Origin of the sequence: Bifidobacterium sp. ESL0682, assembly GCF_029392815.1 — a bacterium.
Classification (GTDB): Bacteria; Actinomycetota; Actinomycetes; order Actinomycetales; family Bifidobacteriaceae; genus Bifidobacterium.
On the sequence record NZ_CP113942.1, the window covers coordinates 115,343 to 346,028 of the forward strand.

General features: G+C 56.5%; 163 protein-coding genes, 2 tRNA genes, 6 rRNA genes and 21 pseudogenes (2 of these 192 cut by a window edge). 141 read left to right on the top strand and 51 right to left on the bottom strand.

From position 1 onward, the window contains the following. Positions 1-277, bottom strand: the beginning of a protein-coding gene (locus OZX57_RS00420) for a LytTR family DNA-binding domain-containing protein (protein WP_277162273.1). 446 nt of this gene lie to the left of the window's left edge; 277 of the gene's 723 nt are visible here — the first part of the coding sequence; it begins with the start codon at positions 275-277; its stop codon lies off the left edge, out of view. 289 nt (positions 278-566) lie between these two features. Between OZX57_RS00420 and OZX57_RS00425 the strand changes: the two genes are divergently transcribed. Next, positions 567-1,778: a hypothetical protein gene (locus tag OZX57_RS00425; RefSeq protein ID WP_277162274.1), complete on the top strand. Its 1,212-nt coding sequence runs from the start codon at positions 567-569 to the stop codon at positions 1,776-1,778. A 58-nt stretch (positions 1,779-1,836) separates the two neighbouring features. Further along, positions 1,837-2,103, top strand: coding sequence for a hypothetical protein (locus OZX57_RS00430; RefSeq protein ID WP_277162275.1), 267 nt, complete (start codon positions 1,837-1,839; stop codon positions 2,101-2,103). Between the two features lie 608 nt (positions 2,104-2,711). Here the strand turns inward: OZX57_RS00430 and OZX57_RS00435 are convergent. From OZX57_RS00435 to OZX57_RS00445, 3 genes are all read right to left on the bottom strand, one after another. Then, positions 2,712-3,287 (bottom strand): cation:dicarboxylase symporter family transporter, encoded by a 576-nt coding sequence (locus tag OZX57_RS00435; protein ID WP_277162276.1) that lies wholly within the window; start codon positions 3,285-3,287, stop codon positions 2,712-2,714. After that, complete coding sequence (locus OZX57_RS00440; RefSeq protein ID WP_277162277.1) at positions 3,206-4,114, bottom strand: cation:dicarboxylase symporter family transporter; 909 nt, start codon at positions 4,112-4,114, stop codon at positions 3,206-3,208. Before OZX57_RS00440 ends, OZX57_RS00435 begins: the two co-directional genes overlap by 82 nt. Before the next feature lie 799 nt (positions 4,115-4,913). Then, a complete protein-coding gene (locus tag OZX57_RS00445; RefSeq protein WP_277162278.1) occupies positions 4,914-5,261 on the bottom strand; it encodes a hypothetical protein in 348 nt (115 codons plus the stop codon). Between the two features lie 23 nt (positions 5,262-5,284). Between OZX57_RS00445 and OZX57_RS00450 the strand changes: the two genes are divergently transcribed. From OZX57_RS00450 to OZX57_RS00460, 3 genes and pseudogenes are all read left to right on the top strand, one after another. Then, the gene (locus OZX57_RS00450) at positions 5,285-5,440 is read left to right on the top strand and encodes a hypothetical protein (RefSeq protein WP_277162279.1); all 156 of its coding nucleotides are present in this window, start codon (positions 5,285-5,287) and stop codon (positions 5,438-5,440) included. Positions 5,441-5,964: 524 nt separating this feature from the next. Continuing rightward, positions 5,965-7,108, top strand: a pseudogene (gene ugpC / locus OZX57_RS00455) (sn-glycerol-3-phosphate ABC transporter ATP-binding protein UgpC). A gap of 241 nt (positions 7,109-7,349) precedes the next feature. Continuing rightward, a pseudogene (locus OZX57_RS00460) lies at positions 7,350-8,720 on the top strand (DUF4032 domain-containing protein); the annotation flags it as partial. 569 nt (positions 8,721-9,289) lie between these two features. Here OZX57_RS00460 and rlmB read toward each other — a convergent pair. Beyond that, positions 9,290-10,296, bottom strand: a pseudogene (gene rlmB, locus OZX57_RS00465) (23S rRNA (guanosine(2251)-2'-O)-methyltransferase RlmB). Between the two features lie 50 nt (positions 10,297-10,346). Beyond that, positions 10,347-10,933 (bottom strand): annotated as a pseudogene (gene dcd / locus OZX57_RS00470) (dCTP deaminase). A gap of 807 nt (positions 10,934-11,740) precedes the next feature. Between dcd and OZX57_RS00475 the strand changes: the two are divergent. Beyond that, a complete protein-coding gene (locus OZX57_RS00475; protein WP_277162280.1) occupies positions 11,741-12,259 on the top strand; it encodes a hypothetical protein in 519 nt (172 codons plus the stop codon). Between the two features lie 158 nt (positions 12,260-12,417). Next, positions 12,418-13,217: pseudogene (locus OZX57_RS00480) on the top strand (alpha/beta hydrolase-fold protein). Positions 13,218-13,452: 235 nt separating this feature from the next. On the opposite strand, the pseudogene OZX57_RS00485 reads toward OZX57_RS00480, so the two are convergent. Beyond that, a pseudogene (locus tag OZX57_RS00485) lies at positions 13,453-15,530 on the bottom strand (cation:proton antiporter). A gap of 146 nt (positions 15,531-15,676) precedes the next feature. Between OZX57_RS00485 and OZX57_RS00490 the strand changes: the two are divergent. Further along, a complete protein-coding gene (locus OZX57_RS00490; RefSeq protein ID WP_348637174.1) occupies positions 15,677-16,294 on the top strand; it encodes a deaminase in 618 nt (205 codons plus the stop codon). Positions 16,295-16,341: 47 nt separating this feature from the next. Here the strand turns inward: OZX57_RS00490 and OZX57_RS00495 are convergent. Next, positions 16,342-17,108 (bottom strand): annotated as a pseudogene (locus tag OZX57_RS00495) (sulfite exporter TauE/SafE family protein). A 499-nt stretch (positions 17,109-17,607) separates the two neighbouring features. Between OZX57_RS00495 and OZX57_RS00500 the strand changes: the two are divergent. The 3 genes and pseudogenes from OZX57_RS00500 (at position 17,608) to ilvA (ending at position 21,529) form a co-directional block, all read left to right on the top strand. After that, positions 17,608-19,110 (top strand): trehalose-6-phosphate synthase, encoded by a 1,503-nt coding sequence (locus OZX57_RS00500; RefSeq protein ID WP_277162281.1) that lies wholly within the window; start codon positions 17,608-17,610, stop codon positions 19,108-19,110. A gap of 68 nt (positions 19,111-19,178) precedes the next feature. After that, a pseudogene (gene otsB, locus OZX57_RS00505) lies at positions 19,179-20,205 on the top strand (trehalose-phosphatase). Between the two features lie 58 nt (positions 20,206-20,263). Further along, positions 20,264-21,529, top strand: a complete 1,266-nt coding sequence (gene ilvA / locus OZX57_RS00510; protein WP_277162282.1) for a threonine ammonia-lyase — start codon at positions 20,264-20,266, stop codon at positions 21,527-21,529. Between the two features lie 192 nt (positions 21,530-21,721). On the opposite strand, the gene OZX57_RS00515 is transcribed toward ilvA, so the two are convergent. Beyond that, the gene (locus OZX57_RS00515; protein ID WP_277162283.1) at positions 21,722-22,480 is read right to left on the bottom strand and encodes a Sir2 family NAD-dependent protein deacetylase; all 759 of its coding nucleotides are present in this window, start codon (positions 22,478-22,480) and stop codon (positions 21,722-21,724) included. Positions 22,481-22,877: 397 nt separating this feature from the next. Here OZX57_RS00515 and OZX57_RS00520 point away from each other — a divergent pair, with 397 nt between their 5' ends. The 10 genes from OZX57_RS00520 to rrf (OZX57_RS00565) all read left to right on the top strand — a co-directional run bounded on the left by OZX57_RS00520 (position 22,878) and on the right by rrf (OZX57_RS00565) (position 36,841). Further along, complete coding sequence (locus tag OZX57_RS00520) at positions 22,878-23,150, top strand: hypothetical protein (RefSeq protein ID WP_277162284.1); 273 nt, start codon at positions 22,878-22,880, stop codon at positions 23,148-23,150. Positions 23,151-23,339: 189 nt separating this feature from the next. After that, positions 23,340-24,866: ribosomal RNA gene (locus OZX57_RS00525) — 16S ribosomal RNA — on the top strand. Positions 24,867-25,292: 426 nt separating this feature from the next. Next, positions 25,293-28,361: ribosomal RNA gene (locus OZX57_RS00530) — 23S ribosomal RNA — on the top strand. Positions 28,362-28,525: 164 nt separating this feature from the next. Continuing rightward, positions 28,526-28,640, top strand: a 5S ribosomal RNA gene (rrf, locus tag OZX57_RS00535). The 16S, 23S and 5S rRNA genes sit together here, the layout of an rRNA operon. Before the next feature lie 217 nt (positions 28,641-28,857). Continuing rightward, entirely contained in the window at positions 28,858-29,121 is a 264-nt protein-coding gene (locus OZX57_RS00540; protein ID WP_277162877.1) for a type II toxin-antitoxin system Phd/YefM family antitoxin, read from the top strand. Beyond that, a complete protein-coding gene (locus OZX57_RS00545) occupies positions 29,118-29,381 on the top strand; it encodes a Txe/YoeB family addiction module toxin (RefSeq protein WP_277162285.1) in 264 nt (87 codons plus the stop codon). The genes OZX57_RS00540 and OZX57_RS00545 overlap by 4 nt, the downstream gene beginning before the upstream one ends. A 740-nt stretch (positions 29,382-30,121) precedes the next feature. Beyond that, positions 30,122-30,886, top strand: coding sequence for a glucose 1-dehydrogenase (locus OZX57_RS00550; RefSeq protein WP_277162286.1), 765 nt, complete (start codon positions 30,122-30,124; stop codon positions 30,884-30,886). A 658-nt stretch (positions 30,887-31,544) separates the two neighbouring features. Then, positions 31,545-33,066: ribosomal RNA gene (locus tag OZX57_RS00555) — 16S ribosomal RNA — on the top strand. Between the two features lie 424 nt (positions 33,067-33,490). Next, positions 33,491-36,560 (top strand): 23S ribosomal RNA (locus tag OZX57_RS00560). A gap of 164 nt (positions 36,561-36,724) precedes the next feature. Further along, positions 36,725-36,841, top strand: a 5S ribosomal RNA gene (rrf, locus tag OZX57_RS00565). Positions 36,842-37,603: 762 nt separating this feature from the next. On the opposite strand, the gene OZX57_RS00570 is transcribed toward rrf (OZX57_RS00565), so the two are convergent. The 6 genes from OZX57_RS00570 to OZX57_RS00595 form a co-directional block, all read right to left on the bottom strand. Continuing rightward, positions 37,604-38,275, bottom strand: coding sequence for a YhgE/Pip family protein (locus tag OZX57_RS00570; RefSeq protein ID WP_277162878.1), 672 nt, complete (start codon positions 38,273-38,275; stop codon positions 37,604-37,606). Continuing rightward, positions 38,158-39,774, bottom strand: a complete 1,617-nt coding sequence (locus OZX57_RS00575; RefSeq protein WP_277162287.1) for a hypothetical protein — start codon at positions 39,772-39,774, stop codon at positions 38,158-38,160. Before OZX57_RS00575 ends, OZX57_RS00570 begins: the two co-directional genes overlap by 118 nt. Beyond that, positions 39,771-40,139, bottom strand: a complete 369-nt coding sequence (locus OZX57_RS00580; protein WP_277162288.1) for a hypothetical protein — start codon at positions 40,137-40,139, stop codon at positions 39,771-39,773. Before OZX57_RS00580 ends, OZX57_RS00575 begins: the two co-directional genes overlap by 4 nt. After that, positions 40,136-42,961 (bottom strand): YhgE/Pip domain-containing protein, encoded by a 2,826-nt coding sequence (locus tag OZX57_RS00585; RefSeq protein WP_277162289.1) that lies wholly within the window; start codon positions 42,959-42,961, stop codon positions 40,136-40,138. Before OZX57_RS00585 ends, OZX57_RS00580 begins: the two co-directional genes overlap by 4 nt. A gap of 457 nt (positions 42,962-43,418) precedes the next feature. Further along, on the bottom strand, positions 43,419-45,692 hold the full coding sequence (locus tag OZX57_RS00590) for a BspA family leucine-rich repeat surface protein (RefSeq protein WP_277162290.1): 2,274 nt from the start codon (positions 45,690-45,692) through the stop codon (positions 43,419-43,421). Positions 45,693-46,103: 411 nt separating this feature from the next. After that, the gene (locus OZX57_RS00595; RefSeq protein ID WP_277162291.1) at positions 46,104-47,741 is read right to left on the bottom strand and encodes a BspA family leucine-rich repeat surface protein; all 1,638 of its coding nucleotides are present in this window, start codon (positions 47,739-47,741) and stop codon (positions 46,104-46,106) included. A 330-nt stretch (positions 47,742-48,071) separates the two neighbouring features. Between OZX57_RS00595 and OZX57_RS00600 the strand changes: the two genes are divergently transcribed. From OZX57_RS00600 to OZX57_RS00610, 3 genes are all read left to right on the top strand, one after another. Further along, a complete protein-coding gene (locus OZX57_RS00600; RefSeq protein ID WP_277162292.1) occupies positions 48,072-48,371 on the top strand; it encodes a hypothetical protein in 300 nt (99 codons plus the stop codon). Between the two features lie 76 nt (positions 48,372-48,447). Then, entirely contained in the window at positions 48,448-48,891 is a 444-nt protein-coding gene (locus OZX57_RS00605) for a hypothetical protein (RefSeq protein ID WP_277162293.1), read from the top strand. After that, entirely contained in the window at positions 48,891-49,421 is a 531-nt protein-coding gene (locus OZX57_RS00610; RefSeq protein ID WP_277162879.1) for a putative ABC transporter permease, read from the top strand. Before OZX57_RS00605 ends, OZX57_RS00610 begins: the two co-directional genes overlap by 1 nt. A gap of 219 nt (positions 49,422-49,640) precedes the next feature. Here the strand turns inward: OZX57_RS00610 and nrdE are convergent. The 4 genes and pseudogenes from nrdE to OZX57_RS00630 all read right to left on the bottom strand — a co-directional run bounded on the left by nrdE (position 49,641) and on the right by OZX57_RS00630 (position 54,255). Further along, positions 49,641-51,800, bottom strand: a pseudogene (gene nrdE / locus OZX57_RS00615) (class 1b ribonucleoside-diphosphate reductase subunit alpha). A 221-nt stretch (positions 51,801-52,021) separates the two neighbouring features. After that, positions 52,022-52,476 (bottom strand): annotated as a pseudogene (gene nrdI, locus OZX57_RS00620) (class Ib ribonucleoside-diphosphate reductase assembly flavoprotein NrdI). A 258-nt stretch (positions 52,477-52,734) separates the two neighbouring features. Continuing rightward, positions 52,735-53,025, bottom strand: coding sequence for a glutaredoxin domain-containing protein (locus tag OZX57_RS00625; protein WP_277162880.1), 291 nt, complete (start codon positions 53,023-53,025; stop codon positions 52,735-52,737). A 366-nt stretch (positions 53,026-53,391) separates the two neighbouring features. Beyond that, a complete protein-coding gene (locus OZX57_RS00630) occupies positions 53,392-54,255 on the bottom strand; it encodes a TetR/AcrR family transcriptional regulator (RefSeq protein ID WP_277162294.1) in 864 nt (287 codons plus the stop codon). A gap of 246 nt (positions 54,256-54,501) precedes the next feature. On the opposite strand from OZX57_RS00630, the gene OZX57_RS00635 reads away from it, so the two are divergent. The 9 genes and pseudogenes from OZX57_RS00635 (at position 54,502) to OZX57_RS00675 (ending at position 63,341) form a co-directional block, all read left to right on the top strand. Then, entirely contained in the window at positions 54,502-56,229 is a 1,728-nt protein-coding gene (locus tag OZX57_RS00635; RefSeq protein ID WP_277162295.1) for an MFS transporter, read from the top strand. 562 nt (positions 56,230-56,791) lie between these two features. Next, positions 56,792-58,438 (top strand): MDR family MFS transporter, encoded by a 1,647-nt coding sequence (locus OZX57_RS00640; RefSeq protein WP_277162296.1) that lies wholly within the window; start codon positions 56,792-56,794, stop codon positions 58,436-58,438. Positions 58,439-58,939: 501 nt separating this feature from the next. Then, positions 58,940-59,497: a hypothetical protein gene (locus tag OZX57_RS00645; protein ID WP_277162297.1), complete on the top strand. Its 558-nt coding sequence runs from the start codon at positions 58,940-58,942 to the stop codon at positions 59,495-59,497. A 31-nt stretch (positions 59,498-59,528) separates the two neighbouring features. Beyond that, positions 59,529-60,743, top strand: coding sequence for a peptidoglycan-binding domain-containing protein (locus tag OZX57_RS00650; protein WP_277162298.1), 1,215 nt, complete (start codon positions 59,529-59,531; stop codon positions 60,741-60,743). A 170-nt stretch (positions 60,744-60,913) separates the two neighbouring features. After that, positions 60,914-61,521: pseudogene (locus tag OZX57_RS00655) on the top strand (ABC transporter ATP-binding protein). Then, positions 61,518-61,865 (top strand): hypothetical protein, encoded by a 348-nt coding sequence (locus OZX57_RS00660; RefSeq protein WP_277162299.1) that lies wholly within the window; start codon positions 61,518-61,520, stop codon positions 61,863-61,865. Before OZX57_RS00655 ends, OZX57_RS00660 begins: the two are co-directional and overlap by 4 nt. Beyond that, the gene (locus OZX57_RS00665) at positions 61,825-62,358 is read left to right on the top strand and encodes a hypothetical protein (protein WP_277162300.1); all 534 of its coding nucleotides are present in this window, start codon (positions 61,825-61,827) and stop codon (positions 62,356-62,358) included. The genes OZX57_RS00660 and OZX57_RS00665 overlap by 41 nt, the downstream gene beginning before the upstream one ends. Then, positions 62,345-62,638, top strand: coding sequence for a hypothetical protein (locus OZX57_RS00670; protein ID WP_277162301.1), 294 nt, complete (start codon positions 62,345-62,347; stop codon positions 62,636-62,638). Before OZX57_RS00665 ends, OZX57_RS00670 begins: the two co-directional genes overlap by 14 nt. Before the next feature lie 379 nt (positions 62,639-63,017). Further along, on the top strand, positions 63,018-63,341 hold the full coding sequence (locus OZX57_RS00675; RefSeq protein ID WP_277162302.1) for a helix-turn-helix transcriptional regulator: 324 nt from the start codon (positions 63,018-63,020) through the stop codon (positions 63,339-63,341). Positions 63,342-63,935: 594 nt separating this feature from the next. Here OZX57_RS00675 and OZX57_RS00680 read toward each other — a convergent pair. Next, on the bottom strand, positions 63,936-64,910 hold the full coding sequence (locus OZX57_RS00680) for an NAD(P)-dependent alcohol dehydrogenase (RefSeq protein ID WP_277162303.1): 975 nt from the start codon (positions 64,908-64,910) through the stop codon (positions 63,936-63,938). A gap of 90 nt (positions 64,911-65,000) precedes the next feature. Here OZX57_RS00680 and OZX57_RS00685 point away from each other — a divergent pair, with 90 nt between their 5' ends. The 6 genes from OZX57_RS00685 to OZX57_RS00710 all read left to right on the top strand — a co-directional run bounded on the left by OZX57_RS00685 (position 65,001) and on the right by OZX57_RS00710 (position 71,883). Beyond that, positions 65,001-65,453 carry a MarR family transcriptional regulator gene (locus OZX57_RS00685; RefSeq protein WP_277162304.1) on the top strand — a complete coding sequence of 151 codons (453 nt, stop codon included), beginning with the start codon at positions 65,001-65,003 and terminating at the stop codon, positions 65,451-65,453. A 400-nt stretch (positions 65,454-65,853) separates the two neighbouring features. Continuing rightward, positions 65,854-67,755 (top strand): molecular chaperone DnaK, encoded by a 1,902-nt coding sequence (gene dnaK, locus OZX57_RS00690; protein ID WP_277162305.1) that lies wholly within the window; start codon positions 65,854-65,856, stop codon positions 67,753-67,755. Between the two features lie 185 nt (positions 67,756-67,940). Beyond that, positions 67,941-68,618 (top strand): nucleotide exchange factor GrpE, encoded by a 678-nt coding sequence (grpE, locus tag OZX57_RS00695; RefSeq protein ID WP_277162881.1) that lies wholly within the window; start codon positions 67,941-67,943, stop codon positions 68,616-68,618. Between the two features lie 126 nt (positions 68,619-68,744). After that, positions 68,745-69,797, top strand: a complete 1,053-nt coding sequence (locus OZX57_RS00700) for a DnaJ C-terminal domain-containing protein (RefSeq protein WP_277162306.1) — start codon at positions 68,745-68,747, stop codon at positions 69,795-69,797. 271 nt (positions 69,798-70,068) lie between these two features. Further along, positions 70,069-70,761 (top strand): helix-turn-helix transcriptional regulator, encoded by a 693-nt coding sequence (locus OZX57_RS00705; protein ID WP_277162307.1) that lies wholly within the window; start codon positions 70,069-70,071, stop codon positions 70,759-70,761. Positions 70,762-70,929: 168 nt separating this feature from the next. After that, a complete protein-coding gene (locus OZX57_RS00710; RefSeq protein ID WP_277162308.1) occupies positions 70,930-71,883 on the top strand; it encodes an HAD family phosphatase in 954 nt (317 codons plus the stop codon). A gap of 180 nt (positions 71,884-72,063) precedes the next feature. On the opposite strand, the gene OZX57_RS00715 is transcribed toward OZX57_RS00710, so the two are convergent. The 5 genes from OZX57_RS00715 to OZX57_RS00735 form a co-directional block, all read right to left on the bottom strand. Next, positions 72,064-72,136, bottom strand: a tRNA-Ala gene (locus OZX57_RS00715). Between the two features lie 281 nt (positions 72,137-72,417). Beyond that, positions 72,418-73,245 (bottom strand): lactate utilization protein C, encoded by an 828-nt coding sequence (locus OZX57_RS00720; protein WP_277162309.1) that lies wholly within the window; start codon positions 73,243-73,245, stop codon positions 72,418-72,420. A 5-nt stretch (positions 73,246-73,250) separates the two neighbouring features. Then, positions 73,251-75,218, bottom strand: coding sequence for a LutB/LldF family L-lactate oxidation iron-sulfur protein (locus OZX57_RS00725; RefSeq protein WP_277162310.1), 1,968 nt, complete (start codon positions 75,216-75,218; stop codon positions 73,251-73,253). Next, the gene (locus OZX57_RS00730) at positions 75,215-76,039 is read right to left on the bottom strand and encodes a (Fe-S)-binding protein (protein WP_277162311.1); all 825 of its coding nucleotides are present in this window, start codon (positions 76,037-76,039) and stop codon (positions 75,215-75,217) included. Before OZX57_RS00730 ends, OZX57_RS00725 begins: the two co-directional genes overlap by 4 nt. Positions 76,040-76,478: 439 nt before the next feature. Then, positions 76,479-77,195, bottom strand: a complete 717-nt coding sequence (locus OZX57_RS00735; protein ID WP_277162312.1) for a VTT domain-containing protein — start codon at positions 77,193-77,195, stop codon at positions 76,479-76,481. Positions 77,196-78,018: 823 nt separating this feature from the next. Here OZX57_RS00735 and OZX57_RS00740 point away from each other — a divergent pair. The 10 genes and pseudogenes from OZX57_RS00740 to OZX57_RS00785 all read left to right on the top strand — a co-directional run bounded on the left by OZX57_RS00740 (position 78,019) and on the right by OZX57_RS00785 (position 90,381). Further along, complete coding sequence (locus OZX57_RS00740; RefSeq protein WP_277162313.1) at positions 78,019-78,729, top strand: hypothetical protein; 711 nt, start codon at positions 78,019-78,021, stop codon at positions 78,727-78,729. Further along, positions 78,702-81,026, top strand: a complete 2,325-nt coding sequence (locus OZX57_RS00745) for a hypothetical protein (protein ID WP_277162314.1) — start codon at positions 78,702-78,704, stop codon at positions 81,024-81,026. Before OZX57_RS00740 ends, OZX57_RS00745 begins: the two co-directional genes overlap by 28 nt. 138 nt (positions 81,027-81,164) lie before the next feature. Next, positions 81,165-83,120 (top strand): isopeptide-forming domain-containing fimbrial protein, encoded by a 1,956-nt coding sequence (locus tag OZX57_RS00750; RefSeq protein ID WP_277162315.1) that lies wholly within the window; start codon positions 81,165-81,167, stop codon positions 83,118-83,120. A 95-nt stretch (positions 83,121-83,215) separates the two neighbouring features. Then, on the top strand, positions 83,216-83,704 hold the full coding sequence (locus tag OZX57_RS00755) for a hypothetical protein (protein ID WP_277162316.1): 489 nt from the start codon (positions 83,216-83,218) through the stop codon (positions 83,702-83,704). Positions 83,705-83,790: 86 nt separating this feature from the next. Then, positions 83,791-84,374: pseudogene (locus OZX57_RS00760) on the top strand (class C sortase). A 131-nt stretch (positions 84,375-84,505) separates the two neighbouring features. After that, complete coding sequence (locus OZX57_RS00765) at positions 84,506-85,660, top strand: LacI family DNA-binding transcriptional regulator (protein WP_277162317.1); 1,155 nt, start codon at positions 84,506-84,508, stop codon at positions 85,658-85,660. Positions 85,661-85,876: 216 nt separating this feature from the next. Next, complete coding sequence (locus OZX57_RS00770; RefSeq protein WP_277162318.1) at positions 85,877-87,184, top strand: extracellular solute-binding protein; 1,308 nt, start codon at positions 85,877-85,879, stop codon at positions 87,182-87,184. A 117-nt stretch (positions 87,185-87,301) separates the two neighbouring features. After that, on the top strand, positions 87,302-88,240 hold the full coding sequence (locus OZX57_RS00775) for a sugar ABC transporter permease (protein WP_277162319.1): 939 nt from the start codon (positions 87,302-87,304) through the stop codon (positions 88,238-88,240). A 42-nt stretch (positions 88,241-88,282) separates the two neighbouring features. Then, entirely contained in the window at positions 88,283-89,164 is an 882-nt protein-coding gene (locus OZX57_RS00780; protein WP_277162882.1) for a carbohydrate ABC transporter permease, read from the top strand. Positions 89,165-89,292: 128 nt separating this feature from the next. Beyond that, the gene (locus OZX57_RS00785) at positions 89,293-90,381 is read left to right on the top strand and encodes a glycoside hydrolase family 172 protein (RefSeq protein WP_277162883.1); all 1,089 of its coding nucleotides are present in this window, start codon (positions 89,293-89,295) and stop codon (positions 90,379-90,381) included. 77 nt (positions 90,382-90,458) lie between these two features. Here the strand turns inward: OZX57_RS00785 and OZX57_RS00790 are convergent, their stop codons facing one another. After that, positions 90,459-91,283, bottom strand: coding sequence for an alpha/beta hydrolase (locus tag OZX57_RS00790; protein WP_277162320.1), 825 nt, complete (start codon positions 91,281-91,283; stop codon positions 90,459-90,461). A 166-nt stretch (positions 91,284-91,449) separates the two neighbouring features. Between OZX57_RS00790 and rsmI the strand changes: the two genes are divergently transcribed. Continuing rightward, positions 91,450-92,400 carry a 16S rRNA (cytidine(1402)-2'-O)-methyltransferase gene (gene rsmI / locus OZX57_RS00795; protein WP_277162321.1) on the top strand — a complete coding sequence of 317 codons (951 nt, stop codon included), beginning with the start codon at positions 91,450-91,452 and terminating at the stop codon, positions 92,398-92,400. 151 nt (positions 92,401-92,551) lie between these two features. Further along, positions 92,552-94,921, top strand: coding sequence for a beta-L-arabinofuranosidase domain-containing protein (locus OZX57_RS00800; protein ID WP_277162884.1), 2,370 nt, complete (start codon positions 92,552-92,554; stop codon positions 94,919-94,921). Between the two features lie 156 nt (positions 94,922-95,077). On the opposite strand, the gene OZX57_RS00805 is transcribed toward OZX57_RS00800, so the two are convergent. Genes OZX57_RS00805 through OZX57_RS00815 form a run of 3 tightly spaced genes read right to left on the bottom strand, consistent with a single transcriptional unit; the run spans position 95,078 to position 98,251 of the window. Continuing rightward, complete coding sequence (locus OZX57_RS00805; protein WP_277162322.1) at positions 95,078-95,875, bottom strand: glycoside hydrolase family 43 protein; 798 nt, start codon at positions 95,873-95,875, stop codon at positions 95,078-95,080. Next, complete coding sequence (locus OZX57_RS00810; RefSeq protein ID WP_277162323.1) at positions 95,844-96,662, bottom strand: hypothetical protein; 819 nt, start codon at positions 96,660-96,662, stop codon at positions 95,844-95,846. The genes OZX57_RS00805 and OZX57_RS00810 overlap by 32 nt, the downstream gene beginning before the upstream one ends. After that, on the bottom strand, positions 96,659-98,251 hold the full coding sequence (locus OZX57_RS00815) for a glycoside hydrolase family 43 protein (protein WP_277162324.1): 1,593 nt from the start codon (positions 98,249-98,251) through the stop codon (positions 96,659-96,661). The genes OZX57_RS00810 and OZX57_RS00815 overlap by 4 nt, the downstream gene beginning before the upstream one ends. A 131-nt stretch (positions 98,252-98,382) precedes the next feature. On the opposite strand from OZX57_RS00815, the gene OZX57_RS00820 reads away from it, so the two are divergent. From OZX57_RS00820 to OZX57_RS00920, 20 genes and pseudogenes are all read left to right on the top strand, one after another. Beyond that, positions 98,383-100,527 carry a family 43 glycosylhydrolase gene (locus tag OZX57_RS00820; protein WP_277162885.1) on the top strand — a complete coding sequence of 715 codons (2,145 nt, stop codon included), beginning with the start codon at positions 98,383-98,385 and terminating at the stop codon, positions 100,525-100,527. A 46-nt stretch (positions 100,528-100,573) separates the two neighbouring features. Beyond that, positions 100,574-101,647, top strand: coding sequence for a LacI family DNA-binding transcriptional regulator (locus OZX57_RS00825; protein ID WP_277162325.1), 1,074 nt, complete (start codon positions 100,574-100,576; stop codon positions 101,645-101,647). Between the two features lie 287 nt (positions 101,648-101,934). Next, the gene (locus OZX57_RS00830) at positions 101,935-105,018 is read left to right on the top strand and encodes a family 43 glycosylhydrolase (RefSeq protein WP_277162326.1); all 3,084 of its coding nucleotides are present in this window, start codon (positions 101,935-101,937) and stop codon (positions 105,016-105,018) included. Continuing rightward, positions 105,015-105,404 carry a hypothetical protein gene (locus tag OZX57_RS00835; RefSeq protein ID WP_277162327.1) on the top strand — a complete coding sequence of 130 codons (390 nt, stop codon included), beginning with the start codon at positions 105,015-105,017 and terminating at the stop codon, positions 105,402-105,404. The genes OZX57_RS00830 and OZX57_RS00835 overlap by 4 nt, the downstream gene beginning before the upstream one ends. A gap of 137 nt (positions 105,405-105,541) precedes the next feature. Next, positions 105,542-106,562, top strand: a pseudogene (locus OZX57_RS00845) (family 43 glycosylhydrolase). 331 nt (positions 106,563-106,893) lie between these two features. Beyond that, a complete protein-coding gene (locus OZX57_RS00850; RefSeq protein ID WP_277162330.1) occupies positions 106,894-108,207 on the top strand; it encodes an extracellular solute-binding protein in 1,314 nt (437 codons plus the stop codon). Between the two features lie 122 nt (positions 108,208-108,329). Continuing rightward, positions 108,330-108,488, top strand: a complete 159-nt coding sequence (locus OZX57_RS00855) for a hypothetical protein (RefSeq protein WP_277162331.1) — start codon at positions 108,330-108,332, stop codon at positions 108,486-108,488. 35 nt (positions 108,489-108,523) lie between these two features. Continuing rightward, positions 108,524-109,270, top strand: coding sequence for a sugar ABC transporter permease (locus OZX57_RS00860; protein WP_277162332.1), 747 nt, complete (start codon positions 108,524-108,526; stop codon positions 109,268-109,270). Beyond that, positions 109,267-110,190, top strand: a complete 924-nt coding sequence (locus OZX57_RS00865) for a carbohydrate ABC transporter permease (protein WP_277162333.1) — start codon at positions 109,267-109,269, stop codon at positions 110,188-110,190. The genes OZX57_RS00860 and OZX57_RS00865 overlap by 4 nt, the downstream gene beginning before the upstream one ends. A gap of 255 nt (positions 110,191-110,445) precedes the next feature. Further along, complete coding sequence (locus OZX57_RS00870; RefSeq protein WP_277162334.1) at positions 110,446-111,654, top strand: glycoside hydrolase family 43 protein; 1,209 nt, start codon at positions 110,446-110,448, stop codon at positions 111,652-111,654. Positions 111,655-111,716: 62 nt separating this feature from the next. After that, positions 111,717-113,241: pseudogene (locus OZX57_RS00875) on the top strand (glycoside hydrolase family 27 protein). A gap of 132 nt (positions 113,242-113,373) precedes the next feature. Beyond that, positions 113,374-114,975, top strand: a complete 1,602-nt coding sequence (locus OZX57_RS00880; RefSeq protein ID WP_277162335.1) for an MFS transporter — start codon at positions 113,374-113,376, stop codon at positions 114,973-114,975. A 282-nt stretch (positions 114,976-115,257) separates the two neighbouring features. Continuing rightward, positions 115,258-116,214, top strand: coding sequence for a TatD family hydrolase (locus OZX57_RS00885; RefSeq protein ID WP_277162336.1), 957 nt, complete (start codon positions 115,258-115,260; stop codon positions 116,212-116,214). Between the two features lie 410 nt (positions 116,215-116,624). Further along, positions 116,625-119,213, top strand: a complete 2,589-nt coding sequence (locus tag OZX57_RS00890; RefSeq protein WP_277162886.1) for a KUP/HAK/KT family potassium transporter — start codon at positions 116,625-116,627, stop codon at positions 119,211-119,213. 372 nt (positions 119,214-119,585) lie between these two features. Beyond that, positions 119,586-121,772: a KUP/HAK/KT family potassium transporter gene (locus OZX57_RS00895; RefSeq protein ID WP_277162337.1), complete on the top strand. Its 2,187-nt coding sequence runs from the start codon at positions 119,586-119,588 to the stop codon at positions 121,770-121,772. A gap of 138 nt (positions 121,773-121,910) precedes the next feature. Continuing rightward, positions 121,911-123,455, top strand: coding sequence for an alpha-L-arabinofuranosidase C-terminal domain-containing protein (locus OZX57_RS00900; protein WP_277162338.1), 1,545 nt, complete (start codon positions 121,911-121,913; stop codon positions 123,453-123,455). Positions 123,456-123,489: 34 nt separating this feature from the next. Then, positions 123,490-124,461 carry an HD domain-containing protein gene (locus tag OZX57_RS00905; protein ID WP_277162339.1) on the top strand — a complete coding sequence of 324 codons (972 nt, stop codon included), beginning with the start codon at positions 123,490-123,492 and terminating at the stop codon, positions 124,459-124,461. A gap of 214 nt (positions 124,462-124,675) precedes the next feature. Next, the gene (locus OZX57_RS00910; RefSeq protein ID WP_277162340.1) at positions 124,676-124,948 is read left to right on the top strand and encodes a hypothetical protein; all 273 of its coding nucleotides are present in this window, start codon (positions 124,676-124,678) and stop codon (positions 124,946-124,948) included. A gap of 164 nt (positions 124,949-125,112) precedes the next feature. Continuing rightward, positions 125,113-126,354, top strand: a complete 1,242-nt coding sequence (locus tag OZX57_RS00915; RefSeq protein ID WP_277162341.1) for a BspA family leucine-rich repeat surface protein — start codon at positions 125,113-125,115, stop codon at positions 126,352-126,354. Further along, positions 126,351-131,372: a BspA family leucine-rich repeat surface protein gene (locus OZX57_RS00920; protein WP_277162342.1), complete on the top strand. Its 5,022-nt coding sequence runs from the start codon at positions 126,351-126,353 to the stop codon at positions 131,370-131,372. The genes OZX57_RS00915 and OZX57_RS00920 overlap by 4 nt, the downstream gene beginning before the upstream one ends. Before the next feature lie 254 nt (positions 131,373-131,626). On the opposite strand, the gene OZX57_RS00925 is transcribed toward OZX57_RS00920, so the two are convergent. Both OZX57_RS00925 and OZX57_RS00930 read right to left on the bottom strand, forming a co-directional pair. Next, positions 131,627-133,030, bottom strand: a complete 1,404-nt coding sequence (locus tag OZX57_RS00925; RefSeq protein WP_277162343.1) for an ATP-binding cassette domain-containing protein — start codon at positions 133,028-133,030, stop codon at positions 131,627-131,629. Beyond that, positions 133,027-134,343 (bottom strand): ABC transporter permease, encoded by a 1,317-nt coding sequence (locus OZX57_RS00930; RefSeq protein WP_277162344.1) that lies wholly within the window; start codon positions 134,341-134,343, stop codon positions 133,027-133,029. The genes OZX57_RS00925 and OZX57_RS00930 overlap by 4 nt, the downstream gene beginning before the upstream one ends. A gap of 530 nt (positions 134,344-134,873) precedes the next feature. On the opposite strand from OZX57_RS00930, the gene OZX57_RS00935 reads away from it, so the two are divergent. Beyond that, positions 134,874-137,039: a DUF6541 family protein gene (locus OZX57_RS00935; protein ID WP_277162887.1), complete on the top strand. Its 2,166-nt coding sequence runs from the start codon at positions 134,874-134,876 to the stop codon at positions 137,037-137,039. Between the two features lie 153 nt (positions 137,040-137,192). Continuing rightward, positions 137,193-137,750: a type 1 glutamine amidotransferase domain-containing protein gene (locus tag OZX57_RS00940; RefSeq protein ID WP_277162345.1), complete on the top strand. Its 558-nt coding sequence runs from the start codon at positions 137,193-137,195 to the stop codon at positions 137,748-137,750. A gap of 376 nt (positions 137,751-138,126) precedes the next feature. Here OZX57_RS00940 and OZX57_RS00945 read toward each other — a convergent pair whose 3' ends face one another. The 3 genes from OZX57_RS00945 to OZX57_RS00955 all read right to left on the bottom strand — a co-directional run bounded on the left by OZX57_RS00945 (position 138,127) and on the right by OZX57_RS00955 (position 141,621). Beyond that, complete coding sequence (locus tag OZX57_RS00945) at positions 138,127-139,536, bottom strand: DHA2 family efflux MFS transporter permease subunit (protein ID WP_277162346.1); 1,410 nt, start codon at positions 139,534-139,536, stop codon at positions 138,127-138,129. A gap of 17 nt (positions 139,537-139,553) precedes the next feature. After that, the gene (locus OZX57_RS00950) at positions 139,554-140,102 is read right to left on the bottom strand and encodes a MarR family winged helix-turn-helix transcriptional regulator (protein WP_277162347.1); all 549 of its coding nucleotides are present in this window, start codon (positions 140,100-140,102) and stop codon (positions 139,554-139,556) included. A 208-nt stretch (positions 140,103-140,310) separates the two neighbouring features. Then, positions 140,311-141,621, bottom strand: coding sequence for an MATE family efflux transporter (locus OZX57_RS00955; RefSeq protein ID WP_277162888.1), 1,311 nt, complete (start codon positions 141,619-141,621; stop codon positions 140,311-140,313). Positions 141,622-142,103: 482 nt separating this feature from the next. On the opposite strand from OZX57_RS00955, the pseudogene topA reads away from it, so the two are divergent. The 7 genes and pseudogenes from topA to OZX57_RS00990 all read left to right on the top strand — a co-directional run bounded on the left by topA (position 142,104) and on the right by OZX57_RS00990 (position 148,561). Continuing rightward, positions 142,104-145,092, top strand: a pseudogene (gene topA / locus OZX57_RS00960) (type I DNA topoisomerase). A 192-nt stretch (positions 145,093-145,284) separates the two neighbouring features. Continuing rightward, positions 145,285-145,665, top strand: coding sequence for a hypothetical protein (locus tag OZX57_RS00965; RefSeq protein WP_277162348.1), 381 nt, complete (start codon positions 145,285-145,287; stop codon positions 145,663-145,665). Continuing rightward, complete coding sequence (locus tag OZX57_RS00970; RefSeq protein WP_277162349.1) at positions 145,658-145,927, top strand: DUF4160 domain-containing protein; 270 nt, start codon at positions 145,658-145,660, stop codon at positions 145,925-145,927. The genes OZX57_RS00965 and OZX57_RS00970 overlap by 8 nt, the downstream gene beginning before the upstream one ends. A 41-nt stretch (positions 145,928-145,968) precedes the next feature. Continuing rightward, positions 145,969-146,349, top strand: coding sequence for a hypothetical protein (locus OZX57_RS00975; protein WP_277162350.1), 381 nt, complete (start codon positions 145,969-145,971; stop codon positions 146,347-146,349). Beyond that, positions 146,342-146,614 (top strand): DUF4160 domain-containing protein, encoded by a 273-nt coding sequence (locus tag OZX57_RS00980; protein WP_277162351.1) that lies wholly within the window; start codon positions 146,342-146,344, stop codon positions 146,612-146,614. The genes OZX57_RS00975 and OZX57_RS00980 overlap by 8 nt, the downstream gene beginning before the upstream one ends. 108 nt (positions 146,615-146,722) lie before the next feature. Then, positions 146,723-147,349 (top strand): dTMP kinase, encoded by a 627-nt coding sequence (gene tmk / locus OZX57_RS00985; RefSeq protein WP_277162352.1) that lies wholly within the window; start codon positions 146,723-146,725, stop codon positions 147,347-147,349. 60 nt (positions 147,350-147,409) lie between these two features. After that, positions 147,410-148,561, top strand: coding sequence for a DNA polymerase III subunit delta' (locus OZX57_RS00990; RefSeq protein WP_277162353.1), 1,152 nt, complete (start codon positions 147,410-147,412; stop codon positions 148,559-148,561). A gap of 10 nt (positions 148,562-148,571) precedes the next feature. On the opposite strand, the gene OZX57_RS00995 is transcribed toward OZX57_RS00990, so the two are convergent. Beyond that, complete coding sequence (locus OZX57_RS00995) at positions 148,572-149,648, bottom strand: LacI family DNA-binding transcriptional regulator (protein ID WP_277162354.1); 1,077 nt, start codon at positions 149,646-149,648, stop codon at positions 148,572-148,574. A gap of 139 nt (positions 149,649-149,787) precedes the next feature. Then, positions 149,788-150,054: an HPr family phosphocarrier protein gene (locus OZX57_RS01000; protein WP_277162355.1), complete on the bottom strand. Its 267-nt coding sequence runs from the start codon at positions 150,052-150,054 to the stop codon at positions 149,788-149,790. Positions 150,055-150,291: 237 nt separating this feature from the next. Here OZX57_RS01000 and ptsP (OZX57_RS01005) point away from each other — a divergent pair, with 237 nt between their 5' ends. The 4 genes and pseudogenes from ptsP (OZX57_RS01005) (at position 150,292) to OZX57_RS01020 (ending at position 154,560) form a co-directional block, all read left to right on the top strand. Beyond that, positions 150,292-151,947 carry a phosphoenolpyruvate--protein phosphotransferase gene (gene ptsP, locus OZX57_RS01005; RefSeq protein ID WP_277162356.1) on the top strand — a complete coding sequence of 552 codons (1,656 nt, stop codon included), beginning with the start codon at positions 150,292-150,294 and terminating at the stop codon, positions 151,945-151,947. 39 nt (positions 151,948-151,986) lie between these two features. Beyond that, positions 151,987-152,483 (top strand): annotated as a pseudogene (locus OZX57_RS01010) (PTS sugar transporter subunit IIA). 117 nt (positions 152,484-152,600) lie between these two features. Then, complete coding sequence (locus OZX57_RS01015; protein WP_277149312.1) at positions 152,601-152,873, top strand: PTS sugar transporter subunit IIB; 273 nt, start codon at positions 152,601-152,603, stop codon at positions 152,871-152,873. A 151-nt stretch (positions 152,874-153,024) separates the two neighbouring features. Continuing rightward, positions 153,025-154,560 (top strand): PTS ascorbate transporter subunit IIC, encoded by a 1,536-nt coding sequence (locus tag OZX57_RS01020; RefSeq protein ID WP_277162357.1) that lies wholly within the window; start codon positions 153,025-153,027, stop codon positions 154,558-154,560. Positions 154,561-154,833: 273 nt separating this feature from the next. Here the strand turns inward: OZX57_RS01020 and OZX57_RS01025 are convergent, their stop codons facing one another. After that, entirely contained in the window at positions 154,834-155,940 is a 1,107-nt protein-coding gene (locus OZX57_RS01025) for a LacI family DNA-binding transcriptional regulator (protein ID WP_277162358.1), read from the bottom strand. Between the two features lie 236 nt (positions 155,941-156,176). On the opposite strand from OZX57_RS01025, the gene OZX57_RS01030 reads away from it, so the two are divergent. The 6 genes and pseudogenes from OZX57_RS01030 to OZX57_RS01055 all read left to right on the top strand — a co-directional run bounded on the left by OZX57_RS01030 (position 156,177) and on the right by OZX57_RS01055 (position 162,628). Next, entirely contained in the window at positions 156,177-156,617 is a 441-nt protein-coding gene (locus OZX57_RS01030) for a PTS sugar transporter subunit IIA (RefSeq protein ID WP_277162359.1), read from the top strand. A 78-nt stretch (positions 156,618-156,695) separates the two neighbouring features. Next, positions 156,696-156,992 (top strand): PTS sugar transporter subunit IIB, encoded by a 297-nt coding sequence (locus tag OZX57_RS01035; RefSeq protein WP_277162360.1) that lies wholly within the window; start codon positions 156,696-156,698, stop codon positions 156,990-156,992. Positions 156,993-157,111: 119 nt separating this feature from the next. Further along, positions 157,112-158,527, top strand: a pseudogene (locus OZX57_RS01040) (PTS ascorbate transporter subunit IIC). Between the two features lie 104 nt (positions 158,528-158,631). Then, a complete protein-coding gene (locus OZX57_RS01045) occupies positions 158,632-159,204 on the top strand; it encodes a YbhB/YbcL family Raf kinase inhibitor-like protein (RefSeq protein ID WP_277162361.1) in 573 nt (190 codons plus the stop codon). Positions 159,205-159,209: 5 nt separating this feature from the next. Further along, the gene (locus OZX57_RS01050; RefSeq protein ID WP_277162362.1) at positions 159,210-160,826 is read left to right on the top strand and encodes a C69 family dipeptidase; all 1,617 of its coding nucleotides are present in this window, start codon (positions 159,210-159,212) and stop codon (positions 160,824-160,826) included. Positions 160,827-161,056: 230 nt separating this feature from the next. Then, positions 161,057-162,628, top strand: a complete 1,572-nt coding sequence (locus tag OZX57_RS01055) for a formate--tetrahydrofolate ligase (RefSeq protein ID WP_277162363.1) — start codon at positions 161,057-161,059, stop codon at positions 162,626-162,628. A gap of 188 nt (positions 162,629-162,816) precedes the next feature. Here the strand turns inward: OZX57_RS01055 and OZX57_RS01060 are convergent, their stop codons facing one another. Beyond that, complete coding sequence (locus OZX57_RS01060) at positions 162,817-163,170, bottom strand: phenylpyruvate tautomerase MIF-related protein (RefSeq protein WP_277162364.1); 354 nt, start codon at positions 163,168-163,170, stop codon at positions 162,817-162,819. A gap of 467 nt (positions 163,171-163,637) precedes the next feature. Between OZX57_RS01060 and OZX57_RS01065 the strand changes: the two genes are divergently transcribed. From OZX57_RS01065 to dcuC, 6 genes and pseudogenes are all read left to right on the top strand, one after another. Further along, entirely contained in the window at positions 163,638-166,241 is a 2,604-nt protein-coding gene (locus OZX57_RS01065) for a phosphomevalonate kinase (RefSeq protein ID WP_277162365.1), read from the top strand. 270 nt (positions 166,242-166,511) lie between these two features. Further along, entirely contained in the window at positions 166,512-167,081 is a 570-nt protein-coding gene (locus OZX57_RS01070; RefSeq protein WP_277162366.1) for a DNA-3-methyladenine glycosylase, read from the top strand. A gap of 397 nt (positions 167,082-167,478) precedes the next feature. After that, a pseudogene (locus OZX57_RS01075) lies at positions 167,479-167,643 on the top strand (nucleoside hydrolase); the annotation flags it as partial. A gap of 153 nt (positions 167,644-167,796) precedes the next feature. Further along, positions 167,797-169,146: an MFS transporter gene (locus tag OZX57_RS01080; RefSeq protein ID WP_277162889.1), complete on the top strand. Its 1,350-nt coding sequence runs from the start codon at positions 167,797-167,799 to the stop codon at positions 169,144-169,146. A gap of 346 nt (positions 169,147-169,492) precedes the next feature. Next, positions 169,493-170,425, top strand: a complete 933-nt coding sequence (gene rihC / locus OZX57_RS01085; RefSeq protein WP_277162367.1) for a ribonucleoside hydrolase RihC — start codon at positions 169,493-169,495, stop codon at positions 170,423-170,425. 50 nt (positions 170,426-170,475) lie between these two features. Further along, a complete protein-coding gene (dcuC, locus tag OZX57_RS01090; protein WP_277162368.1) occupies positions 170,476-171,906 on the top strand; it encodes a C4-dicarboxylate transporter DcuC in 1,431 nt (476 codons plus the stop codon). Positions 171,907-172,215: 309 nt separating this feature from the next. On the opposite strand, the gene OZX57_RS01095 is transcribed toward dcuC, so the two are convergent. The 4 genes from OZX57_RS01095 to OZX57_RS01110 all read right to left on the bottom strand — a co-directional run bounded on the left by OZX57_RS01095 (position 172,216) and on the right by OZX57_RS01110 (position 175,692). Continuing rightward, entirely contained in the window at positions 172,216-172,554 is a 339-nt protein-coding gene (locus OZX57_RS01095) for a substrate-binding domain-containing protein (protein ID WP_277162890.1), read from the bottom strand. Beyond that, positions 172,443-173,255, bottom strand: coding sequence for a LacI family DNA-binding transcriptional regulator (locus OZX57_RS01100; protein ID WP_277162369.1), 813 nt, complete (start codon positions 173,253-173,255; stop codon positions 172,443-172,445). The genes OZX57_RS01095 and OZX57_RS01100 overlap by 112 nt, the downstream gene beginning before the upstream one ends. 120 nt (positions 173,256-173,375) lie before the next feature. Beyond that, positions 173,376-174,347: a ribokinase gene (locus OZX57_RS01105; protein ID WP_277162370.1), complete on the bottom strand. Its 972-nt coding sequence runs from the start codon at positions 174,345-174,347 to the stop codon at positions 173,376-173,378. Between the two features lie 331 nt (positions 174,348-174,678). Beyond that, positions 174,679-175,692: a ribose-phosphate diphosphokinase gene (locus OZX57_RS01110; RefSeq protein ID WP_277162371.1), complete on the bottom strand. Its 1,014-nt coding sequence runs from the start codon at positions 175,690-175,692 to the stop codon at positions 174,679-174,681. A 570-nt stretch (positions 175,693-176,262) separates the two neighbouring features. Here OZX57_RS01110 and rpsF point away from each other — a divergent pair. From rpsF to OZX57_RS01165, 11 genes and pseudogenes are all read left to right on the top strand, one after another. After that, positions 176,263-176,559: a 30S ribosomal protein S6 gene (gene rpsF, locus OZX57_RS01115; RefSeq protein ID WP_277162372.1), complete on the top strand. Its 297-nt coding sequence runs from the start codon at positions 176,263-176,265 to the stop codon at positions 176,557-176,559. Positions 176,560-176,646: 87 nt separating this feature from the next. Continuing rightward, the gene (locus tag OZX57_RS01120) at positions 176,647-177,270 is read left to right on the top strand and encodes a single-stranded DNA-binding protein (RefSeq protein ID WP_277162373.1); all 624 of its coding nucleotides are present in this window, start codon (positions 176,647-176,649) and stop codon (positions 177,268-177,270) included. 64 nt (positions 177,271-177,334) lie between these two features. Then, entirely contained in the window at positions 177,335-177,583 is a 249-nt protein-coding gene (gene rpsR, locus OZX57_RS01125; RefSeq protein ID WP_277143412.1) for a 30S ribosomal protein S18, read from the top strand. A 17-nt stretch (positions 177,584-177,600) separates the two neighbouring features. Then, on the top strand, positions 177,601-178,047 hold the full coding sequence (gene rplI / locus OZX57_RS01130; protein ID WP_277162374.1) for a 50S ribosomal protein L9: 447 nt from the start codon (positions 177,601-177,603) through the stop codon (positions 178,045-178,047). A 384-nt stretch (positions 178,048-178,431) separates the two neighbouring features. Continuing rightward, positions 178,432-179,853 (top strand): MFS transporter, encoded by a 1,422-nt coding sequence (locus OZX57_RS01135; protein ID WP_277162375.1) that lies wholly within the window; start codon positions 178,432-178,434, stop codon positions 179,851-179,853. A 393-nt stretch (positions 179,854-180,246) separates the two neighbouring features. Further along, positions 180,247-180,423: pseudogene (locus tag OZX57_RS01140) on the top strand (HTH domain-containing protein); the annotation flags it as partial. Between the two features lie 53 nt (positions 180,424-180,476). Further along, the gene (locus tag OZX57_RS01145; protein WP_277162376.1) at positions 180,477-181,352 is read left to right on the top strand and encodes a PRD domain-containing protein; all 876 of its coding nucleotides are present in this window, start codon (positions 180,477-180,479) and stop codon (positions 181,350-181,352) included. A 16-nt stretch (positions 181,353-181,368) separates the two neighbouring features. Next, entirely contained in the window at positions 181,369-181,752 is a 384-nt protein-coding gene (locus OZX57_RS01150) for a hypothetical protein (RefSeq protein WP_277162377.1), read from the top strand. Beyond that, positions 181,749-182,210: a PTS sugar transporter subunit IIA gene (locus OZX57_RS01155; protein WP_277162378.1), complete on the top strand. Its 462-nt coding sequence runs from the start codon at positions 181,749-181,751 to the stop codon at positions 182,208-182,210. Before OZX57_RS01150 ends, OZX57_RS01155 begins: the two co-directional genes overlap by 4 nt. A gap of 15 nt (positions 182,211-182,225) precedes the next feature. Further along, positions 182,226-182,696, top strand: a complete 471-nt coding sequence (locus OZX57_RS01160) for a fructose PTS transporter subunit IIA (protein ID WP_277162379.1) — start codon at positions 182,226-182,228, stop codon at positions 182,694-182,696. 98 nt (positions 182,697-182,794) lie between these two features. Next, positions 182,795-183,106: a fructose PTS transporter subunit IIB gene (locus OZX57_RS01165; RefSeq protein WP_277162380.1), complete on the top strand. Its 312-nt coding sequence runs from the start codon at positions 182,795-182,797 to the stop codon at positions 183,104-183,106. Positions 183,107-183,111: 5 nt separating this feature from the next. Here the strand turns inward: OZX57_RS01165 and OZX57_RS01170 are convergent, their stop codons facing one another. Beyond that, complete coding sequence (locus OZX57_RS01170; RefSeq protein WP_277163013.1) at positions 183,112-183,441, bottom strand: hypothetical protein; 330 nt, start codon at positions 183,439-183,441, stop codon at positions 183,112-183,114. Between OZX57_RS01170 and OZX57_RS01175 the strand changes: the two genes are divergently transcribed. The 4 genes from OZX57_RS01175 (at position 183,386) to ptsP (OZX57_RS01190) (ending at position 187,039) form a co-directional block, all read left to right on the top strand. Continuing rightward, the gene (locus OZX57_RS01175; RefSeq protein WP_277162891.1) at positions 183,386-184,249 is read left to right on the top strand and encodes a PTS fructose transporter subunit IIC; all 864 of its coding nucleotides are present in this window, start codon (positions 183,386-183,388) and stop codon (positions 184,247-184,249) included. The two genes, OZX57_RS01170 and OZX57_RS01175, sit on opposite strands and share 56 nt — an antisense overlap. 98 nt (positions 184,250-184,347) lie before the next feature. After that, positions 184,348-185,082, top strand: a complete 735-nt coding sequence (gene alsE / locus OZX57_RS01180; RefSeq protein ID WP_277162381.1) for a D-allulose 6-phosphate 3-epimerase — start codon at positions 184,348-184,350, stop codon at positions 185,080-185,082. Positions 185,083-185,159: 77 nt separating this feature from the next. After that, positions 185,160-185,420 carry an HPr family phosphocarrier protein gene (locus OZX57_RS01185; RefSeq protein ID WP_277162382.1) on the top strand — a complete coding sequence of 87 codons (261 nt, stop codon included), beginning with the start codon at positions 185,160-185,162 and terminating at the stop codon, positions 185,418-185,420. Further along, a complete protein-coding gene (ptsP, locus tag OZX57_RS01190; protein WP_277162383.1) occupies positions 185,420-187,039 on the top strand; it encodes a phosphoenolpyruvate--protein phosphotransferase in 1,620 nt (539 codons plus the stop codon). Before OZX57_RS01185 ends, ptsP (OZX57_RS01190) begins: the two co-directional genes overlap by 1 nt. A 230-nt stretch (positions 187,040-187,269) precedes the next feature. Here the strand turns inward: ptsP (OZX57_RS01190) and OZX57_RS01195 are convergent. Next, a tRNA-Lys gene (locus tag OZX57_RS01195) sits at positions 187,270-187,343 on the bottom strand. 179 nt (positions 187,344-187,522) lie between these two features. Between OZX57_RS01195 and OZX57_RS01200 the strand changes: the two genes are divergently transcribed. From OZX57_RS01200 to clpB, 14 genes and pseudogenes are all read left to right on the top strand, one after another. After that, the gene (locus OZX57_RS01200; protein ID WP_277162384.1) at positions 187,523-188,743 is read left to right on the top strand and encodes a DUF3152 domain-containing protein; all 1,221 of its coding nucleotides are present in this window, start codon (positions 187,523-187,525) and stop codon (positions 188,741-188,743) included. 101 nt (positions 188,744-188,844) lie between these two features. After that, positions 188,845-190,166, top strand: a pseudogene (locus tag OZX57_RS01205) (glutamate--tRNA ligase family protein). A 330-nt stretch (positions 190,167-190,496) separates the two neighbouring features. Beyond that, entirely contained in the window at positions 190,497-191,366 is an 870-nt protein-coding gene (locus OZX57_RS01210) for a hypothetical protein (RefSeq protein WP_277162385.1), read from the top strand. Next, positions 191,356-192,180, top strand: coding sequence for an anthranilate synthase component I family protein (locus tag OZX57_RS01215; RefSeq protein ID WP_277162386.1), 825 nt, complete (start codon positions 191,356-191,358; stop codon positions 192,178-192,180). Before OZX57_RS01210 ends, OZX57_RS01215 begins: the two co-directional genes overlap by 11 nt. Continuing rightward, positions 192,177-192,773, top strand: a complete 597-nt coding sequence (locus OZX57_RS01220; RefSeq protein WP_277162387.1) for an aminodeoxychorismate/anthranilate synthase component II — start codon at positions 192,177-192,179, stop codon at positions 192,771-192,773. The genes OZX57_RS01215 and OZX57_RS01220 overlap by 4 nt, the downstream gene beginning before the upstream one ends. A gap of 181 nt (positions 192,774-192,954) precedes the next feature. Further along, positions 192,955-193,998 (top strand): anthranilate phosphoribosyltransferase, encoded by a 1,044-nt coding sequence (gene trpD, locus OZX57_RS01225; RefSeq protein WP_277162388.1) that lies wholly within the window; start codon positions 192,955-192,957, stop codon positions 193,996-193,998. A gap of 50 nt (positions 193,999-194,048) precedes the next feature. Next, the gene (gene trpC / locus OZX57_RS01230; protein ID WP_277162389.1) at positions 194,049-194,900 is read left to right on the top strand and encodes an indole-3-glycerol phosphate synthase TrpC; all 852 of its coding nucleotides are present in this window, start codon (positions 194,049-194,051) and stop codon (positions 194,898-194,900) included. Positions 194,901-194,908: 8 nt separating this feature from the next. Beyond that, on the top strand, positions 194,909-195,721 hold the full coding sequence (locus OZX57_RS01235) for a phosphoribosylanthranilate isomerase (RefSeq protein WP_277162390.1): 813 nt from the start codon (positions 194,909-194,911) through the stop codon (positions 195,719-195,721). A 114-nt stretch (positions 195,722-195,835) separates the two neighbouring features. Then, on the top strand, positions 195,836-197,035 hold the full coding sequence (gene trpB, locus OZX57_RS01240; RefSeq protein WP_277162391.1) for a tryptophan synthase subunit beta: 1,200 nt from the start codon (positions 195,836-195,838) through the stop codon (positions 197,033-197,035). After that, positions 197,028-197,864 carry a tryptophan synthase subunit alpha gene (trpA, locus tag OZX57_RS01245; protein ID WP_277162392.1) on the top strand — a complete coding sequence of 279 codons (837 nt, stop codon included), beginning with the start codon at positions 197,028-197,030 and terminating at the stop codon, positions 197,862-197,864. Before trpB ends, trpA begins: the two co-directional genes overlap by 8 nt. Positions 197,865-198,155: 291 nt before the next feature. Then, the gene (locus OZX57_RS01250; protein WP_277162892.1) at positions 198,156-198,980 is read left to right on the top strand and encodes a YggS family pyridoxal phosphate-dependent enzyme; all 825 of its coding nucleotides are present in this window, start codon (positions 198,156-198,158) and stop codon (positions 198,978-198,980) included. Between the two features lie 147 nt (positions 198,981-199,127). After that, positions 199,128-199,475 carry an acylphosphatase gene (locus tag OZX57_RS01255; RefSeq protein ID WP_277162393.1) on the top strand — a complete coding sequence of 116 codons (348 nt, stop codon included), beginning with the start codon at positions 199,128-199,130 and terminating at the stop codon, positions 199,473-199,475. 226 nt (positions 199,476-199,701) lie between these two features. Then, entirely contained in the window at positions 199,702-200,517 is an 816-nt protein-coding gene (locus OZX57_RS01260) for a fumarylacetoacetate hydrolase family protein (RefSeq protein WP_277162394.1), read from the top strand. A gap of 294 nt (positions 200,518-200,811) precedes the next feature. After that, positions 200,812-203,445, top strand: coding sequence for an ATP-dependent chaperone ClpB (clpB, locus tag OZX57_RS01265; RefSeq protein WP_277162395.1), 2,634 nt, complete (start codon positions 200,812-200,814; stop codon positions 203,443-203,445). Between the two features lie 118 nt (positions 203,446-203,563). On the opposite strand, the gene OZX57_RS01270 is transcribed toward clpB, so the two are convergent. Together OZX57_RS01270 and OZX57_RS01275 are read right to left on the bottom strand one after the other, a co-directional pair. Beyond that, on the bottom strand, positions 203,564-203,710 hold the full coding sequence (locus OZX57_RS01270) for a hypothetical protein (RefSeq protein WP_277162396.1): 147 nt from the start codon (positions 203,708-203,710) through the stop codon (positions 203,564-203,566). Then, positions 203,683-204,543, bottom strand: a complete 861-nt coding sequence (locus OZX57_RS01275; RefSeq protein WP_277162397.1) for a hypothetical protein — start codon at positions 204,541-204,543, stop codon at positions 203,683-203,685. Before OZX57_RS01275 ends, OZX57_RS01270 begins: the two co-directional genes overlap by 28 nt. Before the next feature lie 309 nt (positions 204,544-204,852). Between OZX57_RS01275 and rmuC the strand changes: the two genes are divergently transcribed. From rmuC to OZX57_RS01340, 13 genes and pseudogenes are all read left to right on the top strand, one after another. Beyond that, entirely contained in the window at positions 204,853-206,202 is a 1,350-nt protein-coding gene (rmuC, locus tag OZX57_RS01280) for a DNA recombination protein RmuC (protein ID WP_277162398.1), read from the top strand. Next, entirely contained in the window at positions 206,202-206,888 is a 687-nt protein-coding gene (locus OZX57_RS01285; RefSeq protein ID WP_277162399.1) for an orotate phosphoribosyltransferase, read from the top strand. Before rmuC ends, OZX57_RS01285 begins: the two co-directional genes overlap by 1 nt. A 1-nt stretch (position 206,889) precedes the next feature. Next, complete coding sequence (locus OZX57_RS01290; RefSeq protein WP_277162400.1) at positions 206,890-207,681, top strand: TrmH family RNA methyltransferase; 792 nt, start codon at positions 206,890-206,892, stop codon at positions 207,679-207,681. Positions 207,682-207,799: 118 nt separating this feature from the next. Next, positions 207,800-208,819, top strand: coding sequence for an ATP-binding cassette domain-containing protein (locus tag OZX57_RS01295; RefSeq protein WP_277162401.1), 1,020 nt, complete (start codon positions 207,800-207,802; stop codon positions 208,817-208,819). Positions 208,820-208,860: 41 nt separating this feature from the next. Further along, complete coding sequence (locus OZX57_RS01300; RefSeq protein ID WP_277162402.1) at positions 208,861-209,850, top strand: ABC transporter permease subunit; 990 nt, start codon at positions 208,861-208,863, stop codon at positions 209,848-209,850. Between the two features lie 54 nt (positions 209,851-209,904). Next, the gene (gene gatC / locus OZX57_RS01305; protein WP_277143481.1) at positions 209,905-210,204 is read left to right on the top strand and encodes an Asp-tRNA(Asn)/Glu-tRNA(Gln) amidotransferase subunit GatC; all 300 of its coding nucleotides are present in this window, start codon (positions 209,905-209,907) and stop codon (positions 210,202-210,204) included. Continuing rightward, positions 210,204-211,743, top strand: a pseudogene (gatA, locus tag OZX57_RS01310) (Asp-tRNA(Asn)/Glu-tRNA(Gln) amidotransferase subunit GatA). The gene gatC and the pseudogene gatA overlap by 1 nt, the downstream one beginning before the upstream one ends. A gap of 24 nt (positions 211,744-211,767) precedes the next feature. Beyond that, complete coding sequence (gatB, locus tag OZX57_RS01315; protein WP_277162403.1) at positions 211,768-213,267, top strand: Asp-tRNA(Asn)/Glu-tRNA(Gln) amidotransferase subunit GatB; 1,500 nt, start codon at positions 211,768-211,770, stop codon at positions 213,265-213,267. A 229-nt stretch (positions 213,268-213,496) separates the two neighbouring features. Then, a complete protein-coding gene (locus OZX57_RS01320; protein WP_277162404.1) occupies positions 213,497-214,720 on the top strand; it encodes a GNAT family N-acetyltransferase in 1,224 nt (407 codons plus the stop codon). Beyond that, a complete protein-coding gene (locus OZX57_RS01325; RefSeq protein WP_277162405.1) occupies positions 214,717-215,031 on the top strand; it encodes a DUF2469 domain-containing protein in 315 nt (104 codons plus the stop codon). The genes OZX57_RS01320 and OZX57_RS01325 overlap by 4 nt, the downstream gene beginning before the upstream one ends. Positions 215,032-215,172: 141 nt before the next feature. Further along, positions 215,173-216,855: an NAD(P)/FAD-dependent oxidoreductase gene (locus OZX57_RS01330; RefSeq protein ID WP_277162406.1), complete on the top strand. Its 1,683-nt coding sequence runs from the start codon at positions 215,173-215,175 to the stop codon at positions 216,853-216,855. A gap of 234 nt (positions 216,856-217,089) precedes the next feature. Then, positions 217,090-219,132, top strand: a complete 2,043-nt coding sequence (rho, locus tag OZX57_RS01335; RefSeq protein ID WP_277162407.1) for a transcription termination factor Rho — start codon at positions 217,090-217,092, stop codon at positions 219,130-219,132. A 243-nt stretch (positions 219,133-219,375) separates the two neighbouring features. Next, complete coding sequence (locus OZX57_RS01340; protein ID WP_277162408.1) at positions 219,376-219,807, top strand: chorismate mutase; 432 nt, start codon at positions 219,376-219,378, stop codon at positions 219,805-219,807. A gap of 97 nt (positions 219,808-219,904) precedes the next feature. Here the strand turns inward: OZX57_RS01340 and valS are convergent, their stop codons facing one another. From valS to OZX57_RS01360, 4 genes are all read right to left on the bottom strand, one after another. Next, a complete protein-coding gene (valS, locus tag OZX57_RS01345; RefSeq protein WP_277162409.1) occupies positions 219,905-222,655 on the bottom strand; it encodes a valine--tRNA ligase in 2,751 nt (916 codons plus the stop codon). Between the two features lie 160 nt (positions 222,656-222,815). Continuing rightward, positions 222,816-224,351, bottom strand: a complete 1,536-nt coding sequence (locus tag OZX57_RS01350; RefSeq protein WP_277162410.1) for an ABC transporter substrate-binding protein — start codon at positions 224,349-224,351, stop codon at positions 222,816-222,818. A gap of 97 nt (positions 224,352-224,448) precedes the next feature. Further along, positions 224,449-225,117: an endonuclease III gene (gene nth / locus OZX57_RS01355; RefSeq protein WP_277162411.1), complete on the bottom strand. Its 669-nt coding sequence runs from the start codon at positions 225,115-225,117 to the stop codon at positions 224,449-224,451. Between the two features lie 307 nt (positions 225,118-225,424). Beyond that, positions 225,425-226,207 (bottom strand): response regulator transcription factor, encoded by a 783-nt coding sequence (locus OZX57_RS01360; RefSeq protein ID WP_277162412.1) that lies wholly within the window; start codon positions 226,205-226,207, stop codon positions 225,425-225,427. A gap of 346 nt (positions 226,208-226,553) precedes the next feature. Between OZX57_RS01360 and OZX57_RS01365 the strand changes: the two genes are divergently transcribed. Then, a complete protein-coding gene (locus tag OZX57_RS01365; protein WP_277162413.1) occupies positions 226,554-227,450 on the top strand; it encodes a hypothetical protein in 897 nt (298 codons plus the stop codon). 15 nt (positions 227,451-227,465) lie between these two features. Here OZX57_RS01365 and OZX57_RS01370 read toward each other — a convergent pair whose 3' ends face one another. Beyond that, positions 227,466-228,035, bottom strand: a complete 570-nt coding sequence (locus OZX57_RS01370) for a manganese efflux pump MntP family protein (protein WP_277162414.1) — start codon at positions 228,033-228,035, stop codon at positions 227,466-227,468. Between the two features lie 442 nt (positions 228,036-228,477). Here OZX57_RS01370 and OZX57_RS01375 point away from each other — a divergent pair, with 442 nt between their 5' ends. Both OZX57_RS01375 and OZX57_RS01380 read left to right on the top strand, forming a co-directional pair. Next, complete coding sequence (locus tag OZX57_RS01375; RefSeq protein ID WP_277162415.1) at positions 228,478-229,476, top strand: ABC transporter substrate-binding protein; 999 nt, start codon at positions 228,478-228,480, stop codon at positions 229,474-229,476. 43 nt (positions 229,477-229,519) lie between these two features. After that, positions 229,520-230,686, top strand: partial view of an iron ABC transporter permease gene (locus OZX57_RS01380; RefSeq protein ID WP_277162416.1) — the 5' portion only. 543 nt of this gene lie beyond the right edge of the window; only the first 1,167 of its 1,710 coding nucleotides appear in the window; its start codon is at positions 229,520-229,522; its stop codon lies beyond the right edge, outside the window.

Genomic DNA, 230,686 nt, shown 5'->3' on the forward strand with positions numbered 1-230,686 from the left:
CGTATTGCGAGGCGTTGGTGATGAAAACGATGACGACGCTGCTGTCGATTTTGCGGATTCGTCGCGCCGCCTCCATGCCGTCCATCTTTTTCATTTCGATGTCAAGCAAAAGAATGTCGTAAATTGGCCGATAATCCTCTACGATTTCCGAACCGTCGTTGAAGACGGAGACCGTAAAGTGTTCATTGTTTTCGGTCTGATAGCGGTTGAGGTAATCGAGTACTTTCTGGCATGCGGCGGGCTCGTCTTCCACTACTCCGATTCGTATGCCGCGCATCGTTGCCGCCTTTCGTTTGAGGAACTTTACCCCATGATATTTTTTATCATAGTGTTGTTATATCGGCACGGTTGCGCTATATTGCCGTGCCCAATTCACGAATTGCCATTACGTGTAATAGCAAGTAGGCAAAAAAATTATATCTGAACTATTATTGCACAAAATTAGCAAAGAATAAAATAATAAAAATAATTTTTCCATCTCACTCTCTTTTATTCTAAATGGACAAAAAAGTAATGCAGAGTTATGATTTAACGGTTTGTAGTTCGAAGTAGAAAAAGAGGTAAGTATGAAGAAGTTAGGTAAAGCAGTTGTCGCGTCGATTGCGGCAGCTTGCACGTTGTTCGCCGGTGCGGGCTTCGCAAATGCCGGTGAGGCGCCGAGTGGAACCCCTTCGCAGGTTTCGGTGCGCTCGATGTACAACAAAACGCGCTTGCAGTCCGCCTATAATGCTGTTCTTGCTATTGCCAATGGCAATACCGCACGTAATTACAAGCAGAGTTCTTGGATGGTCATGCATAGTGATATGGAAACCGCCAGGGCTATGCTCAATGATGCCAATGATGGTATTTCGCATGCCAATGGTGCTATGTCGCAAGCTGATGTCGACAATACCGCGAATCTCCTTAGCGGGTATCCGGGTATTATGCAGACTGCCGTACCCGGTGAACCTACCGGAGCCGATCCGCTGAAGAGCAAGGGTGATTTGCAGGCTTTCTACAACCGAGTAAAGAACGTGCAGGAAAGCAGCTACCCGGGCAACGAAAATTGGGCGTCATTCCGGATCGCCCGGAACTCGGCTAGCTATCTGTTCGAGCCGAGTCATGGGAATGAATCGCAGTATGAGATTACGTTGACATATGACAATCTGTACCATGCGACTAAGGAATTGGATCCTTCGCTGCTTCCGGCCTCGCATACTCCGTCACATAATCCGGCTCCGGCACCCGCTCCAGCTCCGGTCCCGACGCCTGCTCCGGCTCCTGCCGATCCGAAGACCCCTTTGCGCAATGCTTATGACAAGGTGAAGGGTTACAAGCAGGCTGATTTCGTCGCTTCCACTTGGTCTGCGTTCGCCGCCGAGCGTACTGCTGCCAAGGCTTTGCTCGACAATGCCAGCGCTACCCAGGCTGCGATTAATGCTGAGACGAAGAGCCTTAACGACAAGGCTGCCGCGCTGATTAATATTGCTCAGCTCAAGTCCGATATTGCCAAGGCAACTTCACTGAAGCCTTCCGACTATACCGAGTTCTCTTGGTACCGCGTCACGCTTTCCCTGCCGTATGCCAAGTATGTTGTGGCTAACAACAATGCTTCAAAGAATGACGTTGACAGCGCTGAAGGCGTGCTGAGCTCGGATCTCAACGGTCTTAAGGCCCCGATTGCCGGTCAGAAGACCGGTGCGGACGTGCCTACTTCCCCGAAGAGCAAGAAAGACCTGGCCGCTCTGGTCGCACAGGCCGAAAAGCTCAAGGAGAGCGATTACACTGCCGATTCTTGAGAAGGTCTTCTCCGAAGCTCTCAAGGATGCCAAGGACGCCCTTAACCCGGAGTCTTCATTGACTCGCGGAGAGCCCAGTGCTGATTTCACATATGAATATGTCGAGCTTGAGAGCGCACAGACCGGCTTGGTCCGCAATGCCTCTCAGCAGGTTGCCGGACAGCCTGGTCAAGCTAAGCAGGCTGGAGCCAAGGGCAAGAAAGCTGCCGCTGGTAAGAAGGGTCTGGCTAAGACCGGTGCCAGCGTCACTCTCGTTGCCAGCATTATGGCTTTGCTGGCCGCTGCCGGCGTCGCTGTGAAGCTCGCCAGCCGCAAGCGCGCATGATTCGCTGATAAGCTGCCGTTAAGCAGTTTCTGAAACCGTACAAATCAGTAAACGGGTTCGTCCCGTCTGCTGGTTTGTACGGTTTTTTTATTGCGTGGATCTCGGTGAAGGCAATGAGGCTGGCTCTGCAATTTCGAGGTTGTCTCCGCTGTCTTTCACGGGAAAGCTCAAAGGCCTCGGGCAAGGGCAGCCTCATATGAGGCTGTTAGTGAATGAAGCATCTTACCGTGTATGGGCCCGGCGGCGAGGTGATTTTCTTGGTTGACCGATAAGTGTTCGAGCAGGGGAAATATATAAAAATGCCGTATCGGCGACATGGAAGACGTCGATACGGCATTTTCATAACTGATTGGAAGAGCCGACTACATGGGATTATTCGGCTTTGTTGTCGCTCTTGCTGTCGGATGAGCGCAGACCGCACATGTCGTCACCCTGTCCGTCGAGTGCGGCGGTGGGTGAGAAGTTCAGCATGTTGCCGGCTGTAGAGAGGTTCAGCGAGGCAGCGGTTGAGCCCTGAGTCGGAGTAACATGTTCTTCGACATTCGTGCTTAGGCCCGTTGCTGTGCTGGCGTTGGCTGCGTTCGTGTCGGCATCGAAGCCGTGATTCGCTAGGGGTGTGGAGGCTCCGGCCGATTCCTTGGCGGAATCCTGCTCGGCGTCAGTATCCAGATCCGAGCGGTGAATTCCTTGCGGCCGTTGTAAAGGTCAAGATCGAGCTGATGCTCGGTGGCGGCGACGATGAATGCGGTATTGGAGGCGCCGGCCACGTTCAGGGCGGTACGGCCCATGTCCACAATCTGCGAGATCGGCTGGGAGATGGCGATGAAAGCAATCGGCAGGCCGGTGGCTGCGAACAGCGAAGTCGCGGTAATTGTGGCGGTGCCAGGCACGCCGACGGTGCCGAGGGAGACCAGCAGGGTCAGAGCGACAATCATCAGATACTGCATCGGAGTGTAGTGCATATTCAGTGAGTTGACCGCAAACACCGCGAGTAGGGTCGGCCAGACACCAGCGCATCCGGGCATACCGAGGTTCGCGCCCAGTGAGGCCACGAACGAAGCGATATCATCGGGCACGCCGCCCTTGCGCAACTGGCGTACGGTCACGGGGATGCTGCCGATGCTGGATTCAGAGGTGAACGCGACGACGCCTGCGGGCCAGAAGAACTTGAAGAAGAAGTGCATTGGAGTATGTGCAGCGGATTGGTACGCGTGGTAACGCCGAGGATAGCGGGCTGGACGACGAACATCTGCAGTGCAATGGCGATGTAGGCCACGACGAGCACGAGCAGCAGCGGCAGCAAGGCCACGAGGTTGCTCTTCGAGATGGCAGCGGCAATCAGCGCGAGCACGGCGTAAGGGGTGAAGCCGACGATGATTTGCGTGGCTTTGGAAAGCACGACGTTGCCGGCATCGACGAAGGTCTTGAACGGTTTGACGGCAGCCTCGCCCTTAGGCGTCGAAGCCGCGGCGTTGTAGGCCAGTCCGATGAGAATGGCAAAGATAACGACCGGGACGACCTGGTTGGCAGCCCAGTTGGCTACGAGATTCGAAGGGAAAAGCCCGATGATGGTGTCGAGCACTGCCGGAACATGCTTGGCCTGATAATGCTGCGGCATGGCGGCGTTAAAGCCCTTGCCCACGCCGAACACCAGGGCGAGTCCGAGCGTGATCAGCGAGGCGGTCAGGGTGTTCAGGAGCAGGAACACCACGGTTTTGATGCCGATGTTCTTCAATCTCAGCGACGAGCCGAGGTTGGTGATGCTGGCGATGACGCTGAAGAGCAGCAGCGGCACGACGATGGCCCCGATGGCGTTCGACCAGACGGTTCCGAACGCGGCGACGTAGGTGGTGTGCCCCTTGAAAATGAGTCCCATCGCAATGCCGAGCACGGTGGCGATGATGACGCGGGCACTGAACCCGGCTTTCTTTTTAACGCTCAGGAACGCCAGTCCGGCGAAGAGCAGAACGGTGACGCCAAGCGCCAGCCATTCCCATGCAGTTTCAGTCATGATCTTCCTCTCAATCAATATTTATCTAAAATTTTGTATATATGTGCCACATTGACAGTTGTGGTATTGAATTGTTACTGCGTTGAATTCTGGATAGCCCATCTCGTTATCTATTAAAAAATATGGAAAATCTGAGATTTTCAAGGCTATGCGAGAGTCTGCTGGTCCTGTTGCTGGAAATTTTGCAGCTATAGCAAGTCGGTAATGGTATGAATATTACTTGGATTATTCATAGGGTCGGAATACCGGTTAATAAGGGAATTTCAACCGCCGAACAACTTGTTATGCATACAAAATTATCAACAACAGAATATGTTGAATTTCAGCGACAACAAGAAATCGTCATACAGGACATCATCATGCGCAGACGAGAGAAACAGCTCATGCCGGTAAGGTTGAACCCGGCCTGAATGCTGCTGTCTGCAGAAACAATTTGTGATGTCATGATTGCGAGAATAACGGATACCGTCTACGAAAGCAACAAAGAATGTCGAATTAATGCGATTTTTGTGCTAGCAGGTGAATGTTGGGAAGGGTCCTGTCATCTCGTACGGCGATGTACAAATAAATAAATGTTGTTTCGATGTGCTGTTTCAATAGCAAATCGGGTTGGCGGTAGATAATGGTGCCGCCAACCCGGTGATCTTACATAAATTTCGCTCTAAAGTCAGTAGATTGATTGAGAGTGCGTGATTCCGTCAGATTCTATGGATGCTTCTCGAATCGTATATGTGTATACGACCGGTTGCGTGTGACCTGGCGAGTGTGATTCTGGCAGTGCTATTGAAAATGCGCTGACTCACGCGTTTTCTGGCTGCTTGACAGGTTGAGTTTTCTCGTTGTCGCGACGGACGATTTCGTGAGCGATCGATTCGATGCTGCACAGGCGCAGAGCGTTGTCGCCGCGCACGCCAGAAGCCTCTTCGTCGGAGATGATGTTCGTCTTCACCAGAGCCTCTACGGGATTGATGCCGTAGCTGCGGGCGATGGCGATGATCTCGTCGGTCGCCAGCTCGTTCGACTTGAAGCGCTTATATAGCGTTGCGTAGGGAATGCTTGCTTGTTGCGAGATTTTGTTGATGGAATCGTCATGGGTGATTTCACGTAGCCAGTCAATGTGATTATTAGAGTCAGAAATATTGTTCATATTGCTATTTTATGATAAATTTATTGATTCTGCAACACAATCCTCTTGGCAAATCATTTAAAAATAAAGAAAATGGTTTTGTGCGGTTAATAGGTGTTGCGCTTTTTAATCCAGCCGGAATTCGTCCAAATCGTTGGAAAATGATTGAAATCATTGATAAATCAACGGTCGTTATTTGAGGCTGGTTGCCGCGTGAATGCATGTATACATATTTGGAATACAGCTATTAAAACGTTTGATTAAAAGTCAAAAAATAATTATATAAAACATCCAATAATGCATAAATTTTGTTATGAGCGAAATTATACAACAGTGAATGATGCGATTGACTAATTAGATGATATGCAAAAATTGTCTACTTTATAATCAAAAATCACTAAATTCTAATTATCGCTATCGTAGTTGACTATATGGGTTTTGCAAAGCAAACCTGATGAAAGTAAAGGGAAAATTTACAGGCCTTATTGCATCTTGCTATGTTTTACGCAAAACGGCTGAGCGCTTTCGAAACCCGTGGTGTAATGTTGCTGCAAACCGTGTATAGTGGGGTTTGAGTCGAGGGGGATGGACCCCTCACAAGACCCCACTCATAATGGAATGAAAGTGCGGAAATTCGCTTGCCGATGTTGGCTTGCGAGTGGATGCAAAACCCCTTCACTACGGATCGTTCGGCACGTACCTGCCGATGAAAGGAACTATTATTATGGCAAAAGTCGTATTTGACCATGTCACTCGTATCTACCCGGGCAATACGGAGCCCTCGGTATCTGATCTCTCACTTGATATTAAAGATGGTGAATTCCTCGTGCTCGTCGGCCCTTCCGGCTGCGGCAAGTCAACGACCCTGCGTATGCTCGCGGGCCTCGAGGAAGTCAACAAAGGCAAGATTTTCATTGGCGATAAAGACGTCACCACGATGCAGCCGAAAGACCGCGACATCGCGATGGTCTTCCAGAACTACGCACTGTATCCTCATATGACCGTTTCGTTCCCGACAACATGGGCTTCGCTCTGAAGATCGCTGAAGATCGCCGGCGTTCCGAAGGCTGAGATTCGTCAGCGCGTCGAAGAGGCCGCCAAGGTCCTCGATCTGACCGAGTTCCTTGACCGCAAGCCGAAGGCCCTTTCCGGTGGTCAGCGTCAGCGCGTCGCCATGGGCCGCGCAATCGTTCGTAAGCCTAAGGTCTTCCTGATGGATGAGCCGCTTTCCAACTTGGATGCAAAGCTCCGTGTGCAGACCCGTACGCAGATCGCTGCTCTGCAGCGCCAGCTCGGTGTCACCACCCTCTACGTCACCCACGATCAGACCGAGGCTCTGACGATGGGCGATCGCATCGCCGTCATCAAGCTGGGCATCCTCCAGCAGGTCGGCGCTCCTACCGATCTCTATGACAAGCCGCAGAACGTCTTCGTCGCAGGCTTCATCGGCTCGCCTTCCATGAACATCAACACCCACCCGGTGGAGAATGGCAAGGCGAAGATCGGCAGCGATACCATCGATCGACGACCCCGCCGCCGTCGACAAGCTCACCCCGGACGACAAGGGCCGCATCGTGGTCGGCTTCCGTCCTGAGGACGCTTCGCTCGCCGCTCCCGACGAGGCCAACGCCTTCTCGCTCAAGGTTCAGAACGTTGAGGATCTGGGCTCCGACGGATATATCTACGGCGATATCATCACCGACGGCTCCGAGGCCGAGTCCGCCGCCACGATGTCCGATCAGAACAAGCTGACCACGATTCGCGTCAACCCGCGTCAGCTGCCGAAGGTCGGCGACACCGTCAAGATCAAGATTGATCCGTCGAAGATGCACTTGTTCTCCCCGGCCACCGAGATGCGCCTGAACTGAGTGCTCAGTACTAATAATTGAATGAATAATTAAACAGATGAGTCGGATTGTGTTCCGGCTTGAAGCGTACAGCGAAGTGTATTCTTTTCTCCTTTTGCTTCGCGTCGCTGAAGAGGTCCGTACATTCGTGTGCGGGCCTCTTTTCGTATGTGCTGTACTGCTGATTACGGTGCTTTTCTTGGGAAAATCGGGGTTTGAGATGGATTATGCACTATCCCGTTCGGGCGCTAGATTTAAAGGTATGGAATTAACCGGTGGAATGCAAGGAATGCAAATGGATCCGCGCGCGCTGAAGGCGACGTCCGTCACGGCAGCCGAGGCTGGCGATGAAGATGTCGCCGAACCGCAGGCATTGCAGATTACTGCGGCCAGTTCGAACCCGAAAATGTTTACTTTGCCATGGGAGAAGCCGCTGGCGACATGGCCCAAAGAGCTGTTGGCCAATCTGCCGCGAGGCATTTCCCGGCACGTCGTGCGTTTCGTACATGTCGGCGACGAGATTTACGCGATGAAGGAGATCACCAGCCGTGTGGCCGCCCATGAATATGAGCTCTTGCGGCGTCTGCAGAAGCTGGAACTGCCCACTGTCAGGCCGATTGCGGTCGTCACGGGGCGGCATACGCGCGAGGGCGAGCCGCTCGAATCGATTCGATTCTGTGACCAAACAACTCAAGTTCTCGCTGCCGTATCGCGCATTGTTCGCCGGCAACCTTCGCCCCGATACCGTCGATCGCCTCATCGATGCACTCGCCGTGCTGATGGTGCGTTTGCATCTTTCGGGCTTCTATTGGGGCGACGTCTCGCTTTCCAACGTTCTGTTCCTGCGTGATGCGGACGCATTTTCAGCTTTTCTGGTCGATGCGGAAACCGGTGCGCTCTATACCTCGCTGACAGTGGGCCAACGCGATTATGACATGGACCTGGCGCGCACCAACATCATCGGTGAACTCATGGATTTGAGCTCCGGCAAGCTGCTGCCCGATGACGTCGACGAGGTTGCGGTCGGCGATCGGCTGATTGAGCGTTACAACTCGCTCTGGGGCGCGTTGACCGACCAGGATGATTTCGGGCCGGACGAGATGTGGAAGATCGAGAAGCGCGTCAACAAGCTCACGACGACCTGGGCTTCGACGTCGACGAACTCGAGGTCAAAACCGCCGACGACGGCAAACGTGTGCTCGTACGGCCGCGTGTGGTCGACGCAGGGTATGCCTCTCGTAAACTCTTGCGGCTCACGGGTCTGGATGTGCAGGAGAACCAGGCAAGGCGTCTGCTTAACGACCTCGATGCCTATCGTGCCTCCACATGGCGTGACGGCGAGGAGCTGGAAATCGTTGCGACCGACTGGATGCGTGAGGTTTTCGAACCCGTTGTGCGCATGATTCCTCGGGAATACCGTTCCAAGATCGAGCCGGCTCAGTTCTTCCATGAGGTTTTGCAAAACCGTTGGTTCATGGCTGAAAAAGCCGGACATGACGTGGCCACGGCTGTTGCGGCGAGCGATTACATCAAGAACAATCTGCCTCAATACAATATTGACTCCAGGGCGCTCGCCGAGATCAATGCCGATGCGGATTCTGGCGTGGTGGATGATAGCTCGACCTACGACGAGGCGGGCGGTTCGCAGAATAACGGGAATGGTGCCGATGCTGCGGACGTTGTCGGTTCCGACAACGATGATGTCGACAACATTGGACGCGTTGATTTCGGCACTCTTGGTGATGGTATGGGCAATCTGGGAGCCACCCAAACCGCTGGTAGCAATTGCGTTCTTGATGCGGATTCGGATGTGTCCGAAGACATCTGGCCGACTCAGCCGGATCCAGCCGTTGCTGCTGTCCGTAATGTGGATTCAAAGGCTAGAGCTGATGCTGGTGCAGAAGTTAATTCGGCCAAGAACAATGCAAATGGCTTGGATGATGCCGATGGCAAAGTAACCAATGGCTATCCAGAGAACGGTGGCGACGCTGCGGCCGATGCTAATAATGACAGCGACAGTTCAGATGACGACTACTACGATCCGGCTGAATACGACCAGGACGCAGCCGTCTGGAGCCACTGAAAAAATCCATAGATTATAGAAGAAAATCTCCCAATGGAATCGTTCCGTGGGAGATTTCGGGCGCGAATTCTATCAAATTATTGTCGATTCAGCCATCAGCCCGATAGCAGATGTTTCGACTATTTGGCGCTGTTGTCGGCTTTCTCACCGGCCTTGCTGCGGGCGCGAGAAACGGCATAAAGGCTGATTCCCGCGGCAACTGAAGCGTTGAGCGATTCGACTTCGCTGGAAATCGGGATACCGGCGATGGAATCGCAAGCCTCACGCACCAGGCGGCTCAGGCCCTTGCCTTCCGAACCCAGCACGACGACCAGTGGATCGCTCTCGAAGCCGCTTTCGCCTACGATGGCGTTGCCGCCGCCGTCAAGCCCGACCACGTAGTAGCCGCGTTCCTTCATCGCCTCGATGGCCTTGGTCAGGTTGACCACGCGGGCTACGGGCAGATGCGCGGCCGCGCCGGCCGAAACCTTCCAGGCTGCGGCGTTGACGGAAGCCGAGCGACGTTCCGGCAAAATGACGCCATTGGCGCCGAATGCTGCTGCCGAACGAATCACTGCACCGAGGTTCTGCGGATCGGTGACGCCGTCGAGCGCGATGAAAAGCGGCCGCGCGTTGATGCGTGCGCTCTGCGAATCGGCCTCTTCCATGGCGTGCGATTTCTTGTCCGCGCGATCGGCCAGCTCCGCCAGCGTGTGGTACTGGTAGGGCTGCACCTTCAGAATGATACCTTGATGATTGCGCGAGTGCGCGATGCGGTCCATCTCGAGCCTGTCGGCCTCGAGCAGGTTGAGCCCCTGCATGCCGGCCAGTTTGACGATTTCACGGGTGCGGGCATCGTGCTCGATGCGATTGGCGATGTAGAGCTGCGAACTCGGCACGCCAACGCGCAGTGCCTCAAGCACTGCGTTGCGGCCGACCACCAGGTCGTCGGAATCCGAGGTGTACTTGGCCGCGCGACGGCGTGCTGCCAGCCGCGGATCGGCGAAACGGCGCTTCTCGTTCTGTTTCGCGCGCGATAAGCCTTGTGATATACGCGGTCCTCGGCCTTGGGCGTCGGCCCGTGGCCTTTCAGCGCATTGCGATGTTTTCCGCCCGAACCTTTGACCGGGCCCTTCTTGTTAGCCATACTCCCAATTGTCCCAGCACCCCGCGCCAACCTTTGAAAGTAGACGAAAATCAGTCCTTGATCTCGGCCTTATAGAAGTTGACGTAGGAACGTGACGGGGTGGGGCCGCGCTGACCTTGATAGTGCGAGCCGACGCCGTTTGAACCGTAAGGATGCTCGGCCGGCGAGCTGAGCTCGAAGAAGCACATCTGTCCGATTTTCATGCCGGGCCAAAGTTTCACCGGCAGCGTGCTCACGTTCGACAGTTCCAGCGTGATATGCCCTTCGAAGCCGGGGTCGATGAAACCGGCGGTGGAATGGGTGAGGATGCCGAGGCGGCCGAGCGAGCTTTTGCCTTCGAGGCGGGCTGCGGTGGCCGAGTTTCGAGTTTGACATATTCCCACGTCGAGGCCAGTGCGAACTCGCCGGGGTGCATGATCCACGGTTCGTCCGGCCCAACTTCGAACTGCTCGGTCAGATCGCCCTGGTTTTCCGCTGGGTCGACGTAAGTGTAGGCGTGGTTGTTAAAAAGTCGGAAATACCGGTCGAGCCGTACGTCGATGGAGGCGGGCTGCACCATTTCGGGTGTCCACGGATCCAGTGAGATGTGGCCGTCGGCTTGGGCGGCGGCGAGGATGTCACGATCGGACAGCAGCATGGTTCCTCCAGAATTCGGTTTCCTGCCTGCGCCCGTTTGAATGGGTCCGCCCATTGCGGCGAGCGTGGCAATTTCATGTTCTGCTCTCAGTGTAGACGTTGCGGCAGTCCGAGGCGTGCAAGACGAGATTGATGGCAAGGCAAATCGGGGCAAAATGGCTGTTTCTCGCCATAGAATTCTATAAAATAGACAAAACCGAATTTGGGTTTGCCCATAACGGCGACCGTGGCAATTTCATGTTCCGAACGCTCAGTGTGACTGTTGAGTTATCAGGTAATTTTCAGCAAATCCGATTCTCTTTTCAAGGATTGTGGAGTTACATAATAACTGTCAGCAAGAGTTGACCGGCTATCCCGAATTTGGATTTGCCGATAACTAAACCCTTTCTTCTTCTCTCTTCTCTTCCCCGGTGTGTTCTAGCACCGGGGTTTCTTTTTCTCGACAGTTGTTTGACTACCATTCTCGCCGCGAGACACAGGCCGAATCGGATTTCTGCCATTCCCTCGCGTCATCGGATTCCGTGGGACAGATGTTCGTGCATCCCGGTATGGGCAGCGGCTGGTTTTAGCCTGTTTGCGCGGTAGACTTGTGTAAGTGGCTGAATTACTGGCAAACCGCCTTTCGGCTCTCGTGTGTCGAAAATGGACGGTTCAGTGCATAAAGCCGTTGCGAAATGGCAAATGAGTGGAGCGGAGAAGGAATGAAAGACGATTCCGATCGTTTCGATGACAAGGCGGGTAGCGGCTCTCGTCCGCAAACGGCAATGGCTCGTCCGACGATGGTTATCGTTCCTATAACGTCAGCGATTTGCGCCGCGAGGAATTGCGTTCCGGCAATCATCAGCTCCTTCGCCGATTGCCGCGCCGTAAGTCATTTCTTTTCCGTGCACTCATCATCATTGCGGTGATTGCCGTCGTTGTAGTGGCATTGGTGCTTTCGCTCAGAACGTTTAAACACAATACAAAAGGTGCCCTTACCGACGATTCCGAAGTCACCACGGTCCAGGGCAAAACCAAGGCCCCGGAAACCGATGCGAACCAAATGAAGCAGGGCATCGAACAGCAGGCCGGAACTTGTGCCGGCGGGTGGATAGACGTTGATGTTTCCGGCCAATTGCCGGGTGCGAACGCCGCCTCGTTCTGCAAGACCACACAGGTCGCGTTCATCACGTTCCAGACCAAGGCCGCGGCGAGTATGGATGGGGACATGGTACGTTCGCAAGCGGCCAATGTCATTTCCAGTATGGCGGCAGCAAGGTTGATACCAACGATTTGCGTCTGCTCAGCAATGACTTGTGGATGGCCGTCGGCAACACCAAGGCGATGACGGCCTTGCAGCAGCAATGGGGCGGCAAGTTGGAGCCGGTTGACTCGAGTGATTCCGGTAAGTAGTTTCAGCTCAAATCTCTCGGCGAACAATGGCTGGTTGCCGTTGGGCTTCGTGCCTATCATGGTGTCTATGAGCGATGAAGCAGTGAATAGCGAATGTCTCGGCGAGCCAAGCGCAACGAACAGGGAGACGGCAATCAAGGTAACGGTGGCAACGGCTTGATTGGCCGCGAATCCGATGCCATTCCCGGTCGCTTTGGCGAGCCGATGGAGATTTCCCATGTGATTTATTCTCAGGGCGGCGGCAAGGCGCGTCCGACGCGTCCGATGTTCCTGTGCCTGCACGGCTGGGGTTCCAATAGCAGGATTTGGCTCAGATGATGCGCTACGTCGCTCCTGGCAACGACTATGTCTCCTTGCGTGCGCCGCTGGTGCTTCAGGCCGAGGGTCCGGGGAGTTCGGCAGCGGGTCTGGCGCGTATAGCTGGTTCCACGATGGCGTGCCGACCGGTGAAGACTTGGATCGTGACATTTTCGCGGCGGCCACGGCCGTCGACAACTGGGTCGGCGAGCATATCGACCCCGACCGCGAGCTGGTGCCGATTGGCTTCTCGCAGGGTGCGGCGCTCGCAATCCATCTGCTGCGCGTACATCCTGAGCGCTACCGCGCGGTTGCGGCGCTTTCCGGTTTCGTGGCGCCCGGTCAGGTTCCGGGCACAGCCCCGGCCGACGAACGGCTTGCAGGCATGGAAAAGCCTGTATTCTACGGTTATGGCGATCTCGATAACGTCCTGCCGAAGTACGAGATTTTCGGTGCCACCGCTTGGCTTGAGGAACACACGTGGCTGACGGTGACGGTGGAACTATCACCAACTCGACCACGCCGTAAGCCCCGCCGAATTCGCCGACCTCACTCAGTGGCTCCTCCTCAACAACATCTCCTCCGGCGTCGTCTGAAAATCGCTATTCGTCAAATATGGCTCGATATGTTCTTGATTGGCGGAAGACAGATGGCAAGAGATGACGGGAAGCTCGCTTGCAGTTCTGATTTTGGTTTAGCAGTTTACCCGGGCGTCGACCTGGCGAGCCGTTAAGCAAGAAGCCCTGTGGGCTTCTTGTAGGCGAGCTGAGCGCGCCCACGCGCGCGAAGGATGCAAGTTGAAATGAGTGTGGTTGCTAAGTTGGATACCTATTAAATTTCTGCCTCAGCATCGACCTGCATCACATACACATTCCGTCGCAAACTCTTGGCCTGATTACGTGTGATTTCCCCGGAATCGAGCATGCTCTGGATGACTTCAAGCTCGATCGAGTAGCTTTCATGCTTGGCCTCGTCGATCTGTGGGGCGGCCTTCGCGCGGCGGCAAGATCCTTGCGGCTGCGCAGCTGTGCCCGTGCTCGTTTGTAATCGCGCAGCAGCATCGAGCAGTATTCCGTTTGATAGGTGTCCGCGTGCATCTCCTCATAGAGCTTGGCGATGACGTAATCGATCGCATCGATCTGTGTGGAGCGCTGGTAGGAATACACCTCATCCTCATTGAGCATCGGAGCCGAATGGCGCAGCTTGTTGCTTGCACGCTTGGCCATCGAATGGAGTTGACGGCGCAATGCGTGGACGCGGCCGCTGATTTGCGAGACGGCACGATGCTTCGTCTTCTTGTCAGAAGCGTGACGCAACGCGTTCATGATCTGGTCCAGCATGCGTTCGCATGCTTCGATTTCCAGCTGCTGGTCGTGCTCGCTCATCTGTGTGTTGGCTTGGGTTTCCGCAAGCCGATCACGCACATAATCCTTTTCCCAATACAAGGCTTCGATCTGCAGACTCTCGAATTTCTCGATGTTGAAATCGCCCATGCGCTGGCGCAAACGGGTGATGCGGCTGTTGTAGGAATCGATGACAGGCATCACCGCATGGCGGTTGTCCTCGTTGACGCGGGCCGTGAGCTCCTTGACGGTGCGCGTCAGCTCCTCGATGGTGATTTCCTTGAGTTTCGCCGATTCCGCCTCGGTGTCTTGTGCCGGTGAGAGCAACGGCAGCATGAAGTTGGCTAGCAGCAGCGTCAGCACGATGACTCCGGCGGCGATGAAGATGAGTTCGTTGCGCATCGGGAACGCGTCGCCGGAAGCCACGGTGTAGGGGATGGTGAACATCAACGAAAGGGTGATGGTGCCCTTCGGGCCGCCGAAGGTCATCACCGCCGCATCGCGCAATGAGCGCGGCTTCAGTGTGACGCGTTTGCCGGTTTCGCGGTCGCGTGTGGGTGCCGCGATGAGCCAGACCCACAGGAAACGGATGGCGATGGCCGCGAAGGTGACCAGCAGAATGATGCTGATAAGAGCCACATTGCTGACGCTGTGGCTGACCCAGCTGGCGCGCATGGCGTCGGGCAGCTGCATGCCCAGCAGGATGAACACGGTGCCGTTGAGCACGAACGAGAGCACCGACCACACGCTGTTCGAAACAATGTTGGTGCGGGCCGCGTTGGGACCGATGCCCTTGTGGTCGAAGTGTACGGTCAGGCCGAAGGCGACCACTGCGAGAATGCCTGAGACGTGGGCAACGTCTTCGGCGCCCAGGAAGACGAGGAACGGCAGGAACAGCTCCATAAGGATGCGTGTGGTCATCGTCTCCCAGCCCAGTTGCCGGACCATAGTGAAGAGCCAGTTGACGATGAGGCCTGCGATGATGCCGATGACGATACCGCCGAAGAACGAGAACAGGAAGTCCTTGGTGGCGTTGGCCATCGAGAAGGAGCCGGTCACTGCGGCCAGGATCGAGAATTGGAAGCCGATGACGCCGGAAGCGTCGTTGAAGAGCGATTCACCAGTCAGGATTCCGGCCTGTTCCTTGGTAAACGAGGCTTCGCTGGAAAGCGAGGAGACCGCCACCGCGTCGGTCGGTCCGAGTGCAGCGCCTAGCGCGAACGCTGCCGCCAGCGGGATGACCGGCCACACCGCGTGCAGCATGAAGCCCACGACCGCCATGGTGCCCAACGCCAGGCCGATGGCCATGGGCAGTGAGAACTTCAGGGTTTTGAACAGCATTCGCTTGTCGATTTCGTGCGCTTCGAGATAGAGCAGCGGCGCGATGAACAGCACCATGAATAGTTCTGGGTTGAGTTTGATATGCGGAAAGATCGGCAGGAAAGTGAGAGCGACGCCGAGTGCGATTTGCACGAGCGGGGTCGATATTCGCGGGATGAACCGGCTGATGAACGAAGAGAGCACGACGGCCCCCAAGACAAAGAGGATCAGCTCAAGAATTTCCACGGATTATCGGTTCCTTTCGTAGGTCTGGTTGTCAGGCTTCGTTGCGATTTGGGCATGTGGACACAATATATACCCACTATATCGAACCGTTATTTCGTCATTATGCCGCCAGCTTCGCCGATTGCTTTTAGACTGGAATCATGGACATGGCAAGTATACGAGATGCGATGGGCGTGGCGTTGGATTTGGCGCATGAGGCGGCAGAGGCGGGCGAGGTGCCGGTTGGCGCGCTCGTGCTTGATGGTGATGGTGTGGTTATCGGCCGTGGTCGCAACCGTCGTGAGGTCGACGGCAATCCGCTCGCTCATGCAGAAGTGATGGCGATGGGCGAGGCCGCTGCTTCTCGCAAGGGTGCTGTCTCTCGTAAGGGCGCTGAATGCATATCGGAAGTCTCTGGTTCTCGGGAAAGTGCCGAACGCGTGTCGGAAGACGCTGTCTCTTGGAAAAGTACTGGGCACATGACAGAAGTTGGTGAGGTGTCGGCTGCCCACAATGGCAGCGGTCTGTCTACCGGTGCCAAGAACGCTTGGAATCTCGCCGATTGCACACTAGTTGTCACGCTTGAGCCATGCCCGATGTGCGCTGGAGCAGCACTGCAGGCCCACGTCGGCCGTATCGTGTTCGGCGCGTGGGACGCCAAGCTCGGCGCGTGCGGTTCGGTGTGGGATATTCCTCGTGACCCGCATGTTGGCGCTCGCCCTGAAGTCATCGGTGGTGTGCGAGAAAGCGAATGTGCGCAGTTGCTCACAGAGTTTTCTCTGTGAAGCGGTAGCGATGGTGCTTTCATCGCCAAAATAAATAGCTGGATATGCTATTTGCGCGGCAGTTTCGGCCCGATGCCGGGCGTAATCTTCAGCGCCGTCCAAGCGGAACGCAGCATAATGATAAAGAGGTAGGCCGCGAGCAGATACGAGCCCACCTTCGCCGAGATGAATGCGGCGATCCAGGCGCCCACGGGTGTGCCGCAAGCCGCCGCAATGCCAACGATAAGGCCGTCCTTGAGATGTACCAGCCCACGCTTCCAATTGGCGATGGTGCCGGTGATGGCGCTGGGAACATGGCCAAAAGCGAAGTGCCGCGTGCGATGAGGTCGCTCGCGCCGAAGAAGAGCGACAGCGCCGGCACGGTAACGGCCCCGCCGCCGATGCCCAAAAGCGCCGAAAGCATACCGATGAGCACGCCGAGCAGCACCAGCAGGATGCCTTTGATGACGGTGAGATGAATGCTCGAGTTACGTGAAGGCGTCAAAACCAGCTGGCTAACCACGACAAACGCCAGAAACGCGACGAAGAACCAGCGCAGGAACACTTCGGAAAGCCGCGAGAGCAACCAACTGCCGATTTGCGAGCCGATAATGGTGCCGATTACCATCAACAGCGCCGCAATCCAATCGACGTGCTCGCTCATCGCGTAGGAAACCACGCCGGAAATCGAAAGCGGGATGATAGCCGCCAGCGAGGTCGCCGCCGCGTGCCGTTGCGTCATGCCAAGCCACACGAGCGCGGGTACGATGATCGATCCGCCGCCGATGCCGAACAGCCCGGAGAAGAATCCGGCGATAAGGCCGACCGCAATCATGATGACGATTTGCTGTACCGGTCCGTGGCCCTGTGGGGTCGGAGCTTCTGCTGTCTCGTCGGCGCTTTTGGCACTTCCGGCGCTCGCCATCGTCGAGGCCATCGCGGAATCCGCCGTTGAGGCTGTTTCCGTTCGTGTTGTTGAATCAGCGTCGTGCATGTGCCCCTGTCCTGTCATATCCGTCCCTTGCCGTGTCGTCAGATCCATCGCTATCCCGTTTATTCAACAAGGGCCCAATATTCAATCGTTAATTGTCCATTCTAAGTTCGCCGTGCCGATTGGCGCAGATTGTCTTGCAATAAGACCCCGGCGGCAAACTGTGCGGCAAACGTTATTCTTTTGTCTAGTATTGGTAGCATTGTAACGCAACATTCCGCAAACCGTTCCCTTGCTTCAATTTGGTGCCTATACTGTAAATAGTGATATGCGTCCGTACGGCCGTTGATATCTGCACGGGCGCGCAGAGGGTAGTAGTCCCCGGAAGAGTGAAGGAGCATTCATGGCTCGTCTGATAATCGTTTCAAATAGGCTTCCTATGTCTTTGCACGCCAAAGCTGACGGCACATACGCGTTGAGCCAGAACGTCGGTGGGCTCGCCACCGCTATCGGCCCGTACCACAAGTCTCATCACGATTGCCTGTGGGTCGGCTGGAGCGGCATCGATCCGAAGACTCGCAGCAAAGAGGAAATCGACAAGATCAGCGACGAGTTCGTCAGCAACCGCTGCATTCCGGTGTTCCTCGACCAGGCGGAAATCGACGGTTATTATGCCGGCTATTCCAACGACACGTTGTGGCCGCTGTTCCATGATTTCGCCCACGAGGCCAAGTTCGATTCGTCGACCTGGAAGGTCTATCAGGAAGTCAACCAGAAATTCGCCGATACCATGGCCGATATGGTCAATCCCGACGACACCGTGTGGATTCAGGATTATCACCTCATGCTGCTGCCTGCCTTGTTGCGCGCGCGTTTCCCCAAGCTCAAAATCGGCTGGTTCCTTCACATTCCGTTCCCGAGCCCCGAGATTTTCCACCAGCTGCCTAATGGCAAGGATCTTCTCGAAGGTTTGATGGGCGCCGATTTGCTCGGTTTCCACACCGAGGATTTCTGCATGAACTTCCTCGCCTCGGTCCGTTCGCTGCTGCACACCGAAGTCGATAAGGACGGCCGTATTCCGGTTCAGAACGGCAATTCGCAACGGTTCGTTACGGTCGATGCTTTCCCCATCGGCATTGATTACGGCCTGTATCGCCGCAACGCGCATTCCAGCCTTGCGCAGGCCATGCGTCATGGCATCGAGGCTGTCAGCGGCAAGCGCACAAGACGAGTGAGCACCTCCCTTACTGCAGAATCCGAGGCAGCTGTCGAAGCCGGCGAGACTTGGAGCACCTACACTGAAGACGATCTTTCGGAAGTCAGGCTGGCGCAGTCCGCGGCAGCCAAGCGCGGCACCAAGGGCAACAAGGTCGTCGTCGTCTCCGTATCGCGCCTCGATTACACCAAGGGCCTTCCGGAGCGTTTGCGCGCCTTCGATCTGATGCTCAGCCGTTATCCTGAATGGGTCGGCCATGTTACCTATTACCTGCTGGCCACACCTTCGCGCGAGGACGTCGAGACGTATCGTCAGCTCAAGGATCAGGTCGATCAGTTGGTCGGCGAAATCAACGGCAAGTATTCACTGCTTTCGTGGACCCCAATCCATTACATCACCCGTTCGTTGCCCATCAAGCCGGTCTGCGGCATCTATACCGCAGGCGACGTCGCTTTGGTGACGCCATTGCGCGATGGTATGAACCTTGTGGCCAAGGAATACCTCGCCTCCCGCGACGGCAGGGATGGTGCGCTGGTGCTGTCCGACGAGTGCGGTGCGGCTCGCGAACTGACCGACGCCTTCATCGTCAACCCTTACGACACCGAGGCAGTGTGCGAGGCTTTGCATTCGGCCCTCGAGATCGGTTCCGGCGAGGCCAAACGCCGCAACGCCGAATGCAGGCCCGCCTGAAATACCGTACTGCAAGTCTGTGGAGCACCGAGTTCCTGAGCACCCTACGTCAGGTCAGCGATCCGCGCATGGCCGATCGCCGTTTGCAGAGCGCCCAGCGTGACCTTTTGGTCCATCAGTGGGGTCAGTCCGGTCGCAAGCTGGTTCTGTGCGATTACGACGGCACCCTCACTCAGCTGGTGCGTACCCCTGGCCGCGCGAAGCCTACGCGTCGTCTGCTCGCCTTGCTGCGGCAGGTCGGCTCCATTCCCGACGTTGATTTGTATATCGTTTCCGGCCGTACCCAAGAGACGATGGAGGAGTGGTTTGGCGATTTGCCAGTCGGTCTCATCGCTGAGCATGGCGCATGGCGCAGCGAGCCCGTGGCCTCCGATGCTGCCAGTTCCAAGCGCACGTGGAAGCGCGCCAAAGGCATGCCCGACCCCGAAGAATGGCGCCCGATTATCGAGACCATCATGAACAAGTCGGTCGCGCGCGCGTCCCGAATCGTTCATCGAGCACAAGTCGACGGATTTGGCATGGCATTATCGTATGAGCGATCAGAAGCTCGCCAAGGATCAGCGCGAGCGCCTGGTCGCCGAGCTAGAGAAGATCTGCCCGCAATATGATCTCATGGTCATGCGTAACGCCAAAGTCATCGAGGTTTGCCCGGCGAATGTGAGCAAGGGCCAGGCTGTAGATCCCTTGCTGCGTTCCGGTTGTTACGATTTCGTGTTGGCTTTGGGCGATGACACCACCGATGAGACGATGTTTGCTTCCGTCATGTGTGCTGCTGGCAACCATGCGGAGCCGCGCAGTGTCGTTGACACAGAGCAAGAGCCTGCTTCCTCAGATGCTGCCGATAGCAATACTCAGTCAGACGGCAAGTCCTTGACTGGTTGGGCCATCAAAGTCGGCGCCGGTGATACCAAGGCTCGTTCCCGCATCGCCACCCCGACCGACACAGCGCGTCTGCTGGGTTACCTGGTGGCCGAGTCCGAGGCGGTGGCCGCCGGCTCTACTCCTGAGCTTGATGCCAAGGCAAAGCCTGAGATTGCGAACAAGCCCAAGTCCAAGGCTTCGAAATCTAAGCGTGCGGTCAAAGCCAAAAAGTAATTTCACGTTTTTGGACATTGTGCCGTCTCGTCTTATGCTCTCGTCGTACAATTCCCGTATGAAACAAGAGGACGTTGTCAAAGCACTGCAGCACGATCACGCGGCCGAGTTGAAGAAGGCCGCCCAAAGACTCGAAGGCACCGCTCGCCATACGAGCATTATGCCTTCACCGGTCCTTTCTGAGGCTACTGGCCATGAGATTCTTCTGAAGCCGGAGAATCTTCAGGTCACCGGTTCTTTCAAGATTCGTGGCGCTTACAACAAGATTGCCTCGCTGTCCGATGAGGACCTAGCTCGAGGCATCGTCACTGCTTCTGCTGGCAACCATGCGCAAGGTGTCGCCTATGCCGCCCGTGAGCGTGGCGCAAAGGCCACCATCGTCATGCCCGAAAGCACCCCGCCGCTGAAGGTAGACGCAACAAAGTCCTATGGCGCCAACGTGGTTCTACACGGCAATCTGTTCGATGATGCCGCCGAATACGCCTCCGAACTGTCCAAGCGCGACGGTCTGATTTATGTCCATCCATTCGACGATTACGAAGTGCTTTGCGGCCAGGGCACCATCGGTCTCGAGATTCTCCAGGATGTCCCCAACGTCACCGATGTTGTCGTCCCGTTGGGCGGTGGCGGCTTGGGTGCAGGTGTGGCGCTCGCCATCAAGACTTTCAAACCTGACGTCCGCGTCATCGGCGCGATTCCCGAAGGATCGCCTGCCTTCAAGAACTCCTTCGCTGCTGGCACGGTCGTTCCCGCCGATAAGGTGGTCACTTCTGCCGAAGGTGTCGCAGTCGGCCATCCCGGTGACCTCACCTTCGCGATTTTGAATGAATATCTCGATGATCTTGTCACCGTCTCCGAACGTGACATTAACGAGATGATCCTCCTAATGATGGAGAAGCACAAGCTGGTGGTCGAAGCCGCTGGCGCTGTCTCGCTCGCTGCGCTTGAACATCTGAGTCTGCGCTCGCGGGTCTTCGCCAGCGCTCAAGGCAAGCACGTCATCGTCCCGATTATCTCCGGTGGCAACATCGACACCGTCACCATCGGCGCGGTCATCCAAAAGGGCATGATCGCCCGCGGTCGCATCATGAATTTCGAGGTCGAGCTTCCCGACACCCCGGGCCAGCTAGTCAAAGTCGCGCAAGTCCTGGCCGATGCCCGTGCCAACGTCATCGAGCTCAATCACGACCAGTTCAAGGCCTCTGGCCACTACACCGATTCAGTCTCCCTAGGCGTCACCGTAGAAACCAACGGCCCCGACCACATCGCCCAAGTCCTCAAGGCCCTAAAAGCCGCCGGTTTCGATCCGAAGCGCGTCTACTGATGCATACCTATAAAGGTATAACGGCCGAATGATTGATGAGGTTGCACCCAAGATTGCTGCATTGCTATATGTGTCGGTATTGTTGTTCGCAAATTACGCGTCTTTGAGTTAAATCAGCGCCTATATATAAATTGTCCGTGTGCTTTCACTTCAATCGGAAAGTACACGGACAATTTATATATATAGGAGTCGCTACTTCTGTGCTTCAGCAATGGTTTCGTCCACCAATTCAGGCAGTGCCTTGGCAATGTCGTCATGAATGAGTCGCGTGGCGATATTGTCATATTGCGTACGCCCCATATTCATAATGGTCATCGGTACCCCGGCCTGTACAGCTGTCGGTGCCAGCGAAGCGGCAGGAAAAACCTCAAGCGTCGAGCCGATCACCCAGAACTCGTCCGCCTTGGTCACCCGTGCCATCGATTTCTCCATGGCCCCTTCCGGCAGCATCTCGCCGAAGTAAACCACGTCGGTTTTAATCAGTCCGTTGCAGGTCATGTTCCCGCTATACGGCAGCTTGCGGTGGCAATGCGGATCAGGCTCATTGTCGAGATTGTTCATAATGTCGGCCGTCTTGTATTCGGCATGGCATTTCATGCAGTGCGAAGTGCCGATAGTTCCATGCAAATTGACGATGAGATCGCTCGAATTCCCAGCTTTTTCATGTAGCGCGTCAAAGTTCTGCGTGGCCAGCAGCATCAGCAGTCCAGCCTTTTCCAGCTTGACCAGCGCTTTGTGAGCCTCGCCCGGCTGCGCGTTCCACACCGGTGACGCCTTCTGCCAAGCCCACGAGTACTCACGTGCCTTCTTGTCACTCATAAACGCATCAATGTCATAGACGCTCATTTGGTCGGGGTGCTTGGTCCAAACCCCATCCGGCCCGCGAAAGTCCGGAATCCCCGCCGAAGTGGAAATGCCAGCTCCAGTCAATACCGCAATTTTTTTAGTCATGTATAACAGTGTAATCTCTGGTCGCAGCGCATCGAATGAAAACGCAAAACCTTCGCCCCGCTCCTCTATATTCCCGTTGCGAATTCTCGGTTATACGACACGGTTATCCTCCTGACTCCGAGGCAGGTCCCTCTATATATTCCTGTTGTGAATTCTTGGGTAGGGTAAGTCTCTATGTTCCCGTTGCAAATTTCTGGCGCAGGGCAGGTCTCTATATTTATTGCGTTGATTCCAATTACCTCATTTCTTGTGGGAACCATTAATAAGACCATTTCTGTGGCGGGCCGATGGGCTTGTAGGAGCGATTTTGCTTGAAAGAAGCATATATAGATGAACTAATTATTGGTTTATCTCAAAATGTAAGACGATACGATAAGTAATGGGCCTTTGAAACCGTTTGGTTTTCGTTATCGGTACGCAAACACGCCGTAAAAAAGAATTACATGGATTTGATTCTTGCTTTTTGTGGTCTAAAATAACGCGTAGAGGCGCAAAAGCGCCCGTGATGACACGCCGAAAGAACCGCATCATTGCAACGGTTCTTAACGTTTTTGCACCCTCTGACTTGCGCGATATCGGTTTATCGCGTATATTTATTTCTCTTGGCTGCTCAGCACGACAGCTTCTCTCCAAAGAGTTGAGGTTGTTTGTTGGTGTGGTGGTGGTTTGAGAACTCAAGAGTGTGTCTGTACTACTTTTTATTGTAAAGCTTTTTTGATTGCCAGTTCGGCGCGTGCCTCGTTTGGGGTGCCCTGGGGGCTTAATTCGTGTCGAGGTTTTTAGTGTGGACCATTCCCCCTTATGGAATGGTTCCGTCAATTATTATGTAGAGCCTTTGATTAAGGCTCTCTGCAATTTTTTTGTGGAGGGTTCGATTCTGGCTCAGGATGAACGCTGGCGGCGTGCTTAACACATGCAAGTCGAACGGGATCCATGGTGCTTGCACCGTGGTGAGAGTGGCGAACGGGAGAGTAATGCGTGACCAACCTGCCCCATGTTTCGGAATAGCTCCTGGAAACGGGTGGTAATGCCGGATGTTCCGCGTGATCGCATGTGATCGCGGGAAAGGGTTACCGACATGGGATGGGGTCGCGTCCTATCAGCTGAGTGTTGGCGGGGCAACGGCCCACCAAGGCTTCGACGGGTAGCCGGCCTGAGAGGGCGACCGGCCTCATTGGGACTGAGATACGGCCCAGACTCCTACGGGAGGCAGCAGTGGGGAATATTGCACAATGGGGGAACCCTGATGCAGCGACGCCGCGTGCGGGATGAAGGCCTTCGGGTTGTAAACCGCTTTTGTTGGGGAGCAAGCGAGAGTGAGTGTACCCTTCGAATAAGCGCCGGCTAACTACGTGCCAGCAGCCGCGGTAATACGTAGGGCGCAAGCGTTATCCGGATTTATTGGGCGTAAAGAGCTCGTAGGCGGTTCGTCGCGTCTGGTGTGAAAGCCCATCGCTTAACGATGGGTCTGCGCCGGATACGGGCGGGCTTGAGTGCAGTAGGGGAGACTGGAATTCCCGGTGTAACGGTGGAATGTGTAGATATCGGGAAGAACACCAATGGCGAAGGCAGGTCTCTGGGCTGTTACTGACGCTGAGGAGCGAAAGCGTGGGGGCGAGCGAACAGGATTAGATACCCTGGTAGTCCACGCCGTAAACGGTGGATGCTGGATGTGGGGCCCATTCCACGGGTTCCGCGTCGGAGCTAACGCGTTAAGCATCCCGCCTGGGGAGTACGGCCGCAAGGCTAAAACTCAAAGAAATTGACGGGGGCCCGCACAAGCGGCGGAGCATGCGGATTAATTCGATGCAACGCGAAGAACCTTACCTGGGCTTGACATGTTCCGGATCGCCTCAGAGATGGGGTTTCCCTTCGGGGCCGGTTCACAGGTGGTGCATGGTCGTCGTCAGCTCGTGTCGTGAGATGTTGGGTTAAGTCCCGCAACGAGCGCAACCCTCGCCTTGTGTTGCCAGCGGGTTATGCCGGGAACTCACAAGGGACCGCCGGGGTCAACTCGGAGGAAGGTGGGGATGACGTCAGATCATCATGCCCCTTACGTCCAGGGCTTCACGCATGCTACAATGGCCGGTACAACGGGATGCGACATGGCGACATGAGCGGATCCCTTAAAACCGGTCTCAGTTCGGATTGGAGTCTGCAACCCGACTCCATGAAGGCGGAGTCGCTAGTAATCGCGGATCAGCAACGCCGCGGTGAATGCGTTCCCGGGCCTTGTACACACCGCCCGTCAAGTCATGAAAGTGGGCAGCACCCGAAGCCGGTGTCCGAACCCTTGTGGGCGGAGCCGTCTAAGGTGAGGCTCGTGATTGGGACTAAGTCGTAACAAGGTAGCCGTACCGGAAGGTGCGGCTGGATCACCTCCTTTCTACGGAGAATTCAGGATGCTGTTTGGCATCCGGTGTCGGGCCTGCCGGGGATGTTCCCTGGTGTGGTCCTGCTGGTGTGGAAAAGATCAAGGATGACAACTTTGCATATCAGTGGTATGGGCATGCTTTTGGGCTCCCGGATCGCCACCCCGGCCGTTTGGCCGGTGCGATTCGATGCCCTTCGCTGAAGGTGACCCCGGATGGGGTTCCGGATGCGTCGGTCTGCGTGGTGGCTTGAGAACTGGATAGTGGACGCGAGCAAGATTTGATTCTTGCTTTGTTAGATGCAATTTTTAAGACCGGTCTCCGATTCTTTTGAATCTGGGGATTTGGTCGATCGTTTTGTGATCATTCATAGTGTGATGATGTGTTGTCCAGAGTTTTTCGCAGAGGTCCTTGCGGCATGCAGCCTGTTTGTGTGGGTGTGTGTTGCTGGTAAGGGCGTATGGTGGATGCCTTGGCAGACAGTACCGATGAAGGACGTGTGGGGCCGCGATAGGCCTCGGGGAGCCGCCGACAGGGCTTTGATCCGAGGATTTCCGAATGGGGAGACCCGCCGGCCGTATGGGCCGGCACCGCATTCGTGCGGGGGTACGCAGGGAAGTGAAACATCTCAGTACCTGCAGGAAAGGATATTCCGTGAGTAGTGGCGAGCGAAAGCGGATCAGGCCAAACCGGCCGCGTGTGATAGCCTCCAGGCGTTGCGCGGACGGTGTTGTGGGGCCTGGTGCCCGGATGCTGGAGCGTCCGGCGGAAGTCATAAAACAGCGTGCTAGGCGAACGGGATTGAATTCCCGGCCGTAGAGGGTGATGGCCCCGTAGCCGGTCGCGCGCTGCCTTCCGATCCAGGTTCCCAAGTAGCACGGGACTCGTGGAATCCCGTGTGAATCCGCCCAGACCGTTGGGTAAGCCTAGATATGACTGTCTGACCGATAGCGAACGAGTACCGTGAGGGAAAGGTGAAAAGCACCCCGGGAGGGGAATGAAATAGTTTCTGAAACCGTGCGCCTACGAACCGTCGGAGCCTCCTTGAGGGGTGACGGCGTGCCTATCGAAAAATGAGTCTGCGAGTCAGTGGCAAGTGGCGAGGCTAACCCGTCGTGGGGGAGCCGTAGCGAAGGCGAGTCTCAAAAGGCGTTTGAGTCGCTTGTCCTGGACCCGAAGCGGGATGATCTAGCCCTGAGCAGGTTGAAGCGCGGGTAAGACCGCGTGGAGGACCGGACCCACCTAGGTTGAAAACTGGGGGGGATGACTTGGGGCTAGGGGTGAAAGGCCAATCAAATTCCGTGATAGCTGGTTCTCTCCGAAATGCATTTAGGTGCAGCGTCGTGTGGTTCGCCCGGGGGTAGAGCTACTGGATGCCTGAGGGCGCGTATCGCGTACCGAAGGCAACCAAACTCCGAATACCCGTGGCGCTATAGCGCGGCAGTGAGTCGGCGGGGGATAAGCTCCGTCGTCGAAAGGGAAACAGCCCAGATCGTCGTCTAAGGTCCCGAAGCGCGTGCTAAGTGGGAAAGGATGTGGAGTCGCATAGACAGCCAGGAGGTTGGCTCAGAAGCAGCCACCCTTGAAAGAGTGCGTAACAGCTCACTGGTCTAGTGGTTCCGCGCCGACAATGTAGCGGGGCTCAAGCACGCCACCGAAGACGCGGCAGCGTCCGTTTGGACGCTGGGTAGGAGAGCGTTCCGTATGGGGTGAAGCGGCGGCGTAAGCCGGCCGTGGACCGTGCGGAAGCGAGAATGCAGACATGAGTAGCGAAAGACGGGTGAGGATCCCGTCCGCTGGATGACCAAGGGTTCCGGGGCCACGTTCATCGTCCCCGGGTGAGTCGGGTCCTAAGGCGAGGCCGACAGGCGTAGTCGAATGGACGAACGGGTTGATATTCCCGTACCGGCGCAGGACCGTCCGGACCGAAAGTCGGGTACTAACCTCCCGCCGCATTGATGGCTCCCTTCGGGGTGCCGGATGTGTGGTGGTTGGGACAGACCTTCCGGTAGGTCAGCACAGGAGTGACGCAATGGAAGAGCCGGCCGCGGCGGTGGTAGTCCGTGGTCAAGCGTGCAGCCCGTACCGTAGGCAAATCCGCGGTGCAACAGGGCGAGGCGCGATGATGGGGCCCGTTGGGGCCGAATCCGGTGGTTTCCGTTGCCGAGAAAAGCTTCGGTGTGAGGGCCTGCGGCGCCCGTACCGCAAACCGACACAGGTGGTCAGGTAGAGAATACCAAAGCGATCGAGCGAATCCTGGTCAAGGAACTCGGCAAATCACTCCCGTGCCTTCGGTATAAGGGAGACCCCCTGCGGTGAAGGGCCTTGCGCCCGGAGCTGCGGGGGTGGCACAGACCAGGGGGTAGCGACTGTTTACCAAAAACACAGGTGCATGCGAAGGCGCAAGCCGCTGTATATGCACTGACGCCTGCCCGGTGCCGGAAGGTTAAGAGGATCCGTCATCCCGACTCGTTCGGGGGCAGCGGTGAATTCAAGCCCCGGTAAACGGCGGTGGTAACTATAACCATCCTAAGGTAGCGAAATTCCTTGTCGGGTAAGTTCCGACCTGCACGAATGGCGTAACGACTTCCCCACTGTCTCGACCAGGAGCTCGGCGAAATTGCAGTACGAGTAAAGATGCTCGTTAAGCGCAGAAGGACGAAAAGACCCCGGGACCTTTACTATACCTTGGTATTGTCATTAGGTGAAAACTGTGTAGCATAGGCGGGAGGCTTCGAGCACGGGCGCCAGCCCGTGTGGAGCCGAAAGGTGAAATACCGCTCTGTTCTCATTTGATGTCTAACCTCGACACGTCATCCGTGTCAGGGACAGTGCCTGGCGGGTAGTTTAACTGGGGCGGTTGCCTCCCAAAGGATAACGGAGGCGCTCAAAGGTCCGCTCAGCCCGGTTGGCAATCGGGTGTTGAGTGCAATCGCACAAGCGGGCTTGACTGTGAGACTGACGGGTCGAGCAGGGACGAAAGTCGGAGATAGTGATCCGGTGCCGGCGCACGGGCGCGGCATCGCTCAACGGATAAAAGGTACCCCGGGGATAACAGGCTGATCATTCCCAAGAGTCCATATCGACGGGATGGTTTGGCACCTCGATGTCGGCTCGTCGCATCCTGGGGCTGTAGCAGGTCCCAAGGGTTCGGCCGTTCGCCGATTAAAGCGGCACGCGAGCTGGGTTCAGAACGTCGTGAGACAGTTTGGTCTCTATCCTCTGCGCTCGTTGGAATATTGAGGAGACCTGCCCATAGTACGAGAGGACCTGGGTGGACGAACCTCTGGTATGCCGGTTGTCACGCCAGTGGCACGGCCGGTTGGCTACGTTCGGAAGGGATAACCGCTGAAAGCATCTAAGCGGGAAGCCTGCTCCGAGATCAGTATTCCTTAGGGGCTTTGACCCCTTGTAGGCCCCAGGTCAGAACACCTGGTTGATAGGCCGGACGTGGAAGCCCCGCGAGGGGTGGAGCCGACCGGTACTAACGGCCGAAAGGCAATCACACTTCCATCCTTCCGGATGGGACGTGAGGCATCTTCTGCGAATGACATCAGACAGCACTAGCGCTGTGGTGACACGACTCGATTCAATGCATCCAACCGCGTCCGCTTTCCGGTTCCCGAGCCGCCACTTCCCGCGGTTCCTCGTGTTCCGTGTATAATATAAGATTTGCGGCGGCCATAGCCCAGGGGAGACGCCCGGTCCCATTCCGAACCCGGAAGCTAAGGCCTGGCGGCGATGGTACTGCACCCGATAGGGTGTGGGAGAGTAGCCCGCCGCCGCATCACACTTCAGCAAGGACCCCATGGTCGAGCCTCACGGCTCCCATGGGGTCCTTCGCATACCCGGGGGAAACCACACGGACAGGGACGACAGCCCGACACGGACGCGGACGGCGCCATATCCCACACATACACACATGCGTATGTTACACTGGAATCAAACGTACCTGAACAACGTACGCTAATGAAAACTCCGGAACCAGGAACACAGGTGGACATCATGGAAACATATACACCCACGGCCGCGAGGAAGAATCTGTATCAGATCCTCAAAGACGTCAACATCCAACGAGAGCCTATCGTCATTTCTCCGGCAAGGGGCAACAAGGATGAAGAAGCCGTAGTTGTAAACCGCGCTGATTGGAATTCGATTATGGAAACGTTATATCTGGAGAATACCGGTACGCTTGCCACTGCTGAAGAACGTCGCAACGACAACAGCGGAATCACGGATATTGATGATATCGATTGGGATACGCTGTGACCTATCGCGTTGTCATCAAAAATTCGGCTAAAGCGGATCTTAAAAAACTAAAGCGTTCACATCTTCAGCAGTCATTTATGGAAGTTGTTGCGGATTTAAAATCCGATCCCTATCAGCCGACTCAATCATTCGAGAAGCTTCAGCCAACCAGTCGAGGGTTGTATTCGCGCAGGATTAACAGTCAGCATCGTGTGGTCTACGATATCAATGACGATGCGCAGACGGTAACGATTTATGCAGCCTGGAGTCATTACGAATAGTGGTATTGAGATTGCAATGCACTGCAGTACTGTATCTTTCGCAAAGCCAGGACTTCGCATGTGTTGCAGCCTTCGTGCCATGGCTCTTCCAGATGTACACGATAGCTTATAGTCAAGCTTGATCTAAGTGAACCTTGAGTTGCTGGTGCCTTGCCTACTTCCGGGTGGAGTAGTACGGGGCTGATTCATGGTTATCGAGCGACAAAACATAAATCGATATTTATGCTCGCATTGCGATAATACTGGTATCGATAATACTGGTTCAAGGTTGCCTATTCGGTGGCGTACTTACTCTGCAGTTCCAGAACTTTGAGAGATTGATACAGATTCAAAGCTCTCTAGGTAACTACTAACGGGGAATTATTAAAACTTCAATTTGGATTTTAAAAATCTATCGAACATAATGTCCCTTATCGGCAAAAGCAGATAAATTTTATGATTTCATTAGGATTCCGCAAACTTCGACTCGCACTAACCCGAGGTTGAAATGAGGGTTTGAGAGACCTGAGCATACTGTCCTATGCAATTCCTCAAGCTCGATGTCGAAACTTTCCGATCTCTTCCGTCTAAGTTGACGCTCATTCTAAAATTATCGGTAACGGGTAGGAACTGGAAAATCGAGGATCCTGAAGACCAAACCCGTATAGCAAGTGAAGTGCAGTCCTTCAGAATTTGACTTCGCTATAATGGGTTTACCTGTGGCCAAGTGGTCGCGATATGTTCAAAGAAGGAGCATTCCAATGAGTGGACGTTTAGCAGGCAAAGTGGCTGTTATTACCGGTGCAGGATCAGGTATGGGCGCGCAGATGGCTCGGTTATTTGCGAAAGAAGGCGCCAGCATAGTCGGGACTGATATCAACAAGGACCGTCTTGAATCGGTAAAAGAAGAGGTCATTCAAGCTGGCGGCAAAATGATTACCGCAATTGCAGATGTCTCGAAAGAGAATGATATTCAGACCATGTTCGATACCGCACGTTCCGAATATGGCTGTTTTGACATCGTGGTCAATAATGCCGGCATTATGGATAACATGAGTCCGGTGGGAGAAGTCACCGATGAGATGTGGAAACGAGTTTTTGCCATCAATGTGGATAGCGTCATGTACTCCATGAGAGAAGCAATTCATGAATTCCTACCGCGGAAGAAGGGCGCGATACTCAACATCGCTTCAGTCGGAGGAACTAATGGAGGACGCGCGGGAGCGGCATATACCGCTTCGAAACATGCAGTAGTTGGACTGACAAAGAACACCGCATTCATGTATGAAAAAGAAGGGATTCGCGTCAATGCTATCGCGCCAGGTGGCATTAAAACCAATATTGCCGAATCCATGAAAGGCATAAGCCAGTTTGGAATGGAACGGCAGAAGACCGGTATGGGATTGATGCCTGATATCGGTTCAGTGGAATCGATCGCCCAGACGGCGCTGTTCTTGGTCTCCGACGAAGCAGATTATGTAAATGGCGCAGTCATACCGGTTGATGGCGGTTGGACCACATTCTAACGATCAGAATAAAAGAAAAGAAGACATCGCAGTTCTACGACTTGGAGGCGGTTTTCTTTTCAATGGTTGAGTTGAAACTATGTCGCCGAATCTCATGTATTAATAGCCGCTATTGATACTGGGTTCGGTGACATTGTGGAATCGCGGTCTAAATATGAGAAGGACTGTTTGCTATCGAGGATTTGAGTATCCGCAGAAAATAGAATGGCACTGACGACACGCCAATAAGGAATTGAACGATATATTTTTAGGCTATTTTTCGTAATCGTAATGAGGATAAGAGGGATTGGAATGCCTAGTATGTGTTATTTCGACACGCCGGAAGAACGTTGAAATTTCACCGAATTTTGACTATTTGTTCGAATAGGACTTGCATAAGGAGGCAACCTCGTGTAAGTTATCTACTTGCTGCCTGACAGCGACAACAAATCTTCGAGATTGATTGAAGTGTTGGTGTGGTGGTGGTTTGAGAACTCAAGAGTGTGTCTGTACTACTTTTTATTGTAAAGCTTTTTTGATTGCCAGTTCGGCGCGTGCCTCGTCTGGGGTGCCCTGGGGGCTTAATTCGTGTCGAGGTTTTTAGTGTGGACCATTCCCCTTATGGAATGGTTCCGTCAATTATTATGTAGAGCCTTTGATTAAGGCTCTCTGCAATTTTTTTGTGGAGGGTTCGATTCTGGCTCAGGATGAACGCTGGCGGCGTGCTTAACACATGCAAGTCGAACGGGATCCATGGTGCTTGCACCGTGGTGAGAGTGGCGAACGGGAGAGTAATGCGTGACCAACCTGCCCCATGTTCCGGAATAGCTCCTGGAAACGGGTGGTAATGCCGGATGTTCCGCGTGATCGCATGTGATCGCGGGAAAGGGTTACCGACATGGGATGGGGTCGCGTCCTATCAGCTTGTTGGCGGGGCAACGGCCCACCAAGGCTTCGACGGGTAGCCGGCCTGAGAGGGCGACCGGCCTCATTGGGACTGAGATACGGCCCAGACTCCTACGGGAGGCAGCAGTGGGGAATATTGCACAATGGGGGAACCCTGATGCAGCGACGCCGCGTGCGGGATGAAGGCCTTCGGGTTGTAAACCGCTTTTGTTGGGGAGCAAGCGAGAGTGAGTGTACCCTTCGAATAAGCGCCGGCTAACTACGTGCCAGCAGCCGCGGTAATACGTAGGGCGCAAGCGTTATCCGGATTTATTGGGCGTAAAGAGCTCGTAGGCGGTTCGTCGCGTCTGGTGTGAAAGCCCATCGCTTAACGATGGGTCTGCGCCGGATACGGGCGGGCTTGAGTGCAGTAGGGGAGACTGGAATTCCCGGTGTAACGGTGGAATGTGTAGATATCGGGAAGAACACCAATGGCGAAGGCAGGTCTCTGGGCTGTTACTGACGCTGAGGAGCGAAAGCGTGGGGAGCGAACAGGATTAGATACCCTGGTAGTCCACGCCGTAAACGGTGGATGCTGGATGTGGGGCCCATTCCACGGGTTCCGCGTCGGAGCTAACGCGTTAAGCATCCCGCCTGGGGAGTACGGCCGCAAGGCTAAAACTCAAAGAAATTGACGGGGGCCCGCACAAGCGGCGGAGCATGCGGATTAATTCGATGCAACGCGAAGAACCTTACCTGGGCTTGACATGTTCCGGATCGCCTCAGAGATGGGGTTTCCCTTCGGGGCCGGTTCACAGGTGGTGCATGGTCGTCGTCAGCTCGTGTCGTGAGATGTTGGGTTAAGTCCCGCAACGAGCGCAACCCTCGCCTTGTGTTGCCAGCGGGTTATGCCGGGAACTCACAAGGGACCGCCGGGGTCAACTCGGAGGAAGGTGGGGATGACGTCAGATCATCATGCCCCTTACGTCCAGGGCTTCACGCATGCTACAATGGCCGGTACAACGGGATGCGACATGGCGACATGGAGCGGATCCCTTAAAACCGGTCTCAGTTCGGATTGGAGTCTGCAACCCGACTCCATGAAGGCGGAGTCGCTAGTAATCGCGGATCAGCAACGCCGCGGTGAATGCGTTCCCGGGCCTTGTACACACCGCCCGTCAAGTCATGAAAGTGGGCAGCACCCGAAGCCGGTGTCCGAACCCTTGTGGGCGGAGCCGTCTAAGGTGAGGCTCGTGATTGGGACTAAGTCGTAACAAGGTAGCCGTACCGGAAGGTGCGGCTGGATCACCTCCTTTCTACGGAGAATTCAGGATGCTGTTTGGCATCCGGTGTCGGGCCTGCCGGGGATGTTCCCTGGTGTGGTCCTGCTGGTGTGGAAAAGATCAAGGATGACAACTTTGCATATCAGTGGTATGGGCATGCTTTTGGGCTCCCGGATCGCCACCCCGGCCGTTTGGCCGGTGCGATTCGATGCCCTTCGCTGAAGGTGACCCCGGATGGGGTTCCGGATGCGTCGGTGCGTGGTGGCTTGAGAACTGGATAGTGGACGCGAGCAAGATTTGATTCTTGCTTTGTTAGATGCAATTTTTAAGACCGGTCTCCGATTCTTTTGAATCTGGGGATTTGGTCGATCGTTTTGTGATCATTCATAGTGTGATGATGTGTTGTCCAGAGTTTTTCGCAGAGGTCCTTGCGGCATGCAGCCTGTTTGTGTGGGTGTGTGTTGCTGGTAAGGGCGTATGGTGGATGCCTTGGCAGACAGTACCGATGAAGGACGTGTGGGGCCGCGATAGGCCTCGGGGAGCCGCCGACAGGGCTTTGATCCGAGGATTTCCGAATGGGGAGACCCGCCGGCCGTATGGGCCGGCACCGCATTCGTGCGGGGGTACGCAGGGAAGTGAAACATCTCAGTACCTGCAGGAAAGGATATTCCGTGAGTAGTGGCGAGCGAAAGCGGATCAGGCCAAACCGGCCGCGTGTGATAGCCTCCAGGCGTTGCGCGGACGGTGTTGTGGGGCCTGGTGCCCGGATGCTGGAGCGTCCGGCGGAAGTCATAAAACAGCGTGCTAGGCGAACGGGATTGAATTCCCGGCCGTAGAGGGTGATGGCCCCGTAGCCGGTCGCGCGCTGCCTTCCGATCCAGGTTCCCAAGTAGCACGGGACTCGTGGAATCCCGTGTGAATCCGCCCAGACCGTTGGGTAAGCCTAGATATGACTGTCTGACCGATAGCGAACGAGTACCGTGAGGGAAAGGTGAAAAGCACCCCGGGAGGGGAATGAAATAGTTTCTGAAACCGTGCGCCTACGAACCGTCGGAGCCTCCTTGAGGGGTGACGGCGTGCCTATCGAAAAATGAGTCTGCGAGTCAGTGGCAAGTGGCGAGGCTAACCCGTCGTGGGGAGCCGTAGCGAAGGCGAGTCTCAAAAGGCGTTTGAGTCGCTTGTCCTGGACCCGAAGCGGGATGATCTAGCCCTGAGCAGGTTGAAGCGCGGGTAAGACCGCGTGGAGGACCGGACCCACCTAGGTTGAAAACTGGGGGGATGACTTGGGGCTAGGGGTGAAAGGCCAATCAAATTCCGTGATAGCTGGTTCTCTCCGAAATGCATTTAGGTGCAGCGTCGTGTGGTTCGCCCGGGGGTAGAGCTACTGGATGCCTGAGGGCGCGTATCGCGTACCGAAGGCAACCAAACTCCGAATACCCGTGGCGCTATAGCGCGGCAGTGAGTCGGCGGGGGATAAGCTCCGTCGTCGAAAGGGAAACAGCCCAGATCGTCGTCTAAGGTCCCGAAGCGCGTGCTAAGTGGGAAAGGATGTGGAGTCGCATAGACAGCCAGGAGGTTGGCTCAGAAGCAGCCACCCTTGAAAGAGTGCGTAACAGCTCACTGGTCTAGTGGTTCCGCGCCGACAATGTAGCGGGGCTCAAGCACGCCACCGAAGACGCGGCAGCGTCCGTTTGGACGCTGGGTAGGAGAGCGTTCCGTATGGGGTGAAGCGGCGGCGTAAGCCGGCCGTGGACCGTGCGGAAGCGAGAATGCAGACATGAGTAGCGAAAGACGGGTGAGGATCCCGTCCGCTGGATGACCAAGGGTTCCGGGGCCACGTTCATCGTCCCCGGGTGAGTCGGGTCCTAAGGCGAGGCCGACAGGCGTAGTCGAATGGACGAACGGGTTGATATTCCCGTACCGGCGCAGGACCGTCCGGACCGAAAGTCGGGTACTAACCTCCCGCCGCATTGATGGCTCCCTTCGGGGTGCCGGATGTGTGGTGGTTGGGACAGACCTTCCGGTAGGTCAGCACAGGAGTGACGCAATGGAAGAGCCGGCCGCGGCGGTGGTAGTCCGTGGTCAAGCGTGCAGCCCGTACCGTAGGCAAATCCGCGGTGCAACAGGGCGAGGCGCGATGATGGGGCCCGTTGGGGCCGAATCCGGTGGTTTCCGTTGCCGAGAAAAGCTTCGGTGTGAGGGCCTGCGGCGCCCGTACCGCAAACCGACACAGGTGGTCAGGTAGAGAATACCAAAGCGATCGAGCGAATCCTGGTCAAGGAACTCGGCAAATCACTCCTCCGTGCCTTCGGTATAAGGGAGACCCCCTGCGGTGAAGGGCCTTGCGCCCGGAGCTGCGGGGGTGGCACAGACCAGGGGGTAGCGACTGTTTACCAAAAACACAGGTGCATGCGAAGGCGCAAGCCGCTGTATATGCACTGACGCCTGCCCGGTGCCGGAAGGTTAAGAGGATCCGTCATCCCGACTCGTTCGGGGGCAGCGGTGAATTCAAGCCCCGGTAAACGGCGGTGGTAACTATAACCATCCTAAGGTAGCGAAATTCCTTGTCGGGTAAGTTCCGACCTGCACGAATGGCGTAACGACTTCCCCACTGTCTCGACCAGGAGCTCGGCGAAATTGCAGTACGAGTAAAGATGCTCGTTAAGCGCAGAAGGACGAAAAGACCCCGGGACCTTTACTATACCTTGGTATTGTCATTAGGTGAAAACTGTGTAGCATAGGCGGGAGGCTTCGAAGCACGGGCGCCAGCCCGTGTGGAGCCGAAAGGTGAAATACCGCTCTGTTCTCATTTGATGTCTAACCTCGACACGTCATCCGTGTCAGGGACAGTGCCTGGCGGGTAGTTTAACTGGGGCGGTTGCCTCCCAAAGGATAACGGAGGCGCTCAAAGGTCCGCTCAGCCCGGTTGGCAATCGGGTGTTGAGTGCAATCGCACAAGCGGGCTTGACTGTGAGACTGACGGGTCGAGCAGGGACGAAAGTCGGAGATAGTGATCCGGTGCCGGCGCACGGGCGCGGCATCGCTCAACGGATAAAAGGTACCCCGGGGATAACAGGCTGATCATTCCCAAGAGTCCATATCGACGGGATGGTTTGGCACCTCGATGTCGGCTCGTCGCATCCTGGGGCTGTAGCAGGTCCCAAGGGTTCGGCCGTTCGCCGATTAAAGCGGCACGCGAGCTGGGTTCAGAACGTCGTGAGACAGTTTGGTCTCTATCCTCTGCGCTCGTTGGAATATTGAGGAGACCTGCCCATAGTACGAGAGGACCTGGGTGGACGAACCTCTGGTATGCCGGTTGTCACGCCAGTGGCACGGCCGGTTGGCTACGTTCGGAAGGGATAACCGCTGAAAGCATCTAAGCGGGAAGCCTGCTCCGAGATCAGTATTCCTTAGGGGCTTTGACCCCTTGTAGGCCCCAGGTCAGAACACCTGGTTGATAGGCCGGACGTGGAAGCCCCGCGAGGGGTGGAGCCGACCGGTACTAACGGCCGAAAGGCAATCACACTTCCATCCTTCCGGATGGGACGTGAGGCATCTTCTGCGAATGACATCAGACAGCACTAGCGCTGTGATGACACGACTCGATTCAATGCATCTTCACGCGTCCGCTTTCCGGTTCCCGAGCCGCCACTTCCCGCGGTTCCTCGTGTTCCGTGTATAATATAAGATTTGCGGCGGCCATAGCCCAGGGGAGACGCCCGGTCCCATTCCGAACCCGGAAGCTAAGGCCTGGCACGGCGATGGTACTGCACCCGATAGGGTGTGGGAGAGTAGCCCGCCGCCGCATCACACTTCAGAAGGACCCCATGGTCGAGCCTCACGGCTCCCATGGGGTCCTTTCGCATACCCGGAAGACAACCGGACCCACAGACAGCCGCCGGGCAACCAGCCACGGACGCGAACGGCACAGCCACCCCGGTGGGAGGATCGGCGTTCGGCGAATCCTTACGGGCCGTTTAAACCTCTTTTGGGGCACTTCGAAAGGTACGCAACAGGTAGTCGTATAGATTGCTTCGGTGGATTCAAGATAATTGAATGCCGCAAGAATGGCATTGGATGCAAGAGGGGCATCAGCGACGTCCGCCATTTTTTGAAGATATAAAACTCAGGTCGAGGGATCCAGCGGTGCATCCCCTGCTATGAATCTTCTATGTCATTTTGTACATTTGTAAATAGCGATGTTACCAGGAGCTATTCCGGGACAAAGCCTTGATGGGCCGTTGTTCCGCCAACAATTGGTGTCAGCCGCGAACAGGCGACTCTCCCGTGTGGGCCCTGCCCCGTCGTCTGTATGGGGCGGGTCTTTGAGAACCTATCTCAGTTCGGGGCCGGCGCCCTGTCCGTGTCCAGGATCCCGTGCTGAATAGGGCAGGTTGGTCACACATTGCTCTTCGTCTTACCTTGCAGCTGGTCCTTTAGATTCCTCGTTTGAAAGGAATGTGCTAATGGGCTGGTAAATCAGTCTCAGAACAGCATGGCTTGGGCTTTCACGCCAGACGCGACGAACCGCCTACAAGCTCTTTACGCCCAATAAATGTAGTTGGGTTGATTAGATGAGTTTGGTGCGCTCCAGTTGGCCGGAGAACCAGGTGTTGAACTTTGAGGGTTTGGGCATGATCAGACCGATGACCAACATGATGGCGGCGTAGATCAAGACGATGCCCATTTGAATCCAGAAATCGTTCTGATAGATGCCAGCGATGGCGGCGCGAGCGGCCTGGATCGAGTGGGTGGCCGGTAGGAACGGGTTGATGACCTGTACGAATTTCGGTAGTACCTGCAGCGGATAGGAGCCGGATGAGCCGGAAATCTGCATCACCAGGACGATGACGGTCATGGCCTTGCCGATGGTGCCGAAGCAGGCAACCAGTGTGTAAATGACGAATGCGTACACGAGGCCGGATACCCAGCCTGCGAGCATGAACAGCATTGGATGAACCGCGTGGACCCGAAGGAACAGCAAGGTGCCGGCGCAGGAGAATGTGCTCTGCAGCAGCGAGATGAAGGCGAAGATACCGAAGCGGCCGAGATAGAGCTGGTAGGATTTGGGCTCGTCGACAATAGTTTCGGCTTGATTGGTGAGGGTAAGTGTATCAGTCGCATCTAAAGCGCCTGTATTTGCCGCTGAGACGTGATTTGATGCGCGGGTGCTACTAGTTGGTGCAGTAGGATCAACGGCGGTCGCAATGGGCCCCTGCGCTTTGCCGTTGGTGCTTGCGATTGATGAGACGGGATGTGTTCCGAGCTCACCCGGTCGGGAGGTTTCCATCGGCGTACGCCGTCGGGCACGTCTGGCTCCGGTAGCGATCTGGCTGCCAGGGCCGCTACGGGAGCGGCTGCAGGCGTATTGGCCGCTTCGCTCTGTGCCGTGGATCCGTGATTGCCTTGGCGGCGGCGTTTGCGTGATCTGCCTCGACTTGAACCGGTTTCGGCCAGTTTGCGTCGCGTTTCACGTGAAACGTTGGTTTTGAGGGTCAAGGCGATCAGTAATGAGCCGACCCAGAGCGGGATGAACGTATAGAACGGGGTCAGCGATGTGCCGAAGCTTTCGACTGGGAAAACGGCATTGCGTTTGAGCGCGACGGGTGCTGCGAGGGTGGCCGCAAGCTTGTCAGGATCGCCGGAAAGCAGCTTCTTGACCTTGGCCATGTCACCACTGTTGAGCGCTTCGGTCAGTTGCTGGCTGAACGTGGTCAGTTTGCCGCTGGCTTGGGAAAGCGTGGCGGAGGTATCGGTGAGTGTTGCCCGTGCCTGCTTGAGCTTGCTGTTGGCCTGATTGGCGGTGTCATTGAGCGCCGTCACGCTGTTGTTGAGGTCGGTAGCGCCGGAGCCGAGAGCTCCGGAAACGGACGAAAGCGATGAGGTGATGTTGGCGATTTGTGGCTTCAGCGTCTTGGAAAGATTGGTGTTGAGTCCGTCGATGGCCGTTTTCGATTGATTGACGAGGCCTACGATTTGTTCGCGTTGCCGTGTTGCATCGCCGGTTTTCGTGTCGAGGTCATTGGCCGAAGTGCTCAGGGCTGTTTGCAGCGCCTTTTGGCGTGAGATGATGTTGTCTAAGGCATTGAGTGCATCAGAAGGAGGAGTTGGCAACGCGGCCAGCGTATCCCGGATTTTCTGATATTGCGCCGCCTGATCGCCGATAAGGCCTGCCTGTTTGCGCAGCATCGCCGAAACGTCGGCGGAGGATTTGTTGGCACTGTCGAATGCGTTGCCGATATCAGTGCCGATAGCTGCGTTGCCTGAGCTGCTTGCATTCAAGGCCTGCGAAAGCGTGGAAGTTGCGGTATCGAGTGCACCGGAAACGTCTTTGACATTGCTGCCGGCCTTGTTGAGCTGTTTCAGTGATTTGCCGGTATTGTTCGAAACGTTGTTGAGCAGAGATGAGGAGCTGGAAAGCAGCGCTTGGGAAACGTCGATGAGGCTGGCGTAGGCGTCCACATTCGTCGCGGAATCGTTGAGCTGGCCAGCGAGGTCGTTGATGTTGCCGTTGAACGAGGTCAGGCGCTCGCGGGCGTCTGAGGAATCAAGCTGCTTGGAAAGCCCGGAGGCCACGCTCAGCGCCGTGCTGGTGATGGTCTTCGCGAACATCTCGTTGACTTCTTTGGATATCTGATCGGCGCCCTGTCCGGTCACTTTCGGCGCGACAGCGTTCTTCTTCTCGTTGGTGTAGTACTCAAGCGTCGCGTGCTTGGCGTCGGAGGAGAAGAAGGTCATCATATTGCGGCTGAAGTCTTTGGGAATGATGACCGCCGCATAGTAGGTACCGGCTTTTTGGTGCCTTCGATAGCCTTGTCTTTGGTGGTGAAGGTCCAGTCGAGCTGGCTGTTGGCACGCAACTGGCCGATGACCTGGTCGCCGAGTTTCATCTTCACCGGCATAAGGTCGCTGGAATAGCCCTCGTCGACGCTTGCCACGGCGAATTTGAGGTTCTTGGTGTTGCCGAACGGGTCCCAGCTTGCGGTGACGTTGAACCAGGTGAACAGCGCGGGGATGACGACCAGGCCGATCAGGACGATGATTGAAATGATATTGCTAGTAATGCGCCGCACGTCGCCGGTGAAAAGCTTCCATATCGTTCTCATTTCAGGTCTTCTCCCTTCTGCTGGTTGCCGTTTTGTCCGTTTATCTCGTGGTTTTCTGAATTGCGTAATTCATGTTTAAGCGTTTCGATGTCACCGGTATCGAATGCCGGGTTGTCTGGCTCGTTCGTTTCAACGTCATCGTTTCCAACCTCGCCCGGTGAAATCGCAGAATTCTGCGGATGCACGGAATCAGACGGGCTATCCAGATTCAAGGGGAGCGAAGTCAGACGTGCTGTCGGCGGCTCGCTGGTGAACCGACTATCCGAGTCGTGTGGCTTTCCCATTTTTGCCTTGTTGCGCGTTTGTTGGTGTTCATATAGCAACGTACGCACGGCGTCGTCATCGAGATTGCCAAGGCGCACCTGCCGGGCAAGGCTGTCGCGGATGGACTCGACGACAACGAGGAAAACAATGATGACAAGGAACCAGATGACCCATGCCGCCAACGCAATGACTTTGGTGCCGGTAGTCAGCGAGAAGGTGAGGGCTATGGCGACCGGGATGGCGATGCCGAAAGCCAGCGCTCCGCGCATGAGCTTTGGATACAGCAAGGCGAATTTCCGGGCGCGTTCTTCGATGCTCGCGCGGTATTCCTCTTTGTTCGCCAGCATGCTCAGTGCCTGCGAAATCGGGTATTCGTGGGTTTTGTGCAGTGCGGGCTCGTTGTTGATGATGTCGCTCGCCTTGAGCTGCTGGTCGGCCAAACGCTGCAGATTGCCTATATGAGGCTTGATTACAAGGCCCAAAAGGAAGAACAGGACAGCGAAAATCATCAGGCGGCCCATGTTGATGAACCAGTCCGCGCGGTAGAAGCCTGCTATGGTTTCGCGCAGGGCGTTGATTGAGTAGGTGAACGGGAAGTACGGGTACATGTCGCGGAAGAACTTCGGCATCATCTCGATGGGATACATGCCTGACGAGCCTGGGATCTGAATGATGACCAATGCCACGCACAGCGCCTTGCCGACATGCATGAACGAGGTCGACAGCGCGTAGGTGATGCTCACGTAGACCATCGAGGCCAGCATGGCGGTGATGATGAACACCGGTACGTTATGGCATTGCACACCGATGATCAGCTCGCCAAGTACGGTGACGATGGCCTGCAACGAAGCAATCAGCGCGAAAAGAATCCAACGACCCCAGTAGCGCTGGCCGGGCGTCGGTTCGCTTTCCAGCCCGTCGTCGTCCACCTCCAGCTTCATCAGAACCACCAGCATGAATGCGCCGACCCAGAGCGTCAGATTCGTGAAAAGTGGTGCCATGCCGGAGCCATAGGTGCTCACCGGATAGACCACTTTCGTGTCGAGAACGGTGGGAGAGAGCATGAAATCGGCGATTTTGGCGGCATCGAGCTTGCCGTCGCCACCCACTGATTTTGCAATGATGCCTGAGCTGCCAAGTGCCGATGAGCTGGAGAGCGCAGCGATGTCGGTGGTGAGCGTCGACAGGTGGGTTTGCAGGTTTGCGAGGCCTTTGTCGGTGCCGTTCAAGGCATTGGCGGCCGTAACGGCAGCCTGATCGAGCTGGTTCAGTACGAGGGTGGATTGCGTGACCAGCGAATCCTGCGAGGCGAGGTTGGCCGAAGAGGTCGCTGCGACCGTTGAAAGGCCATTCAAGCCGTTGTTGAGCTGCGGCAAAGCGCCTGATGCGATGGATTTTCGTGCGCTCGCGGCGTTGTTCAAGGCTGATTGAGTGGCGGTGTTGATGCCATTGGCAGCTGAAACGGTGCTGGTCGTCGTTGCGCCGACGTTGGTGTTGAGGTCGCTGATGGTTTTGATCGAATCGCCAAGACTCGCGTTCTGTGCTTTCAACTTATTGATGGCATCGGTGTTGCCAGGCAGTCCCGATGCTTCCAGCCGGTTGATGAGATTGCTGGCGTCTGTGTTGATTTGCTGGGCGGTGGAAAGTGCTGAACCGATATCTCCGTTGGCTTTGGTAAGCCCGGCGGCGACGGAATTGATAGCGACGTTGGATTGCGAACTGGCCTGCGAAAGCAGATTCGAACTTTGGTCGAGAGTGGCGGTGGCGTTGCTGTTGAAGTCGTTAAGAGTATTTTGTGTGCTGGTAATCGCAGCTGAAGCGTCCTTGAGCTGCTTGGAGGTCTGTGCTCCGGCTTTCTGCGTTTTGTCGAGCGTGCCGCGAGCTACTTTGGTTTTGTCGGGAACGCCGTTGAGCGTTGTGGTGAGATCGGCGATATTGGTGCGGATATCGGTGACGGACTGTTGCGCCTTGTTGAGATCGGCGAGTGTGTCGGCCGTAGCGGTGTCGGCTTTGTCGTTGATGTCTTCATCGGTTTTATTGATAACGCTGGAAACGACCTTGCTCACCGTGGAAACGAAGGTCTCGTTGACCTGGCTGTCGACCGTCGAGGCGCCGGTATCGGTCATGCGGCTGGCCAGTGCGTTCGCTTTTTCATTGACATAATATTCCAAGGTCGGGCGCGTGCTGTGCCCCTCGATGACCCCGGCGACGCGGTCGCTGAAATTCTTCGGAATGATGATGGAGGCGTAACTTGCACCGGATTCCACGCGTTGCATGGCATCGGACTGATTCGCGAATTTCCAGCCGAGACTGTCATTGCTTTTGAGCTGTCGCACGATTTGCTCGCCCATGTTCATCTTGCCGATGGCTTGGGAATCGGTGCCACGGTCGTTGTTGACCACGACCACTTCGATGCCTTTGGTGTTGCCGTAGGGATTCCAGAAGCCTGCGATATTGAACCATGCGTACAGGGGTGGAATGAACACGATTCCGAACAGGACGACCCATGCCGCCGGTACTCGCAGCAGCCGCACGATATCGCGTCGTACAATGGCCATCACATTACTCATTCGTCGCCTTCTTGGAGTTCATGTTCCCGGTTCCGTTCGCCGGCGTCCGGTGCATTCTAGCAATTCCGTTGGTGGACTCATAATCGGTCTGGAGCGAAATCTATCACGGTTGTCTTGGGTTGATTGTTTGCGGGATTGCGGTTTCTATTTACAACATTTAATCCAATCGCCCCGTCCGGTTGCCTAGCCTACCTCAAGGGGTCAATGGGAGCTGAGAGTGTTGTGCTTTTTGCATAAATATTGCGTTTGGAAACGCTATGTTTGCGAATTGATGAATTGGATTTTTAGGATGCGTGGTTGTGGGTTCGGTCGGCTATGTGGAAATTAATTCAAGCGGATACGCCATTGCCATGGTGATTAAAAGCGGAGATGGGCACCAGCCGTTATGGTTGGTGCCCATCTCTAGGTTGCTGGCTGATGATTGGTCAGTCAATGGTTGTAAACGTCAGCCCTCGTTTGCTTTGCGCAGGCGGAATACGCCCCAACCTGCACCGGCCAATACGATAGTGGCGACTGCGATGCCTAGAATATCGGCACCGGTCTTCGCGAGCCTCTTGCCTTTAGGATCGTTCTGGGCGGCTGCAGGTGCGTTCGTGCCGGTTTGGCTGTTCGGGCCCTTTTGTCCGGTTTGACCGTTGGCGCCATTCGAACCGTTTGCACCATTGGTACCGTTCGTGCCGATTTGGCCGTTGGTCCCGTTCGTACCGTTGGTCCCGGCTTGGCCGTTGGTCCCGTTGGTCCCATTGGTACCATTCGTGCCGTTTTGGCTGTTCGAGCCGTTCGTCCCGTTGGTTCCGTTGGTCCCATTCGTTCCGTTGGTTCCGTTGGTCCCGTTCGTTCCGTTGGTTCCGTTGGTGCGCCGCGCGCCGTTCGTACCATTCGTTCCGTTGGTGCCATTCGAGCCGTTGGTGCCGTTTGTGCCGTTTGTGCCGTTTGTGCCGTTGGTTCCGTTGGTCCCGTTCGAGCCGTTGGTACCGTTTTGTCCGTTGGACGCGTCCTTGCTCCATACCGCGTACATAGTGAAGTTGGCCCCATGAGTGTCATACGATTGTCCAGCATGACCTGAGTTCGAGCCGGACAAATTCTGTGCGGCGCGGTCTTCGGACCAGCCGAGGAAAGTATAACCATTCTTGGTCATGTTGCCGTGATTAGGCAAGGTGATCGTTGTGGAAGCATCGGGCCACAGAGCGATGGTAATCGGGGTGGGGGCGGTTCCCTCGGCGCCGTTCGCGTCAAAGGTCGCGGTTGCGGTTCCGGGGTCGCCATACCACATGACCGGGGAGTTGCCGAAGCCGTCGCTCGGATGACCGCTCCAGCTGCCGGCCTCGTTCGTCCAGTCCTTCACGGACATGCCATTGGTGTTGTCGAACACGGCGGTTCCGCCGGCGCGCACGAATTCCAGCCCATTGTCACCGGCGAACATGCCTGTCTGGTTGGGCAGCGCCCTGGTGGTGGTTGTGTCGAAACTGGAGAGGTCGAGTCTGGTGAGTTTGGGGTCGAGGGCGAACATATAGGTCATATTAGTGGCGAGAGGAGTCTTGAAATTGCTGTCGAAAGAGATATCCTCCAGGTTGCTGTCATCGGCGAATATCGCGGACATATTGGTGACCTTACTGGTGTTGAAAGCCGACGGAAGAGAGAGATGGGCGAGCGTATGGTCCGCGCAAAACATAAAGCTCATATTGGTGACGTTCTTGGTATTGAAGGTCGTCGGGAGGTTCAGGCTGGTGAGCGCTGTGTTGCCGTAGAACATGTAGTGCATGTCGGTGACGTTGCTGGTGTCGAAGTTGCTGAGGTTCAGGCTGGTAAGCGCTGCGTCGTAGGCGAACATCTGGCTCATGTCGGTGACGTTGCTGGTGTTGAAGCTGCTGAGGTCTAGGCTGGCAAGTGCGGGAGTGTCGTAGAACATCATGCTCATGTCGGTGACTTTCGAGGTGTTGAAGGTGTCGATCATGGGAAGGCTGCTCAGTGCCTTGTCGCCGTAGAACATCTTGGTCATATTCTGGACGTTTCCGGTGTCGAACGTAGGGTTGATGAGGGTGGTGAGCGCGGGGTCTTGGCCGAACATGTACTGCATATCGGTGACCGCGCTCGTGTCGAAGGCGCTGGTGAACGTGATTGTGGTGAGTGCCGTGTCGCTGTCGAACATGTGGTTCATCTTGGTGACGCCGGTGGTGCTGAGGTTGGTCAGGTCGATGTTCGTCACGTTCGGAAGGTAGATAAACAGCTGCGATGAATCGGCATTGGCCTTCACAGGTGAATCGATCCTCACGGATGTGATGGTGCTTGCGTGAGAGACCCAGGGCTGGTATGCGTGGACGTCGGGCAGCGTGCCGTTCGTGTACCCGGTCTCGGTGCCCAAGGTGAGCGTGGTGCAGTCAGGGCTCACCTTCCAATAGGCATGGTCGCCGATGACGTTTTCGTCGGTGTCGGGTGAGGTGCAAGTGGCCCTCGTCCCGATTTGTGGGGCGGTGGACTCGTCCTGTGCAGCCGGCGTTTGGCTTCTCGGAGATGCTGGTTTGGTTGTTGAATCGGCCGGCTTGATTCCAGCGGTGGCCAGTTTCGAATCTGATGCCAGGGTCTTGGAAGTAGTTTGTTGCGTAATCCGCTCAGGCTGCATGGTTGTGGTCTCGGAGGCATTGGCCATCTGCGGCACTGCTGCAAGAGCGAAAGCTGCCGCGATGGCGACAGCGCTACCCGCGAAGTTTCGTTGCTTCATTGTTGCTTCTTCCTATATTGATTTATTGCATCGCCAGAGAGTGGCAGTGTGCTGTTTCGATGCCTGCTGTGCCATCGATACGCACGATGTATAACAAATATATCACACTTAGTATATTTGTACAATATGTTATACGGTAATAAGCTTTTTGATGCAGCCGCTTGGGGTGTGTGCCGGAATCGCATGTTTGTCGCCTGTCAGTTATGCGATTGTCGGCGGTATTCGTAGGTTTTTGCCGACAGACTTCATTCTGACTTGCTGGATCTGACGTACCTGCTTGCCTACATCATGCAGATGATCGTCTCGCTGGTCAACGCACTGACCGATATCTGTTGGATGACCGGTCAGTGCGTTGGCTTTTTCATTGACGTATTTTGGATTGGCGCAAGGCTATGGCCAAGCCGGTGAGTGTCAAGGTAATGGCGACGATGGCGAGATCGAGGGCGGATGAACCGGTGCGTGCCAGTTCGTCTTGCCCCTGTACGTCTTTGGTTTGCTGTTGACCAGGAGTCTCGGCTGCACTGCCTGATGCTTGTGCGAGAGATGCGGATGGCGCGGTGTGCTCCGGATTGGGTATTGGCGAGTGTCCAGGTGTTGTTCCGGGTATCGTCGGTTCGGCGATGATTGGCGTGGTTTCCTCTCTCCCGGTTCGATCTCGCCTCCAACGGTGTCGGTCTCATCTTCTCCGGATTCTGTTCCGTCCTCGTCGATTTCGTTTTCGCTGCCGTCGACTTCTTCCCCGCTTTCGTCAACTTCCCCCTCGCTCTCGTCGGTTTCTCCTTCTCCGATTTCAGATGCTCCCTCATCTGGTTCGGTTCCGCTTTCACCAGTGTCGGTGCCTTCGCCGGGCTCTGTCCCGCCTTCGGAATTGCTGCGTTGCCAGATTGCATGCATGGTGGTGTCATTATCGGCGTCATCGTTATTGTCCAAAGTGAATACGGAACCGGCCTGGTAGTGGGGTTCCGTGGCATCTTCGTCACGTGCCCAACCAGCCAGAGTGTGGTCTTTCTTGACCATTTCGCCTTGGCCGGGCATCTCGAATTCGGCTGGCGCGTCTGGCCAGGCGTCACGGGTCATCGTTGCAGGAGCGGCGCCTTGCGCTCCGTTGGCATTGAAACTCACTGAGACTTCGGGACTGCCGTACCAAGTCGTGCTTGACGAATCCTGTCCGAAACCGAGGGCGGGATCGCCTGTCCAATTACCGTCCTGGCTTTTCCAACTGGTTGAAGGTGCGTTGGCGACGCTTGCGAATGACGCGTTGGCTCCGACGCGGACGAACCGCAGACTGGTGCATCCCTCGAACATATTGTCGATTCGGTCGTCGCCGTTGATTTTGCTGGTGTCGAAGTTCGAAAGATCGAGTCGTTTCAGCGACGAGTCGCCTTGGAACATGGAAGCCATGGTAACGACATTGCCCGTAGAGAACGAGGGGCCGAGGTTGAGCGATTCCGTGTTTTTCATTCCTCCGAACATGTGATTCATGTTGGTGACCTTGGAGGTGTCGAATTTCTTTCCTAAATCAAGGCTTTGAAGCGTGGAGTCCGAGGCAAACATATAGCTCATGTCGGTCACATTGCTGGTGTCGAATGCGTCGCCGAAAGTGATGTTGCCAAGTGACGGATTCTTGTAGAACATCTGCCTCATGCTGGTCGCGTTGCTGGTGTCTAATCCCGTCAGGTCGATGCTGGTCAGATATGGCATGTCATAAAACATCTGGGACGAATCGGCGTGGGCTTTGACTGGCGAATCGACCGTTGCCTGCTTGATCGAGTACCGCACGGAATACCACGGGCGGGTGTTGGGCAAGGTGCCTATGCGCCCCTCGTATCTGCTGCCGAGGTGTAGTTGCGAGCAGTCCGAGCTCAACTGCCAGTAAGCATCGGTGCCAAACGAGCGTTTGCTGGCATCGCAGTAGGCTTGAGCAGTTGGCTTCTGCTCGGCGTCGGATGATGGCTGAAGCTCGCCGGCCATCGCGGTTTGCGGCACTATGGCAAAGGCGAGAGCGGCCAGGGGAGTGGCTGCAGTGGCTATTACGTTTCGTGTCTTCATTTGATTTTCCTGATATTGGTTATTGGGACAGTTACTTGTTCTCGGTGGCTGAATGGTTGTCTATTTTTAGATTTTGATTTTCATGATTTTTTTATTCGCGTAGTCTGCAATCGCTCGGATCGCATTGTTTTGGGTTATGCGCGATGACGTCACGCCATCTTCGGTGTGATATATGAAATACCTCGATTCCAATGTATCGGATTTATAAGACAATCAATGATAGATTGCTTAATTTGTCTGAATGCTTTTGGATGGATTTGGACACGGTCATCATGCAGGGTAGCCTTTAAAGGGATTGAAGAGAGCGTGTCCGAGAGAAGGAACGGAATTATGGGGGCTACTCCCGATAATGAAGGTTCAAATGAACTGTTGACTGACGTGACTTTGCATGATTCTTCCGGGCCTTCGACAAGCGCTTTCGGCAAAGTCGCCAGTTCTGCAGCGGATGCGGTGGTGTCCTCGGCGACAAAAGCCGCGGAGGGCGTCAGCGACGTTTCGCGTAATCTGGTCAATCACGCATCCCGACATCTCACCCTGATTGGTCGCGTTTACGGTGTGCTGGTTCTGCTGGTCGGGCTGGTGGGCGTACCGTACGTACGTCGGTTATGCGATTTTCGATGGTGTTCATAAATTCTTTATCGGCAGGATTCATGCCGATCTCTTTGACCTGACATTTCTGCTGACTTGTGCACAAGCCGTCGTTTGGTTGATCAATGCCGCCGCACTGATTGTGTTCGGTGTGATGCTGTTGCGTGACATGCGTAAGCATGCGGCACGATGGGCGTACATGCTGATGGCAGTGACGGTGGCTCAAGGCATGCTCTCGCTGGCGTTGCAGGGGCTTGGGCTCGGCGTTGGGCTTTCCCTGGTTCAGATTGCGATTCTGGTGGCGCTCGCCATCGCACTCGACCCGGCGTTGATTGGCGAACGCGCTGTGCAGCGCAAGCTGAAACGAATGGACGCGCATGACAAGTATGTCGCGGCGAAGGACGCGGGCATGCTGGGTCGTGACCTGAGCGGCAAAGGCTACGTCAAGCTCAATGTTTTCAACGTTTTCTGGCTTTTCGTGGTCGGCTGTTTTGGTGGTTTGGCGTCGAAGAGATTTACCATCTCATCTTTTTCAATGAGTGGCAGGACCGTGCGGGGCTGATTTGGGGCCCGTTCTCGCCGATTTACGGCTTTGGTGCAGTGGTGCTGACGATGTGTCTGAACCGTTTATGGCACGCCAACGCCATCCTGGTTTTCTTTGCCAGCGCGATTATTGGCGGTTGTTTCGAGGCGTTTGTCGCGTGGTTCATGCAGCTGGCATTCGGCATCATCGCGTGGAACTATTCCAGCGACTGGCTACCGCTTTTCGGTGGGAAGACGAGCGGCAAGTACATGGTTTTCTGGGGGTTGGCAGGCCTGATTTGGTTGCGTGAGCTGCTTCCGCGACTGTTGAAGTTCATCAATCTCATCCCGTGGAAGTGGCGCTACGCCCTGACCGCCGTTGCACTGGTATTCATGCTCATCGATATCGCGTTCACGCTGATGGCGTTCGATTGCTGGTACGGGCGCATCGCCGGCCTGCCTCAGACGTCACCGGTCACTCGTTTCTTTGGAGAATATTTCAACAACACGGTGATGCAACAGCGTTTCCAGACGATGAGCATCAACCCGAAGTGGTCTGGTCGCGGGTGAACGTCATCCTACGCTCAATAGCGTCATAAACAAGCCGTTGACGGCCCATAAGTGGGTAAATGAACGTGTATTTATTTAGTCCGCCATATCTGCGGTTGCTGGTGCTTGCTAGTTGTGACAGATCTTAAAATTGTTGTCAAAAAGCGTTGGGCCCCGACTTCATGCCGGGGCCCAACGCTTTTGATTATCGGTTTGTCTCAGTGAAAAGACGAGGCTGTTTTAGAGCATGCAGCTGACGCAGCCCTCGACCTCAGTGCCCTCAAGCGCCTGCTGGCGGATGCGGATGTAGTAGAGGGTCTTGATGCCCTTGCGCCAGGCGTAGATCTGCGCCTTGTTGAGCTCACGCGTGGTGACGCCAGCGGGGAAGAAGAGGGTCAGCGAAAGACCCTGATCGACGTGCTGGGTGGCCTCGGCGTAGGTGTCCACGATCTTCTTCCAACCGATTTCGTAGGCATCCTGGAAGTAATCGAGGTTGTCGTTGGTCATGTACGGCGCCGGATAGTAGACGCGGCCGACCTTGCCCTCCTTGCGGATCTCGATCTTCGAGGCGATCGGGTGGATCGAGGAGGTGGAGTGGTTGATGTAAGAGATCGAACCGGTCGGCGGCACGGCCTGCAGGTACTCGTTGTAGATGCCGTCCTTCAGGATCTCGTCACGCAGGGTCTCCCAGTCGGAGACGGTGGGGATATGGATGCCGAAGCGCTCGAAGAGGTCCTTGACGGTCTGGGTCTTGGGCTCGAGCGAGCGGCGGCCGTCGGTGTACTTGTCAAAGTAGTTGCCCTGGCCGGCCGGCTTGGCGTAATCGGACTTGTCGAAGGTCGCGAAGGCGTGGCCGCGCTCGACGGCCAGCTTGTGCGAAGCCTTGTAGGCGTGGTAAGCCACGGTCATGAAGTACATGTCGGTGAAGTCCAGCGCCTCTTCGGAGCCGTAGTACATGTGCTCACGGGCGAGGAAGCCGTGCAGGTTCATCTGGCCGAGGCCGATGGAGTGGCCCTCTTCGTTGCCGCGCTTGATGGACGGCACGGAGTCGATGTGGGTCTGCTCGGAGACGGAGGTGAGCGCGCGAATCGCGGTCTCCACCGGGTCGGCCAGGCCGCCGTCCATCGCCTTGGCGATGTTGAGGGAGCCGAGGTTGCAGGAGATGTCCTTGCCGACGTGGTCGTAGCTCAGGTCATCGTTGAAGGTGGACGGTTCCTGCACCTGCAGAATCTCGGAGCAGAGGTTCGACATGGTGACGCGGCCATCGATCGGGTTGGCGCGGTTGACGGTGTCCTCGAAGAGGATGTAGGGGTAGCCGGACTCGAACTGCACCTCGCCGAGGGTCATGAAGAACTCACGGGCGTCGATGTAGGTCTTGTGGATGCGGTCATCGTGCAGCATTTCGTCGTACTTTTCGGTCACCGAGATGTCTCGAACGGCTTGCCGTAAACGCGCTCGACGTCGTAAGGGGAGAAGAGGGCCATCTTCTCCTTGCGCTTGGCGAGCTCGAAGGTGATGTCAGGGATGACGACGCCCAGGGAGAGCGACTTGATTCGCGTCTTCTCGTCGGCGTTTTCGCGCTTGGTGTCGAGGAAGCGCAGGATGTCGGGGTGGTGGGCGTTCAAATAGACCGCACCCGCACCCTGGCGTGCGCCGAGCTGGTTGGCATAGGAGAAGGAGTCCTCGAGGAGCTTCATCACCGGGACGACGCCGCTGGACTGGTTCTCGATGTGCTTGATCGGGGCGCCCTGTTCACGCAGATTGGTGAGCAGCAGAGCCACGCCGCCGCCGCGCTTGGAAAGCTGCAGGGCGGAATTGATGCCGCGGGAGATGGACTCCATGTTGTCTTCGATGCGCACGAGGAAGCAGGAGACGGGCTCGCCGCGCTGGGCCTTGCCCAGGTTGAGGAAGGTCGGGGTAGCGGGCTGGCTGGCGGCCGGAAAGGATCTCGTCGACGTACTTGACTGCGAGCTTTTCGTCGCCGGCGGCCAACTCGAGCGCCACGGCGCCGCTGCGCTGCGGGAAGTCCTCGAGGTACTGCTTGCCGTCGAAGGTCTTCAGCGCGTAGGAACGGTAGAACTTGAAGGCGCCGAGGAAGGTCTCGAACTCGAAGCCGTAGTCCTCGACGTGCTTGTAGAAGGAATCCAGGAACTCAGGGGTGTACTGGTCGAAGACGGACTTCTCGTAGTAGAGGTTGTCTTCCAAGTACTTGATGCGCTCGGCGGTGGAGCCGAACTTCATCGTGTTCTTGGCCACGTGCGAGGTCATATAGGCACGCTCGGCCTCTTTGTCGGCATCGAACTGGATGTCGCCGTTCTCGTCGTAGAGGTTGAGCATGGCGTTGAGCGAATGGTAGTCGTGCTCCGGGTCGAAGCCGGCGTCCTCCTCGGTGTTATCCATGCTGAGCGCTGTGTCGTTGAGAGCCATGTGTGCTGTTCTCCTAAGTGTCGCGGTCAATGCTGCGGCGTTGATGGTAAATGATTATGAAATTTTGATATGAAATCTTTAATGGGCGAATTTCAAAGGAATTCGGCCCAAAAAGCTGCGTGTTTGCCCGTATTGCTCCGCATTAACACGTTTCATGCGATGTCAAACGCCAGCGGACTCAACGAAACCGCAGATTACTGCGGATTTTGTTCGTTTTGCGAGGCTTGCTCTTTCTTCGCGTTAAGGAAGAAGTCGCGAACGCCTTCACGCACTTGACGTTGATCGTCCGGGGTGCCAAGCAACTCAAAATTGTACATGAACGGGACGTGACATTTCTTGAAATGATGTCGCCTGCCGCACAAAAAGCCGTGGCGAAGTTTCTGTTGCCCGAGGAAATGACGCCGCGGATGAAGCTGCGGTTCTTATGCCCGTTCAGGAATTTACGGATCTGGGGCAGCAGTGCTTTCTGGATATTGCCGCCACCGTAGGTCGGCACGATGAGGACGTAGGGTTCGCGCACCTCAAGAGGCGCATCCTTGGGCCGCAACGGAATGCGGTAGACATTGATGCCCTCGTCGGGGAAGCCGCAGGCGGCAATGAATCGCGCTGTGTTGTTGGAGACCGAAGAGAAATAGACCACGGCGCCGATGTGTTCGCCCTTGGCCTTGGCTTCTGGTTCGCTGGCTGCGAGCAGATCCTGCTCGTCCGCCGGTTGCGAAGCCTTATCTTGCGCAGATGCTGTGGGCTCTGACGCTGGTTCGGGTGCTCCGCCTGGATTCAATGAATCACTTGTCGTTGCTGGCTTCATGTCTCTCTCGTCCGTTGTTTTCGTAACGGTTCATGTCTCTTCGCGTGAACTGCTGGGTGTGTATTTCTGTGTATCGCCGATCTTGGAATGGGGCGAAGGCTACGCCGTCACCTGGTTGCTTGCCGGAGCCGCGACCTTCGTGGTCTCGGCCGTTTCCGCGACGTCACCGGTGCCCAGCGCCTTGATGAGGTCGGGGCGGTAGCCGCTCCATGAGGCATCCGGCGTGATGACCACGGGTGTCTGCTTGAAGCCGGCGTCAATGAGCTGCTGCACAGTGGAGGGATTGTTGGTCAGATCCACCGTTTCGAACGTAATGTTCTGGCGCTTGAGCTGGCGTTCGGTCGCCATGCATTGCGGGCAGTGTTGTTTGGTGAAAACGGTGACGGTCATCATAACCTCCGAATTGATGTCTGGTAAGCTTTCAAGAACTCAGACTACAGGGTTGTGGTTCCAAACTGAACCCCAACTTCTAGTAGCGTGTCGTCACTTCGACCACTAGATATAGTGCTTATGCTTGATAAAGGTAGTCGGCTCAAGGGGTGGCGGATATGTAACGCAATACGGGTGATATTGGGTCTGTGTTCTATATCACAAAAGAACCCGTTTTTAAAAATAGACAAGTGGATTGATGTGGATAAACGTGGATTTGTAGGTGGATAAATCGGGCTTGGAAACGCTTTTGTGGCGAGGTCTATTTTGTTGTTGTTTATTGCCACACTTTTGAGAGGTCTGATGGCCTGTTGATGGCTTATGGACTTATTGCGCGGTCTTGCCGTCGCTGCGCAATTCGTTGACGACGGCGCGGCAGGCACGTTCGATGTCGCCGATGGCTGCGGTTCGGGTTTCTTCGGTCTGCTCTTTGCTGCTCAAAAGGCGCATGCCGCTGGAGACGAGTCCTTCGGTCAGTGCGATGCCGACCTGCGGATTTTCCGGGCACAACGTGCCCCAAGCGGCGACGATGGGCGCGTTGACTCGTTCGTGCAGGCTCGGCTGCCTCGGCTCAAGCAGCTGATCGTTTGAGTTTTGGCTGTTGCTGTTGTGTTCGCAGAAAATGTCGTGGTGGTGGGTGGCCGGGCAAGCGGAGGCCGTGCGCTGCGAAGTGCTGGTGTTGCCGTTGCTGCTGGTTTGTCGGCGATTGTCGTGCACTCCGTCTTGGCCTTGTTTGGCTTTGCGCTGGCTCGCTTCGGGGTCTGATTCTTTGTTGTCGTCGCCCGCTTTGCCTTCTGGATTCGGCCAGAGGCCTTTGTCGTCGCGATAGCTTTCGGCGTCATTCAACGGAATCTGCGTCATCCAATCATGGCCTTGCAATACAGACTGTTCAAGATTGATTTTCACCCATTGCACCACAATTTCCGCCGGATCGGTGATGTCGCCAAGGCCTTCTTCAAGCGCGTCGAGCCACTTGGGCATGTGCCGCGCCATGAGCTGCCGGCGCAAGTCTTTCATGTCTTTGACGTAGCGATAAATCGAGTTGCGCGCGATGCCGGCGCCTTTGCTGACGTTGGCAGGGGTGAGCGCGTCGCCGCCCTGCTCGTGCATGATAGCTTCCGCCGAATCGAGCAATGCATTCATCGTGTGGCGGCGATGCTCCTCGAGATTGGCCTCATTGATGCGTGGCATATTGTCCTTCTTGTGTGACGGCGACGTGGCTGGCGTAGATGTTTCCATGATATACACTGTTCGCCCGCGCTCTCGTATGTTTCCCTTCTGGGCTTTGGGCTAAAGCGGGCCTGTGAATTTGCGTGGCATAAGGTTATGGCGTATAGTCGCTCGAAGTTTGCGACAGAGTGTCGCGAAAATATGCATTCACTGACGTTTTGCCTTATAAAATTCGGTGCGTATCGCCGTCATCGGGAAAGATTACTTATGACTCAACAACAGAATGGCCAGGTCGCACAAGGTCGGAAAGAATCGGCTTCCGCCGTCAAGCCGCCATGGAACGCGCTGTGGGTGCTGGCGCTCGCGCTCGCGATGATCGTGCTCGACGGCTCCATTGTCAATGTTTCGATTCCGGTGATGATTCGCGAAATCGGTCTGAATCTCACCGACGCGCAATGGGTCACTTCGCTCTACAACATCATTCTTGCGGCGCTGCTGCTGCCGTTCGGCAAACTCGGCGACCTCAAGGGCCGCAAGATGACCCTGCAGGTCGGCGTGGTCGTCTTCGTCGCCGGCTCGATTCTCGCCGCTTCGTCCAACGGTGCCACGTTGCTGCTGAGCGCCCGTGCGGTACAGGCCATCGGCGGTGCGTTGGTGATGCCTTCGACACTTTCCATTGTTTCCGCTTCGTTCCGAGGAAAGAACCGCGCCATCGCGTTCGGCGTCTGGGGCTCGGTGATGAGCGCGGCAGCGGCAGTCGGCCCGTTCCTCGGAGGCCTCTTCACTCAGACCATCGGCTGGCGCTGGATCTTCCTGGTCAACGTGCCGCTCGGTGTCATCGTATTTGTTGCGTCCATATTCTTTGTGCCGAAAACCGGCGGCAAGGCCGGAGCGTCCGCCATGGGCGCGGCCGCGCAGCAGTTGGCTTCTGCCGATTCCGCCAAATCCGCGGCCAAGCCAGAGGGCTTCGATCCGCTCGGCATTGTCTTCTCTGCACTCGGCTCGGCATTCCTTATCTTTGGCCTGATCGAAGGCCAGACCTACGGCTGGCTCAAGCCCAAGGGTGACTTCGGCATCGGCGGCTTCAAATGGAGTGCGAGCTGGCCGATTTCGGTTATCCCGATCTGCATCGTGCTTGGCATCATCTTCTTCGCACTGTTCATCCACACTGAAAACAGCCGCGCTCGCCGTATGCGCCCGGTAATGCTCGACCTGACGCTGTTCCGCATCCCGACCTTCGCTATGGGCAACATCGCCGCCGGAGCCATCCAGGCCGGCGAATTCGCCATCATGTTCGTGCTGCCGCTTTATCTGATTAACGTGCGCGGCCTCAACATGATTCCCACGGGTGCGCTGCTGGCGACCATGGGCCTTGGATCCATCGTCTCCGGTGGTCTGGCCCGTCCGGTCACCGCGAAAATCGGTGCCCCGCACACCGTCCAGCTTGGCTTGATTGTCGAGATGCTGAGTGTGGTGTTGCTGATGCTTATGATGTGCCCCAGCCTGCCGGTCGCGTGGATGCTGGTTCCGTTCGCGCTCTACGGCTTCGGCCTTGGTTTTGCGGCTGCCCAGCTCACGAGCCTTGTGCTTTCCGAAGTGCCTGTAGCCCAGTCCGGAGAAGGTTCCGCAACGCAATCCACCATCCGCCAGCTCGGCACCGGCATCGGCGCAGCTGTGGCAGGTCTGGTGCTTTCGGTCATGGTCACCAATATCGCTCCTTCCGCGCTGAGCGGTGTAAAGGGGCTGCCGTCGCAATTGGTGAGTGGTCTCACCACGTCTCTCGACGCCTCGGCTGGTTCCGCCATCGTCGGTATCCGTGCCCAGGGCACCACCGGCAAGCTCGGAGCCCTCGGCCCGCAGGTGGTCGATGCAATGTCTTCCGCCTTCACTCGCGCCAGCCAGTGGACTCTGGTTGTTGCCATCGTGATGCTCGCCGTCGGCCTCATCGCCTCCATCTGGGTCGCCCGTGCCGCCAAACGCGACAACGTGGAATAGCGAAAGGTTTCCTGATTTTTTCAATTGCGCTCTGGCAGAGATTTTGCCAGGGCGTTTTGTGTCTACGAACGTGAATGCTGCTTTATTGCACCATTGTGTTGCTGCTGATGTGCTGGCGACTAAAGAATCAATGGCTGGGGGTCGAACATGAAACAGGGCGTTTGATTCTATGCTGGCGGCGGATTCGGATGTTTCGCTTTGAGGCGAGAGTGAAGCGGGAACGCTTAACGTCAGCGCGATAAGCATATGTGGCCGCATGATGATGCTGGGTTCAACTTTGTTGATATTAGGCGATTATTGGCTATTAGTCGTTAAAACCTGATAAAAGTAATAAAAATCACTAAATATGAAGCATGACGATTATCACAGCCAATGAAGTTGCATACCGAATTCGCGACCGATAGTCTGCTACGGATAAAGAAATTCAGGCCGTCGTTAAATTTCTGGCCGGTGTTGTGTCAATGGCGATTCGTTCGCGTTACACGGCACCGGCCTTTTTATGTCTCGTGTAATGAATGAAACCGTAAGAGACGGCCACCCGATCAATCCGTAAAGGAGTGCTATGTCAACGACTGCTATAGAAGCAAAAGACGCTGCGCCCGAAACCAAGCGTGCGCGGCAGCAAGGCCCGTCGAAGCGCGATGTCATGTTCGTCTTCATCGGTCTGATGGTCACCATGCTCATGTCTTCGCTGAGCCAGACCGTTCTCTCCACCGCCATGCCGACCATCGTCGGCGACCTCGGTGGCGTCGACCGCATGACCTGGGTCGTCACCGGTTATGCGCTGGCGATGACCGTCATGATGCCGGTCTACGGCCGCATCAGCGATATTTTCGGTCGCAAACCCCTGCTGCTGATCGCCATCGTGCTGTTCATGTCCGGATCCATCGTCGGCGCATTGGCCGGCAACATGAATCTGCTGGTCACTGCTCGTGTAGTTCAAGGCCTTGGTGGCGGCGGTCTGATGATTCTCTCCCAGTCGGCCATCGCCGACGTGGTGCCCGCCCGTGAACGCGGCAAGTACATGGGCGTCATGGGCGCCGTCTTTGCCGTTTCCTCCGTCGCCGGCCCGCTGATTGGCGGCTGGCTGACCAGCGGCCCGGGCTGGCGCTGGGCTTTCTGGATGAACCTTCCGCTGAGCATCCTGGCGCTCGTGGCCGTGACCGTCTTCTTGCATCTGCCCAAGCCGAGCAAAGAGAATCGTTCCCATATCGATTACTTTGGTATGGCTCTGATTGCCGCCATCACGGTCATCGTTGTGCTGGTCTGCACGAACGCGAGCAAGCCTCACACCTGGAACTGGGCTGAGGTTATCGTCGCGCTCGCTGTGCTGATTGCCCTGTTCGTCTTCGTCGAGCTCAAGGTCAAGGAACCGGTCATGCCGATGACCCTGTTCCGCAATTCCAACTTCGACGTCGCCACCATCGGTGCCCTGCTGATTGGCGTGGCCATGTTCGGCGTGCTGAGCTACTTGCCGACCTACATTCAGATGGCCACCGGCGTCACCGCCACCCAAGCGGGCCTGCTGATGGTGCCGATGATGGCCTCCGTGCTCGTCACCTCGATTATCTCGGGCAACCTCGTCTCCAAGACCGGCAAATACAAGATCTATCCGATTCTCGGCACCACCATCATGGCTATTGGCCTGGCGCTGACCTCCACGCTGCAGGCCGATTCGCCGGTCTGGATGCTTTGCCTCTACACGATGGTCTTTGGCATCGGACTCGGCCTGGGCCAGCAGATTCTGACGCTCATCGTCCAGGACGCGTTCCCGACCTCGATCGTGGGCACCGCCACTGCTTCGTTCAACTACTTCAAGCAGGTGGGTGCCACCATCGGTTCGGCTGTGGTCGGTAGCATCTTCACTTCGCGCCTGACTGGCTTCGTGCATGACAACCTTGCTGGCGTCATGTCGCAGATGGCTTCCAGCGGTGCGGTTATGGGCAACAAGGGTGCCGCCGCGATGAAGGGTGCCATGCACCTGAGCGCCAGCAGCCTGACCCCGAGCGGCGTCAACGCACTGCCCGGCATGCTGCGCACCCCGATCATCGACGCCTACAACAGCGCTCTGCTGCCCATCTTCCTGTGGATGGTGCCGTTCATGATTCGCCGTGATCGTGTTCTTCTTCGTGCGTCAGAAGGAGCTCTCCACCACGCTCGAGCACTGAGTCTGTTGAGTGGTTCGTGGCGGTTTAACTGCCTATTTTGACTGCCCGAGATTTAGCCCTGCCAAAGTTTTGGCGGGGCTTTCATGTTGTTGCGAATCCGTGTCACACCAACTTATGGTTTAGGTGACTATGGCTTAGTGCGACCAGTTTCTTCTATGGCGCCATTAACTGGCGTTATTTTGGCCGCATGCATTTGATGCCAATGCTTTTCAAAGAACTTTCAGGTTTGTCCGATATTTTTCACAGCGTTATCGGACATTGCTTTCAGGTATATCGAAAACGACAAAGTAATGTGGTATTCATCACAAATTAATGGCTCATTGAGGAGGCGATTGCTGATGTGGAAAACAGGGCTGTTCGATTACCTGCATCGAAATCCGTCAAAGAAAGACGAATGTGCTGATTGTGGCGTTCGGGAATCGACTATACGTTATAAAAGTATGTCTCGTCGGCTGTTGGCCGCTCTGTCGTGCGTTGGCCTGCTCGCCTCGCTGACGGCGTGCTCCGCGCCGTGGAAGCATAATGCGCAGGGACCATCAGGCTTGAGCGAAACGAAGAAAAGTGCGAAGCTGGCATCAAGCATGGATGCCTTGTTCGACCAATATTTGGCGAAGAAGAAACTGAGCAGTTATGAGCGTGAGGTGATCTCGCGGTCCAAGCAGAACGGCAAGGTCAGTGCGGAGGATTACGAGACCGCGCACGCCAAGGAGGTCTCGTGCATGGCCGGTAAGGGCTGGAAAATGCTCGAGAAAAAGCTGCCGAGCGGGATTTACGCGAACAATGGCACTGATCCGGTTCCGCACGGTGATGCCGAGGTGGATAAGATGATGAAGGCCAGCAAGGATTGCTCGGTGGATTCTGCAGATATCGAAATACTGTACGAAACTCAGCAGACCAATCCGGATTTGCTCTCTGACACGTATGAAGCCGCCGTCACCTGCCTGCAAAGAAGCAAGGTCGTCGATAAGAGCTATACCGCCAAAAAGCTCAAGGATGCGTTGGAAGGCGGCGGCGAGCTGAGGAAGAAGCTTCCTTTTGATGCGTCCACGGATGCCGCGCAGAACTGCTTGGTCGGTAACGGTATGGGCATAGATATATGAGTGATGCGGAATTGAATATCAAGGAGCATTGATGATGGAACAATCGAAAAAGCACACATCCTTGCGTAAGATGGCGATTCCTCTGGCGATTACGGGACTGGCGGCGCTGGCCGTCGGCGTAATCGTCGGCTCGCTGCTCGTTCCCACCCCTACGCCGCAAGGCCTTGACGTTGCCGCCGCGCCGGATATGGTCAAAGCCACGCGGCAGACGTATGAAGACAAGATCACGGTGCCCGGGGTAACGTTTGAGACCAGTCCTGTGCGTTCGATCACCACGAAAACCTCAGGAACGGTCAGTGAATCATCGTGCAAGCCCGGTCAAGCGGTTCATTCCGGCGATAAACTGATGTCGGTCGACGGCGGGCCGATTATCGCGTTGCATACCGATACGCCGCTGTATAGATTGGTTTCGTTGGGCGTCTCCGGTACGGATATCGCCGCGTTGCAGCGTGAGCTTTCGTCGTTGGGCTATCCGGCGGACGGCAATGGCGTCTACGGTAAATCGACCGCCAATGGCGTCTCCCAGCTGCTCAAACATGCCGGAATCTCCAATGCCGGCGGATCGATCGGGCCCAAGAATGTGGTGTGGATTCCCGAATCCACGGTCGTTCCCATGCAATGTTCCGCGGATTTGAACACGGTGCTTTCGCCAGATGCCGAAGTCATGAAGGTCGGAGGCCAGCTGGCCGCCGTCACTTTCCAGACCCCGACCGGGCTGCGGGCAGGGCGGCGTACGTTCTCGTTGTTTGGCGTCACGATAGGACTTGACAAGGTGAATGGACGTATTACAGACGCAGCGTTCCTCAGCAAGATTTCCGCCAGCCAAGAGTATCAGGACAGTTTGGCTGACAAAAGCAAGAAGCCGAACGGTTTGCTTGCTCTAGAAAAACCCATCGAAACCATGAAGGTGCCGCCGTCGGCCATTGTCGGGCAGAACGGCGAAACCGCTTGCGTCTCGCCCGATGGCAAGAAAGCCATACCGGTCAATGTCATTGGTTCTGCGCTGGGAGCCACGCTGGTCCAACCTTCCGATGGCAAGACGCCGATTGGCAAGGTCATGGTCGGTCATCGCCTTGATGGTGTAAAATGCACTGCCGGCAAAGCGGATAAAGGTACGGATTCTGGCAGCAGCGGCAATGGTGTCGATAAGCAGGGCGATATGAGCGATTTGAAGGACGGCTCCGCTTCGGCCAACTTGCAAGACGGGAAAACCGACGTGCAAGGCAGCCAAAAGGACACGGAATAATGGCCGGGGATTCCGTGTGGTCATTCTCTGATGATTCCGTGGCTGCAAATGATACTGAGAGTGTTCGTGGTACTGCGGATGTGACTGGCGGAGTTGATGGACTTACGGATTTTTCTTCGGATACCGACGCTACCAATGATGCGGGTGAACCTGCCGTTGTCGGGGAGCATTTGGGACATCGCTTCGGCGATGGGCCTTGGCTGTTCAGAGACCTTGATTTCACACTGAGACCAGGGAGGCCATTGGGTTATGCGGCCCCTCCGGTTCAGGGAAATCCACGCTGCTTTCAATCGTCGCGGGATTTGCTAAACCGGCCGAGGGGCAGGTCGAGCGCCGCAATATCAGCAGCGTTCGGTGGGTGTTCCAGAACCCGCATGGCATGCCTCGCCGAACCGCGCTTGATCACGTCGTCCAACCGCTGCTCGGGCGAGGTTACGAACGCGAGCAGGCCGTCGATGAAGCGATGGGCATCATGACTACGTTCCATCTGGCAGACTTGGCCGACCGCCAATTCCGCGAACTCTCCGGCGGCGAGGCCCAACGCCTTATGCTCGCCCGCGCTGTTGCCAGCAAACCCGGGCTGCTGTTGGTCGACGAACCTACCGCCCAACTCGACCAGCGCACCGCAAGCGACGTCGACGCGACGCTGACCGGCTTGGCGACCGGCGACACCATCGTCGTCATCGCCACCCACGACCCCAACACCCGCGCGGCCTGTAGCAGGGTCATCGACCTCGCGTGGCATGGGAACCACGAAGAGCGTAAGGAGCAGGCATGAAACGTTCCAGCATTTTCTCGGAGGCGTGGCGTGATATCACTTCCGGAACTTCGCGCACGATCAGCTGCCTTGCGATTCTGGCCGTGCTCGCCATCATGGTGACTATGTTCGACCTCAATACCGTGGTCGGTCTGCAGCATCAGGCCCAGCAATGGGTTTCAACTGGCTCATCAATTCACATCCTCGCGCAGGAACAGGAAATCAACCCGGTTTCCTGTGGCGCGCTCACTGAGGCGTCGGGCAAAGGCGAGAACGAGAAACGTATCCATCCCATCCAGTCGGCCGGTGCTCTGCGCGAAGACAATGATGTCATCTCTCGATGCCATGCCGAGTGTGCATCTTGATCAATGGGACGTAACGCCGTCGATGGCGGATGTGCTCGGTGTCAGATTCTCGAAAAACGATTCGGCCTCGTCTGGCGTGTGGATATCCGACCAGCTGGCTAATACGCTCAAAGTCCGCCAAGGCGACAGCCTGCCCAGCAACCAAGGTGTCATGCATATCGCCGGCATATTCCCGTGGCCTGAAGACGGCCGTGACCAGCGCATCGCCTACTCTGTCATCACTCCTACTTCCACAAGCTGGGACGAGCCGTGGGACGAGTGCTGGGCGAGCGTCAACCCCAGCAATCCCAGTGCCAAGGACCTGATTAACACCGCGTGGTTCGCCTATCCCGGCGGCATACCCAGCTCACAGATTCGTCAGGCCAACGTCTCGCTGGGCACTTCCGCCGATCTCAATGCGCAATACAACGCGCGGTCAAGCCGCTTCATGCTGGCTCTCACCCCGTTGCTGGCGTTCATCATCGCGCTTCGCCATACGCGTGCGCAAGGTTGAAATTGCCGACGACCTGCACATGGGTCTGCCTCGCCGTGGGCTCCATGCCATCTTCGCCCTCGAAACCCTTGCGTGGAGTGTGCCCGCGGTGCTGCTATGCGTCGCCGCGTCCATGTTCACCGCAACCGCCATGTCCGGCCGAGCCAACGCCGTCACCTTCACGCTCGTCCAGCTCCCGCCGCTGATTGCCGCCCTTCTGACCGCTCAATTGGGCACCGCCGTCGGCCTGACCTCCATCCGCAGCACCCAGCTTTTCGCCTTCTTCAAGAACCGGCGATAGATGATGGCGTCACTCGCCATTTTGAGATTGTAGATTTATGTAAATTGTCTATTAGAAGTTATGCAAGTTGTCGGTTTCGCTTTATGTAAATTGACGGTTTGAGATTATGCAATCTGTTAATTGATGATGGTCCGTTGTAAGAACGATGTCTCGAAATCGTTGGAATTCCGCCATGTCGAAGACTTTTGACAGGCGATTTACGTGTTCTGACTTGGAGTGTCCGAACGTGTTGGGTTACGTTGAGATTGCCGAAATGGTTCCTGCGGTTTGAGCAAGGGTATTCATTCGCAATTGCGGGAGCAAGGATGATTTGAAGTACTCTTGATTGAGCGCATGGCAGCGGAACGGTTGCAGAGTGGTAAGAAGGAAAGGCACAACGATGGCGGTCGAGATGCAGTTGGGTGGTCAGATTCGTGACCATCGTGAGGCGATGGGCTTGTCGCAGGATGACCTTGCGGGCAAGATTTTCGTCTCTCGTCAGACGGTTTCGAATTGGGAAACCGGTCGCACCTATCCCGATGTACAGAATCTCCTGCTGTTGGGCAATCTTTTCGGCATCACACTGGACGAATTGGTCAAAGGAGATGTGGAAACCATGAACAAGGAAATCAAACGCAACGGTATGCGTATACTGTTACTGCTTATTACTGCGTGCGTATTTATCGCGGCAGGACTTGTGATGGTGGTGTTGATGTTGTTGTAAAAGGCCAAGGGCCTGCCCAAGCATGGCGATGGTTCGCGCCCATTGGCATGGTGCTCTGTTTATGCGGTCTTATCGCGGCCGGCTGGTGCTACAAATTGCAGCGTGACATCGATGTGCTGACGTATAAGGAGTTGCGCCAATATCTGACGGGGAATGAGGTTGATCGTTCGTCGCGTAAGGGCAAGCCGCTAAGTACCAAGCAGCTTGTTGTCATTACGATTATTTGCGCTTTCGCCGGAGCTGTGATGGGACTGTTGGCGTATATGTTTCTGTGATTACGCGCTCGCGCTAGCCCATGGTCGTCAAAGATACCGTACGTATTTCTACCTATTTCCCCTTTGAGGACCGAGGTTAGTGCGAGCCGGTGTCGGCAAGCTGCGTACTTTTTCAATGAATTGACCCCGGAGTTTCATGATGTTTCGCATGAGTGGCTTTCACGGGGCCTTGCACTGGTAAGTATAAGTGACATGCCTGAGAACCGCAATAGATTTCAAGCTCTCACTTGACAAGAAGTTGGATGAGATAGCTTGACGGTGTTGCTGTCCTGCGATTCCTGGGGCTTGTGGGGATAATTTCGGACAGTAATCCGAATTATCATTTGGAAAAGTCGGTGGCGATGACAATCTTGCCTTGCACGTGCTGGGTGAGGGCGTATTCGAATGCTTGCTTGGCTTCAGTGACGGGCCAGACATGGTCGACGTGAGGTGCCAGTTTCCCTGCGTCGGCGAGTTTGGTAGCCGCTTGCAGGTAGTCCTTCTGCGGGGCCATCGGCTGGGAGTAGGTGGCGATGTGCTTGTTGAATGGCGCTCGCAACAAGGCCTTGGTATAGTGCTGGCCGATGGGGATGAGGGTTCCGTCGGACTTGAGCATTCCCAACAGGTCTTTGACGTCTGCTGAACCGTTGACGGCGATGATGACGTCGAAACGAGTGTTGATTTTCCTGAAGTCCTGTATTTTGTAATCAATGACTTGTGTGCAGCCCATTTCCTCGGCCAGCTCGACGTTTCTGGTGCTGCACACGCCTGTGACTTCCGCGCCCATCGCCTTGGCGATTTGAACGACATACTGCCCGACGCCGCCGGATGCGCCGTAAACCAAGACCTTGTCGCCGCTTTTCACCCTTGCCTTGCGTAGTGCGCCGAGCGCTGTCTGGAACATAAGCGTGGCGGCTGCGGCTTGCGCGAATGACAGGCCTGCCGGTTTAAGTGCCACATTGTCTTTGTCGAGCACGGTGTATTCCGCAAGCCCGCCTGATGGCAGAGCTCCTGGCGTTACGCCGAACACGGGGTCGCCGACTTTGAGCCTCGTGACGTTTTTGCCTACACGTTTGACGATCCCCGCAACTTCGCCGCCTAAAGGGTGACCTATGATTCTTGTCATTCTGTCGGTAAGTTTGCCGGACAGGCTTGGCTTGCCGTTTTTATTGGAGAAATGAGTAAAGTCGAGAACGTTCAGTACACATGCTTTGACTTTGATAAGTACTTGATCGTCGTTTGATGCAGGTGTAGATACTTCTTGAATCTTCAGCCCATCCAAATCGCCTGGCTTCGTATAGATAATGGCCTTCATCCCGTATCCTCCAGCTTGAGTTCCTATTCGAACTCAACTACTGTAGCACGAATTCTAATTGGAATTCAACAGAAGGGTAGAATGGCTGCCATGACTACTGTGCGACCGACTCCGGAAGAAACTGACGGCTACGCTGCTCTTATGCGCTGTGCCAAGCTTCTCGGCCAGGCGTCCGAGCGCCAGGCCGCCACCGATGGAGGGCTCACCGCCATCCAGCTTGAGATTCTGTATGTGCTCTCTCAATCGGAAAGCGGCCTGCGGATGTACGATCTCGCCGCTCGCCTCAATCATTCGCGCAACGGCATGACCTATCAGATTGATCAGCTGGAGAAGATGGGGCTTGCGAAGCGCGATCATGCTGAAGGCAACCAGCGAGCCATCCTCGCCTGCATCACCGAGAAAGGGCGTGCAGTGTGCCAGGAAGCTGTTCAAAGCCATGTTGCCTTTATCGACAAGGTGTTTACCGAGCCCGTTGGCGATGACATGAAGACGCTTACCGTCGCTCTCAACCGGGTTGTTGCCGAGCTGGAACGAAATCGCTGATTGCTGATTCCGCTTGCGTGCGGATTGCCTGTGTTGTCGGTGTGGGTTTGTGGGGGGCGAGAATGCCGGCTTCACCTTGGTGCAAATGGTCCAAGCGATTTTAAAAATAAAGTTTTAGATATATTGTTCTGTGACAGTATTGATAGATTGTTGGAATTCCAACCTTTCTAAGGTGTTGCATCTGCTTTTTCAAAAACTTGAGCCAAAAAGACTCAAGTTTTTTCTGAATTTCGGGAATATAATTTGACAATACAAAGTTGAGTGAAGTAGGCTCAGGTTTTGGAACATCAATCAGGTGCGAACCTGGATGCGGGCCGCGAACGAGAAACGAAAGTCTCGACACGGCGACCGGACCCGAGCGAACAGATGTGAAACGTAACGAATATAAGGAGAAACGAATATGGGACGTGCAGTAGGTATTGATCTGGGTACTACGAACTCTTGCATCGCAACGCTCGAAGGCGGCGAACCCACGGTTATCGTGAACGCCGAAGGCGCTCGCACCACCCCGTCGGTGGTCGCGTTCAGCAAGTCCGGTGAAATTCTCGTCGGCGAGGTCGCCAAGCGTCAGGCCGTGACCAACGTCGATCGCACCATCAGCTCGGTCAAGCGCCACATGGGCACCGACTGGACCGTCGAGATTGACGGCAAGAAGTGGACTCCGCAGGAGATTTCCGCACAGATTCTTATGAAGTTGAAGAGGGACGCTGAGGCGTACCTGGGCGAACCGGTGACCGACGCGGTCATCACCTGCCCTGCATACTTCAACGACGCACAGCGTCAGGCAACCAAGGACGCCGGCAAGATCGCAGGCCTCAACGTGCTGCGTATCATCAACGAGCCGACGGCTGCGGCACTGGCTTACGGCCTTGAAAAGGGCAAGGAAGACGAACGCATCCTGGTCTTCGACCTCGGCGGCGGCACCTTCGATGTGTCCCTGCTGGAGATCGGCAAGGACGACGACGGCTTCGCCACCATTCAGGTGCAGGCCACGAACGGCGACAACAAGCTCGGCGGCGACGATTGGGATCAGAAGATCATCGATTGGCTCGTCGGCGAAGTGAAGAACAAGTACGGCGTCGATCTGTCCAAGGACAAGATTGCTCTGCAGCGCTTGAAGGAAGCCGCTGAACAGGCCAAGAAGGAACTTTCCAGCTCCTCCGAGACCAACATCTCGATGCAGTATCTGGCCATGACCCCCGACGGCACGCCTGTCCACCTCGACGAGACGCTGACCCGCGCTCACTTCGAGGAAATGACTTCCGACCTGCTCGGCCGTTGCCGCACGCCGTTCAACAACGTGCTGCACGACGCGAACGTCTCGGTCGCGCAAATCGACCACGTGGTCCTCGTCGGCGGCTCGACTCGTATGCCCGCTGTCAAGGAACTCGTCAAGGAACTCACCGGTGGCAAGGCTGCGAACCAGTCCGTCAACCCGGATGAGGTCGTGGCAATCGGCGCTGCGGTGCAGTCCGGCGTCATCAAGGGCGACCGTAAGGATGTCCTGCTCATCGACGTCACCCCGCTTTCTCTCGGCATCGAGACCAAGGGCGGCATCATGACCAAGCTCATCGACCGCAACACCGCCATCCCGACCAAGCGCAGTGAGGTCTTCTCGACCGCTGAAGACAACCAGCCTTCCGTGCTGATTCAGGTCTATCAGGGTGAGCGCGAGTTCGCTCGCGACAACAAGCCGCTGGGCACCTTCGAGCTGACCGGCATCGCTCCGGCTCCTCGTGGCGTCCCGCAGATCGAGGTCACCTTCGACATCGACGCCAACGGCATCGTCCACGTTTCCGCCAAGGACAAGGGCACCGGCAAGGAACAGTCCATGACCATCACCGGCGGATCTGCTCTGCCGAAGGACGAGATCGATCGCATGGTCAAGGAAGCCGAGGCTCACGAGGCCGACGACAAGAAGCGCAAGGACGAGGCTGAGACCCGCAACACCGCTGAATCCTTCGCCTATCAGATGGAGAAGATGGTCAACGACAACAAGGACAAGCTCTCCGATGATGTCGTCAAGGAAGTCACGGCCGACGTCAACGATCTGAAGGAAGCCCTGAAGGGCGACGACATCGACAAGATCAAGTCCGCTCAGGAGAAGCTGACCACTTCCTCGCAGAAGATCGGTCAGGCACTCTATGCGCAGCAGGGTGCCGAAGGTGCTGCTGGCGCTGAGGGCGCGGCTGGTGCCGGTGCCGCAGGTGCGGCCGGCGCAGGCTCCTCCTCGTCCGATGATGACGACGTGGTGGACGCCGAGGTCGTGGACGATGACGATGACAAGAAGGACAACAAGTAATTATGTCCGGGTTCGATAAGGACGACTATCTGAAGGATCTGCCGGATCCCGACGACGCGTGGCTCAACTCTTTGGCTGGGTTCGATGCGTCGGCAGCGGGATTCGGCGGGTCCCCGGACGGGGCCGATCCCGCAGAACCTGAGCAGGCTAATGCCGGCGCAACCGGCGAAAAGGCGGGTGAAACAATGAGCTCCGAACAGTCGAATAACAAGGCCGACGACGAGGCGAAGCAGAACCCACAGAGTGCTGCCGCTTCAGCTGCCAACAACAACGACAATACGAATGTGAACGACGGTTCCGCGCAAGCGGCCGCTGGTCAGACTGGTGACAGTCAAGCCAATGCTGCTGGTTCCGCCGCTGCCGCTCACGCAACTGGTGACGCGGGCAAGGCCGATGCTGCCGCAGGCAAGGATGGCGACAATACGCTGACGCCACTTGGGCAGGCGAAGAAGGAAGCCGCGGACTACCTCGATGCGCTCCAGCGTGAGCGTGCCGAGTTTGTCAACTTCCGCAACCGCTCCAAGAAAGAGCAGGAGACCTTCCGCCAGCACGGCATCATCGATGTGCTGACTGCATTGCTCCCGGCGCTCGACGACATCGACCGCATCCGCGAGCACGATGAGTTGAACGATTCGTTTGCCGCTGTGGCCAACAAGATTGACAAGGCGTTCGAGAAGTTCGGCGTGGAGAAGTTCGGAGAGAAGGGTGAGACCTTCGATCCGACCAAGCACGAGGCGATACTTCACAAGCCGGATGCCGAAGCGACCGAAGAGACTGTGGACACCGTCGTAGAGGCGGGCTATCGCATCGGCGACCGGGTAATTCGCGCCGCTCGTGTGGTGGTGGCTTCCCCGAAGGCCTAGCGGGTTTCCGCAATGACGTGATACGTAGAGTGCGATTCCCCGCGTGGCCGGAGGGTCGCACTTATCGTTTTGTAGAGTCGTTGCAGGGAATGTATCGGCTTATGGCCCGAAAAGGAGGGCAGTGATATGGCTGAGAATGAATGGCTAGATAAAGATTTTTACAAGGTGCTCGGCGTCTCCAAGGACGCATCGAGCTCGGAGATTACCAAGGCTTACCGCAAGCTCGCGCGTAAGTATCATCCGGATCTCAACAAGACCAAAGAGGCCGAGGAGAAGTTCAAGGACATCTCGGAAGCCTACGATGTGCTCAGCAACGAGGATCAGCGACGCAAGTACGATGCGATTCGCCAGTTCGCGGGCGGTGGTGCAAGGTTCGCCGGTGGCTCCGGGCAAGGTGGGTTCGGAGGTGACGCCTCTGACTTCTCCGACATCTTCGGTTCGATGTTCGGCGGCGGCGCAGGCGGCCCCGGCGGGGTTCACTTCTCGACTTCCGGCGGCGGGCCGACCAACCTGAACGACATCTTCTCGATGTTCGGCAACGCGGCTGGCCAGGGTGCTGGCGGCTACGCGGGCGCGGGCGCTGGCTCGCCCTACGGAGCCGGTTACGGCAGCGGGTCGAGCACCTACCGCGAGCCGCAGGAACCGGTGCGTGGCGAGGATCGCAACTCGAAGATCACGCTGACGTTCCGCCAGGCCGTAAAGGGCGCGACCGTCTCGCTGAAGGCAGGCGGGCGCAAGTTCAAGACCCACATCCCGGCCGGTGTCAAGGACGGGCAGAAGATTCGGCTTCCCGGCAAGGGCAAGCTCGGCTCCAACGGCGGGTCCGCAGGTGATATGTATCTGCAGATCAGCGTGAAGAACGACACGAAGTTCAGCCTCGACGGCAACAACATCGTGATGCCGCTTCCGGTGACCATCGGCGAGGCCGTTTCCGGTGCTCGCGTCAAGGCGCTCGACTTCGACGGCAACGAAGTGACGTTCCGTGTGCCTGCTGGCACATCGAGCGGTACCGAGGTCCGTGTCAGCGGCAAGGGTGTTCCTGGCCGTGATGGTGACTTGGTCGGACGCGTGGTGATTCGCGTGCCGAGCAGGCCCAGCATGGCGCAGAAGCACGATGCCAAGGAATTCGACAAGAACTCTGGTGAGTTCGTCGACGAGGTGGCCAAAGAGCGCGAGTGATTCGCGCGACTGCGGCTGCCGATGGTCGAAGCGGAGTGAGTTTCGGCGCTTCGATTTGACGGGGATGCCTGCCGGTCGATTCCGGTAGGCATCCCCGTGGGGCGATAGCAAGTTGTGGCTGGTCTATTGGTGAGCATCTGGAATGTTTGCCGATAGACCAATTCGGCAGTTTTGGACTCGATAGGCATTGCGTACGATGTTGATGGATAAAGACATCAGTGCAATGCGTTATGAATGAAGTTACCGACAATGACGAGTGGAGGTGGATGTGATGGCTCGGATTTCTCGTGAGGTGCAGGCGCTGTATGGACTGTGCGCTGTCGCGCTGGTCGAACAACGCGCGGATCTGGATGGTGCCGACGACGTAGGTTTCGACATCGATTTGCCGGTCTTCAGCGTCGGTCGTGCCGCGCAGTTGGCCAACATCCATCCCCAGACCCTGCGTCAATACGACCGTCAAGGGCTCATCGTTCCGCAACGCACGGAAGGCGGCGCTCGCCGCTATTCCCTGCGCGATGTGCGCAAGCTTGCCCAGGCTCAGCAAATGAGCCAGGAAGACGGCATCAATCTTGCCGGCATCTCGCGTATCCTCGACTTGCAGGAGGAGAACCGCCAGCTGCGGCGCGAAGTCAAAAGACTCGAACGTCCGAGTGGTTCCAGCATTTTCGCGGCCGATTCGGATGGCGGCATCACCGAGATTCAGCGCTCGCGTCAGGCCCGCCGCTGGCGTCACGAAGTACAGGCTCACACCCGTGAGCTTCCCGGCCGCCCGTATTATGCCAATGATGCCGACAATCCATATGCCTCCACTGTTTCTGAGGCATCGGACGAAGGCGGCAACGGCACTTCGCAACAGTCAAGTGTGCACAAGCCTCGCCATGCTGCGAAGCCTACTGCTGATTCTCATGCCGACCCGTTCGTCGATCCCCGTTCGCTGGTGGTATGGGGCCACTATTTCGACTGATTAGTTTGCAGTCCGATTGACGGTTTTAATTTCGTGATTGATGCCATGATTTAAGCGAGTGCTTATGGCATGATAGAGATGTACGGAATACGGAAAATGTCGGCGGAATGTGTCATGACGATTGCATAAGTGTGCTGGCATGAACGGATATGGCGAGGTGGATTCTCTTTGGCGTCACAGCTGCAGCAGCAAAACGACAACATAAACAATGACCGAGTGCTCAAGGCCGTGCTGTGGGATATGGACGGCACGTTGATCGACTCGGAGCCCTACTGGCATGAGGTCGAGATGGGTATCGCTCGTGAACATGGTGGTTTCTGGAGCGAAGACATTGGTTGGACCTGCTCCGGTAAACCCGTGCCACAGGTTGCCCAGCGCATGATTGACGAGGGCACGCAGCTGTCAGTGGATGAAATCGGACGACTGATGATCGAGGGCGTCGCGCAGAAGGAAGCGGAACGCATGCCGTGGATTCCCGGTGTGGAGGATGTGTTGCGCTCGCTGGTTGCTGCTGGCATTCCATCGGTTCTGGTCACGGCATCGCCTCGGCGTATGGCTGAGAACTTGGTGCGTCAGGCTCCCGAAGGCGCATTCGTCGGTTATGTATGTAGTGATGACGATCTGCCCAAGAAGCCGAACCCCGCACCCTATCTTGCCGCCGCGGAAGTGATCGGTATTAATGTTCCGCAAGAAATCGCGGTAGCCAATGGTATGCCGGTTTCAGGCAGCGGTCGGCCTGGCCTGCAGCTTGGCGACGGCGAGCCATCTCAGCAGAGCGGCGATAGCGAGTCCAGCCGTCAAAATAGTGGTAACCAAAGCGGTCAACAAGTCAGCGACGGCAAGTCAGATAAAAAAGTCTCAGACGATAAAATAGACGGCATTTCAGAGCATGCTGATTTCTGCCGCGATATGGCAAGATGCGTAGCCATCGAGGATTCGATGACCGGCATCCAGTCGGCCGCCGCTTCCGGCGCGACCACCATCGCTCAAACCGGCTTCATCAAAACTGACACTTCCGCCGGCCCACAATTCGCTTCAATCAACGGCTACGACGGCCTGACCGCTGAAGTGTTGGAACGCTATGCCGAGCAACGTTTGGCGGCAATGAGCCAGATGAAGTAAACAAGCCACAGCTCTAAAGCATGAAAAGGCTTTTGGGAAATCTGAAAGTCTACAAAGTGAAGCTGGTGGCATGCCGTTCTCATAGGACATACGCCCGTCGGAAGTGCACCTTTTCTGCACCCTTTTTGGGTATAAAAAAAGACCAGAATCATTGAAATCTCAACGTTTCCGGCCTAGAAGTGGAGCTGATGGTAATCGAAACCACGACCTCTTCGATGCGAACGAAGCGCTCTACCAACTGAGCTACAGCCCCATGTCTCAAGTTTGTCACTCAAGACAACGTTACATATTCTAATACAACCCAAGCCCAAGCACAATTTGGCGCGTTGCTGTGAACGCATCTGATTCGTCCTTCGTTTTCGAAGATACTTGGGCCAGGCTTTCCCGTTGTTACAGACTCAGAATGCAAAATGCGTCGTTACTAATACGGCACTAAGTGAGATATAGGTGCTAGTAACAACGCATTTAAAGTTTCTAAACATGCCTTTCCAGCATAAATCTATGTGACCGCTAGAAAAGCATGTTTGAAATCAATCACATATCTTCGACCACCAGATAGGTCATGTCGAGCGGGCCGTGGACGCCGACGACCAGAACCATTTCGATATCGCCGGTCGATGAGGTGCCGGTGATGAAGTTGAGGTTCGAGGTCTTCAGTTCTCCGGACTTCAGGCGCGGCTCGTAGTAATCCATCGCCTGGCGGGTGCGAGCCACGATCTTGGACTTGCGGATGATGCTCAGGTAGTGCACCGGCAGGAAGTGGAATGCACGGCCTTGGCCCGGCGTGGTCGGCGCGGTGATGGTGCAAGATTCGGCGCACAGGAAGTCGGCGAAACCGATGGCCGCTTCCGAATGGTTTGCGGCTTGGATGTTGGCATCGCGACCTGCACCTGGAGTCCAGAATGCTGGCTTCGGGTCGAGCCCGTCGCGCCAGGATTCCAATCCGAATGCCTTGTAGTTCTCGTCATCAGTGGGCAAAAGCAACGAAGCCTTTGCGGAAGAGCCCGAAGTTGCAGAAGCATCTGAACTCGAGGTAACGGCGCCACTTGGATCGTTGGCCTTATTGGCGTCGTCACCTTCGCCAGATGCAGCGGATTCATCCGATTGGGCTGGCGGGATGGCCTTGGCTGCAATGAACGCGTTCAGTACTGCCGGCAGTTCGGCCTTGGACGTGGTCTGGAAATCGACGTGCACGGCCGGGGCGTTCTTGCGTGCGATTTCGAGCAGTTCGTCCTGAGAATGCCCGGAAAGTGTGCTCTCCGGCAGGTCGTTGACCGGCTCAAGCGGATGGTCTTTGAGCTGGTGACGCGGGCGGCCGCTCTTCTCGGCGAGATAGTTGAGGAATGTTTCGCGATCGGTCATGATGGTCAGTCCTTCTTCCCGTTATCAGAGGGCATCGAGCCCGCATTGCCGGCAGATGAGGATGCGGAGGCCTCTGTGGTTCCGGCATTTCTCGGGTCTGCGGCATTGGTCGGCTCATAATGCACAGGCGCCTTGCGTGGAATCGAATGCTCGGTCGATTGCTTGCCTGCGTCATTCACGGCGATGCTGTGACGCGCGGCATTCTCGTGCGAAGTATGGTCGGTGACCAATACGCCGGCCTCTTCTATCGAGCCGAGTGCTTCCGGCACGGTCGCGTCACTCAGCGGCGCGGTCTGCTCGCGGCCAACCTTGCGCGCCGAAACGCTGTTGTCATACGTTCCGAACGACTTGGGAGCGTTCGGGTTTTCGGCCAGAATTGCGGCCTGTGCCTTGTTCCACTCCACGTCGTTGCCGGCAGCCTTGTACTGAGCGGTCTTGCGCTTGTTGAACCACGTACGGAAGTTCTTGGAATGGGCGGGAGGCTCCGGCAGATCGCGAACCTTGGTCCAGCCGCCGAAGACGAATGGCATCCATTCCTCGTGTTTGCCGTTTTCGTTGAGGTTCTTGGCGGTATCCGGGGTGCGCTTGCCAGTCGATGGATCCTTGACGCCCTTCTTGGCGATGGTGTTCATCGCAACATGGTCGAAGGTAAGCGCGGTGCGGAAGAGCGAGGAATGGCCGGTGCCCATGCCCACGACCTTCATCACGGTGTCGGCGATCATGTCGCCCATGTGCTTGTCGTTCATCTCGACCTCACGGTGCTTCAGCAACAGCTCGTGCAGCGGAATCTTGACCGGGCAGGTTGCGGTGCAGGCCGAGCAGAGGGAGCAGGCGTACGGCAGGTCATGGAAGTCCTCGTAGTCGCCTTGCAACACCGGGGAAAGCACGGCGCCGATCGGCCCCGGATAGATGGAGCCGTAGCCCTTGCCGCCGATGTTGCGGTAAATCGGGCAGACGTTCAGGCAGGAAGCGCAGCGGATGCACTGCAGAATCGGCTCGAACTCGGTACCAAGCGCGTTGGAACGCCCATTGTCGACGATGACCACGTAGAAGTCTTCTGGACCGTCGGACTCATCGGGGAGCTTCGGCGAAACGAAGCTGCAGTAGGAGGTGAGCTTGGAGCCGACAGCGGAACGGACGAGCATGTTGTCCATCGTCTCGGCTTCGCGCAGCGTTGGCACAATGCGTTCCATACCCATGACGACCACCTGCGTGGGCGCGATGGCCATGGAAAGATCGGCGTTGCCTTCGTTGGTGACGATGTTGACCATACCTTGGTCGGCCACAGCGAAGTTGCAGCCGGTGATGGACATGTCGGCCTCAAGGAACCGCTCGCGCAGCACCTTGCGGGAGAACCGTGCCTCGTGCTGCGGGTCGTTGTCGCCCTTGTAACCGATTTTTTGGAAGAGCTTCTGCACTTCGTCACGGTTCTTGTGTAGCGCCGGGAAGACCAAATGAGAAGGCTCGTCCCAGTTGTCGAGCTCTAGGATGAACTCGGCGAGATCGGTTTCGGTGACCTTGACGTCGTCGAGCCCCAGCAATGCCTTGTCGAGTCCGATTTCCGAAGTGACCATGGACTTCGGCTTGACGATCTTGTGTGCCTGCTTTTTCTTTACGAGATCGGTGATGAAATCACGTGCCTCGACGTCGGTCTGGGCAAAGAAGACATGCCCACCGCGCTTTTCAACGTTGTCGGCGAATTCCTCAAGATAATCGGGCAGATAGCGGATGGCATGCTGGCGAATCTGTTCGCCAAGGTCGCGCCAACCTTCCCAGTTGCCGAGTTCCGCACGGGCGGTCTCGCGCTTGACCCACTGAGCGTCCTGCGCGTTGGAGATGGCCTTGTGCGCGAACTTGTCTTTTGAGGTCGCCTCGACGCGCTTGACGAAATTGGGATCGCCATATTGCAGCATCGTACCGGTCTTCTTGCCGGTGCGCTTGAACATGGTGTCGTCCATTTGGGTGTTGCTCATACCAAGGCCTCCTCGTGCGCGTTGGAATGTTGCAAAGCTTCTAGGTCAATGGCCTTGCGTTCCTCGGCATCGACATATTTGACGCGGCTCATGTCGACGTTGCTGTTGAGTACTTCCGCAAGGTGCAGGATCGTGATGTTCTTGCCGAGCCGGTTGAAACGTCCGCCGATGTTCATCAGGCATCCGGGGTCGCAGGAGATCAGTACCTGTGCACCGGTGCTCTCAACGTCGGAGACCTTCTCGTTGACCATTTCCTGCGAGACCTCGGGCATCTTCATCGAGAACATGCCACCGAAGCCGCAGCAGTTTTCGATGTGCGGCAGCTCCTGGACCTTGAGACCTTTCACATGGTCCATAAGGATGTAAGGGCTTTCGCGCTCGCCGAGCAAGCGGGTCATGTGGCAGGAACGGTGGTAGGTGGCCACGGCGTCGAGCTCCGCGCCTGCGTCAAGTACGCCCAGCACGCGGTAGACGAACTGCGAGAACTCGTAGGTCTTCTCGGCCATCGCATGGGCCTTGGCCTTGTACTCGTCGTCGCCCTTGGGCAGGTGGAATTGCAGTTCCTTCAGCATGTTGACGCAGGAACCGGCAGGTCCGACGATGTAATCGGCATCGACGCTCATCAGTGCATCGATCTCGTTGTGCATCACCTTGGCGGATTCCTTGACATAGCCGCTGTTGAACGTAATCTGTCCGCAGCAGATTTGCTGCATAGGCATGTAAGTCTCGCAGCCGAACCTTTCTAGAACCTCGACCATGGCTTTCCCGACGTTAGGGAATATCAGGTCGACCAGGCAGGTGGAGAAAATCACTACCTTCATCTTTGACTCCTTCAAGTTGGCCTTCATCTTTCGAGATTGCTCGACGATGTGGTTGCCATGGATGGTTCCGCTGTGTGTGGTAATGACGTTCAACGCTCCATTTTTCATGGCCTTCTTCATACAACGATAGATGCTGAATATTAAAAAAGAGTGGCGTTTTATTGACAATTTGAATTTGTCAACGTGATGTTACTCACATTGTAAGGCAAAACTGAGCCATACTGGGGAAGTCGTTGAGACAAATGTATTTCGAACGTTTGAGGTGTGCGAGATGAAAGTCGACGAAGGGTATGGAAACGGCGGAATAGGATCAGCGAAAAGCGAGAAGTACTGATGCAAATGGTAGAAAACGATGCAATGCGAAGAGAATAGATGAAGCGTGAAAAGACGGCAGGAGGCTGAGGGAGTGGATGAAGCGGGGCAGTGAAACCTGCTTGTTTCAGTCCTCGGTCGCTCTCTCTTCGATTTCCGCAGCTTCTTCAACGGTGGCTTCCGCTTTCTTTTTGCCGAACTTCGCCTTCAGAAGGCCGATGATGGTGGGCAAAAGTGAAATGACGAGAATGGCGACGATGACCAGTTCGAAATTCTTCTGGACAATGGGAATGCCGCCGAAGAAGTAGCCGAGCAGGGTGAACAGCGTTGACCAGGTGAGGCCGCCGAGCGCAGAGAACGGGGTGAAGCGACGCCAACGCATACCCGAAAGCCCAGAGATGAACGGCATGAATGTACGGATGAACGGGAAGAAACGGCCAAGGAAGACGGCAAGCGGTCCCCACTTCTCGATCATGGCTTCCGTTTTGGCGAGGCGTTCAGGGGTCATGGCCTTGACCTTGCCGCTTTCGATGATCTTGCGGCCGAAGAAATGACCGATGAAGTAGTTGCATTGGTCGCCGATGATGGGGGCGAGCCACACCACTGGCAGCAGCGCGATTAGGGGCAGTGCAGATTTGCCGGTTACTGCGTCTGGCGCGGCGAAGAAGCCGGCTGCGAAGAGCAGCGAGTCACCAGGTAGGAACGGGAAGAAGACCACGCCGGTCTCGATGAAAACGATGAGGAAGATGAAGCCAAGCGTCGGCGCCACACCCATCGAGATCCAGCCTGCGATGATGGTGCGCGGGTCTTTCAGCAGTTCGATGAGGAAGTGAATGAAGCCCATAATATTCTGTCTGTCTCCTATTTATTTTCTATCGCAAGTCTCCGAGTTTGCGGTCAAATCCCGGTTTCCGATTTTCGTTGTTCTCAACTTTGTGTACTTGGGTGTGCATTCTTGTCCGGTTCTATTTTATCGGTTGCGGCAGCATGGGCGAGGGTATGCGTCTGAACTCTTCAAAATTCACGCAAAATGAGAAATTGTAGATGTATTTCATTATTTGTCAGACATCCCTAAAAACGATTGATGTTCTACTGGTTTTAAGGATGGCGGGTAGCTGGCAGGAATTTTCGAAGTATCAAATGAATATTGTAGAAGACAAGGCAAGATTGCATCATTTGTCAATGGTTTGAACAGTAGAGACAAGGGTTCTTTATGGCTTATTATATATTAAATAAAAAAGTGTCTAATTAGATATGTGAAGAGATTGTGAAAGAAATATTAAACTTCATTCTGTGACCGCCCTCACAAAACCGCAAAAAAACGTATTGCAAAGTAATACAGAAAACTGTAAATAAATCGATTGACGTGTGTTGTTTTTTCCCAAGAATTGGAACGGTTGAGAGTTGAGTATCGCGGGTGAAATTGATTACAGAGAGAAAATTCGCAATTTTTTCAAAAACTCGCTTTTTAAATAGATGGCGATTATTTGTCTAAATTTATTTAAAATCGCGAAACCCTTTTGTTTTGATAGCATGCGAAACATCTAGAAAATGTTTGTTTTAAATCGCTTGTGTGTTGCATGAATTGACGGATTTGGATGCGACAACATGCGAGATGGCGATGCGGGGAATTTGGGAAATCGCCATGTTTCGGGAAAGGGTTAGTTTTGGAACGTAAGAGTATTCTGAAAAGACTGCTCTGTGCATTAGCGGTTTTGGCCGTGGTGGTAGTGGGATGGTTCCCCGCGAACTTCGTTCTTGCAGATGCAGAGGGGTCGGCGGCGGCCAATAAAACGAGAAGTGTTTCTCTGGCTGGTTCGCAAGATTTGACACAGGCTGATTATCCTGCTGCATGCACTCAGAGTTCCGCAACAGCGGATTTTAAAGTGGACTGCAAACCTAAACTTTACCAATTCATGGGCGACGGCAATCGTATGCAGGGCAATAATGTCGCCGATGAGCTTCGTATGGATTTCGTGGTTCGTATGCCTCACGGAATGGTGAATCCTCAATGTGTGGCCTTAGGCGGAGCATCCGATTATCTGGGTAAAGGCTTCCTCCAGGGCAAGAGCACCGATTGTGGTATGCAGATTGTGTTCTCTCGAACCAACGCCGATGGTAAGAACACGGACGTCGCAGATAAGAACACGAGGGATTTACGAGCTGCTCGTTATATCAATACCTATGGTGGAGACGGTGTATCGGTGAACTCAGATGCTCGTCAGGCAGCTGCTACATGGGCTAAGAATATGGATGAGTACTACACCATTCATAATGTGCTGGTCTCTGGTGACTACGACTTCGTCACTATTTCCTTGAAGGCGACATCGCCTACAGCGTTGGAAAAACCATGGCTAATTCCAATGTCGGCGGTGTGAAGTTCATGCCTCAGTATGTGTATGTGGTATCCACTCCTGGACGAGGCACTAGAAATGCGATCGAATATCAGTACGCAGACTTCTCGAATCCTGATTATGTGACCAATATTGCAGCGGAGCAGCCTTCATACATGTATGCCAATGATGTGGACACCGTTTCGCTCATTAGCAGCACCAATTCCGCTAATGGTGAGCTTCCTCTAGGCAACAACGGTCCTGTCCCGTTTGTCGGTTGGGACAACATGTCGAGCTTGTGGAGCGGAGGCCAGGCCAACTGGGGTCTGGTTACCGATTACGGATTCAATAACCCCTCTAATTCGTCGATGCAGCTTACCGGTTCGATGGTGGCCCCTGCAAATTCATTCTTTGTGGAGTGGTACAACAGGGCGCAGGGCAGAACTTACGGCACTAAAGATGCTGCTGGGAATCCTATAACTATGCCGTTCCCATGTTCGCAGAACACGTCGTTCTATTATCAATGGTTCGGGCTCGACGGGCATAAGTGGGAGCCGGTTACCTCGCTGACGCCGACCGTGCAAAAGGTTGAAGGACAGCAAGCGCTCAGCTACTACGATGGCACCAAGGGCGCGTATAACGCGACCAATCGTGCCACCTCCACTAACAAAGGCAACTTGATTGTTCCCAACGCAGGTAGCCCGGAGAGCGCTCAGAATGCTGATGGCAGCATCGACTTTGGTAAGGCCAAGAAGTTGCAGCCGGAGCTGGATGGCTATTTCAAGCTTGTGACGTGGCCGATTACCACCACACCTACCACCACGAACGCCAACGGTCCTCAGTCGTTCGATGGTTGCTTGGCAACCGATCCTCCCAAGGGCAATTCGTCAATGACCATTCGTGACGCGAACAACCCGCTTTACAATGACGCCGATCCCTCCAAGCCGCTTGGCATTACCATGGACACTCCGGATAAGGAAGCCAATGCCATCCTTGCCAAGGGCTCGACCATTGACACCGTATTTGCCAAGTACAGCCTCGATCGTCCTGCTCCGCCGACCATCGATAATCCGACTGAGACGTATGCCGATCCCGATATGCGCCACATCACCGGAACGGGTATCCCGGGTGACGATGTGACGCTGTTCCGTGAGGATCCGTCCAAACCCATTAAGGATGTTGCCGATGCCAGTGGTCCTGCCGACCCAGACAATACCAAGTCCAGAGGTACTCGAATCGGAACGGTCACAGTCGGCAGTGACGGCAAATGGGAAATGTATGATCTCGCGAGAATCGATCCTGCAAAGCAGGATCATGTTCGCTACCATGCTTGGCAGACCGAAACGACAACGGGCTATGACATCAGTTCTATTTTCTCGAACGTCGTTCGGGAGAATTTCAATCTGAAACTGAATCAGGCTCCTACAGTCACCTCGGTCGAGGTTCCTCATACCGCTCGTATGCAAGATGGGGCCAATACGGTTGCTAAACTTCCGACTGACTCCAAGGTAACCATCAAGGGCGGTTACGATACTTCTCGTGGCGATGCCACCATTCAGGTGTACATGGTTCCGCAAACGGGAGGTCAGCTGTCTTCCTCTTCGTCGTCTTCCGGCACGGTTGGCTCATCTTTGACGGTACCGGATGCGAAATGGCAGGTCTGTAATAACGGTGCTGTGGATTCCACGCATCCTTCGATACCTGTTCAGGGAACATGGACCTGCTCGGTGAACCCTAGTGTCTTCTCGGATGCCAATCACACCAAGACGGATGGATCGGTGTGGCTGTGGTACACGGTCTACGTAGTGCTGAAGGACCCGACTGGTCGTCAGGCTGACATGATGAGCCAGGTAACCAATCAGATTGTTGATATGTATGCTCCGGCTGTGACCGTGGATTCCGTTAATCGCGGCACCGGCTTGGTGAAGGGTAGCGTCAAGAAGACTCTGACCGGTGTGGCCATGAATGGCCTGACGGTTAGCGTTACCTGGCCTGATGGCAGTACCGGTACCGCTACGACCGATAGTACGGGCGCTTGGCAGATGGCGATTCCGGGGACTATGCGCCCCGGCGATATACAAGCCGTCACCGTCGATCATGCTGAGAAGCTGGAAAAAACTAATAATGTCGGATCTGTTGCAACTAAAGGCAATGAGTCGGCTCCTGCTCTAAGCAAACTGACTGGTTCGCCATTGGTGTCTCATCTGCCGCTCACCGGTCAACGACCGCTGATTTTCTTAGTCGCCTTGCTGGTGGTGCTGGTCACCATCGGTGGATATCTCGTGGCTAAGAGAATTCGGTCGAGTGTGATTCACAAGGGTGCACACGTCAATAACAAGTAATGTTCGTGGGCTGGTTCTGCTGTGCGTGCTGGCGTAAGCCGGCTGCCTTCCTCAAAACTTTGGGGTGCTGGCCCGCAGTGCCTGCCCGTCAATAAAAAATTTGTATCAGAAAACAAAATCTAGGAAAGGGTTACATCAATGAGTAACAACAAGCTTCGCCCGTTGGCGGCGGCTGTCATCTCGGCGGCCACGCTATTGGCCTTTGCGCCGTTCGGAGTCGCGAACGCCGCTAATGCCTCAATCGATATGAGTAAAGCTGGCGCCACCACTATCACCATCAATGGTGATAAGAACACCATGAAGGGGCACAAGTTCGCGGCCGTGAAGGTTGGCGACTACCAGAATGCTGCCTATGACAGTGCTCATGCTGGCGTGCTGACTGGTGTGTCTGTGTCCACCGATGCGCAGGTCAAGGAAGCTGCGACGGCAGCATTGGCTGCTGCCAAGGGCGATCGGAATATCACGCCCACCACTGCAGATTCCGCCTATGTGGGTAACCCTGTTGGCGAAGTCGCTTCCAAGTGGCTCGGCTACGGCACTGGCGAGGACGGCACGTCGAATACCGCTACCGCGGTTGCTCCCGATAAGCATGGCTGGAACGGCGCCCTGCGTGATTTCGTCACCGAACTCGCCAAGAGCCAGACGGCCAACGCTTCGGACAAGACGTTCAGCCAGTTGTTCGCAGGCCAGACCACGTATGACGCGACTGCGACCACCGGAGACGACTATAATGCTGTCGTTAACGTTTCTGAGCCCGGCCTCTATGTGGTCGAGGATCTCACCGCGCAGACCGTTGCGGACAGCGCAGCGCTGAAGAACTCCATTCCTATGCTCGTCGGTACTGGCATTAGTCTCAACGACGGTACCAACTACAACATGCTGGGCAGCATGGCTTTGGGCACGATTTCCATGAAGAACGACACTCCTTCAGTGACTAAGACCCTCGACAGCACTGCTGACAACAGCGATACCTCCATCGGCGGCAAGCTGCACTATAAGCTGACCAGCACCGTGCCGCTCACCACCGGCTTCGATCACTATGTCTTCACGATGGTCGATCACCCCGGTAAGGGCCTGACGTTTAACGATCCTTCTTCACTCAAGGTCACCGTTGGCGGCACTCCGCTCGCTGCTACGGATTACACGGTCAAGCACGCTGAAGATGCTGATGGCAACACGACTTATATCGTGATCGACTTCTCCTCTTCTGTCCGTTCTATGAAGTACCAGGATTCGATTGTGGTCACCTATGCGCTCGGCATCAACAACAACGCGGAAAGCGGCAAGCCGATGAAGAACGGCGTGACCCTGGCGTATTCCAATGACTCCAACAAGCAGCCGACCACCGACGCCCCGACGACGGACGCCAACGGCAATGTCATCAACTGCGTGCCTACTACCAGCACCTGCCCCAACGGCAGCGTCACCAACAACGCTGATCAGGATGGAGCCAACAGCCCCTCCACGGCCAACGCTTACTTCCGCCACTTCAATGTCATCAACCAGAAGAAGGCCGACGGTGCCGGTTTGTCCGGAGCCACTTTCCAGCTGTTCAAGAAGGGCGACGCCACCCCGATCAAGTTCCTCAAGACCGGTGACGGTATGTACAAGAAGTCCGCTCTGCAGTCTGATACCAATGCGACCGCCAACCTCGTCGTGAACGACGGCGCTGCAGCTCAGGATGGGGACACCCCCGTTTCCGCTGGTCAGCTTCAGATTGATGGCCTCGCCGATGGTCATTACACGCTCAAGGAAACTGCAGCAGCTCCGGGCTTCTCGGGCACGTTCCTGCCGTCGACCGAGGTTCAAGTCGGCCAGGGCACCAATCCTTCGGATTCCGCCTTCGCTAACACCAAGGATGCTCTCTACAACCTGATCGATGCTAAGGGCACCGTTGCTGCAGGCAGCACCGCGGCTTCGCTGGTCCCGGTCGCCATGACCTCGGCCGGAGCCGTTGTCGTCAACAACATCAACTCGATTTCCCAGCTGCCTCTCACCGGTGGCGCTGGCGTCATCCTGATGCTGCTGGTCGTTGTGGCGCTTGCCATGATCGCCGCCGCGCTGATTTTCGCTCGTCGTAAGATCAACGACTGAATTTCGCGGGATGTGAGGCAAGGCGCGGTCAGCACTGATCTTGCCTCACGCTGAAACCATGACCGCAAATTTATGATTCAAGGGAGACGTGGCCATTGCTGGCTGCGTTTCCCTTATTATTTCTCATTTCTTTTTTGCTTTTGAATCAGGTTTTATTTTATTTTGTCAAATCGGTGATGACGCACTTGGCAATGGCTGCCACGGAAGGATGCGATTCGTTGAACGAACAAATGGATATCTTGGGTATGCAGGACGAGTCTTTTGACGAAGTGATGAAGTCCGACCATAAGGGCCGGGGCCATCGGGTACTCGTCATTTCCCTCGATACCGCGATCGCTGTTTTCCTGGTGGCGCTGCTAGTTGCAGTGTGCTGGTTTCCGGCACGCTGGCTTTCCGATATGAATCTCGAACGCGAGATGACCGAAAGCAATAGCAACCATTTCGCCGCCTGGCCGCAGGGCAAGGTCGTAGACGAATATGCGAAGGCGCAGGCCTACAACAAGAAGATTGCTGCCTCTAACCAGGAGACGCTGGGGGAATTCACCGATCCGTTTGCCGGGGAAAAGACTCAGACAAACCGTTGAGCGAGAAGGACAAGGATTACCAGGCACTGCTCAACGATGGCACTGGCATGATGGGGACGTTGCGCATTCCGAAGATTTCTGTGCGAATGCCGATTTTCCATGGCACTTCCGATGAGGTGCTTCGTCATGGTGCTGGGCACCTCTACGGCACCAGCCTACCCGTAGGGGGATCTTCCACCAACGCCGTGCTCAGCGGCCATAGCGGCCTGCCGGGAGCGTTGCTATTCACTCGTCTGGATGAACTCAAAAGGGCGATTTCTTCTATATCCAGACCCTGAACCGCACCATGGGCTATTTGGTTACTGGCATCCATGTCATCAAACCTACGGATACTCATCTATATAAGGTCGTTCCGGGCAAGGACTTGGTCACCCTGATGACCTGCACGCCTTACGGTGTCAATACCGAACGCCTTATTATTACGGGCAGTCGCCGGTCCATCCCCGAGCCGATTCCCGATCTCGACCATGCCAGCGGCGATGGCATCATGTATGCCATTCTGGTTGGTCTGGCAGTATTCCTTGTCGGAGCTACGGCGACGAGGATTTACCATAAAAAGCCCCGGCCGATTCGTCATGCTATGGTTTGCGGCCAACCGCCGAGATTCTGGCAGAGGCGGCTTAGGAATGCGTTGCGGCAGGTGCGTGCTGCTGAATTGACAAATCGATGATTAAAGATTTATGATACAAGAAAGTTTCGAAACGTTTCGATTCTACAAGTCGGAATGTATTGCAGGTGGTCGATGGACGACTATATGGTTGCCTGTCGGTAGGCTTTGAACGCGACAAAGAAGGTGAGCGCATGGCTGGCATCAAAGATGTTGCGAAGGCGGCAGGGGTTTCCGTCTCCACGGTTTCATATGTGCTCTCTGGCAAGCGTTCTATTTCTTCCAAAACCACCGATAAGGTGCTTCGAGCCATCGATGAACTCGGCTACATTCCCGACGCCAGCGCGCAGAAGATGCGCGGCCAGCTCAACCACATCATCGCCATCAGCGAGCCGATGCATGAGGGTGTGAACCAGATGCAATACAGCGCCTACTTCATGCAGTCGGCATGGCAGGCCAGGGCCGCCGGCTACGATATTCTTCTGCTCACCGGCGCGGACGCCGTGGCCGACATCGAACGCGTGACACACAGTAATCTCGTTGACGGCGTGCTGTTGCTCGATGTCGAAGAAAAGGACGCTCGCGTAGCCGCCGCGGCTCGATATCATAAGCCCTGCGTGGCTATTGGCTTGCCTGAAAACCATGACGATTGCGCTTGCGTCGATATCGATTTCGTGAAGATGGGTCGCCGCACCGCTGACAGGCTTTTCAAGCTCGGCCATCGGGAAGTGGCATTGCTGCGAGCCCAGGAAATCGACTATGCGCGCCATGCCGGCTATGTGCTCCTGTTCCGGAGTGCTTTTCTCGATCGTGCTCGCGAGATTGGTCTTACGGTGATCGAGTCCGGCTCGGTCGACAATGCGACATTCGATGCCGGGGAATTCGTGCGTGATTTGCTTGATCGAGACTCTCGTCCAACGGCGATAGTCAATCAGGCCGGGGTTAATATCCTGAATCTGACGGTCACGGCGCTTCTGGCTGCTGGGTTGAGCATTCCAGACGACATCTCAGTGCTTTCCTGCGGTACGTTCATGCGCGAGGAACCGATGCGTCGGCCGGTCAGCGAGGAACCGTTCGAGCCGGAACGGCTCTGCTCCATCGCCATGAGCACACTGGTTTCCTCCATTGAGAATCGTCAGGACATCGCCGGAAAGGTGACGCTGATCGATCCGGAATTCGTCGATCGTGGTTCGCTCGGCCTGGCGCCGCAAAATCTTGGCTTTAGTAGCGATGGTATTTCCATTCCCGCGCCCTTTGCCGTCGGGCAGATGGGCTCTGAAATTTCGTCTTCAACGCCAATCGTTTCTGCCTGCGAAGGCGGAGGCTTGGAGGGAGAGCTTATGGATTGAATCGATATCAAACGTTGAATTGACGTAGGACCGGTGCCCAGTCGGGCAGGCACTCAGCGATGAGGGTTTGGCGTGGTCGCTCGGTTTTGATTTTGCCTTTCGATGAAGCAAGGAATGACATGAAAAATAGAAAGTGCAGTTCATTGTCTTGTGAATCGAAACGTTTCGATTTTGAGTTGTGTACTTCCGTTCATTGGTAATATCCAAGGAGGAAAGATGAAGATAAGAAAGATTGCAGCAGCGGCGCTTGCGGCTGTGCTTTCACTGACGGCACTTTCGGCCTGCGGGTCGAACAACGCCCAGGATGACGCACATCCACAAAGCATTTCGTTCTGGTATTATGACCTGCCGACTGCGGCGCAGACCGAGGCTTGGAAGAGGGCGGCCGACCAGTTCACCCAGCAGACAGGCGTCAAGGTGAAATTTGAGGTCAAGTCGTTCACGCAGATCGCGCAGAACTCCAGCCAGTTCCTGGATTCGAACCAAGCTCCCGACATCATGGAATCCAACCGCGGCAACGGTTCCGCAGGCATGCTTTCCTCGATGGAGTTGCTGAGCGATTTGAAGCCGTATGTCAAGAAATACGGCTGGGATAAGAAAATCACCAAGGCTGATGCTTCGATTGCCAAATATGATGACATGGGCATCATGAGCGGTACCAAGTGGGTTGGCCTGCCAAACTATGCCGAATATCAACGTGTGTATTACAACAAGACGATGTTCGACAAATACGGCATCAAGATTCCCACCACGATGGCCGAATTCGAGCAGGCATGTCAAGAGTTCAAGTCGCACGGCATCACGCCGATTGCCGCCGATGCGCAGGAATACGGTGTGATGTGGCTCTGGTGGTCGTTGGTGGGCACGAAGGCCGACAAGAGGTTCATTGACGATTGGCAGATGTACCGGCATGATGTCAATTGGAACGCCGAACCACTGACCTACGCCACCAACACCATCAACGATTGGGTCAAGAAAGGCTATATCTCCCGCAGCGCCACGGGCCTCAAGGCGGAAGACACCACGAACTCCTTCATCAAAGGCAATGAATATCCGATTTACCAGACCGGCACGTGGAACCAAAGCCGCTTCATCGCCCAGATCAAGAATTTCGATTGGACAGCGGCCGCGCTGCCGGGCACCAAGATGCTGCAGGGCTGCACGGGCAATCTGCTGACCATCCCCACCAAGTCCCATCACAAGGACCTTGCGGCGAAGCTTCTGAACAACGTGCTTTCCGTGGAGAATCAGGACGGCATCGGCAACGCCGGCGGAATCCCACTGGCTGCCGATATGAGCAAGATCAACAACGTAAAGAATCGGGAGATGATCAGGGAATATTCTCAGTATTCCCAGAAGGGCGACCTGTCTTATTACCCGGATTATCCAGCCTCGAATCTGACCGACGACATTTCGGCCCAGTTCCAGGAGCTCGTCAACGGAACCGAGACGCCCAAGCAGGTGCTCGATGCGTTGCACAAGTCCTACGATACCGGCGTGGTCGACATGGGCTTCAAAGACTAAGCGGCGGTTGTCGTTTGGAATCGATCCGTCTGATTCATCGGATTCGATTGGTCCGTCCCAGTCTCTCAATCATCTCAAATATCAATTCAGCATGTCATTACCACCAAGGAGGTTGTAATGCAAACAGCAAAAGCCAAAAGGCCTTCGATGTCGCGTCTGCCTGGCAATAAATCCTCAAAGTTCGTTCCTTACCTCATCCCCGGCATTCTGGGGCTTGCGGTCATTATCATCGTGCCGTTCCTGTGGAACGTGTGCCTGAGCTTCACGCGTTGGCGTGGGGTGGGCCCGATGAAGTTTATCGGTGCCAAGAACTGGATTCGACTGATGGGCGACGCCACATTCTGGAAATCGTTCCTGAATTCGTTCTGGATTATCGTCGCGATTGTCGTTATTCCTACGATTCTGGGCCTAATCATCTCTTCGGTGCTCACCGATGTCATCCAGAAGAAGTTTGGTTCGAAGACAGCCTCGTTCATTCGTGCGCTTTACTATCTCCCGCAGCTGTTGCCAGTCGCCGTGGCCACCATCATTATGGGCTGGATCTTCCGACCGGACGATGGCGCAATCAACGCGCTGATTGCTAAATTCACCAGTGGACCGGTCGCCATCAATTGGCTCGGTAACCCGAAACTCGCCCTGCCTAGCTTGATGTTCATTCTCATCTGGATTCAGCTCGGCTACCCGATTGTCATCTTCATGTCCGGTCTGCAACGCGTCGACCCCGAGCTTTACGAAGCCGCCGGGCTCGATGGCGCGAACTGGTGGCAGAAGTTCCGCGTGGTTACTCTACCGTCAATCATGCCTGAGCTGATGGTCGTCATCCTCACCGCTACTATCGGCGCGCTGAAGACCTTCGGCCCGGTCTATCTGCTGACCAAGGGCGGTCCTGGCACCACAACGATTGTGCCGTCCTATTATTCATACAACCAATTCTTCCAAATCCATCAGGTCGGCTACGGCGCCGCCATCTCGACTTCACTGACGCTGGTCATCATCGTGTTCTCCGTGGTGTTCACGATTTTCCAGGGCCGCGTCGAGAAGAATATGGACGACTGAGAGGAGCGTAACATGTCTGAAGCAACAATATCGACGACCGCCATGGGCAGCGCCAAATCAAGCGAGAGCAAAACCGCACAGGTCAGCCACAAGGCCAAGCACATCAGGTCCTGGGGCGACTGGTTGGCGTTGATTCTCCTGATTGCGGGGGCGCTGGTGATGCTCTTCCCAATCATTATCTTGGCGATGAACGCCTTCAAGACCATCGGCGACTACAACGCCACCGGTCCGCTTTCCCTACCGGCGCATCCCACCATGAGCGGCATCGTCAGCTTCTGGAAGATGAGCGACTTCCCGGTCAAGTTGGGCAACTCTCTGCTGATTTCGCTGATTGTCGCGGTGCTGGGCGTGGTGCTTTCCGTGCTCAACTCCTTCGCGTTGGGCATTGGTAAGGTGAAGGGCAACCGTTGGATCATCTTGGCGATCATGCTCGCCAACATGATGCCGCAGGAAGCGTTGCTGTTCCCGCTCTACACAATGTTCAAGCACATCGGCCTCTACAACACACAATGGGCAATCGTCGTCATCTTCACCATCATCCAGAGCGCGTACGGCACTTATCTGCTCTCCTCGGTCTATGGCACATTCCCGCAGGCCATTCTCGAGGCTGCTACCATCGACGGTGCCTCGCGCTGGACAGTGCTGCGTAAGGTCGTGTTGCCGATTTCGTGGTCGACCATCAGCGTGCTGTTCGTGTTCTTCTTCGTGTGGACCTGGAACGAGTACATGATTCCGATGGCCTTCCTGATGGACGACAACGTGCAGACCGTGCCGCTGGCGCTCGCCACTCTGCAAGGCCAGCACACGATGGATGCGACTACCTTGGCAGCTGCCTCGCTGCTGAGCATCATCCCAACCATCATCTTCTTCATCATCTTCCAGCGCAAGCTCAATCAAGGCATCGTCGCTGGTGCGGTGAAGTAGGCAATCTGACCGATAATACTGGTAGAAGGACAGGAAAGGCTTTGAGTATGAATGGAATGGCAGTGGGTTCTGGCTTGGGAGAAGGGACGAGCGAGAATTTCGGTGGATTAGGCGGTTTCGGCGCGGGCATGATGGACGGGCTTGCGGTGGCATCGCGCGGGCGCTCGCGTTGCGTCAACGCGGAGAACCCGACTGGGGGCAAAGGAGTAGCGGCGCAAACAGCCAGCAAACTTGGCCCCTCGCGCAAGGGAACTCCATGCCTGGGCAACGTCCCCGCCGGCGAATCGGTGACGCTAATGGATGTTGACGGGCCAGGCGTTATCCGCCATATCTGGATGACCGTCACCGACAAAACCTCACCCACCGGGCCGAATGTGCTGCGCAATCTCATCCTCGAGTTCTATTGGGATGGCGAGGAAAGCCCGTCGGTGGTCTGCCCGATCGGAGACTTCTTCTGCTGTGGCCATGGTCAGGCTTGCCCGGTCAATTCCATGCCCGTCATGGTCGCGCCTAACCGTGGCTTCAACTGCTATTTCACTATGCCTTTCGAACATGCGAAAATTGTGCTGCGCAGCGATCATAATGAGGATGTTCCAGCGTTCTTCTACCAGATCGATTACACCGAATACGACGCGTTGCCCGACGATGCCATGCGATTCCATGCCCAATGGCGCCGTGAGCGGGTGACTAAGGAAGCGCAGGATTATACGATTCTCGACGGTGTTCGCGGCCAAGGCACTTACGTTGGCACCTACCTCGCGTTGACGGCGCTGGAAAGTCGTTGGTGGGGCGAAGGCGAAGTCAAGATGTACCTCGACGGCGACACCGATTACCCGACGATTACCAGCACTGGCACCGAGGATTATTTCGGCGGGGCCTGGAGTTTGGCCGCATTCGACGATGATGGCCGTATGCATGAACAGACTTATTGCGCCCCGTTCGCCGGTTTCCCGTTCCGTTCGCAGCGTCTCGTCGGACGCAAAAGCGATTATTGGGATTCGGCCACTCCGGTGATGCGCGGGCTGTATCGTTGGCACATCCCGGATCCGATTTATTTCGACCGCGATTTGCGCGTGACCATTCAGCAGATCGGTACGGACGAGGCTGGGCTTTTCGAGCGTTCGGATGACGTGGCGAGCGTTGCCTATTGGTATCAGCGCGAACCGCACACCCCGTTCCCGACGATTGGCGACCGCCACTTCCGCCAGCCGCGCTGAAGTTGAATATTCAAATGCCGGTTGAGGACTGATGAATGTCCTCAACCGGCATTGTTATTTGAATTGTTGTTTGCTGGTTACTTCACGAAATTGCGCTTGATCCAGGCGGCCCAAAGGTTCGGCCAGACCTGTGCGCTCGGCTCGATTTGTGCGGCGTTGCCGGCAGCGGCCGTTTCGGCGGTGGCCAGGGAGAGGCTGTGCGGGCCTTGCGGGAAGATATGTGCTTCGACGGGTACGCCGGCGTCGACGCAGGCGTTAATGAACAGCAGCGAGTTCTGCACCGGCACCACGGCATCGGTGACGGTCTGCCAGATGAAAGTGGTCGGCGTTTTGGCGTCCACGTGCTTCTCGCAGGAGATTTCGTCGAGCATCGTCTGATCGGTTTTCTTTTCGCCGAGCAGCTTGTCGACCGTGCCGGCGTGCGTGTACTTGCCAGCAGTGAGCACGGGGTAGCCCAGTGCCAGGCCGTTGGCGCGCACCTTGTCCGGGTCATAACCGTTCTCGCGCATCACGTCATCGCCAGTGATGGTTGCCATCGAGGCGGCGAGCTGGCCGCCGCACGAGAAGCCAATCACGGTGACGGCTTCAGGATCAATGTGCCAGGCATCGGCGTTCTCGCGAATGATTTTCATGGCTTCGGCGCCTTCGAGCATCTGTACCGGATAGCGCGAAGGTGCGATGGAGTAACGCAGTACGAATGCCTGTACGCCTGCGCCCACAGCCATCATCGCGATAGGATCTGCCTCGCGGTCGGTCACCTTATTGAACCCGCCACCGGGGAAAATGAGCACCGCAGGACGGCGACGGTCCGGGTCGATTTCCTTGGAGTTGTCGATGATGTAACCGGTCAACGTCGCCTCGCTACCATCGATTCCTTTGATGGTTTTGGTAATATATTGCATTTTGTTTCCCTCTCTCATATTCAGTTATTCAGCGGCCGGTCTCGCTCAATCGACGTGGTTACCCGAATTCGCTGATACCTACTTCCGGATTCTAAGAAGGTTGCCAGACGGTTTCATGTCTCGCGTCATTGTGGTGATGGATACTTGAGATATGGGAACAAGTGATATGGAATCTGCGGAACATGATGATGCTAAACGCGATATGCCGGAAGACGGCGTGATGGTTGAGATTCCGCGCGGAACGGTGGTGCTGGCGGCCACGCCAATCGGCAACGTTGGCGACGCTTCGGCCAGGCTGAGGGCGCTGATTGAGCACGCTGATGTTGTTGCGGCGGAGGATACGCGGCGGCTTTACGATTTGGCGAATCGGCTCGGCGTGCATGTCGGCGGTCGCGTCGTCGCAAACCACGACCACAACGAGCGTTCCAAGGCCGACGGCCTGCTTGACGAGGTCGAGCGTGGAGCAACTGTGCTGGTGGTCTCGGACGCGGGCATGCCCACCGTCAACGATCCGGGTGTGGCCATCGTCCGCCGAGCCATCGAGCGCGACCTGCCGGTGACCTGCGCTCCTGGTCCGTCCGCGGTGCTCGATGCGCTTGCGCTCTCCGGCTTGCCCACCGACCGTTTCTGCTACGAAGGCTTCGTGCCGCGCAAACACAACGAGCGCATCCAGCGTTTCCGCTCGTTGCTGGGGGAGCGGCGCACGATTGTTTTCTACGAGACCTTGCACCGCATCGCCGAAACGATGGACGATTTGCTAGAAATGTTCGGCCCCGATCGCCCGATGGCCCTGTGCCGTGAGCTGACCAAGGATTATGAACAGATTCGCCGTGGCACCGTTGGCGAAATTCACCAGTCCGTCATCGACGATCCGCCGCGCGGTGAAATTGTGCTGGTCATCGCCGGCGCCAGCGAAGACGAAGCGCTCAAGGCTGGCGAGGCCACGGCAACAGTTCTGAGCGTCGATGATTTGGCTGCGCTCGCCATTGAGCGCTCTAGCAAAACCGATGAGCGCATCAAGGATGCCATCGCCGAGGTGGTCAAGGAACATCCGCTTCCCGACGGCTCCCTTCCCAATCGCAAGGCCGTTTATACCGCTACGCTCAAGCTGAAGTGAGCGTGGCTGGGCTGTAGATGGCGCCGCTGTCGAATATCGGCGAACCCTGAAGGGCGTGGTAGAACGTCGTATCGTGGGTGACGTTTAGAATTTACAACGATGAAAGCCGATTCGTGTAGCGAAATGAAGGTATGTGATTTCAATGGCGAAAATGAGTGGAAAGTCTTGTGGTGATTGCGCTTCCGAGGAAGATTCTGAAGCTAAGGTGGTGCACAGCAAGCCACTGCCGTTCAAGGACGTGACGGTAGACGATGCGTTCTGGGGAGCCGAGCAGGAGTTGGTGCGTACGCAGGTGTTGCCGTTTCAGTGGCGTGCGCTCAATGACCAGGTTCCAGGTGCTTCGCCAAGCTATTGCATGCACAATTTCAAGGCGGCGGCCGCGCAAAACCAGCGTGCGAACGAGGCGAAGACGGCGGGCAGGGGTTTTGAGCCCCCGGCCTATACCGATCGCGGGTTCAACGTGCTGCCGGCAGACCCGTCGCATCCTGACCCCGACAAGTTCTACGGGTTCGTTTTTCAGGATACGGATTTCTCGAAGTGGATTGAAGCGGTCGGCTATTCGCTGGCCCACCATCCCGACCCGCAGCTTGAGGCGACGGCCGACGGTGCGATCGACATCGTCTGTGCGGCGCAGCAGAGCAACGGCTATCTCGATACGTATTACATTTTGAATGGCATGGACCGGCACTTCACCAATCTGAAGGACTATCACGAGCTCTATTGCATGGGCCATCTGATCGAGGGCGCGGTCTCCTATTACCAAGGCACCGGCAAAACGAAGCTGCTGCATGCGGCTGAGCGTTTCGCGGACTATGTCGCTTCCGTTTTCGGCACAGAGCCGGGCAAATTGCACGGCTATCCGGGCCATGAAATCGCCGAAATGGCCCTGGTCCGGCTTGCGGAGGCGACCGGCAAAAGCAAGTACCTCGATCTGGCCTCGTATTTCATCCATCAGCGCGGCGCCTCACCTCTGTATTTCGGGCAGGAAGATCGTGCCCGTGCCGAACATGACGGTACGCCGTTCGTCGAAAACGACAACTGGCCCAAGCCTTACGCCTACTATCAGGCTCATGAGCCGGTGGCCGACCAGCGCGAGGCCGTGGGCCATGCGGTGCGCGCGGGCTATCTCTACTCCGGCGTCGCCGATGTGGTGCGGCTGACCGGCGACGAAAAGCTCAGCAAGGCCATTCACGCCATCTGGCGCAACATCGTCGATAAAAAGCTCTATATCACCGGTGGTGTGGGCGGCACCGCGGTTGGAGAATCATTTTCCTACGATTATGACTTACCCAATGATTTGGCTTATTCGGAGACCTGCGCGGCCATCGCGCTCGTATTCTTTGCGCGCAGGATGCTTGAGCTGGAGCCGAAAGGCGAATACGGCGACGTGATGGAGCTGGCACTTTACAATACGGTGCTCGCTGGCATGGCGATGGACGGCAAAAGTTTCTTCTATGTTAATCCGCTTGAGGTGCGTCCTGAGACGACGCGGCAGCACGACGCGCGGTTCAACCACGTCAAGGATGTGCGCCAGAAGTGGTTCGGTTGCGCCTGCTGCCCGCCGAATATTGCGCGGCTCGTCGAAAGCGTGCAGGAATATGCGCATACGCTTTCCGACGACGGATCCACGCTGTTCACCCACCTTTACATCGGTGGTGACACCAAATTCGAGACGGGCTCCACCTCGGTGCGTCTTTCTATGACCTCTGAACTGCCGTGGAGCGGCAAAGCCGAGGCAACGGTACACGTCGGGAATGCCAACAGGACTTCCGCAAGCAGTGTGAACATGACATTGGCGTTCCGCCTTCCGGCTTGGGCCGGGAATGTTGGGGACGTCGCTGCGGTGGTGTCGGCGAGCGGCGAAAAATGTGGCGGCATCACCCGCAAAATCCGTGACGGTTACCTTTATCTTTCGGGGACTTGGCGCGACGGCGACACTGCGACTTTCGATTTCCCGATGCTGGTCAACATGGTGGCCGCGAACCCGAAGGTCAGCGAGGATGCCGGCAAGGTCGCTTTCATGCGTGGCCCGATCGTCTATTGCGCCGAGGAACGTGACAACGGAGACCAGCTGCATCGTCTTCATGTCGATGCCGGCCGTGTGGGTACCAATGCTGAAAATGTCAGTGCAGAGGCATTCGATTTCCGTGCGGGTGCGCCGGCCATGGATGCCAAAGGCACCGGCGAGGTCGAGCTGGTAACGCGCCCGATGGTCAGACTTGAGGTTCCGGCCTGGCGGGATGTTGATGCGGACAGTAATAATGTCGGGAAGAACGTCGATAACCCCGGAGAGCATGCCGTTTCTGCTTGTGCCGGTAGTGATTGCAGGCAAGATAACCCGAATCCGGAAGCCAACAAGACGCAAGAGGCAGGTGCCGACTCGGCTTCGGTGAGCAGCAGACCGTTGTACGCGCGTTGGCAGCCGGCCAAACGCGAGCCGGTGACGGTCACGCTGATCCCGTATTTCGCGTGGGCCAATCGCGGCGAAAATGAAATGCGCGTCTTCCTCGACATTCGCTAGTCGTTGCGGCGATAGCCGGTATCGTCTACGACAAAAGGTCAGTCGATAATTTCTTGGAATTGACGAGATTTCGCCATTCCTGACGAATTATCGGCTGACCTTTTTCGTTTCAGCCTCGGGGCTGAAGGCCGTTGCCGCATTGCGCAGATACCGGAATCATTGCTGCGACCCCCAGATGCAGACGTTGCCGCCAAGCGCAGAGAAGGTCATCACCGGTTTGCCGTCGCTTTCGCGGGGCAGCATGGCGAAGACGCCGGTATAAGTCGTTCCGTCGAGCGTGATGCTCATAGAACCGTTGCCGCATATGGCATTGGTATCTCTGTTCGACTGCAGCTTCCATGAATTATGTATTACATTTACGGAAGGTTCTGAAGCATTCTCATTCTCTAAAACGGTGACACTTCCGTCAGTTTCCAATCTGATATGTATCGGAGTATTGACGCCGTTGAAGGTGCCATCAGCTTTGCGTGTGCCGTCAAAGTACGTGTCTTGTCGCAACAGGACCACTTCGTAGTCTCCGGCGATACTTGCGGTTTCGTTGGCATTATGTGGCGCGATGCCGACAGATCCCTGATATTCGTAAGGCGCGGCAACCAGCCAGCCGTCGGACGTGGTGAAGAGCTCGCGCACGCGGGTTTCGTAGTCGTCCTCGTCACGACCGATGAATCTGGTGTGGTAGACCATGAAAATCCTGCCGTCTTCGCGTAACAGCGCCGAGTTGTGCCCCTGCGAGATCTCAGTATCATCTCCGGCATAGCCGCCGTTCCAAGCGACCGAAGCCAGCATCCGAACGCCAGTGTCACCGCGCCAATTATCAGGGATTTCCTCGTGCGATACCGCAGGGTTATCGTTCTGGTCGACGTATGGGCCGGTGAGATTGCGCGAACGGAAGACGCGGATTTGGTAGCCGCCGGTTTTTTGTTCAGGCCCCCGTAGGAGAGCATGAGATACCACCAGCCATTGGCGTGCAGGAAATACGAGCCTTCGCCGGAGTTGCCGTAGCCGCCGCCGATTTTGATACCGTAATACGGGTCGGACACGTCTTTTTCAACGGATAGGTGGTCGAGTAATCGCGCAGCCCGGTTTCCGGATTAAGCCGAATCATCCATAACCCGCCAAACCACGAGCCGAAGCTCATCCACATATCGCCGCGCTCGTCCATTACCGGCGCGGCATCGATAGCGTTGATATGCGAATCCTTCAGCGATTGATAACGGGTCAGAGGCCCTTGCGCTTCCGTTCCCAGAACGTGCGGAACGTCGGTTTTCGAGACATTCTCAGGTTTGAAACCCGAATAGACCACCGGTCCCACATATTCCCAATCATCCTCAAGATGGTTGGCCGTCAGCAGCACGATCACCGACTGGTAATTCTCGCCGTTGACGGAAAGGTACATGCACCACTTGCCCATCACCGGGTTAAAAATGACGTCCGGCGCCCAGGTGTTGCCGGAAAGCGGCGAGCCATTCAAGCCCACCTGCGGCCATTGCTTCCAGATCGGCCCAAGCAGGTTTTCAAAGTCTTCGGTGATGTTGTTGCTCATCGGTTCCCAGTTGATGAGATCGATGCTGCGGGCGAAGCGGCGGTGTGTGCCGAAAAGGTAGTAGACGCCGTTTTCCTCGGCGATGGCCGGGTCGTGGATTGGCACGCGACCTTTGGCCAGCGGGAATTCGAAGAAACCTTGTGGCGTATGTGATATACGAGTTGGCAGATGTCGTGTGGTAATTGTTGAAATGCTCATTTCTTCGACCCCCAAATGCAGATGTTGTTGCCGAGCGCGGAGAAGGTCATGACTGATTTGCCGTCCTTGTCGCGCGGCAGTTTGTCGAACGCGCCGACGTAGGTGATGCCGTCGAGCGTGATGGTCAGCTCGTTGGTGCCGGTCTTGGCCTTCCAGGTGCCCTTGCGGTCGCCGGTCACCTTGCCGTCGGCTTCCAGCTTGATGTCGGTGCCTTTGTTGACGCCCTTGTAGTCGGTGCTGGTCTTGTCGCCGAGCTTCTTCGGCCCCTTGAAATATGTGTTCGGATTCTGCATCACGAATTCATAGGTTCCGGCCAGTTCGCTCGCCTTGTAGCCCTTGGCATTCGCCTTAGTTCCGGTGTATTCGTACGGTGCCGCTACTAGCCATCCGTCGGCGGTCGGCAGCAGTTGGCGGGTACGGATTTCGTGGGTTTCGCCGCGATCGGAGAAGCGGGTGTGATAGATGAGGTAATCGGTGCCGTCGGTGTCGGCAAGGGCGGAATTGTGCCCCTGCGAGACTTCGATGTCGCCGTTGTCGGTGCCGCTCCATTGGTTTGAGGCCATCAGACGGATGCCGGTGTCTTCTTCCCAGTTGTTGGCGCTTGCGGAGGTGGAGACGGCAGCATTGCCGCTTTCATCGATGTAGGGTCCGGTGATGGATTTCGAACGGAACATGCGGATCTGATAGCCGCCGGTCTGTTCCAAGTGGCCATAGGAAGTGAAGAGGTACCACCAGCCATTGGTATGCAGCAGATACGAGCCTTCGCCGGAGTTGCCGTAGCCGCCGCCGAGCTTGACGCCGTAGTAGCCGTCGGACTGGTCGGTCACGGTCGGGTAGGTGCGTGAATAGTCGCGTAGGCCGGTGGCGTTGTCGAGCTTGATCATCCACATCCCTCCGAACCACGAGCCGAAGGTCATCCACATATCGCCGTTGGTGTCGGCTTTCACACACGGGTCGATGGCGTTGATTTCGGTGTCATCGGCGGAAAGATAGCGGCCGATGTCGGCGTTTTCGCCCAGCACTTTCGGCACGTCGGTGCGGTCCTTGTCTGCATCGTTGAAACCGGAGTAGACCACCGGGCCCACGTAGGTCCAGTCGCCTTCGATATTGTTGGCGGTGAGCAGCACGATGACGGATTGGTAGTTCGCCCCGTTCAGGGAGAGGTACATGCACCATTTCTTCATCGTCGGGTTCCACACCACGTCCGGTGCCCACATATTGCCTTTGACGTCGGGGTTCGACGATTGCTTGGGCCATTCCTTCCAGATCTTGTCGAAGATTTTCTCATAATCGGCGCTCAGGTTGTTTTTGAAATAGTGCCAGTTGACGAGATCGCTGCTTTTCGCCCAGGCGCGGTGCGAGCCGAAGACGTAATATTTTCCGTTCGCCTTGACGACGGATGGGTCGTGCACCGAGACGCGGCTGATGTGCTTGCCTGCCGAATTCCGGGTTTCTTCGGATTGCGTGTTGTTGCTGGTTTGGGAAGTGCTGCTGATGCCGCTGCTTCCGCATCCCGCGAGTGTGCCGATGAGGGTCAGTGCCGCCAGAGTCCCAGTCAACGTGCGTTGCAGTGTTGCCGTTATTGTCATAAGGTGCCCTTGCTTCCTTCAGATATTGCAGCGTTACGTTCTTACAACGATGTAACATGCTATCAATACTGTACATCGTTGTAAAAACAGACACGTGAGATAGGTCGTTGAAGATGGAAAATTATCGGGAATTGGCGCAGGGCTATTCGCTGCTCTGCTATACGCGCAAGCCCACCGATCGCGAACATGCCAACAATGCCGACATCGCGCTGAGCGTGCATTTAGCCCTGCGCTCGCCGGTGACGGGCAAATGGGATCCGCTTAACGGCAATTACGGCATTTTCTTCGCTGCCGGCGTGCCCTGTGAAGGGGTGCCGCAGAACGCAAGGGGTGCAGCGACGGCCTCCCGTCATTTCCGCGTTGAGGCCGGTCCGGCTGACTATGTACCCAGCGGAGCGGTGGCATTGAACGCGTTGATGCCAGACGTCGATATCACGCTTAAAAGCCTTAAAGACCCGTATCTGTTCCGCTTGCCGAATGCAGATTATGGCATTGTGGCCACCCGTACTGCTCGCGGCGGTGGCTCCGATGGCTCCGAACGTTCCTCGTTCCTGCTCGCTCGAAGTTCGGATTTGTTGAGTTTTGAACAGTTGGGCATGGTTGTGTTGGACACCGATAATGGTGTGCATCATCCGCAAGTGGCGGCACTCGGCGATACCGGTGAGTATGCAATTTCTTGGCACAATGACGCCGGAAAGCCGTGTACGGCGCATGTCAGTGATTTGCTGGGTGCGGTCAACGGCATTGTTGCGGTGGACGACGCTGCTATGGCGAAAAATGTTGCTGAAGGCCGGGGTAGCAGCGATTGCGGAATAATCGATTTTCGTAATAGAGACGCCGACTTCGCCGATATTCCTGATTGTGTGCCGGGCAATATTATTGATATCGACGAAGACGATGTCATCGCTCTGATCAACCGTTTCGGGCGTATCTACAACATCGGTGCCGCTTGTCCCGCAGAAACATTCACTCCCGTTTCATCCGAGACCGTTGATGTTGCAATCGAACGTTGGCGGCAGGAACCGGTCGACCTGCTTTACTCCGACGGCTCGGATGCCATGCGCAAAGTCGACTGGGATGAGGCGCAGCTTGAGGATTTCAGGGACAATGCGCGTGCAGGTAATTTTGGACCCGGCCAGGTCATCAGTATCGATGGCGTCGTGCGTCAGGAGACCTACCCGGTGCCGTTCGCTCGTGAACGTGCCGATCCGTCAGTGTTTGCCTACGATTTCAACGGCGAGCGGCTGTTCCTTTTCATTGCGACCGACGATACCGACGGCAACTGTGTCGATCCGAATGGTGGGCACACTCATATGCCGCTGCGCGTCGGGCATACCATCAGCGAACTTTCCGATGCTGCTAGTGGGCGTGAACGCGAGATTGACCTGCTCAGATGCGGGGACCGCAACAGCGAGGGGCGGGTGATGACCGGTTGCTTCTGGGCGCCCGAGCTGCACATCATCGGCGGCCGGCTTTCGATTCTCTTTATGCCCTGTTTCGATGGGCCGGAGCTCAATCCCGATGGCACGCCTAACGACCGTGCTGGCAAACCGGATATGTGGACCGGCTGCTGTCACATCATGCAGTTGAAGCAAGATGCCGAAGGCCGAGACTTGGATTTGCGCGATTCGGCAAACTGGGATGTTCCCGAGCCGATTTACGGTCCTGAGGGGGAGGCGCTGAATCCGGTGCAACGCATCAGTCTCGATATGACAGTTTTCGAGGATTCCGGCCATTGGTACTATGCCTGGCAACAAATCGGCAGTGTGTGGATTGCGACGTTCGATCCGGCCGATCCGGCTCGTCTGACGAGCAAGCCGCGTCAAATTATTGTTCCTGAATTTGCTTGGGACAACGCCATCGCCGAAGGCCCTAACGTTATTGAACACAATGGCACACTGTACCTTATCTATTCCGGTTCTCTGGTGGGCATCGATTACACCACCGGCTTGGCCATGGCTCCTGCGGGCGAGGATGCCGATTTGCTTGACCCGCAAACGTGGGCCAAGTTGGATTATCCGTTGCAGAAGTCGGGAATCTATAACGATGAATGGCAACTGGGGACAGGGCATGGCATGTGGTCTGAAGATGAAGACGGTAACCCGATTTATGTCTTCCATGCGGCCGAGTATGCCGAGGGCCAATATGGTGGTCGTGATGCGCAGGTGCGCCGTGTACACTGGAGTGCAGAAGGTATGCCGGTTCTTGATCTGCAGGCGAGCGAAGAACTCGATGGCAATTCGAAATATGCAACGATGAGAATCGCAGTGGTGTAATACTTATTGTGATGTGCGGGATGTATGGGTAAAGGATATAGGGGACATGAACGCAACCAATGACGAAACCAAAAGCCGCAAAGGCCTCGACCAGAAGGTCGTGACCATGCGTGAGGTCGCGAAGGTGGCGGGCGTCTCGATTAAAACCGTTTCCAACGTTGTCAACGATTATCAATTCGTTTCCGATGCCACTCGCAAGAAGGTCAACAAGGCCATCGATGAACTCGGCTATGTGGTCAACGCTTCGGCGCGCAACCTGCGTCGAGGGCAGACAGGCGTCATATCGCTGATTATCCCGGACCTTCAGCTGCCGTATTTTGCTCAGCTTTCCTCGTTGGTCATTGAAGAGGCCAAGAAGGTCGGCCTGCAAGTCATTGTGGAGCCCACGCTCTATTCGCGCGAAGGCGAGATCGAGGCGTTGCGCGGTCAGCGGCTTTCGATGCTTGACGGCGTGATTTTCAGTCCTCTGGAGCTGGGGCAGGATGACGTTGCCCAGCTTGATGTCGATTATCCGTTGGTGCTGATTGGCGAGCGAATCTTTACCGATACCGTCGACCACATCGCCACCGAAAACGTCGAAGGGGCCAAGCGCGCCACCACCTATCTCATCCAGACCGGTTGCCGCAGGATTGCGGTACTTGGCGTTCATCCGGGCGAAAAGGTGGGCAGCGCGGGCCTGCGTTTCCAGGGTTATAAGGAAGCCCTTGAAGAAAATGGCATGGAATTCGATGAACGTCTGGTGGCGCCTGCCGGCATGTGGCATCGTATCGACGGAGTGAATGCCATGAATGACGTGCTTGATAGGAATGTCGAAATCGATGGGGTGGTGGCCTTGAACGATATGCTCGCCTCCGGTGCGATGCACGCCATCCAGATGCGTGGGCTGAAAATTCCGGACGATATTTCGGTGATCGGCTTCGACAATTCCGATGATTCCCAATATCTTTCCCCGCCACTGACCTCTATCGCTCCGGGTCTCGAGGCTGTGGCCCGTCTGTCAGTTCGTGTGCTGAAAAACCGCATTGACGGCATCAATCCGTTGAATTCCGAGTCAAGTGCGCCTGTTTTCCGCAAGGTCTCCTCGACGCTAGTAGTCCGCGATTCCACTCGCAAGCTCTAGCGTCGGTCGCCGTGTTGACGGCATCGCAAGCCGGTCAGGCTATTGATTCCATTATCGGATGGATCAATAGTAAATGTTTTATAACGTTGTAATTTTGGGTGTTGTATGATAGTCTGCTTGCGAGGCATGCAAAGTAGCTACAGCCTTCGTCGGATTGTTTAGACCCGATGTCGCATCGTCATGAATCTTCGAGAATCTGCATTGCGAAAGTTTTTTACAACGTTATAAAGCGTTGTGTGCGATTGTCGTTCGTTTCGTGGTGATTAAGAGAATTATTAGGAATAGTAATGAAAACAACAAGATTCGCAAAGGCGCTGAAGCCTTGTGCGTTGCTTGCCGCAGCCTCAATGCTGGTCGGTTTGGCAGGAGTGACGCCTGCGTTGGCGGCGCCTGGCGATGTTCAGGATTCAACCTTTCGGCAGGTTCAAACGCAAAGTATGCCGCAAAAACTTGTAGACTATGATTTTTCATCCCAGACTAATGGAACCTCATCAGTCGCTAATTCGGTTCCAGGTTCGTCGTTGGGTAACGCAAAAGTGACTAACGACGCGGGCGTAGTCACCGCAGGATCGTTCACTGACCATGCGCTGACGATGGATGGCAATTACTATGTCAAACTACCGGACAATATCCTTCAGGGGCACCGTTCGGCCACCGTCTCCACGGTGGTTAAAAATGACCAGTTCAACAGCAGCGATCCAAGATGGAGCTATTTGTTCTCGCTAGGGAGCACAGGTCAGTCTGGCAAAGGCTCATGGACGGCTTCCACCCATACCTCGCTCTATTCCTCTGTGACCTCAAAAGGTAACGGCGATGGTGAAACCTATTTCTCCGCTGCTGAGAACCTTTCGATGGATAAATTCCAGACGTTGACGGCCACGGTGGACGGGGAGACGAAAACCGCCAAACTCTACATCAATGGTCGCGAGGTCGGTTCCTCGAAGATTACCGCGGACATCTCTCAGTTCGCCGACCAGACCAACGACGTCATCGGGCAGTCGCGTTATCCGGGTGTTGGGGATGCGTTCTTCCACGGTGCTGTTCGTTCATTCACCGTCTACGATGACGCCTTGAGTGCACGGCAGATCGCACAGACGTTGCCCGCTGACGGTGTTGCTGATTTGTTGGGAAGTGAAGCCAATAGCTTGCAGGTTCCCGCCAATGTCAGTGCCGATTTCACTTTGCCGATTTCCGCCGCAGACGCTTCGGTCTCATGGGATTCCGACAATGCGGCCATCGCCGTCAACAACGCCAACGGCAAGGCCACGGTAACCTTGCCGCAAAGGGACACCAACGTCAATCTGACAGCCACGCTTACTTCGGCACAAGGCATTGCCGCTCCGTCGGCGCCGGTGAGTAAGACGTTCGTGGTCAACGTGCCCCGTGCCCTGAGCGATCAGGAATTTAAAGCGAAAGTCATCGATAGTCTGAGCCTTGGTGACGCCGTTGATGACGGCAATGTACGAGGTGATTTGCTGTTGCCCGCGGTGATGACCATTGATGCCTACGGTTTTACCGGTGACGTGACATGGAAGTCTTCGAACCCCAAGCTCGTGACCATCGAAAGCAATACTGCTGCCAAAGCTACGGTACGGGATATGAACGAGGCCAGCGATCCAGGTAGCTATGTCGCTAAGGTCGTGCGTCCTGATTGTGGTGGTGCGCAAAGCGTCAAGCTTACGGCCACAGTGACACAACGCTCGTCCACACGCTCATTGAATGCGCCGGTAAGTAAGGATTTCACCCTTGCCGTCCAGCCGCTTTCTTCAGGTGATGACACGACACATAGCCGTGTCTCTTCCCATGATCCGTCCATCGTCAAGGCCAACGGTAAGTACTATATCTTTGGTTCGCATCGTGCTTTTGCCAAGAGTACTGACCTGCAACATTGGCAGTATTTCAGTAACAATCTGGTGACCAACTACCATCAGGTGCTTGACCCGATCTTCAACGCATGGCCGAAGCAGGACACTAATCCCGATGTCACCGGCAATATGTGGGCTCCAGAGGTCATCTGGAACAAGACCATGAAGAAATGGTGCATGTATATGTCTGTCAACGGCGGCGGCTTCCCATACCAGAAGACGGTTATTGTGCTGTTGACCGCTAACGATATCGAGGGCGACTGGACCTATGTGGGACCGGTGGTTTATTCAGGCTTCAATGCAAGCAATTTTCAACAGACTGATGTGCCAAAGGTGCTGGGGCAGCATCCCGACCTTCGACGTTACGACAGTCTGCAAGATACGGGAATCAATGCCATTGACGCTAGTGTGAAATATGACGGCAACAATATGTGGATGGCTTTCGGCTCATGGTTTGGTGGCATCTGGATGATTAAGCTCGATCCCGCAACAGGTCTGCGCGATTATGCCACCACTTACAGTACTGTGAAGAACGTCTCTGACGCCTATTACGGGCATAAGCTCGCCGGCGGTTATGGCAATTCCGGCGAGGGTGCGGCGCTCGCTTTCAACAGCGGTTACTGGCATCTTTTTCTCTCCTACGGCGGCCTGACTCAGACTGGCGGTTATCAGATGCGTGAGTTCCGCTCGAAGTCCATCACCGGCCCCTATCTCGACCAGAATGGCAACGCTGCAGTCTATACGCGTAATGTTCCCGATGACAAAGCTTTCAACCGTGGGCTTCGTGTGCTTAGTTCGTACGACCAACTAGGTAGTGAGAATGTCAAGACCTCTCAGGGTGGCAACGCCATCATCACCGATTCCGACGGCTCTGTCTACAACGTTTTCCACACCCGCTTTGTGCGCACCGACGGCAATCTCGAAGAACATCAGGTGCGTGTGCAGCCGATGGTTTCGGTCAACGGCTGGCTCGTGATGGCACCGTACGAGAAATCGGGGACGGTGACTGCCGATGCGTCCTACCAAACTTCGGCTGTGGCCGGTACGTACCAGTTCGTGGTGCATAATCCCGTTGCATTTTATGCGGGTGGCGGCAACTCGAGCTCAGCTATTTACCGCGCTGTGCCAGTGACGCTCAACGCGAATGGAACGCTTGGCGGTAACGGTATTTCTGGAACTTGGCAAGTGAAAGGCAAGACAGTGACGCTGCATGTCGTTTCAGCGCCTGCTGACGCTAAACTGCATGGGAACTATGCCGCCACTTTGGGCTACCAGACCGATGAAATCGGCCGTGAAGTCATGTTCATGTCTGGTTTGGGGGTGACGTATTCACCGACGACGGGCCCGATGTCACTGTTTCCGGCGGTCAGGCGGCTTTCTGGGGTGTTCGTGAGCTGCCGAAATCCCGTATTTCCAGTGCTGTTATTCCGTGTGCAACGGGTAATACCGGGATTGGCGGCGATCATGGTTCGTCGAACAACGAGGCCGGCGGCCATCATGGTTTGACGAACAATAATCAGAACCACCAGACTTCTGGCCAAGACTATCAGATCTCTGGCCAGAATCACCAGACCTCTGGTCAGAACCATCAGACCGCCGGCCAGGATCACCATGCCTCTGGCCAGAATCATGAGACTTCTGGCCAGAATCACCAGCGTCCTTCCGACAATCTCAATCCGATAACCGGTATTGCTCAGCATCATCCGCTTGGTGCAGAGGCTCCCGTCGCCAATCCTGGCCATTCAGGGTATTCGAGTGATGACGGGCATGTGCTGGCAAATACCGGTTCGTCCGTTATTCCGTTGGCTCTGATTGCGGCGATGACGACCGCCATAGCCGTGACACTTGGCCTGTTGAGCAGTAAGCGGGACAAGAACCGGCATATATCGTGACGGTGTGAATAGTGTCGTTTCTAAGTCTGTGGCGCGTTTTCTCTCATCGAGGGAGCGCGCCGCGCCGATTTGTTTCAACGATGTAAATCTGATATATTCAACGTTGTAAATTAGTGTAAAAAGATTCGAGCTTGAACATGGTAGTTTACGACAATCCGGTAGTTCTGCAACGTGCGGATCCGTGGGTGATTAAAACCGATGGTGTCTACTATTTTACGGGTTCTCATCCTCGTTATGGCACTATTGGCATCCGTAAATCTGCATCAATCGCAGGCTTGCAAAAGGCCACTGAAACCGTTATCTGGCGTAAACATCAAAGTGGCCCGATGAGCAAATATATCTGGGCGCCGGAGCTTCATCGCATCGGCGATGCCTGGTATATCTACTTTGCGGCGGCCGAGGTCGATTTTGATGCCGCTGACTTACCCACCCCCATGCATGTATGTGCTGGAGAGCAAGGCTGCGGATCCGACTGCCGACGAATGGGTCGAGAAAGGGCAGATTAAAACTCCCATCGATTCCTTCTCTCTGGATGCGACCACCGAGGTCATCGATGGTGTGCAATATCTGGTCTGGGCCCAGAAGGACCCGGCGATTGAAGGTAATTCCAACCTTTATATCGCGCGTATGAAGAACCCGTGGACGCTTGATAGCGACCCGGTGATGCTGAGCAAACCAGAATATGACTGGGAATGCATTGATTTCCTTGTTAACGAAGGACCGGCGTTCCTGCTGCACGACGACAAGGTTTATATCACCTATTCGGCTTCCGGAACTGGCGTTCCTTATGCCGTTGGGCTGCTTACGGCGCAGCGTGGCAGCGATTTGCTTGACCCTAAGTCTTGGAGCAAGGCTGAAAAGCCTGTGTTCAAGACCTGCGATGCCAACGGACAATATGGCCCCGGCCATAATTCGTTCACCAAGTCCGAGGACGATTCCGAAGATCTGATGATTTACCATGCCCGCAACTACACGCATATCACAGGTGATCCGCTGTTTGACCCGAATCGACATGCGCGTGTAGGCGTGGTGAAGTGGACGGCGGATGGTCCAGATTTCGGTGTGCCGCAGCCTGATACGTTGTGGACGCCTAACACGACCGACATTCTTCCTGATGACGGAGGCCCCCTTGCGGGGACCCGAGTTGACCAGGCATAAGGACTCAGAAGAATCGAAAGAAAACTCGATTCGTGTGGGCCTTGTGTATAAATAATTGAATTAAATAATTGAAAATGTGCCGATAAAGCGCGGTCTGAAGCCTTGTTCATGCAAGATAGAGGCGTAATGCCTAGGGTATCTTCATTTGTACAACGTTGAAAACTGCGCTATACTGACATTACATCGTTGCAAAGAGTGCCGATGGCTTCGATAAACGACAAAGGTGTTGGAAGTAATCGCTTGTGTCGCGGGAAGACGTGGACTGCTGGTTCTTTGTTTCGCAGCGTTGTGAACATCTTGGAAAACCAGGAGAAGGACAAAGGAGAAATCCATGAAAATCAAGAAGACGCTTGTAGCGGCTGTCGCGATGGCAATGGTTGCTGGTCTCGGACTCGCAGGTTGTGGCGGTTCGTCGAACAGCGCCAAGACCGAGAAGACCGCCGACGGCAAAGTCAAGATCACGATGTGGCACGGCTTTTCTGAGGCCGATGGCAAGACTTTGGAAAAGCTTGTCAAGGACTTCAACAAGTCCCAGAACAAGTATGAGATCGATGCTCAGCTTCAGCCTTGGAGCACCATCGGCGAGACCATGGTCACGAAGATTACCTCTGGCGATGGTCCCGATATCGTGACCACCGGCGCCGACAATGGCCAAGGTTGGTCCATTGATGGCACGTTCCAGTGCGTCACCGATTTCTATAATGACGCCAAGTACGACACGAAGAACTACATCCCGAATGTCGTCAAGCAGATTACGTTTAAGATCAACGGCAAGACCGAGAAGTGCGGCGTCCCGATGGGCTATGCACCGACTGCTGTCTGGTACAACACCAAGATGTGGCAGGCCGCTGGCTTGACCGAGAATGACTACCCGAAGACCTGGGATCAGCTGCTCGAAACCGCTAAGAAGCTCACCATCCCCGGCAAGCAGTACGGCATGGCGCTTTCCGATTCCGGCTGGGCCCCGTTCCTGAAGGGCAACGGCTCGGGCATCTACACCACCGATGGCAAGGTCTCCATCAACACCCCGGAGAACAAGGCGTTCCTCGAGAAGATGCGTGACTTCTACAAGGGCGGCTACAGCCTCAAGGGCATGGATGACACCAAGGCCCGTGAGTCTTTCGAATCCGGTCAGTCTGCCATGGTCATCGTTGGACCTTGGGAGGATCAGGCTGCCACTGACAAGCACATCGATCACGATCTGTTCCCGGTTCCTGACGGCAACGGCACCTATGTCTATCCTGACGGCACCAAGGGCTCCAACACCGGCTCCACCGGTCTGTATTGGTGGGTGACCTCGCAGGTCAAGGACTCCGCGAAGAAGCAGGGCATCTACGACTTCATGAAGTTCTACAACAGCAAGGAGAACCAGATCACTTGGTCCCTCGGCTCGGCTTATCCGCCGAACAACACGCTGGTTCAGGACTCTGATTTGGCCAAGCGCCCGCTGATCGCCAAGATTGCGAAGAACACCAGCCACTCCTACATCGGCATTGCTGGCCTCAAGGGCGGCTTCGGCGATATCTCCGCTTCGGTCGATGCGCTGACTAACAACACGGCCCGCAAGGACACCGACATCTCCCAGCTGCTCAACACGGCTCAGGGCAAGATCAAGGGTTATCTCGACGAATACGCCGAGGACTGACCCCCAGTAGTCATAACTGAATAATCGATTTTTGAATCGATATTGGTTCCCGGCCGGGCATCTACCCTTTCAGGCGGATGCCGGCCGGAAACCGAAATTTTGCAGTAATCGGAAGGGAAATCATGGACAGAGCAGTCGCCCGCAATGGCGGGGATGCGACGGCCAGTGAGAACAAGAAAGCTCTCTCGCGCCGCAACTTCCTGAAGGGCATCGCGTTTGTTGCCCCCGCACTTATTATTCTTACAGTATTCGTTTTTATCCAGCAGTACAGACGTTCCTAACGTCGCTGACCACTGACCGTATCAATTCCAAAGGCATGTTCGTCGGCTTCCGCAATTACGCCAAGCTGTTCGGCAATGCCGATTTCCGCACTGACGTCATTAACACGTTGTTCTATGCGGTGCTTTACGCGCCACTCGTGGTCATTGTGGCTCTGCTGTTCGCATTGCTTTTGAACCGCAAAGATTTGAAATTCGTCGGATTCTTCCGTACTTTCATGTTCTTGCCTTACGTGATTTCGATGACTGTGGCAGCCATCGCCTGGGACTTCATCCTTTCGCCGTCGCTTGGTCTGATTCCCTATTGGATTGGCAAGCTTACCGGTATCCAGCATCTCGATTTGCTGGGCACCAGTTCCACAGCCATGATCACCATCGTGCTCATCACCGTCTGGAAGAACTTCGGCTATTTCATGGTCATCTTTTTGGCTGGTCTTCAGGGCATCTCGCAGGAGCTTTATGAAGCGGCTGCGCTTGACGGCGTCAACACCTGGCAGAAGTTCCGTTACATCACCGTTCCGGCCCTGCGCCCGACATTCGTTTACATTATGATCTTCGGTCTCATCGGTTCCTTCCAGGTCTTCGATCAGGTCTTCATCATGACTTCCGGCGGCCCCGACCGCGCCACCGAGACCATCGTCTACCGCATCTACACCGAGGCATTCGGCAACGGCAAGCTGGGCTATGCATCCGCCCTGTCGTATGTCTTGCTCATCATGACGCTTATCGTCGGCCTGTGCGTGTTGGTCAACAACGCACATCATGAGAAGGAGGAAATCGCATGAGTGAGCCAGTTTCTGGATTGTCATTGTCCGCTGAGGCAATGGTGCGCAACGAGGCCGCCAACGCCGAGAACGCACGTCTTCGCAAAAGGGCGAGGTTCCGTCGTCGTTTCGGGCTCTTCTGGAGCTATGTGGCGCTGATTCTGATCACCTTCCTGATGATTTTCCCGCTGTTGGTTGTGGTGCTGGTTTCCTTCACGCCAAAGGACATCACCGAGACCTGGCCGCCGAAGCTCATCCCGAGCGCATTCACCTTGTCCAATTACACATTGCTGTTCCAGCGTCTGCCAATCGGTCGAGAAATGGTTAACGCCGCAGTCTTCGCTTGCGCGGTCACCGTATTCTCGGTGTTCTTCGATGCGCTAGCTGCTTATGGCCTCTCGCGTATCGATTTCAAGGGACGCACGGTGCTGCTCGATATCCTCATCGCCACGATGATGATTCCTGCGATGGCTCTGTTGATTCCTGTCTACAAGCTGCTTGCCAACATGAGCTTGGTCAATAGTTATTGGGGTATCATCATTCCCCGTATGGCCGATGTAGGTGGCATCTTCCTGTTGCGACAGTTCTTCATATCCATACCGAAAGACTTGGATAACGCGGCGCGTATCGATGGCGCCGGCGAACTGCGTATCTTCTTCCAGATCATTTTGCCGAACTCCGTTCCGGCGTTGCTGACCATCACGATGTTCAACCTGATGGGCAACTGGAACGATCTGCTCTGGCCGTTGATTATGACTTCGCGCCCCGAGACCCGTACCATCACGGTCGGCCTCGCGATGCTCACCGGTCATGGTTCCTCGGTCACCCCGTACGGCGTGGTGATGGCGGGCGCATTGATTTCCGCGCTCCCGTTGGTCATCGTGTTCTTCTTCATTCAGAAGAAGTTCGTCGAAGGCATCGCCATGACCGGCATGAAGTAAACGTCAATCTTGTCTTGGAACTCGGCTCTTTATTTTCCCCTCCGGCCGAGCTTCGGACAAGATGACTTATGTATTACAAATAGAGATTTGGGCCGTTCTGTAGCCAATGCAGGGCGGCCTGAATCATGTCCGATCTCTATAAGGCTTAGAAAACCTGTGCGGCAATAAGAGCAGTGGTTGAGCGGGGCGGGCTAACGGGAAGCGGTTTGCAAGGGGCTATGGAGAGCGGCAACGGTAATGGTGCATGATTCTGATATGCGATTAAGTCTTGTAGATAGCGGTACCCGCGGCGTCGACGGTGGCGTTGGTGGCCGTGCAGGTGATGGTGCAGATATGTTGGATTCTTCTCATGACCCATATGGCTATGTGCTGGTCCATTTCAAAGAAGATCCGCACGGATATGCCGAGCGAATCTATGTCGACCTGACAGATGGCGATGATCCTACGCATTGGATGCCGTTGAGCGGCGGCGAGCCGATATTGACTTCCGATATCGGCACGACCGGCGTGCGCGACCCGCATATCATTTGCAATCCTGAAACCGGGTTGTGTTACATCATTGCCACCGACTTGCGTGTTTTCGGAGGGAAATCCAGTGATGGGGCAAATTGGTACGATTGGTCGCACCATGGCAGCACCAGTCTGGTCATCTGGGAATCGAACGATTTGGTGCATTGGCGAGGGCCGCGTCTGCTCGATGTTGCCAAGCCGCTTCATTATGCCGCAGAAGGCGAATTCGGTTGCCGTCAAGTTGGGGTTGATGGCGCTGTGACGTCGCCGACCGCACTGCAACTGGGTATGGCGTGGGCCTGTGAGTGCCTGTGGGTGCCGGATTATTACCCTTCGGGTCACATTGGCGGGTGTGGTGCGTTCGTCATGTACTGGTCGTCCAAAGTCTTTGATGCCGATGACACGGAACATCGCAGCGATTGCGTCCATGACACGGTGCTGTGGGGCGCTACGACGGACTTCACGCAAGACACCTTTGAATATGGTGGTATGTTCATCGACACTGGCGGTGATTCCATTGATACGACGATGGTGCAACGGGCCTTGTCCGATGGTGGCTTGCGCACATACCGCATCACTAAGGACAATACGTTCGGGCGCGGCATCTGGATGGACGCCACGGACGAGAGGCGTTGGTGGAAGTCCGACACTGAGTGGCGAACTATTCAGACCAATATCGGCGACAACTATTCCGACGGTCACGGCGAGGAAGGGCCGGCCGTGTTTGCAGACCACGCGCGGGGCGTCGATCGCTGGTATCTGCTGGTCGATGTTATTCCGTCAATCGGTTATCGCCCCATGGTCTCTTCGGATCTCGAGCAAGGTTGGAAACCGTTGAATAGCAGCGATTTCAGTCTTGCCCCGCATACCAAGCACGGCGGTGTCCTCTCGCTCAATCGCGCGCAATACAAGCGTTTGCGTGATGCGAAGTGGAATAGGGCTCAGTATGCGTGAGTGACTGCGAGTCGAAGCGGCTATACGATAACACATATATTTTCAGCGTTGAAAGGATTGATATGACGGCAAACGAGAGTGATATGAAGACAAGGCGCAAGGCACTGCGGCCACCGATGGGTTGGAACAGCTGGGATTCCTACGGCACCACGGTTACCGAAGACGAATTGCTGGCCAATGCCCGGTTTCATGGCCGAACATTTGAAGGAATTCGGTTGGGACACAGTGGTTATCGACATCGATTGGTACGACCCGACCGCCCGAGCGCATGGCTATAACACTGACGCCCCGCTGATTCTTGACGAATACGGTCGCCAGCTGCCCGACCCGGTGCGTTTCCCGAGTGCTCAAGGCGGCAAGGGGTTCGGTCCGATCGCCGCCAAAGTGCACGAGCTGGGCCTGAAACTTGGTATTCATGTGATGCGCGGTATTCCCAAGCTTGCCGTCGAACGCAATCTGCCGGTCAAAGGCACGCCATATACCGCGCAGGACGTGGCTGATAAGGAACACGTTTGCATGTGGAACCCGGATAATTACGGCCTGAACCAGAAGCATCCGGGCGCCCAGGCTTGGTATGACGCGCAAATCGACCAGTTCGGGGCTTGGGGCATCGATTTCCTCAAGGTGGACGACATGCAGTCGCCGTTCCATAGCGACGAGATTGCCGCCTATCATCGTGCCATCACTAAGGCCGAGGCGAAATACGGCTATCCGATTGTGCTTTCCCTTTCGCCTGGGCAGTGGATGAGCACTGCCTACACCGGTTTTCTGCGCAACAACGCCGAGATGTGGCGCATATCCGATGATTTGTGGGATAAGTGGGAGGACGTTTTTCAGCAGTTCTCGAGGCTTGCGCGTTGGGCACCGTTCCAGCAGGCTGGGCACTGGGCCGACGCCGACATGCTGCCGCTTGGCCATATCGGCTTGCGTGCGGAACGCGGCGACAACCGCGACAGTCTGCTGACCCGCGACGAACGACGTACGCTTGTGGCGCTTTGGGCGATGGGGCGCTCGCCGTTGATGGTGGGTGGTGATCTGCCGACCAGCACCCCTGAAACCATTGCTCTGCTTGCCAATCCGGCATTGCAGGAAGTAACCGCTGGCTCAGCCAGCAACCATGAAGTCGCGCATGAGAGGGTTTATGCCAAGTGGGGAGACCCGAGCACCTACGAGGGCGATCTGATTGTCTGGGCTGCCGATGCCGCTGATTGGGCTGATGGAACGGCTTCGGCGTACCCGGGTGCGCACTATGCCGCGATTTTCTGGACGGGCGACAAGCCCCACGAGCTCAAGGGCAATATTGAGCTGAAGAGTATCGTCGGTTTGGTCGAAACCGAGGGCAAAGATGGCGGGAACAAACCTGGCGCGAACAGAGTTGGCGCGAACGAAACTGATGCGAACAAAGCCGATGCAGAAGACGAACACTCGTGGGCGATTACCGACTTGTTCGCCGGAGTCCAAGACGGTAAGAACGAACGCTCCACGGCGAGACTCGAAGGAACTGGTTCTGATTGCGTCATTCGCGGCAACATTGAGTCGCACGGTGTTCTCTGGTTTGTTCTGGACAGGCAGCATGACGAAGCATAAGTGCCAAAGTGCTGTCTGAACGCCTGCAGATCTACAGGCCTATGCATCAGCACAGCTACGGTTCGACATATCTACAGATCAACAACATAGATTCATCACTTCAAACATAGTTGTTAGGAATCGTTGAAATCCATGAATACCACCAATACTGATAGTCGCCGGTCGCACAATCAGGTAAACGCGACTGCTGCCGATTCCGCCCCCGCTCGCTGGAACCGCCATCCTTACCGCGCTGACCGCAGTGCACCCATCAGTCTGCTCGACGCCATTGGCTACGGGCTCGGTGACGCCTATAGCGGAGGATCCGGCGGCCTGGTCGGCACCTATCTGGTGCTTTTCTGGACCCGCTTCTGCGGCATGTCCATCGCTACAGCCCAGTCCGTGCTGGGCCTGAGCGCCGTTATTAGTGGTATTTCCTCATTGGTTTTTGGTGTGCTTGACGACAACCTGTTCCGTTTCGGTGTGGGGCGCCGCTTCGGCCGTAGGCACTTCTTCATCCTGCTCACCGCTCCGTTGCTGCTGGTGGGCATGCTGATGTGGGTGCCCGGTTTGCCGTTCGTCGTCTATTTCCTCGTTTACCTGCTGTGGGTTGCCGTTGGACAGCTTTTCGCCTCGGCCTACAACACGCTTCCCGGCGAAATGACCTCAAGCTTTGACGGCCGCACCAAGCTTTCGACGGTCCGTCTCCTGATTTCCGGGGCTTCCGGCACCGTCATCCTCTGGTCGGGCAGCCTGGTACTTTCGGTCTTCGGCGAGCATCGGCCGGCGGGATATATGGTTTTGGCTTTCGGTGTGACTCTGTTCTGCGTGCTGGCAGTGCTGATTTGCTGGCGTACCACATGGGAGATGACGCCCGCCGATGCCGGATTTGACCGGTATATGCATGGCGGGTTTCGCGCTTCTCGCCTCGGCCTGCGCGATTGGGGCCGTCGCATGGCCCGGATGGCAGGGGAGTATGCAAGTACGCTGAAAATCGCGTCATTCCGCCGTCACTTGGCCATCTATCTACTTATTCTCACCGCCAGTGATGTTTTCGGCCAGACGTTCCTCTTCTTTGTCATCTACGATTGGCACAAATCGGCCGCGTTCGCCTCGCTCCTGCTGAGCACGGGCATTATTTCGGTGCCGCTGACGCCGCTGTTCGGAGTGGCAATGACCAAGTTCGGCCCAAAGCGGCTTTACAAGCTGAGCTTTGCCGGCTGCCTTGTCGGTCTGGCATGGATTTTCGCAGCTTGGAGGCTATTGGGAGTATTGCCCGATGCGTGGTGGATGGTAATCGCGGTAACTGGCGTGCTGTTTTTCTTCTGTGCCAAAGGCCTCGCCGGCTATTTGCCATGGGCGGTTTTCCCGTTCATCGCCGACGTCGACCAACTGGTTTCCGGCCGTTACCGCGGTTCGACGTTCTCTGGTTTCCAAGGCTTCTTCCGCCAGTGCACCGCTGGCCTCGCCTCGGTGTGCGTGGGCGCCGTGCTCGGCCTCGTAGGTTTCGATTCCTCGTTGCGTTCCCAGTCGCCGTTGGCGTGCAATGGCCTCGCCGCGCTGATGTTCGGCTGGTACGGCATCTCCATCATCATCGCGTGGATTATCGTCCGTCGTTTCACGCTCGACAAGCGCACCGATGCCATCGCGCTGGCCGAGGTCGATCGCATCCAGTCCGGCGGCGCTCCGTCTGATATAAGCCCCGCAATCCGCTCCATCGTAGAAGACCTAACCGGTCAGCCCTACGGCCGCTAAAACTGGTTGTGAGTCAGAAACAGGTTCAGCGTCAAGAGCAAATAAAAAATGCCATATTTAACTGATTTTGATGGAAAAATTGATTCCACTTTCCTTATGTAAATTGTCAATAGAGCTAAATGTTCCTAAGAAAAATTGGCAGAAATGCAAAACTTTCCTAGGGTAAAACTGGCAGAGATAGGGAATTTTCCTAGGGTAAAATTGTCAATGTACGTCTGAAAGCCGCAGAATTGTTGGTTTTTGGCTGGTGTGTGCTGTTACGCCTCTCGTTAGACTAAAAACATGAGCAAGAAACATCGGGATCGAAGCTGGGCGCCGGCGCCGGAGGCGTTGCCGGACGGGGTGCATGTCGTTGACGACCACACGCATGTGGCGAGTGTAGTGCCGTTTGCGCAAGAGATGAACCGGCAGGCCATCGAGCGCGACCAGCCGCCGGTGCCGGTGTATAGCGTCGACGAGATGCTCGATCAAGCCAAGGCAGTCGGCGTCGAGGGCATTATCGATGTAGGTTGTGAGCTGCCGAACCTCAAGGTCGCGGTGCAGATGGCGCTCGATCACCCAGGTACGGTTCACGCAGGGCTGGCTATTCATCCGAACGAGGCGGTGCTCCATGGTCATCGCGGAGTGCCCGGCCCGGACGGGCTGCCGCTGAAATACCAGCCATGGCACGATACGAGTTTCGAAGATGCGCTCGCGGAAGTGCATCGTTTGGCAACGCAATACCCCGAACAGGTGGTCGCCATCGGCGAGACCGGCATGGACCTCTTCCGTACCGGCGAGGCCGCGATGGAGATTCAGCGCGATGCCTTCCGCGCCCATATCGCGCTGGCCAAGGAGCTCAACTTGCCAATGCAGATTCACGATCGCGATGCCCATCAGGAGGTTATTGAGACTCTGCTTGCGGACGGCAGCCCCGAACGCACCGTCTTTCACAGCTGGTCGGGTGATACCGCACTCGCGCAAATCGCTAAAGAGCAGGGCTGGTACCTCAGTTTTTCGGGCGCTTCAAGCTTCAAAGGCAACGAGGAAATCCGCAAGTCCGCGGCAATCGTGGGTCTTGACCATATCATGGTGGAAACAGACGCGCCTTATCTGACGCCGATGCCGTATCGTGGCCGTCCAAACGCTCCGTACATGATTCCCTACACGTTGCGGGCGCTCGCTGACACCCTAGATTTGCCGGTAAGTGAAGTCGCAGAGGCGACGCGGCGAACCACAAAGGTCGTGTATGGCATTTGAAGTGGCCTTGCGGCGATTTTTGTAAAATGTCACTCAAAAACGTGATTTTTATAGTTAATCTTGAATTTAACGTCATTTCGAACGTTCTTATTTATGTATTTGCCAAGGCTGATTTTGGTTTATCGGGCTTACATGGCTAAACTGTCCGTTTGGTTGAAACAGAGAGTGCCCGGTAGCGGGCTGAAGAGAAAATGCACGGGGAATAGTCTCCGCTTGGAGGATGAGTCATGGCGCAATCGCAGGATCGCGAGTCGCAGCAGCCACAGCACCGGGAACATCAGCATCGTTCTGCTGAAACAGCCGAAAATGGCGTCCACAGTAAACCGTCAACAGCGCAGAAGGCCGTTCGCAAGCCGGCCAAGGCCTCTGCGAAAACCGGTAGGTCCGGGTCGCGGTCGAAAAAGGAACCGATGAGCGCCGAGCAACGTGCAGCGGATAGGGAAAAGAAAGCCTTGTTGCGCGCTGACACCTTCACCAACGCTCCCAAGGTTGCGCGTGACACATTGACCTACGAGGAACGCCAGGTTCTCGCCAAGCATGAGCAGGAGGAAGAGGAAGAGGCCGCCAAGCTGACCAAGGCTTCCTCGCTCGGCCCGATTGGCCGCTGGTGGCGCAAGATGCAGTCCAGCAAGGACAAGATCACCATCGGCATGGCCATCGTCGCGCTCGGCGTGGTCTATGGCGACATCGGCACGTCCCCGCTTTATACGGCGCAGACTTTCATCACCGGTCAGGGCGGGTTTGGCAACATCGATCGCCCCGCGGTCCTCGGTTTGCTTTCGTTGGTCTTCTGGTCGATTACGCTCATCACGACCGTCAAATACGTGCTGGTCGCCATGCGTATCGACAACAAGGGCGAAGGCGGCATCTTCGCGTTGTTCTCGCTGATTCGTCACCATGGCAAGTGGCTGGTCATCCCCGCAATGCTCGGCGGCGCGGCCTTCCTGGCCGATTCCGTGCTGACCCCGGCCGTCTCGATTTCCTCGGCAGTTGAGGGTCTCAAGACCATTCCGGTCTTGGCGCCAGTATTCCATGAGAACACGAGCCTGACGCTGGTAATTACCGTCGTAATCATCATCATTTTGTTCTGTGTGCAGTCGCGCGGCACGGAGAGCATCGGCAAGGTCTTCGGCTCCGTCGTCATGATTTGGTTCACGTTCCTTGCTATCACCGGTATCGTCAACATCAGCGGCGACTGGAGTATTTTCGAAGCCATCAACCCGGTCTACGGCATCCAGTTCCTCTTCAGCAAGCACAATCTGGCGGGTCTGGCCATCATGGGCACCGTCTTTCTTTCGACCACTGGCGCTGAGGCGCTCTATTCCGACATGGGTCACGTCGGTCGTGGCAACATCTACTTCACCTGGCCCTTCATCTTCGTCGCCCTTGTTTTCAACTACTTCGGACAGGGCGCTTGGATGCTGCGCAATCAAGGCAACACCGCGCTTGGCAATGTCAACCCGTTCTTCGAGATGATGAGCCCGAACGTGCGTTATGTCGGCGTTATTCTTTCCGTGGCGGCTGGTGTGATTGCCTCGCAGGCGTTGATTACCGGTGCGTTCACCATGGTTTCCGAGGCCACGGGCTTGAACTGGATGCCGCATCTTCAGGTGCGTTACCCCTCGCGTACACGCGGTCAGCTCTATATCCCCGTGGTTAACGTGGTGCTGTGCGTGGCAACGCTTTTGGTGCTGGCGCTATTCAAGGACTCCGAGCACATTTCCGCTGCGTACGGCCTGGCGCTCACCATCACGATGATTACCACGACGATTCTGCTGACCGTCTATCTCTGGTACAGACGCCATCGGGTATTCGCCGGTGTCTTCTTCGTGGTATTCATTGCCATCCAGACACTGTTCTTCATCGCGTCCATGGCGAAGTTCATGCACGGCGGCTGGTTCACGATGCTGCTCACGGCAGTGATTCTCCTGATCATGATTACCTGGAACGATGCGACCAAGATCGAGCGCTCGCAGCGTCGGCACATGAAGCCGCGTGATTTCAAGCCTGCGCTGGCCAAGCTGCACGATGATTTCCGCGTCCCGTATTTCGCTGACAACATCGTCTACCTATCCTCCGACGGCGAGATGCGTCGCCTCGATACGGATATCTTCTTCTCGATTTTCGCCGACCACCCCAAGCGTGCTCGCGCTTGGTGGGCCGTTTCGGTGCAGACCACAGACGAGCCGTTCACGCGCGAGTATTCCGTTGAAAACTTCGGCACGGATTACATCTTCCGCGTGCGCATCAAGCTTGGTTTCAAGGTCTCGCAGTCCATCCCGGCTTACATCCATCAGGTGATGCATGATCTCTCCGCTTCCGGTGATTTGCCGGAGCAGAAGTCGGTCTACCCGAAGGTAGATGCGGATCCCGATATCGGTACAGTCCGTTACGTCCTGGTCCACAAGGCCTTGATGCCTGAGTCGAAGCTTACGGCTCGTGAGGCGCTGAGCCTCAAGATGAAGTATGCCATCCGCCATGTCGCCGGTTCGCCGGTGAAGTGGTTCGGTTTGGCGCCGTACAATCCGGTGGTCGAGGTGCAGCCGCTCTTCGTCTCCACCCGCCGTCCGCCGCGCCTCAAGCGTGTGGCGTTGCGCTCCGGCAAGCGTCATGTCGAGTCCAAAGACAAGAACGCTGAGCGCTCGGTTGTTGAAGGCAACGGCACGGGCAAGGGCAGTGCCTCCGAGAAGAAGGCCAAGATTGAAGCTCTCCACGCGGTGAAAGCCAATGCCGAATCCGAAACATTGAGTGAGAGTGAGAAAGCCAAAGCCCTCCGTGCTGCCAAGGCGCTGAAGGCGGTCAGAAGAGCCGAGGCCGAACATGCGCTGCAAACCTCGCGTGCGGCGAAGCAGGGCCTCGCCGATCTTGCCAAAGGCAAGGGCAAGAACAAGGGCAAAGACGCGTCGACTTCTGCCGACACTGGTGAGCAGACCACGGTTCTGTCTCGCTCCGATGTCGACAAAGCCGGTAAGCCTGGTAAGACGAGCAAAGCCGAGTGATTTCGGCAAATCCAATTCGTCTGATTGTAGTTCATAGGAGCTGACGATTGGACGAAAACAGTAGGGTCATCTGCGTATGCAGGTGGCCCTATTTCGTATGTTTTTATAGGCGATTTTATCGGGGATTTAGGTAGTGTCTGCCGATAGATAATCTCGATTTTGTCTTTTGAATACACATGGCTAGACTGTCCCGTTGGTTTGTAAAAAAGCGCCCGGCAAGCGGCTCGAAAAAGGAAAGCAAACGGAGAAGAAAGTTTCCGTTTCGGAGGGCAAATCATCATGGCGCCATCGCAAAATCAAGGGTCGACTCAACCCAAAAACCAACAGCAGAAACATTCGCAGGATCAGCGGCAGAAAGCCCCGAAGAATGCCATGAGTGCGGAGAAGAGGGCGCTGCTGCGCGCCGATACCTTCACCAATGCGCCCAAGGTGGCGAGTGACACGCTGACCGAGGAAGAGCGCGCGGAAATCGCCAAACATGCCCAAGAGGAGCGCGAAGAAGCCGAGAAGCTGACCAAGCCCTCGCACAGTCCGATTGGCCGTTGGTGGCGCAAGGTGCAGTCCAGCCGCGACAAGGTGACGCTTGGCATGGCCATCGTCACGCTCGGTGTGGTTTACGGCGACATCGGCACCTCGCCGCTCTACACCGTCCAGACGTTCCTGGCCGGCCAAGGCGGGCTTGCGAAGATTGACCGTCCGGCCGTGCTGGGCATGCTTTCGCTGATTTTCTGGACGTTACTGCTCATTACGACCGTGAAATATGTACTGGTCGCCATGCATGCCGACAACAAGGGCGAAGGCGGTATTTTCGCGCTGTTCTCGCTGGTTCGGCATTACGGCAAGTGGTTGGTCATCCCCGCGATGATTGGCGGTGCGGCTTTCCTGGCTGATTCCGTGTTGACGCCGGCCGTTTCGATTTCCTCGGCAGTCGAGGGCCTGAAAACCATACCTGCCCTCACCGGTGCGTTCCAGGAGAACACGAACCTGACGCTTATGATTACGATCATTATCATCGTCCTGCTTTTCTGCGTGCAATCGCGTGGCACGGAGAGCATCGGCAAGGTCTTCGGCTCGGTGGTCCTGGTCTGGTTCGCTTTCCTCGCGTTGGTCGGTCTGGTCAACGTCAGCGGCGATTGGGGCATGTTCGCAGCCATCAACCCGGTTTACGGCTTCCGCTTCCTCTTCAGCTCGCATAACGTCGCGGGCCTGTCGCTGATGGGCACGGTCTTCCTCGCGACCACCGGCGCTGAGGCGCTGTACTCCGATATGGGTCACGTCGGCCGTGGCAACATCTACTTCACCTGGCCCTTCATCAACGTCGCGTTGGTGCTCAACTACTTCGGGCAGGGCGCGTGGATGCTCAAGAACCAGGGCAATACCGCGTTGAGCAGCGTCAACCCGTTCTTCGAGATGATGAGCCCGAACGTCCGTTACTTCGGCGTCTTCCTTTCCGTGGCTGCTGGCGTCATCGCCTCCCAGGCGTTGATTACCGGCGCGTTCACGATGGTCTCCGAGGCTACGGGCTTGAACTGGATGCCGCATCTTCAGGTGCGTTATCCCTCGCGCACGCGCGGCCAGCTCTATATTCCGACCGTCAACGTCGTGCTGTGCGTGGCGACGCTTTCTGTGCTGGCGCTGTTCAAGGATTCTGAGCACATTTCCGCCGCGTACGGCCTGGCGCTCACCATCACGATGCTGGCGACGACGATTCTGCTGACCACCTACGTCTGGCATCACCGCCATCGCGCGGGCGCCGTGTGCTTCTTCGTGCTGTTCATCATCACCGATTCGCTCTTCTTCATCTCTTCGATGTCGAAGTTCCTGCGCGGTGGTTGGTTCACGATGTTGCTGACCGCGATGATTCTGCTCGTCATGCTCACATGGAACGACGGCACGAAGATCGAGCGCTCACAGCGCAGGCACATGCGGCCACGTGATTTCAAGCCCGCGTTAGCTAAGCTGCACGATGATTTCCGCATTCCGTATTTTGCGGACAACATCGTTTATCTCACTTCAGACTCGGAGTTGCGCCGTCTAGATACGGACATTTTCTTCTCGATTTTCGCCGACCATCCCAAGCGTGCCCGCGCTTGGTGGGCGGTTTCGGTGCAGACCACGGACGAGCCGTTTACCCGCGAGTATTCGGTCGAGGATTTCGGCACGGATTACATTTTCCGCGTGCGGATCAAGCTTGGTTTCAAGGTTTCCCAGTCGATTCCTGCCTATATTCATCAGGTGATGCACGATCTCTCCGATTCCGGCGAGCTGCCGGAACAGAAGTCGGTCTACCCGAAGGTGGATGCGGATCCGGATATCGGCACTGTGCGTTACGTCTTGGTGCACAAGGCCCTGATGCCGGAGTCGAAGATTACCGGTCGCGAGGCGCTGAGCCTCAAGATGAAGTATGCCATCCGCCGCGTCGCTGGTTCGCCGGTGAAGTGGTTCGGTTTGGCGCCGTACAATCCGGTGGTCGAGGTGCAGCCGCTGTTCGTCTCCACTCGCCGCCCGCCGCGCCTCAAGCGTGTAACACTGCGTTCGGCTAAAGGTGACAGGAGCTAACGAAGTGGCTTTGCAGACCCATGTTCATGGTGAAAGACCAGGCCATTTGACCACCGGCAGTTCCACCGGTGTCATATCTCAATTGGTAGCGCTAACATGATATGTACAACGTAGTAATCCAATGATGTAGGAGTGAACATGACGCGGACGCCATCCATGAATTCAGCGCAGTTGATCGTTGACAATGATTTTGAAGTGGCCAAGGTCAACAAGCGGTTGTTTGGCTCGTTTGTCGAGCATCTTGGGCGCTGCGTGTATACCGGCATTTACGAGCCAGGGCACCCGACCGCCGACGTGGATGGGTTCCGTCAGGATGTGATCGACCTCGTGCGTGAGCTTGGGGCCACGACCATCCGCTATCCGGGTGGCAATTTCGTTTCCGGTTACCGCTGGGAGGACGGCGTCGGTCCGAAGGACCAGCGTCCACGCCGCCTCGATATGGCGTGGCATTCCACGGAGACCAACCAGTTCGGCCTTCATGAGATGGCCAGGTGGCTCGACAAGGTGGGCGGCAACGAGCTGATGGAGGCGGTGAACCTCGGCACTCGCGGCCTTGAGGATGCGATGGATCTGCTCGAATACGCCAACATCCCGGGCGGTACGAAGCTTTCGGAAGAGCGTCGCGCCAACGGTGCCGACAAGCCGTTCGATATCCGCATGTGGTGCTTGGGCAACGAGATGGACGGGCCTTGGCAGCTCGGCCATAAGTCCGCCGAAGATTACGGCACGTTGGTCAGCTCGGTGGCGGCCGGCATGCGTCAGATGGATCCCGACCTCGAACTGGTGGTCTGCGGCTCCTCGTCCCACGGGATGCCGACGTTCGGCGCTTGGGAGGAAACCGTGCTTTCCAAGGCCTACGATCTGGTCGATTTCGTGTCTTGCCATGCCTATTACCAGCCCCACGATGGCGATATGGCGAGCTTCCTCGCCTCCGGTGTCGACATGGACGGGTTCATCAAGGATGTTGCTGCGACCATCGATGCCACCAAGGCGCGGCTCAAGAGCAAGCACGACGTGTTCATCTCCTTCGACGAATGGAACGTCTGGTATTCGGACGCCGAGGCCAGCCGCAATCCTGAAGGCATCGGCAACTGGCCGGTTGCTCCGCATCTGCTGGAAGACGTCTATTCGGTTGCGGACGCCGTGGTCTTCGGTGACCTGATGATTACGTTGCTCAAGAATGCCGACCGCGTGCACGCCGCAAGCCTGGCTCAGCTGGTCAACGTGATTGCGCCGATCATGACCGAGCCCGGCGGACCGGCATGGCGGCAGACCACGTTCTATCCCTTCTCTATCACCGCTCGGCTGGCGAAGGGCGGCACGGTGCTTGAACCGAAGCTCAGTTCGTCCCAGGTTTCCACGCCGAAGTACGGCGATGTGGACGGCGTCAACGCAGTTGCGGTGCGCGGTGCCGACGGCTCGGTGTCCGTTTTCGCAGTCAACAGGTCGCTCGATACTCCTGCCGAGTTCGAGGTGCGGATTGGCGAGGACTTGCGTTCCAAGGCCGGTCTCACTGTTGAAGCGCAGACACTTCATGACGACGATATCAATGCGAAGAACACCCGCGATGCGCAGAACCGTGTCACCCCGCAGGCCAACGATACCGTGGAGTTCGATGCGCAGTCCGGCACGGTGAAGCTCACTTTGCCCGCGGTTTCGTGGACTGCTATTTACATGAAATGATGCTTCTTGTGAGACGCGTCTCTACAATGGAAGCATGAGCGGATATATTCCTACACTTGCGCAGGCGGACGAGCTGCATCACCGAATTGCGCCCTCGCAGGCGGCGTACGACCTTATTCATACCCATTGCGTCGTCATCGCGACGATTACGCGTCAGCTGGTACGGCGGCAGAATGCGCTGTTTGTGCGGCGCTGCACGCTGCCCAAGGATGCTTACGAGCTGACAGGGAAGTACGGGGACGGCGGTTCCGCTTCCACAGGCCTTGCCGGGCAGGTGGACGCTTCGGGGAAGAACCGGCCCACTGGCGATCAATCAGACGATGCCCGATTCGAGGCGAAGGACGGGACGAATGCTGGTGGCAGCGGTTCCGCGAATGCCGATAACAGTGACGCCAACGATAGTGCCGGAATCCAGGTAACTCCTGCGGTGCTGGCCCAGAAACACGGCAGCAGTAGCGTTTTAAGCGGTATTGATGCCACAGTGCCTCCGACGGACGGGGTGAGCGGCGGCATGGTTCCGCCGCGTCTGCTCGATGAGAATCTTGCGGTGGTGGGGGCGATGCTCCATGACATCGGCACTTACCTTGTCTTGAAGCACGACGGTTCAGACGGCGAAAAGCTGCAATTCGACGGGCCGAACTACATCCTGCATGGGCTGCGCGGATACAACTGGTTGCTCGAGCAGGGTGTGGACGAGTCCATCGCGCAATTCGCGCGTAACCATACGGGAGTGGGGCTGACCCGCGAGCAGGTCGTGGCTCAGGGGCTGCCGTTGCCGCCGGCCGATTATGTGCCGATGAACCTCGAGCAGGAAGTGGTGATGGTGGCCGACAAATACAACAGCAAGTCCATCCCGCCGCGCTTCCTTACCGCCGAGGCTTACGCCCGCAAGGCCCGTCGTTTCGGCCCTGCTAACGAGCGTCAGTGGCTCGATCTCGTCAAGAAGTACGGCGTGCCTGACATTCCGGCGCTCGCCAAGAAATTCGACATGAAATTGGATGCGTGAAAGCAGCCGAAGGGTGCGAGCGTGATCAGGATTTTCAGCGTATTTTCCTGATTGTGCTCGCATTTTTATTTGTTGCGGTGTGGTCGGTGTAATCAAGCCGATTGGACTTTTGCACTACATATTTGTTAGATTAGATAGCGGTTTGATTATGGTTGGATAAATTGGTTTGCATGGTAATGGTTTGGCCATGTTGGGTTAAAGGGGTTTGTTGGAGATGGGTGTTGCGAAGGGTGTTGTCGCCTTTATTGTCAGTGCTGGCATGGTTTTTGCTGTTCCTGCACCGGCTGCGTCCGCAGAGTCTGCGGCGGGGCAAGGTAATCAAAATAGTCAGGTAAATAAGCCGAATCAGAGTGTTGGCGGCATCGCGTCACAAGGGTCGGCTGCGGTCAAGATAACGCGGAACACGTCTGCTTCCACCTCAAATGATGTATTACAAAGAAAAGCGGGGGGGATTCCTCTTCAGCTCTTTCTACTTATCCACAAGTAAACCGTAACGGCTCATCTTCGCCCTCTTCGGCGCTGCCATTGCAGCAGGCATCGCTTCCGCTTGCCAATCAGTCGTCCGTAAGCCTTCAACGAGCCGTTTTTCCGTCGTCTCATCTTGCCTCCAAACCCCAAATACAAGCACAGACGCAATCCGGTTCTGAACAAGTGAACGCTCCTGTCGATTCCGATGTGGCGCAGTCTCAAACTGATTCATCACCGGCAAATCCCGTTCAGCCGATTTCCGACGAAGACCAAACCGTCGAGCCGACGGCTGAAACCTCTTTAATGCGTTCGAGTGCGTCTTTACCAGCGCGGGCCAGCGCGGTTGGCAATCAGCGACAACCAAAAGCGGGTCTATGGGGCGAGACGCCTCAAACGCAAAGCGATTCCCAAACTGCTGCAAAGAGCGGACAGTCTACCGAAGGCGCTCAAAAGAGTGACGATCGCTCGTCTCAGCAGCAAAAGTCTATTCAGAAGCGAGCTGTTCAGGCGCCTCAATCGTCCAACGAACAGAAGAAGCCAGTCACGGCAGCCCAGCCTGGTGGCTCTGGCAGTGGGTCGGCTTCGTCTGGTTCTCCGGCGAATTCTGCAAACGCTCCGAAAATCCTTGGCGTTGGTCCTGGCCCGTCCGTTTCTCAAAAGCAGACTGAACCTGTACAGTCCGATTCGGCGAAGTCCAAGTCCTCATTGTTGCGTGGCAGTTCAGCTCAGGCTCCTGAAACTCGTGGAGCATGTCCAGTAAGTAATTGGGCCACGGCGCCGGGGAAGAACAGCACTTCTCAGTGGCGGGTGACCGATGACGGTTATGACTGCACGCTACACCTTTCCAGTGGCAACATTGGGCAGCTCCCTTCCACCTTCGGGCAGCCTATCCAGTTCTATCCTTGGGCTGGATGGTATTTGAGCGGCGTATACACATACACTGATTACAACGGGCAGATGCGGGAACCGAACAATAAGCAGGACTCAATCACCAGAATTCAAATTGAAGGTGATGTGACCGCTGAAGATACCTGGGTTGGGATGCAATGGCAAAGCGGTGGAATCTGGATGCATAATGAAGCGAGTCTGTTCGCAGGCATGACCGCTCTGCGCACCTTCGACACTTCAAGTGGCACTTTGCATGTCAAAGGTAGCGGCGCTGGCATGTTTGCCTGGGATAATGCCCTGACCTACCCGGATTTTCGGGGCATTGACGTTAGCCAAGCTACCGGCCTTGGCAACATGTTCCAGGACTGCAGAAACCTCGTGTACCCGAATCTTTCCGGCTGGAATATGTCAAACGTCACCAATCTTAGTGGTATGTTCATGCGATGCTACAACTTGAGCGACTCCGGCAGCTGGTCGAATTGGTATCTGCCCAAGTGCACCAGCACGTTCTGGATGTTCTGGAATGCTATAGTTTGAGAAGCCCCGACTTCTCTGGATGGACCGTTGGCACCAACTATCCCTATTCAAACGGTGTTGTCGATTTTTCGGAGATGTTCGAATACTGCTACGGTCTGTATCAGCCTACTATCTCCGGTTGGCATGCTGCTAGTAATGTGCACGGTGGCAACTATGCGAAGATGTTCCGTAATGATTCCAACCTCGACCACGACGATGTTCTCACACGCGGCAGCGGTGTGTGGATCAATGCGGCCAGAAGCATGTATGAGGGATGCACGAGCTTGACCTTTCTTGATTTGAGCGGGTATCCGGATTTCACTCCTTATACAATGACCGGCATGCTGCCGCCGGGCCTGTTGCATTTGAAGCTCGGTGCCAACACGCGCTTCAACACGGACACGTTCAGTAACGTGCCGGCAGCCCAGACGTGGGAGACGTATACCACCAACTCCGGCCGCTGCTCCACCATCACCAATATCGGCAACACCGCCGCACTCGCCAACCGCGCTTATAGTTCCCTTGCCCAAGGTGACTACTACGCCAGCGGCAGTCTGCTCGCGCCCTCGTGCGTGCGGGTGTCTTATGTCTATCCGAATGGTGGTTCGGGTGGCGGCAATCCGGGTATCGAGGCAGATACCACTAACGGATCGGCCAGCTTCTACATGCCCTACGCCAGCTCATGGATCACCGCCAACCCGTCCGGCAAGCTCTTCAGCAACTGGAACACCAACAGCAACGGCACCGGCACCACCTACAGCTCCGGCGGCTACGCCAGCTTCTCCCAGCACACCGACGCGACCATCTACCTTTACGCGCAATGGTATAGTGCTTCGACGCCGGCGGGTACGGCTACTGCGGAGTGGGACCGTACCAACCACTGGGTGCGCATGGTCTACACGGATACGTCCTTCGGCGATGGCACCCGCTTCTACCTACGCGGCAAACCTTACGCCAGCGGTGCGTGGAGCTATAACAACGGCACCGGCAGTAGCCACGTCTGGCGCCAGGCCATCAGCGACAGCGGCTGGACTTCGCCCGGTAATCAATGGACCATCCAAGCCGCCGCGCAGATTTACGACTCGACGACCGGCCGCTACACCACCACCGACTACTACCAGGTTGGCACCGGCATCCTGCTCTACATGAACGTATCGTTCGCGGCCGGAGGGGTGTCCGGCAGCGTTCCCGGCACGGTGTCCGCTTTGGTCGACACCGGCAGCGCGACCGCCCAGCTCAACTTGCCCAAGCCTTCCAATCTTGTCAATCCTGATCGCAAAGTTTTCGCCGGATGGGCCAGCGGCAGCCAGACGCGACAAGTCGGTCAAGCTACCATTCCGACCAGCGAAGGAACGACCAGTGCGGGGCGCACTACGCTCACTCTCACGGCTACATGGGCCACGCTTACGGGTCCCACTGTGGCCGCCCCGAACGCGCATGCTGCAGCGGGAGCCACGCCAAGCGTCGACGTGGCCGTGACGATGCCTGCCCACCAGGCCGGTGACACGTTGAATGTGTCTTCCGCGTTCGGTTCGGGTTGGAGTGTCAGCCAGCCGTATGCCACCGCCGGTAATGCGGACACCCTGACCTGGAGCCTCACGCCCGCCCAGCTGCGTTCCGGCTGGGACGGCCAGTACAAGCTCAGCACGAGCATGAGCCGCGTCGACCCGGCCACGGGCCGCACCGTGGCCAGCGACCCCGACGTCAGACAGGCCGTCCTGCCCTATATCAGAGTGGGCTTCGACCGCAACGACGCCACGACCGGCACCGCGCCCGCCGGCAAGCAGGCTTTGGTGGACACGCCCACCGGCAAGGCCTGGTTCACCCTGCCCGACGGTTCGGGCATGGGTCTGGCCGGCAAGGTGTTCGGCAACTGGGCCACCGCCGCCGACGGCACCGGCAGCACTTTCCCGTCCGGCGCCCAGGGCATCCCGACCACGGCCGGCACGACCGCCAACGGCAAGACCACGGTGACGCTCTACGCCATCTGGATTGACCTGCCTGCACCGACGGGCGTGAGCGCGACGTGGAAGCACGCCACCAACCGTGTCTCGTTCGCTGTGTCGGGCCTGCCTGCGGGGGCCACCAGCTGGCAGATCCGGTACAAGCCCGGCAGCGGCCAGTCCTGGTGGACCGAGCCCGGCGACACCATGACGCCTGCCGGCACCTATGACGCATACGGCCCCTATTTCACGACGGGCGACACATGGGCCGTCCAGCTGCGGGCCACCGCCACCGACAGCACCGGCGCCGCCACCGACAGCGCGTGGAGTGACGATATCCGCGGCGTCCTGCCCTACATGACCGTCACGCTCAAACCCGGGCAGGGCACGGGAGACGACACAAGTGCGGCCGGTCTCGTCGACGCCGCCGACGGCAAGGCCTACCTCAGCCTGCCCGCAGGCACCGGCACCGCGCCCGACGGCATGGCCTTCCAGACCACCGGCGGGTGGACCACCAACCCCGACGGCACCGGCCAGGCCTACGATGCCGGCGACACCGCCATCCCCACCGCCAGCGGCTTGCCCGGACGCGACCAAGAGACCGTGCTCACCCTCTACGCCCAATGGAGGATGCGCACCCAGCCGCCGGCCCGCGGCACCCCCTGCACCAGCGTCACCGGCTGGCAGCAGTGGGGCACATCCGCCGGCGCCAGGCCCGGCGTCGCCAACCAGGACACCGGAGCGGTGTGCTGGACCATCGAAGGCACCACCCTGCGCCTGACCGGCGGCACCAGCCCCGACTACGGCGCCGACGGCAGCATCCCCTGGGGCGGCTACGGCATCGTCAACAACGTGATCACCAAAGTCAGCATCGAAGGCGACCTCACCCTCACCAAGACAAGCCAGTACTCCCTCAACTCGCCCTTCACCTACCAGACCGCCCTCACCCAAGTCGACGCCCACGGCCACAACATCACCCTCGACAGGAACGCCGGCCACAGCCTGTTCAACATGGACCAGGCGCTGCGGAATCTGGACCTGAACGGCTGGAGGACCGGCACCGCCACCGACATGGGCAGCATGTTCTCCTACTGCGACCATCTGGACAAGCTGGACGGCCTGTCCGGCTGGGACATGCGCAACGTCACCGGCATGACCGACATGTTCTACAACACCAGCTCCCTCACCGACATCGACCTCAGCGGATGGACCATCGGGCAAGGCGCCGAAATGAGCGAGATGTTCCTATACAGCGGCGTCAAGGACCTCGACCTGTCCGGCTGGGACACCAGCCGGGCCGCCACCGCCTACAGCATGTCGAGAATGCTGCCCCGCGGCCTGCAACGCCTCCGACTCGGCGAGAGGACACGGCTCGCCCCGCAGGCCTTCGACAGCCTCGACACCAGATACTCCTGGCACGAGTGGGACTGGCCCAAAGGCCACCGCCCCACCGACCTCGGCCCCGTAGGACCCACACAAGGCTCATCAGGAAACACGCCCGGCAACGGCACACTCGGCGTCCTCGAAACCCGCGCCAACTCCGCCACGCCCCAGGGCGTCTACATCCGCGACGACGTGACCCCCACCTGGACCGACCTCACCTACAACCTCCAGGGCGGCACCGGCGACACCAGCCTGCCCACACAGGTGGGCGCTGCCGCCAGCGGGTCGACGCCCAGACGCGACGGCCTCGCCATCGACACCACCTTCCGGCCCGGCTCCTACACCGTCCCCGACACCGCCGCCAGCCACATCACCGCCAACAAGGCCCACGGCCTGTTCCAGGGCTGGTCCTATGACACTGGCGGGGTGACCGGTGGCACGGCCACGGTCAGCAACCACACGCTCACCGCGTCCAAGGGCGCCGGCGGACAGGTCACGATCGACGCGACGTGGCAGGCGCTTGCCGGCGAGGCCAGTGGCACGGTCGACAAGGTGAGCGTCACCGCGAACACCTCCGATCAGGGCACGGCCACGGTGAAGGTGTCCGCCACCCTGCCCGCAGGCGATACCTCGTTCAAGGCGTGTGTGAAACCCAGCAGTCAAAGCGGCAGCTACGCGGCGGACCAATGCCAGAGCATGGTAAGTACCGCCAGCGGCTGGCAGTCCGCGATCCTGCCCGTGTTCACGCTGCCCGGCTCGCTGACTGCGGGCCAGTCCACGACGTTCCCCGGCCCGGGTCTGGCGTACACGATGGCCGCCGTGTACACGGTCAAGGACCCGGTCACCAACAACAGCGTGGACAGCGAGGCGACCGCGGCGGGCGGCGGGCTCACCACCGGGACCCTGGCCTGGCTGCGTCTGCCCTTCGACGTGAACACCGCCAACGGCGGCAGCGGCGTCGCACCGGGCGGCACCAACGCGCACGACGGGCACGCCGACGCGATCATCGACACCGGCAGCGGCAACGCGTGGCCGCTCATACCCGGCCCAGACGGCATGCACGGCTACGCGTCCGGCAGCCCTGCGGCCGACCACGGCGTGTTCCAGGGGTGGGCCATCACCCGAACGTCGGCACGGCCCAACAGCTGCACCCCCGGCTCCCACTGCAGCCTCGGCACCAGCCTGCCCATCACGCCGGGCGAACACGACTGGATCCCCTACTACGCCGTCTGGCGCGAGGTCAAAACCCCCACGGTCACCGGCGTGAAACGCGACCCGACCACCAACCAAGTCACCGTCACCGGCACCGCCACACCCCTGACAGCCAACGACGGGCTCGACGTGTGTGTGGGTGCGGCCGGGTGCGCGAATGTGGCCATCGACGCGACCGACGGGCACGGCACCACGCTGGCCTACGACGGCAGCACCAGCCACACATGGACCCGCGTCATCAACGCCGGCGACCTGGCAGGCGGCGACACCACGGTCACCGCCACGCTGGGCAGCACGGACACCTACCGCACCGGCACCCCGCAGGTCTACAGCATCCCCGCCAACGGCACATGGAGAATCGCCGGGTTCTACCAGCACCAGATGCCTTTGACCGGCGGACGCCGGCAATGGGCCCTCCTCGCAGCCCTCGGCCTGGCGCTGGCCGTCGTGGCCGCCGCCGGCATCGCCAACAACCGCCGGCAGCAAAAACACCACGCATGACGAGTCGTGCCCGCCGCGGCTTCTGAACAGTGGCGGGCGGCATCAGCACTGGTGTCTTACTGAATAAATAAGCGTGTGAAGCGTCAAACCAAAACGATTCGACACCTCGCACGCTGATAATCAAATACTTCCTGTCTGGTCAAAAACCTAAGCCTACCGGGCAGGAACCAATAAATAGGGTGCCGACGCTAATCAAACCCAAACCAACCGAGCGTCGGCACCCTTCTACTTTTAGCGGATTAGGTAGTCGGCTTTCAGAATGAGTAAATCTTGTCGGCTTTGGCCTCGTAGTCGGTTTCGCCGGTCTCATCTGCTGTGTCCTCGTAATCGGGTTCGTCGGCTTTACTGTCTGTTTCGCCGTTGCTGTTGGCTTGTGCTTCCACATTGATGCCGGGAACAATGACGATGATGCAGCGCTTCGGATCCTGTGCGTGTGCCAGACGGGAAAGCAAGTCGAGAATGGTGTCGCGGTCATCCTGTTCGAGGCCGCCTACAGGATCGTCGGCGACAATCACCGTGGCTTCGCAGCAGATGGCGCGGGCGATAGCCAGGCGGCGCTGGTTGACGGGCGATAGCTCGCCTGCTGGCACGCCCGTGGCGGCTTCGTCGAAGTCGACGGTTTTCAGCACATCACGCGCCGCTTCGGGGATCGGCTTTAGGAAGGTGCGTCCGGAGGCTCGCATGGTGAACGTGATGTTGCCGAGGGCGTCAAGGTCGTCGCGCATACTGTAGCGTTGCGTGATCAGGCCGATGCGATGGCCGCGAATCTCATTGGTTTCAAGCTCCAGTAGGCTTTGGCTCTTAGCCATGACCTGGCCGCTGTCCGGGCGATAGAAACCTGAAGCGACCGCGAGCAACGTGCGCCGCTGTTCATCGTCGGCGCCGACAATGGCGTAAAGCGAACCGGCGAAGAACGACCAATCGATGTTGTCAAGCACATCACGGCCGGATTTGTGGTCGGTGAGGGTGACGTGGTCGAACGCAAACGTCGGGTTGGGTTTCAAGAGAATGTCCGTCTCGGCGATGGTCTCCTTGTCGAGACGCGAAGAGAGTGCGGTTGCCGGATCGATGATGGGCGATTGCGCCTCGTGGGTCTCCAGCTCTTCTTCCTCTTCTGCCGCAAGTCCCAGAGTCTCGTTGACGCGCTTGGCGTTGGACGCCGCGACTGTGTCGGGAAGTGACTTGTCTTCGCCGTTTTCTGCTGAAGCCTTGTTGTCAGTATTGGCATTAGTGCCCGTATTAGCGTCGGCTTTGGTCTCGGCATCAGCATCGACTGATTTGTGGTTTTCAGCTTCGTTGGTTTCGGATTCCTCATTAGCGTTGCCGTTATTGGCCGATGCCGTTTGAGTTGATCGCAAAACGGATGCTTGTTCATCCGTGCCCGCCGAAGGATTTTCGTCCGCATCGTCGTCCTCGGCCGAGTCGTCGGCATCGGCTTTCGTGGCAAGATTGGCGAAATCAAGAGCGTTGTCGTCATCGTCGAACACGACATCATAGTCGACTGCTGCAGCCGTTTCTTCGGCCCCATTGGTGACCTCAGTGCTGGCGGCTTGATTCTCGTCCGCCGCGTTGTTGACGTCCTTGGTTTCCTTGGCGTCTTTGGCGTTGTCCGTATCGCTGTTCATGGCTTCGTCTTTCGGATCGGTGTTGTTGCTCATGCTTCAGCCTCCGTGTCGTCTTTCGGCGCTTGACCTTCGTGGTCATCAATGTTGCTATTATTCCGAGTATCGAACACGGGCGTTATGCGAGCGAACGCAGCCCGCAGGAACGCGAGAACAGCCAAAATGGCCACAATGGCGATGCTGTACCACATGGCCATCCAGCAATCCGATACCGCCGGCGTCGCGATGCCGGAATCCAGCGCAGATCCGAGCGGGCGTGCGCACAGCGCTCCGGCCACGCCTCCGACCAGCAGTCCTGGAACCGTAGGCATCAGCATCTCGAGGACGAATTGCCAGCCCAAGCGGCTACGGGTCACGCCGATGACCATATCCATCCTGATTTCGTCGGTGCGTCGGCGCAAACCAAGGCCAACCAGCAGGAGCAAGATGATTCCCGCGACAACATAGAGCCCGATGCGCACCTTGTTCATCACCGAAGTAAGCCTGTCCAAAGGCTTCAGCGAGGCGTTGTAACGGTCGAGCGTCGGGGAGGTGACTTCATAGCCCTTCGGCAGTTTCATCGACTTGACCGCTTGGGCGAAGGCCTTGTATTCGTCGGTGCTTCCCAGCCCAAAACCGATGTCGAAATGGGGCGCCGCCCAGCCCTTGCCGTTGATGTCGAGAAGAGCGTTTTCGGTGAAGGTGCTAGAGCTCGTGTAGATGGTGTTGTCGCGGTTGTCTTTGGCGAGCTTGGCGTCGCTGCCGTTGCCGGCAGGCGCCGGATCGGTGTAGGTGTAGATGCCGCGTACCTTGAAATCGTACGTCTTGCCGGCGTCGGTCGAGTTGGCGAGTTTGAAGGTGCTGCCCACGCGCAGGTTGTTCTTGCTGGCGAAGGCCTTGGAGACGAGCACGTCTTTGCTGCTCTTGGACTGATAATCGAGCGCCTTACCTTGGGTGATCTTGAAGCGACCCTCTGGGTTGATGCTGATGCTGCTGTTGTCGTACAGGTTATAGAGTAGGGTTTCGCCGCCGGTCTTGTCGGCGCTTTCGTCACCGGTGCCAGCGATGGCCTTGACGGTACCTGTCTGACGCATCGGCAGGGAGAAGTTGATGGAGAATTTAGCGTCTTGTGTGCCGATTTGCTGTACCGCCGACGCGTATGTGTTGTAATCATCGAAGCTCAGGTATTTTTTAACGCTTGCTGAATCGTCGCCTTTGAGCTTGCTTTTCATCTCCGCTGTCGGCCGGATGACGGCGATGGGGGATTGCTCCGCGTAAGTTTCGCCATGTGCCTTGCTGCTTGCACTATCGACGGCTGTGGCAAAAACGACGCCGAAAATCATGACCGCGGTGACGAGCAGCATCATCATGCTCCGCCATTTGTGGCGTCTCACCGTTGACCAGGCATTGGTTAGCACGAACATACATTTCTCCTGCGTTCAGGCCCGTTCGCGACGCGCAAGGTCTGCATCAGGCGCGCAAAAGGGCATCACATGTTTCCTGCCGTCATGGCTTGCACTACTTTCGATGCTAGGCCGCAGCATAGGCAACAAGCCCAAGTATATGTGCCCAAGCTTGACTTGAGCGTGCAAAACCTCAAGAAATATTTAAAGTTTTCTGTGAATTCGGTTTTTGGGGAGCGGTTTGTGTTTCGCTGATCGTTTCGGCGTGGGATGCTGTGGCGTATTGTGTACTCCGACGTTTTGCGTTTGTTTCTGTTGTCGTGCTTTGCATCAGTTTTGAACTTGTGGCCTGCGTATTTATGGCTTGCGTATCCGTGGCTTGTATCTTGTTTTCGCCCCATTGAACGATTAGTGAGAAGCCAATAAGTTGTGAATTTAGTATGTGTTGACAAGTGTGCGAGCGGGGCCTGTTCGATTGTGGGTAGGATAATCGCGTGATGAATGCGAAATGGAAACGACGCTTGCGCGCCGCTGCGCTGCCGTTCTGCTCGGTGGTCGGCGTGCTCATGGCGTTCGGCGTTGTGCTGGCATGGTTCCCTCAGACCGGGAATGCATGGAATTTGCCGTTGCAGGAGATCGATGCGCCGGCGCATTACTATTTCATTCGTAAGATTCTACGCGAGGGTCTCGGCGCGGCCACGCGGCTATGGCCGAACGGTGCCTATTACCCGCCCATGTTCCATCTCACGGCTGCCGCCATCATTTCGGTGGGGCAATTCCTGGGCATCAAGGTCAATATTTACACAGCATTCAATATCGTTTGGCTGGTGACTTCCGGGCTGGTCTGGCCGGCCGGAGTCTCGCTTTGGGCCAGCTATTGGACGCGTCAGGTTGATGGAAAACGTCACGATAGCTTTGGCGATAACGTATCATTTTCTCGCGTTTCTCGTGTTTCCTCTCATGCTGCTTCTGACACGGCCTTTGCGAATGCCAGCGAAGTGCGGGGCTCGTGCGGAAGTGTCAACTTATCGTCGCCAGTGTCGTGGCGGCCATTCTCCTGCTGCATGATGTTGGTCGTTCCGCTGCTTGCGGTTGCCTCCGCCAGTCATCCCTTCCAGATGTTGGCTTCCGGGCCGCTGATTGCGTTTGGTTTGGCTACGACATTGCTGCCGTATTGGCTTTACGTGACGCTGCGTCTGTTCGATGCCATCGCCGATCGCCTCCACATTGTGCGTTGGTTGGCGGCGACTGTATTGGTCGGTCTGCTTTGCGTCTTCGCCCACCCGCGCATCGCCTTCACCTGGCTGCTGCTGATGGCCCCGTTCATTCTGCTGCGTCTGCCGTGGAAACTGATTCTCGGTGCGCTAGCGGCGGTGGTCGTCTGCGCCGTCGCCTTCTTCTTCTACATGATCGGGCACTACCATTCTTCCCGTTATCTCGACCCCTCCAGCTGGTTCCATACCTTCGTGCCCAACCGCACTATGCCCGAGGCGCTGCGCATCTTCGTTACCGACAACATCTCCGGCCCTGCTGGCTGGTTCATGGCCGTTGCGGTTGTGCTCTCGCTGGTTGTAGCGGTTGCGGCCGTTGTCGTCACAATAAAGTCGAAGCTGAGCGTTCGTAAATCCAATGGACGCAACGATAATGCGAACAACGCTGGTAGCGCCGGCCGATACATGGCGAAGGACGCCATCTCGTTGATTCTGGCATTCTTCTTGGTCGGTCTGGTCTACGTCTGCTCGACTTCGTTGACCGGCTGGTTCCCGAACATCGTGGCGGCCGCGTGGTATCGCGCCGAAACTCGACCGTTGACGATGATTCCGCTTGCCATTATCCCGCTGCTGGTTTTCGCTGCTTGCGCCGTCGCGCAACTGAGTGGACATCAAATTTGCAGTGGTGTAATCGATAAAACAGAGTCGAACGCTAAGGCAAATCTGGTAGATTCTAACGGTGCTGTTGCGGAAACTGTATTGTCGAATCAAACTGTTGGAAGCGGCTCGCGACAAGACGATGCGATGAATGGCGTTTCTCCTTCTCGGCGGGCTAATGGTGGTATCGTCTCCTGGTTCTCCCGTAACGGTGGCAAGGCCATCGCGCTGATTGTGCTGGCGGCGCTCGCGATTTCCTGCCAGTTTGGCAACACGACTCGAGAGGTGCTGAGCCAAGGCGTGACGACGAACATGACGCTGTCCGGCAAGCCGCAAGACGAACAGTTGACACTTGCAAAATATGATGTATTACAAAAAACGGTTAAGATTACCGGCACGGATGCGCTCATTATCTCGGACCCGCTCAATGGTTCGATGTATGCCTCGGCCATTTTCGGCGCGAATATGCTCTTCCCGATTTATAACGCGATGCACGAAAAAGGCGGCGCGGTTTTCCCGGCAACCGAAGCGGCGTTTGACTCCGGCCAAGCGGCTCAGCTGACTTCCGTGACCTGCCCGATCGACGGCTCCGTACCGAAATACTTCCTTTCGATGGGTCCGCAGGCGCCGAGCCTCAAGATGTTCACGTTCCGCCAGCAATACGACACCTTCCATCGGCAGGACTTGATTGACGGCTACGTGCAGTCCGGCGCGCTCGTCAAGGTCAAAGATTTCAGCTCTGAAGGCTCTTATGCCAAGGGTTGGGCCCTCTATCGGATTACGTGCGGCAAATAGCGGCAACGATTCGTTTGGAACGTAAAGACGGTCATGATGTAAGCAAAATAACCAATACGGGATGGCCGCTGCCCCTGCTGAAATCGTTTCTTTTATACAATGAAACTGTTTAATATCCGAAAAGGTATTCGTTATATATAAGGAGACGGCATCATGGCTACATCACTAAGCAACGCGAAGGTACTGATTATCGTGCGCAACTGGGGCATCGAGGAGACCGAAATGACCCGTCCGCTGCATGATTTGCGGGCTGCGGGTGCGCAGGTAACGCTGGCAGCGGCGGAGCTCGCGCCTATCGAGACGGTGCGGCATGACCGCTATGTCGGTGAAATTGTTGAACCGGATACGGTCTATTCCGAGGTTTCCGCCGATGATTTCGATATGCTCATCGTCCCCGGCGGCACTTGCAACGTGGATCGTCTGCGCGTTGACCCGGCTGCGCAAAAGCTTGCCAAGGACTTTGCCGCCGCTGGCAAGCCGGTTGCCTCAATCTGCCACGGCGCCTGGTTGCTGGTCAATTCCGACTTGCTCAAAGGCAAGACGCTGACCGCCTGCCGCTACATCGCCGCCGACATCGAAAACGCTGGCGGCAAGTACGTCGACGAAGAAGTCCATGTCGACAATGCCAACGGCTTCAAGCTCATCACCTCCCGCAAGCCCGCCGATTTGGATGCGTTCGTGAGTGCGATCAAGGAAGCGCTCGGGGAGTAATCGGGCCGTTTACAGCACGCAATGCGAAATGTGGCTAATTAAGGTAGGAGTGCTGTGAACAGGCAGCACTGAGACGTTTTAAAAGCAGTAACGAGCTTCAGTGCTGCAAAATCATCATTCCTCAATACGGGAATGCCGCTATTCCGGCGATGTGGGTTGGCTGTCTCCACGATTTCGCAGCGCGAAAGATTAATAATCAATGATTATCTCTTCCGTGCTGCGCGATCAACTGTGTTTGGCGCTTTTGCCATTCTTAACAGACTGACCGTGCACGTGTGTATCGAACGATTTTGGTAAAATGGCATATAAAAAACGGTTGTGATGACGATTAAGTAGTGTCATCACAACCGTTTTTATTTATTATTGCTTGTCGTCTTTAGAACAGCGAGCGGAGAATGTCGGCGAACTCGACGACGAGGGCTACCAACAGCACGCCGAAGGCCATGGTGGCACCGGTTGCGGTGCCGGCGGCGACGTTGGTGGTTGTGGCTTGGCCGGCGGCCAGGATGGCGGCGGCGATGGAGGTGCCGACGGCTCCCGCGAACTGCTGGGCGGTGTTGAAGATGGCGTTGCCCATGCTCTGCTCGTGGGCGCTCAGATGCGAGAGACCGGTGGTCATGATGTTGCCGGAGCTCAGGCCGATGCCGAGCATGTAGATCAGGTAGAAGCCGGCGGCGACCGGAGCGGACAGGTGATGGCCGAAGGCGAACATGCAGATGACGGCGATGATGGCACATGCACCGCCGAAGATCAGCGGTGGCTTCGGGCCGATGGCGTCGAGGATGCGTCCGCCCAGAGGAGCGAACACAGCACCGAGCGCGGCACCCGGCAGCAGCGTGAGGCCTGCGGCGAGAGCCGAGGAGTGGTCAGCCAGCTGCAGATAATTCGGCAGGATGAACGAGAGTCCCAGCGAAACCGCCTGAAGCAGGAAGAACGCCAGCACAAAGCCCGAGAAACGAAGGTTGCGCAGGGTGCGGATGTCGATGATCGGGTTGTCGATCTTCAGCTGAAGCATGCAGAACAGCACCAGCGCGATGATGCCGACAACGATGGCGCCGGCGACGTGGAGGCTCAGAAGCGGCTTGGTGGTCATCGAGCTGAAGCCGTAGATGAGTCCGCCGAAGGTCAGGGCGATGAGGATGATGCTCGGGATGTTGAAGGAGACGCGACGGATTTCGCTCTTCTGATCGATGTTGATGATGCCGAGAACCAGCGAGATGAGGACGATCGGCAGCAAGCACACGAAGATGACGCGCCAGCTGGTGGTCGAGACGACCAGGCCGCCGAAGGTGGGTCCGATGGCCGGTGCCACTGCGGTCAGCAGTGTGCCCAGGCCCATCATCATGCCGATCTTCTGCGGCGGCGCGGTTTCCAGAATGATGTTGAACATCAGTGGCAGCGCAATGCCAGCGCCGACGCCCTGGATGACCCTGCCGGTCAGCAGCAGCGGGAAGTTGGGTGCGAAGATGTCAAGGATCAGGCCGGCAAGGAACGTCAGGTTGGCGGTCACGAACAGCGACTTGGTGCGGAAGCGAGACTTGAGCATGGCGCTCAGTGGCACGATGATGGAAATGATGAGCAGGTTGGCGGTCGTCATCCATTGCACGGTGTCGGTGCTGATGTTGAATTCCTTCATCAGCGTCGGGAACGTGACGTTCATGGCGGTTTCTACGGTCACGCCGCTCAGCGAGAGCAGGCCGGCCGAGATGAACGAGCCGAACACCTTGCCGGGAATCTTCCCCGATTGCTGTGGTGCAGCCGTTGATGTTGCTGTTTGTGAGGTCATTGCTTGTTGTGATCCTTTTATTTTCTGTGTTGTTGACGGTTGATTGATAGTGATTTCAGATTGAAGCTGCCGATGAGCGGGGGCGCAAGCTGATTATCGCGGCGGTTGTTGCTCGATGTTGGGGTCTTCGTCGCGCTCGCGGGCGAAGAACGCCAGCATTTCCCGAAACTCAGCGATTTGTGCGGGGAGAAGCGGCGCTCGAACTCACGTTGCTCGTTGTCGATGTAGCCGTGGATGGCCTCGACGCTTTGCTTGGCGCGCGGGGTGAGCTTCACGGTTTTGCGGCGGGCATCGTCGGGCGCCTGTTCGCGTGTGAGCAATCCGCGAGCCTCCATGCGTTGCAGAGTGACAGTGACGGTGGAGCGCTGAATGTGGAATTCCTCTTCGATAGCGTGCTGCGCCACCTCGCCGTTCGGCTGCGAGCTCATGAAGTTGATGACGGACATCTGCACTTCAGTGAGCCCGTAGCGTGCCGCAAAGCGACCGAGCTGTTGCGACATCCTGCTTGAGGACTGCTGCAGCAGGCGCCCGTAATTCTCCGGACGCCCATCTGGCGTATCGGTCATATCTTCTTGCCTTCTCGACAACCGGGCGTGAAACAACCCAGCAAAAATTAATTCGTTAGCTAACTAACAAATAATATCGAAGGCACGGACATTCGTGTTGTACTCATGATTCAGAACTGCCCTTGTCTCGCATCAAAAGATAAATTTAGACAGAGATTCAAGGGCAGTCCCATCGTTGGTGATTGGTATGTGGTTGCTTTCGCAGGTCTTATTTCTTTAACCACTTGTCGCTGCGGGCGCGCAGGCCGTTGAAGAGGCTGCGGCCGCCGATGAAGATGACATTGAAGACGGCCCAAAGCAGGATCATTCGGACGGTGGCGCTGGGGTTGTAGGCGCCGTCGATGAAGTTGAGCACGAGGACCAGCGGCAGATAGACGACGGTGACGATCGAGCAGGTGACGGCAAGATATTTGTAGTCGCCGGCGCCGATGAGAATGCCGTCGAGTGCCCACATCCAGCCGGCAATCGGCAGGAAGATTGCGACGACGATCATGCCGATGACAATGAGATGCTGGATGGCTGCGTTCGGGCTGAACATGGGAGCAGCGACGAATCCGAGCGCTATGAGCGCGATGCCGACCGCGATGCCGCCATACAGTCCCGCGCGCGCCGAGATTCTTGTCATTTCGCGGGCGCGGCCGTAACGTTTCGCGCCGATTTCTGTGGCGACCAGCGCTTGGCCAGAGATGCCGATGGCGTCGAGGATGTTCAGCACGAAGTTCCATGTGGAATTGACGGCCTGATAGGCGGCGAGCACCTGGGTGCCCATATGGGTGGCGAGCACGACGGTGGCCACCATGCAGATGCGCAGCGCGAGCGTACGAATGAACAGCGGCAGGCCATCGGATGCCGTAGCGGTGATGCCCGAAATGCGTGGGGCGAGCGAAGCCCCGGCGTCATGCGACCATTTGAGTGCGGGAATGACGAGATAAACACCCATGAACCACTGCGCGATTAGCGTCGCGAGTCCGGAGCCCATAATGCCCATGTTGAACCCGAAAATGAAGAGGAAGTCGAGTGCGGTGTTAAGTGCTGCGCCCAGAACGGCGGCGACAAGGGTGATGCGCACTTTCTTGAGTCCGCGGAAAATGCCGTTGGCCGCATAGACCAGCAGCATCCCAGGAAGTCCGAAAATAACGGCTTGCAGGTAAGTAACGGCGTTGTCGAGCACGGCGCCTTGCGCGCCCATCAGTGCACACAACGGCCGAGCCCCAACGAAGAATGCCGCCGAAATAATGACCCCGATAATCAGCGCCAACCATAGCCCGTCAACGCCGGTTTCAAGCCCTTCGCGTTTGCGGCCAGCGCCCATGAGCTGCCCGACGCGTGAGGTGGTGCCGTAAGCGAGAAAATTGCAAAGACCGGCGACAGTGAGCAACACGGTGGAACCGATGGAAAGCCCGGCCAGTGCGGTGTCGCCGATATGGCCGACGATGGCCGTGTCGATCAGGACGAAGAGCGGATCGGCGATGAGCTGACCGAAGGTGGGAATTGCCAGTGCGAGAATCTGCCGGTTGATGCGCTTGCGTTCGGCTTTGTCATATGTTTGCTGGCTGCTTGCAGTTTGTTTGTTTTGGTCGTAAGACGTCGTCTCGTTATGCGCTTGGTGGCTGTCTGTCGCTTGGCCGGGCTGGTTGTTGTCGCTTGTCGTTGGTTTCGTCACTGTGATAATTCTTCGGTTTTCCATGGTTGATTTGGCGTTTGCGATAGATATTGTAACGGCGTTCGTGGTGGATCGCCAGACAAGATTCCAATTCCGTCTGATCGTAATGGGCGGCAATGTGGCAGTGCTGCCAGGCGCTCCTTCGCTCTTGGGTGCCGGCTGTTGTTGTCGGCCATTGTGCGTCGGATGGGTTCACGCCATGGTATAGCGTGATAGCACAAATGTTCGGCACAATATGATAGTCCTTATTATTATGTTGCGCCACACGCTACACTGATGGTTCGCTGTATGCTGTGGGTAATATGGCAAACGTAACCTCAAGACGTGAAGGAGCGGTTATGGCGGCTGGTAAGAAACTTGTCATCGTGGAATCTCCGACCAAGGCCAAGAAGATTGGTGGGTACCTCGGCAAGGACTACACGGTCATGGCTTCCGTCGGCCATATTCGCGATTTGGCGCAACCGAGCCAGGTGCCCGCTTCCAAGAAGGCGAAGTTCGGGCGCTTCGGCGTGGATGTCGACGATGGCTTCGAACCGTACTACATCGTCGGTCCCGAGAAGAAGAAAACCGTTGCGCAGCTCAAAAGCGCTTTGAAGGACGCCAGCGAACTTTATCTCGCGACTGATGAGGATCGCGAAGGCGAGGCCATTGCGTGGCACTTGGTGCAGACGCTCAAGCCCAAGGTGCCGGTGCACCGCATGGTGTTCCACGAGATCACGCCGTCTGCCATCAAGGCTGCCGTCGGCAAGACTCGCGATGTGGATGCCAACATGGTTGATGCCCAGGAGACGCGCCGCGTGCTCGACAGACTCTACGGCTATGAGCTTTCGCCAGTGCTTTGGCGCAAGGTCGGTCCGGGGCTTTCGGCGGGCCGTGTGCAGTCTGTTGCCACCCGTCTGATTGTTGAGCGCGAGCGGGAGCGCATGGCGTTCGTGCGCTCGCCGTACTGGGATGTCATCGCCGAGCTTTCCGCGCCTGATGCGCAGGGCGAGAACGTTGATTTCGAGTCCCGCATGGTTTCGTTGGGCGGATCGCGTCTGGCGACTTCGCGCGACTTCACCTCTACTGGTGCGTTGACCGCTGCTGCACAGAAAGACAACGTTTGTCAGCTTGACGAGGCACAGACCAAGGCGATTGCGGAATCGCTGGAACATGCGCCGTTCACCGTGGTATCCATGGAATCCAAGCCATACCACCGCCGTCCGGTGCCGCCGTTCACCACCTCGACCATGCAGCAGGCCGCCGGCAACCGGCTCTCGATGAGTTCGCGCCAGACCATGCGTGCTGCCCAGGGGCTCTATGAAAACGGCTTTATCACTTACATGCGTACCGATTCGGTAACGCTTTCGCACGAGGCTATCGAAGCAGCCCGTGAATCCGTTACGAAGAATTTCGGCAAGGAATACCTTTCTGACAAGCCCAAGCAGTACGCCACCAAGACTGCAGGCGCGCAGGAAGCGCACGAATGCATTCGTCCTGCCGGCTCGAAATTCCATGACCCGGCTGAACTGGCCACCAAGGTGCCGTCGGATCAGTTGAAACTCTACACTCTGATTTGGCAGCGTACGCTTGCTTTCGCAGATGGCCGATGCCACTGGTTTCACCGCCACCGTGCGTCTTTCTGCGCCTGCGGGCAATCGGGGAGAAGCCATCTTCCAGGCTTCCGGTACCGTCATCGAGTTTCCTGGCTTCCTCAAGGCTTCCGGCTGGCCGCGTCATTCCTCTTCGCCGTCTGCAGCTGGTTCGTCCGCTGTTGCAAAAGCGAAGGGTGCCAAGGCGTCTGAGAAATCCGGTAAGTCTGAAGACAACGAAGCATTGCCGCCCATGAAAACTGGCGAGGTACTCAATGCCACGTCGGTTACCGCCGACGGCCACGAGACCCAGCCTCCGGCCCGCTACACCGAAGCGTCGTTGGTCAAGACGCTCGAGGCTAAGGAAATCGGCCGTCCGTCGACTTATGCCAGCATCATTTCGACGATTATTGACCGTGGCTACGTCTACGAACGCGGCCGTGCGCTGATTCCTTCTTGGCTGGCGTTCGCAGTGACCAAGCTGCTCGAAACCAACTTCCCGAAGTATGTGGACTACCAGTTCACCGCCGACATGGAAAACGGGCTCGACAAGATTGCTCAGGGTGAAGAGACCAGCAAGGAATGGCTCACCCGCTTCTACTTCGGTGACGGCTCTGACGCTGCGAAATCGCAGGATGAGGCCCATGAAGGCCTGCAACAGCAGGTTGCACAGCTTGGTGATATCGATGCTCGCGCCATCAATACCATTGAGATTGGCGATGGCCTGCAGGTACGCGTCGGCCGCTACGGCCCCTACCTCGAGGACACGAAAAACCTGGACGCCGAGGGCAACCCCAAGCGCGCCTCGATTCCCGAAACGATGGCTCCTGATGAGCTGACTGTCGAAGCCGGCCACGAGCTCATCAAGAACAATGCCGGCGGTCCGCGCGTGCTGGGCAAAGATCCAGAGACTGGCGGCACTGTTGAAGTTCGTAGCGGGCGGTTTGGGCCTTATGTCGCGCTGGTCTCTCCGGAAGCCGAAGCCGAAATGAAAGCTGAGCGCGAAGCCAAGGCAGAGGCAGCGAAGGCTGCTGCTACTGCCGACGCTGCTGATACCAAGGATGGCAAGGCTTCTACGAAGTCTGCCAAGACCACCAAGACTCGTGCGAAGAAAACCGCCAAGTCCACGGCGCCCAAGCCCAAGATGGCGTCGCTGTTCAAGACGATGAGCCCTGACACGGTTACGCTTGAAGATGCCTTGAAGTTGCTGAGTCTGCCGCGCGAAGTTGGCAAATACGATGAGACCGATGCCAAAACCGGCGAGACTAGCGAGGCTGTTGTCACTGCGAGCAACGGGCGTTACGGCCCGTACCTCACGAAGAAGGGCGCGGACGGCAAGTCCGAGACCCGTTCGCTGAGTAGCGAGGATGAGATTTTCACGGTCGATTTGGACAAGGCCAAGGCTCTGTTCGCCCAGCCGAAGTACGGTCGCGGCCGTGGCAGGGGAGCGGCCAAGCCGCCGCTGCGCGACCTCGGTGCCGACCCGGAGAACGGCAAGAACGTGACCATCAAGGATGGTTTCTACGGAGCCTACATCACCGATGGTGAGACCAACCGCACGCTGCCCAAGCAGTACACCCCGGAGTCCATTGACCCCGCCACGGCCTTCCAGTTGCTCGCCGAAAAGCGCGCCGCCGGCCCCTCCAAGCGTCGCGGCCGTCGCACGACGGCTACTCGCAAGACGAGTGCGAAGAAGTCCACGACCCGCAAAGCAAGCACTGCCAAGAAGACTGCAACGCGCAAGACGGCAAAATAAACGGCTTGAGCCGAGCTTGATTCGCGTCTATACAGCCAAGCTAGTGCTAAATGGCTGAGGTTGAGCTGAGACACGCCTCAAATGTGGATAACTCCTAGCGTTCGACCACAGTAGTCGGTTTTGCTTCGCATATTTTGTGTTTTATGTTTCGATGGAATCAAAGACGATTTCAGCGAAACAAGAGGAGCAAATATGGCGACTCAATCCATGGCGGGTAACGAAAAACGTAGACCTCCAAATATGAAGGTCTCGATCCGGTCTCGTCGTCCCAGTGGTACCTCGCGTCCTCCTGTATTTCCGGTAGAATTGCCGGTATTGCAGGAGGAAAGGAGGTGCAAAATGCAATGTGACGATCTTTTTGAGATGGACGGCGTGAGGCTCGGCTATACCGAAGATACTGTAACGATTACGGAAGTGGATTACGACCGCAAGGCAGTGTTCGACAACAAAGGCAATTTGCTTTCGTCGAATTTTCCGGAAGATTTTATGCCGTTTCTGTTGAACTACTACAAGCTGAATTATGACTTAGTGCAAGGCTCCCGCGAAGTGGATAGGGAGTTTGGCGATGACTGAGAAATTCTTTATCCATGGGTATGAAGTCTCATTCAATATTCATGACGGTGAGCATGGTGTACATGTGCATGTTTCGCAAGGACGAAGCAGAGATATGGCGAAGTTTGTACTGGCTCAAGATGGCAATGTTGTGTTGTCCCATAACAAAGGGAAATTATCTCCCAAGATGGTAAGAGCCATTCAAGATGCTTTAATTCGTCGATATACGGTTATTGTCAATGGTTGGGACAAGACATTCGGCGGGCATCATTTCGATCGGTGAGGGAATCGGCGAAGTTTCTATAGCGGCAAGAGGAGCACGATATGTCTGGTCTTTCATCATTGAACGGCAACAAACGAGGGTTTAGGAATAAAAGAATTTGGAGTCAGCCGAACCGTGTCCGCGCCGCCTCGCGTCCTCCTGCATTTCCACTACAATTGGCGGTATTGCAGGAGGAAAGGAGGTGCAAGATGGAATGCGATGATTTCCTTGAAGAAGATGGCATTCGGCTGGGATATAACGCGGATACAGTGACTATCACGGAAATTGGGTATGGCAGAAAAGCGGTGCTCGACAATGAGGGGAAAATTCTATCGTCGACTTTCCCGAAAGATAGTCTGGATTTCGTTCACCGTTATTTTCGGCAGAACTACGAGATGGTTGAGCGTGCCCGGTCGATAGATCGGAAGTATGCACATGACTGAACTATTTCGTGTGATGGGTTATTCGGTATTCTTCAGCTCCCAAGATATGCATCATGGCGTTCATGTGCATGTAGGTAAAGGAAGGAAACGAGACCTCAGCAAGTTTATTCTGACCAAAGACGGCCATGTGTCGCTAGCTCACAATCGAGGTGGGCTTCCCGAATATGAGATTCTTAAGATTCAGGACGCAGTCGAAGGTCGATATGAAAAGATTATTGATCGCTGGTCGTATCAGTTTGGTCAAGATTATCATTTTGATAAATAGAATATGAACTATTGCCGGCCTTTTTATCGTTGTTAACGTGTTTAAAGTATGGCCATAACAGATAATTGGAATAGATTTGAAAGTTGTCGGTAGGCGGGATTGAGGATTATGAGCGGGGTATTTATTTCGTTTGAGGGCGTTGACGGGGTTGGGAAGACCACTCAGGTCGAGCGACTGAAGCGCTACATCGAAGAGCTGGGGCGCGAGGTTGTAATCACCCGCGAGCCGGGCGGCACGAAATTGGGTGTGGCCTTGCGGCAGTTGCTGTTGCACGGGGGCGATATTGCTCCTCGTACTGAAGCGCTGCTCTTCGCGGCCGATCGTGCCCAGCATGTCGCCGAAGTCATCCGCCCGGCGCTCACGCGCGGGGCTGTGGTCATTTCCGACCGTTATATCGATTCTTCCTTGGCGTATCAGGCTGGAGGGCGTGAGCTGACGCAGGAAGAAGTGCGCAAGCTGAGCCTGTGGGCGACGAACGACCTCTTGCCGGAACGTACCTACTTGCTTGATATGGATCCCGCGCTTTCGCACAATCGGCTTGAGCACAGCGAAGATCGCATGGAATCGGCCGGTGACGGGTTCCAAGAGCGCACGCGTCGGGAGTTTCTCGATTTGGCCAAGCATGAGCCGTCGCGTTTTAAGGTCATCGACGCTTCGAAGTCGATTGACGAGGTGTGGAATCAGATTCGAGGCGATGCCGAGAGTCTGTTGGCGGATTGGTCGTGCGGGCTGTAAGGCTGTCTTCCTATCGGTGGCAGGCAATAAGGTGAGTCGAAGAAAACCAGTGGAGGAACAATGAGCGTATGGGACTCAATCGTCGGCCAAGACCAGGTCGTGGCGCGGCTGCGCGCTGTCGCGTCCGGCGACCCCAAGGCCATCGCCCAGTCTTGGCTGATTTGCGGCCCTCCCGGATCGGGACGTTCCAATGTGGCGCGGGCGTTCGCGGCTGCTTTGGAAAGCCCGACCCATGGTCTGAGCGATGAGTTGGAACGTTCCAGCGAACAAATTCTGGCCGGTTCCTATCCTGATGTCACTATTTTGGCGACTGATAAAATCACCATCGGTATCGATGAAGTCCGTGATTTGATCGAGACTTCGGAACAGACACCAAGCATCGCCCCCTGGCGAATCATCATTATCGAAGACGTCGATCGCATGCTTGAGCGCACCACCAATGTGCTGTTGAAGGAGATAGAGGAGCCGAGTCCGCACACCATCTGGCTTCTGTGCGCTCCGAGCTCGGAGGATGTGCTGCCGACCATTCGTTCGCGTACGCGCATCGTGAATCTTGCGGTGCCGTCCACGCAATCGGTAGCAAAGTTCCTTCAAAGCCATGATCATATCGACCCGAATACTGCTGAAAAAGCAGCTCGTCTGGCCGAAGGCCATATCGGTGTGGCGCGCCTCTATGCCACCAATGAACGGGTGATGAGCGACCGGGCCGAGCTGGTGTCGGGGGTGCTGAACCTCCATCGGGCCTCGGACGCCGTGCTTTTGGCGGGAAGGCTCATCGACAATGCCAAGTCACAGGCCGAATCCGATGTCGAAGAACAGGCGGCCCAGCAAGAAGCGGAATTCCGACGTGTCAACGGTCTCTCGCCAAAGGACCGGATACCTCCAAAATTGCGAGGCGCATTCAACCAGATTGGCAAGAAGACCGAAATCAAGCGTCGGGCGACCCGTCGCAGTCGTGATGTGCTCGACCGCGACCTGAACACCGTCGCCAGCATCTATCGTGATGTTGCGGTCGTGCAGAACAATGCCGAGGGTTCGGTCGGCCTGATCAATCTCGAAAACCGTTCATCGATTGCCAATCTTGCCGGGCGATTGATCCGTCAGGATGCCGTTGAGCGTCTCGATTCCATATCCACGGCCCGTCGCCGGCTCAACGGCAACGGCAATCAGACCCTCCTCTTCGAAGCCCTTTTCTGCTCGTTGCTGGCGTAGCCACTGCCGCTCAGCGCGGATCTGCCATGTCGCTGGTGCCGATGCGAGGCGATGATGTTGATTCCCTGCGAATCACCTGAGGCGGGAATGCGGTATGAGAAGGCAGATGATGCCTGCCGCTGCGTTTGAGTTTGATCAGTCGCAAAGCCTCTTCCGCCATCGATTCGTATGGTGGCCGCAGCGTAGTGATCGACGGGTGATAGGCGGCGGCAAGCTGGGAATCGCCGAAACCGATGATTTTGACCTCATTGGGAACCGCAATGCCGAGCTGCTGCAGCGCCATCATCGAGCCGACAGCGATGTCGTCGGAACTGCAAATGATGGCATTGGGTCGGTCTTCCGCGTCTTCAAAAGCCTTGAGCGTGTCGTTATAGCCTCGCTGGATGGTGCATTCGCCGAAAGTGGTCCATTCGGGTTCGTGCAGATAACCAGTGATCTGACTGGAATTCTGGAAAGCCACAAAGGCGTCCGCCGTGGCGTCGTTATCCAGGCCGGCGCTCATAAACATGATCGAAGTTCCGTTGTGGTCGGTGATGTGGGTGATGGCTTCGCGCATGCTGGAGACGCCGTCGATGCCGACCCAATTGACTTTTGAAGAGGTGTTGCGCCCAGAAATCTGCACGATCGGTATTTTGTCCGTGGCCGAGTCCGCGATGATTTCCGAAAGGTCGGCTCCTGGTATCGGAATGACGATGAGTCCGTCTACACCGCGCGCAATCAGCGAATCGATGCATTCGCCCTGTTCTTTGGCCGTCTCGCCCATGCTGGCCAATATGTATTTGCCGTCTTCGCGAGCTTTCGGCTCGAGTTTTGAAAGCAACTGGGCGCTGAACGCGTCGATAGGGCTGGGAATGACGACGCCCAAGGTGTTGGTAATGTCGCTTCTCAAACTGCTTGCCGCAGAATTGGCGGAATAATGCAGCTTCTCAGCCGCGTCGCGCACGCGCCGGGCGATGTCGTCGTCTTTGTTGCGGCGGCCGGAAAGCACGCGTGAAACAGTGGCTGTGGATACTTCTGCCAGTGCCGCCACCTCGGTGATGGAATTATTCGGGCTATCCGAGCGACTCGTGCGGGCCCGTGACTTCATAAGAGGTACTCCAGCTTGGTGGTGGTTGGTTTTATCAGGACCGATGGTTAACAAAATCCAATAAAACTTAGGAACAACATAATATTGTAGTCCGATTCTTTGTCGAGAAGAACCGGACTACCGATACTGCATAAAGTCGTCACTCGGCTTCGGTGAGCGTTTCGATGAGGCTGTCCGCCACGCTTTCGGCGTTGTCGCCTTCGACGGCGACGGTGACGTCGTCTCCCTTCTGAATGCCCAGGCCCATGACCGAGAGGATGCTGCCGGCGTTCACCGGTGTGCCGTCTCCCTTGGCGATGGTGACGGTGCAGCCGGAAGCGGCGACCGCCTGGGTGAACTGTGAAGCCGGACGAGCGTGGATACCGACCGGATCGGTGATGGTTGTAGTGCGTGTTGCCGTTGCCATAAGACACTCCTTTGATGTTGGTGAACTGGCCCGTTACGGGTGTTGAACAGATAAAAGTATAGCATTCAGAAATCTTTTTGACGGAAAATTGAGAAAACGATTACCGTTTTTGCAAAGCGGATTTAAGTGTGTATAATAAGACAAACTGAAAACTTTACTCAAAGTTGATGTCAGCAGCCGTAGGTGGTCGTAGACGATTCAACTGGCTGTATTGATTGAAAGATCAAGGAGTGAATAATGCATATTGTCGGTTCAGGCATTGGTCGCGGTGCGGCGGTAGGCCCGGTTCTACGTTTTTCGGCTCCTCTGCCGGAGCCTTCGTCGGAGCCTCGCAGTGCGTCCAAGAGTGCAGAATCCGAAATCGAGCGTGTCACGGCTTCACTGGACAAGGTTAACGCCGATTTGAAGCGTCGTTCCTCTGAGGCCGCTCAAGGTGACAAGGGCGCCCAGCAGGCAGCTCCCATTCTTGAGGCTTTGGCGCAGATGGCCGCCGACCCGGCACTCTCGGATTCGATCAAGCAGCACATCAATGATGGACAGAGCGCCGAGCGCGCCGTTCTCGAAGGCTTCGCCGGTTTCGAGCAGACCCTGACCAATATCGGTGGCTACATGGCCGAGCGCGCGGCCGATCTGCATGATGTCGGCCAGCGCGTCATCGCCGATTTGATGGGCGTTCCCGCTCCTGGCATCCCCGAAAGCGACAAGCCGTTCATCTTGGTGGCGCAGGATCTTTCGCCTGCCGATACCGCCGCTCTTGACCTGACCAAGGTTCTCGCCATCGTCACCAGCCAGGGTGGTCCGACCAGCCATACCGCCATTCTCGCCCGCGCTCGCGGCATCGTGGCAGTCGTCTCGGCTGCCGGTGCCGACAATCTCAAGGACGGCGACACCGTGGTGGTGGATGCCCGTCACAGCGAGGTCATCTCCGACCCGACCGATGAGCAGGTCGCCCAGGCCGAAGAGGTCAAGGCCCGTGTGGCCCAGGCCAAAGAGCTGCGCGGCAAGGCCGGTTCCTTCAAGGACGGCCATCCGATTCCGTTGCTGGCCAATGTTGGCAAGCCCGAAGATGCCGATCCGGCGCTCGAGTATGGCGCGGAAGGCGTGGGCCTGTTCCGCACGGAGTTCCTCTTCCTCGGCAACGAGCAGGCGCCCGGCGTCGAAGAGCAGACCGAGGCATACACCAAGCTGCTGAGCCGTTTCCCGGGCAAGAAGGTCGTCATTCGCTTGCTTGATGCGGGCGCGGATAAGCCGTTGCCGTTCCTGACCCCTGAGGATGAGCCGAACCCGGCGCTCGGCCTGCGTGGCCTGCGCACGTTGCGCGTCCATCAGCAGGTGTTGACCGACCAGCTTGACGCTTTGGCTGCCGCTGATGCCAAGACCAACGCCGATTTGTGGGTTATGGTCCCGATGGTTACCGACGAGCAGGAAGCCGAATACTTCGTGCGTCTTGGCAAGTCCAAGGGTTTGAAGAAGGTCGGCATCATGGCCGAAGTGCCTTCCATCGCTTTCATGGCCGAAGAGGTCTCCAAGGTGGCCGATTTCGTATCTATCGGCACCAATGATTTGACGCAGTACACTCTTGCCGCCGATCGAACGCTGGGCTCAGTCTCCAACTATCAGACAGCATGGCACCCGGCGGTGCTGCGCGCCATCAAGATGATTGCCGACGCGGGCAACGCCAACGGCATGCCGGTGGGCGTGTGCGGCGAGGCCGCCGCCGATCCGGAGCTTGCGGTGGTGCTTGCTGCCATCGGCGTCAACTCCCTGTCGATGACTCCGGTCGCGCTGGATGACGTTCGTGCCCAGCTTGCCGACACCACGTGGGAAGAAGCGCAGGAGAAGGCCGATCAGGCTCTTCACGGCGCGTTCTACCACTCGATTATGGCGGAATAAACCACAAACTATATGACCAAATACCGTGGGACGGCGCCAATGCCGTCCCACAGCAATGAGAAAGGAAAGATTGTGGCCAACAACGACGCAACAAGCGACATCGATGGCTTCCTGCCCGATTCCTCGTTCCTGCTGGATGTGCCGGCTGAGGACTGGAAAGACGCCATTCGTCTGGCCGGCAAGGGCCTGGTAGCCTCTGGCTTCACCACCGACGCCTACACCGACGAGATGATTGCCACCGTAGAAAAGATGGGCCCCTACATCGTCATCGCCCCCGGCATGGCGCTGGCCCATTCCCGCCCGTCCGAGGCGGTGCTGCACACCGGCCTGAGCTGGGTGCGCCTCTCCACTCCGGTCGAGTTCGGCAACAAGGCCAACGACCCGGTCTCCTCGTGATTGGCCTCGCCGGCCATGACGAGAACGAGCACATCAAGGTGATGTCCGCCATCGCGGGCGCGCTCTCCAAGCCCGAAAAGGTCAAGGCCTTGGCCGATGCCAAGTCGCCCGAAGACATCCGGGCCATCCTGAATCAATAATCACGCTTCGACGGATGGAAACGGACGGAGTTTGCTCGTTGCCGCTGTCGTCAGTTGTACCGTGTCCGGCATGTGCCGGCGCGGAAACATGTCAATGGAAATTGAAAGGAGAATATCATGGATATTCTTTGCGTTTGCGGTAACGGAATCGGAACTTCCGTATTGCTCAAGGTCAATGTTGAGAACGTCGCGGCCGATTTGGGCATGGACGTCACGGTGACCACTTCGGATGCGGGCAGCGCCAAGGGCACGGCCAACATGAACGACCTGGTGCTCACCTCCCCGCAGCTCGCCCCCGAGCTCGAAGGCACCACCACTCCCGTCGAGACCGTTCAGAACTTCATGGATACCGACGAGATCAAGGGCATCCTCGAGAAGTACGCAGACTGATTCATGTGCCGGTACGGCCTGGTTCTAGAGAAACCCGTCAGGGAATGAGGACAGGCCTCCGGCGGTATCCATCAGACGCGTCGGCTAGGCGTGTGTGGTGGTGCCATTCAATTAAAGAAATAAGACAGATAAGAAAGAGGACTAAAGAACAATGAATGTTCTTATTGACGTGCTGAACTTCATCAGTCAGCAGATTCTCAACGTCCCTGCGTACCTGATTGGTATCGTGGCGGCGATTGGTCTGATCGCGCTGAACCGCAGTGCAGGCCAGGTCGTCTCGGGCGCTTTGAAGGCCGCGATGGGTTACCTCATCCTCGGCGCAGGCGCCACGGTCGTGACCGACGCTCTGGCACCGTTCGGCCAGTTGGTCTTCAAGGCCACCGGCGCACACGGCGTCGTGCCGACCAATGAGGTCATCACCGCTCAGGCATCCAGCCAGTTCGGCGCGGCTTCGGCTTACATCATCGTGCTCAGCTTCATCGTCATGCTGCTGCTCGCACGCTTCACCCCGCTGAAGTACGTCTTCCTGACCGGCCACCACATGGTGTTCATGTCCACGCTGCTGGCCCTGGTGCTCTCCTTGGGCTTCAAGAACCAGTGGCTCGTCGTCATCGTTGGCGCCGTGCTCATGGGTGTGATCATGGTGGTCATGCCTTCCTTCACCCAGCCGTTCACCAACCGCGTCACCGGTGGCGATCAGCTCTCCGTTGGCCACTTCGGTTCCCTCGGCTATGCGCTCTCCGGCGCCGTCGGCACTGTGGTCGGCAAGAAGTCCAAGTCCACTGAGGACATCAACTTCCCGAAGGGCCTGAGCTTCCTCCGTGATTCCATGGTCTCCACCACGCTGCTCATGGTTGTGCTCTACCTGGTCTTCTCCATCTGGGCCGCCATCGTGAGGCCTTGGAGCGTCGTCAAGAAGATCTTCCCGGGCAACATCACCGATTACGGCGCCTTCTTCATGGCTGCGTTCGCGCAGGCCCTGCAGTTCGGCATCGGCGTGAGCATCATCCTCTACGGCGTCCGCATCATCCTGGGCGAGCTCGTTCCCGCTTTCCAGGGCATCGCCAAGAAGGTCGTCCCCGGCGCCAAGCCTGCGCTCGACATCCCGATCGTCTTCCCCTACGGCCCGAACGCCTCCCTCATCGGCTTCCTCTCCTCCTTCGCTGGCGGTCTCGTTGCCCTGGTGCTTATCGGCGTTTGGCTTGGACCCGCTTGGGGCGTCGCCCTCATTCTGCCCGGCATGGTGCCTCACTTCTTCGATGGTGGCGGTGCCGGTGTGTTCGGCAACGCGACCGGCGGCCGTGTGGGCGCCATCGTTGGTGGCTTCATCAACGGCCTGCTGATCACCTTCCTCCCGGCAATGCTGATGACTGTCATGGGCAGCTTCGGTCTGTCCAACTCCACCTTCGGCGATACCGACTTCTGCTGGTACGGCACGATTGCCGGCAAGCTCGCTGGTCTCGGCCCGGTTGCCGGTGCTATCAGCCTGATCGTCTTCGCTGTCGCTTTGTTCGCCGTCGCCTGCGTCTGGCAGGTCAAGGTGGTCAACAAGGGTTGGCTGCCTGGTGCCAAGCATGCTGAGTTCATTGCTGACGTCAAGAAGCAGGAAGAAGCTGACAAGGCTGCTGCCAAGGCCGCCAAGAAGGCTGCTAAGGCTGCTGCCGCGGATTCTGCCGCAAAGGCTTGAACCGAAAAGCCGGGAATCTGATGCGGTCGGCGTTCTTGCGGGCCGGTCGGATTTCCGACGCTTTACTTGCGTTGTGTTGTCTGTCGTTTGATTTCGTTGATGGTCAATGATCATCGAGATTGACAGACGTGCATCGCTCTCCCAACCCTCCCTGCCGAGGGTTGGGATTTTTTTATATCCGATTGGCTTGCTGTGTACAAATCACGGCATCATTGCTGCAAAGAAGCCAGCGATGAGATGATTGATTTTGGAAGTGAAGCGTCCAAAAGCGTCTTATGGGCGCATAAGTTTCGGCGTGGATTCGTGGCTGATGACTTCCGGCGGAAAAGTGGTGTGCGGGTGAAGATGATGCGTGCCCTTTTCGTTCATCGTGAGCAAGCGCAACGCTTCATCGACCATGGTTCGGTAAGGCGGGCGGATGGACGTCAAGGTCGGTGTGGTCATGGTGGCGAGGGGAGAGTCCCCGAAGCTGATGACCGTTACTTCGTCCGGAACGTTGATATGCAACTGTTTCAGGGCATCCAATGCCCCCAAGGCTATCTGGTCGTCGCCGCAGATGATGGCGTTCGGCCGTTTTTCTTTGCCGCTGAACAGGCGCAACGTGTCATCGTGGCCGCGGTTGATGGTGCAAGGGCCGAACGTGGTCCAGCCCGGTTCTCGAATCAGACCGGTGATTTGGTCGGAGGCTTGGAACTCCACCAGTGCGTCGGACACCGCTCCGGAATCCAGACTGCGGCTGAGAAACGCGATGGAAGTGGCGTTGACGTCGGCCAGTTGTTGCACAGCCTCGTGCATGGCTGCCGTGATGTCGAGCCCGATCCAGCTGACGTGTGACGGGGCATTGTGGCCGAGCAGCTGAATCGCAGGTATGTCTGGCATAGCGGGTTCGTCTGCCGGCAATGAAAGTTGGCATCCTGCAGGTGGAATGGCGATGAGGCCATCGATGTCGCGTTGGATGAGCGACTTGGCCTTGTCGTCAAGCTCCTTCTGGTCGGTGGCCAGCGTCAGAATGACGTCTTTTCCCATTTTCTTGGCGGCCGGTTCCAGTTCGGAAAGCAGCTGAGAAGCCGAAAAATCAATTGGTTTGGGCGCCACGACGCCCAGGAAACCGCTGACTTTGCTGCGCAGCGCCTTGGCTGCAGGATTGACGGAATAGTGCAGTTTGTCGGCGGCCTGCCGCACGCGCTTGTCGATGTCGTCATGCTTGTTGCGGTTGCCGGACAATACGCGGGAGACCGTTGCTATGGAGACCTTGGCCATGACCGCGACGTCCACGATTGAATTGTTGGTGGTCGTCTGTTGGAGGTCTTTGGATGCATTCATGTGATCGATCTCCAGAGTGCCGTGGTCGGCAGGATAGGCGTTTTCTTCTGTATCCATTGTAATTGATGGTGATACGTAGTTGTTTTCAATATTTTGAGAAATCGTTTACAAGGCTTGCATAGCTGGATTAAGTGTGTATAATTCTGTGATTAGAGAAAATGATTCATGACCGTGGAAGGTAATGCGTCGTTGCGCCGAAAATCCAAAGAATGGATTTTGCCGTGGCCCAACGCGTGAAGAATCATCACACGCACCTTTGCCATGAAGGCTGAAGCGCGTCGGGAAGGAACGCCATGCTGAAGGAATATTTCAAAGACGGTGCTATTCTTTTCGCCCCCGAAGTCGCTGGATGGAGTGAAGCGGTCGACGAGGTGACTGCGCCTTTGCTTAAGGCAGGTTCGATCACCGAAGGATATGTGGAAGCCATCAAGAAGTCCATCGCTTCCCCGGGCGGCACCTACATCGATTTGGGCGGCCAGGTCGCCATGGCGCATGCTAGGCCGGAGACCGGTGTCAATGCCACTTCGCTTTCGGTGTTGCATGTGGCCAAACCGTTCCTGCTGGCCGATGATGAAAATCACCCGATTACCACGATGTTCTGCCTCGCGGCCAAAGATGCCAATACCCATATCGAACTCATGCAGGCCCTGGCAACGTTGCTGACCGATGCCGACAAGCTCAAGGCATTGGGCGAGGCCACGGGCGCGGAGGACCTGAGGAAGATATTGCTGTAACTATTCGGACCGGTGCCGTTGAAGCGCTTCGGTCATTTAAAGATTTTCCAATATGTCACATTTAGGAAAGGTGGAATCATGAAGATTCTCACGGCATGCAGCACAGGGCTCGGATCGAGTTTCATGACCCAGCTCAACATCGACAAGGCGTTGAAGCAGCTTGGTGTGGAAGGTGTTGAGACCGACCACACCGATATCGCTTCGGTCACTCCGGCGTCGGCCGACACCGTGTTCGTCGGTCGTGACCTGGCCGAGGCCGCGCAGGGCAAGAATCCTGACGTCGTGGTGCTCGACAGTCTCATCGATATGAACGAGATTACGAAGAAGGTCACGGCGGCCCTTGAGCGCCACGGAGTGGAGGTGCCCAACAAGTAGCTCTTGTCGGCTTCCTATCCGAGGCCGTGAATCTTGCGGCGGGACGCAAAAGGTCGCGTCTTGCCTGTCAGTAACACCAACGATGTTGTCATGCAACATCACAAAGGAGTGGTTATACCATGAACGGTTTTCTTTCCGTTTTGCTCGACATCTTCCGGCAACCGTCGGTGATTGTCGCGCTGATTTCCTTATCGGCCTGGCGCTGCAGCATAAAAAGGCCACCGACATCATGCAGGGCACCATCCGTACCCTGGTCGGTTTCCTCGTGCTCGCTTCCGGTGCATCCGTGGTCAGCAATGCGCTGACCCCGTTCGGCGATATGTTCGAGCACGCATTCCACGTGCAGGGCGTCGTGCCGAACAATGAGGCCGTCGTCGGCACCGTGCTGGTCAAGTTCGGCTCTGAAGCCGCGCTGATCTTCTTCTTCGGCATGATCGTCAACATCCTGCTGTCGATGACCTCGCGCTTCAAGTACATCTATCTTTCCGGCCACGTGGCGTTCTATATGGCCACCATGATTGCCGTGATCTTCCACTTCTCCGGTCTGCCGGAGTGGGGTGTCATCCTCTGGGGCTCCATCGCCCAAGGCCTGATTGTTACGGTCTCGCCTGCCTTGGTGCAGCCATTCATGCGCGATGTCACCGGCTCCGACGAGGTTGCTCTTGGCCACACCGGTGGTTCTGGCATCGCCCTCGGCGGCCTGGTCGCCAAGCTCACCCGCTCCAAGAAGCACCCCTCCAAGTCCACCGAGGACATCAAGTTCCCCAAGGGCCTTGGCTTCCTGCGTGACACCACCGTCATCGTGGCTCTTTCCATGGCCGTCATCTACGTGGTCGTGGCGCTGGCGCGCGGGCCCGACCTATATCGAGAGCAAGCTGAGCGATGGCCAGAACTTCATCGTCTTCTCCATCCTTCAGGCCGCAACGTTCTCCGCAGGCGTGTTCATCATCCTCGCCGGCGTGCGCGTCGTGCTGGGTGAGATCGTCCCCGCATTCAAGGGCATCAGCGAGAAACTCGTGAAGAACGCCAAGCCGGCGCTCGATGTGCCGGTCACCTTCACCTTTGCTCCCAACGCCGTGCTCATCGGCTTCCTTTGCAGCCTCGTCGGCGGCATCGTGGGCATGGTCATCATGATTCTGTGCCACACCACGATCATCATCCCCGGCGTCGTCGCTTGCTTCATGACCGGTGCGGCCGCAGGCGTTATCGGCAACGGCGTGGGCGGTATCCGTGGTGCCATCACCAGCTCGTTCGTCAACGGCCTGGCCATCAGCTTCCTGCCGCTGCTTCTGCTGCCGGTGCTCGGCAGTGTCGGCCTGGGCAGCGCCACATACTCCGATGCTGATTTCGGTGTGGCCGGCCTGATCTTCGGTTATGCCAACAAGGCCGGTGGCCAGGTAGCGCTGATTGCCGCCGTCATCATCGCCGTCGTGGTCTTCTATATCGCTTCCGTGCTGCTCACCCAGCGCGACAAGAGGAAGGCCGCCGCTGCTCCGGCTGCTACCGACAGCGATTCCGCCACGGCGGAAGCCTGATAGTTAGGCCCTGCTGTCGTCCAATCCCAACCCCTCCCTGCCGAGGGTTGGGATTTTTCATGTTTTGCCTGTATTTCGTCACAAGTTTGAGGGATACTTGGGATATGAAGATTTCAGCAGATTTTACGACCATTCCCGATGATTTCACCGGGGCTGCGGCACCAGAATACAAGGTCGACGGCACGCCGATTGTGTCGTTCCCATTCTACATCGACGAGGTGCAGGCCAACATGCATTACCTGCACTGGCAGCTGACCGACCCGGATTCGATTCCTGTCTGCGGCTTCGAGTGGATTCACTGGTCGGCGGCCAATGTGCCGATTGACGCGCTGATGTTCGATTTCAACGATTCCCATGCGCTGCAGATTCCGCCGGACTTCTCGCGCACGCTGCCGGCGATGATTCCCGAAGCCGTGCAGGGCCGCACGAGCGCCGCCAGCAAGTTCGTCGGTTCCGACAATCCTGCGGTGACGATGCGCTATAACGGCCCGACTCCGCCCGACAAGCCTCATGGCTATGTACTGCACGTCTGGGCCACCGTCGATCCGCTGCCGGAGATGCGTCAGGGCTTCTGGCTCAACGACTTGTACCATAAGATTCTCGCCTACAGTGGCCCGATCGATGATGCCGAAATTACCTTTATCGGCAATCCTGCGAAAATTCAAGGAGAGGAATAAGCAATATGACATGCACCACCATCTTGGTCGGCAAAGACGCGAGTTATGACGGCTCGACCATCGTCGCCCGCAATGAGGATTCGATGAACGGCCAGTTCGACCCGAAGCGCTACATTGTGGTTCGTCCCGAGGACGTGAAGAAGCATTATCGCAGCGTGCAGACCCACGCCGAAGTCGAGTTGCCGGACAACCCGATGCAATATACCGCCGTCCCCAACGTCGATCAGTCCGAAGGCTTCTGGGGCGAGGCCGGTGTCAACGAGGCGAACGTCGCCATCAGCGCCACCGAAACTCTGACCACCAACGAGCGCGTGCTGGGTGCCGATCCGTTTGTCGAGTTTGTTCCTGCGAAGGGCAAGGAAGGCGAGCCGGGCTATGAGCCCGAAATTGCCGGCGGCGTCGGCGAAGAAGACTTCCTGCCGATTGTTCTGCCGTATATCAAGACCGCCCGCGAAGGCGTGGAGCGCCTGGGCGCGTTCCTGGAGAAGTATGGCACCTACGAGATGAATGGCATCGCGTTCAGCGACGTGAACGAGATCTGGTGGATGGAGACCGTCGGCGGCCACCATTGGATTGCCAAGCGTGTGCCTGACGAGGCGTATGTCACCATGCCCAACCAGCTCGGCATCGACGAGTTCGATCTGGAGGATGCGCTCGGCGAACAGAATGAGCACATGTGCTCCCCGGACTTGGCCGAGTTCATCGAAGACAACCACCTCGACCTCGCCGTCGAGGCGACCACCCCGTTCAATCCGCGCGACGCCTTCGGTTCCCATTCCGACGCGGACCATGTCTACAACACCCCGCGCGCCTGGTACATGCAGCGTTTCTTCAATCCTTACGATGAGGTTTGGGATGGCCCTGAGGCCGACCACACCCCGGAATCCGATGACATTCCGTGGGCCCGTCAGCCGGAACGTAAGATCACCATCGAAGACATCAAGTACGTGCTGAGCTCGCACTTCCAGGGCACGAAGTTCGACCCGTACGGCCACCTCGGCGACGAGCACACGCGCCACATGTACCGCGTCATCGGCATCAACCGCCAGAGCCATCTCTCGCTGGTGCAGATCCGCCCGTACCGCCCGCAGTCCAGCCGTGCGCTCCAGTGGATCACCTACGGTTCCAACGTGTTCAACACGCTCGTGCCGTTCTATCCGAACGTTGAAACGACCCCGGAATACTTCAGCGGTACCACCATGCGCGTCACCTCCGAGAACTTCTACTGGGCCAACCGCATCATCGCGGCGCTGTGCAACTTCACCTACGCCGAGAACTACAACGCCATCGAGCGCTACCAGCAGAAGACCGGTGGCATGGCGCACCGCATGATCGCCGCTACCGACGAGCAGGTCGCGCGTCTTGGGGGAGACAAGGAGGCCAGCGCCGAATCGATGGCGCAGGCTGAGCTCAACGCCGGCAACCCCGAGGGCGATGTCGAGCCCATGGAGCCCGACCAGATCATCGCCGCCACCCGCAACGCGGAAGTGCGCGAGATCCTGAAGGCCGCGAACCAGTCGATGGCCGACCAGATCAAAGCCGAAACCGACGATTTGTTGAACATCGTGCTGCACAACGCGTCCCTGCAGATGTCCAACGCCTTCAACCGTTCCGACAACTAAAGCAGCTGATTTGTTGTTTTCTTATTGGCCAACTTGGTGCTGATTAATTGCGATAGTACCAAGTTGGCCATGCTGTACCTTGTGGCAATGTGCTGATAGGCTTTGGGGTAGTAGGGTCGGGTCATGCTCGGTGTCATCGGTTGGGTATTTGCGAATTCCTTGGTGTTCGCATTCAAGCTGGCGTCAGGCACGACCTGGCAATGTTCACGCTCGTTGAAAGTAGGTACAGCATGGCACTGATTGATCAATTCACTGTTCAGTACGGACTGGTCAAGAAGATTGACGCGTTCGGATATCTCGATTATCTGAAGAACCACGCCGACGAGCCGCGCAAGCACGGCAAGGTTGTGCTGGTCACCGCCGATACGCCGCTGAAGGCCTCGCGCGGGGAAGGCAAGACCACCACCACCATCGCGCTGATTGATGCGCTGCGCGCTCGCGGCATCGACGCGACCGCTGTATTGCGTCAGCCGAGCATGGGCATCACCGCGGCCGGTTCCAAGGGCGGCGCTTCTGGCGGCGGCAAGTCCTCGCTTTCGCACCCCGAACTGATTGATTGGGGTCTGTGCGGTGAAATGGCCGCCATCGAGAACGCGCAGAACCTGCTGGTTTCCTTTGCCGAGAAGGCCGTGGACGAAGGTCGTATCGACACGATTCTCGTGCCGCGCGTCTCGGAAGTGCCGTCGCGTTCGTTGCGTCAGATTGCCGTCGACCGCGGCAAGGGCGACGTGCCCGAGCGCGTTGTGCTGACTCCGACCTGCGAATTGATGCAGATCGTCGTGCTGTCCCATTCCATGGACGAAATTGCCGAGCGTGTCTCCAAGATGGTCGCTGGCACCAAGGACGGCAACCCCGTCACTTTCGGTGAGTTCATTGACTTGTGGCGCATCACCGGCATTCTTGGCGACGCAGTGAAGCCAGCGCAGACCGAAACCGTCAACGGCTCACCGGTCTACGTGCACTGTGGCCCGTTCGCCAACGTGTCGCTGGGCATCCCCAGCCTGGTCTCCGTCGAAATGGCCTGCGCACTGCACGATGTGGTTGTTGTTGAAGCTGGATATGGTGCCGACGCCGGTGCCCAGAAATGGCTTGATATCGCCTGCCGTGAGTATGGAGCAGAGTGGCCGGCTGCCGCGGTGGTGGTCACCCGTGCGTCGACTTGGCGCGACGATCCGCAGCTTGCTTGGCGCTATCCGTTCCATGTTCATCGCCTCGAAAGCCTTGGTATTCCTACCTTCCCGCTGGTCAATCTCTGGGACGGGGAAGACGATCAGATTGATTCGTTGCGCGATACCGCCAAGTCGTTGGACTTCCGTAACCCGATTATCGGCAACCTCTTCCGTGACGGTGGTGAGGCCTTGGCCCCGCAGCTTGATGGGTTTGTAGAAGCGCTGGATTCGGCGAATAATGCCACTCGTGCCGAGGCGTCGAACGCGCCGGCTGATGCCGCTGACCCTGAAGCCGCCGACAACCGCGCCAGCCATAAGGGCATGGGCCTGGTCGAAGACGTGAAGTGGATTGCCGAAAATGCGTATGGCGTCCCCGCCGACCGCGTGCTGTTCAAGTTTGGGTTCGCCGAGTCGCTTGCCGAAGCGACCGAGCTGTGCAACGGCGTCGGTACGAGCATTGATGACCTCGCCATCGTCGCGGTGAAGTCCCCGGCCACGATGACCGATGACGATTCTGCCGCGGCCGACGAACGTACGGTGACCTTGAAGAAGGTCGAGCCGCATCTCGGCGCTGGCGTGGTGCAGGTCAACCTCACTACCTCGCTCACCACCCCGATGCCAAAGATCGTCTGAGGTCCCAGGCTGCCGGAACTGTCGTATGGCGGAGATTGTCGTGTCGCTCAAAGCGATAAATACGATGACGCTCAAAAATCGAAGATAATAAAAAGGCGATAACCGAATCCGATTGATGGAATCAGATAGGCTATCGCCTTTCGTTTTTTAGTTTTTATTGCTTATAACGTTAAGTCGTGGTGGAGCAATTAGAAGTTGCCGCCGTTCCAGCCCCAGTCGCCCGTGGCCGTATAGCGAATGTAGGTGCGGTCTTCGGGAATGCCGAGCTGGTCGTTAAGCGCAGTCATGATCTGCTTCGACATCGATTCCCAAACGGAGCGGTCGATGCTGCCGGGTTCACCCATAACGTTGACCTCGACGTAGGCCGCCGGCTTGCTGTCGGTGCCGCCAAAGTAAATCGGCATGTTGTCCTCGAACGGGCACATCAGCCAGCTCTCGGTCTTGCCGGGGACGGCGGTGATGGCCTTACCGTACGCGGCCTTGAGCGCCTCGCGCTGCTCGGGAGTGGTGGAAACGGAAACGTGGGTGTGAATGACTGGCATGGTCAATAGCTCCTTTGTCGTAAACGAATCTGCATGTGCCCTTTATTCTATCGTGCTGACCTGTATGCATTGTGAATGCGCTCATAAAGCGACTGAGGCTCATACACAAAATTCGCGCGACAATGCATGATGAGCTGAATATTATGCAGAATTTTATACCTATTCACCCGTTTGGCAACGTAGTCTTTGGCAATTTGAGTGTGGTTCTCGCCTTATCATGAAGACGGTTTTGTTTGATATCAGACGTGTCAATGTGGCGGTGCTGCGCAGATTATCAGGGTATTTGGTGCAGAGTATGCCTTGGACGTACATCTGCACGCCGGTTGTGCGTACATTTAGGAATGAGACACCGGCAGGTGCGTCTGCAGCCCTCGGCACCATCGTTTGACGATACTCGGATTGGATGGCCGAGAGCGGTTCACGACGCATGAGTACGGGCGACGATTGAGGGAAGGAACGGCAGAACTATGAGCGATGGACGAGCCCAGGAACCGAACAGCAGTGTAGCCTCGGCGCCCGGCAAGCTCTATATCGCCGGCGAATATGCCGTCGTCGAGCATGGTCATCCCGCCATTCTGGTTGCCGTCAACCGTCTGCTGACCGCTCGCATCACCGAAATTGACACTTCTTTCGCCCAACCGCAATCCTTTGGCGTGGACCCGGTCGGGCGCATCCATTCCACCGGCCATCCCGAGGCTTCTGTGACGTGGCGGCGTCGCGCGGGGCGTGCGGTGCCGGACTTGGAGCAGCCGGGTGCGGCGTTCGTGCTTTCCGTGATTCATGCCGTCGAGGAGTTGGCGCAGCAGCAGGGCAAAGAACTCAAGATTTATGATGTCAATATCGAAAGCGAATTGGATGACGCTTCCGGCCGCAAGTATGGCTTGGGCTCGTCGGCAGCGGTGACGGTGGCGATGATGAAAGCGCTCCTCTCGTTTTACGGCCTTGATCTGGAGCCGATTCAACAGTACAAGCTGGCGTTCGTCGCGGCGAGCCGCGCTCAGAAAGTCGGTTCCGGCGGTGATCTGGCGGCCAGTCTGTTCGGCGGGTGCATCCGTTTCACGGCCGTCGATCGGCAGTGGGTCACCAACCGTCTGCAAGACACGGCACTGAACGAGTTGATTGACATGCCGTGGCCCGGATTGAGCATTTCGCGGCTTCGTGCGTTTGAGCCGAGTAGTAGCCTACGCCTCATGGTCGGCTGGACCGGCAACCCTGCTTCCACGCCGTCGCTGGTGGGTCATGTTCAGCAGCAGAGCGCTGCCGAACACGAGCGGATGTATCAGGACTTTCTGCGTAGCAGCGACACCTGTGTCGACGCGTTGGCTGATGCCTTGGTGCGAGACGACGAACAAGCCGTCATTGCTCATGTGCGTGAGGCTCGCAAGCTGTTGCTTTCCCTTTCGTCGTTTACCGGCGTGGTCATCGAGACTCCGGCGCTGAGACACTTGGTCGAAGTGGCTGAAAGTCATGGCGCTGCGGCGAAAAGCTCCGGCGCGGGCGGCGGCGACTGTGGCATCGCGATTGCCGGACCGAGTGCCGATATGCCGGCCGTCACCCGTGGCTGGCAGGAAAAGGGCATCGTGCCGCTGGACCTGTCGGTGCACGAGCCGCAAATCGACCTTGCTGATTGGGCCGGCAGCGTTGCTGGTGATGCATCGAATAGATTTGTCAGCAATGTGCGGGCAGAAGGAAGCTTTTCCAAGGAAATAGCTGGCAGTGGAGTTGCGGCCACCGACAGAGATGATGCTGGCAGTGACGGTATTGCTGGTGTCGTCCGTATTGATGAGACCGATATTGACGGTTCAAGAAGGTCGGACGTCTCGGCTCTGAACGTTTCCGTTGGCCATGCATCCGGCGCTGATTCGCAGGCGTTTGTCGCCGGTTCCAACCGCAAGGATGACCATGTGCGGCTTGCGCTCGCCGAGCATGCGGACAAACAGCATAATGCATTTGATGATGTCGCTTTCATTCATCAGAGTTTGGGCGGTGTAGCGCTCGCCGATGTGGACATGAGCACCGAAGTCTGCGGCGCGAAATGGGATATGCCGTTCTATATCAATGCGATGACCGGCGGATCGGCCAAAACCGCGTCAATCAATGCCTCGTTCGCGCGCGTAGCCGCCGCAACAGGATTGGCCATGGCCTCGGGATCGCAGCATGCCGCCATTCGTGACCCCGAACTGGAGCCGACGTTCACCACGATTCGTGAGCATGACCCGTCTGGTTTCGTCTTCGCCAATGTCGGGGCGAATGTTACCGCAGAACAAGCGGTGCACGCGGTTGAGATGATTCATGCGAATGCGTTGCAAATCCACATCAACGCCGCCCAGGAGTTGGTCATGCCTGAGGGTGCGCGCGATTTTGATTCTTGGCCACAGCGTATCGCTGAGATCGTCAAGGCTTCGCCGGTGCCGGTGATGGTCAAGGAAGTCGGCTTCGGCATGAGCGCCCGCACCGTGCGGCAACTGGCGGAATTGGGCGTGCATACGGTCGATGTCAGCGGCCGAGGCGGCACCGATTTCGCGCGCATCGAAAACGCGCGGCGTGCTGGCCGCGACTACGGTTACATGGCCGGTTGGGGTCAGTCTACGGCGTTGTGCCTGTCGGAGTTGTTGCCTAGCGGCCGTGATGAAGTGTCTGATTGTCGTATTGATGCGCCGGGTATGGTTTCAGGCGAAGGTGCGAATGCTGCTGACGTTAATGCTTCCGGTTCACAAGTGGATGGTGTGAGCAGTGCTGAAAATGAGCAGAATTGTGCTGGCGGAATCGACGTCGCCGTTCTTGCTTCCGGAGGTGTGCGTAACCCGTTGGATGTGGTGAAGGCACTCGCGTTGGGTGCTCAAGCTGTTGGTGTTTCCGGGCACTTCCTGCAGGTGCTGAATGATTCCGGCGAAAAGGGCCTGACTGCCGAAATCGACAGCTGGAAGAGCCAAGTGCGCTCGCTGATGGCGTTGCTTGGCACGAAAACCGTTGCCGACTTACGAAGCACTGACCTGTTGGTTACCGGCAAAACTGCTGAGGAAGCGCGTTTGTTGGGCGTCGATTTATCAGCGCTTGCAAAACGTAGCTGAGAAAACTTCCATAAGGTGTTTCCGGCGCAAAAGTGTCTTCTTCGTAGCATTGAAAGTTGAATTGGCAGTTATATAGCTTGAATGCTGTAAATGCAACAAATGGCAAATCGAAAGCGTTGAGATTTCAATGATTTTGATTTTTGCTGTAGCAAATCGTAGCACGGAACAAAGTTTCACGACAAAGAAACACTCATTGCTATGTTGTAATACGATTTATGGATGCGCAGACACGCTTTTGCGCAAATCCTGTGCTCGGACTTCAATGGAATCATGTTTCCTGATTTTTTGAATGAAGATGCCGAAACCGTAGCGAAGGGGCTGCTTGGCTGCGTGCTGACACGCGTTGTAGACGGCGAGACGTTAACCGTGCGCATCGTGGAAACCGAGGCCTACGATCAGCTTGACCCGGCCAGCCATACCTTCCACGGCCAAAGCGAACGCAACCGCGCGATGTTCGGCCCGTCTGGCCACGCCTATATCTATCTGATTTATGGCACGAATCTGTGCATGAATGTCACCGCGTTCGAAGAGGGTTTCGGCGCGGGCGCCCTCATCCGTGGCGCCGAACCGATGGATACGAAAACCGTGGAAATCATTGAAAAGCGCCGTGGTGGCCGTCGCATCAAGGACTGCCTCAACGGCCCGGGCAAGATCTGCAAGTCGCTTGGTATCACGATGGACCTTTACGGCCACGACCTGCGCAAGCCCCCGCTGAGCCTGTCGACCGGTTCCCTGCGCCCCGGCGAACGTATCGAGGCCACCGAGCGCGTCGGCATCACCAAGGCCAAGGATCGCCCGCGCCGCTTCATCATCGCCGGCAACCCTTACCTCTCGCGTTGACAAATATAGTTTAGCGTTTTATCATTGTTGAATACCAGCTGGTAAAACGTTATATCAACGTTGAAGTTCAGTGCTGAAACTCTGTTTTATCGGATGGATATATCGTATGAGAGAGGTGAGCGTGCCGTGTCTGGCTAAATGTTGTGATGACGGTTTGGTTCGATTGTCGGTTTCAAAGCTGTCCATCCTATACAAGTAGGTGAATTGAGAATGGTTACCACCGTAGGTAATGCTTAGTTTGAAATTAATTCTTTGATTTCCTTATCTATGGCAATACCGATGGCTTGCTGATGGGTCTGTGCAGGCTTTGCCGGTTTGTATTTTCCTTTGTCGTGTTTAGGGGATGAATGGTTCGCTGTCAACATGAGGTTCAGAAGGCTTGAGAAGTACGAGTCTGCTTAAGGTGGACACCGAAAATCCGACAAGTGGCCATACGATTGGTGACACGGACAGGCTCAATGACTCGCACAAGACTATGCAGGCGGCCATCAGCATCGATGGGGAGTGGTTCCTCAGGGAGTTTATGACGCGCATCAGCGTCCTGGCCGCAGGCAAGCGCTGACATCGATTTGTCGCCGGTATCCCGTCTCCTGCGAAATAAATCAATACACACAACAATTTAACTATCGAGGAAAACATGTCTACATCATCATCCTCGGCCTCGGGCCAAAAGGTCTCGGAGCCTGATAAAACAGATTCCGAGATTACCAGTGACATGGCCGTCAAGGCTCTGATTCCGTTGCTCGTCACCTTCATCTTGGGCACGCTGTGTCTGCAAGGCTTTAATATGGTTTTCCAGCAGATTGGTGAGGCGGTTGGCGCTCCGCAGCAAGCGTCACTGATTACCGCCATCCCCAGTATCGTGCTGGGCATCGTCTGTTTCGTCTATGGTTCGCTTGGTGATTTTGTGTCTCTGAAGAAGCTCGTCGTAGTCGGCATTACGTTGCTGGTCACCGGCTCCCTTCTGGGGTTCTTCGGCAACTTCTTCTTTACGGCCAATATCTGGACCGTCATCATTGCTAGATCCATCCAGACCGCTGGCGAGCAGGTGGCCGGTTCGGTTTATCTGGTGGTGGCAACCAAGTATCTCAAGGATTCGTTGAAGGTCATCTTCTTCGGTATCTTCACCGCTGGCTATCAGGTCTCCGCCGCGATTGGGGTGTTCGCGGCCGGCTTCCTGACCACGATCCATTGGCAGTATCTGTTCCTGATTCCTGCAATCACTGTCTTCTTCCTACCTTTGCTGTTGCATAATCTGCCGAACAAGACCGGCAATGGCGAGAAGGTCGATGCTCTCGGCTTTGTCATATTCGGCACTGCGGTGGCCTTTATTACGCTCTTCTTCTCGTACAAGAGCTGGTGGATGATTGGCGTGTCCGTTCTGCTGTTCGTGGTATTCGCCGTTTACATTCACAAGGCGTCGCACCCCTTCATTACTCCGGCCTTCTTCCGCAACAAGCGCTGGCTCATGGCCATCTCGCTGATGCTGCTGCTCTATCTGCCGAACTACACCTTCTCTCCGCTGTTCAACGGTATTTTCGTCAAGGTGTTCCACATGTCCACTTCACAGGTCTCCACTTACTTGGTGTGGGGCTTCGTGGTCGGTGCGACCGTGGGTATTTGCTCGGGTTGGATTGTCGGCAAGATCGGCACCCGCACTGCGATTATCGTGGCGGCATGTATGAAGATTCTTGGCTTCGTGCTTGAAATTTTCTGCATGAATCTTGGCCCTGTGGCAATGACCATTGCCGCCTGCGTCTATTACGGTGGCGGTGGCTTCCTTTATTCCCCGTTGGTTTCTACGGTGCTCGGCACGCTGCCCAAGGACGAGTCGGGTCGCGGCGTGGGCATGAACGATTTGGCGATGAACGTCTCCAGCTCCGTCGGCATTGCTGTTATTGGAGGCTTCATGAACTCTCCGGCCCTTCAGGCTGGCAGCATCAACGGAACTACCGGTTTGGCCGCAAACTATGCCAACCTGTTCCTGCTTGACGCAGTGCTGATTGCAATTGCGCTCGTTGTGTACTTTGTCTTTAACAAGAAGATCTATGCGCAGGATAAGTGATGCGACTCTAAGACGTAAGTTGTGATCGCTCAACGGTTCAAGAGATCAAGGGGGCGAAGTCAGGTTAGCTTGCTTGACTTCGTCCCCTTTTGAGTATTGCAAGTGTAAAAAGAGCACTTTGTTGGTTTGAACATCGGTTTCCGGACTTTGTGGGATAACAGTACTATAAAGCGAGGGTGTTTTAATGAAGCGTAACGATTATTTGATTTTGACAAAAGTGATTTAACGTTTTATCATTATTTTGTTTACATGATAAAACGTTAAACCATGGGTGAAAGGATTAACGGTATTGCCGGCTGGTCGACGATGCCCATAGCATTTCTCTTACAAAGGAGTGATTGATACCATGAAACAAACTGATACTGTAACACCAATCATTATTGACACTGATCCGGGCATCGACGATGCGGTCGCTATCGCGATTGCGTTGTACGATCCGACGCTGGATGTCAAACTCATTAGCACAGTGGCGGGCAATGTCGGCCTTGACGCAACAACGCTCAACGCCGAGAAGCTCATGACATACTTCGACAAGAACGTGCCGATTGCCAGGGGCGCTGCGGAGCCGTTGATTCGTCAATTCGAAGATGCCAGCGACATTCACGGCAAAACGGGCATGGAAGGGTTCGATTTTCCCGAACCTCGCAAGGACCTGTTGCTCAAGGAGAACTCGGTTGATGCGATGCGCCATGTGCTGATGTCCAGTGATAAGCCGATTACGCTGGTCACCATCGGTCCGTTGACCAATGTGGCGCTTCTGCTCAAGACCTATCCCGAGGTCAAGTCCCATATTTCTGAGATCGTGATGATGGGCGGCTCCGTGACTCGTGGCAACAAGGGCGTGATGGCCGAATTCAATATTTATGTGGACCCTGAAGCCGCGAAGATTGTGCTGAAGTCGGGAATCCACGTCACTATGGCGACGCTTGACGCAGGCATGGGAACTGCGATTCCTCCGGAAGAGACAGCTCGTATGGACGATATGGGCAAAGTCGGCCACATGGCTCATGACTTGTTCCAGCGTTACCGTAAGCGTAGCTTTGGTACCGGTCTCAAGATGTATGATCCTTGCGCTATTGCGTGCATTCTGCAACCTGACTTGTTTACGATGCAGGACGCATTCGTTGATGTCGAGACTGCGGGCGAGCTTACCGCGGGCTGCACCGTGATTGATTTGAAGGGCTATCTCCACAAAGAACCGAATGCGACTGTTACTACTGGCGTGGATTCGCAGCGTTTCTGCGAGTGGTTCATGAAAGCTATCGAGCGCTGCGACTGAGCGTCCGACTAGAGATTCCCATCTAGAAGAAAAAGAAGGAAAAACCAATAATGGAAATGGCAATAATGTATATCGCCGCGATTATCGCGGTGGCAGTGGTCATCTTCATGCTCATTAAAAAGATGGACATCAAGATTTCACTGTTTCTCATCGGCATTCTGCTGATGTTCGTGGCATTGCTGATGGGCAAGCCGATCGCTTTTGAAAACTTTGTATCGAGCGGTGTGAAATGGCTCGACCCGTTCAAGGTCGTTGGTGATCAATTCGTCAGCACGCTGGTTTCGGCAGGCTTCATCATCCTGATTCTCGGCGGCTACACCGCTTACATGTCCCACATCGGTGCCAACGAGGTCACGGTCTCCGTACTCGCCAAGCCGATTGGACACATCAAGTCTCCATACATTCTCGTGCCGATCGTCTTCCTGCTGGGCAACCTGCTTTCTCTGGTGATTCCGAGCGCTTCCAACCTCGCTATCATCTTGTTGGCAACTCTCTTCCCAGTGTTGATTGAAGCTGGTATGTCGACGCTGAGCGCCGCGGCTGTTATCGCAACTACCGCAACAATTATGCCGACCCCGCTCGGTTCCGATAACGTGGCTATCGCCGCTGAACTTGCCAAGACCGCAAAGTTTGCGGGTCTGACCGCCAGCGACTATGTCTTCCGCTATCACGTTCTCGTCTCGGTCCCAACTCTGCTTGTTATCGCCATCGTGCATTACTTCTGGCAGAAGTTCATGGACAAGCGTCATCCTGAGACCGCTGATCTTGCCGCTGTGGACGTCAAGGACGTCAAGGCCATCGAAGGCGGACATCTGTACCGTACGGTCTATGCGATTCTTCCGCTGCTGCCGATTATCATGCTGTTGGTTGTCTTCGCCATCAACTCCATCTTTGGCACCAAGATCAACGTCACCGTTGAGCTTGCCTCCATTCTTTCCTTCGTCATCGCGATTCTGTGTGAGCTCATTCGCACTCGCAAGGGTAAGGAAACGCTTGCCGGTACCGACAGCTTCTTCAAGGGCATGGGCAACGCGATGCCGATTGTCGCGCTTCTGGTTGCGGCATCTGTCTTCGTCGTTGGCCTTAAGTCCATCGGCCTGATCAATGCACTGCAGTCTGCTATGACTGGTCTGCACGGCTCCGGCATGGGCTTCGTCTTGCCGCTTATCCTCGTGGCTCTGAGCGCTCTGATCGTGCTCCTGTCCGGTTCTGGCACCGCTCTGTTCTTCGCGATGGTTCCGCTTATGGTTCCGCTCGCGGCCGCTGCTGGTATCAACGTGCTCGCGGTTTCGCTGCCGATGGGGCTCGCAGGCAATCTGCTTCGCGCGGTTTCCCCGGTCTCGGCAGTCGTCATGATTGTGGCTGGCTCCGTCAAGAAGAGCCCGCTCGAGATTGTTCGTCGTACCAGCGTTCCTATGATCGCCGGCGTGGTGGTGATGTTCATCCTTTCGATGTTCATCTTCCTGCCGATGGGTGCGTGAACCAGCTGATACTGGTCGCATAGCCCTTATGGGGCGAATGCTTCACTAAATAAATGGCCGGACGCTTCGGCTTTGCAAGATTGCAAAGTGCCATGCGTCCGGCCATTCATATGTTTATAGGAAGGAAACCGCTCCTCTGATAAGGAACCGCTGGTTTGACTGAATTGTCGCTTGGTAATAAGCGATTAGGCACTGTTGAAAATCAATGAATATAAAGTGAAACAAATGACCTAAAGGCGTATCACCGAAAGGCGAGATAAATAGCATCAATTGCAACAACTTGGAAGTCCGGGATACTAATCGCGGATATTAGTTTTGATGTATCGTCTTCACTGAGCCATTGATGATCATTTTTGGTTCAAGCAGTGAGGTTTTAGGGTCGCTGAGCCATGGTGTGCGGCTGGATTCGGACGAATTTTGCTTGATTCGTCTCATCATGTACGCATGACAGGACTGTGCTAGTCGAGGAATGTCCTGATCGATGGTCGTCAGATCCGATGCGATGCCGAGGCTGTTGAGGACATTATCATAGCCGATTAGAGAAATATCTTGGGGAATAGACAGGCCACGTTCTTCGGCTCGTTTCGAGAATCCCAGTGCCATGAGGTCGTTGCAGCAGAACACGGCTGTGGCTCCGGAATCGAGGATGCGGTCGGCTGTCTGATAACCTCCATCGAAACGATAAGCGCCATAGCAGTCGAGTTCGGGGAGATAAAGATATCGTTTTTGCCCAGCTCGTCGACGAATCCGGCTTTGCGTGCTTCTGCGTTACCGTTGTCGTGTCGGCCGGAAATGCAAGCGATATGGGTGTGCCCGGCCTTGATAAACAGGCGTGCCGCGAGTTGTCCGCCTTTGTAGTTGTCTGAGCCGACAGCGTCGCACCAGTGTTCCCGTACCAATCGGTCAGTCAACACCACTGGGCAGCTCATCTGAGCCACCTCGTCTTTGAGGTCGGTTGAATCTTTGGTCGATTCGCCGGACGGAATTAGGAAGAGACCATCGATGTTGCGTGCCTCGAACTGCTGTAACAGCTGTCGTTCGGTGGTCTTGGAGTCATTGGAGTTCGCGATAATGAGCGAATAATTGTCAGTGCTACAGGCGTCCTCAATTTCCTTAGCCAGTGAGGCGAAGAAGAGATTTTCGATATCCGGGACCAAGAGGGCTAGCAGCATCGATTTATGTGTGACGAGACTTCTAGCGGTTTGATTGGGGATGTAGTGCAGTTCCTGTGCTTTGCGTTTGATAAGTTCGCGTTTTTCGGGCGAGACGCGGGTCGGATGATTGTTGAGCACCAAAGAGACCGTGGTGATGGAAACTCCCGCCGCTGCTGCGATGTCCCGTAAAGTCACGTGCTTATTCATCTATATCGTTTCCCGCGTTCATTCATATGAACCGTCGTGCAATCCATCGATTGACGACGATAATTCCATATAATACTAACTCGGTAGGAGGGTACGACGCGTGGTGGTTTATTCGGCTTCGCTAAAGAACGCCTTGATTTGCGCCGTTGTACCATATGAGGCTTGAGCGCCGTAGCTGGTTGCTGCGTAGGCGGCCACGTAGGAGGCGAGTGCTGCGGAATCTTCCAAGGAGAAGTTCGAGGCCAGGCCGGCCAACAACGTGCCCATGAAGGCATCGCCGCAACCGGTGGTGTCCACGGCGTCGATTTTGGCGGCATTGACGTGATAGGTGCGGTTCGGGTCGATGACGATGGCGCCGTCACCTCCGAGGGTCACGATGGCCTCATCGAAACCGAATTCATGCATGGACTGGGCGATGTAGTTCCAATCCATGCCAAGCCAATCGCCATTCTTGGGTTCAGCGATGTTGAGCAGCTGTGCCATCTCGTGTTCGTTGACCAGCAGGATGTCCGAATACTTGATCAGATCGTCCGGCAGTTTGTCGGTGAAGGGCGAATCGTTGAGCAGGACCTTGATGCCGGCGTCATGGCAAAGTTTCGCTGTGGCGGTGACGGTGTCGATTGGGCTTTCCAGGCAGAGGCCGAGCACCGAGGATTTGAGCAAGACGTCTTTTTGGCTCTCGATATAGGCGTTGTCAACTGTTGCATTGGAACCGGCAGAATAGACGATGGTGTTCTCGCCCTTCGCGTCCACGGTAATCACCGTGGTGCCGCTTGCACCCTGGGTTCGGCGTACATGCGAGGTGTCGACGCCTGCGTCGTTAAGTTTGGAAATCAGGAAGTCGGCGTTGGCATCCGAGCCTACCGCTCCAAAAATGTTGACATTGGCGCCGAGCCTTGCTGCGGCGGCCGCTTGGTTGCCGGATTTGCCGCCGGGCAAGATACGCAGTGGGCCGCCGGAAATCGTCTCGCCGGGCTTGGGAAGGCGATCGGCGGTGACGGTGTAATCCGCGTTCATTGACCCCACAATGCTGATTGATCCGGAAATATTGTCCAGCAGGGAAAGGGCCTTTGCGCTCATCTCGTCCTCGTTTCGCGTAGTTCAAGTTAGCTATTCGAGCTAATTACAGATATATGGTAAAACGCTTTATCAAAGAAGTCAAATTCTCACACTTTAGTTTTTTGAATTACTTTGTATATAGTGTCGACGGCTGATAGAGGAAATATTTGAGTATATGAGCGCCGGAAAAGTGAACGGAACGCGTGGAAACGCTGATGTTGAGATAAGAATACTTGATTGAGATGAGTCGCTGCTATCAGCAGTTTGCAATAGTCCTCAATAAAGGAATCGGAACCTGCCATATAACAATGGCAGGTTCCGATAGAAGACAAATTTATTGGCAGCGCCGCCCTTACGCGTACATGTTGCGTGGGTGCATGTCTTCGGGCAGGCCTTCCATCAGGCCGGAGACCGAGCCGGATTCGAAGACCGAGCGGATGCCGGCGGCCAGCAGCGGGGCGATGGAGAGCACGGTCATGTTCGGCAGGCGCTTCTCTTCGGGCACCGGGACGGTGTCCATCAGGACGATTTCGCGTGCGCCGCAGTCCCTGAGCCGTTCGATGGCCGGGCCGGAGAGCAGTCCGTGGGTGGCGACCAGCGTCACCGATTTCGCGCCGGCCTCGCGCAGCGTGCGTACGGCCTCGCAGATGGTGCCGGCGGTGTCGATCATGTCGTCGACGACCACGCAGTCGCGTTCGCGTACCTCGCCGATGATGCCGTGGGCCACGGCGTGGTTCGGGCGTGTGACGTCGCGGGTCTTGTGGATGAAGGCCAGCGGCAGACCGCCGAGCTTGGCCGCCCAGCGCTCCGAGACCTTGATACGTCCGGCGTCGGGGGAGACGATGGTCGCGTTCTCAAGCGGCATCGAGTTCTTGACGTAGTCGAGCAGCACCGGCATAGCGGTCAAGTGGTCGACAGGCCCGTCGAAGAAGCCCTGCTCCTGCGAAGCGTGCAGGTCCACGGTCATGATGCGGTCGGCGCCGGCCGTCTGGAAAAGGTCGAACATTAGGCGGGCGGTGATGGGCTCGCGGCCCAGGCCCTTCTTGTCCTGACGCGAATAGCCGAGGAATGGAGCGACGACGGTGATGGAACGGGCGGAGGCGCGCTTCAGGGCGTCAATCATCAGTAGCTGTTCCATGATCCACTTGTTGATGGGATCGGTGTGCGATTGCAGCACGAAGACGTCCGCGCCGCGTACCGGCTCGGTATAGCGCACGTACATCTCGCCGTTCGCGAAGTCATAAGCAGTGGTTTCCAGCGGCACGGTGCCCAGGCATTCGGCTGTGGCTTGAGCCTGTTCCGGATACGCTCGACCTGTCACCAATGCCAGTCGTTTGATGGGCTTTCCTTCGAGAATCGCCGACATATCTCGCCTTCCGCTGTCTGGTCCTGCGCCCACATCGACACGATATAAGACATATCGAACGCTGCGGAACAAGGATGAATCACAAGAAACCTCTTCCAATATAGCGCCAACCCCGCGCAAATCGGCATCAGGCGGGTTGCGCGGGACGAAATGCGACAACCGATCTTTTGGCGTGTTCTCAAGCTCTTCGAGCACCTCATCATCGTATTGTCAGCAATGCTGTCAATGTATTTGCAACCGATGAAGGTGAGATATCGCACGAAGCCATTCGTCGGAGGCACCCATTCGTGCTTGAACGATTATCTACGGATGGCGAATCCAAATCAGGTGACGTATTCCGTATCAGTGCTGATATTCGGCGGATTGACCATCTGAATTTATACCCAATCAACGCCTTAAGAGCTGGGCGTGCCAGTGCGCTAGATATATAGACTGCCTGCCGGTGAAGTCGGCGGGAACTCGTAACATGGAAAAGCTATGTCTGGCGCGGTTTTACGTCCTGATATGGCACGCATACACACTCCTGTCGCGGAAAGACCGCGGCCGACTTTAGTCCGAAGGAGGTGGGTGATGTCTGCACACAAGTATGAACTCATGTTCATCGCCGATCCGGAGCTTGACGAACGAGCCCTGAAGAAGCTGACCGATCAGTATATGGAAATGGTCACCAAAGAGGGCGGTTCTGTCTCCGACCCTGATATTTGGGGACGCCGCAAGCTTGCCTATGAAATCGATGGCAAGACCGAAGGCAACTATGTCGTCGTCAACTACAGCTGCGAGCCAGCTACGAGCGACGAGCTGGACCGTGTTCTGAACCTGAACGAGTCCGTTATCCGTACGAAGATTCTTCGCAAGGATGCCAAGTAAACCCGGATACGGGAATTAAATTTTAGTCTATTTGCTTTTCGCTTCGTCTTATTGGCAAGCGCTAAAAGCTGGTGAGGAAGGCACGCCATGGCAGGGGATACTTCGATTACAATCGTCGGCAACCTGACCGCTGACCCGGAGCTGCGCACTATCGGCAGCGGGGCATCGGTCGCGAGTTTCACGATTGCTTCGACGCCGCGGACCTTTAACCGCAACACGAACCAGTGGGAGGACGGCAATGCGCTGTTCATGCGCTGTTCCGCGTGGCGGGATATGGCCGACCATTGCGCGTCGTCGCTTTCCAAGGGCATGCGCGTGATCGCGCAGGGCCGTCTGCAGCAGCGTTCGTACACCGCCAATGACGGGAGCAACCGCACGGTCGTGGAGATGCAGGTCGATGAGATCGGCCCGTCCCTGCGCTATGCCACCGCTCAGGTGCAACGCCAGTCTGCCGCCAACGGCGGATTCCAGGGTGGCTCCCGCAACGGGGGCTATAACGGCGGTGCCAGCAATGGCGGTTACAACGCCGGCGGTAATGGTGGCTACCAGGGTGGCGCAGGCTACTCTGGCGGGGCATCGGCCGCACCGCAGCAAAGCCAGCAGGCACCCGCGGCAGATCCGTGGGGCAGCTCCGCTACCTCAGGTGATGGATTCTCGACCTTCGGGGGTAGCTCCGATTTCGGTGGAGATTCCGACGAACCGGAGTTCTAGCGATAGCGCAAAAGCGCAGAAGCAACAGCATAGACGTTTATATAAGTGTTAAGGAGACATTGATATGTCACGTAAAAGGCCAAAACCACCGGTCAAGCCGTTTAAGAAGAAGCCGAATCCACTGAAGGCTGCGAAGATCACCGAGATCGATTACAAGGACACCGCGCTGCTGCGCAAGTTCATCTCCGATCGTGGCAAGATCCGTTCGCGTCGCATCACCGGCGTGACCATCCAGGAGCAGCGTGAGATCTCCCGCGCCATCAAGAACGCGCGCGAGATGGCTCTGCTGCCTTACGCCACCAACGGCCGCTGATAGGAAGGGCAAGAACAATGGCTGAAACTAAGGTTATTCTTACCAAGTCCGTCGCGAACCTCGGTCACTCCGGTGACGTCGTCGAGGTCAAGTCCGGCTACGCACGCAACTACCTCATCCCGCAGGGCATGGCCTTCGCGTGGAGCAAGGGCGCCGCTTCCCAGATCGAAGCGATGAAGCGCGCACGCCTGGCCAAGTCCGTTGCCACCCGTGAAGACGCCGTGGCCGCCAAGACCGCCATCGATGGCACCGTCGTCGAACTGAGCGCCAAGGTCTCCGAGTCCGGCAAGCTGTTCGGTGGCATCTCCACCATGGACATCGCTTCCGCTCTCGAATCCAAGGCCGCCGTCGATCCGAAGGCGATCAAGGTTGAGAGCATCAAGACCACTGGCGAATTCCCCGCCACCGTGGCACTCCACCCCGAAATCTCCGCGAGCTTCACTGTGAAGGTCGTTGCCGAGTAATTTCGGTTTGTGTTTATCGGTTTAAAAACCGCAAGCTTAAGCAAAAAATCCCGCTGCACGTCAATCGTGTGGGCGGGATTTTTTCATATCTGCCTCTTAGATGTTCAAATGAAGTTCGGTATATCGTCTTTCGAATAATGCCGCAATGAATCAAGTGAAAAGGCGTTCTCGAAGAGGCGTCCCACATTGGCGTTCCCGGACAAGCGTTCCAGAAAGCACTTTTGACGAGCTCTTCGAGTAGACATCGTGGTGGTGCTGCGTCTTGAAGCCGGCGCTGTGGGCGGCGTATAATGGTTAAGTTGCGCGTTCGGAGGGTCGGAACGCGCAAATCGTGGCCACACCCTGAACGCCTGATTTGGCACAAGTATGTTGAGGTTCAAGAATTTGCAAGAAGAACGTGTTTCCACACAAACCAAACTATCTATCGCGGCGGCTGCGCTGCTTTCCTTCATCGGCATCCTTACCGAGACCTCGCTGAATGTCACCTTCCCGACCATGACGCGTGAGTTCGGCCTGCCGCTTTCGACCATCCAGCTGTTGACCTCGGGCTACCTGCTGATGGTTACCATCATCATGAGCACCTCGTCGTTCCTGCTCAAGCGATTCGACACCCGTCCGCTCTTCCGTTGTGCCATTATCGTCAGTATCATCGGCACCATCCTGTGCTGCCTGCCGATAAAGGTCTACTGGCTGCTGCTCTTTGGCCGTCTGCTGCAGGCCACGGCCACGGGAATTTCCACGCCGTTGCTCATCCATGTCATCCTGTCACTGGTTCCGGTGAGCCGTCGCGGCACCTACATCGGCCTGGCCAACATGGTCACCTCCTTCGCGCCCGCACTCGGCCCTACTTACGGTGGCATGATCAATCACTACTTCTCCTGGCGCATCATCTTCGTGTTCACCCTGCCGCTGCTGCTCATCGCTTGGATTCTGGGCGAAACCAATCTGCGTCTCGATGCACAGGGCGCCGGCAAGTCCTTCGACGGCGTCGGCCTGGTATTGCTGAGCCTGTTCATGGTGAGCTTCACCGAGATCTTCGACCAGCTTGGCGCGGTCGGTGGCTGGTCGTACCGCGTGGCCATCGCCATCGTCGTGGCGGCGCTCACGCTCGGGCTGTTTATCTGGCGTTGCCTCGCTTCCAAATCCCCGTTGCTCGACCTGCGGCTTTTCAAAAAGCCGATTATCGGCTTGCGTGGCGCCAATTACGCCATCCTTCAGTTCGTCAACATCGGCAGTTCCTTCTTGCTGCCGGTCTTTGCCGAGAATTTCCTTGGCATTGATTCGCTGGCTGCCGGCTTGATGCTTCTGCCTGGCTCATTGCTTGGTGCTTTCATCGCGCCGTTTGTGGGCAAGCTCTATGACCATCGCGGCCCGACGCTGGTGCTGCTCATCTCCAATGTTTCGGTAATCATCGGCGCAACTGCCTTGTGGGCGATGACAGGCAAGGCGACGGTGATAGTGCTGACGCTGCTGTATATGTTCCTGCGCGCCGGCTTCAACTTCGGCTACGGCAACACGATGTCGGACGCCAGCAAATTCGTGTCCGCTTCGCAGCAGACCGATTTCAACTCGCTGTTCAACGTACTGCAGCAGTACGCCGGGTCGCTGGGCACCACGGTGCTTTCCACTTCGCTTTCGCTGAGTGAGGCCCGTATCCCGCACGATGTCAAGGCGGCTTCAGTTGCTGGCGCGACGAATGCCTTCGCGTTGGTGATTGTTTTGGTGTTGGTGGCGCTGTGCCTTACGTTGGTCTCCATCAAGGTGCGCAAGGATCCGTCTGTGCAGATGCAGTCGGTGGAAGCGTGATGGTTTGAGTGCTGGCGGCGGTCTGGTTCTTTGAAGAACCAGACCGCCGCATGCGTATCGCTCGTTGGCAATGATGGCTTTTGTGTTCGTATACGTTTCTGAGCAATGGTGCTCACGAAATTGTGCAGATAAAAAATGAATAGAAATTAGCCGTCGGCATCTAGCCGGATGTGTCTTTCAGTCGGTTCTGTAACAGCGAGTATTCTGCTACTGCTTGTCATATTTTCTATACTTTTATTCATAGTTTCATCGGTGAATGAATGGATATTGTATGCCCTTATGTCTGCATGAGGACACTGGAAATGTCCGTTGTCAACGGACGCAGTTGTGCATGGTGATACCGAGTTTCCCAGTCTATTTTCATTAGCATCGGTATTACAAGGAGGTATGGCGATGACGACTGAAAGCAAGAAGCATCTGATCGAGTATTTGTTGAATCGACGTGATTTCGTTTCCGGTACAGAACTGTCCGCCATGCTTGGTGTGTCTACGAAAACTGTCACCCGTTTAGTTTCCCAGATTAATGAGCGGTATCCCGGTGACGAGCCGATGGTCGAATCGCAGCGAGGGCGTGGTTATCGACTCAACTACCGCAATTATTTCCAGCAAAAAGTGCTTCATCTATGCCTTCCGAGAAGCAGATTGGCAGGCTCACTCCAGTCGAGCGTAGAGCAGAGGTGCTTAAGCGTCTGTTGGTTACCTCGCCACAGAGGTATCGTATCGAAGATCTTTGGGGCAAATTCTATATCAGTGATTCTGCCATTTCCTCCGACTTAAAGAGCCTACGATCCATGCTCTCTCGTTTTGATCTTTCCGTGGAACATTCGAATGATTACGTCTGGGTTGAGGGTGTGGAACAGAATATCCGCAAGGCTATCACTGACCTGATTTTTGACGATGACAATGTGGCTGCCAGCGGGCGCTTTATACAACCGGACCAGCGCATTCACCAACGTGATGCTGCTTTCGTCTCTCATCAGCTCGATTTAATCGAGGATCTTACCCATTCTGAGATTCCATATCCATACAGTGTCAATCTGTTCACCCATTTGTACATTCTTATCGAACGGTATCGTGAGGTCGGTTCGCTGATTGATGATGGCGCCGTGCCCGATGATGTCGCTGATTTCTTTGATAAATATCCCAGCCTGGCAGACGTCTGTAGGAAGATTATCGGCAACCTCAATACCTATCTTGACACTGTCTTGCCAGACGTAGAAACTTATTATCTTTATCAGTATCTTGCTTCATCTCGCATTGACGACCATATCGCTATCACGAATGAGATGCCCGAACGGGTAGGTGAGGTCACTCGCTATCTGATTGAGGAAGTGGCCAAAGAGCCCGGCTATCAGGGCATCGATGACGGCAATTTATATTCCAGTCTGGTTAAGCACATGAAGCCATTGCTGAATCGGTTGGACAGCGGTATCAAGGTGAAGAACAACCTTCTTGAGCAGATCAAGTTGGAATATCCGTGCCTTTTTCGAGGCAGTTAAGCGGGCAACGCAACGCTTGGTGCGGCATTTTGGGCTCAATAACATCGACGATGAAGAGGTTGGTTTCATCGTGGTCTATTTTGCACAGGCCATCGAGAGCAAGCAGACACCAGTCAATATTCTGCTGGTATGCACTACCGGTCTGGGCACCGCCCAACTGCTACGTGCCAAGATTGAGCGTCGTTTTTCCGAATTCCATATTGTCACCACGGTGGCTACCAAAGATTTGGATGAAAAGCTGTGCGCACATCCCGAAGTCGATCTAGTGGTGTCCACTGTCAGTCTTTCGGGAAATCTGCCTGTGCCGACCCTGGTGGTCAGTGCGATGCTCACCCTTGAAGATCAGGAAAGGCTGGAACGTGAGGCCGACCAGATTCGCCGAAAGGCGGTGATGCTATGAGACTGATAGTTGAGTGGGAGCCGACGAATGCGGCGATGATTATCGACAAGTTCTCGCTGTTCGCTTGGTTCAAAGAGTTTGCATGGCGGCATGGCCTTATTTCCGAGCGAAGCACGGTGACCGCGATGCTCAAGAACCGGGAATGCGCGGGAGACACTTCGCTAAGCGAGACTCTTGCCAATCCACACATCCAAAGCAGCACCGTTATCGAGCCTGCATTGGTGTTTTTAAAACTTCCTGTGCCTTGTTCCGGTTGGGGAACGACACCTATCAGCCGTGTGTTGTTCACATTGCTGCCTGAGGACGTCACAACCGCACAGGTCGCGCCATTGGAGAATTTTTACCGGCAAATAGCTGAGGAAGACGTGATGAGAAAACTCTGTAGTGATGAACTGCGAGAGGTCGAGTCTGTCTTCGAGGCTCTTGACGTCGGCAACATCCAGACCATCAATAACTGACAACTGAAGGGAATCATGACATTGGATACGACATCTTTGATTGAGGCATTGGACCGTGGCACAATCGTCACCGATTTTCATGCAACCGACAAGGAATCTGTGTTCCGTGAACTTTCCGGGAGGCTGCAAGAGTGTGGCTATATCGAATCGGTCGATGCCTTCATCGAGGCGATTAAAGAGAGGGAGACGGAAGGTGCTACGGGCATCGGCGAGCATGTTGCCATTCCGCACGGGCGCAGTGACACCGTCAAGAAGAACGGTATCGCTATCGCCATCCTGCACGACGAGATTGCATGGGAGTCTCTGGATAATACGGGTGCCAAAGTCGTGGTGCTTTTCGCCGTCGGAGCCGACGATGCCGGGAGCAAGCGCCATCTGCAGCTGCTTTCGATGCTCGCCCGAAGACTCGGCAAAGAAGCGGTCGTTGCGTCCCTGCTCAAAGCCAAAAGCGTGGACGATGTCATAGCAGCGTTGACCCAGGACTGAGTGAGAACGTCTTCGAGCGTCTCGCTGCTAGATCTGGCGCTTGGACCAACAAAACAAGATGTTTGTTCATAACGACATGAACTGAAAAGGAGAACAACATGAAGATAGTCGGAATCACTGCGTGTACGGTCGGTATTGCGCATACGTATCTTGCACAGCAGAAACTCGAGGATGCTGCGAAGGCTGCCGGCGACGAAGTCAAGATTGAGACCCAGGGCACCATAGGCATCGAGAACGAGCTTACGCAGGAAGACATTGACAGTGCGGACATGATCATTCTGGCTATTGATGTCAGAATTGCCGGTGAAGAACGCTTCAACGGTAAGAAGAAGATCAAAGTCTCTACTGAAACAGCTATCAAATCGCCTAACAAACTCATCGCGAAAATGCATGAGATTGCTGGAAAATAAACCATTCAGAGAGGAAGGTTCATCGTGAAAGATTTTTGGAAAAAGCTAATTTCAAAGGGCATCTGCTGACGGCCATCTCCTACATGATTCCTATCGTGTGTGGTGCTGGCTTCGTTATGGCCATCGGCATGGCATTCGGCGGGAAAAGTCAGGATGCCTTGGTCATCGGAAAATTCGATTTCTTCCAGGCGCTTGCCACATTGGGCGGTAAGGCTTTGGGTATGCTGCCGGTCAATCATTGCCACAGGCATCGCTTTCTCCATCGCAGGTAAGCCCGGCATTGCTCCTGGTTTCGTCACCGGATTGGCGGCTGTGACTATCAGCGCCGGTTTCATTGGTGGCATCATCGGCGGTTATATCGCCGGCTGGCTCGCTTTTGCGGTTTTGAAGTATTTCAAGGTTCCCAAATGGGCCAAGGGCTTGATGCCGACGCTTATTGTGCCGTTCTTCGCGTCGATTGTCAGCGGCTTGCTGATGATCTATGTCATCGGCACGCCTGTTTCGTGGTTCACTACCTGGCTGACCGGTTTCCTTAAGAGTCTCAATGGAGTCTCCAACCTCGCGCTTGGTGCGGTCATTGGTGTTTTGGGTGTCATCGATTTCGGTGGCCCGCTGAGCAAGACGGTCTTCGCTTTCTGCTTGACGTTACAGGCTCAAGGCATCAACGGTCCGGAAACCGCATTGCAACTACCTAATACCTCTGCGCCGATTGCCTTCGGTCTGGCTTATTTTGTAGCCAAGTTGTTCCACAAGCGTATCTATACCCGTGAAGAGGTGGAGACTTTGAAGTCCGCGGTGCCTATGGGCGTCGTCAATATTGTCGAAGGTGTTATTCCGATTATCATGAACGACATCGTCCGTGGCGTGTTCGCCGCAGGCCTTGGTGGTTTTTGCTGTGGTGCGATTCTCATGTTGCTGGGCCACGGAGACGGTGCGACTGTGCCGTTCGGTGGATTCCTGATGTTGCCGACCATGGGTAAGAACTGGTGGATCGGATTGCTGGCAATAGTGGTCAATGTGTTGGTGACCAGTGTGACGTACGCCTTGATCAAGAAGAACCTCACCGATGAAGAAGTCGAAGGTGCCTCGGCCCAAGTGGAAGAGGACGAGTTGGATTTGGACGACATTCAGATTAGTGACTGATGAATGTCGGAGATGAAACGTCATTTGATGTCCGGCTGGTCGGCTGACTGGCCGGATATTGATTGACAATGTTGAAAAAGGAAGGCGTCGGAGCCGGAATGACAGAGACATTGAACACCACTCGCAAGATCCAGCTGGCACCGTCACTCATGACGATGGACTTGGACCAGTTCAAGGAGCAGGTCACATTCCTGAACGACAAGGTCAATATGTACCACATCGACGTCATGGATGGTCATTTCGTGCCGAACATTTCGTTGTCGCCGTGGTTCCTTCAAGAGGTACGCAAGATTTCGGACGTGCCGATGGACGCGCATTTGATGGTCACCGACGCCGAGTTCTGGGTCGACCAACTCATCGATATCAAGTGCGAACGCATCAACATGCCTTCCGAAGTGATCAATGGCAAGGCGTTCAGCCTGATCAAGAAGATTCATGACGCCGGTCTCAAGGCCGGAGTCGTGCTCAACCCGGAAACGCCGATTGACACGATCATGCCCTATATCGACCAGCTCGACAACGTCATGATTATGACCATCGATCCCGGTTTCGCTGGTCAGCCGTTCCTCAAATCGACGCTGGACAAGATTGTCGAGCTTCGCCGCCTGCGCGAGGAGCGTGGCTACAGCTACGAGGTCGAGATGGACGGTTCCACCAACCTCAAGCACTGGAAGATGATTTCCGACGCCGCTCCCGACATCTATGTCATCGGCCGCAGCGGTCTTTTCGGGCTTACTGACAACATCGAAAATTCCTGGAACCAGATGGTTTCAGAGTATGAGCAGACGACTGGCTTCCGTTTCGACACGGGTCGTTTCGTTTCGCAAAACTGAACAATTCGTATTGAGATCGGCGCTAATGGCGTTTACATGTATGGCCATCGGCGCCGGCTCTCGTTAGGAGAATACTTATGGCAACCTCATTCACTTTCACCATCACCGATCCCGAGGGCATGCATGCGCGGCCGGCAGGAAAAGTCGTCGAAAAGGCGCAGAGCTACCAATCCGCAATTACGCTGACCGTCGGCGACAAAACCGTTGACGCCAAGCGTATCTTCGGCGTTATGGGTCTTGGAGCCAAGTGCGGCGACGCCATCACCGTCGCGATTGACGGCGAGGACGAAACCGCTGCGGCCGCTGAATTTGAAGCCTTCCTTAAGGAGAATCTGTAATGCGTAAGATTCAAGGAACCGGTGTTTCCGCTGGCGTCGCCATCGGCACCATCCATGTGCTTGAAAGCGGTGACGGGTCGGTCGAGCGCCGTGTAGTGGCCGACCCCGCTGCTGAAGTTCAGCGTTTCCGTGCCGCCCGCGACACCGCCATCGTTGAGCTGGGCAAGCTGCGCGACAAGACCGCGGCTGAACTCGGCGAAGGAAAGGCCGAGCTGTTCGACGCGCATCGCCTGATGCTCAAAGATCCGGATTATGTGGAGAGCATCGAAGGCATGATTACCACCTCGTCGGTCAACGCGGAGTTCGCCGTCAACGGTACCGCTGAGCAGTTCGCCGCGATGTTTGCGGCGATGGACGACTCCTACATGCAGGCTCGCGCCGCGGATGTGCGTGACGTCTCCAAGCGCGTCATCAGGATTCTTGGAGGGCATGATACTGCCGATCAGAACCCCGATGGCCCGCACATCATTGCCGCTGATGATCTCACTCCGAGCGAGACCGTGCAGCTTGACCGCTCCAAGGTCTTGGGCTTCGTCACCGCCAAGGGCTCCGCCAACTCGCATACCGCGATTCTGGCCCGTACCATGGGCCTGCCGGCCGTTATCGGCCTGGGCAATGATTTCGACCCTGAGGATGACGGCAAGATGGCCATCGTCGACGGTTCAGCCGGTCTCGTGCTGGTCGACCCCGATCAGGAAAGTCTCAAGTCTTATCAAGCCAAGAAAAAGGGCTACGAGGACCATCTTCGCCTGTTGCAGGAGCTCAAAGGCAAGCCCACGCAGACCAAGGAAGGCCAGACCGTTCGTCTTTACTCGAACATCGGCCGTCCGTCCGACGTCACATCGGTATTGGCCAACGATGCCGAGGGTATTGGCCTCTACCGTAGCGAGTTCCTCTACCTGGAGAGCGAGGACTTCCCGACCGAAGACGCGCAGTTCGAGGCCTACAAGAAGGTCGTCCAGAAGATGGGAGACCGCCTGGTCATCATCCGCACGCTCGATATTGGCGCGGACAAGCAGGTCGGCTACTTCAACCTGAAGCACGAGGACAACCCTGCGTTGGGTTACCGCGCCATCCGCATCTGCCTGACCCAGCCGGAGATTTTCAAAGTCCAGCTGCGCGCGTTGTACCGCGCTTCGGCGTACGGCAACATCGCCATCATGCTGCCGATGATCACCTCGGTGCAAGAGGTTCGCGACGCCAAGAAGATCATTGAAGAGGTCAAGGCCGAGTTGCGCGACGAGAATATCCCGTTCAACGCGGATATCAACGTCGGCATTATGGTGGAGACTCCGGCCTCCGTCGTCATGGCACCGGAGCTGGCGAAGGAAGTCGATTTCTTCTCCATCGGCACCAACGACCTGACGCAATATACCTTGGCCTGCGACCGTCAGAATCCGAACCTTTCGCGTTTCGCCGACCCGCATTCGCCGGCCGTGTTGCGCATGATCAAGATGACTGTCGACGCCGCGCACGCCGCCGGCATCTGGTGCGGCATCTGCGGCGAGCTTGGGGCCGACCTGAGCCTGACCGAGACCTTCCTTGAGTATGGCTTGGACGAGCTGTCGGTATCGCCGACCAGCGTCCTGCCGCTGAGGGAGGCGATACGCGAGCGTTGATTCGTGGCCGATTCTGCGCGTTAAACGCTTAAGACAAACCTTTCATCTGACATGTTGGCGTGAGGCCGTCCCGTTCCAGTGGGTACGGCCTCACGTTTTTGTTTGGTTTTGCTGTTTCGAGCGGTTACGCTCATTCGATACAGTGCTGTGCTCTGGCCGATAATCCCAATGTTTCCAGAGGTTTCTACAGATACGAAAAAAGGTACCGCCGAACGACGATACCTTGCTCGTGCCCCCACGGGGATTCGAACCCCGGACACGCTGATTAAGAGTCAGCTGCTCTAACCAGCTGAGCTATAGGGGCGCTGGTCTAAAACTACAAGAGCCAAGAGAACAGTATACATATGCGGGGGAGTTGCGCAAGACGGTGTGTCGCCATGGTTTGCAGGGGAATTGAGCAGAGTGGGCGCGCGTCATGGTTTCGTCATAAAAAATGTCTATTATGTAAGCCTGAATGAGTGAGATTTTAAGTCGGGAGACTATGTGAAACGCGACGGGCAGTCGGACGAACATTCGCAGGGCGAGTTGCGCGCTCAGGGTCGTGCCATGCTGCGAACCGTTGCAAAATATGGCAAACAGTGTTTGCGGTCATTGGGCCGTGGCTGCATGGTCGTCGTTCGCGCTCTCAAGCACGGCATTCGTCGTCTGGGTGCGGTCATTGCAGACTTTCTCGGGTTTGCTGGCGCCGCGAGATCTGACAAGAACAAGCAGTCGTCCGCTAGACGTCCATTTCGTACTCCGCCATCTCAACATGGTTCGACGGATGTGAAACTCACCGGTGACGATGCCGCTTTCTTCGAGATTTCCGATGGGTTCATCAGTTCGGTGTTGTCCGATGAGGCGGAAGATTCGGCAACTGCCGATTCCTCGCGCCGAGGCCATGCGTCTTCATCGGCAAGAGTTCCGAAATCGGTGTATTGGATTCGCCGCATCGTGGTGTTGGTAGTCACTCTGGCTGTCGTTGCTGCTGTCGTATTCGGAGTGAAGACAGCGATATCCCACACCGCAGCAAGCCATCAAGAGCATCAGACTACCTCGAACGTTTCAGACAAGAAATCGCTGCGGAAGCATCATTCAAAAACAGGCGGCAAGCGGCAATCGTCTAAAACCGACCTCACCAAGGCGACGCCACAGCCGGCGTTGACCGATCGGAATCGGGCTTCGTTGCTCGCCAAGGCGCAGGCAACGGTGGCGGCGAGCGGCAAACCGGCCCATCAGTATTCCTATTGCGTGAGCACGAAGGGCGATGTCGGCGGGGCAGAAGTGCAGCAGGAATTTGAAAACAGCATTTTCCGCACGTTGAACGATCCTCGTGGGTGGCCACGGGCCGGCGCGAGCTTCACGTATAGTGCCGATTCTAGCCATTGCGATTTCGTCGTCTATCTTTCGCAGCCATCGCTGATGAAAACCTTCTCGGGCAATTGCTCTGACGAATACAGCTGCCGTGTGGGTAACAACGTCATCATCAATGAGGATCGTTGGAACAATGCCATGCCGCAGATGTTCAGCGCAGGCATGTCCCTGGACCGTTACCGCACGATGGTCATCAATCACGAGGTCGGCCATCGGCTCGGGCACCTGGATAATGAGCCTTCGTGCCCTGCACCGAACGCACCTGCACCGCTGATGCAGGAGCAGTCGATTAGCCTGCGAGGCTGCACGCCCAACGAATGGCCCACGGATTCCGAGCTCTGGATTCGATGAATGGGCGGACGAGCCGTTTTGCACCTACCCCTTCTGGGCGTATGCATATCGGCAACGTGTACGCGATGCTGGCCGCGTGGCTTTCGGCGCATGATGGCGACATCGCTGGTAAGAATGGTGACGGAAGTCAGATCTGTGGCAACAGCGAGCCACCCGGCAAAGTACTGCTGCGCATCGAGGACGTTGACGGGCCGCGTGCGGTCAAAGATGCCGACAAGTGGATCATGGACGACCTGCACTGGCTTGGCCTTGACTGGGACGGCGAGCCGGTCTATCAGTCGCAGCGCACGGAAATCTACGAGGAGGTGTTGCGCTCGCTGGAATCGGTAAGTTTGGACGATGTCATTCATGCTGGGTCTGGAGGTAACGCATCCGGTGGCCTTGACGGTTGCGGGGGTCGTTGGGTAGCGGCAATTCTTTGCGGAATAAAGCTGCGCAAGAAACCGCCGAGCGAGTGTATGGCGCAGATGATTTGGAGATACCTGATTCCTGTGCCTTCGGCGATTTTCCGCTGGTCTATCCGTGTTTCTGCTCGCGTGCCGATCTGCGTGCGGCTTCGGCCCCGCAGGAGGGCGATCGATTCCTGATTTATCCGGGAACGTGTAGAAAGTTGTTGGCCGAGCATCCCGATGAGGTGTACTTGCGGTTGGAGGCCGGTAGGCGTCATTCGCTGCGTATAGCAGTTTCGGAAGAAGGCGCGAGCGGGAGTGCCGTCGCGTTTGATGACCGGGTGTTTGGCAAGCAACGCTTCGATTTGTCGCGCGATGTCGGCGATACCGTGATTCGCCGTTCCGACGGCATCTTCTCTTACCAGCTGGCAGTAGTGGTTGACGACCTTTTGATGGGCGTCAATGACATCGTGCGCGGTCGCGATTTGTTGCGTTCCACGGCGTTGCAGATATGGATTCGCCGGGCGTTGGTAGCTTCGGGGTTTGCCGCGAAATATGGTATTAACGGCGACAATGATTCGGTCGCTGCAAAGAACAAATACAGAGAAAATTGCAATACTTTACAATCAGATGATGCTTTGCCCGCAGATTGTCGTCATGCATTAAAGCCAGATGATTTCGTGTTCAATCAGGCCAGCGGGACAGCGGAATATCCGACGTATGCGCATCTGCCGCTGATCGATGACCCGACTGGAACGCGCCTGGCCAAACGCAAGCATTCGCTGGATATCGGTGAGCTGCGGGCGGAAGGAGTCAGACCGGAGCAAATTATTGGTTACTGCGCATGGCTGCTCGGTATCCGTGAGCTGCACGATGTCCAAATGTCGGACACTTCTGGACCGGTTGCCATGAGTGCGCGGGAAGCCTTGGAATGCTTCACCTGGGACAGCATCCGTGCTGACAAATCCGACCGTGTTCTTGCTCCAGATTGGTCGGACGGGTTTGACAGACGCAAAAACGGGAGTGTAGCCTAACTATCAATAACTAAAAATCACTACAAACCGATGAAGCGGGGAAGTAGACGGAAACGCGCGATGAGCGAGCCTGGGATGGTGAGAGCCGGGACGAGATGCGAACCGTTGAGTGGGCCGCTGAGGGCGCACCGATTGGCCGGATTTCGACCATGAGGCTGCGACGTAAGGCATACGTCAGTTGCCGGAGACGTGTTTGCGTCTCGCAAAGGGCACGGGAGACCGTGAACCAAGGTGGCACCGCGGGCATATATCGCTCGTCCTTGGCTGTAATTGACAGCTGGGACGGGCTTTTTAGTCCCAAAATGAGGCGAAGGCCTCTGGGAGGTGCCCATGGTGACCATGAGTGCGAATGCTGCGTTCGGCGCGGACGGCGATGCAGCCGTTAGGAATGTTGCCGGCCATGCTGAGGTTGACGTTGACACTGACGCTGAGAATGTTCTGGATGCGAGCTCTGCTGCTGCGGACCGTGGATTGATCGACCATGGTGCGGCGAACGAAGAACGATATGCCGGTATTCGGCCGACACTTGACGAAGTACGTGAACTCACGAAAACCGGCAAGTACCGCCGTATCCCAGTGATGCGCGAGCTGCTTGCTGACCGGCTGACCACCATCGAAGCCATGCGTCGCGTGCGTGCCACCTCCAATCATTGCTTCCTTCTGGAAAGCGCCGAGGCTGACCAGCGCATGGGGCGTTACAGTTTCCTCGGATTCGCGCCGAAGCTTGAGTTGACGTGCAAGACCGGTGATTTGGTGATTAAGCGCGTTGCCGCTGCTGGATCGCAGGCCGAGGATGTCGTCGTCGAGCACCGGCATGTCGACCACCCGAGCGACGCGATCCGCAAGGTGCTCGCCCAGTATTCCAGCCCGCGTATTGAGGGGTTCCCGCCGTTTTCCGGCGGTCTGGTCGGTTATTTCTCCTTCGGTTATCTCGCTTACGCCGAACCGTCGTTGCGGCAAGAAACCAATGATCCCACGGCCTTGCCTGATGTCGACCTAATGCTGTTTGACCAGCTCATCTCCTTCGATTCTTATCGCCAGCGCCTGCAGCTCATCGCCGGTGTTGATGCCAATGATGTGGATGCCTCCTACGAGCGTGCGGTCGGCCAGATCGAGGCCATGCAGCGGATTCTCGATCAGGGCGAACGCTACGACTTCAAGCCGCTGGAACTCGGGCGGCGAACTTGCGTTGACGCTTAATCGTGAGCAATACGGTTCGATGATCGAGAAGGCGAAGGAACACATTTACGCCGGTGACATCTTCCAGGTCGTGCTCTCCAATCCTAGCGTTGCCAAGGCTTCCGGTAGTCTCTTCGACGCTTACCGGCTCATGCGGGCCGAAAACCCGAGCCCCTACATGGTCTTCATGTCTAGCGATGACATTGAAATCGCCGCCGCTTCACCCGAGACGTTGGTGCGGCTCGAAGACGGCAGACTGCTGACCTACCCGCTTGCCGGAACCCGTCCGCGCGGTGCGACGCCGGAAGAGGATAAGCGCATCGAGCAGGACTTGCTGAGTGATGAAAAGGAACTGGCTGAGCACAACATGTTGGTCGACCTCGGACGCAACGACATCGGCCGCGTCTCGAGGCTCGGCAGCGTAGAAGTTGAGCGACTGCACGATATCCTGCGCTTCTCGCACGTTATGCACATCGGATCCACGGTTGCCGGGCAGCTGGCGGACGGCAAGGATGCGTTGGATGTCATCGACGCGGTGCTTCCGGCTGGAACGCTTTCCGGGGCACCGAAGATTCGCGCCTGCCAGATTATCGCGGAACTCGAGGATTCCCCGCGTGACATCTACGGCGGTGCCATCGGCTACCTTGATTTCTCCGGCAACCTTGACACCTGCATCGGCATCCGTCTGGCCTTCAAGCACTACGGCAAGGTCTGTGTACAGTCCGGGGCGGGCATCGTCGCCGATTCCGACCCCGACAAGGAATTTGCGGAATGCCGCAACAAGGCGCTCGCCGTTGTGGACGCTATCAATCAGGCGAACGGAGGCCTCGCATGATTACCATTGTCGACAACTACGACAGCTTCTCCTACAACCTTTATCAGCTCATCGGTTCCATCGAGCCGGACGTGCACGTGGTGCGCAACGACGACCTCGACGTGGCGGGTCTTGCCGCGTTGGGTTCCGACGGCATCGTGCTTTCACCGGGGCCGGGCAAACCTGCTGACGCTGGTATCTGCGAGAACGTGGTGCATGAACTTGCCGGAACGGTGCCGATTCTGGGCGTCTGCCTCGGTCATCAGGCCATCTGCGAGGCGCTGGGAGGCAAGGTCGTACCCGCCGCCGAACTCATGCACGGCAAGGCTTCGCCGGTCGAACTCGACAATGATTGCCCGCTCTTCGCCGGCATGCCCTCGCAGATTCAAGCCGCACGGTACCATTCGCTGGAAGCCGAAAAGGCGACATTGCCAGATACGTTGCGTGTCGTGGCCCGCACCGATGGAACCGACGAGATTATGGCCGTGGAACACGTCGAGAAGCCAATGTTCGGCGTTCAGTTCCATCCGGAAAGCATTCTGACACCCCTGGGCAAGCAGATTCTTGAGAATTTCATCGGCGTCATCGACCGATGGCGACCGAATCATGATTAATCGAGAAGTCGATGAGCCGGTTGGCCAACAGGTTGACTGACTGATTGCTCAATCGGCCACTCAATCAGCGGATTGTCAATTGGGGTGCGAAACCGGCTCATACAATTCGTTGATTCATCAATCAGTAATTCAATAATCACCAATTCAATAATCAACTATCAATCACAAGGAAGTAATAACCATGATTAGTGAAGCCATCGTCAAAATCGTCAATAAGCAGGACCTCACCTACGACGAGGCCTATCAAGCGATGAAGGAGATTATGGGCGGAGAATCGACGCCGACCCAGAACGCGGCCTTCCTCGCGGCCCTCTCCACCAAGTCGACCAAGGCTGAAACCATCGACGAGATTTCGGGTTGCGCGACCGCCATGCGCGAACTGGCCACCCCGGTGCCGCATCCTGGCGTCGAAACGCTCGACATCGTCGGCACAGGCGGTGATAGTGCCAACACCTTCAACATCTCTACTACGGCAGCACTGATTGCGGCGGCTGCCGGTGCCAAGGTGACCAAACACGGCAATCGTGCAGCCAGCTCGCAGTGCGGCACCGCCGACTGCCTCGAAGCCCTCGGCGCGAACATCTCGCTGTCGCCGGAAGAAGCGGTCGATCTGCTCGAGAAGGACAACTTTACCTTCCTATTCGCCCAGCGTTACCACACCGCAATGCGCTATGTCGGCGCAATCCGCAAAGAACTCGGCTTCCGTACTGTTTTCAACATTCTCGGGCCTCTCACGAACCCCGCCCGTCCCGAATACTTCCTGCTCGGCGTCTACGACGAATACCTCGTGGAGCCCATAGCCCACGTGCTCGAAAGCCTTGGCGTGCGTCGCGCGCTGGTCGTGTACGGCCGCGACAAGATGGACGAGGTCTCGCTTTCCGCCGAAACCGCGGCCTGTGAGCTGCGTGACGGCGAATATCATCCGATGACGCTGACGCCCGAGGAATTTGGCCTGACGCGTTGCCAAAAGAGTGATCTGCTCGGCGGCACTCCTGCGGAGAACGCCGCGACCACGCGTGCCATTCTGGGCGGTGAGGAGACCGGTCCGAAGCTGGAAGCAGCGCTGTTTAACGCTGCTTGCGCGCTGTATGTCGCGGGCGTTGCCCCGTCGATCGGCGAAGGAGTCGAGCTGGCCCGCGAACAAATCGCATCCGGTGCGGCGACGAAGACGCTTGACACGTTCGTTGCCGGCTCGCAGGCATTCGCCAAGGCCGATGCTGATTAGTAAGGAATGGAACGTGGCTGTTGAAATGAATGATAGGAAAGTGCAACGTAATGGCTGATTCTGAAAATATCCTGCAGCGTATCGCCGCGAAAACCTGTGAGCTCGTGGCCGAAGAAAAGGTGCAAACTCCGCAGAACATAGTCGAAGCGCAAGCTCGCGAGGTGAACTCACGAAAAGCTCAAGCAGGGGAGAGCGGCGATGCCGCATTTCCGTTCGAACGTGCGCTCAAGGCTCCGGGCATGAGCTTCATCTGCGAGCTCAAGCAGGCCTCGCCCAGCAAGGGCATCATCGCGCAAGATTATCCCTACCTTGATATCGCCCGCGACTACGAAAAGGCCGGGGCGGCGGCGATCAGCTGCCTGACCGAGCCGACGTGGTTCAAAGGGTCCGACGAGCATCTTCGCCAGGTTGCGGCGGCGATCGATATTCCGGTGCTGCGCAAGGACTTCATCGTCGATGCGTACATGATCTATCAGGCTCGCGCTTGCGGTGCTTCGGCAGTGCTGCTGATTTGCTCGATTTTGGACGACAAGCAACTTGCCGATTACACCGCGCTCGCGCACGAACTTGGCATGAGCGCACTGGTGGAGGCTTACCAGCCCGACGAGGTGCCGCGTGCCATCGCCGCCGGTGCCCGTGTAGTCGGTGTCAACAATCGCGATTTGCGTACCTTCGACGTCGATTTCGACCACAGTATCGAGCTGCGTCCGACCGTTGGCCCGGATCGCGTTTTCGTTTCCGAGTCCGGCGTAGCCACCCGTGCCGATGTGGCCGAGCTTGAGGCTGCCGGAGTCGATGCGGTGCTCATCGGCGAGACCCTGATGCGCTCGCCCGACAAGACCGCGGCGCTCGCCGAGCTTCGCGGCGGGCCGGTCAATCGTGTTGCTGCGGACGAGAAGTAAGAGATGGCATGATGAATAATTCGACAGCTTCGGTTCGAGCCGCGTCTTTGGGATTATCAGATAACGGTGTGTCCTTTGGGGACGATGCAATTGTTGCTCATGAAATTCTGAGCAACGCGGTTTCTGCTGGTGGTACCGCGGATACGGATACCGCAAACGGCTGCAAGGTCAAGCTTTGCGGGTTGAGACGCGAGCAGGATGTGGACGCCGCTTTGGCGGCTGGTGCCGATGCCGTCGGATTCATTATCGACGTTCCCCAATCGCATCGTTCAATTTCCGTTGAGCGCGCGGCTGGGCTGGTGAAGTACATGAAGACTCGATCCGGTAAAACCGGTGTGAAACTGCCGGATGCGGTTGGTGTGTTTGTCGATGAACCGACTGAGCGTGTGGCCGCCATTGCCAACGATGCCGATCTCGATGTGATTCAGCTGCACGGGCATGAGGACGAGAGTTACCTTGCCGAGCTGCGCGGGCTTGCCGATGTGCCGATTATGCAGGCATTCAAGATTCGCGCCGAATCGGATGTGGACCGTGCTCGCCAATCGTCAGCCGACCTCGTGCTGCTTGATGCGGGCGCAGGCGACGGCAAGACGTTCGACTGGTCGTTGGTGCGTGATGTCAATCGTCCGTTCCTGCTCGCCGGTGGTCTTAATGCCGGCAATGTGACTGAAGCTATCCGAGCCGTGCATCCCTTCGGCGTGGATATCAGCTCAGGAACCGAAACCAATGGCGTCAAAGACCCGCACAAAATGCGGGCTGTCGTCGAGGTGGTGCGTGCGGCAGCGGATGGTGCGGAAGGCGGTGGTGCCCACGGATCATAACTTGATATTCAGATTGACTGGGTAGGCATTTCGTTGTCGGAGCAGTCAAACAATATTTTACAAATGTAATACATATTAAAAATAGAAACAAACATCATAACAAAGGAGCAACTCATGACCAATTCGCCCAATTCAAAGGGGCGCTTCGGCATCCACGGGGGCCAATACATCCCCGAGACGCTGATGGGCGCCGTCAACGAGCTGGAGGAGGCTTACAATCATTACAAAAATGATCCCGACTTTCTCGCCGAGCTTGATGACCTTGAGAAGAAATACGCCGGTCGTCCTTCGCTGCTGTATTACGCGGAGAACATGACCAAGGACCTCGGCGGTGCGAAGGTGTACCTCAAGCGCGAGGATCTGAACCATACCGGTGCGCACAAGATCAACAACGTGCTCGGCCAGGCGCTGCTCGCCAAACGCATGGGCAAAACTCGTCTCATTGCCGAAACCGGCGCGGGCCAGCACGGCGTGGCCACGGCCACCGTTGCGGCGCTGTTCGGCATGGAATGCGTGGTCTACATGGGCCAGGTCGACATGGAACGTCAGGCGCTGAACGTCTACCGCATGCGGTTGCTCGGCGCGGAAGTACGTGGCGTCACCAGCGGCACCGGAACCTTGAAAGACGCGGTTTCCGAGACGTTCCGCGAATGGACTCGTCGCATTTCCGACACTCATTACTGCCTCGGCTCGTGCATGGGTCCGCATCCCTTCCCGACGATGGTGCGCGACTTCCAGTCCGTCATTTCCAAGGAAGCCCGTGAGCAGATCCTTGAGGACGAAGGCAAGCTTCCCGCAGCCGTCATCGCGTGCGTCGGCGGTGGTTCGAACGCCATCGGCAGCTTCTACAACTTCATAGACGATAAAGATGTGCAGCTCATCGGTTGCGAGGCGGCCGGCCGCGGCATCGACACCAAGGAGACGGCGGCGACCATGAACACCGGCTCGCTTGGCATCTTCCATGGCATGAAAAGCTACTTCTGCCAGAACGAATATGGTCAGATTGCGCCGGTCTACACGATTTCCGCCGGACTCGACTACCCGGGCGTCGGCCCCGAACACGCGGCGCTGAAGGATGCCGGACGCGCTCAGTACGTGCCGATTAATGATGACGAAGCGGTTGACGCTTTCGAATACCTGAGCCGCACCGAGGGCATTATCCCGGCCATCGAAAGCGCACATGCCGTGGCTTACGCCATGAAGCTCGCGCCGACGTTGCCAAAGGACCAAAGTATCATCGTCACCCTTTCCGGACGTGGCGACAAGGATGTGGCGGCCATTGCCCGCTATCGTGGGGAGGATCTTCATGACTGAGACAACGACAACACAGCAGGGCTCTCGCCGTTCCCGTATCGCAGAAGCATTCACGGCTCCCGATGGCAGCCGCCGCAAGGCCTTCATCCCGTTCGTCACGGTTGGCGATCCCTCGATTGCGTTCACTGAAAAAGTCGTGCCGGCCATGATTGACGCGGGCGCCGACCTCATCGAGCTGGGTGTTCCCTTCTCCGACCCGACGGCCGAAGGTCCGGTCATTCAGGAAGCCAGCAATCGCGCGCTTGCCGCCGGAACGACAACCGATGATGCTTTCGCGCTGGTGGAGCGACTGCGCAAGGAGCATCATATCGATACGCCGATAGTCTTCATGACCTACGCCAACGTGCTCTATTCTTACGGCCTCGAGCGTTTTGCGCATCGTGCTGCCGAAGTCGGGCTCGACGGCGTGATTCTGCCGGATGTGCCACACGAGGAAAAGCCCGAGTTCGACGAACCGCTGGCCGCCGAAGGGCTTGATTTGGTCAGTCTCATCGCCCCGACCTCGCACGAGCGCATCCACAGTATCGCTTCGGACGCCAAGGGCTTCATTTATTGCGTGAGCTCGCTCGGTGTCACCGGCGTGCGCGAGGAAATCACCAGTGATGTGAAGGGTATGATTCGTGAGGTGCGCGCCGTCACCGACGTGCCCGCCGCCATTGGCTTCGGCATCTCCACTCCCGAGCAGGCCGCCACCATGGCCGCCGATTCGGACGGCGCCATCGTCGGCTCGGCCATCGTGCGCATCGTCGGCAAATACGGCGAGGATGCGCTGCCCTACGTCACCGACTATGTGCGTTCGCTTGCCGAGGCCGTTCACGGTTTGAACTGAGCAGGCATGCGTGTGTGTATGTAGTGTATGCGGAGCTGTGCAGATGAAGAGTGTGCGTAAAAGTGCATTTTAGCGACCGTAACTTGCATGTTTTCCACGTAATTGTGGAAAATGCGTAAGTTGCGGTCGCTATTTCGCGTGTTTTTACATGGCCGTCAGAAAAGTGCGTTTTAGAGATTGTATTTTGCATGTTTTTGACGTAAATGATATAAAAGTGCGATTTGGTACGAGTCACGATGACATGGGCGTGCATAATATGGAGACGAACAATCGGAGCGGAAGCGGGGAATGATGACTGCTTACATGGATCACAAGAATCTCGCGAACGAGGTTATCGACGAGGTGCGAACCAAGGAAATCACGGACGGCGTGCATCGTGTGCTCGATGATATCGCGCAAGCCGAGGCTGCGGCTGGGCGTGAATCCGGATCTGTGAAGCTGCTCGCTGCCACCAAGACACGCGATGTCGGCGAAATCATGGCAGCCATCGACGCCGGTGTGCGCATGATCGGCGAGAACCGGCCGCAGGAAATTTCTGCCAAGGCCGAGGGGCTGATTCGCCAGTGTGCGCAGCGCGACTTCTCGCTCGGCGCTTCGGCCGACGCGGATTCTCAGGCTGCCGCAAACGGCCACATCCCCTTCCACCTCATCGGTCAGTTGCAATCCAACAAAATCGGCAAGGTGCTGCCATATGTCGACACCATCGAATCCGTCGGTTCACTCGAGGAAGCGCAGAAAATCGCGCGTCGCGCCGTTACCCGCAACATCACTGTCGGCGTGCTGATGGAAGTCAATGAATCCGGCGAGGTGTCAAAGTCCGGCTGCGAACCCGACCAGGCTGTTGATCTCGCTTACCAGATTGGTGCCATCGACGGTTTGCAATTGCAAGGTTTAATGACCATTGGCGCCCATGTTGACGACGAGAAGACGATACGCAATGGCTTCGCGCACCTGCGCGATACACGCGATACGATTCTCAATTCTGGCGAGCCAGGAACGTCGGAATGCCGCGAACTCTCGATGGGTATGACTCACGATATGGACTATGCCGTGGCCGAAGGCTCAACCATCGTGCGCGTCGGCACTGCAATCTTCGGCGAGCGCGCGTTCATCTGAGATTGGAAAATTTCGCAATTTGAAGAACGCTGTCGGTTTGAATGATTCCAGCGGTTCCGCGATGCTGAAAGCGTTGGCTGACAATCCGATAATCCAATGTGCTGATGCTTCAGCGTTCAGGGGAAAACGATGGGAGAACGGGCGACGATGACAAGTGAGACAGGTGGAGGCAAAATCAAAACCAGAACCAATGGCAGCAGCAACGGCCGCGTGATTCGTATACATGCGGTCGTCACCGGCATGGTGCAGGGCGTGGGCTACCGCTATTTTGCGGTCAACGAGGCACAGCGCTGCGAGGTCTCCGGCTGGGTGCGCAACTGCCATGACGGCTCGGTGGAGGTCGAGGCTCAAGGCGAGCAGGGTCTTGTCGCCGCATTCGTTGAACGGCTGGGCCGCGGCCCGCAGTGGGGGCATGTCGAGAACGTCAAGACTGCAGAAATTCCACTTCGTGATGATGCGGATTCCGGGTTCCGTGTCCGTCGTGATGCCTGCTGAAATCGTGTCTTTTCCGGCATTAAGTGGGGTTGATGTGCTGGTAACGACGCATTTAGCGGTTTCGATCATGCTTTCTCGGCATATGTAGGTCGGCTGGTGCTGGGAATGACGTGTTGGTAAGCGTCTATTGATTGCAGTTTTTGCGTCGGATATCCAGCGTCAAAACTTTCTGCCTTATTTCAGCTTTTGTCTGACCAAAGACCGGTAAGTGGCGTAATCTGGATGCATGAGAATCGCACGCTATTCCTATAACGATGTTCCGCACTATGCCTTCGTGCAGACCGACAGCAACGACAAGAAGGATTACCTCGTCGAGCTTGACGGCTATCCCTTCGGCTCCCAACCGGTGCAGCCCACCGGCGAGCGCCACCTGATTGACGAGGAAGGCATTCGCCTGCTTTCCCCGGTCATTCCTTCCAAGGTCTACGGCCTTGCCAAAAACTATGAGGCCCACGCCGAATTCATGCACAGCAAGGGCCAGTCCGCCGCCGAGCATGCTCCCAGCGAGATGGTCGTTTTCATGAAGCCGTCCACCTCCGTTATCGGCCCGGACGATCCGATCGTCATTCCGAGCTACTCCAACGATATGAACTTTGAACCCGAGGTTGCCGTGGTGATGGGCCGCATCGCCAAGAACGTTCCTGTCGAAAAGGCCATGGATTACGTCCTCGGCTTCACCTGCGTCAACGATGTGACACTGCGCGACTTGCAGGGTGACGACCCAATGTGGACGCGCGCCAAGGGCTTCGACACCTCCTGCCCGCTGGGCCCGTGGCTCGAGACTGACATCGATTGGAAGGACACGAAGATTTCCTTCACGCTGAACGGCGAGGATGTGCCTGACGCCTCAGGCACCACGGCCGACCTGATTCATTCGATTCCTGAGCAGATCGCGGAGATTTCAAGCTTCGCTACACTTCTGCCCGGCGATGTCATCATGACCGGCACCCCCAACGCCTCCGGCAAGCTGAAGCCGGGTGACGAGGCCATCGTCAATATCGGCGGCGTCGGCTCCTTGCGCAATGTGGTGGTCAAAGGCTGAACAGGGCTGAATGACAAATCGTTAACGCGATGGGCGATGGTTGTGTAATGTCACTGTCGAATATCGTTGTCTAACAGGCCGGTTGACGGATTAAGTTCCGTTAGCCGGTCTATTTTATTGGTCGCGGATGTCGATAAGCGCAAGGAACTAGACAATGGTGTCTAAAACTTGAGTCGAATAGACTCAAGTTTTGGGAATAGAACCCCTCCGTTTGTGGTTGTACGTAATAGATATTGAACGATGCCTTGCATTCCAACGGTTCACGGAGGAACAGGGCGAACAAACGGAGGAAACATGGAACAACAATTTACGACCATGGCTCAGGAAGCTATTGGAGATGCGATTCAAAGTGCGGCGGCTGCGGGCAATCCGCAGGTTGATACTTTGCATCTGATGGATGCGCTGCTGCGTCAGGAAAACAGCGTGGTCACGGGGCTGATCAGCGCCGCTGGCGGCGACCCGAAGGCGATTGGTGCCGCGGTGCGCAACGCGTTGGTCGCGCTGCCGAGCGCGAGCGGGTCTTCGACCTCGCAGCCGCAGGCGAGCCGTCAACTGACGGCCGCGTTGGCGCAGGCTGAGAAGGAAATGCAGCAGATGGGCGACGAATACGTCTCCACCGAACATCTGCTCATCGGCATCGCCGCAACGGCTCCCAACGAGAGCGCGACGATTCTGAAGAACAACGGTGTGACCCCGGAAGCCCTGCGCAAGGCCGTGCCCGGTGTGCGTGGCGGCGCAAAAGTGACCAGTCCGGACGCCGAAGGCAGCTACAAGGCGCTGGAGAAGTACTCCACCGACCTTACGGCTCAGGCCAGGGAAGGCAAGCTCGACCCGGTGATTGGCCGCGATCAGGAGATTCGCCGCGTCATCCAGATTCTTTCCCGCCGTACCAAGAATAACCCTGTGCTGATCGGCGAGCCCGGCGTCGGCAAGACTGCCGTCGTCGAAGGCCTCGCGGAACGTATCGTCGCGGGCGATGTGCCCACGACCTTGCAGAACAAGAAGCTCATCAGCCTTGACTTAGGTTCGATGGTGGCCGGTTCGAAGTACCGTGGCGAGTTCGAGGAACGCCTGAAGTCCGTCTTGAACGAGATCAAGAGCGCGAACGGCGAGATCATCACCTTCATCGACGAGATTCATACCATCGTCGGCGCGGGTGCGGCCGAAGGTTCCATGGACGCGGGCAATATGCTCAAGCCCATGCTGGCCCGTGGCGAGCTCCGCCTGATCGGTGCAACCACACTCGACGAATACCGCGAGAACATCGAGAAGGATCCGGCGCTGGAGCGTCGTTTCCAGCAGGTCTTCGTCGGCGAACCGTCGGTTGAGGACACTATCGCGATTCTTCGTGGCCTGAAGCAACGTTACGAAGCACACCACAAGGTGACCATCGGCGACGATGCGCTCGTTGCCGCAGCGACGCTTTCGAACCGTTACATTTCCGGTCGTCAGCTGCCCGATAAGGCCATTGATTTGGTCGACGAGGCTGCTGCGCACCTGCGTATGGAGCTCGATAGCCAGCCTGAGGAAATCGATGAGTTGCAACGTCGCGAGACCCGTCTCGAGATGGAGGAAATGCAGCTCAAGAAGGCTGAAGATCCGGCCAGCAAGGACCGCTTGAAGAAGCTGCAAAGCGATCTGGCGGACACTCGCGAGAAGCTTTCCGGCCTCAAGGCCCGTTGGGACCAGGAGAAGGCCGGCCACAACAAGGTCGGCGACCTGCGCGCCCAGCTCGACGCCAAGAAGGTGCAGGCCGACAAGTACACCCGTGAAGGTGACTTGGAGAAGGCCAGCAAGATTCTCTATGGCGAAGTTCCGGCGATTCAGAAGCAACTGGATCTGGCGGAACAGGCCGCGGACGAGGAAAACACGGAAGGTCAGGAGACCGAACCGATGGTCCCCGACCACGTGGACGCCGATTCGGTGGCGGGCATCGTTTCCGAATGGACCGGCATCCCCGTTGGCCGCCTGATGCAGGGCGAGAACGAGAAGCTTCTGCATATGGAAGAGTACTTGGGCAAGCGCGTTATCGGCCAGAAGGAAGCCATCCAGGCGGTTTCGGACGCTGTGCGGCGCTCGCGTGCCGGCATCTCCGACCCGAATCGTCCGACCGGTTCGTTCCTCTTCCTGGGGCCCACCGGCGTGGGCAAGACGGAGCTCGCCAAGGCGTTGGCGGACTTCCTCTTCGATGACGAGAAGGCCATGGTGCGTATCGACATGAGCGAGTACATGGACAAGGGTTCCGTGACCCGTCTGATCGGTGCGGCTCCCGGCTATGTCGGCTACGAAGAGGGCGGTCAGCTCACTGAGGCCGTGCGTCGTCGTCCTTACTCCGTCGTGCTGTTCGACGAGGTGGAGAAGGCAAACCCCGAGGTCTTCGATATCCTTCTGCAGGTGCTCGATGACGGCCGCTTGACCGATGGCCAGGGCCGGACCGTGGACTTCAAGAACACGATTCTCATCATGACCTCGAACCTTGGTTCGCAGTTCCTGGTGCAGCCTGATTTGGATGATGAGGCCAAGAAGAAGGCCGTGATGGATGCGGTGAACGCGCACTTCAAGCCCGAGTTCATCAACCGTCTCGACGAGCTGGTCATCTTCCATCCGCTCACCCGCGAGGAATTGGGCGAGATTGTGGACATCCAGGTGCATCAGGTTGCGTCTCGCCTGACCGACCGTCGCATCACGCTCGACGTCACCAAGGCCGCGAAGGAATGGCTCGCCAACGCCGGTTACGACCCAGCTTACGGCGCCCGTCCGTTGCGCCGCTTGGTGCAGACCGAGGTCGGTGATCAGATGGCAAAGATGTTGCTTGCCGGCAAGGTCCACGACGGCGACACCGTGCTGGTCGACCAGACCGGCGGCGATCACCTCGAGCTGAGCACGATGCCCGAGGACCCGCTGAGCGAGGACCACGAGGACAAGTGATTTGGTGCCGTGAACTAGTTGAACGGTAAAGGTTTAAAAAGCCGGACCGTCGTAGCAATACGACGGTCCGGCTTTTTTGTTTTCCGTAGATTGATGACGAAATGTTGAGTCTGTTTTGTTAACCGATATTGCCGCGCTGGGCTTTTCTGCGTCCGTTGATAATGAGGACGAGTGCCAGGATCGCAAGGATGAATCCGGCTACCACCAGCACGCCGACCCCTCCGAACAACGCGAACGTCAGGCGCGGCTGCGGACCGAATACCACCAACAGCGCGAACGCCCAAACCGCGATGATGATGACGGTGATGACGAAAATACGGGTGAAATGTGCGAGTTTTCTGATGCCGGCAATAAGCGTATTAAAAGCACGGTCGGCAAGGGCATGGCCCGTGGCGCTTGTGTGCTTGCGGCCATGGTGCTGGAGCTGGCAGCAGAAGCTTTCGTTGTTGCGGACGCGGCTTGCTGCGATGCCGTTACGGGGTTCATGGAATCCTGCGACTGCTTGACGTCGCGAAGAATGAGCAGTTCGACCAGCTCGATGGCCAGCGCCAAGGTGATGATGAGGTTAACCCCGCCGAAATACGCGTGCTGCGATCCCTCCGGGAACTGATTGCCGGCCACGCAAATCGCCAAGCTATAAATAAAGGCTCCCGTGGCTCCCAGCGAAATCAGCGAATTGACATCCGGTGCGCGGCGGCTCAACGCATGCCAGCCTTCGCGATGGATTGGAGCGCCGCATAGGAACATCGTCGGTGTGGTCACAATGGCCTGCAGCCAGGGGTTGACCAGCCAATCGGGCACCAGCGAGGTGCTGAAACGGTTGAGAAGAGAAGGGATGAAGACGATGACGGTGAGCACTACGGCGAGGATGAGCAAACGCGAGATACGCGAGATCTGGTCCGTTATTTGAGCACCCGGCGCGCTGTCGTCAGAGTCATGGTCGTCATCGTTGCCATTGTTGGGATTCCGCAGCCCCTGCAGCGCCGCTTCGACCGGCGACCTGTCCGAAATAGACGAACGGAAAAAGAGGATGATGAGCCAAGTTGCCAGTGCGGCGAGCACCACCGCCAAGCCGCCCATGAATAAGTCGAATCCCACGGTTCCTCCTTGATTGTTCTTTCATCATCGCAGTTTCATGCTTCGATATCCCAGCTGACGCGATGATTGACACGAGATATACGCACGTCGTGTTCGGTTATTAGGCAAGGTGGCGTTTCGGCTCGTATTGATGAGTGGTGGGAGAGCAGCGATATAGGTTTGTGAAGGCGTCGATATGGTTATTGACGAAAAGTGTGCGAATCCAGTTGCCCTGCACAGTTGGCGGCGAATTTTGAATCTGGAAGCGTCGCTGATTCTCTCGTTGACGTCGCCTTTGGCTCGTCGATAGTATCTTGTGTAATAGAACGTATGTTCGAAAATCCTGTAGTGGCAATCGTGTTGGTCATCCTCGCTGCGGCGCTGGGGCTGGTGGCCGGATTCGTGATGGGCAAATCCAAGGGGCAGGAAGCCGCGCGGAGCGTCAAAAATTCCGATATTGAAGAGGCACAGGCGCAGAATGATGAGCTTCGTCGGCAGGTAGGGACGCTTACCACGCAGGCCGCTCAATATCGTACGCAGTCCGACGGGTTGAACCAGCAGCTGGCTTTTGTCAAATCGCAGCTGGCACAGGCCCAGCAGGCCGAACAATTGAGGGTGCAGAGGCAGCAGGAGCAGGAACGCGAGGCGGCCCAACGCAAGCAGGCTGAACAGGCCAAGGCGATGGCCGAGCAGAGCAAGGTGCTTTCGGCGCTTGCGCCCGTGCAGAAGAACCTTGATGCCTTGCAGCAGAAGGTCACACAGATCGAGGAAGGCCGCAAGCAGGAGATGGGTTCCTTGGGCCAGCAGCTCAAGGGCTTGAACGAGCAGCAGACCCGTTTGGACAAGGAGACCAGTTCGCTTTCGGCCGCATTGCGCAACAACAAGGTCCGTGGCGCATGGGGTGAGGCGCAGCTGCGCAACATCGTGGAGTCGGCAGGTCTTCTGGAACATGTCGATTTCGATACGCAGGTTGTTGTCACCGATCCGGAAGGCCGCGTGCAACGGCCGGATATGGTGGTCTATCTGCCCGGTGGCAAGACCATTCCCATCGATGCCAAGGCCCCGTATTCCGATTACCAGCGTGCCTGCGAGATTCCCGACACTGCCTCCGAAGACGAGCTCAAGCGGCGCGACCAATTGCTGCAGGCTCATGCCAAGGCGCTGCGCGAACATGTCAAGACTTTGGGCGACAAGGCCTACTGGAATGCGTTCGACACCACCCCCGATTTCGTTATTGCCTTTATTCCCAACGATGCCTTGCTTGAGGCGGCTTTGAAGGTCGATCCGACGTTGATGGATGATGCGTTCGCCAGGAAAGTGGCGCTGACCTCGCCGGTCACCTTGTGGGCCGTACTGAAGTCGGTGGCTTTCGCTTGGCAGCAGCAGAGCCTCACCGATGACGCCAAAATGCTCTTCGACCTTTCGCGTGAACTCTACGAACGCTTTGCGGTTTTGGGCGACAAGGCCAACAAGCTCGGCCACTCCATTACCCGCACGGTTTCGGCGTATAACGCTTTCGCCTCGTCGCTGGAATCGCGTGTGTTGGTCACGGCACGTAAAATGCAGAAGATTGATTCGAGCAAGGTCATCGACCCGGTCGAGATGGTCGATTCCGACAAGACCGATGTGCATGAGCTGACCGCGCCCGAGCTGGATCTTGAGTCTGAGGAGCAGGAGTAATGAGTGCCGAAAACGGCAATGCCGAGGTTGAAGGCGAGAAGAGGGGCGGAGCCAAGAGCAGTGCGACGATCTGCAAGGGTAAAAGCGAATTAAGCACGCTGCTGCAGGCGGCGGTAACGCGGAAGCCGTTCAGTGAGTTGTTTGACGTGAGCCTTGACCATCGCGGTGCCGAGCTGATTGGTGACGCTTTGCTTGATGCGCTCGAGAAGCGGGGCTTTGGCCTTGATGATTTCGATGCCGTTGGTGCACTGACCGCTGCCGCCGTGCCGATGGTGGTTGCAGTGATGCAGGCTGCCCATGCCCGTGATCGTGAACTCGACGGTTTCGTGATGGACTTTGTATATCCTTCGATCAAAGGTCCGTCCATCGCCGGCAAGCGTGTGGTATTGCTGGATTCTTGGCTTTCCGAAAAATCGTATGTGCAGACCTCATCTCTGGTCACCTTGCGTAATGGCAACGAACTGAGCCTTGATTTCAGTGTTGTTGAGCATGAGGATGCGCAAGTGGTTGCTATCGCCTCGCTGATTGGTGGTGTGAGCGGTGATGCGGATTCCGGCAGCATCAAAGTCATCAATCCCGTTTCTCATGAAGAAAAGAACCTGCCGTTCGTGATGGCCTTTGATGAGGACGATCTGCGTAATGGTGAATTGGGTGAGGAAGCCTCTGCCGCAAAGAAGGTCGACTGATATGCGTGAACCTAACCCGATAACCGTTGCTGCACAGGCTTCCGATGAGCCGGTGTTCCGTGAAGTAGGTGTCGGCCCGTGGTCTGAAGTCCATCCCGATGAGCCTCGTCCCGATGACCCCCAGTCGCCGAATTTCGATGAACGGTACGATTCGGAATTGCTTGACAACGGTGACCGTCGCAATGTGCTCGACAGGTTCCGCTACTGGTCGGTTGCCGCCATCAAGGCCGATCTCGACCATCAAGGCCGTCATGACTTTGAAGTGGCCGTCGAAAACTGGACGCACGATTTCAACATCGGCTCCATGGTGCGCACAGCCAACGCCTTCGCCGCCCGTAAGGTCCATATCGTCGGTCCTCACAAATGGAACCGCAAGGGCGCGCTGATGACCGAGCTTTATCAGCACGTCGACCACTATCCTTCCATCGAGGAGTTGGTCACAAGCTGGAAGCAAGGCATTGCCGAGGAAATCGAACAGGCCGAAGCCGACGAGGCCAAGGCCGAATTCCGGGTGGACAAAGCCCGATACCACCGTATTGCCGAAGACGCCAAAGCCTCGCGCATCATCGCGCTCGACATCATTCCCGGCGCGGTTCCCATGGAAACCTATCGTTTCCCGAACCGTTGCCTGATGCTTTTCGGTGCCGAGGGCCCGGGTCTCTCGCAGAAAGCCCTAGAACTTGCTGATGACGTGGTCTACATTTCCCAGTTCGGTTCGGTGCGTTCGATCAACGCCGGTGCCGCCGCCGCAGTCGCGATGCATGGCTGGATTTCCCAGCACTTGACCGACTGAATGAGGACAGCAAGGGGCGGTTTAAGTAACGTGATGACTAAAGTCATCGAACCCTGATTTATCCCTGAAATATCATCGATACGCGCATCGATATTTTTCAGCATGTTATATTCGAATCATGATTCAAATAACCAATTTGACCAAACGATTCGGGTCCAAAGTCGCGCTTGACAACGTTAGCTTCACCGCCGAAGACGGCAAAGTGACAGGCTTCCTCGGCCCTAACGGTGCAGGAAAATCCACCACGATGCGCGCGGCACTCGGCCTGATTTCCGCCGATTCCGGTCGTGCACTCATCGACGGCGGTGATTTCCGCAAAGCCGGTGCCCCGATGACCTGTGTCGGTGCGGTGCTCGATGCCAAATCCGCCCATAAAAACCGTTCCGCATACGCGCATCTGCGCTCGCTCGCGCTGACCAATGGCATTTCCAAGCGTCGCGTCGACGAGGTCATCGATATGACCGGCCTCTTCAGTGTCAAAAAGCGCAAAGCCGGCAACTTCTCGCTTGGCATGAGTCAGCGGCTTTCCATCGCCGCCGCCCTCTTGGGCGATCCGCACAACCTGGTTCTGGACGAGCCGGTCAACGGTCTCGATCCCGAAGGCGTCAAATGGGTACGTGAGCTGTGCCGCTACTGCGCCAGCGAGGGGCGAGCAGTGCTGCTGAGCTCGCATCTGATGAGCGAGGTCGCGCTGACGGCCGACAATCTGGTCATTATCGGCCAAGGCAAGATTCTCGAAACGACCACCGTCAACGATTTCGTCTCCGAGCATTCCACTAATTCCATTCGCGTGGTCACCCCGGAACCGCAGAAGCTGCAGGCCATTTTCGCCAACGCTCCGCAGGTAAAGGTGCAACCCGACCAACGTTCCTCGTCCGATCCGCGCGAAGGCGCCGTGTTCCATATCACCGGAGCCGATCTCAAGGCAACGGCTCAGGTCTTCGCCCAAGCGCAATTGGTGACCTACGAGCTGGTCGAGGAAAAGGTTTCGCTGGAAGAGGCTTACATGGCGCTCACCCATTCGCAGGTGCAATATGCCACGCATGAATTGCCCGGCCAGCAGCCGATCCAATATGCCGGCTCAGCACAGCAGAACAATACTCCCGCAACGCAGCAGGATGGGGAAGAGGCACGATGATGGCGAATACCATGACGAACACGAATATGAGAGCCACGACAATGACAGACACGACAACCATGATGGCAACCAATACGGCAGCGAATGCAAGGAGCTCCAAGACCGTGCAAAAGCGGCAATCAAAGGCCACCAATGGGCGTCCCGCGAACCTCAACCGCAACCGCAGCATGGCTCATGCACATCTGAGCTTCTTCGGCAGCATCCGCTCCGAACTGTTGAAACTCTTCAGCCTGGCTTCAACACTCTGGCTTTCGGCCGTTTCTTTCCTCACGACGATTGGTTTCGCCGCCCTGTTCGCGTGGAGCATCAAGCAGGAGAGCTATTACAGCGATCAAGGCAAGAAGCTGACGACGCCCATTCCGATTCCGCATTCCGTCCTGTTCGAATGCGTCACGCAGAGTCTCGCCATCGGTATCGTGCTGATAGGTGTGGTCGCGATTTTGTCGATCACCGGCGAATACGCTACCTCGTCGGTGCAGATGTCGCTGGTCGTCAACCCGCGGCGCGTGATGTTCATGAATGCCAAGGCCGTTGCGGTGACGATCTATTCCTTCGTGCTTTCGCTGGTCACGCTGCTGATTTCCTGGGGCGTGGTCGAGGCGATGCTTGCTGGGTCCAAGCAGACGCCGCTCGGTGCGAAAGAGCACTGGCTTCCGTTGATTGTCATTCTCGGCGGTGCTGCGATGACGACATTGGTTGCGGAATTTGCGCTGGGATTGGGCGCGATGGTGCGCTCGACAGCCGGCGCCGTGGTTATTTTCGTATTGATTTACACGATGGCCACTTCGATTTTCGGCATCATTTCCAGTCTTTCGAAGCACATGCTCTGGGCCAATTGGTGCTCGCAGCTGATGCCGTCGACGCTGGTAAGCACCTTCCTCACAGGCAAGGCCTCGGAACTGGAAGCCGGCATGGTGCCCAAGGGCTGGCCCGTTCCCGGCTGGTGGCAGAGCGGTCTGCTCATGCTGGCCTGGGCCGTTGTCTTCTACGTCATCGGTACGCTGATTGTGCGCCATCGCGACGTGAAATAAACAGCTGTGCTGCCGGTCACCTGAACGTCACAGACGACTCATATAGTTAAGGTTATGCCTACTTTCACAAGAGAAACAGTCGAGCATCTGGGCCATCTCGCCCAGATCGCGCTCACCGACGAGGAAGCGACCCGCATGCAAGGCGAGTTGAACGTCATCGCCGATTCCATCAACAAGGTGCAGGAAGTCGCGTCCGATGACGTCGAGCCTACTGCCAACCCGGTCCCGCTTGAGGCGTACCTGCGTCCCGATGTCCCCGAAAAGCCGCTGACCCGCGAAGAGGCGCTTTCCGGCGCCCCCGCCACCGAAGACGGTATGTTTGTGGCACCGCGAATCCTTGGAGGTGACGAGTGATGGCCGAAACAAATGAACTGGTGAAGCTGACCGCCGCGCAGATGGCGGAGAAGATTCGCAACAAGGAAGTCTCCAGCCGCGAGCTGGTCGATGCCGAGCTTAGCGTCATTGACGCTGCCGAGCCGGATCTGCACGCCTTCCCTTCATGTTTCCGCCGATGAGGCACGCGCCCAGGCCGACGAATTCGACAAGAAGAACGCTGCGGGCGATACCGAAGGCCTGCCGGAACTTGCCGGTGTGCCGATTGCCATCAAGGACATGATCGTCACCAAGGGCATTCCCACGACGGCCGCCTCGAAGATTCTCGAGGGCTGGGTTCCACCTTACGATGCAACGGTTATTACGAAGCTCAAGGCCGCCGGCATGCCGCTGCTCGGCAAGACCAACCTCGATGAGTTCGCACAGGGTTCCTCCACGGAGCATTCCGCGTTCGGCCCGACCCACAATCCTTGGGACACCGAGCGCGTTCCCGGTGGTTCCGGCGGTGGTTCCGCTTCTGCGGTTGCTGCGTTCGAGGCCCCGCTTGCGCTCGGCACCGATACCGGCGGCTCGATTCGTCAGCCTGGTTCGTTGACCGGTACGGTCGGCGTCAAGCCGACGTACGGCGGCGTCTCCCGTTTCGGCGCGATTGCCATGGCGAGCTCGCTCGATCAGATCGGTCCCGTGTCCCGTAACGTGCTCGATTCTGCACTGCTGCAGGAAATCATCGGCGGCCATGACGTGCGTGACTCCACGTCCATCCCGATGGATGTTCCGCCAATCGCCAAGGCTGCCCGCGAAGGCTACAAGCGTGACCTCAAGGGTGTGCGCGTCGGCCTGGTCAAGCAACTGAGTGGCGACGGCTATCAGCCCGGCGTCGAGGCTCGCTTCAACGAAGCCGTCCAGCTTTTGCAAAGCATGGGCGCCGAAGTGGTCGAGGTCGATTGCCCGCATATTGAATATGCTCTTGCGGCCTACTACATCATCATGCCGTCTGAGGTCAGCTCCAACCTGGCCCGTTACGATGGCATGCGTTATGGCCTGCGCGTGATGCCGCCCGAAGGCGTGCCGCAGACCGCCGCCAACATGATGGCCTACACCCGTGAGGCCGGTTTCGGCGATGAGGTCAAGCGCCGTATCATCCTCGGTATCTACGCCCTTTCTGCCGGTTACTACGACGCGTGGTACGGCTCGGCGCAGAAGGTCCGTACGCTCATCATCGACGACTTCGCGAAGGCGTTCGAGAAGGCTGACGTACTGGTCGCCCCGACCTCGCCGACCACCGCGTTCAAGCTGGGCGAGAAGCTGAGTGACCCGCTGACGATGTACATGAGCGATGTCGCCACGATTCCGGCGAACATGGCTGGCATCCCCGCGATGAGCATCCCCGCAGGCCTTTCCGACGACGGCCTGCCGGTCGGTTTCCAGTTCATGGCCCCGCAGAAGCACGACGAGCAGATGTACAAGCCTGCAGCCGCGCTTGAAGCGGCACTCGAGGATCAGTGGGGCGGCGCCATCTGGCAGTCCCTCAAGACCCCGTGGCTTGACAGCGCAAAGTAATCGGACGGCAAGGAGCATAAAATCATGGCTGAAAAATTGATGAAGTATTCCGATGCCGTCAAGGAATTTGACCCGGTATTCGGTCTGGAAACCCACGTCGAGCTGTGCACGCAGACCAAGCTGTTCTGCCCGGCGCACGAAGAGTTCGGCGCGGAACCGAACACGGAGCTGACCCCGGTAAGTCTCGGCCTTCCCGGTTCGCTGCCGGTGGTCAACAAGACTGCCGTCGATTTCGCGATCAAGCTTGGTCTGGCGCTGCACTGCCAGATTAACGAGTGGAGCCAGTTCGCCCGCAAGAACTACTTCTACCCAGACATGCCTCGCGACTATCAGATTTCGCAGTTTGACAAGCCGACCAACGGCAACGGATACCTCGATGTCGAGCTCGAAGACGGCAGCACTTTCCGCGTGCCGATCGAGCGTGCGCACATCGAGGACGACGCCGGCAAGAACACCCACGTGGGCGGTGCCGACGGCCGTATCGAAGGCGCCGACCATTCGCTGGTTGACTACAACCGCGCCGGTGTCCCGCTGATCGAAATCGTCACCAAGCCCGTCGAGGGTGCCGGTGAGCGCGTCCCGGAGATTGCGGACGCCTACATGCGTGCCATTCGCGACATCGTGCGTACCCTGGGCATCTCCCATGGTCGCATGGAACAAGGCAACATGCGCGCCGACGTCAACATTTCGTTGCGTCGCAAGGGCGAAACCAAGCTCGGTACCCGCAGCGAGACCAAGAACGTCAACACGTTCCGTGGCATCAAGAAGACTCTGCAGTACGAGATTCGTCGTCAGGCGGCCATCCTCGATGAGGGCGGCGAGGTTCTGCAGGAGACCCGTCACTGGGACGAGGCCTCGCAGACCACGGCCGGCGGCCGCGTCAAGTCCGATGCGAACGATTACCGTTACTTCCCGGATCCCGACCTTGTGATGCTGCACATCACGCAGGAGCACATCGACGAAATCGCCAAGACCATGCCGGAGATGCCGCGCGAGCACCGCGCCCGTCTGCAGAAGGAATGGAACCTGAGCGATCTTGAGATGCGCGACATCATCAACGCTGACGCGCTCGATTTGGTAGAAGAGACTGTCAAGGACGGCGCAACCGCAGCCGGCGCTCGTAAGTGGTGGCTTGGCGAGATTTCGCGCGTCGCCAATGAGCGCAGCCTTTCGCTCGAAGAGCTGCCGATTACCCCGGCCGATGTGGCCGAGGTTGAGAAGCTCGTCGCCGACGGCAAGCTCAACGACAAGCTCGCCAAGCAGACCGTCACCGGCGTGCTCGCCGGCGAAGGCACGCCTGACGAGGTCGTGAAGAAGCACGGCTATCAGGTCGTCTCCGATGACGGTGCGCTCGACAAGGCGGTTGACGAGGCTCTCGCCGCTAACCCGGATGTGGCCGAAAAGCTCAAGAGCGGCAACATGAAGCCGATGGGCGCCATCATCGGCGCCGTCATGCGCGCCACCCACGGTCAGGCCGATGCTAAGGCCGTCAGTGCTCTAGTCATCAAGAAGATGAAGGGCTGAGTCTTCTTAATAGGTTCAACTGACGTCTGGATGGAAAGATATACGTTATTGCGGACGCTCCTTGGCCGCTCGGCCATGTCTTACGCCGCAACAACGCATATCTTTCCATCCAGACTTTCGTGTTTTGGGGTTCTGACGAAGACTCAGCCGAAAGGGAGCGAATGCCAATAGTCAGGCGAACACGGTAATCTTAAAGAAGATTCCAAGCGCGTTGGAGGAATGAAAGCAAATGTCTGGAAACTCCGAAAACCCTAGTGTTCAAACGGATTTACGTCAGTTGCCCAAGCGCATCGACATACCTGAGATTCGTGGCGAGATGGTGCATCTGCGCCCCGCCACTCTTGAGGACATTCCCAAGCTCGATGAGCTGGAAGTCTATTTCAACGCTTCAGGCGACACCGGCAAGGATCAACAGTCCGAACGTGCAGTCGTTCAGGCGTGGGTCAAGCGTTCCGTGGCGTGGGTTAATGGCATTGCCTCGTCCGATTCTGGAGTAGGCGACCCCGAGGCCCGTCGCACGATGGCATGGGCTATCATGACCGATGCCGATCATGACATCGACGGCAAAATTGACGCCGAAGCCACAGACAATGTCATCGGCATGATTTTCCTCATCGATATCGACGGCTGGGCTCGTTCCGCACGCATCCAGGTGATGCTGGGCAAGGATTACCGTGGCCGCGGCTATTCGCGTGACGCGATGCCGCGTGTGATGACCTACGGTTTTGCCACACCGCCGGTTGGCCTGGGCATGCACCGCATTTGGGTCGCGGTGCCGGAAAAGAGTACGCGTACGCTTTCGGTTTACCAGTCCTTGGGCTTCATTAAGTCTGGCACTTCCCGTGATTCGCTGTGGGATGCTTCCATTGGCAAGTACCAGGATTTGATTGTTCTTGATACTCTTGCCGACGAGTACGATCCGATTCGTTCGCTCGACGCTTTCGGCATGCATGTCATCGAGGGCAACCCCGGCGTCAAGGAAGCCATGGCCGCACGCGAGCATTCCATCGAAATCGCGCAGCATACAAGTGCGAAAGAAAGCTCCGATATTGCTGATGCTGATACCGATTATGGAGAAAATCCAAACGAGAGTGGTGACGTTTCCGGCGCCTTGTCTGGCGGCAATAATCGCCGAAACGGTGTCCAGGAAGCTGAACAATCAGCAGGGCATGCTGTTGACGGGCAGTCGGCAACGCCGAATAGTGGCGCGGTGAATCAACCCAACGGTGCCGAATCTGCAGCTTCGCCGCAAGATGTGAAATCCAGCGCTGCAGGGCACGACGCGAACGATGATTCCGCATCTCAATGGCCTTACTCCGCCACGCAAAGCAAGAAATCCAAGAAGGCTTGGTGGCGCAATCTCGGTCATAACAATCATGGCCACGATGACCATGCCGATGCCGCAACTACGAACGACAAGAAAACGAAAAGCGCAGGGGGTAATAACCGGTGAGCGCCGAGGATCTCGATAATTATGAAATGAACGCCGAGCTGGCGCTCTACAAGGAGTACCGCGACGTCATCAAGCTTTTCACCTACGTGGTGGAGACGGAGCGACGCTTCTACCTGGCCAACAAGGTCGATTTCAACGTGCGTTCCGCCGGGCAGGATGTCTACTTCGATGTGCAGCTCACGGATGCATGGGTCTGGGATGTGTACCGGTCCTCGCGGTTCGTCAAAAACGTGCGAATTGTCACGTTCAAAGATGTCAACGTAGAGGAAGTGCAGAAGTCCGACATCGATATTCCTGACTCCTTGGCTTGATTGGTTTTCAGCGAACTTGCAGATGGTTCGTGTATGTTCGGAGACATTGGTCGGTCTGGTTTGCGCTTGCGTGTAGGCTGGTTCTGATTTGAGTATATGGGGCATTGGCTTCAAAATGATGGATTTTTGCGGGAGGCTGTTGTGGCTGAGGATGCGGATAAAAAGTCTGTGGTGATTATCGGTGGTGGGCCTGCGGGGCTCACTGCGGCTTGGGAATTGCTGAAGGACGGCGGCGCCGACAAGTATGACGTCACGGTTTTGGAGGCGACGCGCGAGTTCGGCGGCATCAGCCGCACGGTGAAGCACAACGGCAACCGCATGGACATCGGCGGCCACCGTTTCTTCTCCAAGGACGACCGCGTGATGGACTGGTGGAAGAACATCATGCCATTGCAGGGCGCGCCTTCCTACGACGACAAGAAGCTCGGCCGTCACCACGACCTCGAGCCCGGTGGCCCGGACCCAGAGAAGACGGATGTCGTGATGCTCAAGCGCCACCGCGTCTCGCGCATCTTCTGGAACCAGCATTTCCTGGATTATCCGATTTCGCTTTCGCCCGGCCTGTTCAAGGCGCTGGGTCTGAAGCTGACGCTGAAGGCTGGCTTCAGCTATCTGTGGAGCATGATTCACAAGTTGCCCGAAGACAATCTTGAGAACTTCTACATCAATCGTTTCGGTCGCCAGCTCTACTCGATGTTCTTCGAGGGCTACACCACCAAGGTGTGGGGCCGTACTCCCGCCGAGATTTCTGCCGATTGGGGCGCGCAGCGTGTGCGTGGCCTGAGCGTCATTTCCGTGCTGAAGAACGCCATCCAGAAGATGATGCCGAAGAAGCGCGATTCCAAGGATGTAGAGACCTCGCTCATTGAGGAATTCTGGTATCCGAAGCTCGGCCCGGGCCAGCTCTGGGAGATCGTCGAAGGTCAGGTCGTTGACAATGGCGGCAAGGTCATCACCGACGCGAACGTGATTGAGCTGCGTCAGAAGGACGATGGCAGCATTGCATCCGTGGTCTATGTGGATGCCGACGGCAAGCACGTCGAGCTTGCGGCGGACGACTTCATCTCGTCCATGCCGGTCAAAGATCTGGTCAACGCTATCGACCGCGCTGCCAAGGAAGATGAGGCCGGTAAGGCTTCCGATACCAAGAACGGTGCCGATAAGGCCGCTTCCAAGGAAGTCGTCACGACCACCGAAGACGTGCCTGCAGATATGAAGCGCATCGCCAACGGCCTGCCGTACCGCGATTTCGTCACCGTGGGTCTCTTGGTCAAGCACCTGCGTCTGAAGAATACAACCGGCATGAAGACGCTCGGCAACCCGCCGATCGTGCCGGATTGCTGGATCTATGTGCAGGACCCGGGCTACAAGGTCGGCCGCGTGCAGATTTTCAACAACTGGAGCCCGTACCTGGTCAAGGATGTCGACGACACCGTGTGGGTTGGCCTCGAGTACTTCTGCGAGGAAGGCGACGACTTCTGGAATCTTTCCGATGAAGAAGCCACTCAATTCGCCATCAAGGAACTCACCCGCATGCGCGTGATCAACGGTCCCGAAGATGTGCTGGATTCTCACCGCGAGCATGTCAAGAAGGCATACCCTGCCTACTTCGACACGTACGATGAAATGCCGCAGCTTATCGATTACCTCGATTCCTTCGGCAACCTCTACTGCGTGGGTCGCAACGGCCAGCATCGTTACAACAACCAGGACCATTCCATGGCCAGCGCCATGGAGGCCGTGGGCAACATCAAGTCTGGTCGCGCCGACAAGAAGAATGTCTGGTCGGTCAACACCGAAAAGTCCTACCATGAGGAAAAGTAGTAGATAATCGTTTTTACTAAGTAAGGCGAATGTCCCTGTCGGGATGTTCGCCTTACTTTTTCGACACGCTTTCACTGAACGTGTGGCAAAGGTCGTACATCGGTTGTAGGCTAAAGGAAAGTTCGATAACCACGTGTTGGTGACGAGCATTCATTAGCGGTTTTTAAGATTCCGCATCTTTTTCACTAGTCTTCCGGGCAATGCCGTAGGAAGTCAAGGAAAGGCAACATTATAGTGGCAACTAGCCAGAATATTGAGGATATGAAGCTGCCTGAGCTGAAAACGCTCGCCAAGCAGATGGGACTCCGCGGTACGTCAACGATGCGTAAACCGGAATTGCTCGCCACCCTTCAAGCCGCAAGAACAGGCGGTCAGGCGCCTAGTGGCGTCACGGTTCGTGCTCCTAAAACCGCGTCGACTGCGTCTGCAACGGCTATGAAAACGAGCGATGAGAAGAACGATGTCTCCGCTCAGCAGCAGGTCTTCGACGTAAAAAGTGCGGAAGAGCCTGCGAATGGAAAACAAAGTGATTCCATTTCCGAAGTGAAGAAAGCTGCGCCGACCTCTTCTGAAGAACATGAAAAGTCGTCGGCTCGCTCGGCAAAGAGCAGATCAGAGGAAACGAACGCCAAGCGGTCTTCCGCTCAGCAGCAGGGCGGCCATGAACACGAGGCGCAAGAGCAGAAGCTGTTTGATGATGAAGAGCCGATGCACCGCCGGACCAGGTCGTTTGCCGTGCATCATCGCGGCGAGCGTGAGATGGACGAGGGCACCGAGATGCGTTCGCGTCGTCGCAGCTTCCGGGCCGAGCAGCAGTCTCGTCATGACACCGCTTCAAACGAAGTTCGGGATCTGGATGACATTCTCGCCACGTTGCCTGTCAACGACAACGATGAAAACGAGGAAGTGAAAGAAGAAGAACCTCGTCGCGAATTCAACCGTCACAATCGTCGTGGTAACGAGCGCAATGATCGTTATAACCGCGATGAGCGTGGCAACGATCGTCATCAGCGCCGTATGCGTGGACGTGACCGCGGTAATAATTATGAATACAAGGATCGCGACAACCGCAACGATCGTTATAACAATGAAGGCAACGGCGAAAACGACGTGCGCGATCGTCGTGGCGACAACGGCAACGAGGGCATGGTTCCCGTCGCCGGCATCGTCGATGTGCTCGATTCCTACGCGTTCATCCGCACTTCCGGCTATCTGCCAGGGCCGAACGACGTTTACGTTTCCATGGGTCAGATTCGCAAGTACGGGCTTCGCAAGGGCGATGCCGTGCAGGGCTCCATCCGCGAGCCGCGCGAGGGCGAACGCCGCAACCAGCGCCAGAAGTTCGTTCCGCTGCAGTCCATCGACACCATCAACGGTATGAGCGTCGAAGAGGCGGCCAGCCGCCCGCAATTCTCCAAGCTCACTCCGCTCTATCCGCAGGAACGCCTCAAGCAGGAGACCACGCCGAACAAGATCATCGGTCGCTTGATTGACCTCGTGGCGCCGATTGGCAAGGGTCAGCGTGGCCTGATTGTCTCCCCGCCAAAGGCCGGCAAGACCATCACTTTGCAGAACATCGCCAACGCCATCGCGGTCAACAATCCCGAAGTGCACCTCATGGTCGTGCTCGTGGACGAACGCCCCGAGGAAGTCACCGACATGGAGCGCACCGTGCAAGGTGAGGTCATTTCCTCGACCTTCGACCGCCCGGCTTCCGACCACACCACCGTCGCTGAACTCGCCATCGAGCGCGCCAAGCGCTTGGTGGAGCTCGGCCAGGATGTCGTGGTACTGCTCGATTCCATGACTCGTTTGGCTCGTGCCTACAACATCGCTGCCCCGGCTTCCGGCCGTGTGCTGTCCGGCGGTGTGGACGCGCAGGCTCTTTACCCGCCCAAGAAGTTCTTCGGTGCGGCTCGCAACATCGAAAACGGCGGTTCGCTCACGATCATCTCCTCGGCACTGGTGGAAACCGGTTCCAAGATGGATGAAGTCATCTTCGAGGAATTCAAGGGCACCGGCAACATGGAACTGCGCCTTTCGCGCGATCTGGCCAACAAGCGTCTCTTCCCGGCTGTCGATATCAACGCCTCCGGCACTCGCCGCGAGGAGCTTATCACCCCGAGCGACGAGCTGGCGGTCATCTACCGCTTGCGTCGTCTCCTTGGCGGCCTCGAGCCCGAGCAGGCCTATCAGACCATCGTGCCGCGTCTGAAGAAGACGGCGACCAACCGCGACTTCCTGCAGGCCATCATCAAGCAGAACGGCAATAACTGATTTCTGCTGAGTATCAGCATCTTGCTTGAACGGCATCCGGCTTCGGCTGGGTGCCGTTCGCGTTTGTGGATACTTGGGATGTTCCGTAATGTGCAATTGCTACAGCGCGATATAGCTGTTGCTCCTGTTTTATTGATTTGTGTTGGCCTTCTGGCCGCGACGGTTCTCCGCAAGAACATTGTTGACGTGCTGCATGGTTGCTGCGGATAATCATCGGTGGGGTTCTTGTCGTATGGTGAATACATGACTGATATTTCTGAACCCAACGATACTGCCGAAACCAAAGAGGCCTTCAACAATGAGGGCTGGCGCAACACCACTATCGACGACGCACAGGAACAGGCGAACCCGCAGAACGCGCAGGCCGTCGAGCGCATCAAGCGTCTGCGCCAGTCCATCGATAATGTGGATACAGCTATCGTCTCGTTGCTTGCGGAACGCTTCAAGTGCACCGCCGAAGTAGGGGTTTTGAAGGCTCAGGCTGGTTTCGCGCCAGAAGATCGAGAACGCGAAAAGCAGCAGGCCCAGCGGCTGAAAGAAGTCGCCATCAATGCCGGCCTCGACCCGAGCATTGAAGAGAACTACCGTGAGTTCGTGGTCACCGAAGCCAAAAAACGCCACCAACGCATCGCCGAAGCCGGTGGTAACCCGGGAGTGCTCAATATTGATGCGTGAGTGATTCATGCTTGATTTGCTGTTATGAAATCTTGATATACAAGAAGGGCCGCACTTCAATAAGTGCGGCCCTTCTTCGATGAATCAGAGAAGAAAACTACTTCTTCTTCGGCTTCTTGGCCGGCGGCTCACCGAGTTCGGCGTCGCTGACGCCAACCACGATTTCGGTGTCCGGAGTATCGGCGGAATCGTCGACCGCGACCGTAAGCGGGCCGGTGACCTTGCCGGCTTCGGCGATGTCGACGAGGCAATCCTCGACAGCCTGCTTGCCTGCTTCAGGCACGTTCAGCGTAGCCTTCAGAATCGGGGTCTTCATCGAGACCTTGGCCTGCGACTTCAATCCACGCAGCTCAGCCAGAGCCTTGCCAGCCCAGACGAGCATGTCCGGATCGGCGTCGCCTGCGGCGGCCTCATAAGGTTCGGCGGTCGGCCAGGCTGCGGTGTGCACGGAGCCCTCACCCGCGTGCATCCAGTGCCAGACCTCTTCGGTGGCAAACGGCATGTACGGCGCGAAGAGGCGCGCAAACGCTTCAAGGCCCAGGCCCAGCGTGGTGCGTGCGGACTTCACGGCAGCCTCGGAAGGAGTCTTGCCGGTGGAATCGGCGGTGCCGTAAGCACGGTTCTTCACCAGCTCGATGTAGTCGTCGCAGAACTGCCAGAAGAACGTCTCGATGAGTTCGAGCGCCTTGGAATGTTCGTAGGCATCCATCGACTTGGTGGCTTCACGAATGACGGACGCCAGACGTGCCATCACTGCGCGGTCGAGTGGTTCGGTGACATCGGCCGGATTCCAAGCGGCTGTAGCAGCCTCACCAACGTGATGGTTGTCATCTTCGCGGCCGATAGCCAGCGCGAACTTGGTGGCATTCAGCAGCTTGATGGCCAAACGGCGGCCGATCTTCATCTGGCCTTCGTCATAGGTGGCGTCAAGGCCGAGCTTGGCGGAAGCGGCCCAATAACGCACCGCGTCGGCGCCGTACTTGTCGACAGGCTCCTTCGGAACGACGACATTGCCCTTGGACTTTGACATCTTCTTGTGGTCGGGGTCGAGAATCCATCCGGAAAGCGCGGTGTGCGCCCACGGCAGGCAATGGTTCTCGAGATGCGCACGGTCCATGGTGCTGAAGAGCCAGGTGCGGATGATGTCCTGACCCTGCGGGCGCAGATCCATCGGGAAGGTGGCCTTGAAGAGGTCTTTGCTCTCCTGATCGGGTTCGGCCCAGTGAGTCACAATCTGCGGGGTCAGCGACGAGGTGGCCCAGGTGTCCATGATGTCCTTTTCGGCCGTGAAGCCGCCAGGTACATCGCGCTGGTCTTCGCTGTAGCCGGCCGGCACATCGTTGGTCGGATCGATCGGCAGCTGGTCTTCGCTCGGGGTAATCGGATGGTCGTAATCCGGCTCACCGTCGGCCTTGACCGGGTACCACAGCGGGAACGGTACGCCGAAGAAGCGCTGGCGCGAGATGAGCCAGTCACCGTTCAGGCCGTTGACCCAGTTCTCGTAGCGCACGCGCATGAAGTCGGGGTGGAACTGAAGTTCCTTGCCACGCTCAAGAAGCTCGGCGCGCAGCTTCATGTCGGTGCCGCCGTTCTTCAGGTACCACTGGCGCGAAGTGACGATTTCGAGCGGCTTGTCGCCCTTCTCGTAGAAGTTCGTCATACGCTTGGTGGGTTTCGGCTCGCCGTCAAGGTCGCCGGATTCGCGCAGATGCTCGACGATGATCTTGCGGGCCGAGAAGGTGGTCTTGCCTTCGGTTTCCTCGAAGATAGCCTTGCCGCCTTCGTCGGTGATCCAGTCAGGCACGCTCATGATGATGCGGCCGTTGCGCTGGATGATCGGGCGGGTCGGCAGGTTCAGGTCGCGCCACCACTCGATATCGGTCTGGTCGCCGAAGGTGCAGCACATCGCGATGCCGGCGCCCTTGTCCATCTCCGCGGCCGGGTGCGCCAGAATCGGCACCTTCACCTTGAACAGCGGGGAGTAGACGTACTGACCGAAGTACTTCTTGTAGCGCTCGTCGTCAGGGTTGGCAATCAACGCGCCGCAGGCGGCCAACAGCTCTGGACGTGTGGTCTCGATGTAAATCGGGGTGCCGTCCTCAAAGCGGAAGGCAACGCGGTGGTAGAAGCCATCGTATTCGCGGCTTTCCAGCTCGGCCTGGGCCACGGCGGTCTGGAAAGTGACGTCCCAGAGGCCGGGTGCGTCCTTCTGATAGACCTCGCCGCGTTCCAGATTGCGCAGGAACGCCTTCTGTGCCACGCGCTGCGGGTGCTCGCCGATGGTGTGGTAGGTCTGGCGCCAGTCGATGGACATGCCGAGCGAACGCCACAGTGCCTCGAACTGCTTCTCATCTTGTGCAGTGAGCTTCTCGCACAGCTCCACGAAGTTCTTGCGGCTGATCGGAACCTGATCGCGTGCGTCGAGTTTCTTACCCTGTGTGCCCTCAAACGGCGGCTTGAAATCAGGGTCATATTTAAGCGACGTATCGACGCGCACGCCGTAATAGTTCTGCACGCGGCGTTCGGTGGGCAGGCCGTTGTCGTCCCAGCCCATCGGGTAGAAGACGTGCTTGCCCTTCATACGCTCGTAACGGGCGATGACGTCGGTATGGGTGTAGGAGAACACGTGGCCGACGTGCAGGCTGCCCGAAACGGTGGGCGGCGGGGTATCGATGGAGTAGACGGCCTTGCGGTCGGGAGCTCCATTGCCGTCACGCGGAATCTCGAATTCGTAGGTGCCGTCGTTGTCCCATTCGGTGCGCCATTTGTCTTCCAGGCCGTCGACGCCGACCCTGTCGGGAAGGGGCGAAAGGCTTGCATTGATAGTGGTTTTGTCCTGATCAGTCATAACGTCCAATTTTAGAAAGGAATGGTGACATAGGCGCGGCGTCGGTTGGCAGGTGAACGTCAAGACGTGAGAAGCGGTCTATTCCGCTTTTGATTTCTAGAAAACGGACACTTAACCAGGGAAATGAGACCTACGATGGTGTGCCATCTATAGGTAGGACTTATTTCGTCCTCACGTCGCGTAGCGGCAGCAGTTCGTCGGTCATGTTCTTGGGGTATCCGGCAATATTGTTGTTCGCGGCGACCATGCTACTTTCGGTGTAGAACCAAGCGCTGCCGGCATCGGCGCTCACGGTTTTCGCGTAGGCGCGCAGATTCTGCTGGTAATCGACGTCGTTGGTCGAGGCCAGGGCATTGCGATAGTCCTGCTGGGCTTGGCTGTTTTGGTAGCCGAACCTGCCGTTGGCGAAGGCTCCCAGATCATTCGACCCTTGCATGGCGACGATGGCCATCTTGTAATCGTTGTTGTTGAGCCGTTGTGCGAGCGTATCATCATCGACCACTTGCATGACGAGATGAAGCTGGGTGGTCTTGAACTGGTCAAGTACCTGCTGGCCGAGCGCCGCGTATTCGGTAGGCACCAGGAAGGTGATATCCCCGAAATATCCCGGACGCGTCGCCCAGTAGTTCAGGTCATTCTTGCCTGCATCAAGATTGTGGGGGAATATCGCGGAAAGATCGTCGTATCCGGGTTCCAGTGGGCTGATCGGCCCGTTGAGCACCGAAGCGGCGTTGGGCTGTTGCTTGGTGATTGCCGCATTGTCAAGAATGTAGCGGACGGCCGAGCGGGCGCGTTCGTCGGAGAAGATTGAATCGGAAGTGTTGTTGAGCGCAAGAGTCAGTTTGGAAGTGGTTAATCCCTTTGAAACGCTGTATTTCTTGCTGCCTTTGAAGGCTTGCGGCGAATCGGAGGGGCGCAGCACGGCAAGTTGGATTTCGCTGTTTTTCATCGCGGTGTTAAGCGAATCTTCCGAATCGTAGTAGCGAATGGTCATCTGCGAACTGGCTGCCTGCTGCTTCCAGTAGAGTGGGTTGCGCGCGAAAACGATGGAATTGCCGGGTTCAAAACTGCGGACGGTGAATGGGCCGCTGCCACCGGCCTGTTTGTCGTAATTGATGTTGGCATTTTCGTCGTAGACGATGCCTGCGCGTGAGGAAAGCGCTCGCAGTAGCTGTGGATTCGGGCTGTTCAGTGCGATCTGTACGGTTGAGGTGTTGGGATTCTTGACGGATTTGAGGCCGGTGAGGTCTTGTGCACCAACGAAATTTTTCTCGATGATTTGTTGCAGCGAGTAGACCACATCGGCGGAATCAAGGGCGTCGCCGTTGGCAAAACGCATGTCGGGATTGAGCGTGAACGTGTAATTGAGACCGTCTTTGGAGACGTCCCAGCTTTTGGCGATGCCCGGGACGAGTTTGTTGTTCTGGTCGCGGTTCACCAGGGTTTCGTAGACGTTGCCGAGTAGCGCCTGATCGAGTTCTTTGCCTGCGGTGGTGCGGATGTCGAGCGATTGGGGAGCGGGGCTATCCAAGCCGACAGTGACTTCCGAACCGGAATGGAGCAACGTTGCGCTGTTCTGGCCGTAGTGGTTGTAATGTGCCCAGCCGACGCCTACAAAGGCGAACAATACTGCGGCAACACCAAGGAAGGCCAGCCCCCTTATTGGTCCACCTGAATGTTCTGCATGCCGTGACATGGAACAAAAGTCTACTAGCTGGTACTGAATGATTCCTGAAAATTGTGTGTCCGTTGCGATGCGTTCTCGTAGATGGATGGCGCCGCTTGTCGCTGAATCAGAGCGGATGGAAGGCGGAAGGGCAAGTGTCGTTCAACAGGCAGGATTCGCAATCGGGGTTGCGCGCAGTGCAGACGCTGCGGCCGAAGAGAATGAGTCGGTGGGAGAGGTCCGACCATTCTGCAGGCTCAAAATATTGCGTGATTTCCTTCTCGACCTTGACGGGGTCGGGGTGCTTGTTGCGCCAATCCGTACGCCAGCGGAGGCGACCGGTCACGCGGATGACGTGTGTGTCGACGGGGAAGCCGGGCACGTTGAACGCATCGCCCAAGACGACGTTCGCGGTTTTGCGGCCTACGCCCGAGAGCGTGGTGAGTTCTTCCATCGTCTGGGGCACCACGCCGTCGAAGTCGCGGACGATCTGCGCAGCCAGTTCGATGATATGGGCGGATTTCGTATGGTAAAAGCCGAGCGGATGGATGATGTCTTCGATACGCTCCGGGTTGGCCACTGCCAGTGTTTCCGGCGTGCCGTAGTCGCGGAACAGTTCGGGAGTGACGCTGTTGACCCGTACGTCCGTGGTCTGCGCGCTCAGCACGGTGGCGACGAGCAGATGGAACGGAGTTTCGTAATCGAGCGTGCACATCGCCTCGGGAAACATTTCGCACAGCACGTCGTATTCGGCGTGGATGCGTTTGCTGCGTTGCTCTTTGGTTTCCCTGGGCATGGCCTTCCGTTCCTTTGCTTACGTTGATGTCGCGTTATCGAAAACGCGACAAATCTTCTGCCCACTATAGGCACGGGGTTTCCGGTTGTCACTCGGTTTGCGTTGGCTGCATAATCAGCGGCATGTCGATTCGTAATTCTTTCTCAGATCGATTACAAGCCGAGTCTGATAATGCGGAAGCCGATTGCAAACGTTGTGCGGGCAAGGTTTGGATGTAGTTATTGTCGTATTGCCTCAGCGACGATTCTGTTTCAACACTTGGGCGTTTGTCGTTCGTTTCGCCCAGAAATTTGACGTTGCCGATGGTTCAGAGATTGCCGGTATTGCTGGTATCGGCACTATCGTGTGCATCGGTGCCGTCGTTTCCCTCAGTGTTGGCATTGTTGTCGTCGTCCGGCGGATCGAAACGATAGCCGACGTTGCGCACGGTCCCGATCATATGTTCGTACTCGCCGCCAAGCTTGGCCCGCAGGCGTCGCACATGCACGTCGACCGTTCGCGTGCCGCCGTAATAGTCGTAGCCCCACACTTCCTGCAGCAACTGGGCACGAGTGAATACGCGGTGTGGATGCTGCACGAGATATTTCAGCAGTTCGAATTCCTTGTAGGCCAAGTTGACCGGTTCGCCGTTGAGGCTGGCCGTATAACCCTTCGTGTCCACCACCAGATCGCCGGAACGGATCTGCCCGTCCTCGCGATAATTATCCTGCTCCACCGAAGTGCGAGAAACGGTCGGAGCGGCTTGGCGGCGCTCGCACACCAGGCGAAGCCGGCCTTCCACCTCGGCAGGGGAGGCATTGCTGACCACAACGTCGGTCACGCCCCACTGGAAGTTGATGGCGGTGAAGCCGCCTTCCGTGATGATGGGAATGATTGGAATGGAAAGCCCGGAGGCGTGAATCAGGTTGCACAGCGTCTTGGCGTTGGCGAGGTCGTCGCGCGCGTCAAGGAAAAGAATGGTGTTTTCGGGAAGTTTCACGAGGCTTGCGGCGTCCATCGGCAGCACGCGCACACGATAGGAGAGCAGCGCGAGGCTTGGCAGCACGCTGGCCGGATTGGGCGCCATTGTCATCAACGTCAAATCGGTCATTGAGCCCTCCCTCCCAATCGCGTCCCCTGCGGATTGCGCGGGGCCTTGCCATTTGGCGAATCCGGGTTTGCGCATAGCGCGGCGCCGTATGCACGACGTCATTGGGGTTCTGCGATTGTTTTTATTGTACCTGCTGGTTGTGGACACTGGCAGCTACCATATTTCTTATAGAAAACCTTGTTTGTGTCGGCTGTGTTACGCCGGAGTTTCCGCGGTTTTATAGGATGCTCGGCAGGTAGACAACAAGGTTTTGAATGACGGTATTTTCGTGCCTAAAATGGCATGGAAGCGAGTGACGTGAGACGGAACGGGGTTACGGATGGCTGCTGCGGCGAATGGCGAGAGTATGCGGAGTGAGGACACGACGAATTCTGCTGGTGTTTCTCGTGACGTCAAGGATGCCGAAACCGCTGCATCTGCTTCAAAATCTGCAGGTCCCGTCCGTTCCGCAAAATCCTTGGTGAAGCTTGAAGTTGTGGTCTACGCCATTATCGTGGTGATGCTTGCGGTGTCGTGCCTTGTGGATGGTCAAGTACAGCTTACGGTTGCAGAACTTATCGCGCAGATGCTGGTGTTCGGCATCATCTTCTGGCCTATGCGAGGCTCGATTGTCGACCGAATCGTCGGCGTCATCGGTGGCGAGCTGATGATTGGTGGCACACAGATGGCGCTCCTGGACCTCCTTCCCAGAACCGGCGAAAGCAACGGCATTCATCGAGCACGTATCGGTCGATTCGATGAGGTTGCTAGCAGCAGTTTGCTTCGTGCCTGCACGCTTTGGACAAGTGCGTTGTTGGTGGTGCTTGCCGCCTTCGTTATTTTGGGGTTCCTTCACCAGATGCTGCGCCGCGAGCGGACGAATATGGTGCTTTCGCTTTCGCAGAGCCTCATGGTTAATGTCGCCGTGGTCGCTACCTCCGGGTGGGTGTTCCTTCCGGTGCTATTGCGCTATTTCTCGGGACATTTGAAAGGCACGAAGGTTGCTGGTGCGGCTCAGATTGGTATCGTAGCGATTGTCGTCATCGTTGCTTTGGCTCTGTTGGCGGCGTTGGCGTGTGCCTCCGTGCGCTGGTGGCAGGACTACGAGACGGCGGATCAGCCCGACCGTAGCGAGGTCGTTCCACATTGGGATATCGATGAGCGTCGACGCTACTCATGGATTGGCATCGGTTTCGCGCCGATTATGTACGGCGGTTTCGTCGTGTTCCTTGCGGTGGTTGCGCTGCTCGTTTTCGTCGGCTGACGGTTATTGTTATCGTTACCAAGCGATGATGCCGAGGTGCTCCAGTAAGGTTTTCAATCCGATGAGGATGAGGACGATACCGCCGATGATTTGGGCGGTCTGCTGCCAGTGCACACCGATGGAATGGCCCAAGTAAAGACCGGCGACGGAGAAGGCGCCTGTGATGACGCCGATGATGACGGCCGCAACCCAGATGTTCAGCGGCATAAACTGGAAGCTCACGCCGACGGCGAAGGCATCGATACTGCAGGCGACGGCCAACGGCGCCATGTGACGCCAATCGAATTGTGCGGTTTCTTTCGCATCTTCCTCGGGCTCACCAAACGCTTCACGGATCATGTTGCCGCCGATTAATGCAAGTAACCCGAAAATAATCCAATGGTCGACCGCCTCAACGTAACGGCCGAACAACGAGGCGAAGAAATACCCCAGAATAGGGAAGAGTGCTTGGAATCCGCCAAACCAGAGCGCGGTTTTGACGGCGTTGATTGGCCTGACATGTTTGGTAGCCAGCCCTTTGCCGATGGCGATGGCGAAGGCGTCCATCGAGACGGACACCGCGATAAGCAGGATTTCGATGATCATAAGCTTGCGTTTGCACTTTCGTGTTCATACGCAGCGCCTGCGTTGATAACGATGAGCCGATGGGCTATCGTCGCATGGCACATGCGAATGGGCCTCGACGGTTGCCCGCCTGCGCCTTGTGTTTTCGGCATTGAGAACTGCCGGTAACTCCTTACTGTTCCGGCTTTGAATTCCCGATGTGAATACCGTTCGCATGCCACAATTACTATTTTCTATTACATTATAACGTCATGGTTTTGACCCCGGGGAACGTCTCGTATTGCTGTCGGATGTCGTTCCAAATGAAAGCGCGTACATCAAGAATCTGCACTATCTTCTTTGACAAATAAATGTTTCACATATATATTTATTGATGAAAGCGCAATCATACTAGCTGAAAGGCTCAAAGATGAGTAATTATAAATTAGCGCTCCGTTTAATCGCGGGGATTTCAGGTGTTGCCATGCTTGTTCCGATGGCGGCTTGCGGCGGTTCCTCAAGCGCCAAAAGCAACGCTGGCAGTGTTTCCGTTGCCTGCTCGCAGCAGGAAGATTTCTGCCAGGCTATGACCCGTGCGTTCTCCAAGGAAACCGGTATCAAGACAACGTATGTTCGTCTCGGCGCAGGTGAGGTGCTCGCCAGGCTCGCGACCAATCCTGGCGAGTTCGATGTATGGGCCGGTGGTCAGGCCGAGAACCATCTGCTGGCACAAGACAAGGGCTGGATCGAAAACTACAAGTCCTCCGCAGCATCGAATTATCCCACCGATTACAAGGATCCATCAGGCTCTTGGACTGGTTTCTACACCGATTCGATTGCGTTCTGCTCCAGCAAGTCCGAACTCAAGAAGAAGAACCTGAAGGCCCCTACTTCCTGGAATGATTTGCTCTCGCCGACGCTGAAGAAGAGTGTTGGTATGCCGCACCCCGCAACGGCAGGTGTCGGTTACATGGCCATGTATACGCAAGCGGTGTTGCACAACGGCGATGAGCAGCAGTCCGTTAACTATTTCAAGCAGCTCAACCCGAACGTGATGCAGTATTCGAAGTCCGCGGCGACCGGAACCGAGCAGGCTGGACGTGGTGAGGTCACCGTTGCCATCGCCTTGGACTCCGATTGCGAGAAGGCCATCCAAGCTGGATACAGCGATTTGGTGACCACTTATCCGAAGGAAGGAACCGGCTATGAGGTCGGTGCCGTCTCCGTGCTGAAGAACGCTCACAACAAGGACAATGCCAAGAAGTTCACTGATTGGATCCTCGGCACCAAGGCGCAGAACCTTTACGCTGGTGTTCCTTCGTTCGCTGCTCCGACGAATCCGAAGGCGACCATCGGCAAGAACGTGCCCAATCAGAACAAGGTCAAGAAGGTCAAGTGGGATATGCGCAAGGCCGCCGACTCCCGCGACACTTTCATCAAGGCTTTCGAGAGTGAAGTCTCCTCTTCCAAGGATGCCAAGTGATCGTTGCTCATTTGAAATTTGTCAATATTGATGAGGAGATAGAATGAGTTCGGCTTCCTCGGTTTCGATTTCTAAAAACAAAAGTAAGGGACGGCGGCGTGGGCCTCGCAAGAGTCTCTCCGTATGGATTGTCCTCGCAATCGTCGTTGTCGCGCTGATACTGCTGCTTGGTCTGCCGGTATTCAAGCTGCTTCAAGCAGGGTTCAGCGCCCAGGGTCGCGTCGCCATCAAGCAATCATTCACCACAGATATCGATACGTTTGTGCATAGCATCGTATTGGGCCTGTTGGTTGGCGTATTTGGCACATTTATCGGTTTTGTGTGCGCTTGGGTGCAGACGTTCGTCAAGTTCCCTGGCAAGAAAGTTCTGCATTGGGTAACTTTGCTGCCTACGATTTCGCCACCGTTTGCAGCGGCGACGGCCATCATCACCCTGTTCGGCAAGAGGGGAATCATCACCAACGGTCTGTTGCATCTTGAGACCAACATCTATGGCCTGCCGGGCCTGTTGATGGTGCTTACCATGACGTTCACGCCTGTGGCCTACCTCAATATCAAGGGCATGTTCGAAAATCTCGATCCGTCCCTGTTCGAGGCGGCTTCGAGCTTGGGTTCCTCGCCATGGCACACGTTGATTCATGTGACCATCCCGATGGTGCTGCCTGCAATGCTTTCGTCGTTCCTGGTGCTCTTCGTTGAGGGCATTGCCGATCTGGCCAACCCGTTGGTCATCGGCGGCGATTACCGCGTGCTTGCCAGCCAGATTTACTTTGCTGTCGCTGGTTCGGGTGACGTTGCCACAGCGGCCGGTATCTCTCTGGTGCTGTTGCTGCCAGCGCTGACGGTCTTCCTGATTCAGAAGTATTGGACCGACAAGAAATCCGTCGTCACTGTCACTGGTAAGCCGACGGGCGCTATCAAGCCGGTCAAGTCGCCGACCGTGGTGGTCCCGATGATGCTCGTTTCCCTGTTGTGGCTGCTGTTGGTCGCGACCATCTACCTGACCTTGCTGGTCGGTGGATTCGTCAAGATTCTCGGAGTCGACAACACGTGGACTTGGGAGCATTTCGATTTCATTCAACGGCTTGGCTCCGACGCGGTCGCCACCACATTGCTGATGACGCTCGTTGCGGCTCCATTGGCGGCGCTTCTGGCACTGGCCATTGCGTGGTTGGTGGTTCGCCATCTTCCTCGGTTCGGTGGAGTGCTT

Bases quoted from the DNA above. Each gene is read 5' to 3' on its own strand.
- OZX57_RS00515 (WP_277162283.1), bottom strand. From the start codon at position 22,480: ATGACTAAAAAAATTGCGGTATTGACTGGAGCTGGCATTTCCACTTCG.
- OZX57_RS00680 (WP_277162303.1), bottom strand. From the start codon at position 64,910: ATGAAGGCCATTATCTATACGAAGCCAGGCGATTTGGATGGGCTGAAG.
- alsE (WP_277162381.1), top strand. From the start codon at position 184,348: ATGACAGAGACATTGAACACCACTCGCAAGATCCAGCTGGCACCGTCA.
- OZX57_RS00685 (WP_277162304.1), top strand. From the start codon at position 65,001: ATGACTACTGTGCGACCGACTCCGGAAGAAACTGACGGCTACGCTGCT.
- OZX57_RS01235 (WP_277162390.1), top strand. From the start codon at position 194,909: ATGATGAATAATTCGACAGCTTCGGTTCGAGCCGCGTCTTTGGGATTA.
- OZX57_RS00625 (WP_277162880.1), bottom strand. From the start codon at position 53,025: ATGACCGTCACCGTTTTCACCAAACAACACTGCCCGCAATGCATGGCG.
- OZX57_RS00830 (WP_277162326.1), top strand. From the start codon at position 101,935: ATGAAAACAACAAGATTCGCAAAGGCGCTGAAGCCTTGTGCGTTGCTT.
- OZX57_RS00600 (WP_277162292.1), top strand. From the start codon at position 48,072: ATGGGGGCTACTCCCGATAATGAAGGTTCAAATGAACTGTTGACTGAC.
- OZX57_RS00590 (WP_277162290.1), bottom strand. From the start codon at position 45,692: ATGAAGCAACGAAACTTCGCGGGTAGCGCTGTCGCCATCGCGGCAGCT.
- trpC (WP_277162389.1), top strand. From the start codon at position 194,049: ATGGCTGATTCTGAAAATATCCTGCAGCGTATCGCCGCGAAAACCTGT.
- OZX57_RS00575 (WP_277162287.1), bottom strand. From the start codon at position 39,774: ATGATGACCTTCTTCTCCTCCGACGCCAAGCACGCGACGCTTGAGTAC.
- OZX57_RS00675 (WP_277162302.1), top strand. From the start codon at position 63,018: ATGGCGGTCGAGATGCAGTTGGGTGGTCAGATTCGTGACCATCGTGAG.
- OZX57_RS00730 (WP_277162311.1), bottom strand. From the start codon at position 76,039: ATGAAGGTAGTGATTTTCTCCACCTGCCTGGTCGACCTGATATTCCCT.
- rihC (WP_277162367.1), top strand. From the start codon at position 169,493: ATGAAACAAACTGATACTGTAACACCAATCATTATTGACACTGATCCG.
- OZX57_RS00745 (WP_277162314.1), top strand. From the start codon at position 78,702: ATGGCTAATTCCAATGTCGGCGGTGTGAAGTTCATGCCTCAGTATGTG.
- OZX57_RS00725 (WP_277162310.1), bottom strand. From the start codon at position 75,218: ATGAGCAACACCCAAATGGACGACACCATGTTCAAGCGCACCGGCAAG.
- OZX57_RS00445 (WP_277162278.1), bottom strand. From the start codon at position 5,261: ATGAACAATATTTCTGACTCTAATAATCACATTGACTGGCTACGTGAA.
- OZX57_RS00975 (WP_277162350.1), top strand. From the start codon at position 145,969: ATGTCTGGTCTTTCATCATTGAACGGCAACAAACGAGGGTTTAGGAAT.
- dnaK (WP_277162305.1), top strand. From the start codon at position 65,854: ATGGGACGTGCAGTAGGTATTGATCTGGGTACTACGAACTCTTGCATC.
- OZX57_RS01360 (WP_277162412.1), bottom strand. From the start codon at position 226,207: ATGACCGATTTGACGTTGATGACAATGGCGCCCAATCCGGCCAGCGTG.
- nth (WP_277162411.1), bottom strand. From the start codon at position 225,117: ATGCCCAGGGAAACCAAAGAGCAACGCAGCAAACGCATCCACGCCGAA.
- OZX57_RS00665 (WP_277162300.1), top strand. From the start codon at position 61,825: ATGATGTCATCTCTCGATGCCATGCCGAGTGTGCATCTTGATCAATGG.
- OZX57_RS00440 (WP_277162277.1), bottom strand. From the start codon at position 4,114: ATGACTGAAACTGCATGGGAATGGCTGGCGCTTGGCGTCACCGTTCTG.
- ptsP (WP_277162383.1), top strand. From the start codon at position 185,420: ATGCGTAAGATTCAAGGAACCGGTGTTTCCGCTGGCGTCGCCATCGGC.
- trpB (WP_277162391.1), top strand. From the start codon at position 195,836: ATGACCAATTCGCCCAATTCAAAGGGGCGCTTCGGCATCCACGGGGGC.
- OZX57_RS01060 (WP_277162364.1), bottom strand. From the start codon at position 163,170: ATGCCAGTCATTCACACCCACGTTTCCGTTTCCACCACTCCCGAGCAG.
- OZX57_RS00925 (WP_277162343.1), bottom strand. From the start codon at position 133,030: ATGAGCAACAACACCGATCCGAAAGACGAAGCCATGAACAGCGATACG.
- OZX57_RS00895 (WP_277162337.1), top strand. From the start codon at position 119,586: ATGAGTGCGGAGAAGAGGGCGCTGCTGCGCGCCGATACCTTCACCAAT.
- OZX57_RS00940 (WP_277162345.1), top strand. From the start codon at position 137,193: ATGGCTACATCACTAAGCAACGCGAAGGTACTGATTATCGTGCGCAAC.
- OZX57_RS00585 (WP_277162289.1), bottom strand. From the start codon at position 42,961: ATGGCCATTGTACGACGCGATATCGTGCGGCTGCTGCGAGTACCGGCG.
- trpD (WP_277162388.1), top strand. From the start codon at position 192,955: ATGATTAGTGAAGCCATCGTCAAAATCGTCAATAAGCAGGACCTCACC.
- clpB (WP_277162395.1), top strand. From the start codon at position 200,812: ATGGAACAACAATTTACGACCATGGCTCAGGAAGCTATTGGAGATGCG.
- OZX57_RS01050 (WP_277162362.1), top strand. From the start codon at position 159,210: ATGACATGCACCACCATCTTGGTCGGCAAAGACGCGAGTTATGACGGC.
- rpsR (WP_277143412.1), top strand. From the start codon at position 177,335: ATGTCACGTAAAAGGCCAAAACCACCGGTCAAGCCGTTTAAGAAGAAG.
- OZX57_RS01250 (WP_277162892.1), top strand. From the start codon at position 198,156: ATGACTGCTTACATGGATCACAAGAATCTCGCGAACGAGGTTATCGAC.
- OZX57_RS00705 (WP_277162307.1), top strand. From the start codon at position 70,069: ATGGCTCGGATTTCTCGTGAGGTGCAGGCGCTGTATGGACTGTGCGCT.
- OZX57_RS01320 (WP_277162404.1), top strand. From the start codon at position 213,497: ATGTCTGGAAACTCCGAAAACCCTAGTGTTCAAACGGATTTACGTCAG.
- OZX57_RS01160 (WP_277162379.1), top strand. From the start codon at position 182,226: ATGACATTGGATACGACATCTTTGATTGAGGCATTGGACCGTGGCACA.
- OZX57_RS00790 (WP_277162320.1), bottom strand. From the start codon at position 91,283: ATGCAATATATTACCAAAACCATCAAAGGAATCGATGGTAGCGAGGCG.
- OZX57_RS01300 (WP_277162402.1), top strand. From the start codon at position 208,861: ATGACAGACACGACAACCATGATGGCAACCAATACGGCAGCGAATGCA.
- OZX57_RS00995 (WP_277162354.1), bottom strand. From the start codon at position 149,648: ATGAAGTCACGGGCCCGCACGAGTCGCTCGGATAGCCCGAATAATTCC.
- OZX57_RS00720 (WP_277162309.1), bottom strand. From the start codon at position 73,245: ATGACCGATCGCGAAACATTCCTCAACTATCTCGCCGAGAAGAGCGGC.
- OZX57_RS01055 (WP_277162363.1), top strand. From the start codon at position 161,057: ATGGCACTGATTGATCAATTCACTGTTCAGTACGGACTGGTCAAGAAG.
- OZX57_RS01170 (WP_277163013.1), bottom strand. From the start codon at position 183,441: ATGAAACCGGCGCTGATAGTCACAGCCGCCAATCCGGTGACGAAACCA.
- OZX57_RS01350 (WP_277162410.1), bottom strand. From the start codon at position 224,351: ATGTCACGGCATGCAGAACATTCAGGTGGACCAATAAGGGGGCTGGCC.
- OZX57_RS01105 (WP_277162370.1), bottom strand. From the start codon at position 174,347: ATGAGCGCAAAGGCCCTTTCCCTGCTGGACAATATTTCCGGATCAATC.
- OZX57_RS00785 (WP_277162883.1), top strand. From the start codon at position 89,293: ATGATGGACGGGCTTGCGGTGGCATCGCGCGGGCGCTCGCGTTGCGTC.
- OZX57_RS01035 (WP_277162360.1), top strand. From the start codon at position 156,696: ATGAAGATTCTCACGGCATGCAGCACAGGGCTCGGATCGAGTTTCATG.
- OZX57_RS01020 (WP_277162357.1), top strand. From the start codon at position 153,025: ATGAATGTTCTTATTGACGTGCTGAACTTCATCAGTCAGCAGATTCTC.
- OZX57_RS01260 (WP_277162394.1), top strand. From the start codon at position 199,702: ATGAGAATCGCACGCTATTCCTATAACGATGTTCCGCACTATGCCTTC.
- OZX57_RS00435 (WP_277162276.1), bottom strand. From the start codon at position 3,287: ATGCACTTCTTCTTCAAGTTCTTCTGGCCCGCAGGCGTCGTCGCGTTC.
- OZX57_RS01165 (WP_277162380.1), top strand. From the start codon at position 182,795: ATGAAGATAGTCGGAATCACTGCGTGTACGGTCGGTATTGCGCATACG.
- OZX57_RS00900 (WP_277162338.1), top strand. From the start codon at position 121,911: ATGACGCGGACGCCATCCATGAATTCAGCGCAGTTGATCGTTGACAAT.
- OZX57_RS00970 (WP_277162349.1), top strand. From the start codon at position 145,658: ATGACTGAGAAATTCTTTATCCATGGGTATGAAGTCTCATTCAATATT.
- OZX57_RS01070 (WP_277162366.1), top strand. From the start codon at position 166,512: ATGTTTCCTGATTTTTTGAATGAAGATGCCGAAACCGTAGCGAAGGGG.
- OZX57_RS01365 (WP_277162413.1), top strand. From the start codon at position 226,554: ATGCGGAGTGAGGACACGACGAATTCTGCTGGTGTTTCTCGTGACGTC.
- OZX57_RS00425 (WP_277162274.1), top strand. From the start codon at position 567: ATGAAGAAGTTAGGTAAAGCAGTTGTCGCGTCGATTGCGGCAGCTTGC.
- OZX57_RS00550 (WP_277162286.1), top strand. From the start codon at position 30,122: ATGAGTGGACGTTTAGCAGGCAAAGTGGCTGTTATTACCGGTGCAGGA.
- OZX57_RS00780 (WP_277162882.1), top strand. From the start codon at position 88,283: ATGGGCAGCGCCAAATCAAGCGAGAGCAAAACCGCACAGGTCAGCCAC.
- trpA (WP_277162392.1), top strand. From the start codon at position 197,028: ATGACTGAGACAACGACAACACAGCAGGGCTCTCGCCGTTCCCGTATC.
- OZX57_RS01025 (WP_277162358.1), bottom strand. From the start codon at position 155,940: ATGGATACAGAAGAAAACGCCTATCCTGCCGACCACGGCACTCTGGAG.
- OZX57_RS01210 (WP_277162385.1), top strand. From the start codon at position 190,497: ATGGTGACCATGAGTGCGAATGCTGCGTTCGGCGCGGACGGCGATGCA.
- OZX57_RS00855 (WP_277162331.1), top strand. From the start codon at position 108,330: ATGGACAGAGCAGTCGCCCGCAATGGCGGGGATGCGACGGCCAGTGAG.
- OZX57_RS01080 (WP_277162889.1), top strand. From the start codon at position 167,797: ATGGCCGTCAAGGCTCTGATTCCGTTGCTCGTCACCTTCATCTTGGGC.
- OZX57_RS00630 (WP_277162294.1), bottom strand. From the start codon at position 54,255: ATGCCACGCATCAATGAGGCCAATCTCGAGGAGCATCGCCGCCACACG.
- OZX57_RS01015 (WP_277149312.1), top strand. From the start codon at position 152,601: ATGGATATTCTTTGCGTTTGCGGTAACGGAATCGGAACTTCCGTATTG.
- OZX57_RS00910 (WP_277162340.1), top strand. From the start codon at position 124,676: ATGGGTGTTGCGAAGGGTGTTGTCGCCTTTATTGTCAGTGCTGGCATG.
- OZX57_RS01375 (WP_277162415.1), top strand. From the start codon at position 228,478: ATGCTTGTTCCGATGGCGGCTTGCGGCGGTTCCTCAAGCGCCAAAAGC.
- tmk (WP_277162352.1), top strand. From the start codon at position 146,723: ATGAGCGGGGTATTTATTTCGTTTGAGGGCGTTGACGGGGTTGGGAAG.
- OZX57_RS00870 (WP_277162334.1), top strand. From the start codon at position 110,446: ATGCGATTAAGTCTTGTAGATAGCGGTACCCGCGGCGTCGACGGTGGC.
- OZX57_RS00660 (WP_277162299.1), top strand. From the start codon at position 61,518: ATGAAACGTTCCAGCATTTTCTCGGAGGCGTGGCGTGATATCACTTCC.
- OZX57_RS00935 (WP_277162887.1), top strand. From the start codon at position 134,874: ATGAATGCGAAATGGAAACGACGCTTGCGCGCCGCTGCGCTGCCGTTC.
- OZX57_RS01155 (WP_277162378.1), top strand. From the start codon at position 181,749: ATGAGACTGATAGTTGAGTGGGAGCCGACGAATGCGGCGATGATTATC.
- gatC (WP_277143481.1), top strand. From the start codon at position 209,905: ATGCCTACTTTCACAAGAGAAACAGTCGAGCATCTGGGCCATCTCGCC.
- OZX57_RS01185 (WP_277162382.1), top strand. From the start codon at position 185,160: ATGGCAACCTCATTCACTTTCACCATCACCGATCCCGAGGGCATGCAT.
- OZX57_RS01255 (WP_277162393.1), top strand. From the start codon at position 199,128: ATGACAAGTGAGACAGGTGGAGGCAAAATCAAAACCAGAACCAATGGC.
- OZX57_RS00735 (WP_277162312.1), bottom strand. From the start codon at position 77,195: ATGGGCTTCATTCACTTCCTCATCGAACTGCTGAAAGACCCGCGCACC.
- OZX57_RS00880 (WP_277162335.1), top strand. From the start codon at position 113,374: ATGAATACCACCAATACTGATAGTCGCCGGTCGCACAATCAGGTAAAC.
- OZX57_RS01145 (WP_277162376.1), top strand. From the start codon at position 180,477: ATGCCTTCCGAGAAGCAGATTGGCAGGCTCACTCCAGTCGAGCGTAGA.
- OZX57_RS01220 (WP_277162387.1), top strand. From the start codon at position 192,177: ATGATTACCATTGTCGACAACTACGACAGCTTCTCCTACAACCTTTAT.
- OZX57_RS00595 (WP_277162291.1), bottom strand. From the start codon at position 47,741: ATGAAGACACGAAACGTAATAGCCACTGCAGCCACTCCCCTGGCCGCT.
- ptsP (WP_277162356.1), top strand. From the start codon at position 150,292: ATGCATATTGTCGGTTCAGGCATTGGTCGCGGTGCGGCGGTAGGCCCG.
- OZX57_RS01065 (WP_277162365.1), top strand. From the start codon at position 163,638: ATGAGCGATGGACGAGCCCAGGAACCGAACAGCAGTGTAGCCTCGGCG.
- OZX57_RS01285 (WP_277162399.1), top strand. From the start codon at position 206,202: ATGAGTGCCGAAAACGGCAATGCCGAGGTTGAAGGCGAGAAGAGGGGC.
- dcuC (WP_277162368.1), top strand. From the start codon at position 170,476: ATGGAAATGGCAATAATGTATATCGCCGCGATTATCGCGGTGGCAGTG.
- OZX57_RS01290 (WP_277162400.1), top strand. From the start codon at position 206,890: ATGCGTGAACCTAACCCGATAACCGTTGCTGCACAGGCTTCCGATGAG.
- OZX57_RS01295 (WP_277162401.1), top strand. From the start codon at position 207,800: ATGATTCAAATAACCAATTTGACCAAACGATTCGGGTCCAAAGTCGCG.
- OZX57_RS00965 (WP_277162348.1), top strand. From the start codon at position 145,285: ATGGCGACTCAATCCATGGCGGGTAACGAAAAACGTAGACCTCCAAAT.
- OZX57_RS00980 (WP_277162351.1), top strand. From the start codon at position 146,342: ATGACTGAACTATTTCGTGTGATGGGTTATTCGGTATTCTTCAGCTCC.
- grpE (WP_277162881.1), top strand. From the start codon at position 67,941: ATGAGCTCCGAACAGTCGAATAACAAGGCCGACGACGAGGCGAAGCAG.
- OZX57_RS01340 (WP_277162408.1), top strand. From the start codon at position 219,376: ATGACTGATATTTCTGAACCCAACGATACTGCCGAAACCAAAGAGGCC.
- OZX57_RS00770 (WP_277162318.1), top strand. From the start codon at position 85,877: ATGAAGATAAGAAAGATTGCAGCAGCGGCGCTTGCGGCTGTGCTTTCA.
- OZX57_RS00945 (WP_277162346.1), bottom strand. From the start codon at position 139,536: ATGACCTCACAAACAGCAACATCAACGGCTGCACCACAGCAATCGGGG.
- OZX57_RS00885 (WP_277162336.1), top strand. From the start codon at position 115,258: ATGAGCAAGAAACATCGGGATCGAAGCTGGGCGCCGGCGCCGGAGGCG.
- OZX57_RS00640 (WP_277162296.1), top strand. From the start codon at position 56,792: ATGTCAACGACTGCTATAGAAGCAAAAGACGCTGCGCCCGAAACCAAG.
- OZX57_RS01370 (WP_277162414.1), bottom strand. From the start codon at position 228,035: ATGATCATCGAAATCCTGCTTATCGCGGTGTCCGTCTCGATGGACGCC.
- OZX57_RS00860 (WP_277162332.1), top strand. From the start codon at position 108,524: ATGTTCGTCGGCTTCCGCAATTACGCCAAGCTGTTCGGCAATGCCGAT.
- valS (WP_277162409.1), bottom strand. From the start codon at position 222,655: ATGACTGATCAGGACAAAACCACTATCAATGCAAGCCTTTCGCCCCTT.
- OZX57_RS00700 (WP_277162306.1), top strand. From the start codon at position 68,745: ATGGCTGAGAATGAATGGCTAGATAAAGATTTTTACAAGGTGCTCGGC.
- OZX57_RS00905 (WP_277162339.1), top strand. From the start codon at position 123,490: ATGAGCGGATATATTCCTACACTTGCGCAGGCGGACGAGCTGCATCAC.
- OZX57_RS00990 (WP_277162353.1), top strand. From the start codon at position 147,410: ATGAGCGTATGGGACTCAATCGTCGGCCAAGACCAGGTCGTGGCGCGG.
- OZX57_RS00490 (WP_348637174.1), top strand. From the start codon at position 15,677: ATGGCAAGTATACGAGATGCGATGGGCGTGGCGTTGGATTTGGCGCAT.
- OZX57_RS00825 (WP_277162325.1), top strand. From the start codon at position 100,574: ATGAACGCAACCAATGACGAAACCAAAAGCCGCAAAGGCCTCGACCAG.
- OZX57_RS00540 (WP_277162877.1), top strand. From the start codon at position 28,858: ATGGAAACATATACACCCACGGCCGCGAGGAAGAATCTGTATCAGATC.
- rplI (WP_277162374.1), top strand. From the start codon at position 177,601: ATGGCTGAAACTAAGGTTATTCTTACCAAGTCCGTCGCGAACCTCGGT.
- OZX57_RS01120 (WP_277162373.1), top strand. From the start codon at position 176,647: ATGGCAGGGGATACTTCGATTACAATCGTCGGCAACCTGACCGCTGAC.
- OZX57_RS00765 (WP_277162317.1), top strand. From the start codon at position 84,506: ATGGCTGGCATCAAAGATGTTGCGAAGGCGGCAGGGGTTTCCGTCTCC.
- OZX57_RS00815 (WP_277162324.1), bottom strand. From the start codon at position 98,251: ATGACAATAACGGCAACACTGCAACGCACGTTGACTGGGACTCTGGCG.
- OZX57_RS01030 (WP_277162359.1), top strand. From the start codon at position 156,177: ATGCTGAAGGAATATTTCAAAGACGGTGCTATTCTTTTCGCCCCCGAA.
- OZX57_RS01110 (WP_277162371.1), bottom strand. From the start codon at position 175,692: ATGTCGGCGATTCTCGAAGGAAAGCCCATCAAACGACTGGCATTGGTG.
- OZX57_RS00950 (WP_277162347.1), bottom strand. From the start codon at position 140,102: ATGACCGATACGCCAGATGGGCGTCCGGAGAATTACGGGCGCCTGCTG.
- OZX57_RS00810 (WP_277162323.1), bottom strand. From the start codon at position 96,662: ATGAGCATTTCAACAATTACCACACGACATCTGCCAACTCGTATATCA.
- OZX57_RS00635 (WP_277162295.1), top strand. From the start codon at position 54,502: ATGACTCAACAACAGAATGGCCAGGTCGCACAAGGTCGGAAAGAATCG.
- rmuC (WP_277162398.1), top strand. From the start codon at position 204,853: ATGTTCGAAAATCCTGTAGTGGCAATCGTGTTGGTCATCCTCGCTGCG.
- OZX57_RS01000 (WP_277162355.1), bottom strand. From the start codon at position 150,054: ATGGCAACGGCAACACGCACTACAACCATCACCGATCCGGTCGGTATC.
- rsmI (WP_277162321.1), top strand. From the start codon at position 91,450: ATGGAATCTGCGGAACATGATGATGCTAAACGCGATATGCCGGAAGAC.
- OZX57_RS00750 (WP_277162315.1), top strand. From the start codon at position 81,165: ATGAGTAACAACAAGCTTCGCCCGTTGGCGGCGGCTGTCATCTCGGCG.
- OZX57_RS00650 (WP_277162298.1), top strand. From the start codon at position 59,529: ATGATGGAACAATCGAAAAAGCACACATCCTTGCGTAAGATGGCGATT.
- rpsF (WP_277162372.1), top strand. From the start codon at position 176,263: ATGTCTGCACACAAGTATGAACTCATGTTCATCGCCGATCCGGAGCTT.
- OZX57_RS00500 (WP_277162281.1), top strand. From the start codon at position 17,608: ATGGCTCGTCTGATAATCGTTTCAAATAGGCTTCCTATGTCTTTGCAC.
- OZX57_RS00865 (WP_277162333.1), top strand. From the start codon at position 109,267: ATGAGTGAGCCAGTTTCTGGATTGTCATTGTCCGCTGAGGCAATGGTG.
- OZX57_RS00930 (WP_277162344.1), bottom strand. From the start codon at position 134,343: ATGATGATGCTGCTCGTCACCGCGGTCATGATTTTCGGCGTCGTTTTT.
- OZX57_RS00775 (WP_277162319.1), top strand. From the start codon at position 87,302: ATGCAAACAGCAAAAGCCAAAAGGCCTTCGATGTCGCGTCTGCCTGGC.
- OZX57_RS00800 (WP_277162884.1), top strand. From the start codon at position 92,552: ATGAGTGGAAAGTCTTGTGGTGATTGCGCTTCCGAGGAAGATTCTGAA.
- OZX57_RS00580 (WP_277162288.1), bottom strand. From the start codon at position 40,139: ATGAGAACGATATGGAAGCTTTTCACCGGCGACGTGCGGCGCATTACT.
- ilvA (WP_277162282.1), top strand. From the start codon at position 20,264: ATGAAACAAGAGGACGTTGTCAAAGCACTGCAGCACGATCACGCGGCC.
- OZX57_RS00890 (WP_277162886.1), top strand. From the start codon at position 116,625: ATGAGCGCCGAGCAACGTGCAGCGGATAGGGAAAAGAAAGCCTTGTTG.
- gatB (WP_277162403.1), top strand. From the start codon at position 211,768: ATGGCTGAAAAATTGATGAAGTATTCCGATGCCGTCAAGGAATTTGAC.
- OZX57_RS01045 (WP_277162361.1), top strand. From the start codon at position 158,632: ATGAAGATTTCAGCAGATTTTACGACCATTCCCGATGATTTCACCGGG.
- OZX57_RS00850 (WP_277162330.1), top strand. From the start codon at position 106,894: ATGAAAATCAAGAAGACGCTTGTAGCGGCTGTCGCGATGGCAATGGTT.